We start from the raw sequence: 230,686 nt of genomic DNA on the forward strand, positions 1-230,686 counted from the left end.
GTGGATTATGGTGCGAGGGGGGGGACTTGAACCCCCACGTCCGTAAGGACACTAACACCTGAAGCTAGCGCGTCTACCAATTCCGCCACCTTCGCATACCATCGACACTATGAAAGTATCGTTACCACGGAGGCGCATTCTAGTGGTTTTCGGCGGCACGTCAATAGTTAATTATGCAGGTTGTATCGATTGCTGCAAAAATGGGCGGGTTTGCCGCGAAGAAGGGCCAGCGGCACCACAAATGGGCCGCTGGCGCCAGAAGACGATTATTTTTTCGCCTGGCGGGTCATGATGGTGCGATAGACCTTAAACCGTCCTGTTTGGGCGATCACTTCATGGAAGCCAAATGTCTCATCCAGTACCTGGGGATACGGCAGGAAGGCGTTGGCGACAATGCGCAGTTCGCCGCCGCTGTTCAGATGGCGAACCGCGCCGCGGATCAGCGCCTGGGCCGCTTCGAGGCTGGTCTGCAGCCCATCATGGAATGGTGGGTTGGAGATGATCATGTCGAAGCGACCATTGACCTCCGAAAAGACGTTGCTGGCAAACACATCGCCTGCAAAACCATTAGCGGCAAGCGTCGCGCGGCTGGCTTCGACCGCCGGGGCGCTGACGTCGCACAGGGTCAGACGCACCTTCGGCGAATGGCTGGCCAGCACTGCGGCCAGCACGCCCGCGCCGCAGCCGACATCCAGCACTTTCCCTTTGGTATGCGGCTCGAGAGTGGACAGCAGCAGCTGACTGCCGACGTCCAGACCGTCGCGACTAAACACGCCAGGCAGCGTTTTAATCGTCAGATTATCCAGCGCATACTCGCCCCAGAATGCTTCGGCGTCGAAGGCCGGCTGCTTTTCCAGACGACCATGGTAGAGGCCACAGCGACGGGCGCTGTCGATTTTATTCAGCGGGGCATATTCGGCCAGCATTTGCTCTGCGCTGCGAACGCCGCTACGGTTTTCCCCGACGACGAAAATATCGATTCCCACCGGCAGCAGAGAGAGCAGGTTCATCAGCTGGAACTGCGCCTCGGGTTTGTTCTTCGGCCAGTAGTAGATCAGGGTGTCGCAATCGGCGACGTCGGCGGCCTCGGCCACTAAGCTAAAACGGACGTTGTCACCCATCTGACGGTTCAGCACCTGCCAGTGGTGGAACTGTTGGGTATGAGCGCGGCTGGCCGCGGTATCCAGACGCGCAGGCAGGTCATCCTGCAGGTCACCGGCAAACAGAACGCGGGCGGACTCGAAATCATCACTGTGGCGCAGCAAGACTTCACTTGCCGGGGTAAAAGCGGACATGAAACACTCCTTCATTAAGACTGGCGCCGATTATAGTAGTTTGTTGGCGCAGATACGACGGATTTGCTATATTGCGCGCTTGTTTACCAGGAGTGTTTCGCTATGACATCCCGACGAGACTGGCAATTACAGCAGCTGGGCATTACCCAGTGGTCGCTGCGCCGACCGGGGGCGTTGCAGGGCGAAATCGCTATCTCGCTTCCTGAACATATTCGTCTGGTGATGGTGGCAGAAACCCCGCCGTCGCTGACAGAGCCGCTGATTGGCGACATATTACGCGCGCTGTCCGTGACGCCAGATCAGGTCCTGCAGCTTACCCCCGAGCGGGTGGCGATGCTGCCGCAGGACAGCCGTTGCAACAGCTGGCGGTTGGGCACAGAGGCGTCGCTGCCGCTGGCGGGCGCCCAGGTGTCCACCCCCGCTTTTGATGAACTTCAGACCAGCGTGCCCGCTCGCAGGGCGCTCTGGCAACAAATCTGCGCACATGAACACGATTTCTACCCTCAGCACGGCTGATTTATCCAACGCCTGGAAAATCGAAAAACGCGCCCACGCTTTTCCGTGGAGCGAACAGACCTTCGCCAGCAATCAGGGTGAACGTTATCTGAATTACCAACTGGCAGTGGATGGGGAAATGGCGGCATTTGCCATTACTCAGATTGTCCTTGATGAAGCGACGCTGTTTAACATCGCCGTCGACCCCGCATACCAGCGCCGTGGCCTGGGACGGGAACTGCTGGAACATGTTATTGATGAAGTTGAAAAACGCGGCGTCGTCACGCTGTGGCTGGAGGTGCGCGCTTCCAACGCTGCCGCCATTGCGCTCTATGAAAGCGTGGGTTTTAACGAAGCGACCATCCGCCGCAACTACTATCCGACGGTCGACGGGCGCGAAGACGCCATTATTATGGCTCTGCCAATCAGTATGTAAGACAAGGTGATACGATGAAATGGGACTGGATTTTCTTTGATGCCGATGAAACGTTGTTTTCGTTTGATTCTTTCAGCGGCTTACAGCGGATGTTTCTCGACTACAGCGTGACATTTACCGCCGAAGATTTTCAGGACTATCAGGCCGTGAATAAGCCGCTGTGGGTGGATTATCAAAACGGCGTCATCACCTCGCTGCAGCTGCAGCACCAGCGCTTTGACAGCTGGGCGGAACGTTTGAATGTTAAGCCGGGTGAGCTCAACGACGCGTTTATGAATGCGATGGCGGAAATCTGTGCCCCGCTGCCGGGGGCGGTCTCGCTGCTTAACGCGCTGCAGGGCAAGGTCAGGATGGGCATCATCACCAACGGTTTTACCTCGCTGCAGCAGACTCGTCTGGAACGCACAGGTTTACGCGATCACTTTGATTTACTGATTATTTCTGAAGAAGTCGGCGTCGCCAAGCCGGATGCGCGCATCTTCGATTACGCGCTGGAGCAGGCGGGTAATCCACCGCGCTCGCGAGTACTGATGGTCGGTGATACCGCCGAGTCGGATATCCGCGGCGGCGTGAATGCCGGCCTGGCGACCTGCTGGCTGAATGCGCACCAGCAAACGCTGCCGTTAGACCTGCAGCCCGACTGGACGGTGACCTCGTTAAGCGAACTGGAGCAGCTCCTGTGTAAACACTGATTGCCTCCCCCCCATTGATGGGTAAAATAGCCGCAATTTTTCGTATTCCACATGCGCAGCCCGTTGCTGCGTTTACTTAGAAGATTAATTATGACGTTGTCTCCTTATCTGCAAGAGGTGGCCAAACGCCGCACTTTTGCCATTATTTCTCACCCGGATGCCGGTAAGACCACCATCACCGAAAAGGTGCTGCTGTTCGGACAGGCGATTCAGACCGCCGGTACCGTAAAAGGCCGTGGCTCCAGCCAGCATGCAAAGTCCGACTGGATGGAGATGGAAAAGCAGCGTGGGATCTCAATCACCACCTCGGTGATGCAGTTCCCGTATCACGACTGCCTGGTGAACCTGCTGGATACGCCGGGGCACGAAGACTTCTCCGAAGATACCTACCGTACTCTGACGGCGGTTGACTGCTGTCTGATGGTGATCGACGCGGCGAAAGGCGTTGAAGACCGGACCCGTAAGCTGATGGAAGTTACCCGTCTGCGCGACACGCCGATCCTCACCTTTATGAACAAACTCGACCGTGATATCCGCGATCCGATGGAGTTGCTGGATGAAGTTGAGAATGAGCTGAAAATCGGCTGCGCGCCGATTACCTGGCCTATCGGCTGCGGCAAGCTGTTCAAAGGCGTTTATCATCTCTACAAAGATGAAACCTACCTGTATCAGACCGGTAAAGGCCACACCATTCAGGAAGTGCGCATCGTGAAGGGGCTCAACAACCCGGAACTCGACGCAGCGGTGGGGGAAGACCTGGCGCAGCAGTTGCGCGACGAGCTGGAGCTGGTGCAGGGCGCGTCAAACGAGTTCGATAAAGATCTGTTCCTGGCGGGCGAAATCACCCCGGTGTTCTTCGGGACTGCGTTAGGTAACTTCGGCGTTGACCATATGCTGGATGGCCTGGTGGAGTGGGCGCCGGCGCCGATGCCGCGTAACACCGACACGCGTGAAGTCACCGCCACGGAAGAGAAATTCACCGGCTTCGTGTTTAAAATTCAGGCCAACATGGACCCGAAACACCGCGACCGTGTGGCTTTCATGCGCGTGGTGTCCGGCAAATATGAAAAAGGCATGAAGCTGCGTCAGGTGCGTATCGGTAAAGACGTCGTGATTTCCGACGCGCTGACCTTTATGGCCGGCGACCGTTCTCACGTTGAAGAAGCGTATCCGGGCGATATTATCGGCCTGCATAACCACGGCACCATTCAGATTGGCGATACCTTCACCCAGGGCGAGATGATGAAGTTCACCGGTATTCCGAACTTCGCACCGGAACTGTTCCGTCGTATTCGCCTGAAGGATCCGCTGAAGCAGAAACAGCTGCTGAAAGGGCTGGTTCAGCTCTCTGAAGAGGGCGCGGTACAGGTCTTCCGTCCGATCGCCAATAACGACCTGATCGTCGGCGCCGTTGGTGTGCTGCAGTTTGACGTGGTGGTAGCGCGTCTGAAAAGCGAATACAACGTGGAAGCGATTTACGAATCGGTTAACGTGGCCACCGCGCGCTGGGTTGAATCCACGGATGTGAAGAAATTCGAAGAGTTCAAACGTAAAAACGAAGTTCAGCTGGCGCTGGATGGCGGCGATAATCTGACCTATATCGCCCCGACAATGGTCAACCTGAACCTGACGCAGGAGCGTTATCCTGACGTGGTGTTCCGCAAAACGCGCGAGCACTAATCCCTGATGAAGCGCGGCATAGCCCGCGCTTTTTTCTTTCCACGCTCGCGTTTCCCTCCTTCTGGAAAGTTCTTAAAACACCGCTAATTCGTCTGTTTTTTGTCCATATCATCCGCAACCCCTTCGTCTGTCTACTATATTTAATTCGTGATTTTAAAAATGCTGGCGTAATTCACTGCTTTCAGACGCCAGCGCTGGTGAAAAAACGAGGACATCACGATGACCAGACTAAAGAATGCCAATATGTTGCTGGCGCTCTTCTTAGGCTTAGCCGCGTTGAACGCCTCGGCAGAGACGGAAAAAACAACGGTAGACAGTGCGAAGTCGGCTGCCAGCAATGCGGGAGAGGCGGTAGACAATTCGATTAATAAAGTCGGCGATTTTATGGATGACAGCACCATTACCGCGCGGGTAAAAGCGGCGTTGATCGACCATAAAGATATTAACTCCGGCGATATTTCGGTGAAAACGGAGAATAAAGTGGTCACCCTCAGCGGCGACGTCACCAGTACTGAACAGAAAAGTCAGGCACTGAGCGTAGCGAAAGGGGTCGAAGGCGTCTCGCACGTTAACGACAAGCTGACGGTCCATCATAAATCATCGAGCGAGACGGCGACGCTGAAAGGCTATGCCGGGGATACCGCCATTACCAGCGAAGTGAAAGCCAAGCTGCTGGCGGATGACATTGTCCCTTCGCGCAATGTGAAAGTCGAAACCAACGCCGGCGCGGTGCATCTGACCGGTACGGTGGCTTCCGCGGCGCAGGCGGAGCGTGCGGCAGAGATTGCGAAAGCGGTCTCCGGCGTGAAAAGCGTCCGCAACGATCTTAGCGTTAAGTAAATCGAGTTATTAACAAAAGTGTTGTCTGGCCAAGGTTGCCGAACGAATAGCAGCATCCTCTGAGCGATGAGCTATACAGAAAGGGTGCGCAAACCGCTGTTCACCGTCCATTATGGTAAGGAGAAAAGTATGTTTCGATGGGGAATTATTTTTCTGGTCATTGCATTAATTGCTGCGGCCCTGGGCTTTGGTGGTCTGGCGGGTACTGCCGCTGGCGCCGCGAAAATCGTCTTTGTCGTCGGGATTATCCTGTTCCTGGTGAGCCTGTTTACAGGACGCAGACGTCCTTAGGTGGCCCGCGATGCGGGCGATGCTGAAGCCTGAGCATTTTTACTGACACGTCATCTTACACAAAGCCAGTCCTGCGGACTGGCTTTCGCGGTTTAAGCGGTGGGCAAATTGCGTTACCTTGTCAGGAGAAGACCAATCGAACAGGAAAGCAGGGTGGGGCAACGCATTCCCGTCACGCTGGGCAATATCGCCCCGCTGGCGGTTAAACCCTTCCGACCAGGTAAGCTGGCGCTGGTATGCGAAGGCGGGGGACAGCGAGGGATTTTTACTGCCGGGGTGCTGGACGAATTTATGCGCGCCGGATTTAACCCCTTTGATCTGATGTTGGGGACCTCCGCCGGCGCGCAAAACCTCTCCGCCTACATGTGTAATCAGCAAGGCTATGCCCGCAAAGTTATCACCCGCTACACCACCTCACGCCAGTTTTTCGATCCGATGCGCTTTGTGCGCGGCGGCAACCTTATCGATCTCGACTGGCTGGTGGAGGCCACTTCGCAGCAGATGCCGCTGGCCATGAATTATGCTGAAGCGCAGTTCGCGTTGGGGAAAGAGCTGTGGCTGTGCGCCTGCCGCGGTGACGATTACTCTGCCAGCTATTTTTCGCCGACGCCGCAAACCTGGCTGGACCTGATCCGCGCCTCCAGCGCCATCCCCGGCTTTTATCGCAGCGGCGTGTTGCTCGACGGCGTCAGCTACCTTGACGGCGGCGTCAGCGATGCGATCCCGGTGCAGGAGGCGGCCCGCCGCGGCGCGCAGACCATCGTGGTGATCCGTACCGTCCCCTCGCAGATGTTTTATACCCCGCAGTGGTTTAAGCGGATGGAGCGCTGGCTGGGGGAGAGCAGCCTGCAGCCGCTGGTCAATCTGGTGCACCACCACGAAAACACTTACCGCGCTATCCAGCAGTTCATCGAGAAGCCACCCGGCAAGCTGCGGATCTTCGAAATCTACCCGCAGCGGCCATTGCGCAGTATGGCGCTTGGCAGTCGACTGCCGGCGCTGCTGGAGGACTACAAAACCGGACGTCAGTGTGGCCGCTATTTCCTGGCGACGGTGGGTAAACTGCTGGCCGACCAGCCGCCGCTGCTGCGCCATGCGCCGCGTATTGCCCGGGCTGCGCCGGTGGTGGTGCCGCCCGTACCGGTGGCCAATGAAGCGCCTCAGGCGACTGTCATTCCTGCACCGCAGGCGAATGACGCCAGCTTTGATCATGAGGATCTGGCATGAGCCACCGTTTTATCGATACCCACTGCCACTTCGATTTTCCTCCCTTCGCCGAGGATGAAACCGCCAGCCTGGCGCGCGCGGCCCAGGCCGGTGTCGGGCAGATCATTGTCCCGGCCATCTCCGCTGCGCGTTTTAACCGGGTGCTGGCGCTGGCGGCGCAGCATGAGGCGCTGTACGCCGCGCTGGGCATGCATCCGATCGTCATTGAGCAGCATGCCGATGAGGGGTTGGCGCAGCTGGAGAGGTGTCTGTCCCTGCGTCCGCCAAAACTGGTGGCGGTGGGGGAGATTGGCCTCGATCTCTATCGCGACGATCCGCAGTTTGACCGCCAGCAAGCGCTGCTGGAGGAGCAACTGAGGCTGGCGAAGCGTTACGATCTGCCGGTGATCCTCCACTCCCGACGTACCCACGATAAGCTGGCGATGCTGCTGAAAAAACATGCCCTGCCGCGCACCGGCGTGGTACATGGCTTCGCCGGCAGCCTACAGCAGGCCGAGCGCTTCGTTCAGCTCGGCTATAAGATTGGCGTTGGCGGCACTATTACCTATCCGCGCGCCAGCAAAACCCGCGAAGTGATGGCGCGTCTGCCGCTTTCCGCGCTGCTGCTGGAGACCGATGCGCCGGATATGCCGCTGAATGGTTTTCAGGGTCAGCCGAACCGCCCTGAACAGGTGGCGCGCGTATTTGACGCGCTATGTGAACTGCGCGCGGAACCGGCACCGACGATTGAAGCCGCGGTGTTGGCGAATACAAAAAGCCTCTTTTCCGCGCTCGCGGGCTAAGCCTCTCCTTTTCTGCCCGAGACGAAGCAGGCCTCGATTTTGGCCTGCTGTGATAATTCCATCATTTTTTGTCCATCTAAAATTCTTTATATCTCAATAATAAACTGTTGTTTATGGCGACAATGTGCACAAATTGTGCGCCATGGCGTCGAGAAACTTCAGTAGTATATGTTAGAATAATAACATCATCACTCACTGCGCTTTGCCGGTTATGCTTAAACAGGACGTACAGGTCAGCGTCGCGATAGTGGATGATTAATTGTGACTTGCATCACATCACAGTAATGCAAATTAGTAAGTAGTTTTCATTAACTGTGATGAATGTCGAAGTGTAACAGCGAGTGGATGTTACAATAGTAACAGACTCGCAAGGTGAACAAACTATTGATCCGGCATGACGCCGGCGGAGTATGAAATGACTGATTTAAAAGCAAGCAGCCTGCGCGCGTTAAAACTGATGGACCTGACCACCCTGAATGACGACGACACCAATGAGAAAGTCATTGCCCTGTGTCATCAGGCGAAAACCCCGGTGGGTAACACTGCGGCGGTGTGTATCTACCCGCGCTTCATCCCGATTGCCCGTAAAACGCTGAACGAGCAAGGAACGCCGGATATTCGCATCGCCACGGTCACCAACTTCCCGCACGGTAATGACGATATCGACATTGCGCTGGCGGAAACCCGCGCAGCGATCGCTTACGGTGCCGATGAAGTGGATGTGGTCTTCCCGTACCGCGCGCTGATCGCCGGCAACGAGCAGGTCGGTTTCGAGCTGGTGAAAGCCTGTAAAGAGGCCTGCGCGGCGGCCAACGTGCTGCTGAAAGTGATCATCGAAACCGGTGAGCTGAAAGAAGAAGCGCTGATCCGCAAAGCGTCTGAAATCTCTATCAAGGCAGGCGCTGACTTTATCAAAACTTCGACCGGTAAAGTGCCGGTGAATGCCACGCCGGAAAGCGCGCGCATCATGATGGAAGTGATCCGCGATATGGGCGTTGAGAAAACCGTTGGCTTCAAGCCTGCCGGCGGCGTACGCAGCGCGGAAGATGCGCAGCAGTTCCTGGCGATCGCTGATGAACTGTTCGGCGCCGACTGGGCCGATTCTCGTCACTATCGTTTTGGCGCATCCAGCCTGCTGGCTAGCCTGTTGAAAGCGCTGGGTCACGGCGACGGCAAGAGCGCCAGCAGCTACTAATCCCTTGATTTGCCGGATGGCGCTGCGCTTATCCGGCCTACGAATGGATGCCTGTAGGCCGGATAAGGCGCTCGCGCCGTCATCCGGCAATTTATTCTCTTTGGGAGGTTACCGTGTTTCTCGCACAAGAAATTATTCGTAAAAAACGTGATGGTCATGCATTAAGCGATGAAGAGATCCGCTTTTTCATCAACGGCATCCGCGACAATACTATCTCAGAAGGGCAGATCGCCGCGCTGGCGATGACCATTTTCTTCCACGATATGTCCATGCCGGAGCGTGTTTCGCTGACCATGGCGATGCGGGATTCCGGCACCGTTCTCAACTGGAAAAGTCTTAACCTCAACGGCCCGATCGTCGATAAACACTCCACCGGCGGCGTGGGTGACGTGACCTCGCTGATGTTGGGGCCAATGGTGGCCGCCTGCGGCGGTTATGTACCGATGATCTCCGGGCGTGGCCTCGGCCATACCGGCGGTACGCTGGATAAACTGGAAGCGATCCCGGGCTTCGATATCTTCCCGGACGACAACCGCTTCCGCGAGATTATTAAAGATGTCGGCGTGGCGATTATCGGGCAGACCAGCTCGCTTGCTCCGGCCGACAAACGTTTCTATGCCACCCGCGATATTACCGCGACGGTGGACTCCATCCCGCTGATTACCGCCTCGATTCTGGCCAAGAAACTGGCGGAAGGGCTGGACGCGCTGGTGATGGACGTCAAAGTCGGCAGCGGCGCCTTTATGCCGACTTATGAACTCTCTGCCGCGCTGGCCGAAGCGATCGTGGGTGTTGCCAACGGCGCCGGCGTGCGTACCACCGCGCTGCTGACCGATATGAATCAGGTGCTGGCATCCAGCGCCGGCAACGCCGTTGAAGTTCGCGAAGCGGTGCAGTTCCTGACCGGCGAATATCGCAACCCACGCCTGTTCGACGTGACGATGGCGCTGTGTGTGGAAATGCTGATCTCCGGCAAGCTGGCGGCGGATGACGCCGAGGCGCGCGCGAAGCTGCAGGCGGTGCTGGATAACGGTAAAGCGGCGGAAGTCTTTGGCCGCATGGTCGCGGCGCAGAAAGGGCCGACCGACTTTGTCGAGAATTATGATCATTATCTGCCGACGGCGATGCTGAGCAAAGCGGTCTATGCTGATACCGAAGGTTTTATCAGCGCGATGGATACTCGCGCGCTGGGAATGGCAGTGGTTTCTATGGGCGGCGGCCGCCGCCAGGCATCAGATACCATTGACTATAGCGTTGGCTTTACCGATATGGCGCGTCTGGGTGACCACGTTGACGGACAGCGTCCGCTGGCGGTGATCCATGCCAAAGACGAGAACAGCTGGCAGGAGGCCGCGAAAGCGGTCAAAGCGGCCATTAAACTGGACGATAAAGCCCAGGAAATTACACCGACAGTCTATCGCCGCATCACTGAATAGCGATATACTGATCTGATCGCTTTTTTGCAGCGCAAGATGTATGGAGAACAAGATGAAACGTGCATTTATCATGGTGCTGGACTCCTTTGGGATTGGTGCAACGGAAGACGCAGACCGCTTTGGCGACGTCGGCGCCGATACGCTGGGCCACATTGCGGAAGCCTGCGCCAAAGGCGAGGCTGACAATGGCCGCAAAGGCCCGCTGAATTTACCGAACCTGACCCGTCTGGGTCTGGTGAAAGCGCATGAAGGTTCTACCGGTAAAATTGCCGCCGGAATGGATGGCAATGCCGAAGTGATTGGTGCCTATGCCTGGGCGCATGAACTCTCTTCTGGTAAAGATACGCCGTCCGGTCACTGGGAAATCGCCGGTGTGCCGGTGCTGTTTGACTGGGGCTACTTTAGCGACCATGAAAACAGCTTCCCGCAGGAGCTGCTGGATAAGCTGGTGAAACGCGCCAACCTGCCGGGCTACCTCGGCAACTGCCACTCCTCCGGGACGGTGATCCTCGATCAGCTCGGCGAAGAACATATGAAAACCGGGAAACCGATCTTCTATACCTCCGCTGACTCGGTGTTCCAGATCGCTTGTCACGAAGAGACCTTTGGCCTCGACAAGCTGTATGAGCTGTGCGAAATTGCGCGTGAAGAGCTGACCGAAGGCGGCTATAACATTGGCCGCGTCATCGCCCGTCCGTTTATCGGCGACAAAGCCGGTAACTTCCAGCGTACCGGCAACCGTCACGATCTGGCGGTCGAACCGCCGGCGCCGACCGTGCTGCAGAAGCTGGTTGACGAGAAGAACGGCCACGTGGTGTCCGTGGGTAAAATCGCCGACATCTACGCCAACTGCGGCATCACTAAGAAAGTGAAAGCCACCGGGCTGGACGCGCTGTTCGACGCGACCATCAAAGAGATGAAGGAAGCGGGCGACGAGACCATCGTCTTCACTAACTTCGTCGACTTTGACTCCTCCTGGGGCCACCGTCGCGATGTCGCCGGCTACGCGGCGGGTCTGGAGCTGTTTGACCGCCGTCTGCCGGAGCTGATGGAGCTGGTTGGCGAAGACGACATTCTGATCCTCACCGCCGACCACGGCTGTGACCCGACCTGGACCGGTACCGACCATACCCGCGAGCATATTCCGGTGCTGGTGTACGGCCCGAAAGTGAAACCGGGTTCGCTCGGTCACCGTGAAACCTTCGCGGACATCGGCCAGACTATTGCGAAATACTTTGGTACGTCTGACATGGAATATGGCAAAGCCATGTTCTGAGGTCATTGCCCGGTGGCGCACAGCGATCCGGGCCTACGATTTGTAGGCCGGGTAAGGCGTAGCCGCCACCCGGCAAAAACAACAATGTAAAAGGAACTGAAGATGGCAACTCCTCACATTAACGCAGAAATGGGCGATTTCGCTGACGTCGTTTTGATGCCGGGCGACCCGCTGCGCGCGAAGCACATTGCAGAAACCTTCCTTGAAGACGTTCGTGAAGTGAACAACGTGCGCGGCATGCTGGGCTTCACCGGTACTTATAAAGGCCGCAAAATCTCCGTGATGGGCCACGGGATGGGTATCCCGTCCTGCTCAATCTACACCAAAGAGCTGATCACCGATTTCGGCGTGAAGAAAATCATCCGCGTGGGCTCCTGCGGCGCGGTGCGTGAAGATGTCAAACTGCGTGACGTGGTGATCGGCATGGGCGCGTGCACCGACTCTAAAGTGAACCGTCTGCGTTTCAAAGACCATGATTTCGCGGCGATTGCCGATTTCGGTATGGTGCGTAACGCGGTAGACGCGGCGAAAGCGCTGGGCGTTGACGCGCGCGTGGGCAACATCTTCTCCGCTGACCTGTTCTACACGCCAGACCCGTCCATGTTCGACGTGATGGAAAAATACGGCATCCTGGGCGTGGAAATGGAAGCGGCCGGGATCTACGGCGTGGCGGCAGAATTCGGCGCGAAAGCGCTGACCATCTGCACCGTCTCCGACCACATCCGTACTCACGAGCAGACCACTGCCGCTGAGCGTCAGACGACCTTCAACGATATGATCAAAATCGCGCTGGAATCGGTACTGCTGGGCGATAAAGAATAAGACCTGTTGTGCCGGGTGGCGGCTTCGCCTGACCCGGCCTACGGTTTTCCAGGCCCGCTAAGCGCAGCGGGCTTTTTTTATTAGCGCACCGCGCCGGCTATCCACGCCGACAGTTCTTTGAGTTCCGCTTCCTGCTCCGGGAAATCGCCGACCAGCGCCTTACACTGCTGCTGCAAGACTTCCGCCCGATACTGACAGCCAACTAAGCGTGCCGCCAGGGCCTCCAGCGGCGCCGGGTTCAGGCTATCGGTAAAGGCTTGTGCGCGGGTGATATGGCCTTTCTCGACATCAAAATGCAGCTCAACGCCGCCCCAGGGGAAGCGCTCGTCCAGCAGATGAGAGAAGGCCGGCGCCTGGCCGAAGTTCCACTCCCAACTACTCTGACGGGCAAAGGTCTCAGCAAAATTCGGCAGGTCCGGCGTGTTGTCCGGGGAGATCACCTCGGCGTCCACCCGTTCGCCGTAATGGCTGAAGAACGCCTCCTGAATCGCCTCGCAAATGTGCTGATGGGTAATGCCCGGTAGCAGCTCAACCAGGTTCGCCACGCGACCGCGCACCGAGGTAATGCCTTTGGCCTGTAGCTTTTTCTGGTCCGGGTTAAGGTAGTTAGCGAGGCGACTTAAATCGGCATTCAGCAGCAGGGTACCGTGATGAAAACCGCGGTCGATGGTCTCGCGATAGGCGGATCCAGACACTTTGCGGTCGCCGCTGTCGGTTTTGACCACCAGATCGTTGCGCCCGGAGGCTTCGGCGATTACGCCGAGTGAATTGAGCGCCGCCAGCACGATAGCGGTGGAGACGGTTTTGTCGTACTCCGGTTTGCCTGCCATAAAGGTAAAGCAGGTATTGCCGAGGTCGTGGAACACCGCGCCGCCGCCGCTGCTGCGACGGGCCAGCCGCACGTGATCTTCCTCCATGCGGCGGGTATTACACTCCTTCCACGGATTTTGCGCGCGGCCGATGACCACGGTATCGGCATTGCGCCACAGGAACAGCACCCGCTGGGTGGCGGGCATCTGGCGGAAAATACACTCCTCGACCGCCAGGTTGAACCACGGGTCGTAAGAGTCAGAGAGCAGGAGGCGCAATGTGGACATTATAGATTTCCTTTCTTTTCATCGTCTTCATCCTCAACCGGCTTGTTGGCGGTGAGCAGGAAGGGCGATTGCTGCCAGCGGGTGCGTTTGCCCTGCAGCAGCGTGCGGGTCAGCACCACGCCGATAGCCAGGGACAGTAACAGCATCAGGCGTAATATATTGGTGGTATTATCCACCTGCTTCGCCTCGGTCGCCAGGGTATGAGTATCGAGGGTCAGACGCAGGTAGCCCAGCGGACCGTTTTTCCCTGGCACCGGCTCGACAATCTGTTGGTTGAAGTAGCCGCCGGCTTTTTTGCCGTCCAGCGCCAGCCGGTCGCGAACCTCGACGCTTTCGCCAGAGCGTGCCACCAGGTCGCCCTGTTCGTCATACACGCCGGCGTCCAGTACGCGGCTGTTATGGGTCAGCTGCGTCAACAGTTGATTAATGCGCTTCTCGTCCGGTGTTTCGCTGCGCATCAGCGGCACGAGATTCAGTACCACCTGCTGCGCCAGCGTGCGGGCCAGCTCTTCCAGCTGCGGATTGCGTTGTTTCTGACTGTTCTGACTGAACCACGAGGCGCCCTGCATCAGTGCGACGAGCAGCGCCAGACAGATAAGGACAATGACCGCACGATGCAGCCGGAATTTCAGTTTTGCGCGAACCATATTCCACCTTTGAAAATTTGCAGCTTAATGTTGCCAGAAGCGCTGGTTACAAGGTAGCCTCATGCGTTATTTTCCTCGCCTGAATGAAGAGATGTGGAGCCGTAATGCCTAACAGTTTGACCTGGTGCGACCTGCCTGAAGACGTTTCCCTGTGGCCTGGGTTGCCGCTTTCCCTGAGCGGCGATGAGGTCATGCCGCTGGATTATCACGCCGGGCGCAGCGGCTGGCTGCTGTATGGTCGCGGTCTGAATAAGCGCCGTCTGACGGACTGGCAGCGCGAGCTGGGCGCCGCGTTAGTGATCGTTGCCTCCTGGGTGGTCGAGGATTACCAGGTGATCCGCCTGGCCGGTTCGCTGACTCCCCGTGCGACGCGACTGGCGCATGAGGCGGGGCTGGACGTCGCGCCATTGGGTAAAATCCCCCATCTGCGCACCCCGGGCCTGCTGGTGATGGACATGGACTCCACGGCGATCCAGATCGAATGCATCGATGAGATTGCGAAACTGGCTGGCACCGGCGAGCTGGTCTCGGAAGTGACCGAGCGGGCGATGCGTGGGGAGCTGGACTTCACCGCCAGCCTGCGCCAGCGCGTGGCGACGCTGAAAGATGCGGATGCCAGTATTTTGCTGCAGGTGCGCGACGCGCTGCCGCTGATGCCGGGCCTGGCACAGCTGGTGCTCAAGCTGGAAACGTTAGGCTGGAAAGTGGCGATCGCCTCCGGCGGCTTCACCTTCTTTGCCGAGTACCTGCGCGACAAGCTACATCTCGACGCGGTGTTCGCCAATGAACTGGAGATCCGCGACGGCAAGCTCACCGGCAACGTGCTCGGCGATATCGTCGATGCGAAATATAAAGCCAATACGTTGCGCAAGCTGGCGGAAAAGTATGAGATCCCAACGGCGCAAACTGTGGCTATCGGTGATGGCGCCAACGACCTGCCGATGATTAAGGCGGCAGGCCTCGGCATCGCCTATCACGCGAAGCCTAAAGTGAATGAACAGGCGGAAGTGACTATCCGCCACGCTGACCTGATGGGGGTATTCTGTATTCTCTCGGGCAGCATGAACCAAAAGTAAGAGGTAAACGTGGCGAAAGCTCCAAAACGCGCATTTGTCTGTAATGAATGTGGTGCGGATTATCCGCGCTGGCAGGGGCAGTGCAGCGCCTGCCATGCCTGGAACACCATCACCGAGATGCGCATCGCCGCGTCGCCGCAGGTGGCGAGAAACGAGCGTCTTTCAGGCTATGCCGGTAACGCCGGCGTGTCGAAGGTGCAGAAGCTGTCAGATATCAGCCTGGAGGCGCTGCCGCGTTTCTCCACCGGCTTTAAAGAGTTTGACCGCGTGCTGGGCGGCGGCGTAGTGCCGGGCAGCGCGATCCTGATTGGCGGCAACCCCGGCGCCGGGAAATCGACGCTGCTGCTGCAAACCCTCTGCAAACTGGCGGAGGGGATGAAAACCCTGTACGTCACCGGGGAGGAGTCCCTGCAACAGGTGGCGATGCGCGCCCATCGTCTCGGGTTGCCGACGGCCAACCTGAACATGCTCTCGGAAACCAGCATTGAGCAGATCTGTCAGATCGCCGATGAAGAAAAGCCGCAGCTGATGGTGATCGACTCCATCCAGGTGATGCATATGGCCGACGTGCAGTCGTCGCCGGGCAGTGTCGCCCAGGTACGTGAAACCGCGGCTTATTTGACGCGCTTTGCTAAAACTCGCGGCGTGGCGATTGTGATGGTCGGCCACGTCACCAAAGATGGCTCGCTGGCCGGTCCGAAGGTGCTGGAGCACTGTATCGACTGCTCGGTGCTGCTGGACGGGGATGCCGATTCCCGTTTCCGCACGTTACGTAGCCACAAAAACCGCTTTGGCGCGGTCAATGAACTCGGCGTTTTCGCCATGACCGAGCAGGGCCTGCGCGAAGTCAGCAACCCCTCCGCTATCTTCCTTAGCCGGGGAGATGAAATCACCTCCGGCAGTTCGGTGATGGTGGTCTGGGAAGGGACCCGCCCGCTGCTGGTGGAGATCCAGGCGCTGGTGGATCACTCGATGATGTCCAACCCGCGCCGCGTGGCGGTGGGGCTGGAACAGAACCGTCTGGCGATCCTGCTGGCGGTGCTGCATCGTCACGGCGGCCTGCAGATGGCCGATCAGGACGTCTTCGTCAACGTGGTTGGCGGGGTGAAGGTCACCGAAACCAGCGCTGATCTGGCGCTGCTGCTGGCGATGGTTTCCAGCCTGCGCGATCGCCCGCTGCCACAGGATCTGGTGGTCTTTGGCGAAGTCGGGCTGGCCGGGGAAATTCGCCCGGTGCCGAGCGGTCAGGAGCGTATATCCGAAGCGGCGAAGCATGGTTTCCGCCGCGCCATCGTCCCGGCGGCCAATGTGCCGAAAAAAGTACCGGAAGGCATGCAAATCTTTGGTGTGAAAAAGCTTTCAGACGCGCTAAGCGTTTTTGACGACTTATAATAAGTTAAAAGGAGATTAGCGATGTCGTCATTTGACTATTTAAAAAGCGCCATTAAGCAGAAAGGCTGTACCCTGCAGCAGGTGGCGGAAGCCAGCGGAATGACCAAGGGATATCTCAGCCAGCTGCTGAATGCCAAAATCAAAAGCCCGAGCGCGCAGAAGCTTGAAGCGCTGCATCGTTTCCTCGGGCTGGAGTTTCCCCGCCGGCAGAAAAGCGTCGGCGTGGTATTTGGTAAGTTTTACCCGCTGCATACCGGGCATATCTATCTGATACAGCGCGCCTGTAGCCAGGTCGATGAGCTGCATATCATCATGGGCTATGACGATACCCGCGACCGCGAGCTGTTTGAAGAGAGCGCCATGTCGCAGCAGCCGACGGTGCCTGACCGCCTGCGCTGGCTGCTGCAGACCTTTAAATATCAGAAGAATATTCGCATCCACGCCTTCAATGAAGAGGGGATGGAGCCCTATCCGCATGGCTGGGACGTCTGGAGCCATGGGATCCGCGCTTTTATGAGTGAAAAAGGGATCGAGCCGAACCGGATCTATACCTCGGAAGAGGCCGATGCGCCGCAGTACCTTGAGCATCTGGGGATCGAGACGGTGCTTATCGATCCTAAGCGGACCTTTATGAATATTAGCGGCGGGCAGATCCGCGAGAACCCGTTCCGCTACTGGGAATATATTCCGACGGAAGTGAAACCGTTCTTTGTGCGGACGGTGGCGATCCTCGGCGGCGAGTCGAGCGGTAAATCGACGCTGGTCAATAAGCTCGCCAATATCTTCAATACCACCAGCGCCTGGGAATATGGCCGGGATTATGTCTTTTCACATCTCGGCGGCGATGAGATGGCGCTCCAGTATTCGGATTACGATAAAATTGCCCTCGGACATGCGCAGTATATTGATTTTGCAGTGAAATACGCCAACAAGGTGGCGTTTATCGATACCGACTTCGTCAGCACTCAGGCCTTCTGCCTGAAGTACGAGGGGCGTGAGCACCCGTTCGTGCAGGCGCTGATTGATGAATACCGTTTCGACCTGGTGATCCTGCTGGAGAACAATACCCCGTGGGTGGCCGATGGGTTACGCAGCCTTGGGAGTTCGGTGGATCGTAAAGAGTTTCAGTCGCTGCTGGTGTCGCTGCTGAAAGAGAACGAGATCGAGTTTGTCCATGTTAAGGAGTCGGACTACGATGCCCGGTTCCTGCGCTGCGTTGAGCTGGTGAAACAGCTGATGGGCGAGCAGGGGTAGGTCCTCTGCGGGCTGTTGCCCTCACCCCAACCCTCTCCCGGTGGGAGAGGGAGCAAACCCTAAAAAAGGCAACTTGCGTTGCCTTTTTGCATTTACCTTGCCCTCACCCCAACCCTCTCCCAATGGGAGAGGGAGCAAACAATAAAAAAGGCAACCGAAGTTGCCTTTTTGCGTTTTATTTCGCGATACGCTTGTACTTGATTCGCTTCGGCTCCAGCGCGTCGGCGCCGAGGGTGCGTTTCTTGTACTCTTCGTACTCGGTAAAGTTACCTTCGAAGAACTCAACCTTACCTTCATCCTGGTAATCCAGAATGTGGGTGGCAATACGGTCAAGGAACCAGCGGTCGTGCGAGATTACCATCGCGCAGCCCGGGAACTCCAGCAGGGCGTTTTCCAGCGCGCGCAGGGTTTCGATATCCAGGTCGTTGGTTGGTTCATCGAGCAGCAGGACGTTACCGCCGACCTGCAGCAGTTTCGCCAGGTGCAGACGACCACGCTCACCGCCGGACAGCTCGCCAACGCGTTTACCCTGGTCGACGCCTTTGAAGTTAAAGCGGCCCACGTAGGCGCGGCTCGGCATCTCGGTGTTGCCGATCTTCATGATATCCAGGCCGCCGGATACTTCTTCCCACACGGTCTTGCTGTTGTCCATCGCGTCGCGGAACTGATCGACGGAGGCCAGCTTAACGGTTTCACCCAGGGTGATGGTGCCGGAATCTGGCTGCTCCTGGCCGGACATCATGCGGAACAGGGTGGATTTACCCGCGCCGTTCGGACCGATGATGCCGACGATAGCGCCTTTCGGTACCGAGAAGCTCAGATCGTCAATCAGCACGCGGTCGCCGTAGGATTTACGCAGATGGCTGACTTCCAGAACTTTATCGCCCAGACGCGCGCCTGGCGGAATGAACAGTTCGTTAGTCTCGTTGCGTTTCTGGTATTCGACGTTGTTAAGCTCTTCAAAGCGCGCCAGACGGGCTTTGCCCTTAGACTGACGGCCTTTCGCGCCCTGGCGAACCCACTCGAGCTCTTTCTCGATGGATTTACGACGCGCCGCTTCCTGAGAAGCTTCCTGCGCCAGACGCTGATCTTTCTGCTCCAGCCAGGAGGAGTAGTTGCCTTCCCACGGAATACCTTCGCCGCGGTCAAGTTCGAGGATCCAGCCGGCGACATTGTCGAGGAAGTAACGGTCGTGGGTAATCGCCACCACGGTGCCTTCGAAATCGTGCAGGAAGCGTTCCAGCCAGGCGACGGACTCGGCGTCCAGGTGGTTAGTCGGTTCGTCGAGCAGCAGCATATCTGGTTTTTCCAGCAGCAGGCGGCACAGCGCGACGCGGCGGCGTTCACCACCGGAAAGATTGGCGATTTTCGCATCCCAGTCCGGCAGGCGCAGGGCATCGGCCGCGCGCTCCAGCTGCACGTTCAGGTTGTGGCCGTCGTGCGCCTGGATAATCTCTTCGAACTTGCCTTGCTGGGCGGCAAGCTTATCGAAGTCCGCATCCGGCTCGGCGTATTTGGCATACACTTCGTCCAGACCCTTCAGCGCGTTAACCACTTCGGCGACCGCTTCTTCAACGGACTCGCGCACGGTGTGTTCCGGGTTGAGCTGCGGCTCCTGCGGCAGGTAGCCGATTTTGATGCCTGGCTGCGGACGCGCTTCACCTTCGATCTCGGTATCGATACCGGCCATGATGCGCAGCAGGGTAGACTTACCGGCGCCGTTCAGACCGAGCACACCGATTTTCGCGCCAGGGAAGAAGCTGAGGGAGATATTTTTCAAAATATGACGTTTCGGCGGAACCACTTTGCCGACACGATGCATGGTATAAACGAATTGAGCCACGTTGGACTTCGCCTCTTTCTATTTTGATAGATAGTTCAAAGCCGAAGTGTAGCCTTTTTCGCGCGCTAATCCCAGCGAGGCGACAGGATTCACAGAAGCGTAAAAAAATGTCCAGGACATGGCGCGTTTAGCGTTGTCTGATTAGCATAAGTAAAGCTGCCTGCCGAACCGGCGGGGGCTTTTAAGCGGCACGATGCTGCGAAAATGCACCGGAAAGAGGAAGAGCTTGTGGAAAAAGCCAAAAAAATGGCGTGGCGTCTTTTGGCTGCCAGCGTTGGTCTGTTGACGTTGAGTCAGCTGGCGCATGCGGATTCACTGGATGAACAGCGCAACCGCTACGCACAAATTAAGCAGGCGTGGGATAACCGGCAGATGGATGTGGTCGACCAGCTGATGCCCACGTTAAGCACCTATCCCCTGTACCCCTATTTGCAGTACCGGCAGATCACCGACGATCTGATGAACCAGCCGGCGCTGGTGGTGAAAAACTTTATTGACGCCAATCCGACGCTGCCCCCAGCGCGTTCCTTACGTTCGCGCTTCGTGAATGAACTGGCCCGGCGCAGCGACTGGCGCGGCCTACTGGCGTTTAGTCCCGATAAGCCGACCAGCACCGAGGCACAGTGCAACTATTACTACGCCAAGTTGAGCGTGGGGCAGTCGCAGGAAGCCTGGAGCGGGGCGAAAGACCTGTGGCTGACGGGCAAGAACCAGCCTGGCGCCTGTGAGCCGCTGTTCAGCGCCTGGCGTGACTCCGGACAGCAGGATCCGCTGGCCTATCTCGAACGGATCCGCCTGGCGATGAAGGCCGGCAATATCGGGCTGGTCAAATCGCTGGCTCAGCAAATGCCCGGCAACTATCAGAGCATCGCTTCCGCCGTCGTCGCCCTGGCTAACGATCCAAACAGCGTTCTGACCTTCGCCCGCACCACCGGGGCGACAGACTTTACCCGTCAGATGGCCGCCGTCGCCTTCGCCAGCGTCGCCCGTCAGGATGTGGAAAATGCCCGCCTGATGATCCCTTCGCTGGTGCAGGCTCAGCAGCTCAATGAGGATCAGACTCAGGAGCTACGTGATATTGTCGCCTGGCGCCTGATGGGTACCGATGTAACCGAAGAGCAGGCTATCTGGCGCGATGACGCGATCATGCGCTCACAGTCCACGCCGCTGGTGGAGCGGCGCGTGCGGATGGCGCTGGGGACGGGCGATCGCCATGGTCTGAACACCTGGCTGGCGCGCCTGCCGATGGAGGCGAAAGAGAAAGACGAATGGCGCTACTGGCAAGCGGATCTGCTGCTGGAGCGCGGTAGGGACGAGGAGGCGCAGGCGATCCTTCGCTCGTTGATGCAACAGCGAGGCTTCTATCCGATGGTCGCTGCGCAGCGACTTGGCGAGGAGTATACCTTCCGCATCGATAAAGCCTCGGGAACGATCGATCCGGCGCTGGCTTCCGGTCCGGAGATGGCGCGGGTACGCGAGCTGATGTACTGGAATATGGATAACACCGCGCGCACCGAATGGGCGAACCTCGTCACCAGCCGAACCAAATCCCAGCAGGCGCAGCTGACGCGTTACGCTTTTGATCAGCACTGGTGGGATCTGAGCGTGCAGGCGACGATCGCCGGCAAACTGTGGGATCAGCTGGAGGAGCGCTTCCCGCTGGCGTATAACGATCTGTTCGCGCGTTACATCAGTGGCAAAGATATCCCGCAGAGCTATGCGATGGCGATTGCCCGCCAGGAGAGTGCCTGGAACCCGAAAGTGCGCTCGCCGGTTGGCGCCAGCGGACTGATGCAGATTATGCCGGGCACCGCGACGCATACCGTCAGCATGTTCAGCATTCCCGGCTACAGCGGCCCGTCGCAGCTGTTGGATCCGGAAACCAACATCAACATCGGCACCAGCTATCTGCAGTATGTCTACCAGCAGTTCGGCAATAACCGTATCTATGCCTCGGCGGCCTATAACGCCGGGCCGGGCCGGGTTCGTACCTGGCAGGGGAACAGCGCCGGACGGATCGATGCGGTGGCGTTTGTCGAGAGTATTCCGTTCTCTGAAACCCGCGGCTACGTGAAGAATGTCCTCTCCTATGATGCCTACTATCGTTACTTTATGGGGCAGCAGGATAAGCTGTTCAGCGATGCGGAGTGGCGGCAGCGTTACTGATCGCCGGGAAGTATGTTATGCTTTGTACTCGTTGAAGAGTACATTCGACGGGCAGCGTAAGCTGCCCGTCTCAATATGGTGGCGCGATATGACCCAACAATCTCCTTATTCCGCGGCCGTTGCCGAACAACGTCATCAGGAGTGGCTGCGCTTTGTGGCGCTGTTACAGCAGGCCTATGCTGAGGATCTGCATCTGCCATTGCTGCAGCTGATGCTGACCCCCGACGAGCGCGAAGCGCTGGGCACCCGGGTGCGCATTATTGAAGAGCTGCTGCGCGGCGAGATGAGCCAGCGCGAGCTGAAAAATGAGCTCGGCGCCGGGATTGCGACCATTACCCGCGGGTCGAACAGCCTGAAATCAGCGCCGGCCGAACTGCGTCAGTGGCTGGAACAGACGCTGCTGACTAGCGATAAATAGCGTTATGAAACGGGCTTAACGCCAGCACGACCGCCTGATGGTAAACGCTGCTGCGGGTTAATTTTCCACCGGTGAAAACCCCAATCGCTCCCTCTTTACGACCGATCTGGTCGATGCCGGTATACTGCGACATGACCGGTCCCAGGGCTTCACCAGCGCGAACCTGCTCAAGAATTACCTCAGGTAACGGCAGTGTGGCTGAGCGCGCTTCTCCGCGCCGATCAGCGCTTTCAATGACCACCCAGCTAAAGGTGCTGCCATCGTCGATACCGGCCTCAATGGCCACCCAGAAATCGGCACTGGGTTGGACAAGACGCGCATTGGCGACGCGATTTCGTGCGCCAGCGCGCGTTTCCTCGCTGCCGAAGGGCTGTTCCGGCACGCCGCTCTCGACGGAGACGGACTCGATATGGCAGGATCCTTCGCCGAAAATCTCGTTAAAAGCCTGCAGAATTGCCTGAATTTTGGCGGGATTAGTGGTCGCTGAGACAACATGGTGCATAATCAAAACAACTCAGAATAAACTAACGTCATCGCAGTATACTCTAAATCACCCTCAGGGCAGGCGGTAATGCCCAAACCCGGTTGATAACGAGTCCAGAACGGAAAAAAAGCATGTTACAGGTATACCTTGTTCGCCACGGTGAAACGCAGTGGAACGCCGAGCGACGTATTCAGGGTCAGTCCGATAGCCCGCTGACCGCACACGGTGAGCGCCAGGCCTGGCAGGTTGGCGAGCGCGCCAGAACGCTGGGGATCACCCATATTATTACCAGCGATCTGGGACGAACCCGCCGCACAGCAGAGATTATCGCCGAAGCCTGCGGCTGCAGCGTGATCGCCGATGCGCGTCTGCGCGAGCTGGATATGGGGGTGCTGGAGAAGCGCCATATCGACTCGCTCAGCGACGAAGAAGAGGGCTGGCGTCGCCAGCTGGTCAACGGCACGCCGGATGGCCGTATTCCGCAGGGCGAATCGATGCAGGAGCTCAGCGAGCGGATGCATGCGGCGCTGGCATCCTGTCTGGAATTACCGGCCGGTAGCCGACCGCTGCTGGTGAGTCATGGGATTGCGCTGGGCTGCCTGGTAAGCACGATTTTAGGGCTGCCGGCATACGCTGAGCGTCGTTTGCGACTGCGCAACTGCTCTATCTCGCGCGTTGACTATCAGCAAAGCCCGTGGCTGGCTTCCGGCTGGGTGGTGGAAACGGCGGGCGACGTCTCGCATCTTGACGCCCCCGCGATGGACGAGCTGCAGCGTTAACGACGAATCGGGATCAGATACTCGCAGCGTAACTGAATCGGCGTAGCCTGATCCCGGTTTTCATCTTCAGGGTAGAAGCGTTCAATATCCAGCCCCTTGCGACGGGTCAGGTTTAGCATCGGCATGCAGGTACCGTAGACCGTCAGGATGAATTCCTGCAGGCCGGTGCCCAGTCCTTCATACGTGAACATGACATACTCGCCGCCCTCCAGGGTGACCGGGTGGGCGTTCTGCAGATGACCATTAGCCATCTCCGGCGTCAACGCAGTGGTATAGAACACTTCCTGCTCATCGTCTTTCTCCAGGCTCGGACGCGGCTCATGCAGCCCGTAGAGCACCGGAGGGATCGACGGCGAATTGCCGAGGAAGTCCCGCCAGAACTGGACGCGCATCTGGTTGCGGAAATCGGAGATTTCCTCGAGCTTACAGGTATAGCTCTGGGTGACGCCGAGCAACTGAGTGGTGGGCAGGGCGACAAATTCATGTTTTGGCAGCGTGAATTCGCCAAGACGCAGCGGCGGACGCATACCGAACGAGCTCCAGTCCGGGGAGCGGCGGTAGAGCGCCGGCGTCAGCGAGAACTGCTTTTTAAATGCCCGGGTGAAGGTCTGCTGGGAGTCGAAACGGTACTGAAGCGCAATATCAAGGATTGGACGGGCGGTTAGACGTAATGCGACAGCAGATTTCGATAACCGGCGCGCGCGAATATAGGCACCGATGGCATGGCCGGTGACATCCTTAAACATTCGCTGTAAATGCCACTTGGAATAACCTGCCTTCGCCGCCACATTGTCCAGAGAAAGCGGCTGATCCAGGTGACCTTCCAGCCAGCTAAGGAGATCGCGAATAATCCCTGCTTGATCCATAAAATGTCCCCATCCTTAAACACAGGTGCCTGATATTAAAGTAGCGGATAATAGCATTTTTTGATGTTTTAGCATTCAGTGTTTTTTTTGCTTTTAAATGCGGAAGGTCAGTGGAGCTGAACGATAATTTTGTAAAGCTGTGATCTATAAACCTTTTCTGCTAAGTGCGTGATAATCACTCAGCTATATTTTTTAATAATGGTAACAATATGAAATACAAGAAGTTTGCGATGGGCCTGCTGCTGCTGGCCGGCTGCCAGATGGCTCAGGCGGAGCAGATTGGTTCCGTGGATACGGTCTTCAAATGGTTAGGGCCGGATCACAAAATTGTCGTCGAAGCCTTTGACGATCCGGATGTGCAGAACGTGACCTGCTATATCAGCCGGGCGAAAACCGGCGGGATCAAAGGCGGGTTGGGGCTGGCGGAAGATACCTCCGACGCGGCCATCTCCTGCCAGCAGGTCGGGCCGATTGAGCTGACGGACAAAATCAAAAACGGCAAAAGCCAGGGCGACGTGGTGTTCCAGAAGCGCACCTCGCTGGTGTTTAAAAAACTGCAGGTCGTGCGTTTCTATGATGCGAAGCGCAATGCGCTGGTCTATCTGACCTACTCGGATAAAGTGGTTGATGGCTCGCCGAAGAACGCCATCAGCGCCGTGCCGATCATGCCATGGAATAAATAAACGGGAGCGCGCATGCAGCAGCCACGGATTTGGTTAGTTGAGGATGAACAGAGTATCGCTGATACCCTGGTTTACCCGCTGCAGCAGGAGGGCTTCCAGGTCACCGTCTTTGGCCGCGGGTTGCCCGCGCTGGAGGCGGCGGCGCATCAGGCGCCCGATGTCGCCATCCTTGACGTCGGCTTGCCGGATATCAGCGGCTTTGAGCTCTGTCGGCGCCTGCAGACGCGTTATCCGGCGCTGCCGGTGCTGTTTCTGACGGCGCGGAGCGACGAGGTCGATAAGCTGCTGGGGCTGGAAATCGGCGCTGACGATTATATCGCCAAGCCGTTTTCGCCGCGCGAAGTCTGCGCGCGGGTGCGAACCGTGCTGCGGCGACTGCAGAAGTTTGCCGCGCCTTCGCCGGTGGTGCGCGTCGGCGAGTTTGTGCTCGATGAGCAGGCGGCGTCGATAAGCTGGTTCGGCCAGCCGCTGAACCTGACGCGCTACGAATTCCTGCTGTTGAAAACCCTGCTTCACGCGCCTGGTCGCGTCTTCTCCCGTCAGCAATTGATGGAGCTGGTGTGGAGCGATGCCTGGGAAAGCCTCGACCGTACCGTCGATACCCATATCAAAACCCTGCGCGCCAAGCTGCGGGCCGTGAATCCCGAGGTTACGCCGATCAATACCCATCGCGGCATGGGCTACAGCCTGGGGCGTGGCTGATGCGTATCGGCATGCGCCTGCTGCTGGGCTATTTTCTTATCGTCGCTATCGCCGCGTGGTTTGTGCTGTCGATCTTTGTCCAGGAAGTGAAGCCGGGCGTGCGCCGGGCGACGGAGGGGACCCTCAACGATACCGCCACGCTGCTGGCGGCGCTGGCGCGTGAGGACCTGCTGGCGGCAAATCCGCAGCAGGGCAGGCTGGCTCAGGCCTTTCAACAGCTCAACCAGCAGCCGATCAACGCCCACATTGGCGGAATTAAAAAGGTGCGTAATGAGTACCGTGTCTATCTGACCGATGCCAGGGGCAAGGTAGTGTTTGACTCCAGCGGACAGGCGACAGGGCAGGACTATTCGCGCTGGAATGACGTCTGGCTCACCCTGCGCGGCCAGTACGGCGCGCGCAGTACGCGCAGCGATCCGCATGATGAAACCAGCTCAGTCATGTATATCGCCGCGCCAGTGATGGATAAGGGGCGGATTATCGGGGTGCTGAGCGTCGGTAAACCCAACCTGGCGATGACGCCGGTCATCAAGCGCAGCGAACGGCGGATCCTCTGGGCCGGCGGCGCCCTGCTGGGCATTGCGTTGTTGATTGGCGTCGGCGTCGTCTGGTGGATCAATTTCTCTATCGGCAAGCTGGTGCGCTATGCGGACTCGGTGACCGCTGAGCGCCCGCTGCCGCTGCCGGAGGTTGGCAGCAGCGAATTGCGCAAGCTGGCCCAGGCCCTGGAGAGCATGCGGGTAAAGCTCGAAGGTAAGAATGCCATCGAAAACTATGTCTATGACCTGACCCATGAACTGAAAAGCCCGCTGGCGGCCATCCGCGGCGCGGCGGAGATCCTGCGCGAAGGGCCGCCGCCTGCTGTGGCGGCGCGGTTTACTGATAATATCCTCGCGCAAAACACCCGGATGCAACTGCTGGTGGAGCGGCTGCTCCAGCAGGCGCGACTGGAAAGCCGGCTGGAGATAAAGCCGCAGCCGGTGTCGATAGATGCGCTATACCAACGGCTGACGGAGGAGCGTGACATCGCTCTGGCGGCGAAAGCTATCACCCTGCGCTGGCGGGAGAGTGGGATGCTGGTCAATGGCGATGGCGAGCTGCTGGCCCAGGCGCTGGGTAATCTGCTCGACAACGCGATTGACTTTACCCCCAAGGGCGGCGAGATCGCCCTGGCTGCGGAGAAGCGAAATGAAGAGGTGCAATTGAGCGTTATCGACAACGGGTGCGGTATTCCGGACTATGCCCTGGAACGAATCTTTGAGCGATTCTATTCGCTGCCGCGTGAAGACGGCCATAAGAGCAGCGGCCTTGGGCTGGCGTTCGTTCGTGAAGTCGCGCGCCTGCATCACGGCGATATCAATCTGCACAATCGGCCCGAAGGCGGCGTGGTCGCCACGCTGCGACTTCACCGTCCCTTCACATAGCTTCAAATTCCCCCCACATAGCCGTCCTACAGTGACGTCATCACGATAGGGAGAAAGGCTATGTTGAAATCACCGTTATTCTGGAAAATCACCACGTTAATCGGTTGTGTTGTGCTGTTATCTTTGCCGTTAATGATGGTCAGGGAGCTTATTAATGAGCGAGCGGATTATCGCAGCGAGGTGGTGGACGCCATTGAGCTGAGCACCAGTGGCTCGCAAAAACTCGCCGGGCCGCTGATCGCCATTCCGGTGACCGAGACCTTGTCCCGCATGGAGAACCAAAAAGAGGTCAACTATCAGCGGAGCTGGGAGTACTACTGGCTGCCGGAGTCGCTGGCGGTCACCGGCAAACAGACCGTGGAGTCGAGGAGGGTGGGCATCTACAGCGGCCAGGTCTGGCATAACGCCTTGCAGATTAAGGCCTCGTTTGATCCGCTGCGTCTGGCGGCGCTGAGAAAAACGAATATCGTCTTAGGCCCGCCGCGGCTGGTGGTGAGCGTCGGCGATGCCCGCGGCATTGGCGCCATCCATGCCCCGGAGGTCAACGGTAACGTATTAAGCGTGGAGCCGGGGCTGGGGATAAGCGGCGATGGCGCAGGTATTCATATGCCAATGCCTGCGCTGGCGGAGGACAACAAGCCGCTTGAGATTGCCTTTTCACTCGATCTGAACGGGACGGGAGAGTTTTCACTGGTGCCGATCGGGCGTAACAGCGAGCTGCAGTTAACCAGTAACTGGCCGCATCCCGGCTTTCTCGGCAGCTTCCTGCCAACGCAACGGGAAGTGAGTGCTGCCGGCTATCGCGCCCACTGGCAAAGCAGCTGGTTCGCCAACGATATGGGGAGCTATTTTAAGGATGATATGGAGATCCCGTGGTCGCGACTGCCGGCGTTCAGTGCCGATGTGATGTCGCTTGCCGACCAGTACCAGCTAACCGATCGGGCGACAAAATATGCCATCCTGTTAATCGGGCTCACCTTTATGGCCTTTTTCGTGTTCGAGAGCCTGACCCGTCGTCCCCTGCATCCGATGCAATATCTGCTGGTGGGCCTGTCGCTGGTGCTGTTTTACCTGGTGCTGCTGGCGCTCTCGGAGCATGTTGGATTTACCGCCGCCTGGCTGGCGGCCAGCCTGTCCGGCGCGGTGATGAACGGGGTCTATTTACAGGCAGTGCTCAGGGGATGGCGTAACAGCCTGCTGTTTGTCGCCGCGCTGCTGCTGCTGGATGGTGTGATGTGGTTTCTGCTGCATTCCGAGGACAGCGCGCTACTGCTGGGTACCGGGGTACTGGTACTGGCGCTGAGCGTCCTGATGTTTTTGACCCGCCGGGTGGACTGGTATGCGTTATCGTTACCGAAAGGCAGTGCGCCCCCGCCGCCGGCTGCCGATGACGACAAGCTGCGCCTCTGGAAAGAGTGACGACATAAAAAAACGGCGCCCTGAGGCGCCGTTTTCACATCATGACTGCGGAATAAAACGCATTATTCCTGCAGATCGCCACAGAAACGGTAGCCTTCACCGTGAATGGTGGCGATGATTTCCGGGGTATCCGGAGTGGATTCGAAGTGTTTACGAATCCGACGAATGGTCACGTCAACGGTACGGTCATGCGGCTTCAGCTCGCGACCGGTCATTTTCTTCAGCAGCTCGGCGCGAGACTGAATTTTGCCCGGATTTTCGCAGAAGTGCAGCATCGCGCGGAATTCACTGCGCGGCAGCTTGTACTGCTCGCCGTTCGGGCTCACCAGTGAGCGGCTGTTGATATCGAGTTCCCAACCATTGAACTTGTAGCTCTCCACGCTGCGGCGCTCTTCGCTCACGGTACCGAGATTCATGGTACGGGAGAGCAGGTTGCGCGCGCGGATGGTCAGCTCACGCGGGTTAAACGGTTTAGTGATATAGTCGTCAGCGCCGATTTCGAGGCCAAGGATCTTATCCACTTCGTTGTCGCGGCCGGTTAAGAACATCAGCGCGACGTCAGCCTGCTCACGCAACTCGCGCGCCAGCAGAAGACCATTTTTACCCGGCAGGTTGATATCCATGATTACCAGGTTGATATCATTTTCAGACAGGATCTGATGCATTTCCGCGCCATCGGTCGCTTCGAATACATCGTAACCTTCTGCTTCGAAAATACTTTTTAACGTGTTGCGTGTTACCAACTCGTCTTCAACGATAAGAATGTGCGGGGTCTGCATGTTTGCTACCTAAATTGCCAACTAAATCGAAACAGGAAGTACCAAAGTCCCTGACCTGCCTGCTGCATGTCGCAAATTAACATGCGCGGCGTAACATGACTAAAGTACGTAATTGCGTTCTTGATGCACTTTCCATCAACGTCAACAACATCATTAGCTTGGTCGTGGGTACTTTCCCTCTGGACCCGACGGTGTCAAAAACGGCTGTCATCCTAACCATTTTAACAGCAACATAACAGGCTAAGAGAGGCCGAACACCCAATAAAACTACGCTTCGTTGACATATATCAAGTTCAATTGTAGCACGTTAACAGTCTTGTGAAATCATTGCATCGTCATGCTCTTTATAGTCACAATCCTTACACAGCTCAACTAGTTGCGTGGATAAATTAATAAATACAGTGAATCCAATGCATGGAACGATGGCTCAGATGAAATTTCATTGCCCATCATATGGATAAATGGGTTCTGTTAACATACTCCTCGTCATGGCCTCCTGAGAACAGTTTAGATTTTTTTATGGGTAAGCAAACGCAATTTTAGTGATTTTTGTTGCAAATTTGTAAATTTTCACCGCGTAAAATGGTGGGGCCAGCGCTTCACCAACGCCTGAGAGAGAGAAAGAAACCGCAATGCGTTTAACGATTATTTTAGTCGCCCCAGCCCGGGCAGAAAACGTCGGTGCCGCTGCCAGAGCAATGAAAACGATGGGATTTCGCGATCTCAGGATCGTGGACAGTGAAGCCCACCTGGCGCCAGCGGCACGCTGGGTGGCGCATGGTTCAGGTGATATCCTCGATGGCGTCACTACCTATCCAACCCTTGCTGCGGCGCTGCACGACGTCGATTTTACCGTCGCCACCACCGCCCGCAGTCGCGCGCGGTTTCATTACTACGCCACGCCGCAGCAACTGTTGCCGCTGCTGGAGGAGAAGGCGCAGTGGATGACGCACGCGGCGCTGGTTTTTGGCCGTGAAGACTCCGGGTTGAGCAATGAGGAGCTGGCCCTGGCCGATGTGCTCACCGGCGTGCCGATGGTAGCGGATTATCCATCGCTCAATCTCGGCCAGTCGGTGATGGTCTACTGTTATCAATTAGCATCGCTTATGCAACAAACGGCTCCCGCCGCCGCCGCGGCAGATCATCATCAGCTGCAGGCGTTACGCATCCGCACCGAGGCATTGCTTTCGCGTTTAGGCGTGGAAGAGGATGCCAAACTGGCCGACTGGCTGGCGCAACGAATGGGGCTGCTGCAGCAGCGCGACACGGCAATGTTGCATCGATTGCTGCATGATATTGAAAAAAACCTACCAGAATAAAGCTCTATCATATTTTTTAGTTATAGTTATCTGTGCTGTTTTTGTGGGATAAATTCCGCCGAACTGGATGTTTTTTCTTGCCATGACGGCGCAATACGTAAGCTGGCTGAAATGGGGTTAATTGAGAAATTCATTGACTTAAGAAGGCAGATACTTTAACCAATATAGGCAGGACACACAGACAGATAAAAATACAGAGTACACAACATCCATGAATCGCATCGGCATGATTACCACCATTATCACCACCACCATTACCACAGGTAACGGTGCGGGCTGACGCGTACAGGAAACACAGAAAAAAGCCCGCACCTGAACAGTGCGGGCTTTTTTTTTGACAAGAGATCAAGGGGTAAGAACCATGCGAGTGTTGAAGTTCGGCGGTACATCAGTGGCAAATGCGGAACGTTTTCTGCGGGTTGCCGATATTCTGGAGAGTAATGCCAGGCAGGGGCAGGTAGCGACCGTACTGTCTGCCCCGGCGAAGATCACCAACCACCTGGTGGCGATGATTGAAAAAACGATCGGTGGCCAGGATGCCCTCCCGAATATTGCCGACGCTGAACGCATTTTTGCCGAACTTCTCCAGGGCCTTGCCGATGCCCAGCCCGCTTTCCCGCTTGCCCAACTGAAAGCCTTCGTTGAGCAGGAATTTGCTCAGATTAAGCATGTCCTGCACGGCATCAGCCTGCTGGGCCAATGCCCGGATGGGGTTAATGCCGCGCTGATCTGCCGTGGCGAAAAGCTCTCCATCGCCATCATGGCGGGTCTGCTGGAAGCCCGTGGACATAAAGTCAGTGTGATTAACCCGGTCGAAAAACTGCTCGCCGTGGGCCACTATCTGGAATCCACCGTCGATATCACCGAATCCACCCGCCGCATTGCCGCCAGCCAGATCCCGGCAGACCATATGATCCTGATGGCCGGATTTACCGCCGGCAATGAGAAGGGCGAACTGGTGGTGCTGGGGCGTAACGGCTCCGACTATTCGGCGGCGGTACTGGCCGCCTGCCTGCGCGCGGACTGTTGCGAAATCTGGACCGATGTCGACGGGGTGTATACCTGCGATCCGCGCCAGGTGCCAGATGCGCGTCTGCTGAAATCAATGTCTTATCAGGAGGCGATGGAGCTTTCCTACTTTGGCGCGAAAGTGCTGCATCCGCGCACCATTGCCCCTATCGCTCAGTTTCAGATCCCATGCCTGATCAAAAATACCGGCAACCCGCAGGCGCCGGGAACGCTCATCGGCGCCAGTCGCGATGAAGACGACCTGCCGGTGAAAGGCATCTCTAACCTCAACAATATGGCGATGTTCAACGTCTCCGGTCCGGGGATGAAAGGTATGGTCGGCATGGCGGCACGCGTCTTCGCCACCATGTCCCGCGCTGGCATCTCGGTGGTATTGATCACCCAATCCTCTTCGGAGTACAGCATCAGTTTCTGCGTGCCGCAGAGCGATTGCGCGCGTGCCAAACGGGCGATGGAAGATGAGTTTTATCTCGAGCTGAAAGAGGGGCTGCTGGAGCCGCTGGCCATTATGGAGCGTCTGGCCATCATCTCCGTGGTGGGCGACGGGATGCGTACCCTGCGCGGTATCTCGGCGAAATTTTTTGCGGCGCTGGCCCGCGCCAATATCAATATCGTGGCGATTGCCCAGGGCTCTTCCGAGCGCTCTATTTCGGTGGTGGTCAGCAATGACGACGCCACCACCGGCGTGCGCGTGACCCATCAGATGCTGTTCAACACCGACCAGGTGATTGAAGTGTTTGTCATCGGCGTCGGCGGCGTCGGCGGCGCGCTGCTGGAGCAGATCAAGCGCCAGCAGGGATGGCTGAAGAACAAACATATCGATCTGCGCGTCTGCGGTGTAGCCAATTCTCAGGCGCTGCTGACCAGCGTTCATGGCCTGAATCTGGAGAACTGGAGTGAAGCGCTGGCTGAGGCGAAAGAGCCGTTTAATCTTGGCCGTCTGATCCGCCTGGTGAAAGAGTACCACCTGCTCAATCCGGTGATCGTCGACTGTACCTCCAGCCAGGCGGTCGCCGATCAGTACGCCGACTTCCTGCGCGAAGGTTTCCATGTGGTGACGCCGAACAAAAAGGCCAATACCTCTTCGCTGGATTACTATCACCAGCTGCGCCATGCGGCCAGCAGCTCGCGCCGTAAGTTCCTCTATGACACTAACGTTGGCGCTGGCCTGCCGGTGATTGAGAACCTGCAGAACCTGCTCAACGCGGGCGATGAGCTGCGCCACTTCTCCGGGATCCTTTCCGGCTCTCTGTCCTTTATCTTCGGCAAGCTGGACGAGGGGGTGAGTTTCTCAGCCGCGACGGCGCTGGCCCGTGAGATGGGGTATACCGAGCCGGATCCGCGCGACGATTTATCCGGGGTGGATGTCGCGCGTAAGCTGTTGATTCTGGCCCGTGAGACCGGGCGTGAACTGGAGCTGTCAGACATTATCGTGGAGTCGGCGCTGCCGGCGGACTTCGACGCCAGCGGCGACGTCGAAACCTTTATGACCCGTCTGCCCTCGCTGGACGATGGGTTTGCCTCGCGGGTTGCTAAGGCACGTGATGAAGGTAAAGTCTTGCGCTACGTCGGTAACATCGAAGAGGATGGTACCTGCCGCGTGAAAATTGCCGCCGTTGACGGCAACGATCCATTATTCAAAGTCAAAAATGGTGAGAACGCGCTGGCCTTTTACAGCCACTATTATCAGCCACTGCCGCTGGTGCTGCGCGGCTATGGCGCCGGGAACGACGTCACGGCGGCCGGCGTATTTGCCGACCTGCTGCGCACCTTGTCCTGGAAGTTAGGAGTTTAAGATGGTCAAAGTATATGCCCCGGCTTCCAGTGCCAATATGAGCGTCGGGTTTGATGTGTTGGGCGCGGCGGTCACGCCGGTGGATGGCACGCTGCTGGGCGATAACGTCACTGTTGAAGCGGCAGAGCAATTCAGTCTGCACAATCTGGGACGCTTCGCCAGCAAACTGCCGACGGCGCCGCAGGAAAACATTGTTTATCAGTGCTGGGAAAGCTTTTGCCGGGAGATCGGTAAGACGGTACCGGTGACGATGACCCTGGAAAAAAACATGCCGATCGGCTCCGGGCTTGGCTCCAGCGCCTGCTCGGTGGTCGCCGCGCTGGTGGCCATGAACGAGTTCTGCGGTAAGCCGCTCAACGAGACGCGGATGCTGGCGCTGATGGGGGAGATGGAAGGGCGTATCTCCGGCAGCATTCACTACGATAACGTGGCGCCGTGCTATCTTGGCGGCATGCAGTTGATGATCGAAGAGAACGGGATTATCAGCCAGCAGGTGCCGGGGTTTGATGAGTGGCTGTGGGTGTTGGCCTATCCGGGGATTAAAGTATCCACCGCCGAAGCGCGGGCGATTCTGCCGGCACAATACCGCCGCCAGGATTGTATCGCCCATGGTCGCCACCTCGCGGGCTTTATTCATGCCTGCTACACCCGCCAGCCGCAGCTGGCGGCAAAATTGATGAAAGATGTCATTGCCGAACCGTACCGTACCAAACTGTTGCCGGGCTTTAGCGAAGCGCGCCAGGCGACAATGGAGATCGGTGCGCAGGCTTGCGGCATCTCCGGCTCTGGCCCGACGCTGTTTGCGTTGTGTGATAAACCGGACACCGCACAGCGCGTCGCCGACTGGCTTGGCGCGCACTATCTGCAGAATCAGGAAGGCTTTGTTCATATTTGCCGGCTGGACACGGCGGGCGCACGCGTAGTGGGATAACCAATGAAACTGTATAACTTAAAAGATCATAACGAGCAGGTCAGCTTTGCGCAGGCCGTCACCCAGGGACTTGGCAAGCATCAGGGTCTGTTCTTTCCGCACGATCTGCCGGAATTCAGCCTGACTGAAATCGACGACATGCTGGCGCAGGATTTTGTCACCCGCAGCGCCAAAATTTTATCGGCCTTTATCGGCGATGAGATCCCGCAGGATGTCCTGCAGCAGCGGGTGCGCGCAGCGTTTGCGTTCCCGGCGCCAGTAAGCAAGGTTCAGGACGATGTCGGCTGCCTGGAGCTGTTCCACGGCCCGACGCTGGCGTTTAAAGATTTTGGCGGCCGCTTTATGGCGCAGATGCTGACCCATATCGCCGGCGATAAGCCGGTCACCATTCTCACCGCAACCTCCGGCGACACCGGGGCGGCGGTGGCGCATGCCTTCTACGGTCTGCCGAACGTTAAGGTCGTGATCCTCTATCCGCGCGGTAAGATCAGCCCGCTGCAGGAGAAGCTGTTCTGTACCCTCGGCGGCAACATTGAAACCGTGGCGATTGATGGCGACTTTGATGCCTGCCAGGCGCTGGTGAAGCAGGCGTTTGACGATGAAGAGCTGAAGGCCACGCTGGGGCTCAACTCGGCTAACTCCATCAACATCAGCCGCCTGCTGGCGCAGATCTGCTACTACTTCGAAGCGGCGGCGCAGCTGCCGCAGGAAGCTCGCAATCAGCTGGTGATTTCCGTGCCAAGCGGCAACTTCGGCGATCTGACCGCTGGTCTGCTGGCCAAGTCGCTGGGTCTGCCGATTAAGCGCTTTATTGCCGCCACCAACGCGAACGACACCGTTCCCCGTTATCTGCAGGGTGGCGAGTGGGCGCCAAAAGCCACCCAGGCGACGCTGTCTAACGCCATGGACGTCAGCCAGCCGAACAACTGGCCGCGCGTCGAGGAGCTGTTCCGCCGTAAAATCTGGCGCCTGAGCGAGCTGGGTTACGCCGCGGTTGATGATGAGACCACCAAAGCGGCGATGCGCGAGCTGAAGGCCATCGGCTACATCTCTGAGCCGCACGCGGCGATTGCCTGGCGCGCGCTGCGCGATCAGCTGCAGCCGGGAGAGTACGGCCTGTTCCTCGGTACCGCGCATCCGGCGAAATTCAAAGAGAGCGTGGAAGAGATCCTGCAGGAAACCCTGCCGCTGCCGAAGGAGCTGGCTGACCGCGCCGACCTGCCGCTGCTGTCCCACAATCTGCCAGCGGATTTCGCCGCGCTGCGTAAGCTGATGATGGGCTAGTATTGTCGTTCATCCACCAGCTAAACCGGGCCTGGTGCCCGGTTTTTTTACGCTCGAAGATGGAGATATTGTGTACGAACGAGCAATAAATGCGGCGCACTCTAGATTCAGATTGCAGAGAATAATCAGAATAGTTTTGTGGCGTTAATATTTTGCTATCGGCCCATAACGGGGACGGATAGAAGAGGTCACTTATGACAACGCTGAAATCTGCTTTGCTGGCACTTTCTATATTGCTGGTCGCTCCTGCGTTGGTTCATGCCGACGAAATCACCCTGCTCCCGGCGGTGAAGCTGCAAATCGGCGATCGCGATGATTATGGGCACTACTGGGATGGCGATCATTGGCGCGATCGTGACTGGTGGGCTCACCATTATGACTGGCGTGACGATCGCTGGCGCCCGCATGATGATTATCGCCACCATGATCGCGACGATGATGACGATCAAGGCCATCATGGCCATGGGCACGAGCGGCATCACCACGACGACTGATCATCTTTGCCCCCGCTGAGAGGCCGGGGGCATCGAGGCCTACTGCTCGTGGCGTTTAAACACCAGCTCACCTTTCTCCGAAGCCTCCGCATCAAAGAAATAGCCTTCGCTATTAAAGGCTTTGAGCTGCTCCGGCTGGGTTAAGCGGTTTTCGATAATGTAGCGACTCATCAGACCGCGCGCCTTTTTCGCATAGAAGCTGATCACTTTGAATTTACCGTTTTTCTCATCGAGGAAGACCGGCTTGATCAGCTGACCCTGCAATTTTTGCGTTTTCACCGATTTAAAATACTCATCGGAAGCCAGATTGATGACGATATCGTCGCCCTGAGCCTGCAGCGCCTGATTCAGCTTCTCGGTAATGGTCTCGCCCCAGAACTGGTACAGATCTTTGCCGCGCGGGTTTTCCAGACGGATCCCCATCTCCAGGCGGTAGGGCTGCATCAGGTCCAGCGGGCGCAGCACGCCATACAGGCCGGAGAGCATGCGCAGGTGTCGCTGGGCGAAGTCAAAGTCGTCCTCGGTGAGCGTCTCTGCCTGCAGGCCGGTGTAGACATCGCCCTTAAAGGCAAGGATCGCCTGGCGGGCATTTTGCGGCGTAAAGTCAGGATGCCAGTCGTGGAAACGGGTGGCGTTCAGATCCGCCAGCTTGTCGCTAATGCTCATTAGCTTGCCGATTTGCGGCGCGGTCAGCTTACGAGCGATGCCGATAAGCTGTTGAGAATACTCGAGGAGTTCGGGCTGGGTATAGCGAGTCGTTGCCAGCGGGCTTTGATAATCGAGCGTTTTAGCAGGTGAAATCAGAATCAGCATATCCAGTCCTTGCAGGTAATTTCGACGAATTTTAACAAAAAAAGTGCATGGTGGGATCGATAGCTGCGATTGCCGCGCTATTCGCGCGGCAGTTCATTCCAGGCGCCCGGGGCCAGTTGCTGGTGAATATCCGGGTAGCGGGCGGCATCGAAAGTGGGCTGGATACCCAGCCGCCGCTGGCGCAGATAATCGCTGGCGATAATCCGCACCGTCGGGGAAAGCAGCAGGATGGCCGTCAGGTTGGTCATCGCCATCAGCGCCATGATGATATCCGCGCTCTGCCAGACGACAGGCAGGCTTACCAGGGTCCCCAGCAGCACCATCAGGACGGTGAGTATTCGCAGCCCCCAGATGTAGCGAGGCTTATCCAGACGCAGAAAGACCAGATTATTTTCCGCATACACGTAGTTGGCCACAATAGAGCTAAAGGCGAACAGCAGCACGATGAGGGCGATAAAATCGGCTCCCCAGCCGCCGACCAGCACGCTCATCGCATGTTGCAAGTCCTGAATGCCATTGAGCGTATATTCATTGTCGGGGCGCGGCGCCAGCATGACGATAATCGCGCTGGCAGTACAGATCACGATGGTATCGATAAACACGCCAATCATCTGCACGATCCCCTGCGCTGCCGGGTGCGGCGGCCAGGAGGCGGCGGCCGCGGCGGCGTTAGGCGAAGAACCCATCCCTGCTTCATTGGAGAACATGCCGCGCTGGAAGCCACTGGTCAGTGCCTGGCTGATGGAGTAGCCCACCGCGCCGGCGGCGGCTTCCTGCCAGCCGAAGGCGCAGCGAAAGATGGTGGCAAAAATGGTCGGCAGGGCGGTGACGTGCCACAGGCCGATGAGCAGACTGGTGGCGATCCACAGCAGCGCCATGATGGGCACCAGCCATTGCATCAGGCGCGCCACGCCGCGCAGGCCACGGAGAATGGCCAGGAAAACGAAAATGGCCAGCACTCCGCCGCTGACTGCCGCTGGCAGATCGAACGCATAGTGCAGGGCATGGGCCACCGAGTTGGCCTGCACGGTATTAAAGATAAATCCATAGGCCAGCAGCAGAAGGATCGAAAACAGGACACCCATCCAGCGCATGCCGAGACCGCGCGCCATATACCACGCCGGGCCGCCGCGAAACTGTCCCTGGCTGTCGCGCTCTTTGTATAGTTGCGCAAGAGAACACTCAGCGAAGCTGCTGGCCATGCCGAGCAGGGCGGAAACCCACATCCAGAATACGGCCCCAGGCCCGCCGGCGGCGATCGCCAGCGTCACCCCGGCAAGGTTGCCGCTGCCGACCCGGGCGGCAAGACTGGTACAGAGCGCCTGGAAGGACGTTAAACCGCCTGGCTGCGGGTGCAGGCTTTTTTTCAGACTGCGGCCGAATTTGCGCACGTAACGGAACTGAATACCCCGGGTTTGCCAGCTAAACCAGATCCCCGCCCCCAGTAACAGATAAATCATCACTGAGCCCCAGAGTATTTCATTGATAAATGAGAGAAAATCAGGCATTAAACATCCTCTTGTCCATGCCGGTACGCTTGTGTAAGCGTTACCAATTAAGTGACAATCCTTTCGCTTTCAGCAAATTAAGCGGCACAGTTTATCACACTCTGCGCTCTTCTCTCGTCGGCGGTTGCGCTGACCCGGCAGCGTGTTATCATCTGGGCAGACCGGTTACATCCCCTTAACTGCTGTTTAAGAGAAATATATCATGACGGATAAATTAACTTCTCTGCGTCAGTACACCACTGTCGTCGCTGACACCGGAGATATTGCGGCAATGAAGCTGTATCAGCCTCAGGATGCCACCACCAACCCTTCCCTGATTCTCGGCGCGGCTCAGATCCCTGAGTACCGTAAGCTGATTGATGACGCTGTGGCCTGGGCACGTAGCCAGAGCAGCGATCGCGCGCAGCAGATCCTCGATGCTTCCGACAAGCTGGCGGTGAACATCGGTCTCGAAATCCTGAAACTGATCCCGGGCCGTATTTCCACTGAAGTGGATGCACGCCTCTCCTATGATACTGAAGCGTCTATCGCGAAAGCCAAGCGCATCATCAAGCTGTATAACGACGCGGGCATCAGCAACGATCGTATTCTTATCAAGCTGGCTTCCACCTGGCAGGGCATTCGCGCCGCTGAACAGCTGGAAAAAGAAGGCATCAACTGTAACCTGACGCTGCTGTTCTCCTTCGCTCAGGCTCGCGCTTGCGCCGAAGCGGGCGTCTTCCTGATTTCGCCGTTTGTTGGCCGTATCCTCGACTGGTACAAAGCCAACACCGACAAGAAAGAGTACGCGCCGGCAGAAGATCCGGGCGTGGTTTCCGTCAGCGAAATCTACGAATACTACAAGCAGCACGGCTATGAAACCGTAGTGATGGGCGCCAGCTTCCGTAATGTTGGCGAAATCCTGGAACTGGCCGGCTGTGACCGCCTGACCATCGCCCCGGCGCTGCTGAAAGAGCTGTCTGAAAGCGAAGGCGCCGTTGAGCGTAAACTGGTTTATACCGGCGAAGTGAAAGCGCGTCCGGAACGTATTACCGAATCTGAGTTCCTGTGGCAGCATAACCAGGATCCGATGGCGGTAGACAAACTGGCGGAAGGTATCCGTAAGTTTGCGATCGACCAGGAAAAACTGGAAAAAATGATCGGCGAACTGCTGTAATCCCGCAGGTGGCCGACGCCCGTCGGCCACATTACACTGTCTGTCCCGCCTCCGGCAGTGTATCATTTCGTTTAACGCCACAGTTTGAACGGAATAACCATGAATACCTTACGAATCGGCTTAGTTTCCATCTCCGATCGCGCCTCCAGCGGCGTCTATCAGGATAAAGGCATCCCGGCACTGGAAGAGTGGCTGGCGCGTGCCCTCACCACCCCTTTCGAACTGCAAACCCGCCTGATTCCGGATGAGCAGGTGATCATTGAGCAAACGCTGTGCGAACTGGTTGACGAGATGGGGTGCCATCTGGTGCTGACCACCGGCGGAACCGGCCCTGCGCGTCGCGATGTGACGCCTGACGCAACGCTGGCGATTGCCGATCGCGAGATGCCGGGCTTCGGCGAGCAAATGCGCCAGGTTAGCCTACACTTTGTGCCGACGGCTATCCTTTCCCGGCAGGTCGGGGTGATCCGCAAGCAGGCGTTGATCCTCAACCTTCCCGGACAACCGAAAGCGATTCAGGAGACCCTGGAAGGGGTAAAAGATGCTGACGGCAAGGTACTGGTGCACGGTATTTTTGCAAGTGTACCTTATTGTGTACAGTTGCTGGAGGGGCCTTATGTGGAAACCGATGGCCGTGTGGTAGAAGCATTTCGTCCTAAGAGCGCCAGGCGCGAAACTTTATCCTGAATTTAATGCATTTGTGACATAACCTGCATCGCTGATGGTGTGCCGTTTTATTTACGATATAGTGCTGTTTACTTTACACGCTATAAATCACGCTGCACACCTCAGGATGAAATCGCGTTATGTCATATGCAAACCGACCGCTAAACCGCCAGGATTATAAAACGCTGACGCTGGCCGCCCTGGGCGGCGCGCTGGAGTTTTATGACTTTATCATTTTCGTTTTCTTTGCCGCCGTCGTCGGTGAGCTCTTCTTTCCCGCAGATATTCCCGAATGGCTCCGTCAGGTACAAACCTTTGGCATTTTCGCCGCCGGTTATCTGGCGCGCCCGCTGGGGGGGATCATCATGGCCCACTTTGGCGATCTGGTGGGACGCAAGAAAATGTTCACCCTCAGCATCCTGCTGATGGCGCTGCCGACCCTGGCGATTGGCCTGCTGCCAACCTATAGCTCGGTGGGCATCGTCGCGCCGTTGCTGTTACTGCTGATGCGTATTCTGCAGGGGGCGGCGATCGGCGGGGAAGTTCCTGGCGCCTGGGTGTTTGTCGCCGAGCATGTCCCGGAAAAACGCATTGGTATCGCCTGCGGTACGCTGACGGCCGGCCTGACGGTTGGCATTCTGTTGGGGTCGGTGGTGGCGACGCTTATCAACACCAGCCTGACGCCGCAGGGGATCCACGACGGCGGCTGGCGGATCCCCTTCCTGTTGGGCGGTGTATTTGGTCTGATTGCGATGTATCTGCGTCGCTGGCTGCAGGAGACGCCGATTTTTCTTGAGATGCAGCAGCGTAAAGCGCTGGCGCAGGAGCTGCCGGTAAAAGCGGTAGCGCTGAAGCACCAGAAGGCGGTGGTGATCTCTATGCTGCTGACCTGGCTGCTGTCGGCAGGCGTGGTGGTGGTGATCCTGATGTCGCCGGTCTGGCTGCAGAAACACTATGGCTTCGCGCCGGCGATTACCCTGCAGGCCAATAGCATCGCCACGATTATGTTGTGCATCGGCTGTCTGCTCGCCGGGCTGGCGGCGGATCGCTTTGGCGCCAGCCGGACTTTCATCGTCGGCAGCCTGCTGCTGGCGGTTGCCAGCTGGGCATTTTACCACCTGTCCGGCGCCAGCCCGCAGCGGCTGTTTCTGCTCTACGGCACGGTGGGGCTCTGCGTCGGGGTGGTAGGGGCGGTGCCTTATGTCATGGTGCGGGCCTTCCCGGCTGAAGTGCGCTTCACCGGCATCTCATTTTCCTACAACCTGTCGTACGCGATCTTTGGCGGCCTGACGCCGATTGCGGTCACCATGCTGATGGGCGTGTCGCCGATGGCGCCAGCCTGGTATGTGCTGGCCCTCTCGCTGATGGGGCTAGGATTAGGTATCTGGCTGCGTCAGGGGATGACGGCGTCGGCGGGATTGCCGGAAGGGGAACTGCAGCGTTGAGTCTGGTTTACCGATGATGACCTGCCGCCGCCCTGTGACAGGACGGCGGCGGACGATTAACGTGGTTCGCCGATCGGCAGCACGGTGCGGCCGAACTGCTCGTTCAGCACTTCACCCATCGCCAGGTAAATAGCGCTGGCGCCACAAACCAGGCCGACCCAGCCAGCGACTTTCACAATGCCTTCGTTATCCACCAGATGACCAATCGCCAGCAGCGCGAACAACACGGTCAGGCTCAGGAAGACAAACTGCAGCATGCGGGCTGCTTTCAGGGTGCCAAAGAACATAAACAGGGTAAAGACGCCCCACAGGCCGAGGTACATGCCGAGGAAGTGCGCGTTAGGCGCTTCCGCCAGACCCATTTTCGGCATCAGGAGGATAGCCACCAGCGTCAGCCAGAAGCTGCCGTAGGAGGTAAAAGCGGTTAAGCCAAAGGTGTTGCCTTTCTTGTATTCAAGCAGGCCGGCAAAAATTTGCGCAATGCCGCCGTAAAAAATGCCCATCGCCAGGATAGCTACATCGAATGCGAACAGGCCGCTATTCGCCAGGTTAAGCAGAATAGTGGTCATGCCGAAGCCCATAAGGCCCAGCGGTGCCGGATTAGCCAACTTAGTGTTGCCCATAATTCCTCAAAATTATCATTAAAAGGGAAGCATTACCCCGCGACTTGGCGGCGGGGCGCGGCATAATAATGAGGCGCTGAAGGGCTGTCTATGATCTGGCGGGGTATTTTTCACCAATTTCTGTTGCGCCCGACGGCGGCTGGATCATTTGCCGTAAACAGGCAATATGCAGGACCGCAGGGATGGTGACCCGGTAAGCGCTGCCGCTCACCGCTTTGACGCTGTTCAGCGCGGCGCCGAGCGGCCCGCCCAGCCCGGCGCCGCGCACCAGACCATGACCAATAACGCTTACGGCGGCATGGGTGCGCAGAATGGCGGTTAAGCGCTCGTCCAGCAACAGGGCGACCCCTTCGCTTAGCTTGCGGTGCCTCAGCAGATGGGGCAACAGATCTTCCAGCTCATGGCTCCGGCAATCCACCGCGGCAAGAAATTGTGCCTTTTGCTCCGCATCCAGCTTATTCCAGCTGTGCTGCAGGAAATGTTCCAGTAACTGCTGTTCGATCTGCGGCGTCGTCATCTGTTTGTCGACCTTCGCCTTCAGCCGTTTACACACATCCAGCAGGATCGCGCGATAAAATTTGCCGTGGCGGCGTAGGGTGTTGGCGATGCTGTCGCCGCCAAAATGCTGTAGCTCTCCGGCAATCAGCTGCCAGTTGCGGCGATAGCGTTCAGGGTGGCCCTCCATTGCTAAAAAGGTCTCGTTGCGCAGCAGCGTGCTGGAGAGGCGGGGTTTGCCGTTTTCGCCGTGGGTCAGAATACGGGTAAAAGCTTCCAGATGCGCCTCGCTGCACTCAGGAAGAAAGGCCAGATCGTCATCTGCCAGATAGTTAATATGCATAAATCATCCCTCCTCAGGATAACGAGGTTAGTCGTCGCCGATAATTTTTAATGAGGCCATATCTGAGGAGTGGACCGTGTGGCCGGAGAAGGCGATTTTCTTCACACAGCGTTTGCTGTCGTTATCGCTATTGATGTTGATCCAGCCGGAGGTGCTGCCCTCTTTTATCCCGGCGGGGACGTTCAGCGTATGGCTGGCGCCGCGGCTGGCCTTAAAGTAGACCGTCGCCCCGGAGAGCTGTACATCGCCGCGCTCGGCGCTGAGCTGAATGCGTTTGACGACCCGACAGACCGGGAGTTTCAGCGTCAGGTCGTTGGTTTCATTGCGCGGCATGGCTACCACACCGAGGATTTTATGGTCGTTGGCGGCCGCCGAGGTGATAAACGATAAGCCGAGGATAAGCCCCGCGGAAATCCGGAATAGTGGTTTCATCAATATGTCCCCTGAATAAGTAAAGTGCGACGGCGAGGGATATTATCACCAGGGGCGTGGGGCCATTAGCGCGCAAGTATTGCGGGTTATGTCAATGATATTATGAATATATTTTGTTTTCACATTCATCATTTATATATGTATTTCGCTGCCTCTTTTGGCGCCTGACAATGTCGCTCGGGACGCTTTTCACGACTCAGGTCGGGGCACGGTGCAAAAAATTTTTAGGCTTGCCCCTTGATGCCGGGGTGGGCGACCCCATCTTGTAGTCAACCGCAGTGAAGAACCTGAAAAAAAATGATGTCTGGGCAGTTGAAACCGCACGTTTCGCCCTTATTACAGGTTCACAACCACATGTTGATCGAATTTTTAGTGGAGACGTTTAGATGGGTAAAATTATTGGTATCGACCTGGGTACTACCAACTCTTGTGTAGCGATTATGGATGGCACTACTGCGCGCGTGCTGGAGAACGCCGAAGGCGATCGCACCACGCCTTCTATCATTGCCTATACCCAGGATGGTGAAACTCTGGTTGGTCAGCCGGCTAAACGTCAGGCAGTGACAAACCCGCAAAACACCCTGTTTGCGATTAAACGCCTGATTGGCCGCCGCTTCCAGGACGAAGAAGTTCAGCGTGACGTTTCTATCATGCCATACAAAATTGTTGCCGCAGACAATGGCGACGCATGGCTGGATGTGAAAGGCACCAAAACTGCACCGCCGCAGATCTCTGCTGAAGTGCTGAAAAAAATGAAGAAAACGGCTGAAGATTACCTGGGTGAACCGGTAACTGAAGCGGTTATCACCGTACCGGCTTACTTCAACGATGCGCAGCGTCAGGCAACCAAAGATGCCGGCCGTATCGCCGGTCTGGAAGTCAAACGTATCATCAACGAACCAACCGCGGCCGCGCTGGCTTACGGTCTGGATAAAGAAGTCGGTAACCGCACTATCGCGGTATACGACCTCGGTGGTGGTACTTTCGATATCTCTATTATCGAAATCGACGAAGTTGACGGCGAGAAAACCTTTGAAGTACTGGCGACCAACGGTGACACCCACCTGGGCGGTGAAGACTTCGATACGCGTCTGATCAACTACCTCGTTGATGAGTTCAAGAAAGATCAGGGCATTGACCTGCGTAACGACCCGCTGGCCATGCAGCGCCTGAAAGAAGCCGCTGAGAAAGCGAAGATTGAACTGTCTTCTGCTCAGCAGACCGACGTTAACCTGCCGTATATCACTGCAGATGCGACCGGTCCGAAACATATGAATATCAAAGTGACTCGCGCGAAACTGGAAAGCCTGGTAGAAGACCTGGTTAACCGTTCCATCGAGCCGCTGAAAGTGGCCCTGCAGGATGCCGGTCTGTCCGTTTCCGATATCAACGACGTGATCCTCGTTGGTGGTCAGACTCGTATGCCGATGGTGCAGAAAAAAGTCGCTGAGTTCTTCGGTAAAGAGCCGCGTAAAGACGTTAACCCGGATGAAGCTGTGGCGATCGGCGCAGCGGTTCAGGGTGGTGTACTGACGGGTGATGTGAAAGACGTTCTGCTGCTGGACGTAACCCCGCTGTCGCTGGGTATCGAAACCATGGGCGGCGTGATGACAGCGCTTATCAACAAAAACACCACTATCCCGACCAAGCACAGCCAGGTGTTCTCTACTGCAGAAGACAACCAGTCTGCGGTAACCATCCATGTGCTGCAGGGTGAGCGTAAACGCGCGTCTGATAACAAATCACTGGGTCAGTTCAACCTGGATGGTATTAACCCGGCGCCGCGCGGTATGCCGCAGATCGAAGTCACCTTCGACATCGATGCTGACGGTATCCTGCACGTTTCCGCGAAAGACAAAAACAGCGGTAAAGAGCAGAAGATCACCATCAAGGCGTCTTCCGGTCTGAATGAAGAAGAAATTCAGAAAATGGTTCGCGAAGCAGAAGCTAACGCCGAATCTGACCGTAAGTTCGAAGAGCTGGTACAGACCCGTAACCAGGGTGACCATCTGCTGCACAGCACTCGTAAGCAGGTTGAAGAAGCAGGCGATAAACTGCCGGCTGATGACAAAACCGCTATTGAGTCTGCGCTGACCGCGCTGGAAACTTCCCTGAAAGGCGAAGACAAAGCGGATATCGAAGCGAAAATGCAGGCGCTGGCGCAGGCTTCTCAGAAGCTGATGGAAATTGCTCAGCAGCAGCACGCTCAGCAGCAGGCGGGTTCCGCTGACGCTCAGGCGAGCAACGCGAAAGACGACGATGTTGTCGACGCTGAGTTCGAAGAAGTGAAAGATAAAAAATAATCGCCCTTTGAACGGGTAAAACACTGGCACGGGCGAAGAGGTTTCCTCTCCGCCCGTGCACGCATGTTAAGGGGCTGAAAAACACCGATGGCAAAGCAAGATTACTACGAGATTTTAGGCGTCTCCAAAACAGCGGAAGAGCGTGAAATCAAAAAGGCTTACAAGCGCCTGGCCATGAAGTATCACCCGGACCGCAACCAGGGTGATAAAGAGGCCGAAGCCAAATTTAAAGAAATCAAAGAAGCGTATGAAATCCTGACTGATGCCCAGAAGCGTGCGGCCTACGATCAGTACGGCCACGCGGCCTTCGAACAGGGCGGCATGGGCGGCGGCGGCGGTTTTGGCGGCGGTGCGGATTTCAGCGATATCTTTGGCGATGTTTTCGGCGATATCTTTGGCGGCGGACGTGGTCGTCAGCGCGCGGCGCGCGGCGCCGATCTCCGTTACAACATGGAGCTGACGCTGGAAGAAGCGGTGCGCGGCGTCACCAAAGAGATCCGTATTCCGACGCTGGAAGAGTGCGACGTCTGTCACGGCAGCGGCGCCAAGGCCGGCAGCAAGCCGCAGACCTGTCCGACCTGTCATGGTGCAGGCCAGGTGCAGATGCGTCAGGGCTTCTTTGCGGTACAGCAGACCTGTCCGCACTGTCAGGGACGCGGTACGCTGATTAAAGATCCATGCAACAAATGTCATGGTCATGGGCGTGTAGAGAAAACGAAAACCTTGTCGGTTAAAATTCCGGCAGGTGTGGACACCGGCGATCGGATCCGTCTGGCGGGCGAAGGCGAAGCTGGCGAGCATGGCGCACCGGCAGGCGATCTGTACGTACAGGTCCAGGTGAAGCAGCACGCTATCTTTGAGCGTGAAGGTAATAACCTGTACTGCGAAGTCCCGATCAACTTCACGATGGCGGCGCTGGGTGGTGAGATTGAAGTGCCGACGCTCGACGGTCGCGTCAGTCTGAAAGTGCCGGGTGAAACCCAGACCGGCAAGCTGTTCCGCATGCGCGGCAAAGGTGTGAAATCCGTTCGCGGCGGCGCCCAGGGCGATCTGCTGTGCCGCGTGGTGGTGGAGACGCCGGTAGGGCTGAACGAGAAGCAGAAGCAGCTGCTGAAAGAGCTGCAGGAGAGCTTCGGCGGCCCGACCGGGGAAAACAACAGCCCGCGTTCGAAAAGCTTCTTCGACGGTGTGAAGAAGTTCTTCGACGACCTGACCCGCTAATTCCGCTTTTCCTGATATCCGGCCCGGGCCTTGCTGCCCGGGCTTTTTTTGCCTTACGCCTCCTCTTTTATTCGTAAAAAACGAACTTTAAAGCAATTTAAATCTGATTTTTTCGAGTTATCAGTGTGTGTATTATGCTTTTATCGAGTTATTCACCAACAGGATGAAAGTAAAAGTGAAACATCTGCAACGATTCTTTAGTAGCGATGCTTCCGGCGGCATTGTCTTAATCATTGCCGCCGCGCTGGCGATGGTGATGGCCAATACCAGCGTGACCAGCGGTCTGTATCACTCCTTCCTGGAGACGCCAGTTCAGCTGCGAGTCGGGGCGCTGGAGATCAATAAAAACATGCTGTTATGGATCAATGATGCCCTGATGGCGGTGTTTTTTTTACTGATTGGCCTGGAGGTCAAACGTGAGCTGATTCAGGGGTCGCTGGCGAGCCGTCGTCAGGCGGTGTTTCCAGTGATTGCCGCGCTCGGCGGGATGATTGTGCCGGCCCTGGTCTATCTGGCTTTTAACGCCCAGGATCCTGTCGCCAGAGAGGGGTGGGCGATCCCCGCGGCGACGGATATTGCCTTTGCGCTCGGTGTGCTGGCGCTGTTAGGTAGCCGGGTACCGACGGCGCTGAAGATTTTCCTGATGGCGCTGGCGATTATTGATGACCTCGGGGCTATCGTGATTATCGCGCTGTTTTATACCCACGACCTGTCCATGCTTTCGCTGGGCGTGGCGGCGGCGGCAATTGCGGTGCTGGTGGCCCTGAACCTCAGCGGCGTGCGGCGTACCGGGATCTATATTCTGGTTGGCGCGGTGCTGTGGACGGCGGTGCTGAAGTCTGGCGTTCATGCGACCCTTGCCGGGGTGATCGTCGGCTTTATGATCCCGCTCGAGGAAAAGCATGGCAAGTCACCGGCCAAAGCGCTTGAGCATGTCCTGCACCCGTGGGTCGCGTTTATGATCCTGCCGCTGTTCGCCTTCGCCAACGCTGGCGTTTCGCTGCAGGGAGTCACCCTGGCCGGACTGACGTCGCTTCTGCCGCTGGGCATTATGGCCGGGCTGTTTATCGGCAAGCCGCTGGGGATCAGCCTGTTCTGCTGGCTGGCGCTGAAGCTGAAGTGGGCCTCGCTGCCGGAGGGGACCACCTGCAAGCAGATCATGGCGGTGGGTATTCTGTGTGGGATTGGCTTTACGATGTCGATTTTCATCGCCACTCTGGCCTTCGGCAGCGTCGACCCCGCGTTGATCAACTGGGCCAAGCTTGGCATCCTGATTGGCTCAGTGCTATCAGCAGTCATCGGATATCTCATACTGCGTCAGCGCGTGACGGAGACTCGCCTCGCGGTATAACCTTTCTGCAGGAGAGCCTGCGTGGCTCTCCTGGACATTATCAGGGAGAGAAGCATGTCACATATCAACTACAACCATCTGTACTACTTCTGGCACGTGTATAAAGAAGGGTCCGTCGTTGGCGCGGCGGAGGCGCTGTTTCTGACGCCGCAGACGATTACCGGGCAGATCAAAGCCCTGGAAGAGCGCCTGCAGGGTAAGTTGTTTAAGCGAAAAGGAAGGGGACTGGAGCCGAGTGAGCTGGGCGAGCTGGTCTTCCGCTATGCCGACCGCATGTTTACCCTCAGCCAGGAGATGCTCGACATCGTCAACTACCGCAAAGAGTCGAATCTGCTGTTTGATGTCGGCGTCGCTGATGCGTTATCCAAGCGGCTGGTCAGCGGCGTGCTGGATGCCGCCGTCGTTGAGAGTGAGCAGATCCATCTGCGCTGTTTTGAATCCACCCATGAGCTGCTGCTGGAGCAACTGAGCCAGCATAAGCTCGATATGATTATCTCTGACTGTCCGATCGACTCGACACAGCAGGAAGGGCTATTTTCGGTGAAGATTGGCGAGTGCAGCGTCAGCTTCTGGTGCATGAATCCGGCGCCGACGAAGCCGTTTCCGGCCTGTCTGGAAGAGCGGCGGCTGCTGATCCCCGGTCGGCGTTCGATGCTGGGGCGTAAACTGCTGAACTGGATTAACGTGCAGGGCCTGAAGGTGGAGATCCTCGGCGAATTTGACGATGCGGCGCTCATGAAAGCCTTCGGCGCCGCGCATAATGCGATATTTGTCGCGCCGACGCTCTATGCGCATGATTTCTACTATGACGAATCGATTATCGAAATTGGCCGCATGGATAGCGTGATGGAGGAGTATCACGCTATTTTTGCCGAGCGAATGATTCAGCATCCCGCGGTTCAGCGCATCTGTAATCGCGATTACTCGTCACTGTTTACCGAACCCCGATAGCCTGCCGGCGTGGGCTGGCGTGGCGCTGGCCGCGCCAGCGCGCGTTAGCGGGGGAAGATGGCGGGCATAAAAAAACCCGCTTTCGCGGGTTTCTTTAACAAAGTTCAGCAAGCAGGCGATTAAGCCAGTTTGTTGATCTGTGCAGTCAGGTTTGCTTTATGACGCGCAGCTTTGTTTTTGTGGATCAGACCTTTAGCAGCCTGACGGTCCACGATTGGTTGCATTTCGTTAAATGCTTTCTGTGCAGCAGCTTTGTCGCCAGCTTCGATAGCTGCGTATACTTTCTTGATGAAAGTACGCATCATAGAGCGACGGCTTGCGTTGTGCTTGCGAGCCTTTTCAGACTGAACGGCGCGCTTCTTAGCTGATTTGATATTAGCCAAGGTCCAACTCCCAAATGTGTTCTATATGGACAATTCAAAGGCCGAGGAATATGCCCGTTTAGCCTTCTTTTGTCAATGGATTTGTGCAAATAAGCGCCGTTTAACACCACAGCGCTTCATTACGTAGTGATGGCGCAAGATTCTACCAGCTTGTTGCAGGCGAATACAGCTTTTCCACCATAAAAATCGCCGGGCGCGGCCAGTTTTCCCGCTTTCTCGCGCTGAGTGAATGAATTCCTGAGAACTTTCGTTGCCGAGGTGCAATCGCTGGTTAACGTTGACAGTTGTACAAGGTATACTCGGACGATTTTCACTGTTTTGAGCCAGACATGAAGCTGATACGCGGCATACATAATCTCAGTCAGGCCCCGCACGGGTGCGTGCTGACCATTGGTAATTTTGACGGCGTGCATCGTGGGCATCAGGCACTGCTGCAGCGCTTGCGCGAAGAGGGCCGCCAGCGCGGTTTACCGGTGGTGGTGATGATTTTCGAACCCCAGCCGCTGGAGCTCTTTGCCGCCGATAAAGCCCCGGCGCGGTTGACCCGCCTGCGTGAAAAGCTGGGCTATCTGGCTGAAAGCGGGGTCGACTATGTGCTGTGCGTTCGCTTTGACCGCCGTTTCGCCGCGCTGACGGCGCAGGATTTTATCAGCGAACTGCTGGTGCGCCGCCTGGGTGTGCAGTTCCTTGCCGTCGGTGATGATTTCCGCTTTGGCGCTGGTCGCCAGGGGGATTTCTTGTTATTACAAAAGGCCGGAGCGGAATACGGCTTCGACGTGACCAGCACCCAGACTTTCTGCGAAGGTGGGGTGCGTATCAGCAGTACGGCGGTGCGTCAGGCGCTGGCGGATGACGATCTCCTGCTGGCGGAGACGCTGCTGGGCCATCCGTTTAGCATCTCCGGACGCGTCGTTCATGGTGATGAACTGGGCCGTACCATAGGTTTTCCGACGGCGAACTTACCGCTGCGTCGTCAGGTTTCCCCGGTTAAAGGGGTCTATGCGGTAGAAGTGACAGGGCTGGGCGACAAACCCATAGCGGGCGTCGCCAATATTGGCACCCGTCCAACGGTCGCGGGCGTGCGTCAGCAGCTTGAAGTACATCTGTTGGACGTTGTAATGGACCTCTACGGTCGCCATATCAATGTAGTACTGCGTAAAAAGATACGTAACGAGCAGCGGTTTGCGTCGCTGGACGAGCTGAAGGCGCAAATCGCACGTGATGAGTTAACGGCCCGCGAATTATTTGGGCTGACCAGCCAGGCCTGAGCCGCTGGTGTTTATCAAACCGAAATACGGAACCGAGAATCTGATGAGTGACTATAAATCGACCCTGAATTTGCCGGAAACAGGGTTCCCTATGCGTGGCGACCTCGCCAAACGCGAACCGGGAATGCTGGCGCGTTGGACCGATGATGACCTGTACGGCATCATTCGTGCAGCCAAAAAAGGCAAAAAAACCTTCATTCTGCATGATGGCCCTCCTTATGCGAATGGCAGCATTCATATTGGTCACTCGGTTAACAAGATTCTGAAAGACATTATCGTTAAGTCCAAAGGACTGACGGGCTATGACTCGCCGTACGTTCCGGGCTGGGACTGCCACGGTCTGCCGATCGAACTGAAAGTCGAGCAACAATACGGCAAGCCGGGTGAGAAATTCACCGCCGCAGAATTCCGCGCCAAGTGCCGCGAATATGCCGCGGAGCAGATCGACGGTCAGCGTAAAGACTTTATCCGCCTGGGCGTGCTGGGCGACTGGTCGCGTCCGTACCTGACCATGGACTTCAAAACCGAAGCCAACATTATCCGTGCGCTGGGTAAAATCATCGGCAACGGTCATCTGCATAAAGGCGCTAAGCCGGTGCACTGGTGCGTTGACTGCCGTTCCGCGCTGGCGGAAGCGGAAGTGGAGTATTACGACAAAACCTCTCCGTCTATCGATGTGGCGTTCCACGCGGTAGACAAAGCCGCGGTACTGGCGAAATTCGGCGTAGCCGACGTCAACGGCCCGGTTTCCCTGGTTATCTGGACCACCACGCCATGGACCCTGCCGGCTAACCGTGCCATCTCTCTGTCGCCGGAATTCGACTACGCGCTGGTGCAGGTTGACGGTCAGGCGCTGATCCTGGCGAAAGACCTGGTTGAGAGCGTAATGAAGCGCGTTGGCGTTACGGATTACCGTATCCTGGCGGCGGTACAAGGTTCAGAACTTGAACTGATGCGCTTCCAGCATCCGTTCCTCGATTTCGACGTGCCGGCGATCCTTGGCGACCACGTGACGCTGGACGCGGGTACCGGCGCGGTGCATACCGCCGGCGGCCACGGTCCGGACGACTACACCATCAGCCAGAAATACGGTCTGGAAATCGCCAACCCGGTTGGCCCGGACGGTGCTTACCTGCCTGGTACCTATCCGTCTCTGGATGGCATCAACGTCTTCAAAGCCAACGACATCATCGTTGAGATGCTGCGTGACAGCGGCGCGCTGCTGCACGTGGAAAAAATGCAGCACAGCTATCCGTGCTGCTGGCGACACAAATCGCCGATCATCTTCCGCGCCACCCCGCAGTGGTTCGTCAGCATGGATCAGAAAGGCCTGCGCGCGCAATCGCTGAAAGAGATCAAAGGCGTGCAGTGGATCCCGGACTGGGGCCAGGCGCGTATCGAATCGATGGTCGCTAACCGCCCTGACTGGTGTATCTCCCGTCAGCGTACCTGGGGCGTGCCGATGTCGCTGTTCGTGCACAAAGAAACCCACGAACTGCACCCGCGTACCCTCGAACTGATGGAAGAAGTGGCGAAACGCGTTGAAGTTGACGGCATCCAGGCGTGGTGGGATCTCGATTCCCGCGACATCCTTGGCGATGACGCCGACAGCTACGAGAAAGTGCCGGATACCCTCGACGTGTGGTTTGACTCCGGGTCGACCCACTCTTCCGTGGTTGATGTGCGTCCGGAATTCGCCGGTCACGCCGCGGACATGTATCTGGAAGGCTCTGACCAGCATCGCGGCTGGTTCATGTCTTCACTGATGATCTCCACGGCGATGAAAGGCAAAGCGCCATATCGCCAGGTACTGACCCACGGCTTCACCGTCGATGGCCAGGGCCGCAAAATGTCCAAGTCTATCGGTAACACCGTTAGCCCGCAGGACGTGATGAACAAGCTGGGCGCCGATATCCTGCGTCTGTGGGTGGCTTCCACCGACTACACCGGCGAAATGGCGGTCTCCGATGAGATCCTCAAACGCGCCGCGGACAGCTATCGTCGTATCCGTAACACCGCGCGCTTCCTGCTGGCGAACCTGAACGGTTTCGATCCAGCGAAAGACATGGTTAAACCGGAAGAGATGGTGGTGCTGGACCGCTGGGCAGTCGGCTGCGCGCAGGCGGCACAGGAAGATATCCTGAAAGCCTACGAATCCTACGATTTCCATGAAGTGGTACAGCGCCTGATGCGCTTCTGCTCCATCGAAATGGGCTCGTTCTACCTCGACATCATCAAAGACCGCCAGTACACCGCGAAAGCGGACAGCGTGGCGCGTCGCAGCTGCCAGACCGCGCTGTTCCATATCGTGGAAGCGCTGGTGCGCTGGATGGCGCCGATCATGTCCTTCACCGCGGACGAAATCTGGGGCTACCTGCCGGGCGATCGTGAGAAATATGTCTTCACCGGCGAGTGGTATGAAGGTCTGTTCGGCCTGGCCGACGATGAAGCGATGAACGACGGTTTCTGGGATGAATTGCTCAAGGTGCGCGGCGAAGTCAACAAGGTGATCGAGCAAGCGCGTGCGGATAAGAAAGTCGGTGGCTCTCTGGAAGCAGCGGTCACGCTGTATGCCGATGCCGACCTGGCGGCCAAGCTCAACGCGCTGGGCGATGAATTACGATTTGTCCTGTTGACCTCCGGCGCCAACGTTGCCGATTATGCGCAGGCGCCGGCTGATGCCTGGCAGAGCGATCTGCTGAAAGGGCTGAAAGTGGTCCTGAGTAAAGCCGAGGGCGAGAAGTGCCCACGCTGCTGGCATTACACCAGTGACGTCGGCAAGGTAGCGGAACACGCAGAAATCTGCGGTCGCTGTGTGAGCAACGTCGCCGGTAACGGCGAGCAACGTAAATTCGCCTGATGAGTAAATCGATCTGTTCAACGGGGCTACGCTGGCTGTGGGTCGTCGTAGCCGTGCTGATTATCGATCTGGGTAGCAAATTCCTGATCCTCCAGAACTTCGCTCTGGGGGAGACGGTTCCGCTGTTCCCGTCGCTTAATCTGCATTATGCCCGCAACTATGGCGCGGCGTTTAGTTTCCTCGCCGACAGCGGCGGCTGGCAGCGCTGGTTCTTTTCCGGGATCGCGATCGGCATTTGTGTGGTGCTGACGGTACTGATGTACCGTTCGAAGGCGACGCAAAAGCTGAACAATATTGCCTACGCCCTGATTATCGGCGGTGCGCTGGGTAACTTGTTCGATCGCCTGTGGCACGGCTTCGTGGTCGATATGATCGACTTCTACGTCGGCGACTGGCATTTCGCCACCTTCAACCTCGCCGATAGTGCGATCTGCATCGGCGCAGCGCTGATTGTGCTGGAAGGTTTCTTGCCGAAACCGACCGCGAAAGAGCAGGCGTAAATGTCAATGCCGGGTGGCGCTACGCTTACCCGGCCTACAGAATTTGTGGCCGCCCGTCGGTCCGGTTAGCATAGCGCCACCGGGCAACCGGTGACCTAAAACAAGCGAGCAATTTGCATGTCTAAATCCGTACAGAGCAACAGCGCGGTACTGGTGCACTTCACACTGAAACTGGACGACGGCTCCACCGCCGAGTCCACCCGCAGCAACGGCAAACCGGCGCTGTTTCGCCTCGGCGACACCTCTCTGTCTGAAGGGCTGGAGCAACAGCTTCTCGGTCTGAAAGAGGGGGAGAAAAAGGCCTTTTCGCTGGAGCCTGACGCCGCCTTTGGCGTACCCAGCCCGGACCTGATTCAGTATTTCTCTCGCCGTGAGTTTATCGACGCTGGCGAACCGGAAATCGGCGCGATTATGCTCTTTACCGCAATGGATGGCAGCGAAATGCCTGGCGTGATCCGCGAAGTGAACGGCGATTCCATCACCGTCGACTTCAACCATCCGCTGGCCGGGCGCACCGTTCATTTTGATATTGAAGTGCTGGAGATCGATCCGGCGCTGGAGGAGTAACATGCAGATCCTGTTGGCTAACCCGCGCGGTTTTTGCGCTGGCGTTGACCGCGCTATCAGCATTGTAGAAAACGCGCTGACGCTGTATGGCGCACCGATTTATGTTCGCCATGAAGTGGTGCACAACCGCTATGTGGTGGATAGCCTGCGCAAGCGCGGCGCCATTTTTATCGAACAGATCAGCGAAGTGCCTGACGGCGCGATCCTGATTTTCTCCGCTCACGGCGTATCGCAGGCGGTACGGAATGAAGCGAAGAGCCGCGACCTGACGGTGTTCGACGCCACCTGTCCGCTGGTGACCAAAGTCCATATGGAAGTCGCCCGCGCCAGCCGCCGCGGCGAAGAGTCGATTCTGATTGGCCATGCCGGCCACCCGGAAGTCGAAGGCACTATGGGGCAGTACAATAACCCGCAAGGGGGCATGTACCTGGTCGAATCGCCGGAAGACGTTCTCAAGCTGGAAGTCAAAAACGACGCCCGGCTGTCGTTTATGACCCAGACCACGCTCTCCGTCGACGATACGTCTGACGTTATTGACGCCCTGCGCGCGCGTTTCCCGAAAATCGTCGGCCCGCGCAAAGACGACATTTGCTATGCCACCACTAACCGTCAGGAAGCCGTGCGCGCGCTGGCGGAGCAGGCTGACGTGGTGCTGGTGGTCGGGTCGAAAAACTCCTCCAACTCTAACCGCCTCGCCGAGCTGGCGCAGCGGATGGGCAAAGCGGCTTACCTGATTGACGACGCCTCCGATATCCAGGAAGCGTGGGTCAAGGATGCGGCCTGTGTCGGCGTGACGGCGGGCGCATCGGCGCCGGATATTCTGGTGCAGAACGTCATTACCCGCCTGCAGGAGCTGGGCGGCGGCGAAGCCGTGCCACTGGAAGGCCGGGAAGAGAATATCGTCTTTGAAGTGCCGAAAGAGCTGCGTGTGGATGTCCGTGAAGTAGAGTAAGTTCTTTCCTCCAGCAGTATGAGAAGATGCCAGACTTAACGTCTGGCATTTTTTTTAGGGAGAAACCATGCGCTTACCGATCATTCTTGATACTGACCCGGGCATCGACGATGCTGCCGCCATTGCCGCGGCGCTGTTCGCGCCCGAGCTGGAGCTGCAACTGATGACCACCGTGGCGGGCAACGTTTCGGTGGAGAAGACGACCCGTAACGCGCTGCAGCTGCTGCACTTCTGGAATGCCGATGTGCCGCTGGCGCAAGGGGCGTCGATGCCGCTGGTGCGTCCGTTGCGCGACGCCGCCTCGGTGCATGGCGAATCCGGCATGGAGGGGTATGACTTTGTTGAGCATCAACGTCAGCCGCTGGCGAAGCCGGCCTTCCAGGCGATCCGCGATGCATTGATGCACGCTGCCGAGCCGATTACTCTGGTGGCGATTGGCCCGCTGACCAATATAGCGCTGCTGCTGACCCAGTACCCGGAATGCGTGTTCAACATTCGCCGGCTGGTGATCATGGGCGGCTCGGCGGGCCGCGGCAACTTCACGCCGAATGCGGAATTCAATATTGCTATCGACCCGGAAGCCGCCGCGAAAGTCTTCCACAGCGGGCTGGAGATTGTGATGTGCGGGCTGGACGTCACCAACCGGGCGCTGCTGGCGGCAGATTACCTGGCGACCCTACCGACGCTGAACCAGACCGGTAAAATGCTTCATGCTCTGTTTAGCCACTATCGCAGCGGCAGCATGAGCAGTGGTTTGCGAATGCACGATCTCTGCGCTATTGCGTGGCTGGCGCGCCCGGAACTGTTCACTCTCCAGCCGTGTTTTGTGGCGGTGGAGACGCAGGGGACCTGGACCGCCGGCACCACGGTGGTGGATATCGAAGGACGACTGGGTCAGCCGGCGAACGCCCTGGTGGCGCTCGATATCGACGTGGAAGGGTTTCAGCGCTGGGCAGCGGAGGTGATTGCCCTGGCGCCGTGATAAATCACTCGATTTTCAAGGAAAGAAGCAATGACCTATGGACAGGCGTATTTGAGCGGCTGGAAAGAGACCTTTAATTTTAGTGGCCGCGCCAGCCGGCAGCAGTTCTGGACGTTTTTTCTCATCAATGTATTGATCGCCACCATGCCGCTGGCGGCCTGGTGTCTGGCAACCAGCGTTAACCCTCAATACGGTATCCTCAGTTTTGTTGTCATTCCCTTTGCCGCGCTCTGGCTGCTGCTGATGGCGCTCCCCTTGCTGGCTGTTGGCTGCCGGCGAATGCATGATATCGGCCGCTCCGGGATCTGGTTTGTGTTGGGGGTTATCATTCCGTGGTTTGCAATTATTTCGCTGGCTCTGTGCTGCCTGCGTTCAACGCCGGCACCGTCTCGCTGAGATAATCAATCATCACCCGCATCCTGGCGGGCATATGCTTATCTCCCGCCCACAGTAGCCACAGGTCGCCGGAGTAGCTGCTGATGAATTCCCACTCGGGCAGCACCTGCACGATATCGCCCTTCGCCAGCGCCTCGCGAGCGGTAAACAGCGGCAGGCTGCCAATGCCCAGATGCTGCTTAACCGCGTCGAGGCGGACGGCGGTATGGTTGGCGGCGTACCGCCCGTAGGTTTGCACTGTTTCGCTTTTCCCTTCCCGGCGGAACTTCCAGCGCGCGTCGGCGGGCGTTTCGCCAAGACTAATGCAGCAATGCGCGCGCAGATCCTGCGGCGTATACGGCGTACCGTGTTGCTGTAAATAGGGCTCAGTGGCGCAGATAACGTGCCTGATTGGCATCAGCGGTTTGCCATGCAGACCAGGGGAAGGGGTATCGGTGATGCGCAGCGCCAAATCAATACCGTCATCGATAAAATCCAGAGGGCGATCTTCCAGCCGCAGGCAGACGTCCACCTGCGGGTAGCGATGGAAAAACGCCATCATCAGCGGGTGGATCACAAAGCGGCCGACGGCTTTCGGTACGCTGAGCGTCAGCTTTCCCTGAGCGACCGTTTGGCGACTGCTGGCGGAATCTATCGCCTGCCGCGCCGCTTCCAGCATCTGCTGGGCATGCTGATACACTGTTTCCCCGGCATCGCTCAGTCGCAGCTTGCGGGTGGTACGATGCAGCAGCTTGCTGCCCATCTCCCGCTCCAGCCGCGACACGCTGCGGCTCACGGCGGAGGGCGTCAGTCCGCTCTGGCGGGCGACGGCGGAAAAGCTGCCCTGGTCGACAATCTGGACGAAGAGGGCGAGGTCCGGCAGGAGGTTTAGATTCATTTGTGCTCCCGGGGCAAAAGTGCATTGGCGGGTGGTGGGATTATCGCTGTCGATATTATCAATATACTGGTCGGACAGAGAGGAGAATCACCATGACTGAACGAGTTTATTACACCAGCGATGCTACCGACGGGCGCGCCCAGATCATCGCCTGCACCGCAGAAGTGGATGGCCGTTACGCCATCGAACTGGATCGGACGTTGTTTCACCCGCAAGGAGGCGGTCAACCGGCAGACCGCGGCTGGATAGCTGGGCAGGTGGTTGAGACGGTTATTGTGCGCGGCGACAGCGTGCTGCATATCCTGTCGCAAGCGCTTCCCCTCGGTGACGTGGAGATGAAAATTGATGCCTCCGCGAGACAGCTGCATGCCCGTCTGCATTCTGCCGGCCACCTGCTTGGCCTGGCGGGCGAACAGCTTGGCTGGCAACCGGTGAAAGCGCACCACTGGCCCGGCGAAGGGCGGATAACCTTTACCAGCAGGAACAATGCCGCGCTGCCGGACGCCAGTGCGCTACTGGCGCCGGTGAAGGCCTGGCAGGCGCAGGACTTACCGCGTCAGGTGACGTTCGCTGATGGCTTGCGCCAGGTGGGCTTCGGCGAACTGCCCGCTTATCCCTGCGGTGGCACCCACGTCGCCCGTCTGGCGGAGCTGGGCGACATTGTTATCAGTCAGATAAAGATGAAGAAGGGGCAGCTGGTGGTCAGCTATATCCTGGCATAAGGCTTTCTGCTCTACCGAAAGTATAATGTTTCCACAGCATTTCAATGCTGGTCGGTCGAGTTTGCCAGATTTAGTGCATCTTATTTCTTGAAACCGACAGATGACGAAAACGTCGATTATTGTCTCCGAGAGAGCACCCGCAAAGCACGCATTTCAGCACAATCGTATAGTTTTTACTGATATCGTCCGCCGTTTGTCATAAATTTCTAATTATCGGCGTTTTTGAGTAGCGGCCCGCTGACGGGCTGGTTACTCTGAAAACAATTTACGTAATGTTAACAAAAGAGAATAGCTATGCATGATGCACAAATCCGCGTGGCCATCGCCGGCGCGGGCGGCCGGATGGGACGCCAGTTAATTCAGGCTGCATTGCAGATGGAAGGCGTGGCGCTGGGCGCGGCGCTGGAGCGCGAAGGGTCAAGCCTGGTGGGCAGCGACGCCGGGGAGCTGGCGGGCGCCGGCAAAGCGGGCGTCGCGGTGCAGAGCAGCCTGACGGCGGTAAAAGATGATTTCGACGTGTTGATCGATTTTACCCGCCCGGAAGGCACGCTGAACCATCTGGCGTTTTGCCGTGAGCACGGCAAAGGGATGGTCATCGGCACCACCGGTTTTGACGACGCTGGCAAGCAGGCGATTCGCGACGCCGCGCAGGAGATTGCCATTGTCTTCGCCGCTAACTTTAGCGTCGGCGTCAACGTCCTGTTAAAGCTGCTGGAGAAGGCGGCAAAGGTGATGGGCGACTACACCGACATCGAAATTATCGAAGCGCACCACCGGCATAAAGTGGATGCGCCGTCAGGCACCGCGCTGGCGATGGGCGAAGCGATCGCCGGAGCATTGAACAAAGATCTGAAGGAATGCGCCGTCTACAGTCGTGAAGGTCATACCGGCGAACGCGTTCCGGGCACCATTGGCTTCGCCACCGTCCGTGCGGGCGATATCGTCGGGGAGCATACGGCGATGTTTGCTGATATCGGTGAGCGTATTGAAATCACCCATAAAGCCTCCAGCCGGATGACCTTTGCTAATGGCGCGGTTCGCTCTGCATTGTGGCTGAAAGACAAGAAAAATGGTCTGTTTGACATGCGTGATGTGCTGGATTTGAACAGTTTATAACGATTATTACCCATCGTGATGTGGTTATTGCAATCAATAAGTTATTGATGCAAGGGGCAATATATTGTTGCCCTTTTTTATTTTTATGAGTTTGGTGTGTGTTTTACGTTTTGATAGCTATAAATAATAATCTTCATGCTGTTTTTGGTGAATGAAATGTAAATTTTGACCATTTGGTCCACTTTTTAGCGCTTCGTCGCCAGGTTTTACACTCTTTCCCGTCCGCAAGCGTTTTCTCAGCCAGGTTTGTTGATCTTTTTGGCGTAAAAATCACATGTTATGCGCCAGTGGCGTAAAATGACATTAAAAATCTCCGCTTTAAGTTGACTTTTATCCGACATCTCTCCAGAATGCCGCCGTTTGCCAAAAATCTGCGGGCAACAGATTTGCATTGATTCAGATCGTGTTTATGAATTAATATGCAAATAAAGTGAGTGGATATTCTCTGGAGGGTGTTTTGATTAAGTCAGCGCTATTGGTTCTGGAAGACGGAACCCAGTTTCACGGTCGGGCCATCGGGGCAACCGGCACGGCGGTTGGGGAAGTCGTTTTCAATACTTCAATGACCGGTTATCAAGAAATCCTCACTGATCCTTCCTATTCCCGCCAAATCGTCACTCTTACTTATCCTCATATTGGTAATGTCGGCACCAACGCCGCCGATGAAGAATCTTCTCAGGTACACGCGCAGGGTCTGGTGATCCGCGATCTGCCGCTGATTGCCAGCAACTTCCGCAATACTGAAGATCTTTCTTCTTATCTGAAGCGCCATAACATCGTGGCGATTGCCGATATCGATACCCGCAAGCTGACGCGTCTGCTGCGTGAGAAAGGGGCGCAGAACGGCTGCATCATCGCGGGCGACAGCCCGGATGCTCAGCTGGCGCTGGAGAAAGCGAAAGCGTTCCCGGGTCTGAACGGCATGGATCTGGCGAAGGAAGTGACCACCGCAGAAACCTACAGCTGGACGCAGGGCAGCTGGACTCTGGCGGGCGACCTGCCGGAAGCGAAAGCGGAAAGCGAGCTGCCGTTCCACGTTGTGGCGTATGACTTCGGCGCGAAACGCAACATCCTGCGCATGCTGGTGGACCGCGGCTGCCGCCTGACGGTGGTGCCGGCGCAGACCTCTGCCGAAGACGTGCTGAAAATGAATCCGGACGGTATTTTCCTCTCTAACGGCCCAGGCGACCCGGCGCCGTGCGATTACGCTATCGACGCGATTGAAAAATTCCTTGAGACCGATATTCCGGTATTCGGTATCTGCCTTGGCCATCAGCTGCTGGCGCTGGCGAGCGGTGCGAAGACCATTAAGATGAAGTTCGGCCACCACGGCGGCAACCATCCGGTGAAAGATATTGATAACAATGTGGTGATGATCACCGCGCAGAACCACGGTTTTGCGGTTGACGAAGCCACCTTGCCGGCCAACCTGCGCGTGACCCACAAGTCGCTGTTCGACGGCACCCTGCAGGGCATTCATCGTACCGACAAACCGGCGTTTAGCTTCCAGGGGCACCCTGAAGCGAGCCCGGGGCCGCATGATGCCGCGCCGCTGTTCGACCACTTTATCGAGTTAATTGAGCTCTACCGTCAGTCCGCGAAATAATCAGGAGTAAAAGAGCAATGCCAAAACGTACAGACATAAAAAGTATCCTGATTCTGGGCGCGGGCCCGATTGTTATCGGTCAGGCGTGTGAGTTTGACTACTCCGGCGCGCAGGCCTGTAAAGCCCTGCGTGAAGAGGGCTACCGCGTTATTCTGGTGAACTCCAACCCGGCGACCATCATGACCGACCCGGAAATGGCTGATGCGACCTACATCGAGCCGATTCACTGGGAAGTGGTACGTAAAATTATCGAAAAAGAGCGCCCGGATGCCGTGCTGCCGACCATGGGCGGCCAGACCGCGCTGAACTGTGCGCTGGAGCTGGAACGTCAGGGCGTGCTGGCAGAGTTCGGCGTGACCATGATCGGCGCCACTGCGGACGCGATTGATAAAGCGGAAGACCGTCGTCGCTTCGACGTGGCGATGAAGAAAATCGGCCTCGACACCGCGCGCTCCGGCATCGCCCACACCATGGAAGAAGCGCTGGCGGTTGCCGCCGACGTTGGCTTCCCGTGCATTATCCGTCCGTCCTTCACCATGGGCGGCACCGGCGGCGGTATCGCCTATAACCGCGAAGAGTTCGAAGAAATCTGCGAACGCGGCCTGGATCTCTCTCCGACCAACGAACTGCTGATCGATGAATCGCTGATCGGCTGGAAAGAGTACGAGATGGAAGTGGTGCGCGATAAGAACGACAACTGCATCATCGTCTGCTCGATTGAAAACTTCGATGCCATGGGGATCCATACCGGCGACTCCATCACCGTTGCCCCGGCGCAGACCCTGACCGACAAAGAATACCAAATCATGCGTAACGCCTCGATGGCGGTCCTGCGTGAAATCGGTGTGGAAACCGGCGGCTCAAACGTGCAGTTCTCGGTGAACCCGAAAGACGGTCGCCTGATCGTTATCGAAATGAACCCGCGCGTCTCCCGCTCTTCGGCGCTGGCCTCGAAAGCCACCGGCTTCCCGATTGCTAAAGTGGCGGCCAAGTTGGCAGTGGGCTACACCCTTGACGAGCTGATGAACGACATCACCGGCGGCCGCACTCCGGCTTCCTTCGAGCCGTCCATCGACTACGTGGTCACCAAAATTCCACGCTTCAACTTCGAAAAATTCGCTGGCGCGAACGACCGTCTGACCACCCAGATGAAATCCGTCGGCGAAGTGATGGCCATTGGCCGCACCCAGCAGGAATCGCTGCAGAAAGCGCTGCGCGGCCTGGAAGTGGGCGCCACCGGCTTCGACCCGAAAGTGAGCCTCGACGACCCGGAAGCGCTGACTAAAATTCGCCGCGAGCTGAAAGACGCTGGCGCCGAGCGTATCTGGTACATCGCGGATGCCTTCCGCGCCGGCCTCTCGGTAGACGGCGTCTTCAACCTGACCAATATCGACCGCTGGTTCCTGGTGCAGATTGAAGAGCTGGTGCGTCTGGAAGAGAAAGTGGTGGAAGTGGGCATCAACGGCCTCGACGCCGACTTCCTGCGTACCCTGAAGCGTAAAGGCTTTGCCGATGCGCGTCTGGCGAAACTGGCGGGCGTGCGGGAAGCGGAAATTCGCAAGCTGCGCGACCAGTATGACCTGCATCCGGTCTACAAGCGCGTGGACACCTGCGCCGCCGAATTCGCCACCGATACCGCCTACATGTACTCCACTTATGAAGAAGAGTGTGAGTCCAACCCGTCCGTTGACCGCGATAAAATCATGGTCCTCGGCGGCGGCCCGAACCGTATCGGCCAGGGTATCGAATTTGACTACTGCTGCGTACACGCCTCTCTGGCGCTGCGCGAAGACGGTTACGAGACCATCATGGTCAACTGTAACCCGGAAACCGTGTCTACCGACTATGACACCTCCGACCGTCTGTACTTCGAGCCGGTGACCCTGGAAGACGTGCTGGAAATCGTGCGCATCGAGAAGCCGAAGGGCGTTATCGTCCAGTACGGCGGCCAGACGCCGCTGAAGCTGGCGCGCGCCCTGGAAGCCGCAGGCGTACCGGTTATCGGCACCAGCCCGGACGCTATCGACCGCGCGGAAGACCGTGAGCGCTTCCAGCATGCGGTTGACCGTCTGAAGCTGAAGCAGCCGGCGAACGCCACCGTCACTGCCATTGAGCAGGCGGTAGAGAGAGCGAAAGAGATTGGCTACCCGCTGGTGGTTCGTCCGTCTTACGTGCTCGGCGGCCGGGCGATGGAAATTGTTTACGACGAGCAGGATCTGCGCCGCTACTTCCAGACCGCGGTTAGCGTCTCCAACGATGCACCGGTACTGCTGGATCGCTTCCTCGACGACGCGATTGAAGTGGATGTCGACGCCATCTGCGATGGCGAGATGGTGCTGATTGGCGGCATCATGGAGCATATCGAGCAGGCGGGCGTACACTCCGGCGACTCAGCCTGTTCCCTGCCAGCGTATACGCTGAGCCAGGAAATTCAGGATGTGATGCGCGAGCAGGTGCAGAAGCTGGCTTTCGAGCTGCAGGTTCGCGGCCTGATGAACGTCCAGTTCGCGGTGAAAGATAACGAAGTTTATCTGATTGAAGTGAACCCGCGTGCGGCGCGTACCGTACCATTCGTCTCCAAAGCCACCGGCGTCCCGCTGGCGAAAGTCGCGGCGCGCGTAATGGCCGGTAAGACGCTGGCGCAGCAGGGCGTGACCAAAGAGATCATCCCGCCGTACTACTCGGTGAAAGAGGTGGTTCTGCCGTTCAACAAATTCCCGGGCGTTGACCCGCTGTTAGGGCCTGAAATGCGCTCTACCGGGGAAGTGATGGGTGTGGGTCGTACCTTCGCGGAAGCGTTCGCCAAAGCGCAGCTGGGCAGCAACTCAACCATGAAGAAACAGGGCCGCGCGCTGCTCTCCGTCCGCGAAGGCGATAAAGAGCGCGTGGTTGACCTGGCGGCGAAGCTGCTGAAGTTTGGCTTTGAGCTGGATGCGACCCACGGTACGGCGATTGTGCTGGGCGAAGCCGGTATCAACCCGCGTCTGGTGAACAAGGTGCATGAAGGTCGTCCGCACATTCAGGACCGTATCAAGAATGGCGAATACACCTACATCATCAACACCACCGCAGGTCGCCAGGCGATTGAAGACTCCAAGCTGATTCGCCGCAGCGCGCTGCAGTACAAGGTGCATTACGACACCACCCTGAACGGCGGCTTTGCCACCGCGATGGCGCTGAACGCTGACGCCACCGAGAAGGTGATTTCGGTTCAGGAAATGCACGCGCAAATCACCAAATAAGCGCGCCGGCCTGGCCGGAGAGCAACAAACCAGGGCTGACGACATCGTCAGCCCTTTTTTTTGGCTGCAGTCATCTTCGGAGAGTTCTGCTTTTAACCACCTGTCGGGTCAGGCTAACTATAGTGAGCACCATAACGATACCTATTGATGAAAAGACAGGAGGATACAATGCGGAACAATATTCTGGTGGCATCCGCACTGGCAGCGACGGCAATCATGTTCGTGGCCGGCTGCTCATCGAATCAGTCGATCAAAACCACCGATGGCAAGACCATTGTCACCAGCGGCAAACCGCAGGTGGATGATGACACCGGCCTCGTCTCATACAAAAATGCCGAAACCGGCCGCGTGGAGCAGATTAACCGCGACCAGGTGAAGTCCATGGATGAGCTGGATAACTAATGGTTATCCCAGGCCCCGCGGGGAGTGTGCGGGGCCGAACGATCGCGTTACAGTAGCGCGCGATCGATTTTAACCACGATTTTACGCAACGCTGCGCCTTGTTCGAGGCAGGCCATCGGGCGGTGTAATTCGCCAGGGAAGAGGATCGCCAGCTCTTCCGGGTAGAGATGAATCAGCGTTTCGCTGTCGATAGCCTGACAGAAACCGATATCCTGCGTCGTGTTGAAGTGACCATCTTCAACGACCGGCAGCCCTTTATTCCCGGCACCGATGATCTCTTCACCTTTCAGCACAATGTGAATGTCGAGATATTGACGATGATATTCCGGGCGTTGCTCGCTCAGCGGCCGGGTATGGCCTTCGACGACGGTAAAAAACACATTATCACTCTCGACGGTATATTTCCCCGGCGGCAGCGCGTGCGGTTGTTGCTGTAACACGGCCTGCAGCGCCTGGCGGATCACCGGCGGATAGAGCTCATTTTCGGCGGCGGCGGTTAAGGTATCGATAATCATGCCGGGATCCTCTGCGGTTGTTGCGAATGAAGTAACGTTAATGAGTGAGCGACAATACTGGCGATGTCGGGGGTAATATCGACGGCCAGAACATCGCTTTCACTGGCGTCTGGCGTCTCCAGGGCGGCAAACTGGCTACGCAGTAACGCTTCTGGCATAAAGTGGCCTTTACGCTGGCGCATTCGCTGCAAAATGCAGTCATAATCCCCGGTCAACCATAGGAAGCGTAGCTTCGCGTTCCCCTCACGCAGGCGGTCGCGATAGCGCTTTTTTAATGCGGAACAGACCAATACACCTGACTCGTTTTTCTGCTCAAGACTGAAAATGACGTCGGCGATACGCGTCAGCCACGGCTGACGATCCTCATCATTCAGCGGCTGGCTGGTGGCCATTTTGACGATATTGTTGCGTGGATGAAGGTCGTCGCCGTCGATAAATTTCGCTCCCAGCGCGTGGGCCAATGCCTGACCGACGGTGGATTTGCCGGTTCCGGAGACGCCCATCAAAATAATGCATTGTCCTGCCATCATGCGCTCCTTCTCTCAGACCGCGACCAGCATGCCGCCGTCAACGAACAGCAGATGGCCGTTGACGAAATTCGACGCGTTTGACGATAAAAAGACGGCAGCGCCGACCAGCTCCTGCGGATCGCCCCAGCGGGCGGCAGGGGTGCGTTTGCATAACCAGTCGGTAAACGCCTTATCCTCAACCAGCGTCCGGGTCATCGCCGTATTAAAGTAGCCCGGGGCAATGCCGTTGACCTGAATGTTGTGCCGCGCCAGCTCAACGCACATTCCGCGGGTTAGCATCTTCACCGCGCCTTTGGCGGCGGCGTAGGGGGTGATGGTGTCGCGCCCCAGCTCGCTCTGCATGGAGCAGATATTGATGATTTTTCCCTGCTGGCGGTCAACCATGCGCTTCGCGACGGCCTGAGAGACGAGAAATACCGCCGTCTGGTTAACTGAAATCACGTCATTCCATTCCTGCACCGGGAATTCGGTAAACGGGTGGCGGCGCTGGATCCCGGCGTTATTGAATAACACGTCAATCGGGCCAAGATGCGCTTCGATATTGGCAATGGCTTCTTCAACGGCCTCGGCATCGGTCACGTTAAATACCGCAGCATGGGCGGTGGCGCCTTCGTCGCGGAGCTTCATCACCGCATCGTCCGCTCGCGGGGCAGAAAGGTCATTAATAATGATTTCTGCGCCATATTGCGCCAGACCCTGAGCCATGACAAAACCGATCCCCTGTCCTGCGCCCGTAATTAAAATGCGTTTACCTTGTAAGCTGAAAAGATCGTTCATCTCGATATCCTGATTAGCGGCTGAAGAAAACCTGTGCCCTATCTCACGGATTTTTACCGGGGGAAACTGTGATGAAGATCACTCGGAACCGTGTTACAAAAAGGGGTTACTTTAAACGTGACGCTGCCGGTAAATCTCGCTGACTCAACAGGTTAACGGCTACGGACTGGCATTCTCTTTTGCCCCCCCGACAGGCATAATGGCCTGAAGCAGTCAGGTATTTGGCGGACACACAGATGAAAGCACAACGCATTACTCTCCATGATATTGCCGAGCTGGCTGGCGTAACCAAGATGACCGTTAGCCGCTATTTGCGCACCCCGGAAAAGGTGAAACCGGAGACGGCGGAGCGTATTGCCAGCGTGATAGCGGAGATCGGCTATCAGCCCGACCCGGATAATCCGGCGATGACCAGCGTCGCCGTGCCGCGGATTGGCGTACTCATTCCCTCCTTTCATAATCAAATTTTTGCCGATCTGCTGGCCGGCATCGAATCTGTCGCCGCCGGGCATGGTTACCAGACGCTGGTGGTGAATTACGACTACGATCGCCAGCGTGAAGAGGAGCAGATTGCCGCCGTGCTGGCATTTAATGTGAAAGGACTGCTGCTGACCGAGTCGGTGCACTCCCTGCGGGCGGACAAGTATCTGAATGCCGCGAAGATCCCGATCGCCGAAGTGATGGGGCTGGCGGAGAATCCAGGACGCATCAACGTCGGATTCGATAACTTCCAGGCCGGCTTCGATATGACCACCATGCTGCTGGCCAGCGGTAAACGACGGATCATCTACTTCGGCTCGATGTCCGACGTCCGCGACGAGCAGCGTTATCTGGGCTACTGTCGGGCGATGGAGAGTGCCGGGCTGGCGGTGGGTCGCATTTCGCCGAATAAAGTCTCGTCGGTTTCCATTGGCACCGGCATGATGACCCTGGCGCGGCAAATGTACGCCGATATGGACGGTATCCTGTGCACTAATGACGACCTGGCGGTGGGCGTGTTACAGGAGTGCCTGGCATCCGGTATCAGCGTGCCCCAGGAGCTGGCTATCGCGGGCTTTCATGGCCTGGAGATCGGCCAGATCGTCTCTCCCCGGCTGGCCAGCGTCCTGACGCCGCGCTTCGAGATGGGTAAGGTGGCGACAGAGATTTTAATAAAGAAAATCAAAGGACTGCCCACCATTGAAAAAGTGGACCTCCACTACCGCCTGTCGATGGGCGAAACGATTTAACGGCCACCAGCCAGCGCCTGTCGTGTGTTAGCGAAAGGTTAATGCGCGCGCGGTCCATCGCCTGTCTGGTCGCCGTTTTGTCTTCACGATCACGCGTCCGGTAACACGCATTTTTAACACGATTCGGCGTGATACAGATCGCAAAATCCCCCGATAAAAACCCGTTTGATAGTGGCTACCGTCGTAACCAAACGTCAAACAGGTGATCTGATGAAGAGTGTTATTCCCCGCGCCGTCCTTTTAGTGGCCCCCGTAATTGAAACCCTGCAGCGGCAGCTGGCGGAGCATTTCCCGCTGCTGCGTCTCTACGAGCAGGACGATCCGATCGCCTTTCTGCGTGAGCAAGGAGAGAACATTGCCGTCGTGGTCACTCGCGGCGACGTCGGCGTAGCAAACAGCGTCCTTGAGTTGCTGCCTCAGGCTGGGCTGATTGCCATCTTCGGCGTCGGTACCGATGCGGTGGATCTGGCGTATGCCCGCTCGCGGCAAATTGCCGTCACCATCACCTCCGGGGTGTTGACGAATGATGTCGCTGACCTGGCGATGGGGCTGCTGCTGGCCGGTTCCCGTCAGCTCTGTCAGGGCGATCGCTTTGTCCGCGAGGGACGCTGGCTGAGCGGTGGTATGCCGTTGGCGACTCAGGTCAGCGGGAAGCGTATCGGCCTGCTGGGTATGGGGAATATTGGCCAGGCGATCGCCCGCCGGGCGCGGGGTTTTGATATGCAGGTGCTGTATACCGACCGTAAAAAGATAGCGGGCCTCGATTATCAGTGGTGTGCCGACCTGCATACCCTGGCGCATGAGAGCGATTTTCTGGTGATTGCCGCATCCGGCGGCGAGGCGAACCGCGGCATCATCGACGCCTCGGTGTTTAACGTGATGCCGGCGCATGCCTGGCTTATCAATATTGCCCGCGGTTCGCTGGTGGATGAAAAGGCGTTGATCCACGCGTTACAAAACGGCGTTATCGCCGGGGCCGGGCTCGATGTTTTCGAACAGGAACCCCAGGTCCCGGCGGCGCTGATCGCCCTCAATAACGTGGTGCTGCAGCCGCATGTCGCCAGCGCCACGCAGGAAACACGACAGAAAATGAGCGAAGTGGTTTTTGCTAACGTCGCCGCCTGGTTTGCCGGCGCAGCGCTGCCAAACGCTATCGATTAATTAGCTTTTTATTTCTGTACCCGCGCGATCTCAATCAAAACAATAACCTCTGCATAGAGAGTGCAAATATATGAACGAGAAAATTCCCAGCACCCGTTGGCTGCGTATCATTGTGCCGGTGTTAATTGCCTGCATTATGTCATTTATGGACCGGGTTAATATTAGCTTTGCCCTGCCAGGCGGCATGGAGGCCGATTTAGGCATTACCAGCCAAATGGCCGGCGTGGCCAGTGGTATCTTTTTTATTGGTTATTTATTTTTGCAAATTCCCGGTGGGCGAATTGCGGTTAACGGCAGCGGTAAAAAATTTATTGCCTGGTCGCTGGTAGCCTGGGCTATCGTTTCCGTGGCGACAGGGTTTGTGACTCATCAATATCAACTGCTGGTGCTGCGATTTATTCTCGGGGTTTCGGAAGGGGGAATGCTGCCGGTAGTGCTGACCATGGTCAGCAATTGGTTTCCGGAAAAAGAGCTGGGTCGCGCGAACGCGTTTGTGATGATGTTTGCCCCGCTCGGCGGCATGCTCACCGCGCCGGTCTCCGGCGCCATTATTGCGGCGCTTGACTGGCGCTGGCTGTTTATCATCGAAGGGCTGTTGTCGCTGGTGGTGCTGGTCGTGTGGTGGTTTATGATCAGCGACCGTCCGCAAGAGGCCCACTGGTTGCCCGCCCGCGAGCGTGACTATCTGGTGACCACCCTGGCCGCCGAGCGTGCGGCGAAGCAGGCCGAAGCCCCAGTCAGCAAGGCCCCGGTGAAGGATGTGTTTGGTAATGCCGGACTGATGAAGCTGGTGATCCTCAATTTTTTCTACCAGACCGGGGATTATGGCTACACGTTGTGGCTGCCGACCATTCTGAAGGGGTTAACCGGCGGCAACATGGCCAGCGTTGGCTTCCTGGCGGTGCTGCCGTTTGTCGCCACGCTGGCCGGGATCTATGTGATTTCGTTGTTCAGCGACCACAGCGGTAAGCGTCGTCTGTGGGTTCGCTTCTCGCTCTACAGTTTTGCGGCAGCGCTGGTGGCGTCGGTAGTGCTCCGCGACCAGATGGTGGCGGCCTATATCGCACTGGTGATCTGCGGTTTCTTTCTCAAATCGGCTACCAGTCCGTTCTGGTCGATGCCGGGGCGTATCGCTTCGCCGGAGGTGGCGGGCAGCGCACGCGGGGTGATCAATGGTCTGGGCAATCTCGGCGGATTCTGTGGCCCCTATCTGGTGGGCGTGATGATGTATCTCTACGGCCAGAATGTGGCGGTCTGCGCCCTGGCCGGTTCGTTGATTATCGCCGGCACAATGACCTTTCTGCTACCGAAGCAATGCGATCTGGTCGACAGCGATTCTGATGTGGCGATCAAGAATCAACCCCGAAATGCGTAACCCACTGCGACATAAATCACAGTTATCATTGTAAGCGGTTGGCTTAACTGTCTACACTCTTGCTGATTACGACAAGAGCAAACGCAGGCCAATCAATGATTCTGATAATTTATGCGCATCCTTATCCGCAGCATTCTCATGCGAATAAGCGAATGCTTGAACAGGCAGGGACGCTTGAAGGCGTAGAGATACGCTCCCTCTATCAACTCTATCCCGACTTTAATATCGATGTCGCCGCCGAGCAGGCGGCGCTGGCCCGTGCCGATCTGGTTATCTGGCAGCACCCTATGCAATGGTATAGCGTACCGCCGCTGCTCAAGCTGTGGATGGACAAAGTGTTGGCGCACGGCTGGGCCTATGGTCACAACGGTATTGCCCTGCGCGGTAAATCGCTGATGTGGGCGGTGACCACCGGCGGCGGTGAAAGCCACTTCGACATCGGCTCATTCCCCGGTTTTCCGGTGCTGGCGCAGCCGTTGCAGGCAACCGCGCTTTACTGCGGAATGAAATGGCTGCCGCCGTTCGCCATGCACTGCACTTTTATCTGCGATGACGAAACGCTGCAGGCGCAGGCCCGCCATTATCGTCAACGCTTAATCGACTGGCAGGAGGCACACCAGAATGGATAGCCATACGCTGATACAAGCGCTGATTTACCTGGGCGCCGCGGCGCTGATTGTGCCCATCGCCGTCCGCCTGGGGCTGGGGTCGGTGCTGGGCTATCTGATCGCTGGCTGTATTATCGGCCCGTGGGGGCTGCGGCTGGTGACTGACGCCGAGGCGATTCTGCACTTTGCCGAGATCGGCGTGGTGCTGATGCTGTTCGTGATTGGTCTGGAGCTGGATCCGCAGCGGCTGTGGAAGCTACGCGCCTCGGTGTTCGGCGGCGGCGCGCTGCAGATGGTAGCCTGCGGGGTATTGATCGGTCTGTTCTGCATGCTGCTGGGCCTGCGCTGGCAGGTGGCCGAGCTGATAGGCATGACCCTGGCGCTCTCTTCCACAGCCATTGCGATGCAGGCGATGAATGAGCGCAATCTGACGGTGTCGCAGATGGGGCGGAGCGCCTTCGCGGTGCTGCTGTTCCAGGATATCGCGGCGATCCCATTGGTGGCGATGATCCCCCTGCTGGCGGCCAGCGGCGGCGCCACCTCGCTGGTGGCGTTTGCCCTCTCCGCGCTGAAGGTGGCCGCGGCGCTGGCGCTGGTGGTGGCCCTGGGGCGCTATCTGACCCGTCCGCTGCTGCGCTTTGTCGCCCGTTCCGGCCTGCGCGAAGTGTTCAGCGCCGTGGCGCTGTTCCTGGTCTTCGGCTTTGGATTGCTGCTGGAGGAAGTCGGGCTGTCGATGGCGATGGGGGCGTTTCTCGCCGGGGTGCTGCTGGCCAGCTCCGAGTATCGTCATGCGCTGGAGAGCGATATCGAGCCGTTTAAAGGGCTGCTGCTGGGGCTGTTCTTTATCGGCGTCGGCATGTCGATTGACTTCGGCACTCTCGTGACCCATCCGTTGCGTATCGTTATTTTGCTGGTCGGTTTCCTGGCGATAAAAATGCTGATGCTGTGGCTTATCGCCAGGCCGCTGGGCGTGCCGCGCGCCCAGCGCCGCTGGTTTGCGGTGCTGCTGGGGCAGGGAAGCGAGTTCGCGTTTGTGGTCTTTGGCGCCGCGCGGATGGCGGATGTGCTGGACGGCGAATGGGCTAAGGCGCTGACCCTGGCGGTGGCGCTGTCGATGGCGGCAACGCCGGTCTTGCTGGTCCTGCTGACCCGTCTGGAGAAATCGGCCAGCGGCCAGGCGCGGGATGCTGACGAGATTGATGAAGAGCAGCCGCGGGTGATTGTTGCCGGCTTTGGCCGCTTCGGGCAGATTGCCGGGCGACTGTTGCTCTCCAGCGGGGTGAAGATGGTTATCCTCGATCACGACCCGGATCATGTTGATACCTTGCGCAAATTTGATATGAAGGTTTTCTACGGCGATGCCACCCGGGTCGACCTGCTGGAATCGGCCGGCGCCGAAAAGGCGGAAGTACTGATCAATGCCATAGACGATCCGCACGTCAGCCTTGAGCTGGTGGAAAGGGTAAAAGAGCATTTTCCGCATCTGCAGATCATCTCCCGCGCCCGCGATGTCGATCATTACATCAAGCTGCGCCAGGCTGGCGTCGAGGCGCCGGAGCGTGAAACCTTCGAGGCGGCGCTGAAGTCCGGCCGAATGACGCTGGAGGCGCTGGGACTCGGCGCCTATGAAGCCCGCGAGCGGGCCGATCTGTTCCGTCGCTTCAACCTGCAGATGGTCGAAGAGATGGTGGCGATGGCGGAAAACGACGCGGCGTCGCGGGTGGCGGTCTTCAAGCGGACCAGCGATATGCTCACCGGCATCATCAACGAAGATCGTCATCATCTGTCGCTGGTGCAGCGTCACGGCTGGCAGGGGACGGAAGAGGGCAGGCACACCGGGGATATTGCCGATGAGCCGGAAAATAAGCCCTCAGCCTGACGCTCGTCAGTAACATTTTGTTTTCCGTTTAGAACCGGTTCTGGCGGCCCACGGTGTGAACGTGGGCTTGCCAGCAAATCAGAAAATTTTCTTATTCTTTACCTTCCGGCCAGTCGACGAAGTAGTACGCTTTCCGTATAGTGGCGACAATTTTTTGCACTCGGGAATGAATGAATGATCAGTCTGATTGCGGCGTTAGCGGTAGATCGCGTCATTGGTATGGAAAACGCCATGCCATGGAACCTGCCTGCCGATCTCGCCTGGTTCAAACGCAACACGTTAAATAAGCCGGTGGTGATGGGGCGTCTGACCTGGGAATCCATTGGGCGCCCGTTGCCGGGGCGTAAAAATATCGTGATCAGCAGCAAACCCGGCAGCGACGATCGCGTGCAGTGGGTCTCCTCAGTGGAGGAAGCGATTGCTGCCTGCGGCGATGTGGAAGAGATTATGGTGATTGGCGGCGGCCGCGTTTATGAGCAGTTCCTGCCGAAAGCGCATAAGCTCTATCTGACGCACATTGATGCGGAAGTGGAAGGCGATACCCATTTCCCGGATTACGACCCGGACGAGTGGGAGTCGGTGTTCAGCGAGTTTCATGACGCTGACGCGCAGAACTCCCACAGCTACTGCTTTGAGATCCTCGAACGCCGTTAAGCGGGAAGGATAGCAATGAAAAAACCCCGGTCGCGCCTGGCGTGACCGGGGTTTTCTTTTGCGTGAATTCCGCGACGAAGGCGCACTCAGTATCTCGTCATGTTCCCCGCCGCGGGCCTCGTCTTTCGGGAGCGCTGTCCTGGCGACAAATCGCAAGGAAATGTAGGTCGGGTAAGGCGTTAGCCGCCACCCGACACAAAAGTGGCTCCGCGCCCGCCGTTCTTGCCCGGGGCGACAAATCGCAAGGCAATGTAGCCCGGATAAGGCGCAACGCGCCGCCATCCGGGAAGACTCAGGACGCGACGGCTTCGCCTTCGTCGAGGCTTTTCTGGCGGTTCGACGGCTGGGTGAAGTACTGCTTATCTTCCCAGCGCAGGCAGGTGAGTTCCCCGCCCCAGCAGCAGCCCGTATCCAGGGCGTAAATCCCCTCCGGCGTACCGCGTCCCTCCAGTGAAGCCCAGTGGCCAAAGGCAATGCTGTAAGCATTGCTGACCGGGCCAGGAATGGCAAACCATGGCTTAAGCGGCGCCGGGGCGTCCTCGGGCGCCTCTTTCGAATACATATCCAGCTGGCCGTTGGGGAAGCAGTAGCGCATGCGGGTAAAAGCATTAGAGATAAAGCGCAGGCGCGCCAGACCGCTCAGCTCGTTGCTCCAGTGATTCGGCATATCGCCATACATGGCATCGAGGAAGAAAGGGTAGGAGTCGCTGGAGAGCACCGCTTCTACATCGCGCGCGCACTGCTGGGCGGTCTCCAGATCCCACTGCGGCGTGATGCCCGCGTGGGCCATCACCAGCTTTTTCTCTTCATCCACCTGCAGCAGCGGCTGGCGACGCAACCAGTTGAGCAGCTCGTCGGCATCCGGGGCTTCCAGCAGGGATTTCAGACGATCCTTCGGCTTGTTACGGCTGATACCGGCGAAGACGGCCAGCAGGTGGAGATCATGGTTGCCCAGCACCAGTCGCACACTGTCGCCCAGAGATTTGACATAGCGCAGGACCTCCAGCGACCCCGGGCCACGGGCCACCAGATCGCCGGTCAGCCATAGCGTATCGGTGCTCGGGTCGAATTCAACCTGCGCTAATAATGCGATCAGTTCATCGTAGCAACCGTGAACGTCGCCAATAAGGTATGTTGACATTGTTTTAATGAATGAGCGTTGGAACTGCGAGACGGAACACAGGGATCTCGATACGGAACGGCGAGCCGTCGATATCGATCATCTCATAATGACCCTGCATGGTTCCCAGCGGCGTTTCGATGACCGCGCCGCTGGTATATTGATATTCACCGCCAGCGGGAATATGTGGTTGCTCGCCGACCACCCCTTCACCCTGAACTTCAGTCTCACGACCGTGGCCGTTAGTGATGAGCCAGTAGCGGCCAAGCAGCTGAACCTGACTCCGCCCCAGATTGCGAATGGTGACGGTATAAGCGAAGACGTAACGCTCTTCTTCCGGAGAAGACTGCGATTCGATATAGACGCTTTGCACCTGAACGCAAACACGAGGCGAATTAATCATGGTTAGCTCTCCTTCGAAGGCAGATTGTTGGATAACCAGTTGGCCATCTTACAGTACTGCTCTACAGAAATATTTTCCGCACGCACTGCCGGGTCGACGCCCAGCTCGGTCAACACTTCAACGCTAAACAGATTGCCGAGACTATTGCGGATGGTCTTACGGCGCTGGTTGAAGGCTTCGGTGGTGATGCGGCTCAGTACCCGGACCTCTTTTACCGGATACGGCATGGTGCGGTGCGGCACCAGGCGAACCACCGCGGAGTCAACCTTAGGCGGCGGGGTAAACGCGCTCGGCGGCACTTCGAGTACCGGGATCACCTGGCAATAATATTGCGCCATCACGCTTAACCGACCATACGCCTTACTGTTCGGCCCGGCAACCAGACGATTGACCACTTCTTTCTGCAGCATAAAGTGCATATCGGCAATGGCATCAGTATAGCTGAACAGATGGAACATTAGCGGCGTCGAGATATTGTACGGCAGGTTGCCGAAGACGCGCAGCGGCTGGCCCATTTTCTCCGCCAGTTCGCCGAAGTTCATGGTCATCGCATCCTGCTGATAGATGGTCAGCTTCGGTCCGAGGAACGGGTGCGTCTGCAGGCGAGCCGCCAGATCGCGGTCCAGTTCGATAACGGTCAGCTGGTCAAGACGTTCGCCGACCGGTTCGGTCAGCGCGGCGAGACCCGGGCCGATTTCAACCATCGCCTGGCCTTTCTGCGGATTAATCGCCGAGACGATGCTGTCGATCACAAACTGATCGTTGAGGAAGTTCTGCCCGAAGCGTTTACGGGCTAAATGGCCCTGATGGACTCGATTATTCATTGGGTATTAACAATCATTTTGATGGCGAGATTAAGCGCCGTGATAAAACTGCCGACGTCCGCTTTTCCCTGACCCGCTAATTCCAGTGCGGTGCCGTGGTCGACGGAGGTACGAATAAAAGGTAAACCGAGCGTAATGTTCACGCCACGGCCAAAGCCCTGGTATTTTAGCACGGGCAGGCCCTGATCGTGGTACATCGCGAGTACCGCATCGGCATGGTCAAGGTATTTGGGCTGAAAGAGGGTGTCTGCCGGCAGCGGACCGCTGAGGTTCATCCCCTTCGCGCGCATCTCTTCCAGCACCGGAATAATGGTGTCTATCTCTTCCGTTCCCATATGGCCGCCTTCGCCAGCGTGCGGGTTAAGCCCGCAAACCAGCACATGCGGCTGGGCAATGCCAAATTTCGTGCGCAGATCGTGATCGAGAATGGTGATGATCTCGCGCAGCAGCTCGGGCGTTATTGCTTCGCTGATGGCTTTCAACGGCAGATGGGTCGTCACCAGCGCCACCCGCAGCTCCTCGGTCGCCAGCATCATCACCACTTTGCTGGCCTTCGCGCGCTCTTCGAAGAACTCGGTATGACCGGTGAAGGCGATGCCGGCGTCGTTGATGTTGCCTTTGTGCACCGGGCCGGTCACTAACGCTGCAAATTCGCCGCTAAGGCAGCCGTCGCAAGCGCGCGCCAGCGTTTCCACGACATAGGCGCCGTTTTGCACGTTCAGCACGCCGGGTTCCGCCGGGACGTTCAGCGGTACATTAAGCAGCGTCAGCGTACCGGCGCGCTGCGGAACGGGCGGTTGCGCAGGATCGTATGGGAGGAGAGATAAAGGAAGACCGAGCCGCTGGGCTCGGTCAGTTAACAAGGCGCCGTCGGCGCAGATCACCAGCTCAACTGGCCAGTCGCGCTGGGCAAGCTGCACGACCAGGTCAGGGCCAATCCCGGCGGGTTCGCCGGGAGTGATGACAACTTTACGGGTTTCAGGCATCGATATTAGTTGCTCAGAATTTTAACATACGCACTGGCGCGCTGTTCCTGCATCCAGGTTGCCGCTTCTTCAGAGAATTTGCGGTTCATCAGCATGCGGTATGCACGATCTTTCTGCGCGGCGTCGGTTCTGTCGACCTGACGGCTATCCAGCAGTTCGATCAGATGCCAGCCGAAGGAGGAGTGCACCGGTCCGCTGGTCTGCCCTTTGTTCAAACGCATCAGCGCATCGCGGAATGCCGGATCGAAGATGTCCGGCGTCGCCCAACCTAAATCACCGCCCTGGTTTGCTGAACCCGGATCTTCAGAGAACGCTTTCGCCGCTTTGGCGAAGGTGGTTTTCCCGCTCTTAATGTCAGCCGCGATCTGTTCCAGTTTGGCCTGGGCCTGGGCATCATTCATGATCGGCGACGGCTTAAGCAGAATATGACGGGCATGCACTTCGGTGACGGAGATGTTCTGAGTCCCGCCGCGCAGGTCGTTGACTTTCAGAATGTGGAAGCCGACGCCAGAGCGGATCGGGCCGACGATATCCCCTTTTTTGGCGGTGCTTAACGCCTGGGCGAAAATACCTGGCAGCTCCTGGATACGACCCCAGCCCATCTGGCCTCCCTTCAACGCCTGTTGGTCAGCGGAGTAGGTGATGGCCAGTTTACCGAAGTTAGCGCCGTTGCGCGCTTGTTCAACGATGGCATTCGCTTGCTCCTGAGCTGCGGCAACTTCATCCGCGGTCGGGTTTTCCGCCAGCGGGATCAGGATGTGGCTCAGGTTAAGCTCGGTGCTGGCATCGTTCTGGTCGCCAATCTGTTTTGCCAGCGCTTCGACTTCCTGCGGCAGCACGGTGATACGGCGACGCACTTCATTGTTACGCACTTCCGAAATCAGCATCTCTTTGCGGATCTGGCTACGGTAGGTGTTGTAGTTGATGCCTTCATAGGCCAGACGGCTGCGCATCTGATCCATGGTCATGTTGTTTTGTTTGGCGATGTTGGCGATGGCCTGATCGAGCTGGTCATCAGAGACCTTCACGCCCATCTTCTGCCCCAACTGCAATACGATCTGGTCCATGATCAGTCTTTCGAGGATTTGATGGCGCAGTGTCGCGTCATCCGGCAGCTGTTGGCCAGCCTGACCCGCATTGAGCTTAACTGATTGCATCAAACCATCGACGTCGCTTTCCAGCACGACGCCATTATTGACGACGGCCGCTACTTTATCGACCACCTGAGGGGCAGCGAAACTGGTATTCGCGATCATGGCGATACCGAGAAGCAGCGTTTTCCAGTTCTTCATACTTTTTCCATTTCAATTAACCGCAAATGCGGACGATGTTGTAAACCAGCCGCATCACAGGGAGCTCTGGTACGGTAAAATGTTCGAACGCAGCATCTGCTGGGTGCCGAGGCCGTAGTTAGAGCTCAGACCGCGCAATTCAATATTGATTCCGAAGGTGTTGTCGTATTTGCTCTCGCCGCCGTTGTTGTTGCTATCCCAGCCGTTGACTTTACGTTCGTAGCCAAGACGGATGGCGTAGCAGCAGGAGTTATACTGAACACCCAACATCTGGTTTGCTGCTTTCCGGGTATTGGTATCGAAGTAGTATGCCCCGACCACGGACCAGCGATCGACGATCGGCCAACTGGCGGTCATCCCCACCTGCGAAATACCCTGTTTATATTGTGCCGCCGTGGAATATGAAGGCAGTGTAGCCTGAATATATTCCGGGCTGGCGTAACGATAGTTAAGCTGGACTAAGCGGTTTTCATCGCGACGGTATTCAATGGTGCCGTTACCGGTGGCGACGTTATCCAGACGGGTGTCGTACTGGATCCCTCCGCGTAAACCCCAGTCATCGGCGATGCGCCAGTAGGTATCGCCGGCCCATACCAGTGAACCCGTGGTGTCGTTGTTCTCCCAGTTGATGTTGTCATCACCGGTGCGTGACTCGGTGAAATAGTAGATTTGACCAACGGAAATATTAAAACGTTCCACGGCGGCGGCATCATACACGCGAGAGGTGATGCCGGTAGTGACCTGGTTGGCTGACGCGATGCGGTCCAGACCGCTATAGGTACGGTCGCGGAACAGGCCGGTGTAGTCCGACTGCAATAGCGTGGAGTCGTAGCTACCGATTTCACTCTGATCGCGGTACGGCACGTACAGATACTGCATGCGCGGTTCCAGCGTTTGGGTGAATCCCTCCTGCAGGTCGCGTTCAAAGACCATTTTACCGTCGATTTTAAACTGCGGCATTACGCGGCTGACAGACTCTTTGTAGTCAGTGCCGTTGGCGGCGTTGTACTTATCGAGGTTGCTCTGCTGGTAGTGGGTCGCCAGCAGCTTGGCTTCAGTATTCAGACTGCCCCAGGCGTTGGACAGCGGCAGGTTGATCGTCGGTTCGAGGTGAACGCGGGTCGCTTCCGGCATGTTGTTATTCGAGTTAACAAAATGGGCGACCTGACCGTACAGATGGGTATCGAACGGACCGACATCGTTCTGGTAGTAGTTGATGTCGAGCTGCGGCTCAGCCGAGTAGGAGTTGCTCGATTCCCGGTCAAAGACCTGGAACTGCTTGGTCGATACCGTCGCGTCAAAGTTCTGATTGACGTAACCGGCGCTGAATTTCTGCGTCGCATAGCCGTCGGTACTGGAACCATATTTCGAGCTGAAATCGTTGAAGTAGTCAGGATCGCTGACCTTGGTGTAGTCAGCGTTCAGACGCCATACCTGATCGATAACCCCGGAGTGGTTCCAGTAGAACAGCCAGCGGCGGCTGTTGCTGTCGCTCGAGTGATCGTCTTCGTAGACTTTATCCGATGGCAGGTAGTCGAATTCAGTTAAGCCGCTGCCGAGCTGGGTCAGGTAGCGGAATTCGTTTTCCCACATCACGCCGCCGCGTTTGTTCATATAGTGCGGGGTGATGGTGGCATCGAAATTCGGCGCAATGTTCCAGTAGTACGGCAGGGAGAATTCCACACCGTTTTTGGTACTGTATTTGGCGTTCGGGATCAGGAAACCGGAACGACGTTTGTCGCCCACCGGCAACTGCAGGTAAGGGCTGTAGAAAATCGGTACTGAGCCCAGCTTAAAGCGGGCGTTCCATATCTCGGCAACCTGCTCTTCACGGTCGTGGATGACTTCGCTGCCCACGACGCTCCAGGTGTCGGAGCCCGGCAGACAGGAGGTAAAGCTGCCGTTTTCCAGAATGGTATAGCGGTTTTCGCCGCGCTGTTTCATCAGGTCCGCCGTGCCGCGTCCCTGGCGTCCGACCATTTGATAATCGCCCTGCCAGACGTTGGTATCTTTGGTGTTCAGGTTTGACCAGGCTTTAGGCCCTTTAAGGATCACCTGGTTATCGTCGTAATGGACGTTGCCCAGCGCATCCACCGTTCGCACCGGTTGCGCCTGGCCCGCGGCCTGCTGCTGATGCAGCTGCACTTCGTCGGCACGCAGGCGGCTGTTCCCCTGGTTAATATCGACGTTGCCGGTGAAGACGGCATTATCCGGGTAGTTGCCCTTCGCATGATCGGCGTTAATCGTCACCGGCAGATCGCCAGGCCGCCCTTCCACGAGCGGACGATCAAAGCTTGGCACGCCAAGCATACATTGCGTTGCGAGATCGGCAGCGAGGCCTTGTTGGCTATACAAGGCGCTGGCAATCATCGTAGCCAGGAGGCTGGGAATACGTTTTTTCATACGTTGTATTTATTGTTCCATCATCTTGTGGCAGCGGCTTGCAAACGGTCAGAGCCTAACTTACTCAACATTATCACGCTAGTGTTAATCCTGCCCGTTTCGAGCCCGAGCGTTAGGCACCCTGTTGAATGACGAGTATGATAAAGCAAATTATAGGCTATGTCCCACAATTGACCGAGGCGCGAGTGCCGGGTAACGTGCGGTCATATTCGAGCTTAACGGCGATAAACAGTTGGGGAGTCTATGCAGTATTTGGGTAAAGTGATTGGCGTGGCAGTGGCTTTGCTGATGGGCGGTGGGTTTTGGGGTGTCGTGCTCGGCTTCCTGGTGGGCCATATGTTTGACCGGGCGCGCAGTCGCCGGTTGAATCTCTTCGCCAATCAACAGGAACGCCAGTCGCTCTTCTTTTCCACCACCTTTGAAGTGATGGGGCATCTTACCAAATCCAAGGGTCGCGTCACCGAAGCTGATATTCATGTCGCCAATGTGCTGATGGATCGCATGAACCTGCACGGCGCATCGCGTACGGCGGCGCAGCAGGCGTTTCGCGACGGCAAGGCCGACAACTATCCGCTGCGCGAGAAGATGCGTCAGCTGCGCAGCGTCTGCTTTGGGCGCTTCGATCTGATTCGGATGTTTCTGGAAATTCAGCTGCAGGCGGCGTTCGCTGACGGCGAATTGCACCCCAACGAACGTGAAGTGCTGTTCGTCATCGCTGACGAGCTTGGCATCTCCCGCGCCCAGTTCGATCAATTCCTGCGGATGATGCAGGGCGGCGCCCAGTTTGGCGGCGGTTCGCAGCAGCAATCGTATGGTCAGCACGGCGGCAATGCCGGCTGGCAGCAGGCGCAGCGCGGGCCAACCCTCGAAGATGCCTGCAATGTGCTGGGGGTGAAACCGACCGATGACGCGGCGACGGTGAAGCGCGCCTATCGTAAGCTGATGAACGAACATCATCCGGACAAGCTAGTGGCGAAAGGGCTGCCGCCGGAGATGATGGAGATGGCCAAACAGAAAGCTCAGGAGATCCAGAAGGCCTGGGAGCTGATCAAAGAGCAGCGCGGCTTCTGAGTTTTCCCGCCCCTCCCGTCCGGCGAGGGGTTTTAGTTTTTAGGCTGTGCGCGTCGGTACAGCCGCCGCGGATGGCCGATTTTTCCATACAGCATCTCCACTTCCAGAAAGCCGGTCTCGACACCGTGTTCCAGATAGCGCCGGGCGGTGGTTTTGCTGAGCCCGGCGGCGCTGACCACCTCATCGACGGAAAAACAGTGTGCTTCCCGGCCGCTAAACAATCCCTGCACCAGCGCCAGCGTCTTCTCTTCAATGCCCTTACTGCCGCTATCCACGCGGAAGTTCTTCGCCTGCAGTTGGTAGAGAGAATCGACGTTCTGCTGATCGACGATTTTCCATTCCCGCTGCTGATCGTAAAACTGGATAAAGCGCTCAAGCGACTGGCTCAGCCGCTTCCATGAGACGGGCTTAAGGATATAGTCGAAGGCGCCGTTGCGGATGGCCAGGCTGCAGGTTTCCATATCGCTGGCGGCGGTGATAAAGATCACCGAGCAATGGGTGGTTGCCAGCACCGGGTCGGTCATCAGCGTGACGCCTTTGCCGTCCGGTAAATAATTATCCAGCAGCACCAGCTGCGGCGGACTGGCGTGGAGCAACTGCCGCGCCTGAACGAGGGAGGCCGCCATGCCTGCCAGCCGCAGTCGCGGGTGTTTTTGCACAAGCTCGGCGTGCAGGCGCGCCAGCTCGCTCTCATCTTCAATGATCAGCACATCGACCAGGTCATGATGCATCGTGGGCCTCCGTTTGCGGACAGGCGGGGGCGTCGGCCGGGATAAACAGGGTGAAGATGGTTCCCCGCGGCGCGTTGTCGGCGACTTCGATGGTGCCGCCCGCCTGAGTGACATAATGTTCAATAAGATACAGACCAATGCCGTGATCGCCACGGGTTTTGGTGGTCACGCCGCGTTCAAAAATACGGTCGCGAATATCGGGACGAATGCCGACGCCGCGGTCAGCCACTTCGATGATCAGTTCCCGGGCGTTGAGCTGAATCAGCACTTCCACCGGCTCGTGCGGCAGCTCGGCGCGCTGCGTGGCTTCGATGGCGTTATCCAGCAGGTTGCCGATGATGGAGATCAGTTCGGATTCCTTTAACGACGGCAGCGGACGATCGATACGACAGGCCGGGTCGAAGCTCAGGGCCACGCCTTTTTCGCGGGCGCGGGTCGCTTTGCCCAACAGCAGGCCGCACAGCGTCGGCGAGTGGAAGTGCGAGGAGATGAAGTCCAGCAGCTCCTGGGCATGCTCCGACTGGGCCTGAATATAGCGGATCGCTTCGTCATAGTGACCCATATGCAGCAGACCGGAGAGGGTGGTCATCCGGTTGAGCTGTTCGTGGTGCATGATGCGCAGGTTGTCGACATAGCGCTTCACCTGGCTGAGCTGGGCGGTGAGGGCATTGATTTCGTTGCGGTCGCGGAAGGTGATCACCCAGCCCTGCAGCGTATTCTCCAGCATAATGCGCACCCGGCTGGCGAGCACGGTCAGCTGGTTGAAGCGGCACAGCTCGTCATGAGTGTCACGCTCGAGCATGTCGCCGCTGGCGAAAAACGGCTGCGGCGAAATGACGCTGTCGATTGACTGGCCGCGCAGCTGACGGGCAGGCTGGCTGAGCCCCAGCAGGCTGCGGGCGGCATGGTTAATCACCTCAATGCGCCGCTGGTGATCGATGACGATCACCCCTTCAAAGATCGACTCCATCATTGCCTTTTGCTGACGTACCAGCAGGCCTATCTCCCGCGGCTCGAGCGAAAAAATCTGCTTCTTGATGCTGCGGGTAAAGTACCAGGAGAAGATAAACAGGGCGATGAGCAGCAGGATGGCGGCGATAAAAATATTGATCACTTTGGTCAGCGTGATGCTGTCGAGATAGCTGGTGAGGTAGCCAACGGAGACAATGCCGATCACCTGCCCCTCGTCATCGACGATGGGCGTTTTGCTGCGCAGTGAGACGCCGAGGCCGCCTTTGCGAATGGTGGTGATGGAGTGCCCCTCCAGCACCGCCTGATTGTCGCCGCCGACCAGCCGCGTGCCAACCCACTCCGGATGGACGGAGTGAAACAGATGCACGCCCTGCCGATCGCCGATGACGATAAAACTGGCGTCGCTATGGGCGGCGATTTGCTGCATAAACGCCCGGATCGCCTGCGGATCGTGCTGGCTGACCTGCTGACGCAAATTTGGCATCAGGGCTATCTCTTCAGCCTGAATTTTGGCCCGGCCACTCATCTCCTGATACAGCTGGCGGCTGGCGTCAAAATAATAATAAATGCCCAGCGCTATAAAGAGGACCGAGAAAAAGGCGACCAGCGAAATAAACAGCTTATATTGAAAAGAGAGCTTCATAGGTCCCGTACTGCGTATTCACCATACCGGCACTCTATCATTTTTCTGTCACGTGACGTAAATGTTAAGAAGAAGTTGTGATCGCCTGCGCAGGCGCTGGCTGTCGGCGGGGGACTCAGCGGAAATAACGCGTCAGGGAGAATAAAAACCATAAAAACCACAATAATAAATCAGAGATATATCACCCCTTAGCGGTTCCGTGAATAGAAACCATAAAAACCATAGTGACCATTAAAACTTCTTTTTTAATCTGGGGAGCTTCACATTAACGACGCCGCTGTCCCTTTACGCTGAAAATGAATAATAACGACAGGGCTGAATTTATGAGCACCACAGACAATGCATTCTCTGCAACCCTTGAACCGATCAATACGCCGAAAACCACGCTGAAGCAGCGCTGGTGGCACATCATGGATAACTGGAAGGTAGGGATCGTCCCGCTGCCGCTGTTTTTACTGGCCGGGGGGCTGATTGCCCTCGACTGCCTTGGCGGTAAACTGCCGAGCGATATCGTGGTGATGGTGGCCACCCTGGCTTTCTTTGGCTTCGCCTGCGGCGAGTTTGGTAAGCGCCTGCCGGTGCTGGGAAAACTCGGCGCGGCGGCGATCTGCGCCACTTTTATTCCTTCCGCGCTGGTCCACTACGGTCTGCTGCCGGATGTGGTCGTGGAATCCACCACCAAATTCTATAAATCCACCAATATCCTCTATCTCTACATCTGCTGCATCATCGTCGGCAGCATCATGAGTATGAACCGCACCACGCTGATTCAGGGCTTTCTGAAGATCTTCTTCCCGATGCTGTGTGGCGAAGTGGTCGGCATGCTGGTGGGCATCGGCGTCGGCACGCTGCTGGGCATGGAGCCGTTCCAGGTGTTCTTCTTTATCGTGCTGCCGATCATGGCCGGTGGCGTGGGGGAAGGGGCGATCCCGCTGTCAATGGGTTACGCCGCGCTGATGCATATGGAGCAGGGCGTGGCGCTGGGCCGGATATTGCCGATGGTGATGCTCGGCAGTCTGACGGCGATCGTTATCTCCGGCTGCCTCAACCAGCTCGGCAAGCGTTCTCCGCATCTCACCGGTGAAGGGCAACTGATGCCGAACCGCAGCAATGAAACCCGTAGCCTCGGCGAGAGCGAAGGTGTGAGCGGCAAAACCGACGTCGGGACCCTGGCCTCCGGCGCGCTGCTGGCGGTGCTGCTGTATATGATGGGGATGCTTGGCCACAAACTGATTGGCCTGCCGGCGCCGGTGGGCATGCTGTTCCTCGCGGTGCTGTTAAAGCTGGCTAACGTGGTTTCTCCACGCCTGCAGGAGGGATCGCAGATGGTGTATAAATTCTTCCGCACCGCGGTGACTTACCCGATCCTCTTTGCCGTCGGCGTGGCGATCACCCCGTGGCAGGAACTGGTAAACGCCTTCACGCTGACCAACCTGCTGGTGATCGTCAGTACCGTCTCGGCGCTGGTGGCGACCGGGTTCTTTGTGGGTAAAAAAATAGGGATGCACCCGATCGATGTGGCGATTGTCTCCTGTTGCCAGAGCGGGCAGGGCGGCACCGGCGATGTGGCGATCCTGACCGCCGGTAACCGCATGAGCCTGATGCCGTTCGCGCAGATCGCTACCCGCATCGGCGGGGCGATAAATGTCTCGCTGGGACTGCTGTTCCTCAGTCACTATCTGGCGTGATTAAACGCTGCGCTAAGCGATAAATCTGCCATTTTCCGCTACAGAACGCAGAAAATATCTGCGTTCTGTATCCTAAATGCTCCGCATTTAGCGTTACAATCAGCGCGCGATCGGCTATCGCATCCATCATCATGACAGCCCAGGCGCTGTCGCATTTATCATATGTAGGAGAGGAATTAATGTCAGTGGATACTCCCGCCCAGGCGGGCGTCAGCATCGATGCATTGCTGGCGGCGAAAGAGCAGCGTGCAGCCCGCCAGGCTGACTGGCTGGCCCATTATCAGCAGCCTGTTATTTCCCTGACCCTGGTGACCCCGGGGGCGGTGAAAGACAGCATTCGCTATCGCAACATGATGGGCGTTGCCCTCCAGGCCTGCGACCAGCTGCTGTGGAAGCACCGCTGGCAAGCGCTGGATCGTCAGGTGCTGTGGTTGCCGACCGGGCCCGAAGCGCTGTGGTGCGTGGCGCACCCGGCCAGCGAAATCAAAGCGATGTGCAGCACGCTGGAGCAGAGCCATCCGCTGGGACGCCTGTGGGATATCGATGTGATCTGTCCACAGAACGGGCAGGTGGGACGTCAGTCGCTGGGTGAGTCGCAGCGCCGCTGTCTGCTGTGTGATGAGCCGGCGCACGCCTGCGCGCGCAGCCGTCGCCACGACACCGATCTCGTCGTGGCGCGCGTTGAGCAGATGATTGATGCGTGGTTTGCCCGCGACTAACGGGTCAGTATTCCCCGGCGGCAAGGCGCTACCGGGGACATCCTAAAAATCGACCGGCGCGCGAAAGGTCATCGCGTTGCCGTAGGCAGGGTGGGTGATGGTGAGCGTCTCGGCGTGCAGCAGCAGACGCGGGGCCATCGCCAGCGCCTCCGGCGTGGCATAAAAGCGGTCGCCAAGGATCGGATGCCCCAGCGCCAGCATATGCACGCGCAGCTGATGCGAGCGCCCGGTAATCGGCTTCAGGCGCACGCGGGCGGTGTTGTCCTCCGCGTACTCCAGCACCTCATACTCGGTTTGCGCCGCTTTGCCGGTTTCGTAGCACACCTTCTGCTTTGGCCGGTTCGGCCAGTCGCAAATCAGCGGTAAATCCACCAGACCTTCCGCCGGCTGCGGATGGCCCCAGACGCGGGCGACGTACTGTTTTTTCGGCTCGCGCTCGCGGAACTGACGTTTCAGCTCACGCTCTGCGGCCTTATTCAGCGCCACCACAATCACGCCGCTGGTGGCCATATCAAGGCGATGCACCGATTCGGCCTGCGGGAAGTCGCGCTGAATGCGCGTCATCACGCTGTCTTTATGCTCCTCAAGACGACCGGGTACGGACAACAAGCCGCTCGGCTTGTTGACCACCATGATGTGCTCATCCTGATACAGGATCACCAGCCAGGGATCCTGCGGCGGATTGTAGTTTTCCATCGCCATTTTCGCGTTCCGTTACTGGTGAGTAACGACGATCAGACGCAGCGCGTCCAGACGCCATCCGGCCTGTCCTAACGCCTCCAGCACCTGCTGGCGATTGCTTTCGATGGCCGCCAGTTCGTCGTCACGGATGTTCGGGTTCACCGCCTTCAGCGCTTCGAGACGCGACAGTTCCGCCGTCAGCTTTTCATCGGCTTCGTTACGCGCTGCGTCGATCAGCCCCTGCGCCGCTTTGGCGATCTGCGCTTCGCCCTGTTGCAGAATGGCGTGAACGTCCTGCTGCACCGCGTTGACCAGTTTGCTGCCGGTGTGGCGGTTGACCGCGCTCAGCTGGCGGTTGAAGCTTTCAAATTCCACCTGGCCGGCGAGGTTGTTGCCGTTTTTATCCAGCAGCAGGCGAACCGGGGTCGCCGGCAGGAAGCGGTTAAGCTGCAGCTGCTTCGGCGCCTGCGCTTCGACGACGTAGATCAGCTCCAGCAGCAGGGTGCCGACCGGCAGCGCCTTATTCTTCAGCAGGGAAATGGTGCTGCTGCCGGTATCGCCGGAGAGGATCAGATCCAGACCGTTGCGGATCAGCGGATGTTCCCAGGTGATGAACTGCGCATCTTCACGCGACAGCGCCACGTCACGCTCGAAGGTGATGGTGCAGCCGTCTTCCGGCAGGCCCGGGAAATCCGGGACCAGCATATGGTCGGACGGGGTGAGGACGATCAGGTTTTCACCGCGGTCGTCCTGGTTGATGCCGACGATATCGAACAGGTTCATCGAGAAGGCGATCAGACTGGTGTCGTCATCCTGCTCTTCGATGCTCTCCGCCAGCGCCTGCGCTTTCTCGCCGCCGTTGGAGTGGATCTCCAGCAGACGGTCGCGGCCCTGCTCCAGCTGCGCCTTCAGGGCGTCATGCTGTTGGCGGCAGGATTTGATCAGATCGTCAAAGCCGTCGGTGGATTCTGGCGCCGCAAGATAGTTGATCAGTTCATCATGGACGCTGTCGTAGACGGTGCGGCCGGTCGGGCAGGTATGTTCGAAGGCATCGAGCCCTTCGTGATACCAGCGCACCAGCACCGACTGCGCGGTCTTTTCCAGGTATGGAACGTGGATCTGGATATCGTGCGCCTGACCGATACGGTCGAGACGGCCGATACGCTGCTCCAGCAGATCCGGGTTAAACGGCAGGTCGAACATCACCAGGTTGCTGGCGAACTGGAAGTTACGTCCTTCGGAGCCGATTTCGGAGCACAGCAACACCTGCGCGCCGGTGTCTTCTTCGGCAAACCACGCCGCGGCGCGGTCGCGTTCGATAATCGACATCCCTTCATGGAACACCGCGGCGCGGATGCCTTCGCGCTCGCGCAGCACCTGCTCCAGCTGTAGCGCGGTGGCGGCTTTGGCGCAAATCACCAGGACCTTCTGCGAGCGATGGCTGGTCAGGTAGCCCATCAGCCACTCGACGCGCGGGTCGAAGTTCCACCAGGTGCCGGTATCGCCTTCAAATTCCTGATAGATCTGCTCCGGATAGAGCATGTCGCGCGCGCGCTCTTCCGCGGTTTTGCGGGCGCCCATGATGCCAGAGACCTTGATGGCCGTCTGGTACTGGGTCGGCAGCGGCAGACGAATGGTGTGCAGCTCGCGTTTCGGGAAGCCTTTCACGCCGTTACGGGTGTTCCGGAACAGCACGCGGCTGGTGCCATGGCGGTCCATCAGCATCGAGACCAACTCCTGGCGCGCGGCCTGAGCATCTTCACGATCGCTGTTGGCAGCCTGCAGCAGCGGCTCGATATCCTGCTCGCCGATCAGATCGCCAAGGGTATTGAGTTCGCTATCGCTCAGCGTGTTGCCCGCCAGCAGCAGGGCGACGGCATCGGCGACCGGGCGGTAGTTTTGTTGTTCTTCAACAAACTGGGCAAAATCGTGGAAGCGGTTTGGATCCAGCAGACGCAGGCGCGCAAAGTGGCTCTCCATCCCCAACTGTTCCGGCGTCGCGGTCAGCAGCAGGATGCCCGGCACGCGCTCGGCCAGCTGTTCAATGGCCTGATATTCACGGCTCGGCGCCTCTTCGCTCCACACCAGGTGGTGCGCTTCGTCGACCACCATCAGGTCCCATTCGGCGTCGCACAGATGCTCCAGGCGCTGTTTGCTGCGGCGCACGAAGTCTAAAGAGCAGATCACCAGCTGTTCGGTTTCGAACGGGTTGTAGGCATCGTGCTGCGCTTCGGCGTAACGTTCGTCGTCGAACAGCGAGAAACGCAGGTTGAAACGGCGTAGCATTTCCACCAGCCACTGGTGCTGGAGGGTTTCCGGGACCACAATCAGCACGCGCTCGGCGGCGCCGGAGAGCAGCTGCTGGTGCAGGATCATCCCGGCTTCAATGGTTTTACCTAAGCCCACTTCATCGGCCAGCAGGACGCGCGGCGCGTGACGACGGCCCACGTCATGGGCGATGTTCAGCTGATGCGGGATCAGGCTGGTGCGCTGGCCGCGCAGGCCGCTCCACGGCATGCGGTACTGCTCGCTCTGGAACTTACGCGCACGGTAGCGCAGGGCAAAGCGGTCCATACGGTCAATTTGACCGGCAAACAGGCGGTCCTGCGGCTTGCTGAACACCAGTTTGCTGTCGAGCAGCACTTCACGCAGAGTCACGTTCGCTTCCTGGGTGTCCAGGCGAGTACCGGTGTAGGACAGCAGCCCGTTCTCTTCATTCACTTTGTCAACGTGGAGCTGCCAGCCTTCATGGCTGGTAATGGTGTCGCCCGGGTTAAACATCACGCGGGTGATCGGGGAATCGTTGCGAGAGTACAGACGGTTTTCGCCGATGGCGGGGAAAAGGAGAGTGACCATGCGCGCATCCAGCGCTACCACCGTCCCTAATCCTAGTTCGCTCTCTGTGTCGCTAATCCAGCGTTGACCAAGTGTAAAAGGCATATGTGTTCGGCTCTTTGTTCTTTAATTGCAGGCAATAGTTGATCATCTCCATGAATAATCGGAGATGCGTCAAAATTGGGGCCAGGAATGGAAAGGGCGCTATATTACTGGATGGAGGAACGTTCGTCACCTCCTCCGCACCCTTCATTTTTCGGCTTTTGTGCCTGCGGAATGAGTGAGAAAAAATTAAAATAGCCCCAGCTGTCCTGTCACTATTGTAGCAAAGTCATCGTTGACGAAGGGCAGGATCCCTTCCGCCACCGGCTGCAACTGCTTTGTTAAATAGTGATCGTAATCGAGCGGCGACTGCTGGTAATCCACCGGCTCCGGGCCGCTGGTGGTCCAGACGTATTTGATGGTGCCGCGCTGCTGATACTGCTGCGCCCGCCCAAGCTTCACGTTGTGTTCATCCGCCAGCCTCGCGGCGCGCACGTGCGGCGGCACGTTACGTTGATACTCGGCCAGCGGTCGGCGCAGGCGCTTGCGATAAACCAGCTGCTCGTCGAGTTCGCCATTCATCAGCCTGGCGATAGTCTCCCGCACATAATCCTGATACGGCTGGTTGCGGAAGATGCGCAGGTATAACTCCTGTTGAAACTGCTGGGCTAGCGGCGTCCAGTCGGTGCGTACCGTCTCCAGCCCCTTGAACACCATGCGCTGGGCATCGCCCTCCTGAATCATCCCGGCATAGCGCTTCTTGCTGCCGGTATCGGCGCCGCGGATCGTCGGCATTAAAAAGCGGCAGAAGTGGGTTTCATACTCCAGCTCCAGGGCGCTGGTCAGCTGGCTTTTACCAAGCTCCTGCGCCCACCAGGCATTGACGTCGCTGACCAGCTCGCGGCCGATCTCCGCTGCCTGTGCTTCGCTATGCGGGCGTTTCAGCCAGACGAAGGTGGAATCGGTATCGCCGTAGATAACGTCGTAGCCTTTGGCTTCAATTAGCGCTTTGGTCTGGCGCATGATCGCGTGACCGCGCATGGTAATCGACGAGGCGAGACGCGGGTCGAAGAAGCGGCAGGCGCTGGTGCCCAGCACGCCGTAGAAGGCGTTCATGATAATCTTCAGCGCCTGGGAGAGCGGCTTATTATGCTGGCGTTTGGCTTCATCGCGGCCGTGCCAGATCTGGCTGACAATGCCGGGCAGGCAGTGTTTGTCGCGCGAAAAGCGGGCGCCGAGGAAGCCCTCGATGCTGTGCTGATCATCGGGCTGCGCCAGGCCTTCCACCAGGCCGACCGGATCGATTAGAAAGGTACGAATAATCGACGGATACAGGCTTTTGTAGTCCAGCACCAGCACCGAGTCATACAGACCGGGGCGGGAGTCCATCACGTAGCCGCCGGGGCTGGCCTGCGGGGGGACGTCGCCGAGGTTCGGCGCCACGTAGCCCAGGCGGTGCATGCGTGGGAAATAGAGATGGCTGAAGGCGGCCACCGATCCGCCGTGGCGATCGGCGGGCAGACCGTTAACCGTCGCCCGTTCGAGCAGAAACGGCATGATCTCCGTTTTGTGGAAGATCCGCGTGACCAGCTCGCAATCCTGCAGGTTATAGATCGCCAGCGCCGGTTTGTCTTCATGGAAGCGGCGATCGATCTCGTCCATCCGATCCCACGGGTTGTCAATGGCTTTACCTTCACCCAGCAGTTCGCGGGCCACGGCCTCCAGTGAAAAGGAGGAGAAGTTCCAGAACGCGGATTTTAGCGCGTCGATGCCGTCGATAATTAGCCGCCCGTTGGCTTGGGCGAAAAAGACGCCGTTCTTAAAACCGTGCTCACGCCACTCCAGCTCGCTGTTGCCGCGGCCGAGACGCAGCGGGATACGATAGCGCTCGGCGTGCTTTTGCAGGACCCGCAGATCGAACTGCACCACGTTCCAGCCGATCAGCACGTCAGGGTCGTGTTCGGCAAACCAGGCGTTGAGCTTTTCCAGCAGCAGGGGACGGCTGGCGATGAAGACCAGCTCGAAGTCGACGTCTGGCGGCGTTTCCGGTTCGGGGCCCAGCATGTAGACCACCCGCTGGCCGCAGCCTTCCAGACCGATGCAGTACAGCTCGCCGTGGCGGCTGGTTTCGATATCCAGCGACACCCATTTCAGCGGCGGGCGATAGTCAGGGTTCGGTTTCATGCGCGCGTTGACCAGCTGTGAGCCGCGCGTTTCGCCTTCTACCCACACCGGGGCGGTGATAAAGCGCTCCATCAGGTAGCGCTCCGGCGGACGGATATCACCCTCGTAGACGGTGACGCCACTGTCGCGGAGCATCTTCTCCAGACGCATCAATTGACGATGGGCGCGACAGTAAATGCCGACAACCGGCTGCCGGTGGAAATCTCTCAGGGTCAGTGGAGCGAAGCGGAAGCCTTTCTCCCCCTGCAGCAGCTGTTCAGCCTGCGCCTGCTGCGCTTCGGGGATAAAGGCAACGGACTCCTGCGGCGGCAGCGTGACCTGCAGCGGGCCGTCGTCGGTGGCCAGCCAGAAGGAGAGCTCGCTGCCCTGCGGGGTGTCCCGCCAGTGACGGGTGAGTAAAAAACCTGCTCGTGGCTGGGTCACGGGTATTCTCGCCGATAAAAAACCAGGCCTGATTATAGCCTGGTTTCATGATGGATGCTGGGGTTTTATACAGGTATTCGGCGCTAAGGTGGCCCCGGATTGCGGCTTGCGCCTTATCCGGGCTACCAGACGGTGGCGAGCAGGGTGATTATTGGCCGTAGTAGGCTTTGGCCCCGTGCTTACGCAGATAATGCTTATCTAGCAGCGTCTGCTGCATATCCGGCAGCTGCGGCGCCAGCTGGCGACAGAAGATGCCCATATAGGCGATCTCTTCCAGCACGATGGCGTTATGCACCGCGTCTTCGGCATTCTTACCCCAGGCAAACGGGCCGTGGGAATGCACCAGCACGCCGGGCATCTGCGCCGGGTCGATTCCCTGCTGACGGAAAGTTTCGACAATCACGTTGCCGGTTTCCCACTCATATTCGCCGTTGATCTCCGCATCGGTCATCAACCGGGTGCAGGGAACCGGGCCATAGAAATAGTCAGCGTGGGTGGTGCCGGTCGCTGGAATGGATTGCCCGGCCTGCGCCCAGATGGTGGCGTGGCGCGAATGGGTATGCACAATACCGCCCAGCGTCGGGAAGGCCTGATACAGCAGGCGATGAGTAGGGGTATCCGACGAGGGCTTCTTGTTGCCTTCCACCACCTCGCCAGTCTCCAGACTGACCACCACCATATCGTCGGCGGTCATCACGCGGTAATCCACGCCGGAGGGTTTGATAACCAGAACGCCCTGGTCGCGGTCGACGGCGCTGACGTTGCCCCAGGTTAAGGTCACCAGATTATGCTGCGGCAGCGCTAAGTTGGCTTCCAGAACCTGGCGTTTAAGATCTTCTAACATAGTGTGCTCCGAATAGCAGGCGAGTCGGGTATCCCTCACCCCGACCCTCTCCCGGCGGGAGAGGGAAAAAGGCGGCATGGCGCCCTGACGGTATCCTCTCCCCAACGGGGAGAGGGAAAGGGTGAGGGGACGGCCTCTTAGCGTTTTGAACCGTAATACACTTCATTCCAGCGCAGCGCGTCCTTGAAGGACGGCAGACGGGTATCGTTGTCGATGACCGTCAGCTCGATATTGTGCAGCTCGGCGAACTGGCGCATATCGTCGAGGTTCAGCGCATGGCTGAAGACGGTATGGTGCGCGCCACCGGCGATGATCCAGGCTTCCGAAGCGGTACGCAGATCCGGCTGCGCTTTCCACAGAGCGTTGGCCACCGGCAGCTTCGGCAGATCGTGCGGCGTCGGGACGGTTTCAATGGTATTGACCAGCAGACGGAAGCGATCTCCCAGATCGATCAGGCTGGCGACAATCGCCGGGCCGGTCTGGGTATTGAAGATCAAACGCGCCGGATCCGCTTTGCCGCCGATACCCAGCGGCTGGACGTCGAGGATCGGTTTCTCAGCGGTAGCGATCGTCGGGCACACTTCCAGCATATGCGAACCGAGCACCAGATCGTTGCCGTTGTCGAAGTGGTAGGTGTAATCCTCCATAAAGGAGGTGCCGCCCTGCAGACCGGTTGACATCACCTTCATGATGCGAAGCAGAGCGGCGGTTTTCCAGTCGCCTTCACCGGCAAAGCCGTAGCCCTGCTGCATCAGGCGCTGCACGGCGAGACCCGGAAGCTGTTTCAGGCCGTGGAGATCTTCAAAGGTGGTGGTAAAGGCGTGGAACCCGCCCTGCTCGAGAAAGCGTTTCATCCCCAGCTCAATGCGCGCGGCGTCCAGCACGTTCTGGCGCTTCTCGCCGTGAACCTGCGCCGCCGGGGTCAGACGGTAGCTGCTTTCATATTCATCGACCAGCGCGCTGATATCGCCGTCGCTGATGCTGTTGACCACCTGCACCAGATCGCCGACCGCCCAGGTGTTCACTGAGAAGCCAAACTTGATCTGCGCCGCGACTTTATCGCCGTCGGTCACCGCCACTTCGCGCATGTTATCGCCGAAACGGCACACTTTCAGATGGCGAGTATCCTGTTTGGAGACCGCCTGGCGCATCCAGCCGCCGATGCGCTGGTGGGCTTCTTTATCCTGCCAGTGGCCGGTGACCACGCTGTGTTGCTGGCGCATACGGGCGCCGATGAAACCGAACTCGCGGCCGCCGTGCGCGGTCTGGTTCAGGTTCATAAAGTCCATATCGATGCTGTCCCACGGCAGCGCGGCATTGTATTGCGTATGGAACTGCAGCAGCGGCTTGTTGAGGATGGTCAGGCCGTTGATCCACATTTTTGCCGGCGAGAAGGTATGCAACCAGACCACTAACCCGGCGCATTTGTCATCGTAGTTGGCGTCGCGGCAGATATGAGTGATCTCGTCCGGGGTGGTGCCCAGCGGCTTAAGGACCAGTTTGCAAGGCAGTTTGGCTTCCGCATTCAGGCTGTTCACCACATGTTCGGCATGCTTCGTCACCTGGCGCAGGGCTTCCGGGCCGTACAGATGTTGGCTGCCAATAACGAACCATACTTCATAGTTATCAAAAATCGTCATTTTCGTATCCTTAATGGGTGAGCGCTGCCTGAGATTGCGGGGCTTTTTCCGCCTTTGCAGCCGAAGGGAGATAGTGTTGTTCAGCGCTGACCGACCACTGCTGGTAGCGCTGATAGAGTTGTTCGAAACGTTGTGCCTGCGCCGGGCGTGGCTGCAGGGTGGTTTCCACCTGGCTTGCCATCCGCTGCTGGGCGGCGGGAATATCGTCATAGACGCCGGCGGCGACGGCGGCGAAGATAGCCGCCCCCAGCGCACAGCACTGATCGGAGGCGACAATCTGCAGCGGGCGGTTCAGCACATCGCAGCAGGCCTGCATGATGACCTGGTTTTTCCGTGCGATACCGCCGAGGGCCATCACGTTGTTAACCGGGATCCCCTGCTCGGTGAAGCACTCCATAATGGCGCGGGCGCCAAAGGCGGTGGCGGCGATGAGGCCACCGAACAGCGCCGGCGCGTCGGTCGCCAGGTTAAGATCGGTGATCACCCCTTTCAGACGCTGGTTGGCATTCGGCGTGCGGCGGCCGTTGAACCAGTCGAGCACCACCGGCAGGTGATCGAGGGACGGATTATTGGCCCAGGCTTCGGTGAGCGCCGGCAGTAACTGTTTTTGGCTGGCTTTGATTTGCTCGCGCAACGCCGGCTGCTGCTGAGCCAGTTGTTCCAGCGGCCAGCCGAGAATGCGGCCAAACCAGGCGTAAATATCGCCGAAGGCGGACTGGCCTGCCTCCATGCCGATAAAGTGCGGAACCACGCTGCCGTCAACCTGCCCGCAGATGCCTTTTACCGTGCGCTCGCCGACGCTCTCTTTATCGGCAATCAGGATGTCGCAGGTGGAGGTGCCGATGACTTTCACCAGCGCGTTAGGTTGCGCCCCGGCGCCAACGGCGCCCATATGGCAGTCGAAGGCGCCGCCGGAGATGGCCACGGTCTGCGACAGACCCAGACGCTGGGCCCACTCTGCGTTCAGCGTGCCGACCGGCACATCGGCCGTCCAGGTATCGGTGAACAGCGGCCAGGCCAGATGCTGGTTAATGATGGGATCAAGCTCATCGAAGAAGCTGGCCGGCGGCAGACCGCCCCAGCTTTCGTGCCACAGCGATTTATGTCCGGCGCTGCAGCGGCCGCGGCGCAGATCCTGCGGACGGGTGGTGCCGGAGAGCAGGGCGGGTACCCAGTCGCAAAGCTCTACCCACGAGGCGGCAGCCTGGGCGACGGCGCTATCTTCGCGGGTGACGTGAAGGATTTTGGCCCAGAACCATTCGCTGGAGTAGATACCACCGATATAGCGCGAGTAATCCTCTTTGCCCGGCTGGTGACACAGGCGGGTGATCGCCTCGGCTTCCTCGACCGCGGTGTGATCCTTCCACAGGACAAACATGGCGTTAGGGTTGTCAGCGAATTCTTCGCGCAGCGCCAGCACGTTGCCCTCGGCATCAACGGGAGCCGGGGTTGAGCCGGTGCTGTCGACGCCAATGCCCACGACGTCGGCGCGCTGTTCGGCGCTCAGCGAAGCGAGCACGCTTTTCAGCGCCGCTTCCATGGACTCGATGTAATCTCGCGGGTGGTGGCGGAACCGGTTGTTAGCCCCATCGCAATACTGTCCTTCCCGCCAGCGCGGATACCACTCTACGCTTGCCGCCAGCTCTGCGCCGGACGCGCATTCCACCGCCAGGGCGCGGACTGAGTCACTACCAAAGTCGAGGCCAATCGCAATTGCCATCTTGTTACTCCATGCAGAAATCATTCATGCAGCAACAGTAGATATCCCCGGCAAAATCCGTCAGGCCGGATTCGCTAATCTTATGGATTATTTTGCTGTCACCTCGCAAAGTGTGACGCCGTGCAAATATTCGATGTGGACTTTCCTGCCGTATTTATAGACACTTTTGTTACCCGGTATATCACGGTGGAATGCACGCTGCTGGCGCTTTTTCGCTTACCGTGCGGCTTTTTAGCGAAATTCCCACCGCCGTCGCAGTCGCGACAGGGCCGAGAGCGATAAAATGATGAATATGGACAATTGGTGTCATTAATACCTTCGGGGAGAACCACGCGTATGGCCGAAACGCAAAACGATCCGCTGCTGCCGGGCTACTCTTTTAACGCTCATCTGGTCACCGGCCTCACGCCGATTGAGGCGCAGGGATACCTGGATTTCTTTATCGACCGCCCGCTGGGCATGAAAGGCTATATTCTCAACCTGACGATCCGCGGCGAGGGTGTTATCAACAACCACGGCGAGCAGTTCGTCTGCCGGCCGGGTGATATGTTGCTGTTCCCACCAGGGGAAATCCATCACTACGGCCGCCATCCCGACGCCAGCGAGTGGTATCACCAGTGGGTCTACTTCCGGCCACGCGCCTACTGGCACGAGTGGCTCAACTGGCCGACGATCTTCGCCCAGACCGGCTTTTTCCGTCCGGATGAACAGTGGCAGGCGCGCTTTGGCGAACTGTTCGGCCAGATCGTCGATGCCGGGCAGGGGGCGGGGCGCTATTCCGAACTGCTGGCGATAAATCTGCTGGAACAGCTGCTGCTGCGGCGCATGGAGGCGATCAACGAATCGCTGCATCCGCCGCTGGATAACCGGGTGCGCGACGCCTGCCAGTACATCAGCGACCATCTGGCGGACAGCCATTTTGATATTGCCAGCGTCGCCCAGCACGTCTGCCTGTCGCCCTCGCGTCTGTCGCACCTGTTCCGCCAGCAGTTGGGGATCAGCGTGCTCGGCTGGCGGGAAGATCAGCGCATCAGCCAGGCCAAACTGCTGCTGAGCACGACACGGATGCCGATCGCCACCGTCGGGCGCAACGTTGGCTTTGAAGATCAGCTCTATTTTTCGCGCGTATTTAAAAAATGCACCGGCGCCAGCCCGAGCGAATTCCGTGCAGGATGTGAATAAAAAGTAAAGAAAGTGAAATGATGACCCGCTTAAATATCACAGCCAGTAAACTATTAAGACAATTGGTGGCTTGACGAGGGCGCGATGGCTCCGGAGAATCCGGGCTTCGTTTTTTAACCGGGTACATTATGCAAGCATTGCTGGAACACTTTATCACCCAATCCACGGTCTACTCGTTGTTAGCCGTGATGCTGGTGGCCTTTCTCGAGTCGCTGGCGCTGGTGGGGCTTATCTTACCCGGAACGGTGATGATGGCCGGCCTTGGGGCGCTTATCGGCAGCGGTGAGGTTAACTTCTGGCAGGCGTGGCTGGCGGGGATTGTCGGCTGTCTGCTGGGCGACTGGATCTCATTCTGGCTCGGCTGGCGCTTTAAAAAGCCGCTGCACCGCTGGTCGTTTATGAAGAAAAACCGTGCCCTGTTGGAGAAGACCGAGCATGCGTTGCATCAGCACAGCATGATCACCATTCTGATCGGCCGCTTTGTTGGGCCGACGCGACCGCTGGTGCCGATGGTCGCCGGGATGCTCGATCTGCCGGTGGCGAAGTTTGTGCTACCGAATATTATCGGCTGCCTGCTCTGGCCGCCGCTCTATTTCCTGCCCGGCATTCTCGCCGGGGCGGCGATTGATATTCCGGCCGATGAAAACAGCGCCAGCTTTAAATGGCTGCTGTTGGGGGCGGCGCTGCTGGCCTGGCTGGCAGGGTGGCTGTGCTGGCGGCTGTGGCGGAGCGCGAAAACCTCAGGCGATCGCCTGACCCGCTGGCTGCCGCGCGGCCGACTACTGTGGCTGTCACCGCTGATGGTGGTGGTCGCCGCGACGGCGCTGACTCTGGTCTGCCGCCATCCGCTGATGCCGGTCTATCTGGCGATCCTGCACAAGGTTATTGCGCGCTGATGCCCATCAGATGCGAGGCGCTGCTGTTGCCGCTTAACAGCTCGGCGGTGGCGCCATCCCAGACAATCCGCCCTTCGGCGACCACTATCGAGCGCGGCGCGATGCGCGCCGCATCTTCCACGCTGTGGGAGACCATCAGCAGAGTGAGCTGCTGCTGCTCGCAGACATCGGCGACCAGGGACAGCATTTCCTGACGCAGCGCCGGGTCAAGCGCTGAGAAGGGTTCATCCAGTAACAGCACCGGCTGCTGGCGCACCAGACAGCGGGCCAGCGCCGCGCGCTGCCGCTGACCGCCGGAAAGCTCGCCCGGCAGGCGTTCCAGCAGCGCATCAATTCCCATCTGTCCGGCCATCGCCGCCACCTGCGCCTGCTCCTCGCGGCTCAGTTTCAGGCCCGGGTGGATCCCGAGGCTGATATTCTGCCGAACCGTGAGATGGTTAAACAGGTTATTCTCCTGGAACAGCATCGAGACCGGACGCTGCGCCGGCGGCGTCGCGTTATGCACCTCGCCATTGATCCGCAGGCTGCCGCTGGCGGGCGGTAGAAAACCGGCGATCAGATTCAGCAGGGTGCTCTTTCCGGCGCCGCTGGGGCCGAGCACCGCGATGCGCTCGCCGCGCGCGACGTCGAGGGTAAAGCGCATCGGCAGATGCTGGTACAGCCAGGTCACATCATTGAGTTTTAGCATCACGCCCCGGAAGTTTTTCTATCAGCGTAAATAATAAGAAACAGAGCAGCAGCAGGAGCAGGGCGGTGACGGCCCCGTCCTGGCTGCGGTAGGCGCCTATCTGCTGGTAGAGATAGAAAGGCAGGGTGCGGAACGCCTCGTTGCCGAACAGGGCCACCACGCCGAAGTCACCAATCGACAGCACGCAGGCGAAGGCTAACGCCTGGGCCAGCGGGCGCCGGAGGGCGCGAAGCTCAACCACCCGCAGCCGCGTGAAGCCTTCAATCCCCAACGACTGGCACAGCATACTGTAGCGAGCGGTCACGTCGCGCATCGGGTTTTCCAGCACTTTGAGCGCGTAGGGGATCGCCATCAGGGCATTGGTGAAGATGACGATGCCGTCGGCGGACTCCGGCAGTCCGACGCTGTTACTGAGCAGCAGAAAAAAGCCAGTGGCCAGCACAATCCCCGGCATGGCCAGGATTAACATGCCGCTCAGCTCCATCGCCTGCCCGGCCAGCGGCCGCTGGCGGGCGCGCAGCTCCCGGCTGCTCCACAGCAGCATCATCGTCAGGGTTACGCTCAACAGCCCGGCGGCGATGGCGATGCGCAGAGAGGTACTCAATGCCTGCCAGAGCGCCGGCTGCGCCAGCACGTTCAGCATGTTGCGGTTGATCCCGTCGACGATGACCGCCAGCAGAGGCGGGAGCAGCAGCAGCAGGGCGGCGCCGATCAAGAGTCCATCGCTCAGGCGGCTGTGCAGACGATCGTCAGGGTCGCGCCAGCCGCGGACATGGCTGACGCCGATAGCCACCGCTTTACTGAGGCGCTGGCTGAGCAGCACCAGCGCGAGGCAGCAAAGCATCTGGATCAGCGCCAGCATTGCCGCTCGCGCCGGATCGTAGTCAAAGCTCAGCGCCTGGTAGATAGCCAGCTCAATCGTGGTGGCCTTCGGGCCGCCGCCCAGCGACAGCACGGTGGCGAAGCTGGCGAAGCAGAGCATAAAAATCAGCGCAGCGACGGCGGGAATGTGCCGGCGCATCCACGGCCATTCGACGAGACGGAAGAAGGCATAGCCGCGCATGCCAAGCTGGGCGGCAATTTGCCGCTGTTCACCAGGGATACTCTCCAGCGCCTGCAGCAGCAGGCGGGTGGCCATCGGCATATTGAAAAAGACGTGCGCCAGCAGGATGCCCTGCAGACCGTAGGGCGAGAAATCCCACTGCCAGCCGAGCGCGTGAAACAGCGAGGCCAGCCAGCCCTGGCGGCCATAGACGCTGAGGATGCCGAACACCGCCACCAGCACCGGCAGGATCAGGGTCATCGCGCACAGGCGCAGCAGCAGTGTGCGGCCCGGGAAGCGACGCCGGTAAAGGGCGCGGGCGAGAAAGATGGCCGGCACCACCGAGAACAGCGCTGACAGCGACGCCTGCCAGAAGGAGAAGCGCACCACGTGCCACAGGTAGCTATCGCTGAAGACCGATTGCCAGCCCGCGCCGGGGGCGCTAAACCACAGCGCCAGAAACGCCGCCAGCGCGACGGCGCAGAGCAGGGTGGCGGCAAAAAGGCCCGGCAATAGCCCGCGAAGGTTTAGCGGCTGACGGCGCGTTGCCATGCGCTAATCCAGGTCTGACGCTCGCTGGCGACCTGCTGCGGGGTAAACGCCAGGGTGGTCTGCGGCTTCACCAGGGTATCAAACCCGGCCGGCAGCGCGACCTGAGTCACCGGATACATCCAGTTCCCGGTGGGGATGGCGTTCTGGAAGCCAGGCGAGACCATAAATTTGAGGAACTTCTCCGCCAGTTCCGGCTGCTTGCTGGCGGCGGTACGCGCGGCAACTTCGACCTGCAGATAATGGCCTTCGGCGAAGCTCGCCGCCGCATAGTTGTCTTTCTTCTCTTCAATAATGTGGTAAGCCGGCGAGGTGGTGTAGCTTAAGACCAGGTCGCTTTCCCCTTTCAGGAACAGACCGTAGGCTTCACTCCAGCCCTTGGTGACGGTGACCGTTTTCGCCGCCAGTTTCTGCCAGGCCTCGGGCGCTTTATCGCCATAGACCTTTTGCATCCACAGCAGCAGGCCCAGCCCCGGGGTGCTGGTGCGGGGATCTTCGTAGATGACGCGCCATTTCTGCGGGCTCTCAACCAGCTCTTTCAGGCTTTTCGGCGGGTTAGCCAGTTTATTTTTGTCATAGACGAAGGCGAAATAGCCGTAATCGTAGGGGACAAAGGTGTCATTATCCCATCCGCCTGGCACGCTGACCGCGCTGGCAGGTACGTGGCTTTTGGCGAACAGTTTACTCTGCGCCGCGGCTTCCAGCAGGTTGTTATCCAGGCCAAGCACGATGTCGGCCTTGCTGTTCTTGCCTTCCATGCGCAGGCGATTCAGTAGCGAAACGCCATCTTCCAGGGCTACGAACTTCAGTTCGCAGCCGCAGTCCGCTTCAAAGGCTTTTTTGACCGCCGGGCCGGGGCCCCAGTCGGCAGAGAAGGAGTCATAGGTATAGACGGTGAGGACAGGCTTAGCCAGAGCGGGCATGGCGACCAGCGCCAGCAGCGGGAGTAATTTTTTCAACACTTTGCACCTCAGAAAAAAGGGGTGGCAAAGGATTTTGAGTGAGCCTCAAATCCCTTCGCCGGCGTTATCCGGATCAGGTTCGACGGGTATTTTCTCAGCCCATACGCTTCATCCTTCAAGCCGCATCTGCGTTAGCTTCGCGCGTTCACCCCAGTCACATAGTTATCTATGCTCCAGGGGATTCACCCGCTTGCTGCCTTGATGCAACTTGAATGATATTGCGTATGTTTATTAGCACCCCGTTGAGAACGGCCTTAGTGTAATGATTTTGTCAGATGACGGAAAGCGCTTACGGCTCCGGCGGCGCAAACCACGCGGATTTAAAGTCGAACCAGCCGAGGGTGTTCATCCGTACGCCGCGCATACTGCGCTGCCCCTGAATCATCAGCCAGTGGTGGATCAGCGGCACGATATGTTGCCCGGCCAGCAGCCGCTGGCTCCAGGTGGCCGGATTAAACTCTCCCGCGCGCCAGCGGCAGGCGTCTGCCTGCCAGTCAATGGGGATGCAGCGCTGAATGAGCGGGACTTCGTACAGATAGGCGAAGAGTGAGAATTCGATCGGTAAGGTGAAGTTAACGCTGTTGAGCCAGATATCGCTGACCACCTCGCCGCGATGCCAGGCATCATACTCCAGCTCCTGGATCTCCAGTTTTACCTGATGCGCTGCCAGCAGGTCGCGCATAATCCCGCCGATCACCCGATGTTCGACGTGATCGCGGTAATAGGTGAGGGTGACGGTCTCCAGCCCCGCCGGCTTCTCGCAGGCGTGGTTGCTGGCGTGATGCCAGCGCGGCAGCAGGCCGTAGGCGGGAAACCAGTTGCCCTGGTAGTGTTCGCCCGCATGGTAGAGCAGGTTGGCGGGCTGAAACAGATAGCTTAACCAGCGACGCACCGCGTCGTTGGCCCCCAGCGGGCTTCGCGAGTCGAACAGCAGGTAATAGCAGCCCTCTTCCAGGCGACTCTCCACCGCTTTTTCGCTTTCGGTATTGCCCTGCAGCGTCAGGCCGCCATTGGGCTCTTCACTAATTTCCGGCAGCACCCAGACGTTCACCTCATCGATCAGCGCCCGGTAGCCAAAATAGTCTTCAAAGGCATGGATCTTGAGCTGGTTCTGATTGTTACGCACCACGGCATAAGGGCCGGTTCCGACCGGCATGGAGGAAAAGTGGTTCATGGTCTGCCACTCCTGCGGCAGCACCATCGCCGGCACCTGACCCAGCAGCCAGGGCAGCCAGCGGTCGGGCTGGCGCAGATGAATATCCAGGGTCCAGGCGGTGGGCGATTCGATGCGTTCGATATGTGAATAGAGCGGCAGGGCATTGCTGCGCTGCAGAGAGGCGATCACATCCGCCATCTCCAGCTCACGGCCGTGGTGAAAATGGATGCCCGGGCGGAGGAAAAAGCGCCAGTGGGTGGGGGTCAGCTGCTGCCAGTGGTGGGCAATATCGGCTTCCAGTTCCCCATTTTCCTCATTTACCCGCGTCAGGGCGCTGAATATTTGCCGGGCAATATGCGTTTCCGAACGCCGCAGCGCACTGCCGGGCAGTAAATTCTTCATCGGACGGTAGTAGAGCACGCGCAGGATATGGCGTCCCTGGCGGAAGCTGCGGCCAAGATGAGAGATCAGCATCTGGCGGACAGCGGCCTTATCGCCGACCAGCTGCACCAGCTGATCGATGCGATCCTGCTCGAGGAGATCTTCGGCACGCTGCTGCTGCAGGGCGAGACCGGTATAGAGAAAGGTCAGCCGCGAACGCTTGCCGCGACCTGCCTCCGCCTCCCAGGCCAGCCAACCGCGGGACTCCATCATATTGAGCAGGGTGCGCATATGGCGACGCGAGCAGCTCAGCATTTCCGCCAGCTCGTTGAGGGTGGTCTCCTGCGACTTGCCGTCGCAGCACTGCCATAAGCGGATGAACTGTTGTTGCAGACGGCTGGAAGACATAAAAGGGGAACTCCTGCGCAAAACTCAGCAATTTATTACTCCCCATATTAAGCCAATAATGAATCCCGATGAAGCGAGGAGGTGAATATGATGAGGTCTACCGCAAAATCGTTCTACCAGCGCTATTTTTCTGCGACGCAGGATGCGTCCTGGCTGGCCCGCCTGATGGCAGGACGACAACAGGAAATCCTGGGAGAACTGATGCAGTGGGGAGTGACGTCAAAGGCCTCTGATCATTGACTTGCAGACATCATGTGTGACTGAGTATTGGTGTTATACTCGTCGTTTTTCACGCTGCAGGGGCGTTGGCCGCGACCGCTCGTTTCGCTGTCGATGCGCTCAGGGCCTGACGTTCTGGCCACGCTCACCCTTTCAGGGCCAGCACAAGCGCTGTGCAAAACGGTTAACCGTTTTGTCCTGCAACATGAAACCCATAGAGTATAGAATCACCCGCCAGCAGAAATCCTCTGCTGGCTTTTTTCGTTTACTTCGCGTGTGTTAAGGACATTCCATGCTGTGGTTGATGACGATGGGACGACGGCTAAACGGCGTGTATGCCGCCTTTATGCTGGTTGCTTTTATGATGGGCGTGGCGGGCGCGTTGCAGGCGCCGACCTTGAGTTTGTTTCTCAGCCGCGAAGTAGGGGCGCAGCCGTTCTGGGTGGGCCTGTTCTACACGGTAAATGCCATTGCCGGGATCCTGGTGAGTCTGGCGTTGGCTAAGCGCTCTGATAGCCGCGGCGATCGGCGGCGGTTAATTATGCTCTGCTGCCTGATGGCGGTGGGCAATGCGCTGCTGTTTGCCTTCAACCGTCACTACCTGACGTTAATTACCTGCGGGGTGATGCTGGCGTCCATCGCCAATGCCGCCATGCCGCAGCTCTTCGCCCTGGCCCGGGAGTATGCCGACAGCTCGGCGCGGGAAGTGGTGATGTTCAGCTCGATCATGCGCGCCCAGCTGTCGCTGGCGTGGGTGATTGGCCCGCCGCTGGCCTTTATGCTGGCCCTCAATTATGGCTTTACCACCATGTTTTCCATTGCGGCGGGCATCTTTGTGATTAGTCTGGCGCTGATTGCCATTAAACTGCCCTCGGTCCCGCGGGTGGAACAGCCTTCGGAAGAGGCGGCGGCGCTGGTGCAGGCCGGCGGCTGGCAGGATAAGAACGTGCGCATGCTGTTTATCGCCTCCACGCTGATGTGGACCTGCAACACGATGTATATCATTGATATGCCGCTGTGGATCAGTAACGATCTCGGTCTTCCCGACAGCCTTGCCGGGATCCTGATGGGCACCGCCGCCGGACTGGAAATACCGGCGATGATCCTCGCCGGTTACTACGTGAAGCGCTTTGGTAAACGTAAAATGATGGTGGCGGCGGTCGCGGCCGGTGTGCTGTTTTATGCCGGGTTGATTCTGTTTCATGGCCGTACGGCGCTGCTGGCCCTGCAGCTATTTAACGCGGTCTTTATCGGTATTATCGCCGGGATCGGTATGCTGTGGTTCCAGGACTTAATGCCGGGTCGGGCGGGGGCGGCGACCACCCTGTTCACCAACAGTATTTCCACCGGCGTGATCCTCGCCGGCGTGATGCAGGGGGCGCTGTCGCAAAGTTATGGCCACGCCAGCGTCTACTGGACAATCGCCGCGATTTCGCTGGTGACACTGTTTTTGACCAGCAGGGTGAAGGATATCTGACAATCTGCCTTGCCCCGGCGAGCCGCGTCGCCGGGGCAAGCTGACTACTCCAGGACGATACGCTTGATATCGCCGATGATAAAAATGTAGGCAATCACGCCGATCAGCGCCGTCAGGCCGACATAGATCAGCGCGTAAAAGAAATTACCCGTTGCGGAGATAATCACGCCAATTATCAGTGGCGCAATAATAGATGCCATATTGGCGCAAAAGTTAAATATGCCGCCGGTGAGGCCTGCCATATTTTCCGGGGCAATATCAGAAATTAAGGTCCAGCCCAGACCGACCATCCCCTGGCCAAAAAATGCCACCGACATAATAATGATAACGGTGCTGTTAGCGCTTACCCAGTTCGCCGCAATAATACAGCTGGACAGTAGTAAACCGGAAATTATTGGTAACTTTCGACTGATGTTGACGGAGCCGGTTCGCTTCAGCAACCGGTCCGAGATCCAGCCGCCGAAGAGGATGCCGATCGCGGCGGCGAGGAAGGGCCAGGTGGCGAAAAATCCGACGTGAAGCCAGGGAAGATGGCGCTCGTTGGCAAGATAGCTGGGAAACCACGTCAGGAAAAACACCAGCGTGGTGTTCCCGGCGAACTGGCCCAGACTGGCGCCTACGATCTGACGACAGCCCAGCAGACGCCTGGCGTCACGCCAGTTAAATGGAACGTTCTGGATTTTATTGTTAATGTTGTTTGCGCCGATGTAATCCAATTCTGCTTTATTAGCCGTGCGTGATTCATGCGGTTCGTGATAAAAACGCCACCACACCAACGTAAATAAAATACCTAATCCGCCGGTGAGAAAAAACAGCGTTCTCCAGCCATGGTGTTCGAGGATTAAAAATAACAGCGGCGAGAAAGCGGCCAGCCCTATATATTCGCCAACTGTATATGTTGCCGTCGCCCGCGCGCGCTCATGCTGGGGAAACCAGGTGCTGACGATGCGGCTGTTGGCCGGAAAGCAGGGCGCTTCGCTGACGCCAAGCCCCAGGCGCAGGAGGAGCAGGGTTTTCAGCCCGAGGGTAAAACTTTGCAGCAGAGTAAACAGCGACCAGAAGAAAATAGACAGGGCATAGGTGAGCTTGTTACCAAAACGGTCTAAAAATACCCCGCCAGGGATCTGCGCCAGCGCATAGGTCCAGGCAAAGGCGGAGAAAATGATGCCCATCATCGCTGGATCGATATGAATTTCCTGGGTTAATTGTGGGGCGACAATACCCAGGATGGTGCGATCGAGATAATTGATCATCGTTCCGACGGACAACAGCAGTAAAATAACTATCCGAACGCGGCTTCTTTTTTTCGTCCCCGATGAGGAAGTGAGGACTTCCTGAGAGTTTGACATACTCATAGCGAGTTCCTTTAAAGTTTAAAATATTTTTGCATATATTCGCACATGCAAAAACATCTCCAGGAACTATAGATAGTATCTATGAATGGCAACGCTTTGTTGCACATTCATACGCTTCACAAAAGAATATTTGATGTAACGCCGATATTTACCCGCTCCCGCACATTATTGGTGGCTTGCATGGTATATTAGCGTCAGTGCATTTATTCTTATATTATACGGGCAAAAATAATGAACCTAAAGCAACTTTATTATTTTAAACGTCTGTCTGAAACCGAACATTACACCGAAGCCGCCTCCAGTCTGTGCATCACCCAGCCCTCGCTAAGCCATGCGATATCGGAGCTGGAGAAGGAGTTAGGGGTCGCGCTGTTCGCCAGACAGGGACGGAACGTTAAAATTACGCAAAACGGCAAGCGTTTTTTGCCGTATGTCGAAGATGCGCTGGCCTCGCTGGAGAATGGCCGGATGACATTACAAAAAAATGGCGCCGAGAATAAAGAGAATATTCGCATCGCCTTTATTTACACGATGGGCGAATATGTTGTTCCGCAGTTAATTAATCAATATTCTCTTTCACCTGAATGTCACAACGTTACTTTTTCTTTTACTCAGGGGACATCGCTGACCCTATTGCAGGAGCTGAAAGCTGGCAAAGTCGATCTGGCGATTTGCTCTTATATTGCGGATGAGCCGGATATCGATTTTATTCCTGTTATTCAGCAGGAGCTGGTGGTGGTCACGGCGAAGGATCATCCGTTGGCCCGCCTGTATGAACATGAGGTCGATCTGGTAGAGACGATTCATTATCCCTATATCTATTTTTCAGAGAATAGCGGTTTACGTCCGTTTATCGATAATGTGTTTATGCAGCAAAAGCTGGTGCCGGAGATCGCCTGCTACGTGGATGAGGATACCGCGATGGCCGGGCTGGTCAGTATTGACTATGGGATCGCGATTATGCCGCGGATCTCCGCGCTCTCCTATTACAACGTTCACATCCTGAAGATTAAAAACACCATCCCCCCACGCTATATCTATCTGGCGACAATGAAAGATCGGTTACTTTCCCCGGCGCTACAGTCATTTAAAAATGTGGTTATCCACGACAGCCAGAATCTCTGTTAGTGGATGGCCCGGAGATCGCCTCCGGGCCATTCGGGCATCAGGAGAGAATATCCATCACTTCACGTAGTTTGGCGATGGCGATCTGTCCTGGCGCAGAAGCCTGTCCTACGGTACCGAAGGTCATCGCCGAGCCGAATAAGCGCCCGGTAACCCGGCTAACGCCACCGGATTTGCCCATCGACATGGTAATCAGCGGGCGAGTGGCATATTTTTCTTTCATGGTCAGCGTAGCGGCAAGCAAGGTCAGAACGTCCTGCGGCGACTGCGGCATCACCGCGATCTTCGGCAGGTCGGCGCCCAGATCCTGCATGCGGCGCAGGCGATAGATAATATCTTCCTGAGCGGGAGTCTTGTGGAAATCATGGTTACTCATGATCACCTTGACGCCCGCGGCATGCGCATCGTCAACCAGCGCGCGGATCTGCGCTTCATCATTGAATAGCTCGATATCGATAACATCAACCAGTCCGCTGCGCGCGGCTTCGCGATTGAGCGCGAAGTACGCTTCGTCGCTGATCTCGGTTTCGCCACCTTCTTTCTTGCTGCGGAAGGTGAACAGCAGCGGGAGCGCTTTCAGCGCGCCACGGATTTCCGCCAGCGCGGCCATCACCTGGGTCATGTCTCTGACCTGGGTAAAGTGGTCAACGCGCCATTCGATAATATCGGCGCCGGCATCGACCAGACCATGGGCGTTACCCAGTATCTCATCGAGGGTTTTGCCGATCAGCGGTACACAAATGAGGGTTTCCCCTTCCTGAAAGGTGATGTTCTTTACGGTTACTGCATTTGTCATGTAGGTATCCATTATTGTTCGCGTTGAACCTCAGGCGGTGACTGCGGTGCGGGACACTTTTTGCGCCGCCCGAGCCTGCAGTTGACGATAGCCGATGTACAGGGCGATCACAAAGCCGATCACGGCGATTGCAAAATCAAACCACATAATGCTGGCAATACTGATCTGCGAAAGCTTTGCGGTGATCAGCGGGATCGTGAAGCTGGCGATACTGCCGGCGGTGTAGAAGATCCCGGTTGCTTTACCTTTTCCGTTCGGGAAACTCATCGCCATGATTGTTGCTCCCAACTGCAGTACCCCGCCGGCGGCGGCAAAGCCGATGATAAAGGCGAAGCCGGTGACCATCATCGGCGTCGGGAACAGGCACACCAGCAGCAGCGAAATCATCGACAGGCCAGTATAGATGATCATGGCGATGGCCGAGCTGAACACCTCTTTGACGAAGGCGGCGGTCACGAAGACGCAGACCAGCGAACCGACGGTATAGATGCTAAGCAGTTTAATCGCCGAGGCGTAGGGCAGACCGACCACGAATTGACCGTACTGCGCCAGCCACTGGCTGACCAGATAGAAGGTTGCCATGCCAATGTAGCCGTACAGGGTGAAGATCACCATATCCAGCTTATTAGCCTGCGGCCGGGCAGTTGCTTCCGCCTGCGCCGTAGGGGCCTCCTCTTTTTTCGCCGACTGGCTATCCGGGAATGGCATTTTGAGCAGGTAGATGCCGCTCAGGACAAACAGTCCCGCCGCAATGACGAACGACCAGCCGAACCACAGATTCGCCCAGATCAGGAAGCTGATAATGAACGGCAGCAGGAACTGCCCGGCGGAAACGAAGGCTTTGATCAGCACGTTGGCCCGGCTGGCGGAGTGCGGGAAAGACTCCATTAGCGCCGGATAGGTTCCGGAGTCGAGGAAGCTATTCGCCAGGCCCGCCATAATGCCGAAGACGTAGGCCAGATAGATATTTTTAGTCAGCAGGATGCCGACGAAGAAGATCAGATAGCTGAGGATCCCCAGATAAATAAAAGGCTTACGGCCAAAGCGATCCGACAAAAAGCCGGTCACAATGGTCGCCAGCTTGCCGATACCTAACGAGGAGATAACGATGGATACGCCAGCAGCGTCTGTTCCCCACTGTTCCTGAAGATGGGCCATGTTGAGGGTGATTAAGAGCACCCCCATGCCGTGAATCAGGTAGTTGAGATACAGCCCTGCCGCAGTAGGGATGTATTTATTTTTCATCATTCGCCTCTTAGAACAGAATGCTCTTGATGTAATCAACCGGCATCTGTTTACCCGTCCAGATTTCGAACGCGCGCGCGCCTTGCCACAGCATCATCCCCAGACCGTTCAGGGTGCGGCAGCCTTTTTTCTCCGCCACTTCCAGCAGGTGGGTTTTACGTGGGTTGTAGACGACGTCAGAGACGATCAGATCCGGGCGCAGGAAGCTGTCGTTCGGCAGCAACATTTGGCCTTCGAACGGCTTCATGCCAACGCCGGTGGCATTGGTCAGGATCACGCTGCTGTCGATTTCGGCGCGCAGCTTGTCATGATCGTCGAGATCGAACAGATGGATCTCGCAGTTGGTGTTGTTGCGGATCTTAGCTACCGTTTCTTCGGCGTTGGCGAAGAATTTATCGCGGCGGTTAAAGATGGAGATTGCCTTCACGCCATCCAGCGCCGCCTGGACGCAGAGGGCGGTCGCCGCGCCGCCGGCGCCGAGGACGGTCATCTTCTTGCCGATGATATCGATACCCGCTTCGCTAAGGGCGCGCATATAGCCGGTGCCGTCGGTGATATGCCCGGTCAGTACGCCATCGTCGTTGACCACGGTGTTGACCGCCCCGACCAGCTGCGCCGCCGGCGACAGCTTATCGAGATACTGGCAAATTTCGGTTTTGTTCGGCATAGAGACATTAAAGCCTCGCAGCTTCATTGCCCGAAAGCCCTGCACAACGTCCTTCAGCTCCTGATTACCGACTTCAAAAGCCAGATAAACATAGTCCAGCCCGAGATGGGCGAAAGCCTCGTTATGCATGGTGGGTGACATGCTGTGGCGAATCGGGGTGGCGATCAGGCCAATCAGCTCAGTGTGTCCAGTAATACGTTCTGCCATGACAAAAATCCTCAATAAGTTAGAAAGGGAATTCGTTGTGCTTCGCGACTGCCCAGCGCACCCATGTCTTCCAGGGTATCCAGCACGTTGCGGCCTTCGCGGATGCCGTCGATAATGCGCCGCGCCATCAGGCTGTCGCCGATATTCATGATTTTGACGTTATTGGCATTGGCCCAGCGCTCGATCTCGTCGAGACCCGTCCGGTTGGCGCGCATCCCCAGGCAGACAAAGCCGTAGTCAAAGGGGATATCGAAGGTTTGCTGTGTATTTTTCACCCGGAAATGGTCGGCAGCGACTGCCATCAGTTGGGTATTCATGTGCTGTTCGACCTGGTGCTCGTCGAGCATGGTCAACATGGCATTTTTGGTAATGATGTCGAGGTCGCGACCGGCGGCGTCCTGCATTTCGATTAATACCGCCTGCGCGCCGCGCGCCGTAAAGTATTCGATAACGTCGAGGCCAACGGCGCCTGCGCCGACGACGGCGATACGTTTACCCTCGATATCGGTAAATTTCGCCAGGTTGTCGATCATGCCGGTAATGGAAAAGACTTTGCCGTCCGCGGTATCAATGTTTTCCCGCAAGCCCTCAATGGGCGGCAGCAGCGGCGTTGAGCCGGTGGCGTTGACAATCAGATGCGGATGCAAGGCGGAAACTGAGGCCACGTCGGCACATTTGCCGACCTGCAGCATCAGGTTGTCCAGCGAGGCGATGCGATTTTTCATAAACTGCGGGAAATCAGCGATGCGTTTTTTCTCCGGCAGGCGGGAGATTTCGCTGGCGAGGCCGCCGACGTGGTTTTTCGCCTCCAGCAGCCAGGTATGGCAACCGACTTCCGCCGCCGTGCAGGCGGCTTCCATCCCGGCGGTGCCAGCGCCGATGACCACCACGTTCGTTTCGCGACTGACGCGGCGCATTTTGTAGGCATCGCCGTGGATGATGTCCGGGTTAATCGAACAGCGCAGCGGGCGCGAGCGGGCGATACGATGGTCAGCGCAACCGATATTGCAGGAGATGCATTTGCGCATCAGGCGCTCTTTACCGCCTTGCACCTTCTGTACCCACTCCGGCTCGGCAATCAGGCCGCGGCCAATGGCAATAAGGTCGGCATCGCCGCTGGCGAGAATATCCTCGGCCACCTGTGGTGAGCGAATATTGCCGGCGATGACCGTGGGCTTATGGAATTTATCGCGCACCGCGCGGGAGAGGTAGCGCTTCCAGCCATCCTCCAGCGACATCTGGTCGATTTGCAGATTCAGGTTGTCATTCTGCGCCGCAGAGACGTTGATGATATCGACCTTATCCTGGCAGAGTTCAAGGATGCGCAGGGAATCTTCGAGGGTATTGCCCCCCTTGAGGAAGTCGTCGGCGCTGATGCGCAGGCTGACCGGAAAACGTGGCCCCACGCAGGCGCGCACTTTATCGATAATCAGACTTAATATCCGGGTACGGTTTTCGACGCTGCCGCCAAATTCATCGGTGCGCTTATTAAATAATGGCGATAAAAACTGGCTAATTAAATAGGAATGACCGGCATGAATTTCGACGCTGTCAAAACCCGCACGACGAACGCGCTCCGCGGCATCACCAAACTTTTCAACGGCATGATAAATTTCCTCATGCGTCATCGGGCGTGGAATATTTCCGTGCTTTTTCGAGGGCGTCGTGGAGGAAGAGAGTGGCGTCTGACCGTCAAGGCGGTAGGCGTACGCCGAAGCGCCGGCATGATTTAACTGAATGGATACGCAGGCGCCATGTTTATGCAGGGTCTCGGTTAATTTAAACAGCCGCGGAATATATTGATCGTTATCGATGCGTAACTGCGTGGTGCCGTTGGAAGCAAAGGGAAAATCAATACAGATGTTTTCGATGGTGATAAGTCCGGTACCGCCTTTGGCCCGCAGTTCATAGTATTCCAGCTGTTCCTGCGACACCTCGCCGTTGAGCGTGGCCATATTGGTGCCCATAGGGGGCATGATAATGCGGTTTTTTAGCGTCATGCCGTTGATGGTCAACGGACTGAAAAGGTGCGGATAGTGGCTCATCTCTTCTCTCCACAGGAGGCCGGGAGGCCGATATGCGGGGGCCCGGGCGTGTCCTTAGTTAATATTTCTCTGTGGGCAAAGATAGCGAGGGGAAAAATCGAAAAATAATGTTTTTTTTTGTTCTGAGCTATAGGGGTTCTCTATGGGATTAACGCTTCTTTCACATTCTTATATTTTTATATTAAACACTCGTGCCTTATTTTTACTTGCAGTGAAGGGATAATACATAAACAACGAAGAGGAAGAGAAGGAAAGCGGAGTGATTCTTCTTTATGGTGTGGGGCAGGGCGGGGTCAAGGCCTGACAATCAGCGAATCAATATTGTTTTTTGTGCGTGAGATCGCAATTTCCGCCGCGATAAAATTAAAAAGCCCGGTCAAATGACCGGGCCCGAAGGTTAATTCATAAACGCCGGCAGCTTGCGTTCATAGTCGGAAATCGCCTCTCCGTGCTGCAGCGTCAGGCCGATGCTATCCAGGCCGTTGAGCATGCAGTGGCGGCGGAAGTCGTCGATCTTAAAGCTGTAGGTTTTATCCCCGGCTTTAACCACCTGCGCTTCCAGATCCACTTCAAACGTCATGCCCGGGTTGGCCTGCACCAGCTTGAACAGCTCGTCGACCTGCTCGTCGCTCAGGGTCACCGGCAGCAGCTGGTTATTGAAGCTGTTGCCGTAAAAGATATCGGCAAAGCTTGGCGCAATCACGACCTTAAAGCCGTAATCGGTCAACGCCCACGGCGCGTGCTCGCGCGAGGAGCCGCAGCCGAAGTTTTCACGTGCCAGCAGGATTGACGCCCCTTTGTATTGCGGGAAATTCAGCACAAAATCCGGGTTCGGCTGCTGGCCTTTATCGTCGAGAAAGCGCCAGTCGTTAAACAGGTGGGCGCCGAAGCCGGTGCGAGTCACTTTCTGCAAAAACTGCTTGGGAATAATCGCGTCGGTATCGACGTTTGCAGCATCCAGTGGAACCACCAGGCCGGTATGTTGGGTAAATTTCTCTGCCATGATGGTCTCCTTACTTCAGATTACGGATATCGGCGAAATGACCGGTAACAGCTGCCGCTGCGGCCATTGCCGGGCTCACCAGGTGCGTGCGTCCGCCGCGGCCCTGACGGCCTTCAAAATTACGGTTGCTGGTGGAGGCACAGCGCTCGCCCGGATTCAGGCGGTCATTGTTCATTGCCAGACACATCGAGCAACCCGGTAAGCGCCACTCAAAGCCGGCTTCGATGAAGATCTTATCCAGGCCTTCCGCTTCCGCCTGCGCTTTCACCGGACCGGAACCCGGCACCACCAGCGCCTGGACACCCGGCGCCACTTTACGCCCTTTAGCGATCTCCGCCGCGGCGCGTAAATCTTCGATTCGCGAGTTGGTGCAGGAGCCGATAAACACTTTATCGATAGCCACATCCGTCAGCGGGATCCCGGATTTCAGGCCCATGTAGGCCAGCGCTTTTTCGGCGCTGGCGCGTTCCACGGGATCACTGAATGACGCCGGATCGGGGATATTATCCGTCACTGAGATCACCTGGCCCGGGTTGGTGCCCCAGGTCACCTGCGGGGCAATCTCCGCCGCCTGCAGCGTCACCACGGTATCAAACGTCGCGCCATCGTCGGTTTTCAGGGTTTTCCAGTACGCGACGGCATCGTCAAAATCTTTGCCTTTCGGCGCATGCAGACGGCCGCGTACGTAATTGAAGGTGGTTTCGTCCGGCGCGACCAGGCCCGCTTTGGCGCCCATCTCGATCGCCATGTTGCACAGGGTCATACGCCCTTCCATGCTCAGATCGCGGATCGCTTCGCCGCAGAACTCAACTACATGGCCGGTGCCGCCGGCGCTACCGGTTTTACCAATGATGGCCAGCACGATATCTTTGGCGGTAATGCCCGGCGCCGCTTTGCCTTGCACGTCGATTTTCATGGTCTTCGCGCGGCCCTGTTTCAGGGTCTGGGTCGCCAGCACATGCTCCACTTCGGAGGTGCCGATACCGAACGCCAGCGCCCCGAACGCGCCGTGGGTGGCGGTATGGGAGTCACCGCAAACAATGGTCATCCCCGGCAGGGTGACGCCCTGCTCCGGGCCCATGACGTGGACGATACCCTGGTATGGGTGATTTAAGTCATACAGCTCAACGCCAAACTCTTTACAGTTCTTAATCAGCTCCTGCATCTGGATACGGGCCATCTCGCCGGACGCGTTGATATCTTTGGTCTGCGTCGAGACGTTGTGATCCATGGTCGCGAAGGTTTTACCCGGCTGGCGCACCTGGCGGCCATGCGCGCGCAGGCCGTCAAACGCCTGCGGGGAGGTCACTTCGTGCACCAGATGGCGGTCGATGTACAGCAGCGGGGTTTCGTTCTGCGCCTCATACACTACGTGCGCATCAAATAATTTTTCGTATAACGTCTTCGCCATGATTACACCCCTTCTGCGACATAGCGGGCAATGATATCGCCCATTTCATCAGTACTGACCGCCGCCGTTCCGCGCGCCAGGTCGCCGGTACGAACCCCTTCCTCTAAGGCACGGTTGATGGCGCTCTCAATGGCGGTCGCCGCTTCGTCAGCGTCGAGGCTGTAGCGCAGCAGCAGGGCCAGAGAGAGGATCTGCGCGATCGGGTTAGCGATATTTTTGCCCGCGATGTCCGGCGCCGAGCCGCCCGCTGGTTCATACAGGCCAAAACCTTGCTCGTTGAGGCTGGCGGACGGCAACATGCCCATAGAGCCGGTGATCATCGCGCACTCGTCGGAGAGGATGTCGCCAAACAGGTTGGAGCACAGCAGCACGTCGAACTGGGACGGATCTTTAATCAGTTGCATGGTGGCGTTATCGATATACATATGCGCCAGCTCAACGTCCGGATACTCCTTGCCGATCTCGGTGACGATTTCGCGCCACAGAATGGACGACTGCAGGACGTTGGCCTTATCGATGGAGGTCACTTTGTGACGACGCTTACGAGCGGATTCAAAAGCGATGCGCGCGATACGTTCGATTTCAAAGCGGTGATACACCTCGGTATCAAAGGCTTTCTCATGCTGACCGCTGCCTTCGCGGCCTTTTGGCTGGCCGAAGTAGATGCCGCCGGTCAGTTCGCGAACGCAGAGAATGTCGAAGCCGTTGGCAGCGATGTCGGCGCGCAGCGGGCAGAACTCCTCCAGCCCCTGGTACAGTTTGGCCGGACGCAGGTTGCTGAACAGTTTGAAGTGCTTACGCAGCGGCAGCAGCGCACCGCGCTCTGGCTGCTCGGCGGGCGGCAGGTGTTCCCATTTCGGACCACCGACGGAGCCGAACAGGATCGCATCCGCCTGTTCGCATCCGGCGACGGTCGCCTGCGGCAGGGGAGTCCCCTGACGGTCAATAGCCGCCCCACCGACGTCATACTGGCTGGTGGTAATGTGCATGGCAAAACGTTGGCGCACGGCTTCCAGTACTTTCATCGCCTGGTTCATCACTTCCGGGCCAATGCCATCACCCGGCAAAACGGCAATATGGTAATTCTTCGACATTACACGGTTTCCTTATTGTTCTCTTTATTCTGAGCTTTGCGTTGCAATTCTTTTTCGACTTCGGCGGCGCGCCAGATGTTGTTCAGCACGTGAACCATGGCTTTTGCTGACGACTCAACGATATCTGTGGCCAGGCCAACCCCGTGGAAACGGCGGCCGTTGTAGTCAACGACGATATCCACCTGGCCCAGGGCGTCTTTGCCGTGGCCTTTCGCACTTAAGCCATACTTCACTAAATCAATGTTGTAGTTTGTCACGCGGTTAATAGCCTGGTAGATGGCGTCGACCGGACCGTTGCCATTAGCGGCTTCGGTTTTGATTTCATCCCCGCAGACCAGCTTGATTGAAGCGGTGGCGATATCGCTGGAGCCAGACTGGACGCTGAAGTAGTCCAGGCGGAAATGCTCCGGCTCTTCCTGCTGCTTGTTGATAAACGCCAGCGCTTCCAGATCGTAATCGAAGACCTGGCCTTTTTTGTCCGCCAGCTTCAGGAACGCGTCGTACAGATGATCCAGGTTGTAATCGCTCTCCTGGTAACCCATCTCTTCCATCCGGTGTTTCACCGCCGCGCGACCGGAGCGGGAAGTCAGGTTCAGCTGTACCTGGTTCAGGCCGATGGATTCCGGAGTCATGATTTCGTAGTTTTCGCGGTTCTTCAGTACGCCGTCCTGGTGGATGCCGGAGGAGTGGGCGAAGGCGCCGGTGCCGACGATGGCTTTGTTGGCCGGGATCGGCATATTGCAGATCTGGCTGACGGTCTGGCTGGTGCGCCAGATTTCATGATGATTAATGTTGGTGTGCACGTTCATGATGTCTTTGCGTACTTTGATCGCCATGATCACTTCTTCCAGCGCACAGTTGCCAGCGCGTTCGCCGATACCGTTCATCGCGCCTTCTACCTGGCGCGCACCGGCGTGGACCGCGGCGAGGGCGTTACCGACGGCGATGCCCAGGTCATCATGGGTGTGGACGGAAATAATCGCTTTGTCGATATTCGGCACGCGATCATACAGGCCGCTGATAATGTTGGCGTATTCGAACGGCATGGTGTAGCCGACGGTGTCCGGGATATTAATGGTGGTGGCGCCAGCGTTGATCGCCGCTTCGACGACGCGAGCCAGATCGGCAATCGGCGTGCGGCCGGCGTCTTCACAAGAGAATTCGACATCGTCAGTGTAGTTGCGCGCCCGCTTCACCATATAGATCGCGCGCTCAATCACTTCATCCAGCGTGCTGCGCAGTTTGGTGGCGATATGCATCGGCGAGGTTGCAATAAAGGTATGGATGCGGAAAGCTTCAGCCACCTTTAAGGATTCTGCTGCCACATCGATATCTTTCTCAACGCAGCGCGCCAGAGCGCAAACACGACTGTTTTTGATGGTGCGCGCGATACTTTGCACCGATTCAAAATCGCCCGGGGAAGAGACCGGGAAACCGACTTCCATTACGTCGACCTCCATACGCTCAAGGGCCAGAGCGATCTGCAGCTTCTCTTTGACACTCAGGCTTGCCTGTAACGCTTGTTCGCCATCACGTAAGGTCGTATCGAAAATAATGACTTGCTGGCTCATGGTTTGGATCCTTAGTCTGTGTCCTGGCGCCTTGTTGACGAGCATAAAAAAACCCGCGCCAAGGCGCGGGTTTTATAGTCTTGCTGGAAGATGACTTAACGCTGAACGTCGCCCAACAGCCTACCGCGCAAATGGCATGCGTTTAGTAGTAGTAGGCTGGTGATACGAGCGGTGCGAATCATTGCGTCAAACTCCAGATGAAATCGTTATGCTTTTAGAGTTACTGGATAGCCGTTTTAAAGTCAACCCCTGGCACGGAAAAAGCGTTATTGGCTCTCGATGTGAATTAGCAAATTGTGCTGATGCAAGCCCTGTTTTGCCGAAGATCCTATTTTGGACAAAGGGAGGCGCGTCCTCAATTGTTTCATTTGAAAAAGTGCTTTGCATTCAACGCATCGGCCACGATGAACCGTGAACGAGGCGGCAAAAAAAGCTATCTGAATGAAAATATTATATTTATTTTCCTTATGAATGTATTTGCTCATTAGCGGATTATTTTTCAATGATAAGCAGTTGTTAATTTTATGAGGTTAAAAATAAAATACTTTATTATTGCTTAAGTTACAGTTAACTAGTGGTGTTGTTTTTATTTTTACGGATTATGGGTACACTCATCATCATTAAGTAACCGGTATGGTTTGAGCGGTTCATTTTCCTGGTAGTCCCGCTTTTTCACTGCCACTCATAGCCTTGATATATTCCTAAAAATCTCCTTTGCTATTTTGCAAATGTCATTTGCATGATAAATGATATTTTCGACGCTAATTATAGCGGTTTAGTAAAGGGAATTCATCGTGACGGCGGAATTAGATATGTTAATTGACACTCCAGAATATAAATCAGCCCCCGGACAGGAAGTCGTTAAACCTCAACTACGGATGGTTGATCTCAATCTGCTCACCGTTTTTGATGCGGTTATGCAAGAGCAGAATATCACCCGTGCCGCCCATACGCTCGGCATGTCTCAACCCGCGGTGAGTAACGCGGTTTCACGTCTGAAAGTGATGTTTAATGATGAGCTGTTTGTGCGCTATGGCCGCGGTATTCAGCCGACGGCGCGGGCCTATCAGCTTTTTGGTTCTGTGCGCCAGGCGCTGCAGCTGGTCCAAAACGAATTGCCGGGCTCCGGTTTTGAACCGCTAAGCAGTGAGCGCGTTTTCCATCTGTGCGTCTGCAGCCCGCTGGATAACATCCTGACGTCGGTTATTTTTAATAAAGTTGCGGAGATCGCACCCAATATTCATTTGGTCTTTAAATCCGCGCTGAATCAAAATACGGAACATCAGTTACGTTATCAGGAAACGGAATTTGTGATCGGTTATGAAGAGTTCCGTCGCCCTGAGTTTGCCTGCGTCCCGTTATTCAAAGACGAAATGGTTTTGGTGGCCAGTCGCAACCATCCCCGTATTTCCGGGCCGGTGATGGAGGCGGATATTTATCGTGAGGAGCATGCTACGGTGGCTCTCGATCGGTATGCCTCATTCAGTTTACCGTGGTATGACACGGCCGATAAACAGGCGCGTATCGCCTATCAGGGTAATGCGATGGTCAGCGTATTAAACGTGGTATCGCAAACTCAGATGGTGGCGATTGCCCCGCGCTGGCTGGCCAATGAGTTTGCCGATAAATTAGCCCTGCAAATATTACCTTTGCCGTTGAAGGTTAACAGCCGGACCTGCTATCTCTCGTGGCATGAAGCGGCTGGCCGCGATAAAGGCCATCAGTGGATGGAAGAGCTGCTGGTGGATATTTGCAAGCGCTGAGCCGATGGCAACGAGGGTAAAAGGAGCTTCGGCTCCTTTTTTTATATGATGTAAATTCGATAATGCAGAATTTTGTTCTGTTTGACCTGTTCGAGGCATTCGTTGGGTTCGTGAAAAATGGATCAATTCCTGCTATCACGCCTTTTCTCCGAGTATTTACCATTCCCTTTTCTTATCTCTGAAGCAATCCACCATATTTTCACTTCTCCGCTTTCTTTTCTTCTTATTACGGGGATAACACATCCCCTGCGGCGAATTGCCTGCCTGCTGGCGAGCAGTTATGGTAGTGGCATGCAGTCCATTCACCTCAGTGCGGAGGGTCTCTCCTCCGCATCGTGCGAGCGCGCGGAAATTGAGTTCCGCTGTCGTAAAACAATAAGCCTGGAGGCAAACCATGGAGATGTTGTCAGGAGCCGAGATGGTCGTCCAATCGCTTGTCGATCAGGGCGTCAAGCAAGTATTCGGCTATCCCGGAGGCGCAGTCCTCGATATCTATGATGCGTTACATACCCTTGGCGGTATCGATCATGTGCTGGTTCGCCACGAGCAGGCGGCAGTGCATATGGCGGATGGCCTGGCGCGGGCGACCGGCGAGGTTGGCGTCGTGCTGGTCACCTCTGGACCAGGGGCGACGAACGCCATCACCGGCATCGCGACGGCCTATATGGATTCCATTCCGCTGGTGATCCTCTCCGGGCAGGTGGCGACATCGCTGATCGGCTACGATGCCTTCCAGGAGTGCGACATGGTGGGGATTTCCCGTCCGGTGGTGAAGCACAGTTTCCTGGTGAAGCAGACCGAAGATATTCCCGGTGTCCTGAAGAAAGCCTTCTGGCTGGCGGCCAGCGGTCGCCCCGGACCGGTGGTGGTCGATCTACCGAAAGATATTCTCAATCCGGCGAAAAAGCTGCCGTACGCCTGGCCGGAGGCGGTGAGTATGCGTTCGTATAACCCGACCACCAGCGGTCATAAGGGACAGATTAAACGCGCCCTGCAGACCCTGGTGGCGGCGAGTAAGCCGGTCGTTTACGTCGGCGGCGGGGCGATCAATGCGCATTGCGAACCCCAGCTGCGTGAACTGGTGGAAAAGCTGAAGCTGCCGGTTGCTTCCTCTCTGATGGGGCTTGGCGCTTTCCCGGCGACGCACCCGCAGGCGCTGGGGATGCTAGGTATGCACGGCACCTATGAAGCCAACATGACCATGCACCATTCGGACGTCATTTTCGCCGTCGGCGTCCGCTTTGACGATCGGACCACCAACAATCTGGCCAAGTACTGTCCGAACGCGACGGTGCTGCATATTGATATCGATCCGACCTCGATCTCGAAAACCGTGCCGGCAGATGTGCCGATCGTCGGCGATGCCCGGCTGGTACTGGAGCAGATGCTGGAGCTACTGGACCAGGAAGAGACGCAGCAGCCGCTGGACGACATTCGCGACTGGTGGCAACAGATCGAGCAGTGGCGTGCCCGCCATTGTCTGCGCTACGACGACCAGAGCGATAAAATCAAACCGCAGGCGGTGATTGAAACTATCTGGCGGTTGACCCAGGGCGATGCCTACGTCACTTCCGATGTGGGCCAGCACCAGATGTTCGCCGCCCTTTATTACCCCTTCGACAAACCACGGCGCTGGATTAACTCCGGTGGTCTCGGCACCATGGGCTTTGGCCTACCGGCTGCGCTGGGGGTCAAAATGGCTCTGCCGGACGAAATGGTGGTCTGCGTGACCGGTGACGGCAGTATCCAGATGAACATTCAGGAACTCTCTACTGCGCTGCAGTATGAGTTACCGGTCCTGGTGCTTAACCTCAACAACCGCTATCTCGGGATGGTGAAGCAGTGGCAGGATATGCTCTATTCCGGGCGCCACTCCCAGTCCTATATGGAATCGCTGCCGGACTTTGTGCGTCTGGCGGAAGCCTATGGTCACGTCGGGATCCGCATCAGCGAGCCGCAGGAGCTGGAGTCAAAGCTTGCTGAAGCGCTGGAGCAGGTGCGTCAGCGCCGGCTGGTGTTTGTCGATGTCACCGTCGACGGCAGTGAGCATGTGTACCCCATGCAGATCCGCGGCGGCGGCATGGATGAGATGTGGTTGAGCAAAACGGAGAGGACCTGATTATGCGCCGGATATTATCGGTATTACTGGAAAACGAATCGGGCGCATTGTCCCGCGTTATCGGCCTCTTTTCCCAGCGCGGCTATAATATAGAAAGCCTGACTGTGGCGCCGACGGACGACCCTACGCTCTCCAGAATGACCATCCAGACCGTGGGCGATGAAAAAGCGATCGAGCAGATTGAAAAGCAGCTGCACAAGCTGGTGGATGTGCTGCGAGTCAGCGAATTGGGGCAGGGGGCCCATGTCGAACGCGAAATCATGCTGGTGAAGGTTCAGGCCAGCGGCTATGGCCGTGAAGAAGTGAAACGCAACACCGAAATCTTTCGCGGACAGATTATCGATGTGACGCCTTCTATCTATACCGTTCAGCTCGCCGGAACCAGTGATAAGCTTGATGCTTTCCTGGCTTCGCTGCGCGATGTCGCTCGGATCGTAGAAGTGGCTCGCTCCGGTGTGGTCGGCCTGTCTCGCGGTGATAAAATCATGCGCTGAGGATCGGGAACTGATGCAAAAATAGCCCGGCAGCGACTGTCGGGCTTTTTTTTTGCGAAATCAGTAGGAACTGTAAGCGAAAGCGGTTGCTGCGCTAACTATTCTGCGCTTAGATGTTATAAAAAGGGTTCCATACCTGAATAATGGTTATGTTTGGCACTTCTTACCCAAGGGGCAATTGTGAAACTGGATGAAATCGCCCGGCTGGCCGGTGTTTCAAGAACCACCGCGAGCTATGTGATTAATGGCAAAGCGAAGCAGTACCGCGTAAGCGATAAAACGGTCGAAAAGGTGATGGCTGTGGTGCGGGAGCATAACTATCATCCGAATGCGGTCGCCGCTGGCCTGCGTGCAGGACGCACACGATCTATCGGTCTGGTGATCCCGGATCTCGAAAATACCAGCTATACCCGCATTGCAAATTATCTCGAACGTCAGGCGCGTCAGCGTGGCTATCAGCTGCTGATTGCCTGTTCTGAGGATCAACCCGATAACGAGATGCGCTGCATTGAGCATCTGCTGCAGCGCCAGGTGGACGCTATCATTGTCTCTACCTCGCTGCCGCCGGAGCACCCTTTCTATCAACGCTGGGCTAACGATCCGTTTCCGATTGTCGCGCTTGACCGCGCCCTTGACCGCGAGCATTTCACCAGTGTGGTCGGCGCTGATCAGGATGACGCTGAAATGCTCGCTGCCGAGCTGCGGACCTTCCCTGGCGAAACGGTACTTTATCTCGGCGCGCTGCCGGAACTGTCGGTGAGCTTCCTGCGCGAGCAGGGCTTCCGCAAAGCCTGGCAGGACGATCCGCGCGAGGTGCATTATCTCTATGCCAACAGCTATGAGCGCGAAGCGGCGGCTCAGCTGTTTGAGAAATGGCTTGAAACCCATCCGATGCCTCAGGCGCTGTTTACTACCTCTTTCCCGTTGCTGCAGGGCGTGATGGATGTGACGCTGCGCCGTGAGGGCAAACTGCCCTCCGAGCTGGCGATCGCCACCTTCGGCGATAATGAGCTGCTCGATTTTCTGCAGTGCCCGGTGCTGGCGGTGGCTCAGCGCCATCGCGATGTCGCTGAGCGGGTGCTGGAGATCGTCCTCGCCAGCCTCGATGAACCGCGCAAGCCAAAGCCGGGCCTGAGCCGTATTCGCCGTAATCTCTATCGTCGCGGTAGCCTGAATCGCCGCTAAGCGCGCAATATCGCCAGAGCCCAGGAATATTCCTGGCGGGCCTGCCGGAAAGCAGGCCTTTGGCGATTAATCAGGCAATTGACGTCCAAAATGCAAAACTGAATATATTTCAGACAAATCCCTAAACTTCTTTACGTGTTATTTTGTTTAATTCGCTGGCAATCGTTTTGTTACTCAAAACGGGACACAAAAAATGATTGTGTAGGCTTTAATTGTATTATTTTGTTACATTCACCAGGTTAATTGCTGAATTAACACTCATTTTGTACGCCCCAGCCTTTCTCTTCTGCCCTATCCCGCGTCTGGTCCGCCCCTCAGCCAGCAACAGGTACTGTTAACGACCGGCATAATGGCCTAAAATGCCGCTCGCGTCGCAAACTGACACTTTATATTTTCCCGCCGAAGATATTTTGTTGTTTATAACTGTTACGAGTTTGTTGGTTATTTTCTTACACGTATTCATAACGTTAATTTGCCTCGCCTGTTGATGGTTTTTTCATCAGGGCTAATGTCGGCTGTAAATAATGGGTTTTTGGGCTCTGTTGGCATCCGTGCTGGCTTGACAAGCTTTTCCTCCGCTCCGTAAACTCCTTCTGGTGGGAATTTGTGGGATAAAGTGGCGAAAAGGGGTGAGGCTGGCATGTTCCGTGGAGCAACGTTGGTCAATCTCGACAGCAAAGGCCGCCTGGCCGTGCCAACGCGCTATCGCGATGGGCTGATCGAGGACGCTGCCGGTCAATTGGTATGCACCATTGACATTCATCACCCGTGCCTGCTGCTTTATCCATTGCCTGAATGGGAAATCATCGAGCAGAAATTGTCGCGTTTATCGAGCATGAATCCCGTTGAGCGGCGCGTACAGCGTTTGCTTCTGGGTCATGCCAGCGAATGTCAGATGGATAATGCCGGACGATTGCTCATCGCGCCGGTGTTACGGCAGCATGCCGGGCTGACAAAAGAAGTGATGCTGGTCGGGCAGTTTAATAAGTTTGAACTGTGGGATGAAACGACCTGGTATCAACGGGTCAAGGAAGATATCGACGCTGAGCAGTCCGCGACCGGTGAACTGTCGGAGCGCCTGCAGGATTTGTCCTTATAAAAATGATGGAAAATTATAAACATACTACGGTACTTCTGGATGAAGCCGTCAACGGCCTCAATATTCGTCCAGACGGTATCTATATTGATGGTACTTTTGGCCGCGGTGGTCACTCGCGCCTGATCCTCTCCCGGCTGGGAGCGGAAGGACGCTTGCTGGCAATCGATCGCGATCCACAGGCGATTGCCGTCGCGAAAACCATCGATGATCCCCGCTTTTCCATCGTACATGGTCCTTTTTCACAGCTCGCTGACTACGTCGACGAGCGTAATCTTACCGGTAAGATCGACGGCATTCTGCTCGATCTCGGCGTCTCTTCCCCGCAGCTTGACGATGCGGAACGCGGCTTTTCCTTTATGCGCGACGGGCCGCTGGACATGCGCATGGATCCGACGCGCGGTCAGTCCGCGGCCGAGTGGCTGCAGACGGCAGAAGAAGCCGATATCGCCTGGGTGATTAAAACCTTCGGCGAAGAGCGTTTCGGTAAACGTATCGCCCGCGCGATCGTCGAACGTAACCGTATTGAACCGATGACCCGCACCAAAGAGCTGGCGGAGGTCATTGCTGCGGCGATGCCGGTAAAAGATAAGCATAAACATCCCGCGACCCGTACCTTCCAGGCGGTGCGCATATGGGTAAACAGTGAACTGGAGGAGATAGAGCAGGCGCTAAAAAGCTCGCTCAGCGTGCTGGCCCCGGGTGGGCGGCTATCGATCATTAGTTTTCATTCGCTGGAAGATCGCATTGTGAAGCGCTTTATGCGTGAACAAAGCCGCGGTCCGCAGGTTCCGGCGGGAATACCGATGACCGAAGCGCAGCTCAAAAAACTGGGCGGCCGTGAGTTACGAGCACTAGGCAAGTTGATGCCGGGCGAAGAAGAGGTGGCAGAGAATCCACGTGCCCGTAGTTCAGTGCTGCGTATTGCAGAGAGGACGAACGCATGATCGGCAGAGTGACAGAGGCCTTAAGCAAGGTTAAAGGGTCGATTGGAAGCAACGAGCGCCATGCTTTGCCTGGCGTGATCGGGGACGACCTTCTGCGGTTTGGGAAACTGCCACTCTGCCTGTTCATTTGCATCATTATTACGGCGATTACCGTGGTCACCACCGCGCACCATACGCGCCTGCTGACCGCGCAGCGTGAACAACTGGTTCTGGAACGCGACGCCCTGGATATCGAGTGGCGCAACCTGATCCTCGAAGAGAACGCGCTCGGCGATCACAGTCGGGTTGAGCGGATCGCGACCGAGAAGTTGCAGATGCAACACGTCGATCCATCACAAGAAAATATCGTTGTACAGAAATAAGGATTATTGCGACGGATGAAAGCAGCGCCAAAAACGCCAAAAGCAAAGCGTCAGGAAGAACAGGCCAACTTTATCAGTTGGCGTTTTGCGTTGCTGTGCGGCTGTATTCTGCTGGCGCTGACTTTCCTGCTGGGTCGTGTCGCCTGGCTCCAGGTGGTCAGCCCCGACATGCTGGTGCGTCAGGGCGATATGCGCTCGCTGCGCGTCCAGGAAGTGTCTACCGCGCGCGGGATGATTACCGACCGCTCCGGGCGGCCGCTGGCGGTCAGCGTACCGGTGAAAGCTATTTGGGCCGATCCGAAGGAGCTGCATGATGCTGGCGGGGTCACCCTGGATACGCGCTGGAAGGCGCTGGCGGACGCCCTCAATATGCCGCTGGATCAGCTGGCAACGCGCATCAATACCAATCCGCGGATGCGTTTTATCTATCTGGCGCGTCAGGTAAACCCTGACATGGCCGACTACATCAAAAAGCTGAAGCTGCCGGGCATTCATCTGCGTGAAGAGTCCCGTCGTTATTACCCTTCCGGAGAAGTGACTGCTCACCTCATTGGCTTTACCAACGTCGACAGCCAGGGGATTGAAGGGGTCGAAAAAAGCTTTGATAAATGGCTTACCGGCCAGCCGGGCGAGCGTATCGTGCGTAAAGACCGCTATGGCCGGGTCATTGAAGATATCTCTTCTACCGACAGCCAGGCGGCGCACAACCTGGCGCTGAGCATCGACGAACGTCTGCAGGCGCTGGTCTATCGCGAGCTGAACAACGCCGTGGCCTTTAACAAAGCCGAGTCGGGCAGCGCCGTGTTAGTGGACGTTAACACCGGGGAAGTGCTGGCGATGGCCAACAGCCCCTCCTATAACCCGAACAACTTCGCCGGTACGGCGAAAGACACCATGCGTAACCGCGCCATCACCGACGTATTCGAACCGGGTTCGACGGTGAAACCGATGGTGGTGATGACGGCGCTGCAGCGCGGCATCGTCAACGAAAATACCGTGCTGAATACCATTCCCTATCGAATTAACGGCCACGAAATCAAAGACGTGGCGCGTTATAGCGAATTGACCCTGACCGGGGTGCTACAGAAGTCGAGTAACGTCGGTGTTTCTAAGCTGGCGTTAGCGATGCCGTCCTCAGCGTTAGTAGATACTTACTCACGTTTTGGGCTTGGAAAGGCGACCAATTTGGGGTTGGTCGGAGAACGCAGTGGCTTATATCCTCAAAAACAACGGTGGTCTGACATAGAGAGGGCCACCTTTTCTTTCGGCTACGGGCTAATGGTAACCCCGTTACAGTTAGCGCGAGTCTACGCAACGATTGGCAGCTATGGCATCTATCGCCCGCTGTCAATTACCAAGGTTGATCCACCGGTTCCGGGCGAGCGCGTCTTCCCGGAATCACTCGTTCGTACCGTCGTTCATATGATGGAAAGCGTGGCGCTGCCCGGCGGCGGCGGCGTGAAAGCGGCGATCAAAGGCTATCGCATCGCGATTAAAACCGGTACGGCGAAAAAAGTGGGGCCGGATGGCCGCTATATCAACAAATATATTGCTTACACCGCAGGCGTTGCGCCCGCCAGCCATCCGCGCTTCGCGCTGGTGGTGGTGATCAACGACCCGCAGGCAGGTAAATACTACGGTGGCGCCGTTTCCGCGCCGGTCTTCGGTGCCATCATGGGCGGCGTATTGCGCACCATGAACATCGAGCCGGATGCGCTGGCAACAGGCGAAAAAAGTGAATTTGTAATTAATCAAGGCGAGGGAACAGGTGGCAGATCGTAATTTGCGCGACCTACTCGCTCCGTGGGTGCCAAACGCACCGGAGCGCATTCTGCGAGAGATGACGCTGGACAGCCGGGTGGCTGCTTCCGGCGATCTCTTTATCGCGGTACAGGGTCATCAGGCGGACGGGCGTCGTTATATCCCGCAGGCGATAGCGCAAGGTGTGGCTGCCATTATTGCTGAAGCGCAGGGCGAGGCTGAAGACGGTGAGATCCGTGAAATGCACGGCGTGCCGGTTATTTACCTGAGCCAGCTTAACGAACGCTTATCGGCGCTGGCCGGGCGTTTTTATCATCAGCCGTCGCAGCAGCTGCGTCTGGTGGGCGTCACCGGTACTAACGGTAAAACGACCACCACTCAACTGCTGGCGCAGTGGGCGAAGCTGCTCGGCGAAACCAGCGCAGTGATGGGGACCGTTGGCAACGGCCTGCTGGATAAAGTCGTGCCGACCGAAAATACCACCGGTTCTGCGGTAGACGTTCAGCATGTGCTCTCCAGTCTGGTCGGGCAGGGGGCAACCTTCGGCGCGATGGAAGTCTCTTCCCACGGTCTGGTGCAACACCGCGTGGCGGCGCTGCAGTTTGCCGCCTCGGTGTTTACCAATCTGAGCCGCGACCACCTCGACTACCATGGCGACATGGAGCACTACGAAGCGGCGAAATGGCTGCTGTACTCGACCCACCATTGCGGCCAGGCCATCGTCAACGCTGACGATGAAGTGGGGCGTCGCTGGCTGGCGAAGCTGCCGGATGCGGTGGCGGTGTCGATGGAAGATCATATCAATCCGAACTGCCACGGCCGCTGGCTGAAGGCCACCGCGGTCAACTATCACGACAGCGGCGCGACCATTCAGTTTGACTCCAGCTGGGGCAGCGGTGAAATCGAAAGCCGCCTGATGGGCGCCTTTAACGTCAGCAACCTGCTGCTGGCGCTGGCGACGCTGCTGGCGCTGGGCTATCCGCTGGCCGATCTGCTGAAAACCGCAGCGCGTTTACAGCCGGTATGCGGCCGTATGGAAGTGTTCAGCGCGCCCGGTAAACCGGCCGTGGTGGTGGATTACGCCCATACGCCTGACGCGCTGGAAAAAGCGCTGCAGGCCGCGCGCCTGCACTGCAGCGGCAAGCTGTGGTGCGTTTTCGGCTGCGGCGGCGACCGTGACAAAGGCAAGCGTCCGCTGATGGGCGCTATCGCTGAAGAATTTGCCGACATCGTGGTGGTCACTGATGACAACCCGCGCACCGAAGAGCCGCGGGCGATTATCAACGATATTCTGGCCGGCATGCTCGATGCGGGTCATGCGAAGGTGATGGAAGGCCGCGCGGAAGCGGTCACCAACGCCGTGATGCAGGCGAAAGAGAACGACGTGGTGCTGGTGGCGGGTAAAGGCCATGAAGATTACCAGATCGTCGGCAATCGCCGTCTGGATTATTCCGACCGCGTCACCGTCGCGCGTCTGCTGGGAGCGGTAGCATGATTCGCTTTACGTTAAGCCAGCTCGCCGCGATCGCCCATGGCGAACGGCAGGGTAGCGACATCGCTATCGACGAGGTGACCTCCGATACCCGTAAAGTGACGGCGGGCTGCCTGTTTGTGGCGCTGAAAGGCGAGCGTTTCGACGCTCATGATTTTGCCGAACAGGCGAAAGCAGCTGGCGCCGGCGCGCTGCTGGTGAGCCGTCCGCTGGCCTGCGATCTCCCGCAGGTGATCGTGAAAGATACCCGCCAGGCTTTCGGCGAGTTAGCCGCCTGGGTGCGTCAGCAGGTACCGACCCGCGTCGTCGCCCTGACCGGCTCGTCCGGTAAAACCTCGGTCAAAGAGATGACCGCGGCGATCCTTAGCCAGTGCGGCAACACACTGTATACCGCTGGCAACCTGAACAACGATATCGGTGTACCGATGACGCTGCTGCGCCTGACTAAAGAGCATCAGTACGCGGTGATCGAACTCGGCGCCAACCACCAGGGCGAAATCGCCTGGACCGTCAGCCTGACGCGTCCGGAAGCCGCGCTGGTCAACAACCTTGCTGCAGCGCACCTCGAAGGTTTCGGCTCGCTGGCGGGCGTGGCGAAGGCGAAGGGCGAAATCTATACCGGTCTGCCGGAAAACGGCATCGCCATTCTCAATGCTGATAACAACGACTGGCTGAACTGGCAGGCGGTGATTGGCGATCGCAAAGTGTGGCGCTTCTCACCGAATGCGGCCAACAGCGACTTCACGGCGACCAACGTGCAGATCACCAGCCACGGTACCGAATTTACGCTGCAGACCCCAACCGGCAACGTTGACGTCCTGCTGCCGCTGCCGGGACGCCATAACATCGCTAACGCGCTGGCGGCGACCTCGCTGGCGATGGCGGTAGGCGCCGATCTGGCGGCGGTAAAAGCCGGTCTGGCGCAGCTGAAGGCCGTTCCGGGGCGTCTGTTCCCGATCCGGCTGACGGAGAGCCAGCTGCTGCTGGATGACTCCTACAACGCCAACGTTGGTTCGATGACCGCGGCAGTGCAGGTACTGTCAGAGATGCCCGGCTTCCGGGCGATGGTGGTCGGCGATATGGCGGAGCTTGGCGCGGAAAGCGCGGCCTGCCATCGCGAAGTCGGCGAGGCAGCGAAAGCGGCGGGGCTGGATTGCGTCCTCAGCGTCGGCACCTTGAGCGCGGATATCAGCCGCGCCAGCGGCGTGGGCGAACATTTTAATGATAAAGCCGCAGTAGTGGCTCGCCTGCGCGAGCTGCTGGCGGAGCACAAGATAATGACCATTTTAGTGAAGGGTTCACGTAGTGCCGCCATGGAAGAGGTAGTACGCGCATTACAGGAGACTGGGACATGTTAGTATGGCTGGCCGAACATTTGGTCAAATATTATTCCGGCTTTAACGTCTTTTCTTATCTGACGTTTCGCGCCATCGTCAGCCTGCTGACCGCGCTGTTCATCTCGTTGTGGATGGGCCCGCGCATGATCGCCCGTCTGCAAAAACTCTCCTTCGGCCAGGTTGTACGTAACGACGGTCCGGAGTCCCATTTCAGCAAACGCGGCACGCCGACCATGGGGGGGATCATGATCCTCACTGCGATCACCGTCTCCGTTCTGCTGTGGGCTTACCCCTCCAACCCGTACGTCTGGTGCGTACTGACGGTATTAATCGGCTACGGGATCATCGGCTTTGTTGATGATTACCGTAAAGTCGTGCGCAAAGATACCAAAGGCCTGATCGCCCGCTGGAAGTATTTCTGGATGTCGGTGATCGCGCTGGGCGTGGCGTTCGCGCTCTATCTGGCCGGGAAAGACACCCCGGCGACCGAGCTGGTGGTGCCATTCTTTAAAGACGTGATGCCGCAGCTGGGCCTGCTCTATATCCTGCTGGCTTACTTCGTTATCGTCGGTACCGGCAACGCCGTCAACCTGACCGATGGCCTCGACGGCCTGGCGATTATGCCGACCGTCTTCGTCGCTGCCGGCTTTGCGCTGGTGGCATGGGCTACCGGCAACATGAACTTCGCCAACTACCTGCACATTCCTTATCTGCGCCATGCTGGCGAGCTGGTGATCGTCTGTACGGCGATTGTCGGCGCGGGTCTGGGCTTCCTGTGGTTTAACACCTATCCGGCGCAGGTCTTTATGGGCGACGTCGGTTCGCTGGCGCTCGGCGGCGCGCTGGGCATTATCGCCGTGCTGCTGCGTCAGGAATTCCTGCTGGTGATTATGGGCGGCGTTTTCGTCGTGGAGACTCTGTCGGTGATCCTGCAGGTTGGCTCCTTTAAGCTGCGCGGTCAGCGCATCTTCCGTATGGCGCCGATTCACCATCACTATGAACTGAAGGGCTGGCCGGAGCCGCGCGTTATCGTGCGCTTCTGGATTATTTCGCTGATGCTGGTGCTGATTGGCCTGGCGACGCTGAAGGTACGTTAATCATGGCAGATTATCAGGGTAAAAAAGTCGTCATTATTGGGCAGGGTATGACCGGCCTGTCATGCGTGGACTTTTTCATGGCGCGCGGCGTGACGCCGCGTGTAATGGACACCCGCGTCGCGCCTCCGGGGCTGGATAAATTACCCGAATCGGTCGAATGCCATGTCGGCGGACTCAATGATACCTGGCTGCTGGCGGCGGATCTGATTGTCGCCAGTCCCGGCATCGCGCTGGCCCATCCTTCGCTGAGCGCGGCGGCCGATGCTGGCGTAGAAATCGTTGGTGATATCGAACTGTTCTGCCGCGAGGCGCAGGCCCCGATCATCGCCATTACCGGCTCGAACGGCAAAAGCACCGTCACCACCCTGGTGGGCGAGATGGCGAAAGCGGCCGGGGTTAACGTCGGCGTGGGCGGTAATATCGGCCTGCCGGCGCTGATGCTGCTGGACACCGATCGTGAGCTATATGTGCTGGAGCTCTCCAGCTTCCAGCTGGAAACGACCTCCAGCCTGCAGGCGGTGGCGGCAACCATCCTCAACGTGACTGAGGACCATATGGACCGCTACCCGCTTGGGCTGCAGCAGTATCGCGCGGCGAAGCTGCGGATTTACGAGAATGCAAAAACCTGCGTGGTGAACGCGGACGATGCGCTCACGATGCCGGTACGCGGGGCGGACGATCGCTGCATCAGCTTTGGTGTCGATGTCGGTGACTACCACCTTAACCGTCAGCAGGGCGAAACCTGGCTGCGCGTTAAAGGTGAGAAAGTCCTCAATGTGAAAGAGATGCCTCTCACCGGTCAGCATAACTACAGCAACGCCCTGGCGGCACTGGCGCTGGCCGATGCCGCGGGCCTGCCGCGGGCCAGTAGCCTCAAGGCATTAACCACCTTTACTGGCCTGGCCCATCGCTTTCAGCTGGTGCTGGATCACAACGGCGTACGCTGGATTAACGACTCGAAGGCAACCAACGTCGGCAGCACCGAGGCGGCGCTGAACGGCCTGCAGCTGGATGGCACGCTGTATCTTCTGCTGGGCGGCGACGGCAAGTCCGCTGATTTCACCCCGCTGAAGCGCTACCTCGGCGGCGATCGTATCCGTCTGTACTGCTTTGGTCGCGACGGCGCCGAGCTCGCCGAGCTGCGTCCTGACGTGGCGGTACAAACTGAAACCATGGAACAGGCGATGCGTCAGATAGCGCCCCTGGTGAAAGCGGGCGACATGGTTCTCCTGTCGCCGGCGTGCGCCAGCCTGGATCAGTTTAAGAATTTTGAACAACGGGGCGATATGTTTGCCCGTCTGGCGAAGGAGTTAGGTTGATGCGTTTCTCTCTCCCACGCCTGAGAATGCCGCAGCTGAGCTTGCCTCGGTTGAGACTGCCGCGACTGCCGGGGATGTTTATCTTCGCCTGGCTGTTCGCCGCGCTGAAAGGCTGGGTGATGGGCTCGCGCCCGAAAGATAACGACAGTCTGGTGATGTATGACCGGATGCTGCTATGGCTGACCTTCGGCCTGGCGGCGATCGGCTTTATCATGGTGACCTCGGCGTCGATGCCGGTGGGGCAGCGCCTGGCGAACGATCCTTTCCTCTTTGCCAAGCGTGACGGCCTGTACATTGTGCTGGCCTTTGTCCTCGCGCTAGTGACGCTGCGCCTGCCGATGGATTTCTGGCAGCGCCACAGTACCGCGATGCTGATCGCTTCGATCGTTATGCTGCTGATCGTGCTGGTGGTGGGTAGCTCGGTAAACGGCGCATCGCGCTGGATCGCCCTCGGCCCGCTGCGCATCCAGCCGGCGGAGTTCACCAAGCTGTCGCTGTTCTGCTATATCGCCAACTATCTGGTGCGTAAAGCGGATGAAGTGCGTAACAACCTGCGCGGGTTCTTAAAACCGATGGGCGTGATTTTCGTGCTGGCGATCCTGCTGCTGGCGCAGCCTGACCTCGGTACCGTGGTGGTGCTGTTCGTCACCACGCTGGCGATGCTCTTCCTTGCCGGCGCGAAGCTGTGGCAGTTCATCGCCATTATCGGCATGGGTATCTCGGCGGTGGTCCTGCTGATCCTCGCTGAACCGTACCGTATTCGCCGCGTGACCTCCTTCTGGAACCCATGGGAAGACCCGTTCGGCAGTGGTTACCAACTGACTCAGTCGCTGATGGCCTTTGGCCGCGGCGAGATGTGGGGGCAGGGCCTCGGCAACTCAGTGCAAAAACTGGAGTATTTGCCGGAAGCGCACACTGACTTTATCTTCGCCATTATCGGCGAAGAACTCGGTTATATCGGTGTGGTACTGGCGCTTTTAATGGTATTCTTCGTCGCTTTCCGCGCCATGTCGATTGGCCGTAAAGCGCTGGAGATCGATCATCGCTTCTCCGGCTTCCTCGCCTGTGCGATTGGTATCTGGTTTAGCTTCCAGGCGTTAGTTAACGTCGGGGCGGCGGCGGGGATGCTGCCGACGAAAGGTTTGACGCTGCCGCTGATCAGTTATGGTGGTTCCAGTCTGCTGATTATGTCGACGGCCATCATGTTGTTGTTGCGAATAGATTATGAAACGCGTCTGGAAAAAGCCCAGGCGTTTACACGGGGTGTTCGATGAGCGGTCAGGAAAAGCGGTTGATGGTGATGGCGGGCGGTACCGGCGGGCATGTGTTCCCGGGGCTGGCGGTCGCGCACCATTTAATGGACCAGGGCTGGCAGGTTCGCTGGCTGGGTACCGCCGATCGTATGGAAGCGGATTTAGTGCCGAAAAACGGCATCGAGATTGATTTTATCCGTATCTCCGGCCTGCGTGGTAAAGGGATAAAAGCGCAACTGTTGGCGCCGGTGCGTATCTTCAACGCCTGGCGTCAGGCGCGAGCGATCATGAAGCGTTTCCAGCCGGATGTGGTGCTGGGCATGGGCGGCTATGTCTCCGGGCCTGGCGGTCTGGCGGCGTGGTCGTTGGGGATCCCGGTGGTCCTCCACGAACAAAACGGTATTGCCGGTCTGACTAACAAATGGCTGGCGAAGATTGCGAAGAAAGTGATGCAGGCGTTTCCCGGCGCGTTCCCGCATGCGGACGTGGTCGGGAACCCGGTGCGTACCGATGTACTGGCGCTGCCGCTGCCGGGTCAGCGTCTGGTGGGGCGTCATGGACCGATTCGCGTGCTGGTGGTCGGTGGCTCCCAGGGCGCGCGCGTCCTGAACCAGACTATGCCGCAGGTGGCGGCGAAGCTCGGCGATGCGGTGACCATCTGGCATCAGAGCGGCAAAGGCGGTCAGCAAACCGTGCAGCAGGCCTATGCCGCCGCGGGGCAGCCGCAGCATAAAGTGACGGAATTTATTGATGACATGGCCGCGGCCTATGCCTGGGCTGATGTCGTGGTTTGCCGTTCCGGCGCGCTGACGGTCAGCGAAATTGCCGCCGCAGGTTTACCGGCATTGTTCGTCCCGTTCCAGCACAAAGATCGTCAGCAGTACTGGAATGCGCTGCCGCTGGAGAAAGCCGGCGCGGCGAAAATTCTTGAACAGCCTGAGTTCACGGTAGAGGCGGTTGCCTCTACCCTGGCGAGCTGGGATCGGGAAACGTTGCTGGATATGGCGGAACGAGCGCGTGGCGCTTCGATTCCGGACGCTACCGAGCGAGTAGCAGAAGAGGTCAGCGCCGTAGCTTTGGCGCGCTAATTGCGGTGATTTTAACCGCCCGAATGACAGAAGTTGATGGCGTAAAGAATGAATACACAAGATTTGGCAAAACTGCGTTCCATAGTGCCCGAGATGCGTCGCGTCCGGCACATTCACTTTGTCGGCATCGGCGGTGCCGGTATGGGCGGTATTGCCGAAGTGTTGGCTAATGAAGGTTACCAGATCAGCGGCTCCGACCTGGCGCCGAATCCGGTGACCCAGCAGCTGTCGCAGCTTGGCGCCACTATTTATTTCAACCATCGCCCGGAAAACGTGCGCGATGCCAGCGTTGTGGTCGTTTCCAGCGCGATTTCCGCAGATAACCCGGAAATCGTTGCCGCACACGAAGCGCGCATTCCGGTGATCCGCCGTGCGGAAATGCTGGCGGAGCTGATGCGCTTCCGCCACGGGATTGCGATTGCCGGAACTCACGGCAAAACCACTACCACCGCGATGGTGTCCAGTATTTACGCCGAAGCCGGGCTCGACCCGACCTTCGTCAACGGCGGGCTGGTGAAAGCGGCGGGCGTGCATGCCCGTCTCGGCCATAGCCGTTATCTGATTGCGGAAGCGGATGAGAGCGATGCGTCGTTCCTGCATCTGCAGCCGATGGTCGCGATTGTGACCAACATTGAAGCCGACCATATGGATACCTACCATGGCGACTTCGAAAATCTGAAGCAGACCTTTATTAACTTCCTGCACAACCTGCCGTTCTACGGACGTGCGGTGATGTGCGTGGACGATCCGGTTATTCGTGAACTGCTGCCGCGCGTCGGCCGGCAGATCACCACCTACGGTTTTAGCGACGACGCCGACGTTCGCGTCGAGGACTACCGTCAGCTTGGGGCTCAAGGCCATTTTCGCCTGGTGCGTCAGGATAAAGAGATCCTGCAGGTCACGCTCAATGCCCCGGGACGCCATAACGCATTGAACGCGGCGGCGGCGGTGGCCGTGGCGACGGAAGAGGGGATTGACGACCAGGCGATCCTGCGCGCGCTGGAAAGTTTCCAGGGAACCGGACGCCGCTTTGATTTTCTTGGCGAGTTTCCGCTGGCGGAAGTCAACGGCAAGCCGGGCAGCGCGATGCTGATCGATGACTACGGCCACCACCCGACGGAAGTGGACGCCACCATCAAAGCCGCGCGCGCTGGCTGGCCGGATAAAAATCTGGTGATGCTGTTCCAGCCGCACCGTTATACCCGTACCCGCGATCTGTATGACGATTTCGCCAACGTGCTGACCCAGGTCGATGCGCTGCTGATGCTGGATGTCTATCCGGCGGGCGAAGCGCCGATCCCGGGCGCTGATAGCCGCTCACTGTGCCGTACGATCCGCGGTCGCGGTAAAGTTGACCCAATCCTGGTCTCTGACCCGGCCCAGGCCGCGGAGATGCTGGCGTCGGTGCTGACCGGTAACGATTTAGTGCTGGTGCAGGGCGCGGGCAATATCGGAAAAATTGCCCGTCACCTGGCTGAAATCAAACTGGCTCCGCAAAAAACGGAGGAAGAGCGCCATGGCTGATAAAATCGCGGTGCTTTTCGGTGGAACCTCCGCTGAACGTGAAGTGTCGCTGAATTCAGGCGCCGCGGTGCTGGCCGGGCTGCGTGAAGGCGGGGTGGATGCCCATCCGGTCGACCCGCGCGACATCGATATTACCCAGTTAAAAAATCTGGGCTTTAAGAAAGCGTTTATTGCCCTCCATGGCCGCGGCGGGGAAGATGGCACATTGCAGGGGCTGCTGGATCTGATCCAGTTGCCTTATACCGGCAGCGGGGTGATGGCCTCTGCGCTGTCGATGGATAAACTGCGCAGCAAATGGCTGTGGCAGGGGGCGGGATTGCCAGTCGCGCCGTGGGTCGCGCTGACCCGCGCCCAGTTTACTGCAGGACTTTCTGCTGCCGTTGAACAACAGATTGCGGCGCTGGGCCTGCCGGTCATCATCAAGCCGAGCCGTGAAGGCTCCAGCGTCGGGATGTCGAAAGTCAGCGAAAGCTGTGATTTACCGAGTGCATTGGCGCTGGCTTTTCAGCATGATGATGAAGTTTTGGTCGAAAAATGGCTTAGTGGGCCGGAATTTACCGTCGCCATCGTCGGTGAAGAAATTTTACCGTCAATACGTATCCAGGCCGCGGGAACCTTCTATGATTATGAGGCGAAGTATCTGTCTGATGAGACGCAATATTTCTGCCCTGGATTTGAAGATCCCGCGCGTGAGTCAGACATCCAGAGCCTGGTGCTTAAAGCCTGGAATGTTCTGGGTTGTAAAGGCTGGGGCCGTATTGACGTGATGCTGGACAGCGATGGCCAGTTTTATCTGCTGGAAGCAAATACTTCCCCGGGCATGACCAGCCATAGCCTTGTACCGATGGCGGCGCGTCAGGCAGGAATGAGCTTCTCCCAGCTTGTTGTACGAATTCTGGACCTGGCGGGGTGATATGTCGCAGGCTGCGCTGAATACGCGGAACCATGAAGAGGACGTTTCTTCTTCGCGTCGGAGTAATGGAACGCGGCTGGCAGGGATCGTTTTCCTGCTGGCGGTGCTGTTTACCGTGCTGGTCAGCGGGTGGATGGTTCTTGGCTGGATGGAAGATGCGCAGCGCTTGCCGCTGTCGAAGATGGTGGTGACCGGCGAGCGTCACTATACGCGCAATGATGACATCCGCCAGGCGATTCTGGCGTTGGGTTCACCGGGTACTTTCATGACTCAGGATGTGAACATTATTCAGAGTCAAATTGAACGCTTGCCGTGGATTAAGCAGGCGAGCGTCCGTAAGCAGTGGCCCGATGAATTGAAGATTCATCTGGTTGAATATGTGCCGATTGCGCGCTGGAATGATCAACATATGGTGGATGCAGAAGGAAATGCCTTCAGCGTACCGGCGGATCGCACCAGCAAACAGAATTTACCGATGTTATACGGCCCGGAAGGCAGTGAGAACGAAGTGCTGCAAGGGTATCGTGACATGGGGCAGGTGCTGGCAAAGGATAAATTCACGTTGAAAGTGGCGGCGATGACCGCCCGTCGCTCCTGGCAGTTGACGCTTAATAATGACATTAAGCTCAACCTTGGCCGTGGCGATACCATGAAACGGCTTCAGCGCTTTATGGAACTCTACCCGGTTCTCCAGCAGCAGGCGCAGAGCGACGGCAAACGGATTAGCTACGTTGATTTGCGTTATGACTCGGGTGCGGCAGTGGGCTGGGTACCTGCTCCCGTAGAGGAAACTAATCAACAACAGAATCAGGCACAGGCAGAACAACAATGATCAAGGCGACGGACAGAAAACTGGTAGTTGGACTGGAGATTGGCACCGCTAAGGTGGCCGCTTTAGTAGGGGAAGTTCTGCCCGACGGCATGATTAATATCATCGGCGTGGGCAGTTGCCCATCACGTGGTATGGATAAAGGCGGTGTGAACGACCTCGAGTCGGTGGTGAAATGCGTACAGCGCGCCATCGACCAGGCCGAACTGATGGCGGATTGCCAGATTTCATCAGTTTATTTGGCACTTTCGGGTAAACATATAAGCTGTCAGAATGAAATCGGGATGGTACCGATTTCGGAAGAAGAAGTGACGCTGGATGACGTTGAGAACGTGGTCCACACCGCGAAGTCGGTTCGCGTCCGCGATGAACATCGCGTCCTGCACGTGATTCCGCAGGAATATGCCATCGACTACCAGGAAGGGATTAAAAACCCGGTAGGGCTGTCCGGCGTGCGTATGCAGGCGAAGGTGCATCTGATTACCTGCCATAACGATATGGCGAAAAACATTGTTAAAGCGGTGGAACGTTGCGGTCTGAAAGTTGACCAACTTATTTTCGCCGGGTTAGCGGCCAGTTATTCGGTATTAACAGAAGATGAACGTGAGCTGGGCGTCTGCGTCGTGGACATCGGCGGTGGTACAATGGATATCGCCGTCTACACCGGCGGCGCATTGCGTCACACCAAAGTGATCCCGTACGCCGGGAACGTGGTGACCAGCGATATCGCCTATGCCTTTGGTACGCCGCCGAGCGATGCCGAAGCGATTAAGGTTCGTCACGGTTGCGCATTAGGTTCCATCGTCGGTAAAGACGAAAACGTCGAAGTCCCGAGCGTAGGCGGACGTCCGCCGCGCAGCCTGCAGCGTCAGACGCTGGCAGAGGTGATTGAACCGCGTTATACCGAGCTGCTTAATCTGGTCAACGAAGAGATCCTGCAGCTGCAGGAACAGCTTCGCCAGCAGGGTGTCAAACATCATCTGGCGGCAGGGATTGTGTTAACCGGCGGCGCGGCGCAAATTGAAGGCCTGGCGGCCTGCGCGCAGCGGGTATTCCATACCCAGGTGCGTATTGGCGCGCCGCTGAACATTACTGGTTTAACGGATTACGCCCAGGAGCCGTATTATTCGACGGCGGTTGGGCTGCTGCACTACGGCAAAGAGTCACATTTGAGTGGTGAAGCGGAAGTCGAAAAACGCGTGACGGCGTCAGTGGGCTCGTGGATTAAACGACTCAACAGCTGGCTGCGAAAAGAGTTTTAATTTTTTAAGAGAACGCAGACAATTAGCGTTCTCAGGCGACAGGCACAAGACGGAGAGAAACTATGTTTGAACCTATGGAACTGACCAACGACGCGGTGATTAAAGTCATCGGCGTCGGTGGCGGCGGCGGTAACGCCGTTGAACACATGGTGCGCGAGCGCATTGAGGGTGTTGAATTCTTCGCGGTGAACACCGATGCGCAGGCGCTGCGTAAAACGGCTGTTGGCCAGACTATCCAGATCGGTAGCGGTATTACCAAAGGTCTGGGCGCTGGCGCGAACCCGGAAGTCGGCCGCAATGCGGCGGACGAAGACCGCGAAGCGCTGCGTGCGGCCCTTGATGGCGCAGACATGGTGTTCATCGCGGCAGGCATGGGCGGCGGTACCGGTACCGGTGCGGCGCCAGTGGTTGCGGAAGTGGCGAAGGATCTGGGTATCCTCACCGTTGCGGTGGTCACGAAGCCGTTTAATTTCGAAGGCAAGAAGCGCATGGCGTTTGCTGAGCAGGGGATCACCGAGCTGTCCAAGCACGTTGACTCACTGATCACCATCCCGAACGACAAGCTGCTGAAAGTACTCGGCCGTGGTATTTCTCTGCTCGACGCGTTCGGCGCGGCAAACGATGTACTGAAAGGCGCGGTGCAGGGTATCGCCGAACTGATTACGCGTCCGGGCCTGATGAACGTCGACTTCGCGGACGTCCGTACCGTGATGTCAGAAATGGGCTACGCGATGATGGGCTCCGGCGTGGCGAGTGGTGAAGACCGTGCGGAAGAAGCGGCTGAAATGGCTATCTCTTCTCCGCTGCTGGAAGATATCGACCTGTCCGGCGCGCGCGGCGTACTGGTTAACATTACTGCGGGCTTCGACCTGCGTCTGGATGAGTTCGAAACCGTGGGTAACACCATCCGTGCCTTTGCGTCGGATAACGCGACCGTGGTTATCGGGACCTCTCTGGACCCGGATATGAACGACGAGCTGCGCGTGACCGTGGTGGCGACTGGTATCGGCATGGACAAGCGTCCGGAAATTACCCTGGTGACCAACAAACAGGTTCAGCAGCCGGTGATGGATCGCTACCAGCAGCACGGTATGTCGCCGCTGACGCAAGAGCAGAAGCCGGCAGCAAAAGTGGTGAACGACAATACGCCGCAAACCGCGAAAGAGCCGGATTATCTGGATATCCCAGCCTTCCTGCGTAAGCAAGCCGATTAAGAATCGACTGGAAGTTGGGCATCTGCGCTCTTTGTGCTAAACTGGCCTCCCGATAGTGGTGTACACTTCGGTTGGATAGGTAAATTGGCGAGATTATACGATGATCAAACAAAGGACTCTTAAACGTATCGTTCAGGCGACTGGTGTCGGTTTGCATACCGGCAAGAAAGTCACACTGACGTTACGCCCTGCGCCGGCAAATACCGGGGTCATCTATCGTCGCACCGACTTGAATCCACCGGTAGATTTTCCGGCTGATGCCAAATCTGTGCGTGATACCATGCTCTGTACTTGCCTGGTTAATGAGCATGACGTGCGGATTTCTACGGTTGAACACCTGAACGCCGCATTGGCTGGCCTGGGTATCGACAACATTATTGTTGAAGTCGATGCGCCGGAAATCCCGATTATGGACGGCAGTGCGGCTCCGTTCGTTTATCTGTTGCTGGACGCCGGCATCGATGAACTGAACTGCGCCAAGAAATTTGTTCGTATCAAAGAGACGGTTCGCGTCGAAGATGGCGACAAATGGGCTGAATTCAAACCGTACAATGGTTTTTCGCTGGATTTCACCATCGATTTTAACCATCCGGCGATTGATGCCAGCACCCAGCGCTATACGCTGAACTTCTCGGCCGATGCGTTCATGCGTCAGATTAGCCGTGCGCGTACCTTCGGTTTTATGCGCGATATCGAATATCTGCAGTCCCGCGGCCTGTGCCTGGGCGGCAGCTTCGATTGTGCCATCGTTGTTGACGATTATCGCGTACTGAACGAAGACGGTCTGCGCTTTGAAGACGAATTTGTTCGCCACAAAATGCTGGATGCGATCGGTGACCTGTTTATGTGTGGTCACAACATTATCGGCGCATTCACGGCGTACAAATCGGGTCACGCGTTGAATAACAAACTGCTGCAGGCGGTCCTGGCAAAACAGGAAGCCTGGGAGTATGTGACCTTCGAAGACGACGCAAAACTGCCTATGGCGTTCCGCGCACCGTCGATGGTTCTGGCGTAAGCCTGACCATTCAGTAAATTCGACTGGTAACCTGGTACTCTCTCCGACCAGGGAACCAGTCGTTTTTCTTTTATAACCCCTTCCAGTTATTTTTCGCAGTGATTGTCGGGCAATAATTAGCGCGCGTTCGCTGTTTTATTAAGCGTTTTCCCCGGGCAATCGCCTTCATTCATGCTGCCTCAGCGCGGTAATAATGTTAGTATTTGAGCGCAAAATTATTTCTCCGGGTTGCTTTACCCCGTGGATGTCAGGGTGTCCTGCAAAAAACGCTAATTAAGAGGCAGCCTGAACGACGACGGGTATACCAACGAAAGGTAATGAAAGTGAGTGGATTGCTGACGCGCTGGCGACAGTTTGGCAGACGGTATTTTTGGCCGCATCTCCTGTTGGGGATGGTCGCGGCCAGCTTCGGCCTGCCCGCGCTTAGCAACAGCCACGAAACCGCGACGCCGGCGAAGGCAACGTCCAGCAACCATAATCCGAGCAAAGTTAACTTCTCTCAGCTGGCGCTGCTGGAGAGTAATCGTCGGCCGAACTTTACCGTCGACTACTGGCATCAGCACGCCATTCGCACCGTTATTCGTCATCTCTCCTTCGCGATGGCGCCACAGGCATTGCCAGTGGCGGAAGAAACTTCTCCGCTGCAGGCCCAACATCTGGCGCTGCTTGATACGCTCAGCGCGCTGCTGACCCAGGACAGCACGCCGCCGGTGGTGATCCGCCAGGTGGCTTACATCTCTTCCTCATATTCTGCCTTCCGCGTGAGCGCCTGGATTAGCCAGGTGGCGGGGATCCGCGCAGGACCTCAACGTCTCAGCTGAAAATAACCACGGACCATCCTATTTTTTGTGACTCCGCACCGCGGGGCGTTTGAGATTTTATTATGCTTATTAAAATGTTAACTAAGGTTTTCGGCAGCCGTAATGACCGTACGCTGCGTCGTATGCGCAAAGTTGTCAATATCATCAACGGTATGGAACCGGCGATGGAAAAACTCTCTGATGACGAGCTGAAAGCGAAAACTGCTGAATTCCGCGCGCGCCTGGAAAAAGGCGAAGTGCTGGAAAACCTGATCCCGGAAGCCTTTGCCGTCGTTCGCGAAGCCAGTAAGCGTGTGTTTGGCATGCGCCACTTCGACGTCCAACTGCTGGGCGGTATGGTGCTTAACGATCGCTGCATCGCCGAGATGCGTACTGGTGAAGGTAAAACGCTGACCGCGACCCTGCCGGCGTACCTCAACGCGCTGACCGGTAAAGGCGTCCACGTGGTGACCGTCAACGACTATCTGGCGCAGCGTGACGCCGAAAACAACCGTCCGCTGTTCGAATTCCTTGGTATGAGCGTGGGCATCAATATGTCCGGTCTGCCGGCGCCGGCGAAGCGTGAAGCCTACGCGGCCGACATCACTTACGGTACCAACAACGAATACGGCTTCGACTATCTGCGCGACAACATGGCCTTCAGCCCGGAAGAGCGCGTTCAACGTAAACTGCACTATGCGCTGGTGGATGAGGTGGACTCCATCCTGATCGACGAAGCGCGTACCCCGCTGATCATTTCCGGTCCGGCGGAAGACAGCTCTGAAATGTACCGTAAGGTAAACAAAATCATCCCGCATCTGATCCGTCAGGAAAAAGAGGATTCGGATACCTTTACCGGTGAAGGCCACTTCTCTGTTGATGAGAAAGCCCGCCAGGTTAACCTGACCGAACGCGGTCTGGTGCTCATCGAAGAGCTGCTGGTGCAGGAAGGCATTATGGAAGAAGGTGAGTCGCTGTACTCCCCGACCAACATCATGCTGATGCACCACGTGACCGCCGCGCTGCGCGCCCATGCGTTGTTCACCCGCGACGTTGACTACATCGTTAAAGATGGCGAAGTTATCATCGTCGATGAGCACACTGGCCGTACGATGCAAGGCCGCCGTTGGTCCGATGGTCTGCACCAGGCGGTAGAAGCCAAAGAAGGCGTGGAGATCCAGAACGAGAACCAGACTCTGGCCTCTATCACCTTCCAGAACTACTTCCGCCTGTACGAGAAACTGGCGGGGATGACCGGTACAGCGGATACCGAAGCCTTCGAATTCAGCTCTATCTATAAGCTGGATACCGTTGTCGTGCCGACCAACCGTCCGATGATCCGTAAGGACATGGCGGATCTGGTCTATATGACCGAAGCGGAAAAAATTCAGGCGATTATCGAAGATATTAAAACCCGCACCGCTGCCGGCCAGCCGGTGCTGGTGGGGACTATCTCGATCGAAAAATCCGAAGTAGTTTCGCGCGAGCTGACCAAAGCCGGCATCAAGCACAACGTACTGAACGCCAAGTTCCACGCCAGCGAAGCGGATATCGTCGCCCAGGCGGGTTATCCGGCAGCGGTGACCATTGCCACCAACATGGCGGGTCGTGGTACCGATATTATGCTCGGCGGTAGCTGGCAGGCGGAAGTCGCCGCGCTGGAAAATCCGACGCCGGAACAGATTGAAAAAATCAAAGCGGACTGGCAGGTGCGCCATGATGCGGTTCTGGCCGCAGGCGGTCTACACATTATCGGTACTGAGCGTCATGAATCACGCCGTATCGATAACCAGCTGCGTGGCCGTGCGGGTCGTCAGGGTGATGCCGGTTCGTCTCGCTTCTACCTGTCGATGGAAGATGCTCTGATGCGTATCTTCGCCTCCGATCGTGTGTCCGGCATGATGCGCAAACTGGGGATGAAGCCGGGTGAAGCCATCGAGCACCCGTGGGTAACTAAGGCTATCGCCAACGCTCAGCGTAAAGTGGAAAGCCGTAACTTCGATATTCGTAAGCAGCTGCTGGAATATGATGATGTGGCCAACGACCAGCGCCGCGCGATCTACACTCAGCGTAACGAACTGCTGGACGTGTCTGATGTCAGCGAAACCATCAACAGCATCCGCGAAGACGTCTTTAAAGCGACTATCGATGCGCATATTCCGCCGCAGTCGCTGGAAGAGATGTGGGATATTGAAGGCCTGCAGGAGCGTCTGAAAAACGACTTCGACCTCGAGCTGCCGATCAAAGAGTGGCTGGATAAAGAGCCGGAGCTGCATGAAGAGACCCTGCGTGAACGTATTCTGCAGAGCGCGGTAGAAACTTACCAGCGTAAAGAAGAAGTGGTCGGTGCCGAGATGATGCGTCACTTTGAGAAAGGCGTGATGCTGCAGACCCTGGACTCCCTGTGGAAAGAGCACCTGGCAGCGATGGACTATCTGCGTCAGGGTATCCATCTGCGTGGCTATGCGCAGAAAGATCCGAAGCAGGAGTACAAGCGCGAATCGTTCTCTATGTTTGCTGCGATGCTGGAGTCACTGAAGTATGAAGTGATTAGCACCCTGAGCAAAGTCCAGGTGCGTATGCCGGAAGAAGTCGAAGCGATGGAGCAACAGCGTCGTGAAGAAGCCGAGCGCCTGGCGCAGATGCAGCAGCTCAGCCATCAGAGCGATGATGAGGCCGCTGCCGAGGATCTGGCGGCACAAACCGGCGAGCGTAAAGTGGGGCGTAACGATCCCTGTCCGTGCGGTTCCGGTAAAAAATATAAACAGTGCCACGGCCGTCTGAGCTAAGGCCTGATAAAAAAACAAAGGCGCAGAGTTCTGCGCCTTTTTTATGGAGCTGATCCAATGAAAAAACTGCAAATCGCCGTCGGGATAATTCGCAATCCACAAGGCGAAATCTTTATTACCCAGCGCGCCGCTGATGCCCATATGGCGAATAAGCTGGAGTTCCCGGGCGGGAAGATTGAATCTGATGAGACGCCGGAGCAGGCGCTAATTCGCGAGCTGCAGGAAGAGGTTGGAATTACGGTAAGGTCTGCAACGCTATTCGATAAGCTGGAGTATCAGTTCCCTGACCGCCATATAACGCTGTGGTTTTTCCTTGTGGAAAGTTGGCAAGGCGAGCCATGGGGTAAAGAAGGGCAACCGGGACGGTGGATGGCGGGTCAGACACTGGATCCAGAGGCGTTCCCCCCGGCGAATGAACCGGTTATCAACAAACTTATCGGCCTGGGCTGAGCGTCAAGCTACAACGCTAACCCGATAATTATCGGGTTAGCGTGCCGGTAAATCAGGGCTGCTGCTCGCTCCAGTCATCGCTGTCGGAGAGATCGCCCGCACTGGGGATGCGTTTCTCTTCTGCGGCCCATTCTCCCAGATCGATCAGCTGACAGCGCTTGCTGCAGAATGGACGAAAGGGACTCTGCTCGCCCCACACCACGTTTTTGCCGCAGGTCGGGCAGTTGACGATGGTCTCTTCAGACATGTTATCTCCTTAGCAGCAGGCCAGTTCAAAATCAAAGCGCTCCGGCACGATCCCATACTCACTGTCCAGCGGCAGGAAACGAATAGCGAAACGGCTCTTATGGCCGGAGATCTGCGGATACAGCTGGTGAGCCAGATCGAGACGCAGACGTAGCAGATCGGCATCTTCGCCATTATCCTGGTAAAAGCCGTTGAGGCTAGTCTGTTTGCGAAACAGCGCAGAGTTACGGATCAGGTCGAGGATCAGGTTCAGGGACTGGATCAGCGGATCGAGGCTGGCGAGCCAGCTGGCCACCTGCTCATCCCGATGCGCCTGTGGCATATGGAGCCAGATATGCAGGGTCGGTAAATCGAAGCTGCAGCAGCCGCCTGGAATACTCAGGCGCTGACGCACCAGCGCAATCAGGCGATCTTCACGCAGAAACTGGCCAATACGCGGCGCGGCCATCAGGGTGCTGGAGGATTGCTTCAGCTGCTGGCGTAGTTCGTTAATGCGCTCCTGATCGACGCCCGGTACTTCAGCCCAGGACTGGAGCTTGCGCTGCTGGCGCTCCAGTTCTTTAACCAGGTCGGTACGCACCTCGCCACGCTCCAGCACATCCAACAGATCGCCGGCGTTACGGAAAAAATGGAGCGCATCGGCATGAGTGGCAATCATCGGATGGAAAGCCATTTGCTGGATCAGAAATTCGATGCGCAGCCAGGTACGCATTTTCTCATTAAGAGGATGTTCAAACAGAACGGGGGTATGCATTACGAGTTTTCCTGTGAGGCGGCCTGCGATGCCAGCATTAAATACTTTTCGTGCAGGCGGGCAACATCGGATGCCACTGCATCCGGCGTGCCAGTGTTTTCAATAACATCGTCCGCGGCGGCCAGGCGCTGCTCGCGCGTGGCCTGAGCGGCAAGAATATGTTCAGCATGTTCGCGGCTGACCTTGTCACGCAGCATGGTGCGTTCGATCTGCGTTTCTTTTGGCACATCGACGACCAGTACGCGATCGGCCTGACCGGACAGGCGGTTTTCGACCAGCAAAGGTACGACCCAGAGGAGATAAGGGGAGGTAGCAGCCTGCATCTGGCGGCGCGTTTCCTGCTGGATCAGCGGATGCAACAGCGCGTTAAGCCAGGCTTTATCCTCCACGTGAGCAAAAATTTTTTCCCGCAGCAGGCGGCGGTTCAGCGTGCCGTCGGGGGCAATCATCTGCGACCCAAAGTGGCCGGCGATGGCCTGGAGCGCTGGGGTGCCAGGTTCGACCACCTGGCGGGCGATAACATCGGCATCAACAACGTTAACCCCGAGCTGCGCGAAGGCGTCGGCGACCGTGCTTTTACCGCTGCCGATCCCACCTGTTAACGCGACTGTGTACCCCATATCTTCTGACCCTGAAACGGATTGCTCGTATTTTTTGCATTCAGACAGCGATGACTGGCCGCACGTCGGAGAGGTGATAGTGATCATGTCGTGATAGTCACGTGCCAACCGGGATCGCCGCCCGCTATTCTGTTTCTTTTAATCAAGCAAATCAAATGGTTAAAAATAATACGCTGGCGAGGAAAGGCATAAGCGCTTTTTTCTCCATTCACCAGGTAAATTTATACGATTGTAGCGTAAAAAAAGTGAAAATCGCAGTCTTGCGCAGGCCTGATTCGTGCGTATGATAACGTCACTGGAGTTGTGCTCTCACAATAATGCAATTAACCCCAGGAATTCGCACATGCGTATTGAAGAAGATCTGAAGCTTGGTTTCAAAGACGTTCTTATCCGCCCGAAACGCTCTACTCTCAAAAGCCGTTCTGATGTTGAGCTGGAACGTGAATTCACTTTCAAACATTCAGGCCAGACCTGGTCCGGTGTGCCAATTATTGCGGCCAACATGGATACCGTCGGCACCTTCAGTATGGCGAAAGCGCTGGCCACTTTTGGTATTCTGACCGCGGTACACAAGCACTACACCGTTGAGGAATGGCAGGCGTTTGTACAGGGCGCATCCGCAGATGTCCTCAAGCATGTGATGGTTTCCACCGGCACTTCCGATGCGGATTTCGAAAAGACGCAACAGATCCTCTCTCAGAATCCGCAACTGAAATTTGTGTGCATCGACGTGGCTAACGGCTACTCTGAGCACTTCGTGCAGTTTGTGGCGAAAGCCCGTGAAGCCTGGCCGCAGAAAACCATTATCGCCGGAAACGTGGTCACTGGTGAAATGTGCGAAGAGCTGATCCTCTCCGGCGCCGATATTGTGAAAGTCGGGATTGGCCCGGGTTCCGTCTGCACTACCCGCGTCAAAACTGGCGTCGGCTATCCGCAGCTCTCCGCCGTGATCGAGTGCGCTGATGCGGCGCACGGCCTGGGCGGCCAGATCATCAGCGACGGCGGATGCACCATGCCGGGTGATGTGGCGAAAGCTTTCGGCGGCGGCGCCGATTTCGTGATGCTCGGCGGCATGCTGGCGGGCCATGAAGAGAGCGGCGGAACCATCGTTGAAGAGAACGGGGAAAAATTCATGCTGTTCTATGGCATGAGCTCCGAGTCGGCGATGACGCGCCATGTTGGCGGTGTCGCGAAATACCGCGCGGCGGAAGGTAAAACCGTTAAGCTACCGCTGCGTGGCCCGGTGGATAATACTGCTCGCGATATCCTTGGCGGCCTGCGTTCAGCCTGCACCTATGTTGGCGCGTCGCGTCTGAAAGAGCTGACCAAACGGACGACCTTTATCCGCGTTCAGGAACAAGAGAACCGGATATTCAATAGCCTGTAAGTGGCTTCGCTGGCGCCTGTGCTGCGCCAGCGTTTCTCACCCTCCCGCCCCGCCAATGGCATCGCCCAGATGAAAAACGGGCAAATACATCGCCACCACCAGAATGCCGACCAGTGAACCGGTTATCACCAGCATGATGGGTTCGAGATGCGCAGCCAGACTGTCGGCTCGCTGATGCGTTTGCTCTCGATGATGGTGCGCCAGATTTTCCAGCATTTGATCCAGCGCCCCCGCGCTTTCACCCGTACGGATGAGCTGCAGGCACAGCGGAGTAAAACCGCCGCACCGGCTTAACGCCTGCCAAATCGGTTCCCCCTGGGCTATCAGCGTACGGGCTTGCGCCAGGCGCTGGCGCCAGAGTGGGCACGACAGAGTTGCTTCAACACTTTGCAAACCCTGCAGAAAGCTAATACCGGCGCTTTGGGTTAACGCCAGGATGGTAAAGATCAGACTCAGCTGTTGGCCGCCGATCAGGGGGCCGATGAGAGGGAGCGCGTTCAGCAATCGCTGGCGACGCAGCAACCAGTCGCTACGCCGCCGGACCAGCTGGTTGAGCAGCAGCGGGCTCAGGAAAAGGGCCAGCAGTAGAGGCCAGCCGCGACTTAGCATGTCGCCTGCCGCAACGACCATCCGCGTCAACAGCGGCAGCGGCGTACTGAACGTCTGGTAGATGGCGGTGAACTCGGGCAGGACAAAATAGAGCATCCCCAGCACCACCAGCAGCGCCAGGGCGAGTACGATCAGCGGGTAACGCAGCGCTTTTTTGACCTTGCCGGCGAGCCGCTGCTGCTCCTGCTGTTGGTTGGCCAGCTGCAGGCAGCAGATATCAAGCTTGCCTGTCAGTTCGCCGGTGCTAATCATCGCCAGATAAAGTGGCGGAAAGGCTTGCGGCCACTGCGCCAGCGCGGTAGAGAAAGCTACGCCCTGAGCCAGCTCGCGGCCCAGGGACTCAAGCAGCGCTTGCCATTGCGGGTGTGGTTGCTGCTGCGCCAGTAGAGATAAACCGTCCGCCAGCGGCAGGCCGGCCTGCAGCAGGGTGGCGAGCTGACGGATCGTTTCGCTACTGTAGCGTGGGTGCCAGAGATTCAGCTTCACTGCACAGCGGCGCACGGCCAGCGGCATGACGCGCTGCTGCTGAAGGTCGTGCAGCACCTCCAGACGACTGGCTTGCCATAGCATCCCCTGGCAAGGGGCGCCGTGCGCATCGATACCGCGCCAGCGCCAGAGACGCTTAGTCGCCATGGGGGATCCCCAGCACCCGCACCACCTCTTCAAGGCTGGTCAGCCCCTGTTCGATAGCCTGACAACCGCTTTCAAAAAGCGTCATCATCCCCGCGGCTCGCGCCAGAGATTCAATCTCAATGGCATTCAGCCCCTGGACTATTCCCTGGCGTAACCCGGGGGTGACAGGCATGACCTCAAACAGCGCCAGCCTGCCGTGATAACCGTGATAACAGTGTTCGCAGCCAGCCGCCTGCCAGCGCGGCAGCGGGCGTGGCCACAGGCTGTGCGGCAGGTCGGCGGCGCTACCGACATTGCGCCGACAGTGGGGGCACAGCTTGCGGACCAGGCGCTGGGCGATAACCAGCGAGAGCGCTGAAGATATCATCCAGCGGGCGATGCCCATCTGCTGCAGACGGGTGAGGGTTTCGCTGGTGGAGTTGGTGTGCAGGGTGGAAAGCACCAGATGGCCGGTTTGGGCGGCTTTCAGGGCTATTTCAGCGGTCTCGGCGTCACGAATCTCGCCTACCATGACAATATCCGGATCCTGGCGTAACAGGGCGCGGAGTACGCTGTGAAAGGTGAGCCCGGAACGCGGATTAATTTGCGTCTGATTCATCCCGGCGATGGGGATCTCCAGCGGATCCTCGACGCTACAGATGTTCACTTGCTCCCGGTTTCTGGCCTGCAGGGCGCTGTAGAGGGTCACCGTTTTACCGCTTCCGGTCGGGCCGGTGACCAGCAGTAGACCCTGCGGCTGATTAAGCGCCTGGCGAAAAGCCGCCAGCTGGGAAGAGGAGAGTCCGAGGGCCTCCAGATCCAGGGCCTGGTCAACCTGATGCAGAAGACGCAGGACAATTTTTTCGCCATAGCGGCAGGGTAGAGTGGCGATGCGAAAGGAGAGCGGTCGTCCGCCGAGGTTCAGCGCGAACTGACCATCCTGTGGTAAACGATGCTCGGCGATATCGAGACTGGCCATGACCTTGAGTCGCGCAATAATCGGTGCCGCCAGCTCGGGGGCCAGCAACGGCAGGGCATGGAGGACGCCATCGACCCGCAGGCGGATGCGTAAATGCGTTTCCGTGGGTTCGATATGAATATCGGACGCCCGCTGACGCAGAGCCTGTTCGAGGATCTGGTTGACCCGTTCGGCGATATTTTCCGGCCCCGCGTTTTGCGCCAGTTGCGCCTGCTTTTCCTGGGCCTGCAGACGCTTGTCCATCTGTTCCTGGCTCCAGCATTCAATATCGATTCGCTTTTGTGTCGCGAAGCGCAGCGCCTCCATCAGCTCCGCCGGTGGGGTATCGACCACCGCAATGGATATCGTCTGCTCGTCGCTATGCAGCAACATGGCGTGATAGCGGCGACAGAGAGGGATCAGCTGTTCTGTTTTCATGTGTTTGCCCTTACTTCACCCGGAAGACGTCTTCGCAGGCCTGCTGAAGGGCGCTGTTGCCGGTGATAGTGCAGACGCGCTGCCAGCCAGTGACGCCCTCGGCGTTATCCCAGGTCGGCGTCAGGGTGACGCCCAGTCCGTTCAGGCTTTCCTGGCCGGTGAGGGTGACGACCCCTTTGGCCACGCTCATAGCGGAGAGGTAGCGTGTGGTTGTCGGCGAGGGAATGCCGTTGCTGCCGCCGTCGCATGGCGTCAGGCCGCCATGATCGAGCGCGCAAAGTTCGATGGCCGTCCGATAGGGGACAAAGGTCTGCAGCAGGTCGGTGAGGGCGGCTTTACGCAGGTAGTTCTGGTAGGCCGGGATGCCAATGGCGCTGAGAATAGCGATGATCCCAATGACCACCATCAGTTCAATCAGGGTGAAACCACGTTGTTTATCCATAAGTCGCTCCTTGTTGTGACAGGAGCACTGTGACGGGATTCGGGATGTCAGGCGAGAAGGCGAAAACGATCCGGGAAACCAGATTCCAGGGTTTTTACTTTGCTTACATGGTGGGCATGAACGGCTGCGAGTCGGCTCGCAAATTCAGGCCCTCACGCCCGGAAGCGTGAAGGCCAATTTCTTAGCGAAAACGCATCGACAGGTCGAGCGCCTGCACATGTTTGGTCAGGGCGCCGACGGAGATATAGTCGACGCCGGTGTCGGCAAATTCGCGGATGGTGTCGAAGGTGACGTTACCGGAGACCTCCAGAGCCGCCTGGCCTGCGGTGATTTTCACCGCCTCGCGCATCAGGTCGGTGGTGAAGTTATCGAGCATAATGATGTCCGCCCCGGCTTTTAACGCCTGCTCCAGCTCATCCAGGGTTTCCACTTCCACTTCCACCGGCACATCAGGATGTAGCCAGAACGCCTTTTCCACCGCCTGACGGATCGAGCCGGAGGCGATGATATGGTTTTCTTTAATCAGGAAAGCGTCGAACAGGCCCAGGCGGTGGTTGGCGCCGCCGCCGCAGAGTACCGCGTATTTCAGCGCGGTACGCAGCCCTGGTAGCGTTTTACGGGTATCCAGGAGTTGGGTTTTGGTGCCGGCCAGCAGGTCGACGTAGCGACGGACGACGCTGGCGACGCCGGAGAGAGTTTGCACAAAGTTCAGCGCCGTGCGTTCGCCGGTGAGCAGAATACGCGACGGGCCTTCCAGCTCGAACAGCGGCTGGTCGGCTTTGACCGCATCGCCGTCGGCCACGTGCCAGGTGATATTCACGTCGTCACCGGCGAGCTGAATAAAGACCTCTTCCACCCAGCGTTTGCCACAGAAGACGCCATCTTCGCGGGTAATGACCACCGCATGGGAGCGTGCATCCTGCGGCAATAATTGCGCGCTAATATCGTTGTTGGCGTCGACTTCGCCGCCCAAATCTTCCCGCAGGGAGTGTGCGACAGCATCGGTAATATCGAGGTTAATACGTTCCAGCAGCACGTCACGGCGGCGGTCGGGGTTGTAACGACGAGGCGACATGATAAAGCTCCAGATAGATAAGATTCAGAAGTGGGAAACATGCTAACCTGAACGACGTTTCAGTACCATACACACTTCATCCTTTGGGCCGGCGTGTGGCCCGGAAGCATGAGTTCGCGAAAGGAGATCCCGCATGCAGTTGAACGAGGGATGGCTGGTCGGCGCGCGTCGGGTTCCCTCGCCGCACCATGACTGCCGTCCGGATGAAGAAGCCCCTTCCTTACTGGTGGTGCATAACATTAGCCTGCCACCGGGTGAATTTGGTGGTCCGTGGATTGATGCGCTGTTCACTGGCACCCTGGATCCCCATGCGCATCCTTTCTTTGCCGAGATTGCTCATCTGCGCGTTTCGGCACATTGTCTGATTCGCCGTGATGGCGAAATCGTGCAGTATGTGCCTTTCGATAAGCGTGCGTGGCATGCGGGGGTCTCCTGCTATCAGGGGCGAGAACGCTGCAATGACTTTTCCATTGGCATTGAGCTGGAAGGCACGGATACCCTGACGTATACCGATGCGCAGTACCAGCAGCTGGCGGCGGTGACGGAACTACTGATCACGATTTACCCGGCTATCGCCGAAAACATCGCGGGCCACAGCGATATCGCGCCCGTGCGGAAAACCGATCCAGGACCGGCCTTTGACTGGATAAAATTCCGGGCGCTACTCAGTGCGCCGTCAGATAAGGAGACATCATGACGCTGTTTACGACGCTGCTGGTGCTTATCGCCGAACGGCTGTTTAAGCTGGGCGAACACTGGCAGCTTGATCATCGGCTGGAGGTGGTGTTCCGCCGGATAAAACATTTTTCGCTGCTGGGCACGCTGCTGATGACGGTGGTGGCTGTCGCGGTGGTGTATCTCATTCAGCGCCTGCTGCAGGGGCAGCTATTTAACGTACCTCTGCTGGTGTTCTGGATCTTGCTGGGCCTGTTGTGCATCGGGGCAGGCAAGGTTCGGCTGCATTATCATGCCTATCTGAAAGCGGCGTCGCGCAATGACAGTCGCGCCTGCGATGCCATGGCCAGCGAGCTGACGCTGATCCACGGCGTACCGCCGGGCTGCGATGAGCGTGAATATCTGAGTGAGCTGCAAAATGCGCTGCTGTGGATTAACTATCGATATTACCTGGCGCCGCTTTTCTGGTTTGTGGTGGGGGGCGCGTGGGGGCCGCTGACGCTTATCGCTTATAGCGTCCTGCGTGCCTGGCAGACGTGGCTGGCGCGCTACCAGACGCCGCATCATCGTTTGCAGTCTGGAATCGATGGTCTCTTGCATATCGTGGACTGGCTGCCGGTGCGTCTGGTGGGGGTTGTCTATGCTCTGGTGGGGCATGGAGAGAAAGCGCTCCCGGCGTGGTTTGCATCGTTAGGCGACCGCCATTCATCGCAGTATCAGGTATTGACCCGCCTGGCGCAGTATTCCCTGGCTCGTGAACCGCACGTGGATAAAGTGGCGACCCCGAAGGCCGCGGTGTCGATGGCCAAGAAAACCTCGCTGGTGGTGGTGGTGATCATGGCGCTGCTGACGATTTACGGCACCCTGGTTTAACGGCCTGAGCCCGCGCTCAGCCTGCCACGATACATGCACCTGCGGGACTCTTGTTGCCGGGTGGCGGCTTCGCCTGACCCGGCCTGCAGAACCCGCGTCAGCGGGCTTCATTCCGAACCGCTACAGCGTATCCGCCGGCGGGATGCCGAAGTCGGGCATCCCGTCCTCCCTCCAGCTGACGAGTTTTAACCGCGTATGGCGATTGGGGTCATACAGTGGATCGCCTTCTATCTCGGTGTAATTCCGCGCGTGATACACCAGCACATCTTCCCCTGCCGGCGTTTGGGTAAAACTATTATGGCCCGGGCCATACTGGCGGTTTTCATAGCTGGTACGAAAGACCGGCTGCGGGGCTTTATGCCAGTTCGTCGGCTGCAGCGGATCGGCCTGCCGGTCGATCCATAACAACCCCATGCAGTAGTTTTCATCGGTGGCGCTGGCGGAATAGCTGATGAACAGCTTATCGCCATGCACCAGCACCGCAGGACCTTCGTTGACCTTAAATCCCCGGCACTCCCAGTCGAACTCCGGCTTGCTCAGCATGACCGGCTCGCCTTTTAGCGTCCACGGGTTGGCCATTTCAGCAAGATATAAGTTTGAGTTGCCTTCGATATGCGGGGATTTTTGCGCCCACAGATACCAGCGTTTGCCCTGATGGATAAAAGTAGTGGCATCGAGGGCGAAGGTATCGAAAGGCGTGACCACCTGGCCTTTTTCCTGCCAGCGACCGGTCAGCGGATCGTTGTCGGCGCACTCGAGAACGAACATGCGATGCTGGAACATCCCCAGCGCATCCAGATCGTGAGTATGGGTGGCGGCAAAATAGATATACCACTTACCGTCTATTTCATGCAGCTCCGGCGCCCAAATCAGCTGGCTCATCGGCCCGCTTTGCGGCGCGCGCCAGACCACTACCGGCTCAGCATCGCGCAATCCTTCAAGGGTGGCCGCGCGCCGGATCTCCAGCCGGTCATATTCCGGTACCGAGGCAATAAAGTAGTAGTGATTAAGGTGGCGCAGAATAAAGGGGTCTGCGCGCTGTTCAATAAAGGGGTTTGGCCAGTTGTTCATCAGGCTTTCCTTACGTGTTCACTGGTTTTCAATTCCTGGTATTCGTTCAGCTCGCTGTAGTTGCTGCGGCGCTTCTCTAAATCGCTTTGAATCTGGCGCATCAGGGTGCGGTCAACCTTCAGCAGGCGCACCACGCCGGCGGTGATCAGATAGCCGACGCCGGGGATGACCGAGAATAGGAGCACGATGCCGTTGAGGGCGGAGGCGCTTTGCGCTTTCGCGCCGGCGTCGTAGCCGTACCATGACAGCAGGAAACCGACCATTGCTCCGGCGACCGCCAGGCCGACCTTGAGGAAGAACAGATTGCCGGAGAAGCTAATGCCGGTGATGCGCTTACCGGTTTTCCACTCGCCATAGTCGTCAACGTCGGACATCAGCGACCAGTGCAGCGGAGAGGGGATCTGATGCAGGATGTTGAGCAGGAAGTAGAGCACCATAATCAGCGTGGTGGCGTGCGGATTAAAGAAGTAGAAGGCGCAGGAGAAAATCGCCAGCACGATGTTGGTCCAGAAGAAAACCTGCAGTTTGCACCAGCGGTCGGTGAGGACTTTCGCCAGCATGCTGCCAATCATCATCCCGACCACGCCGAGGCTGATAAACAGGGTGGCAAAATGGGTGCTTTGTCCCATCACCCAGGTGACGTAATACATGGTGGCGGCCATGCGAATAAAGCCCGGGCAGACGTTGCACAGCGTGAGCAGCAGGATGCGCACCCACTGGTCATTTTTCCACACGTCTTTGAGGTCTTTTTTCAGTTCATCATTCGTCTGCACCGCCGGGTGTATGCGTTCACGCACGGTAGCGAAGCAGAACAGGAACATACACATGCCGATAAAGGCCAGCACGGTCATCGCCATCTGGTAGCCCTTCGCTTTATCGGCGCCGCCGAACCAGTCGGCCATTGGCAGCAGCGTCAATGACAGCAGCAGCGTGGCGATACCCACCATCACAAAACGATAGGACTGGCAGGCAACGCGTTCTTTCGGATCAGCGGTCATCACCGTTCCCAGCGAGCAGTAGGGGATGTTAATCGCGGTATAGGTCACCGACAGCAGAAAGTAGGTCACGAACGCATAGATAACTTTGCTGTTATAGGTCCACTCAGGAGTAGTGAACATCAGCACGCTGAACAGGGCGTAGGGGAAGGCAATCCACAGTAGCCATGGACGAAAGCGGCCATATTTACTGCGGGTACGGTCGGCAAGGGCGCCCATAATCGGATCGGTCACCGCATCGATGACGCGCACCGACAACAGCAGTACGCCGACCAGCGCCGGCGCCAGGCCGAAGATATCGGTATAAAAATAGTTAACAAACAGCATGATGGCGCCAAATATGATATTGCATCCGGCATCACCCATCCCGTAACCAATCTTTTCCTTTATTGATAGTCTATTGTCTGCCATGTGCGGTCTCTCCGTTGCAGTATGGAGAGAATTATTGGCTGCTATCGAGGGAAATACGTTGCAGGAACTCGTTAACGATATGGATATATCAGCTATGGAGGGGAAAGTGTGAAGCAGATAACAATGCTCTGCGCCCGTTATTCAGGGAGGGGCGCAGAGCAAAGAGAAATATTTATGAGATGTATTATTGTGCTTTTATGGTGGCGGCGGCTTTCTGTTTAAACAGATAGCCCACGCCCAGCACCGCAATCCATACCGGGATCAGCCAAACGGAAATCGCCATCCCCGGGGTCATCAGCATAATCACCAGCACTGCCGCCATAAACAGCAGGCACACCCAGTTACCCAGCGGGTAGAAGAGGGCAGGGAAGCGAGTGGTGACCCCCTGCTGCTGTTTGGCGCGACGGAATTTCATATGCGCCAGGCTGATCATCGCCCAGTTGATAACCAGGGCCGAGACCACCAGCGCCATCAACAGGCCGAAGGCGGATTCCGGCGCCAGGTAGTTTATCAGTACGCACAGCGCGGTCACCAGGGCCGAGACGAGGATGGTATTCACCGGCACGCCGCGTTTGTCGACGCTGAGCAGCGCTTTCGGCGCGTTACCCTGCTGGGCAAGGCCGAACAGCATACGGCTGTTGCAGTAGACGCAGCTGTTATAAACCGACAGAGCCGCCGTCAGCACCACGACGTTAAGGGCATTTGCCACCAGCGTATCGCCAAGCTCATGGAAAATCAGGACGAATGGGCTGGTGTCCGCGGTCACGCGGGTCCACGGCAGCAGGGAGAGCAGCACCGCCAGCGAGCCAACATAGAAGATCAGGATACGGTAGATAACCTGGTTGGTGGCTTTCGGAATGCTTTGCTCCGGATTATCCGCTTCCGCCGCGGTGATCCCCACCAGCTCCAGACCGCCGAAGGAGAACATGATGATCGCCATCATCATTACCAGTCCGGTAAAGCCGTGCGGCAGGAAGCCACCCTGATCCCACAGGTTACGTACCGTCGCCTGCGGGCCGCCGTTGCCGCTGAACAGCAGCCAGCCGCCGAACAGAATCATCGCCACCACGGCGACCACTTTGATAATCGCGAACCAGAACTCCATTTCCCCGAACACTTTCACGTTGGTCAGGTTAATGGCGTTGATAGCGATGAAGAAGACCGCCGCAGAGGCCCAGGTCGGGATTTCCGGCCACCAGAACTGGATATATTTGCCGACGGCGGTGAGTTCCGCCATGGCCACCAGGACATACAGCACCCAGTAGTTCCAGCCGGAAGCGAAGCCGGCAAAGCCGCCCCAGTATTTATATGCGAAGTGGCTAAACGAACCTGCTACCGGCTCTTCCACCACCATCTCACCCAACTGACGCATGATCAGAAAGGCGATAAAGCCGGCGATAGCGTAACCAAGAATGATACCCGGGCCGGCGGACTGAATGACGGACGCGCTTCCCAGAAACAGGCCGGTGCCGATAGCCCCGCCCAGCGCGATAAGCTGAATGTGGCGGTTTTTCAGGCCGCGCTTCAGCCGATCGCCGTGCTGTTGACCTTCCATATGAAACCTCGTGTGTGGTTATTTTTTGTGTACGTCATCCGTCAGGTTGCTGCTGCTCTGCTGTCCCTGCCAGAAAGCATAGCCAGCGAAAATTTGGGCGAAGTGGCTCACTTTTTACCTGAGTGATGGCGCGCACATATTGTTGTGTTTGTGTATTTAGCGACTTCCGTTTCTGTATTGTTTTGTTTACGGAAGGCGGTGTGGTAATTCAAAAAAAGGCCTTTCGTCTGAGGGAGAATAGTGTTAAGCGCGACCGAATGCACCTGCTTTATGAAGGGATGATGACGATGTGTCTAAAAAGACATCAATAGACACATTCAGTATTATTCCATCGCATTACCCATGAGTGGTTATTTATTCTGTTAATTTGATTTTTTATTCATCTATGGCGCAGTTGAATCGGTTCAGATAGCGTAATTTTTCGTTTCCATAAAGTTAACGCTACCCCTTTGTGAGTAAACGTAACATTTGTGCAAGGTTACATTTCTGAAATGTTATTTCTGTAAGGTTGTTAAAATGTCCGCGGTTTACTGATTTCAATCAAAACCTGTATGGACAGAAGGTGAATACTTTGTTACTTTAGCGCTACGAACTTTAAATTGGTAAGACCAATTGACTCCGGGCTAATGGCAGAGACAGGGAATATGGCCTACAGCAAAATCCGCCAACCAAAATTATCCGATGTGATAGAGCAGCAGCTGGAGTTTCTGATCCTTGAGGGGACCTTGCGCCCCGGTGAAAAACTTCCGCCCGAACGCGAACTGGCTAAGCAGTTCGACGTTTCCCGCCCCTCGCTGCGTGAGGCGATTCAACGCCTCGAAGCCAAGGGCTTGTTGCTTCGTCGTCAGGGAGGTGGAACGTTTGTTCAGAGCCGCCTGTGGCAGAGCTTCAGCGATCCGCTGGTCGAGCTGCTGTCCGATCACCCTGAATCCCAATTCGATCTGCTTGAGACCCGTCACGCGCTGGAAGGCATCGCGGCTTATTACGCGGCGCTGCGCAGCAATGATGAAGATCGCGATCGTATCCGCGAGCTGCATCAGGCCATTGAACGGGCGCAGCAGTCGGGCGATCTGGACGCTGAGTCCGGCGCCGTCGTCCAGTATCAAATCGCCGTCACCGAGGCGGCACACAATGTGGTTTTGCTCCATCTGCTAAGGTGTATGGAGCCGATGCTGGCACAAAACGTTCGTCAGAACTTTGAATTGCTGTATGCCCGCCGGGAAATGCTCCCGTTGGTCAGCAACCATCGTACTCGCATTTTCGAGGCGATAATGGCCGGGGAGCCGGAGCAGGCGCGTGAGGCGTCGCACCGTCACCTGGCGTTCATTGAGGAAATTTTGCTGGACCGTAGCCGTGAGCAGAGTCGTAGAGAGCGCTCACTGCGTCGTTTACAGCAACGAAAGGACGAGAACTCCGGTTCTTAAGCGCCATTTTTAGAGCGCGGCAACTAAACGCAGAACCTGTCTTATTGAATTTTTGGTTGTTCAAAGGTGAAGAACGAAGAGTTCAATGGGACAGGTTCCAGATTAATCAACGATTAGATAGATAAGGAATACCCCCCATGTCAGAACGTTTACCAAATGACGTGGATCCGATCGAAACTCGCGACTGGCTACAGGCGATCGAATCGGTCATCCGTGAAGAAGGTGTTGAGCGTGCTCAGTATCTTATTGACCAACTCCTTTCTGAAGCCCGCAAAGGCGGGGTGAAAGTGGCTGCTGGCGCATCGACCGGCGGTTACGTCAACACTATTGCCGTTGAAGATGAACCGGAATACCCGGGTAATCTGGATCTGGAACGTCGTATCCGTTCTGCGATCCGCTGGAACGCGATCATGACCGTTCTGCGCGCATCGAAAAAAGATCTCGAACTGGGCGGCCACATGGCTTCCTTCCAGTCTTCCGCAACCTTCTACGAAGTGTGCTTCAACCACTTCTTCCGCGCACGCAACGAGCAGGATGGCGGCGATCTGGTGTACTTCCAGGGCCACATCTCTCCGGGCGTGTATGCGCGTGCTTTCCTGGAAGGTCGTCTGACTGAAGAGCAGATGAACAATTTCCGTCAGGAAGTTCACGGTAAAGGTCTGTCCTCTTATCCGCACCCGAAACTGATGCCGGAATTCTGGCAGTTCCCGACCGTTTCTATGGGTCTGGGCCCAATCGGGGCAATTTATCAGGCTAAATTCCTGAAATATCTGGAACACCGTGGTCTGAAAGACACCTCCAAACAAACCGTTTATGCTTTCCTGGGCGACGGTGAGATGGACGAGCCGGAATCTAAAGGTGCGATCACCATCGCCACCCGCGAAAAGCTGGACAACCTGGTCTTCGTTATCAACTGTAACCTGCAGCGTCTTGATGGCCCGGTAACGGGTAACGGCAAAATCATCAACGAACTGGAAGGCATCTTCGCGGGCGCTGGCTGGAACGTTATCAAGGTTATCTGGGGCGGTCGTTGGGATGAGCTGCTGCGTAAAGACACCAGCGGTAAGCTGATCCAGCTGATGGAAGAAACCGTTGACGGCGATTACCAGACCTTCAAATCCAAAGACGGTGCATATGTGCGCGAGCACTTCTTCGGTAAATATCCGGAGACCGCGGCGCTGGTTGCCGACTGGACTGACGAGCAGATTTGGGCCCTGAACCGCGGCGGCCACGATCCGAAGAAAGTTTACGCTGCACTGAAAAAAGCGCAGGAAACCAAAGGCAAAGCGACCGTAATCCTCGCCCATACCATTAAAGGTTACGGCATGGGTGACACCGCTGAAGGTAAGAACATCGCCCACCAGGTTAAGAAAATGAACATGGACGGCGTTCGTTACGTCCGCGATCGTTTCAACGTGCCGGTTGCCGATGCCGATCTCGAAAAACTGCCGTACGTCACCTTCCCGGAAGGTTCCGAAGAGCACACCTATCTGCACGCTCAGCGCCAGAAACTGCACGGCTATCTGCCGAGCCGTCAGCCGAACTTCTCTGAGAAGCTGGAGCTGCCGACGCTGGAAGATTTTGCTCCGCTGCTGGAAGAGCAGAATAAAGAGATCTCTACCACTATCGCATTCGTTCGTGCCCTGAACGTGATGCTGAAGAACAAATCCATCAAAGACCGCCTCGTGCCGATTATCGCCGACGAAGCGCGTACTTTCGGTATGGAAGGTCTGTTTCGTCAGATCGGTATTTACAGCCCGAACGGCCAGCAGTACACCCCGCAGGACCGTGAGCAGGTTGCTTACTACAAAGAAGACGAGAAAGGCCAGATCCTGCAGGAAGGGATCAACGAGCTGGGCGCAGGCGCATCCTGGCTGGCTGCGGCGACTTCTTACAGCACCAACAACCTGCCGATGATCCCGTTCTACATCTACTACTCGATGTTCGGGTTCCAGCGTATCGGCGACCTGTGCTGGCAGGCAGGCGACCAGCAGGCTCGTGGCTTCCTGATCGGTGGTACTTCCGGTCGTACAACGCTGAACGGCGAAGGTCTGCAGCACGAAGATGGCCACAGCCATATTCAGTCGCTGACTATCCCGAACTGTATCTCTTACGATCCGTCCTATGCATACGAAGTGGCGGTCATCATGCATGATGGCCTGGAGCGTATGTACGGTGAGAAACAAGAGAACGTTTACTACTACATCACTACGCTGAACGAAAACTACCACATGCCGGCCATGCCGGAAGGCGCCGAGGAAGGTATCCGTAAAGGTATCTACAAACTCGAAACCATTGAAGGTAGCAAAGGTAAAGTTCAGCTACTGGGCTCCGGTTCTATCCTGCGTCACGTTCGTGAAGCAGCGCAGATCCTGGCGAAAGACTACGGCGTGGGCTCTGACGTGTATAGCGTCACCTCCTTCACCGAACTGGCGCGTGATGGCCAGGATTGCGAACGCTGGAACATGCTGCACCCGCTGGAAACCCCGCGCGTGCCGTATATCGCTCAGGTAATGAACGACGCTCCGGCCGTGGCATCCACTGACTATATGAAACTGTTCGCTGAGCAGGTTCGTACTTATGTACCGGCTGATGATTACCGCGTACTGGGTACCGATGGCTTCGGTCGTTCCGACAGCCGTGAAAACCTGCGTCACCACTTCGAAGTCGATGCTTCCTATGTGGTCGTTGCAGCGCTGGGCGAACTGGCTAAACGTGGTGAAATCGATAAGAAAGTGGTGGCTGACGCTATCGCGAAATTCGACATCGATGCAGAAAAAGTTAACCCGCGTCTGGCGTAAGAGGTAAAAGAATAATGGCTATCGAAATCAAAGTACCGGACATCGGGGCTGATGAAGTTGAAATCACCGAGATCCTGGTCAAAGTGGGCGACAAAGTAGAAGCTGAACAGTCGCTGATCACCGTAGAAGGCGATAAAGCCTCTATGGAAGTCCCGTCTCCGCAGGCTGGCGTCGTGAAAGAGATTAAAGTCTCCGTCGGCGACAAAACCGAGACTGGCAAACTGATTATGATTTTCGATTCCGCCGAGGGTGCAGCAGCCGCTGCACCTGCGCAGGAAGAGAAGAAAGAAGCCGCTCCGGCTGCGCCAGCAGCTGCCGCGGCAGCGAAAGAAGTTCACGTCCCGGATATCGGCGGCGATGAAGTTGAAGTTACCGAGATCATGGTTAAAGTGGGCGACACCATCGCCGCTGAGCAATCCCTGATCACCGTAGAAGGCGATAAAGCCTCTATGGAAGTGCCGGCGCCGTTCGCGGGTACCGTGAAAGAGATCAAAATCAACACCGGTGACAAAGTGTCCACCGGCTCCCTGATCATGATCTTCGAAGTGGCGGGCGCTGCGCCTGCCGCCGCACCTGCTCAGGCTGCTGCTCCGGCGGCGGCTGCTCCAGCTGCGGCTGGCGGTGCGAAAGACGTTAACGTACCGGACATCGGCGGCGACGAAGTTGAAGTCACCGAAGTGATGGTCAAAGTCGGCGATAAAGTGGCTGCTGAGCAGTCCCTGATCACCGTCGAAGGCGACAAAGCGTCTATGGAAGTGCCGGCGCCATTCGCAGGTACCGTCAAAGAGATCAAAATCAGCACCGGCGATAAAGTCAAAACCGGTTCCCTGATCATGGTCTTCGAAGTGGAAGGCGCTGCGCCTGCCGCCGCGCCGGCTCAGGCTGCTGCTCCGGCACCGGCTGCTGCACCGGCTCAGGCCGCTAAGCCTGCCGCTGCACCGGCTGCGAAAGCAGAAGGCAAAACTGAATTCGCTGAAAACGATGCTTACGTTCACGCGACGCCGCTGATTCGCCGCCTGGCGCGCGAGTTCGGCGTTAACCTGGCAAAAGTGAAAGGCACCGGCCGTAAAGGTCGTATCCTGCGCGAAGACGTTCAGGCTTATGTGAAAGACGCGGTTAAACGCGCTGAATCCGCACCGGCGGCTGCCGCTGGCGGCGGTATCCCGGGCATGCTGCCATGGCCGAAGGTTGACTTCAGCAAGTTTGGTGAAATCGAAGAAGTGGAACTGGGTCGTATCCAGAAAATCTCTGGGGCTAACCTGAGCCGTAACTGGGTGATGATCCCGCACGTTACCCACTTCGACAAAACCGATATCACCGATCTGGAAGCGTTCCGTAAGCAGCAGAACGCCGAAGCTGAGAAGCGTAAACTGGACGTGAAATTCACCCCAGTGGTCTTCATCATGAAAGCCGTTGCCGCTGCGCTTGAGCAGATGCCGCGCTTCAACAGCTCGCTGTCCGAAGATGGTCAGCGCCTGACGCTGAAGAAATACATCAACATCGGTGTGGCGGTTGATACCCCGAACGGTCTGGTGGTTCCGGTCTTCAAAGACGTGAATAAGAAGAGCATCACCGAGCTGTCTCGTGAACTGACCACCATCTCGAAGAAAGCGCGTGATGGCAAACTGACGGCTGGCGAAATGCAGGGCGGTTGCTTCACCATCTCCAGCATCGGCGGCCTGGGCACTACCCACTTCGCGCCGATTGTTAACGCGCCGGAAGTGGCCATCCTGGGCGTGTCTAAGTCCGCGATGGAGCCGGTATGGAATGGTAAAGAGTTCGTTCCGCGTCTGATGATGCCGATCTCTCTGTCCTTCGACCACCGCGTCATCGACGGTGCTGATGGTGCCCGCTTCATTACCATCATTAACAACACCTTGAGCGACATTCGCCGCCTGGTGATGTAATCGAAAAAGCCGGCCTGACGGCCGGCTTTTTTCTGATAACCTCAGGCTGTTGGGGATTATCAGCAACAAAGGACAAAATCGTTTGCCGTTTGTTGTTTAAAAATTGTTAACAATTTTGTAAAATACACGCGGATAGAACGTCCCGGTGGACTTGGGCGTAAGAATAATAGCGTCAGACCCGCCGGATATAAATTACAGAGGTCATGATGAGTACTGAAATCAAAACTCAGGTCGTGGTACTTGGGGCAGGCCCCGCAGGTTACTCTGCAGCCTTCCGTTGCGCTGATTTAGGTCTGGAAACCGTCATCGTAGAACGTTACAGCACCCTCGGTGGCGTTTGCCTGAACGTGGGTTGTATCCCGTCTAAAGCGCTGCTGCACGTGGCAAAAGTTATCGAAGAAGCGAAAGCGCTGGCCGAACACGGCATCGTTTTCGGCGAACCGAAAACCGACATTGACAAGATCCGCACCTGGAAAGAAAAAGTTATCACTCAGCTGACCGGCGGCCTGGCTGGCATGGCTAAAGGCCGTAAAGTGAAAGTGGTTAACGGTCTGGGTAAATTTACCGGCGCCAACACCCTGGAAGTGGAAGGCGAAAACGGTAAAACCGTGATCAACTTCGACAACGCCATCATCGCGGCGGGCTCCCGTCCGATTCAGCTGCCGTTTATCCCGCATGAAGATCCGCGCGTATGGGACTCCACCGACGCCCTGGAGCTGAAATCTGTACCGAAACGCATGCTGGTCATGGGTGGCGGTATCATCGGTCTGGAAATGGGTACCGTATACCATGCGCTGGGTTCAGAGATTGACGTGGTTGAAATGTTCGACCAGGTTATCCCGGCGGCCGATAAAGACGTGGTGAAAGTCTTCACTAAACGCATCAGCAAGAAATTCAACCTGATGCTGGAAACCAAAGTGACTGCCGTTGAAGCGAAAGAAGACGGTATTTACGTTTCCATGGAAGGCAAAAAAGCGCCGGCTGAAGCGCAGCGTTACGACGCCGTGCTGGTCGCTATCGGTCGCGTACCGAACGGCAAAAACCTCGACGCAGGTAAAGCGGGCGTGGAAGTGGACGATCGTGGCTTCATCCGCGTTGACAAACAAATGCGCACCAACGTGCCGCACATCTTTGCTATCGGCGATATCGTCGGTCAGCCGATGCTGGCGCACAAAGGCGTACACGAAGGTCACGTTGCCGCAGAAGTTATCTCCGGCCTGAAACACTACTTCGATCCGAAAGTGATCCCGTCCATCGCCTACACTGAGCCAGAAGTGGCATGGGTTGGTCTGACTGAGAAAGAAGCGAAAGAGAAAGGCATCAGCTACGAAACCGCCACCTTCCCGTGGGCTGCTTCCGGCCGTGCTATCGCTTCCGACTGCGCAGACGGTATGACCAAACTGATCTTCGACAAAGAGACCCACCGTGTTATCGGCGGCGCGATTGTCGGCACCAACGGCGGCGAGCTGCTGGGTGAGATCGGCCTGGCTATCGAAATGGGCTGCGACGCTGAAGACATCGCGCTGACCATCCATGCTCACCCGACTCTGCACGAGTCTGTTGGCCTGGCGGCAGAAGTCTTCGAAGGCAGCATCACCGATCTGCCAAACGCCAAAGCGAAGAAAAAGTAACTTTTTCTTTCAGGCTAAAAGCATAAGCGGCTCCCGGAGCCGCTTTTTTTATGCCTGATGTTTAGAACTATGTCTCCGTTCATAAACCGCTACACCTCATACATACTTTGAAAATAATCACGCCATAAACTTATAGGCAGTTAACGATATAGTTGAGGTGTGAGATGAAACGCTTTTTAACCGCAGCGCTGGTCGCTGCAACGTGCCTATCCGGTGTGGCCTGCGCGGCTGACGCCACCATCCCCTGGGCGGACAACAGCGGTGGCACGGAAACGACCCATATCGCGGCGATGGGGCAGGATCTGAATGCCCAGCATCAGCAGGTGACGAAGACGAATGAAGGGGTATGGGCAGCGAACTCCGGAAGCATCAGCGCTGATGAAGCGGCATTATCCAGCACAAAGCCGACTTTTGCTGGCGATCCGTCTCTGATGCCCCATCAGGGCTAAGCGAATAGAAACGCCAGGTTGCTTGAGGGCAACCTGGCGTTTTTTTATGGTTTGACAACCTGCCAGCCGGCGTCAGCATCGGGGGCAAAGCGCGTGATGGCCTGCGCTTTTGCGGCGCTCTCTTCGCCGAGATTAGCCTGATAAACGGTATCGTGCAGATCGATCATAAAGCTCATCACTCCGGTTTCACCCCATTCCACAGGCCAGGCGAGCAAGGCCGCATCCTGGTCATCGCGGCCTGCGATAATGCGGAAACGATAGCCATGATAACCGGCGCCGGGCTCCGTCGGGCTGAATGCCGGCCCCAGCGGGCTGGGCGTCTCACCCGGCGACGTCGGCCAGTACAACCCATCTTTTTTGCCTTCACTGCTGATGATTTTCTGCGCCCAGCGGTGATTAAGCTGGTAGTAATCCTGCTGGGCGTCAACGTAAGCGTGCATGGCGGCTATCGCTGACAGTTCATTGCGACCGATGGCGCGGGTGAGGATCTCCTCTTCGCCTGCGGCCATATCAAAGCGCCAGCCCTGAGACGTTTTTACGATAGGCACCGGCAACCGCCATGCCTCGCTGCCGACGTCGAGCCAGGCGTTATCACCCTGCTGCACGATGACATGTTTTACCTGCCAGTCGCGCTGAAAACGGTCGACGGCGCTGGGGTCGATCCCATCGGTAGGTAAAAATTGCTGCCAGTTATCGCCGAGCACCTTGCTCAGCGCCGCTTCATTTTGCTGGCTGAGCGCCTCAGCCAGCGCGCTCGCGGCCTGTTCCGGGGTAGAAAACGGCTGCTGGGCGAAGGCGGCTAACGGTGACAGTATCAATGTGAACAGGGCAATAGGTAATAGGTTTCTCATTCTGCTCATCCTCAGCGGCGGCGCAGTTCATGGTGTTCGGAAAGACGTTCTCTGGCGCCGCCACGCTCCTCGCGGTTTACAGCGGAAAACTGCCGACTTTGCAGTCCCCGTTCCTGCTGCGCTTGCCAGGAGGGGGCGCGGCTTTCGTTGCCGCTAAGAGCGCTGGCGCGTAAATGACTAACCTGCTGCTGACGCTGCGCGGGCGTGGCGGACTGGATCTGCTGCCGATGCTGTTGCTGCTGAGGTGTCAGGTTCTGCTCGCGGCTCTTAACGGTTTCCCGACGCTGCTGTTGTTGCGGCGTGGGATTTTTCAACTGCGTTTTCGCCGCCTCGCGACGCTGCTGCTGGGTCGAGGTTGGTGTGCTGTCGTAACCGCGATAGTTGCTGCGCTGGGTGGCTTGTTTCAATTGCGCCGAAGCTGCCTGACGCTGGGCATCGCGTGAGGCGTTGTTTGCCGCCAGGTTGCCCGCTGTCGCCGCCGGTACGTTATGCTGCAGCTGGGTCATCGCTGCCTGGCGCTGCGCTTCGCGATCGACTGGCGCATGTTGGGTAGCGCTCAGCCCGCCAGCAACGTTGGTCTGATGGAAGCGTTGAGCAACCGTATTATCGGGATACGGTGTGTGACCGCGATAGGCAGGATTATGCTGCCAGTTAACGTGGTTGCCCGGCAGGTTTTCTCCCGTTATATGATTGAAATTATTTACATTAATATTGATGTTATCGCCATTATGCGAGTAATCGCCGTGGTGATAGTCGTCATCGTGATGGTGGTGGTCATCATCATCCCAGTCGATGCTGCTAAACAGCGCCCAGGTAGTGGCCACGCCCAGGCTGTAACCGAAGCCTTTGACGAAGCTATCGGTAAACTGCTCCCCGGGAGGCGGCGGCAGGTAGACCGGCGGATAGGCGCTGTTTGGCCAGGTGCCATAGACGGTGGAGGGGTTATAGCTGGGAACATAGACCACCTGCGGATTGGTCGGTTCTATTTTAATGACCTGCGTGGGTGCAGGCGCCGCCGAGTGGGTGGTGGACGTTGCTGCCGTGCTGCTGGCGGAAACCGGTGCGGCAGGGGTGACAATCACTTTCTGCTGTGGCGTGGATTTCAGGGTCCCGGTCTGCTGGGCAATAGTGCGCAGGCGCTGCACTGAATCCATCACATCATGCGGCTGGGCCAAAAACGCATTGCCGAGGTTCTCCACCCAGGGCGGATTTTCGCCCATCATCGCCAGCAGGGCAGGGAAAGCGACAAGGGATTTGACGCTGGGATCCCACGGCTGACTGGCAACCGCCTGAACCGCCGCATCCCCTTTCATCGCGGGGTTATCCTGGGACCACTGTACCGCCTGCATGACGTTGTCGGGATAAGTGGAGGCCATCAACACCTGCGACAGCAGACTGTCCGGGTAGAGCGCGATGGGCGCGACCCACTGATCAATTTGCGCCTGGGTGTAGGTGGTGGTCACCGGCTGTGTCGTAGACGCTGCGGGCGCTGGCTGGGCTGGCGGTTCAGCGATCGTCGTCGGGGTTCGGCTTTGCACATAGAGTGTTCCCGCCGCCGCGAGTAAGCCAGCGCTACAGAGCAGGGCGATGATATGGGGTTTGAACGGCAGTGACATGGAAGCTCCTGACCCAAAAAGTAACCCATCTCGCTAAAGTATTGGCGAAAACGGCGCGTTTGCTGAGTATAAGTAAGCGGTATGGCTTTTTATTGATTATTGTTGGGATCGGCCCGGGGAGTTGTACGCGGAAAGGAATTTTTGTCGCGGGATTTGAACAGAAAGCCTGCAATATCCTGCCCTTAACGATTCAGCTAAATTTTAATGTTGCTTTTTTGTAAACAGATTAACACCTTTCAAAAATCCTGCTATGCTGCCGACGCGGTATCGGGCATTTACCCTACAAACTGCTGTCTCACAGGAGCGTGAAGAAAATCGCCCAGCCACTAAATCCTTCAAGATGCGTCAAGGCGGCAAACTGCCAATACCGAAGCAGATTGATTGAAGACGTGTAGGCCGCATTATGACAATGAGAAGCGAGGAGAACCGTCGTGCTAGAAGAATACCGTAAGCACGTAGCTGAGCGTGCCGCCATGGGGATTGTTGCCAAACCCTTAGATGCAACCCAAATGGCCGCGCTGGTAGAACTGCTGAAAAACCCGCCTGCGGGCGAAGAAGAATTCCTGTTAGACCTGCTGATTAACCGTGTACCGCCGGGCGTCGACGAAGCCGCCTATGTTAAAGCTGGATTCCTTGCCGCGATCGCCAAAGGCGAAGCGACCTCCCCTCTGGTAACCCCTGAAAAAGCCGTTGAACTGCTGGGCACCATGCAGGGCGGTTACAACATTCACCCGCTGATTGATGCGCTGGACGACGCGAAACTGGCGCCGATTGCCGCGAAAGCGCTGTCTCATACTCTGCTGATGTTCGATAACTTCTACGACGTAGAAGAGAAAGCGAAAGCGGGTAACGAGCACGCAAAACAGGTCATGCAATCCTGGGCTGATGCTGAGTGGTTCCTGAACCGCCCGCAGCTGGCAGAGAAAATCACCGTTACCGTCTTCAAGGTCACCGGCGAAACCAATACCGATGACCTGTCTCCGGCGCCGGATGCCTGGTCTCGCCCGGATATCCCACTGCATGCGCTGGCGATGCTGAAAAACGCCCGCGAAGGTATTGATCCGGACCAGCCGGGCGTCGTCGGCCCGATTAAACAAATCGAAGCGCTGCAGCAGAAAGGCTATCCGCTGGCCTACGTCGGCGACGTGGTCGGGACGGGTTCCTCGCGTAAATCCGCGACCAACTCGGTGCTGTGGTTTATGGGCGACGATATCCCGAACGTGCCGAACAAGCGCGGCGGCGGCCTGTGCCTGGGCGGCAAAATCGCGCCAATCTTCTTCAACACCATGGAAGATGCGGGTGCGCTGCCTATCGAAGTTGATGTGTCAAACCTGAACATGGGCGACGTGATTGACGTTTACCCGTTCAAAGGCGAAGTGCGTAATCACGAAACCAACGAACTGCTGGCCAGCTTCGAGCTGAAGACCGATGTGCTGATCGACGAAGTGCGCGCCGGTGGCCGTATTCCGCTGATCATCGGCCGCGGCTTGACCACCAAAGCGCGCGAAGCGCTGGGGCTGCCGCACAGCGACGTCTTCCGTCAGGCGAAAGACGTGGCGGAAAGCACCCGCGGCTTCTCTCTGGCGCAGAAAATGGTTGGCCGCGCCTGCGGCGTTGCCGGTATCCGTCCGGGCGCCTACTGCGAGCCGAAAATGACCTCTGTCGGTTCTCAGGACACCACCGGTCCAATGACCCGTGATGAACTGAAAGACCTGGCGTGCCTGGGCTTCTCCGCTGACCTGGTGATGCAGTCCTTCTGCCACACCGCAGCCTATCCGAAGCCGGTTGACGTGACCACGCACCATACCCTGCCGGACTTCATCATGAACCGCGGCGGTGTTTCTCTACGTCCGGGCGATGGCGTTATCCACTCCTGGCTGAACCGCATGCTGCTGCCGGATACCGTGGGTACCGGCGGCGACTCCCATACCCGTTTCCCAATCGGTATCTCCTTCCCGGCGGGCTCTGGTCTGGTGGCCTTCGCCGCTGCGACCGGCGTGATGCCGTTGGATATGCCGGAATCGGTGCTGGTGCGCTTCAAAGGGAAAATGCAGCCGGGTATCACCCTGCGCGACCTGGTTCATGCCATCCCACTGTATGCCATCAAGCAGGGCCTGCTGACCGTTGAGAAGAAAGGTAAGAAAAACATCTTCTCTGGTCGCATCCTCGAGATCGAAGGTCTGCCGGATCTGAAAGTCGAGCAGGCATTTGAACTGACCGATGCGTCCGCTGAGCGTTCTGCTGCCGGTTGCACCATCAAGCTGAACAAAGAGCCGATCGTTGAGTACCTGAACTCCAACATCGTCCTGCTGAAGTGGATGATCGCCGAAGGCTACGGCGACCGCCGTACGCTGGAACGCCGTATCCAGGGCATGGAAAAATGGCTGGCGGATCCGCAGCTGCTGGAAGCCGACGCTGACGCGGAATACGCGGCAGTGATCGACATCGATCTGGCGGATATCAAAGAGCCAATCCTGTGCGCGCCGAACGATCCAGACGATGCCCGTCTGCTGTCTGACGTGCAGGGCGAGAAGATCGACGAAGTGTTCATCGGTTCCTGCATGACCAACATCGGCCACTTCCGTGCCGCCGGTAAGCTGCTGGACAGCCACAAAGGCCAGCTGCCGACTCGCCTGTGGGTGGCGCCGCCAACCCGTATGGACGCCGCGCAGCTGACCGAAGAAGGCTACTACAGCGTGTTTGGTAAGAGCGGGGCGCGTATCGAAATCCCTGGCTGTTCCCTGTGTATGGGTAACCAGGCTCGCGTGGCCGACGGTGCGACGGTGGTCTCCACCTCCACCCGTAACTTCCCGAACCGTTTAGGTACCGGCGCTAACGTCTATCTGGCCTCTGCCGAGCTGGCAGCGGTGGCTTCTCTGCTCGGCAAATTGCCGACGCCGGAAGAGTACCAGACCTTCGTGGCGCAGGTGGATAAGACAGCGGAAGATACCTACCGTTATCTGAACTTTAACCAGCTGGATCAGTACACTGAAAAAGCTGACGGCGTGATCTTCCAGACCGCGGTGTAAAACCATTCGGTCAGCCCGGCTGACCGTTTGGCGATAAACTCCCCAATGCCCGGTGAACATTGCATCACCGGGCATTTTTATTTCCAAACCTCCTGCCCGTTACGCTTTTTTTCTTTCTGTCTGCTGCGATAATTACTGCATGGGTACAGTGCAGCGGTGACGCATTGCCCTTGCAGAGGAAAAGACTATGGACTACGAATTTCTGCGCGATATTACCGGAGTGGTAAAGGTGCGAATGTCGATGGATCACGAGGCGATTGGCCACTGGTTCAACGAAGAGGTGAAAGACAATCTTGCCCTGCTTGATGAAGTGGAGCAGGCTGCACGCACCGTGAAGGGCAGTGAACGTTCCTGGCAGCGGGCTGGCCATGAATATACGTTGTGGCTGGATGGCGAAGAGGTGATGATCCGCGCCAATCAGCTGGAATTTTCTGGCGACGAAATCGAGGAGGGGATGAGCTACTACGACGAAGAAAGTCTCTCTCTCTGCGGCGTGGAGGATTTCCTGCAGGTCGTTGCCGCTTATCGTGAATTTATGCAGCAGCGTTAATGATGCCGGGTGGCGCAAGACCGTAGCCCTGCTAAGCGTAGCGTGAGCAGGGTAATCCCCCGGTAGCGGCTGGTGCCTTACCCGGGCGACCAGGCGGCGCAGTACCCCAGGCCCGGCAAGCGCAAGCGCCGCCGGGCATTTCAAATATTACACGGCAGGAATATTGCGGCCGTAGTAAATCTCGCGCATCTCTTTCCACAGCAGGTCGGTAATGACCTTGCGCTCTTCGGCGGTCAACTCTTCCGGTCGGGTATGGAACATGTAGTGCTTAAGGTCGAACTCCTTGAGCAACATTTTGGTATGGAAGATATTTTCCTGATAGACGTTCACATCGACCATGTCATACAACGACTTAATGTCATCGGACATAAAGTTCTGAATCGAATTGATTTCATGATCGATAAAATGCTTCATCCCATTGATATCGCGGGTAAAGCCGCGCACGCGGTAGTCAATGGTCACAATGTCCGATTCCAGCTGGTGGATCAGATAGTTCAGCGCTTTAAGCGGAGAAATGACCCCGCAGGTAGAGACTTCGATATCGGCGCGGAAGGTGCACAGTCCACCTTCCGGATGGCTCTCCGGGTAGGTATGCACGCAGATATGGCTCTTATCGAGATGGGCGACCACGGTTTCCGGTAACGGACCTGGATGTTCGGTCTGGTCGATAAGCTTGGGATCGACAGGCTCTTCGCTGACCAGAATGGTCACGCTGGCGCCCTGGGGTTCATAATCCTGGCGGGCGATATTCAGGATATTGGCGCCAATAATAGAACAGGTTTCTGTCAGGATCTCCGTCAGGCGATTGGCATTATAGAGTTCGTCGATATAGGCGATGTAGCCGTCACGCTCCTCTGCCGTTTTGGCGTAACAGATATCGTAGATACAAAAACTCAGGCTTTTGGTCAGGTTGTTAAAGCCATGCAGCTTCAATTTTTTCAATTTAGTTCACCCCCTTACTTCGCGTCACGGTGCGGACAGAGCATCATGCAGATATTGTGGTAAGGCGAAGGCCGCCGTATGGATTGCCGGATTGTAGTAACGGCAGGTCAGGTTGGCTTTGTGAAAGCGCGCCTGAATGATTTCGCTGGAGAGATGGCGCAACGCCTCGTTGTCGCTCGCCCAGGCAAAAGTCATGATCCCGCCGTAATAGGTTGGGATGGCCGCCTGATAGAAGCTGACGTCGCGAAAATAGTGGCTCAGTTTGCGATGGCTACCGACCGCTTCGTCCTGCTGCAGGAAACAAACGCCGTTTTGGGCAACGAACACGCCCCCCGGGTTCAGGCAGCGTTTGCAGCCTTCATAAAAAGCCGAGGTGAACAGGCTTTCGCCCGGACCGATAGGGTCGGTACAGTCCGAAATGATCACGTCAAACGTTTGCGTCGTCTGGTTAACAAAATTGACGCCATCATCAATCACCAGCGTGAAGCGCGGATCGTCGTAGGCCCCGGCGCTATGGTTGGGCAGGTACTGACGGCAGAATGAGACCACCCCGGCATCGATTTCCACCATGGTGATGGTTTCGATGCTACGGTGACGAGAGACTTCGCGCAGCATCGCGCCGTCGCCGCCGCCGATGATCAGGACATGCTTCGCGTTGCCGTGGGCCAGCAGCGGCACGTGGGTCATCATTTCGTGATAGATAAACTCATCGCGTTCGGTGGTTTGCACGACGCCATCCAGCGCCATCACCCGGCCAAAGGCGCGGTTGTCGAAGATGATCAAATCCTGATGATCGGTTTTTTCGTGGTACAGCACGTTATCAACGCTAAAGTACTGACCAAAATGGTCATGCAGCGTTTCATGCCACAGTGGATTATCGGCCACGGTGAGGCTCCTCCTTCGTTAACATCTGTTACACCCGTAAAACGAGTGCAACATCATAGACAACTATAGATGAGGATGCACGGCGGTTATTGCAGCAATGCGGCAGGAATAACCGCCACCGCCCGGGGAGAGCGGTGGGGGGAGGGTTATTTCGCCGGTGCGGGTTGGCTATCTACTATCCGCACGGAATAAACCATGGTGGCGCCTGGCGGGATTTTCGGCGGTAATCCTTTACTGCCATAGGCTTTTTCGGGCGGGACGACCAGCGTCAAGGAGCCATGGTTCTGCAGGCGTTGCAGCGGGCCGCGAAACACCGGGGGATAGGCATCTAGCTTCTGGGTGAGCGCCTGATCTTTCGCTTCCATATCGTTGATCACTGTCCCGTCCGTCAGCATCTCTTTGATTACTACGGTGACCAGATCGTTACCGCTTATTGTTCCTTTGCCCGGATAATCGACGCGACTGTAGACGCCATCTTTGAAGACCACATCTTTTTTGCGCGCAAACGCCTGCTGATATTTCTTACCGGCACTGATGTTTTTCTGCTCGATTTTATTCAGGTTCTGGAAAACCTGCTGCGAGACGTCAAACAGCGCCTTGTTACGCTCCTGTTCTCCGAGACGAAGCTGGCCGCTAAAAGCATCTTCGATACCCCGCAGCACCAGCCCGGCGTCGACGGTAATTCCCTGAGTGCGACGGGTGGTGAGAACGTTAAGGGCTTCTGCTCCCATCGAGGCGCCGATCGCATAAGCCTGCTGTTCTCCCGATGCGCTGAGTTTGGCGGCGGCGCTCTCGCCGCTGCGCGTTTTGGACTGTACAGAAAGCTGTGTTCTCAGCAGTTGGATTTCATCTTCTTTCATCCGTAGCTGGGCGTTGTCTTTATCCGCCTGCAGGCGGTAGGCTGCAACAACCGCCGCCATTTCCGGCGGCTCATTTTTTGGCGCTGCAGCGGTGTCAGGGCGGGTTGTTGGCGCTTTTTCCGCGGCGGCCAACCGGGCGGTTAACGACTGCTTGTCGGCGTTTAGCGCCTTGACCTGGTCGAGAGCGGCCTGCTGTGTTTTCTCCGCGGCGTCGAGCCGGATAGTCAGCGACTGCTTATCGGTGGTCAGCGCTTTGACCTGGTCGAGGGCGGACAGCTTCTCTTTTTCCGCCGCGGCCAGTCGGCTGGCCAGCGGCTGTTTATCAGCGTTCAGTGTTTTGGCCTGGTCGAGGGCGGCCTGCTGTGCCTTCTCCGCAGCGGCGAGCCGGATAGTCAGCGACTGCTTATCGGTGGTCAGCGCTTTAACCTGCTCGAGGGCAGCCAGCTTCTCTTTTTCCACCACGGCCAGTCGGGTGGCCAGCGGCTGTTTGTCGGCGTTATGGGCTTTGGCCTGGTCGAGGGCGGCCTGTTTCTCTTTTTCCGCAGCCATCAGCCGGGCGGTGAGTGTCTGCTTGTCTGTGTCGAGGGCGGTGAGCTGGCCGAGTGCGGTCTGCTGTGCTTTTTCCGCGGCGGCCAGCCGGGAGGTCAGCGTTTGTTTATCTGTATTCAGCGTGGTGAGGCTGGTGCTGAGCCGTTTATTTTCCGCTTCGACGCTCTGAAGCTGCGACGTTAATTGTTGGATCTGCTTAAGTGCGGCAGCCTGGCTCTGTTGCAGAGTATTATTCCGGGCAACGACTTCCTTTTTAATTAACGTCTCATTTTCCGCCGTGGCGGCGGTTAAGGCGAGCTGTAATTGCTTTATTTTATTATTTAACGCCGCTTGCTCATTCGCAATGGATGTATCCGTGGCTGGTGTGGCGGTAAGCTGTTTTTTTAATTGTTGGATAATTTTATCTTTTTGCGCAATCGTTGCCTGTTGGCTGGCGATTCTTTTTTGCAACTGTGCGTTATTGGCCGTCGTTTTTTTATTGTCCGCGTTCTGGCGAGCGTCTGACGCTTGCTTTGCTGTGGCCGCAGAGCTTTTCTCTTCTTGCGCTTGAGCTTGCTGAGTTTGCTGCTGGGCGTAATCGAGAAAAGCCGGCGTAGCACCGGCGTAGAATGAGGTTGAAAGCGCCAGCGCCGCGACGAGCATCAGCAGTGGTGCTTTAGGGGTCAGCGTGGCGGGTTTGTTCATGGCAGTTTGTTTTCACCACGCTGTACCAGGGTATCGATCAGCGTTTTCTGGATATCGGAACACAGTTTGATGGATTTAAACTGATACATGGAGTCAATGCCCAGTCGGGTGGGATCGGCCACTTTATCGCGCACATTGTTGTATTGCGATGCCGAACGCACCAGGGCATTGAACTCATTGCTGAGTTTAGTTGCCTGCTGTGGGTTCACCTCTTTAAGTGAATCCAGCGCCTTTCGGCAGGACTCAATACGCTCCTGTTCGCTGGCCGCTCGCTCCTGCTCAGCCTGCTGCTGTGATGTGAGCGGCGTGGTGATCGGTTTTACCTGCTGGCGAGAAGAGGTATTGCTACAGCCCACTAATAAAAGTGCGGCAAGCGGGATAATACGGAGAGTCGGCGAGATATTCACAATTTCAGTCCATGAAGTAGGGATATTTTCACCGGATTCTAGAAGGGTGCTTTTTATTTTGCAATATATGACTAATGATATTTTATTAGTTTTTTAGTCATTCATCATTATTAGGGGTTTAATTTATTTGGCAAATTGATAGGTTTGCAATTAAATAATGTTTGTTTATATACAATAATAAATATAGATATAAATATTTAAATGTGACAAATGAAACGGCAAAGGCGCGGAGCGTGACCGTCCGCGCCGGTCATTATTTGACGTAAGCCAACAGGCTGAGCGAATCGCGGGCCAGCGCTTTGCATTTTTTCGCCGTCGGGATGTTAATACCGCTGAGATCGCGGTAGCTATCCTCGCCAAGCGCTTTCATGTTGTAGCTGTCGTAGTTGCTCAGGTCCCACTGGTTCTGTTGGGCAAAGAACACCAGCGCGCGTCGGATCTGTGTATTGGGCAGGTTCTGGTAGCCACAGTCGTTTTTCAGAAACACAAAAACCGCGGTTAAATCAGCCATATCTTCTGCTTCTGATTCGCTGAGCGCGTAGCTGTTGGCGGAGAGAGCAAGCAGGCTGCCGAGTACCATTGTTCTGAAAAGCGTCTTCATTTTTTCTACCATTAGATCACCGACGCTTCAAATTAGCATACTTCTTTACACAGCGCCGATCTTTATTCTTACTCTTCTGCTTGACCTTCCCGTTACGGTAGGGTTTAAGCTCAAATATTCGCCCGCAGAATAAAAAGGATGTGAATATGCAACGTCGAGACTTCCTCAAACTGACCGCCGCGGTTAGCGTGGCCAGCGCATTACCGCTATGGAGCCGTGCGGTTTTTGCGGCCAGTCGCCCGGCTCTGCCGATACCGACGCTGTTGACGGCCGATGCGCGCAACCGTATCGCCCTGACGATCCAGGCGGGCAAAACACGGTTTGGCGCTCTGCACGCCACCACCTGGGGCTATAACGGTTCACTGCTGGGTCCTGCGCTACAGTTGACGCAGGGGAAGACCATTACGGTTGACATTACCAACCAGCTGGCGGAAGAGACCACGCTGCACTGGCATGGCCTGGAGGTCCCGGGCGAGGTCGACGGCGGACCGCAGGGGGTTATCGCCCCGGGCGCCACCCGTACGGTGAGCTTCACGCCGACGCAGCGGGCGGCCACCTGCTGGTTTCATCCGCATCAACATGGGACCACCGGCCGGCAGGTGGCCATGGGGCTGGCCGGCCTGGTGCTGATCGAGGATGAAGAGAGCGGACGCCTGCTGCTGCCTAAGCAATGGGGAATCGATGATGTGCCGGTGATTGTCCAGGACAAGAAGTTCACCGCCGCCGGCGAGATCGACTACCAGCTGGATGTGATGAGCGCCGCTGTCGGCTGGTTTGGCGATACGCTGCTGACCAATGGCGCTCTCTATCCCGAACATGCCGCCCCGCGGGGCTGGCTACGTCTGCGCTTGCTAAACGGCTGTAATGCCCGTTCCCTCAATTTTGCCACCAGCGATAAGCGTCCGCTGTACGTGGTGGCCAGTGACGGCGGTCTGTTGGCCGAGCCGGTGAAGGTCGATGAATTGCCGGTGTTGATGGGGGAACGCTTTGAGGTGCTGGTGGACACCAGCGACGGTAAACCTTTCGATCTGGTGACCCTGCCGGTGAGCCAGATGGGCATGGCCATTGCGCCTTTTGATAAACCGCAGCCGGTGCTGCGCGTTCAGCCGCTGGTCATTCCCGCCTCCGGCAAACTGCTGGATACGCTGGCCACGCTGCCGGCGTTACCGTCCCTGACGGGGCTGACGCAGCGTCAGCTCCAGCTGTCGATGGATCCGATGCTCGACAGGATGGGCATGCAGGCGCTGATGGAGAAGTATGGCGACCAGGCGATGGCGGGAATGGACCACGGCATGATGGGGCATGGCGGCATGGGCGACATGAGCAATATGAGCAATATGAGCAATATGAGCAATATGAACCACGAGGCTGGTCGGGATCATGGCATGTCGTCAGGCAAGGGGTTTGATTTCCATAACGCCAACCGCATCAACGGCAAAGCCTTCGACATGAATGTGCCGATGTTTGCCGCGGCCAGAGGCCAGTATGAGCGCTGGGTGATATCGGGTAAGGGCGACATGATGCTGCATCCGTTCCATATCCACGGCACCCAGTTCCGTATCCTCAGCGAGAACGGCAAGCCGCCAGCCGCGCACCGCAGCGGCTGGAAAGATACCGTCCGCGTGGAAGGTGACGTCAGTGAAGTGTTGGTGAAGTTTGATCATCCGGCGCCGAAGGAGTTTGCCTATATGGCCCACTGCCACCTGCTGGAGCATGAAGACACCGGGATGATGTTGGGATTCACGGTTTAGGGCTCTGCGGCCTACTGCCATCTTCCATGGGGAGAAGGGATAAACACAAAAAAAACGGCAACTTTCGTTGCCGTTTTGCGTTTTATTTGGCGTCATCCGGGAGCGCATAGGCGACGATGTAATCGCCCATTTTGGTACCGAACGAGCCGTGACCGCCGGCAGAGATGACAACATACTGTTTGCCATTCACTTCGTAGGTCATTGGGGTGGCCTGACCGCCGGCTGGCAGACGGGCTTCCCACAGCTTCTCGCCGTTGCTCATATTGTACGCGCGCAGGTAGTTATCTGCGGTCGCGCCGATGAACAGGACGTTACCGGCCGTGGAGATCGGACCGCCAAGCATCGGCATCCCCATGGTGAACGGCAGCTTAACCGGCATCGGGAACGGCAGGCTGTCCTGCGGAGTACCGATACGTTTTTTCCATACCACTTCGTTGGTTTTCAGATCCAGCGCGGAGATATAGCCCCAGGCCGGTTGTTTGCACGGCAGACCGAACGGCGACAGGAACGGATTCAGGGTGACGCCGTACGGGACACCGTACTGTGGCTGCACGCCGGACTCGGTGCCAGAGCCTTTCGCATCTTTCGGCGGCTCCATCGGGTTGCCCGGGCCGCGTGGGATCAGTTTAGAGACGAACGGCAGCGCCATCGGGTTGGCAATAGCCACCTGACGGTTCGGATCGACGGAGATACCGCCCCATTCAAACATCCCCAGGTTACCCGGGAAGACGAGAGTGCCCTGCTCAGATGGCGGGGTGAAGATACCTTCATAGCGCATCTGGTGGAAGATCACGCGACACACCAGTTGGTCGAACATGGTGGCGCCCCACATGTCCGCCCCGGTCAGATCTTTCTTCGGACGGAAGCTCAGATCGGAGAACGGCTGGGTTTTGGCGACGTAATCCCCTTTGGCAGCGCCCTGCGGAACCGGTTTTTCCGGGGCCGGGACCACCAGCTCGCCATTACGGCGATCCAGTACGAAGATGTTGCCGGTTTTCGCCGGGGCATAGACGACCGGTACGGTTTTACCATTAACCTCAATGTCCGCCAGCGTCGGCTGGGAGGGCATATCCATATCCCACAGATCGTGGTGGACGGTCTGGTAGCTCCAGGCCAGCTTACCGGTGGTGGCGTTCAGCGCCACAATCGAGCTGGCGTAACGCTCTTGCTCCGGCGTGCGGTTGCCGCCCCAGATATCCGGGGTGGTCACGCCCATCGGCAGATAGACCAGATCCAGCTTAGCGTCGTAGGCGGCAGGCGCCCAGGAGTTCGGTGAGTTGAGCGTGAAGTGATGTTCATCGCTCGGGATGGCGTTCGGATCTTTCGCACCCGGATCGAAGGCCCACAAGAGTTTACCGGTATTCACATCAAAGCCGCGGATGACGCCAGACGGCTCGCGGGTTGAGAAGTTATCGGTGACCGCGCCGGCAATCACGATGGTCTTATCGGTGATAATCGGCGGAGAAGTGGGTTCATACATACCCGGCGTGGTGACCGGCATGTTGGTCTGCAGGTTGAGAATACCTTTATTGGCAAAGGTTTCGCACAGCTTACCGTTGTCGGCGTTCACCGCGAACAGGCGGCCATCGTTCACCGGCAGGATAATACGGCGCGGACAGTCGGCGACGACGTCGGCAGGCGCGTTATCCGCTTTGGCTTCGTGATAAGAGACGCCGCGGCAGGTGACGTGCTGGAACGACGGATCGGCGTTCAGCTGCGGGTCAAAATGCCACTTCTCTTTACCGGTGGCCGCGTCCAGCGCGAACAGACGCTGGTGGGCGGTACACAGGAAGAGCGTGTCGCCGACTTTAATCGGCGTCACTTCGTTGGTGATTTCACCCGGGTCGTTCGGTTGCTTCAGGTCGCCGGTGCGGAATACCCAGGCTTCCTTCAGGTTCTTCACGTTGTCGGCGTTAATCTGCTTCAGCGGAGAGAAGCGCTGGCCTTCCTGGTTGCGGCCATAGGCCGGCCAGTCGCCGTCGGCAACGTTGGAGATCGGCGCGGCCGGGGTGGCGTCGGCGCTCAGGGTGCCGTTGATTTCCTGCGGGTCGTTAAAACCAGCCCAGGTCAGCATGCCGCCGCTGATCAGCAGGGCGACGACCAGCGCGCCAACGGCGCCAGCGGAAGGCACCGGCAGACGACGCCAGACAAAGGGCAGGATCAGCCAGATGCCAAAGAAGACGAGGATATCGCTACGCGGCGTCAGCGCCCAGAAGTCGAAGCCGACTTCCCAGACGCCCCAGATCATGGTCGCCAGCAGCAGCGCAGCGTACAGCCACAGCGCAGCGCGTTTGCCGCGCAGCAGCATCACGGTCACGCCCAGCATCACCAGACCGGCGATAGGGTAGTACCAGGAGCCGCCAAGCACGACCAGCCATGCTCCGCCGATTAAAAGATAGAGGCCGCAGAACGCTGCAAATAGCGCAGTCAGCGTCACCAGGAGCCTTGATTGTTGAGACTTTGTTTCAGCCATAGAAAGTTACTCATGTGTTTGTTAATTTTTTAACTGCAATTAATTATAGGTTTTAACAAGTGTGATCGGAATCACAAATATGGCTTTATTAATCCCTGCACCGAAGATTTCTTTTTGCTGGTATACTGGATGGCTTGCCGGTCATCGTCGGGGCGAAAGCAGCGGCTTTGATGATTTATATTTAGAATCAAATGGTTAGTCTTATGAAACATACTGTAGAAGTGATGATCCCGGAATCCGAGATCAAAGCGCGCATCGCGGAACTGGGTCGTCAAATCAACGAACATTATCAGGACAGCGGCAGCGAAATGGTGCTGGTGGGGCTGCTTCGCGGCTCATTTATGTTCATGGCCGACCTGTGCCGTGAAGTGCAGGTGCCGCATGAAGTCGATTTTATGACCGCCTCCAGCTACGGCAGCGGCATGTCCACCACCCGTGATGTGAAAATCCTCAAAGATCTGGATGAAGACATCCGTGGTAAAGATGTACTGATCGTGGAAGACATCATCGATTCCGGCAATACCCTGTCTAAAGTGCGTGAGATCCTCAGCCTGCGCGAGCCGAAATCGCTGGCCATTTGTACGCTGCTGGATAAACCAAGCCGTCGTGAAGTGAATGTCCCGGTTGAGTTCGTCGGTTTCGCCATTCCGGACGAGTTCGTGGTGGGCTACGGTATCGACTACGCCCAGCGCTACCGTCATCTGCCGTATATTGGCAAAGTTACCCTGCTGGACGAGTAAGAGATATCCCCCCAGGACAGCGCGCGCCGCGCTCTCCAGGGGGGCTAAGCCTGAAGGCTATTTGTGGTTGATGTGCTTGATCTTGAGGTTGGAGATGCCGTGGCGATAGCGCTGTTCGAGGGTTTCCCGGCTCACGGCGGTGACATCCAGATCGCGCAGCAGCCCGTCGTGAATGCCATATGCCCAGCCGTGGATGGTGACCTTCTGTCCGCGCTTCCACGCCGATTGCATAATCGTCGAATGTCCCAGGTTGTACACCTGCTCCATCACGTTGAGTTCGCAAAGGGTATCCAGACGGCGCTCCTCCGGCATTTCACCTAGCAGTGAGCTGTGCTTGAACCAAATATCGCGGATATGCAGGAGCCAGTTGTCGATAAGCCCCAGCTCCGGGTTTTCCACCGCCGCCTGCACGCCGCCGCAGCCGTAGTGGCCGCAAATAATAATGTGCTCGACTTCGAGGACATCGACGGCATACTGCACCACCGACAGGCAGTTCAGGTCGGTGTGGATCACCAGGTTAGCGACGTTACGATGGACAAACAGTTCGCCAGGTTCCAGGCCGGTAAGTCGCTCAGCGGGAACGCGGCTGTCAGAGCAGCCAATCCAAAGGAAGCGCGGTTTCTGCGTCTGCGACAGTTTCTCAAAAAAGCCGGGGTCCTCTTCCACCAGCATTTTTGACCATAGTGCATTATTGCTGATGAGTGTATCTATATCATTCATGGACGTTATCGGCCTGTAACCAAGTAAGTGCGTTGCGCTAATATAGGGTAAGCTCACCTTTTTTAAAACCATCTTAACCCGTGATACGTCAGGCTACCGATGCGTTGGCGGCGCCAGCGCCAGTAGAACGCAAACGTGAGTCAGGCGGGTTAATGACGTGTCACGACACGAGAAGAGATATTTAATGACCATTGCTCTGGAATTAAAACAGCTCAAAAAAACCTACCCCGGCGGGGTTCAGGCGCTGCGGGGAATCGACCTGCAGGTTGAAGCAGGCGATTTCTATGCCCTGCTGGGGCCGAACGGGGCCGGAAAATCCACGACTATCGGCATCATCAGTTCGCTGGTGAATAAAACCTCCGGTCAGGTCAATGTCTTTGGCTACGATCTGGAAAAAGACGTCGTCAACGCCAAGCGCCAGCTTGGCCTGGTGCCGCAGGAGTTTAACTTCAATCCGTTCGAGACCGTGCAGCAGATTGTCGTTAACCAGGCGGGCTACTACGGCGTGGAACGCAAAGAAGCTGTCGCCCGCAGCGAAAAATACCTAAAACAGCTCGATCTGTGGGAAAAACGCAACGAACGCGCGCGGATGCTCTCCGGCGGGATGAAGCGTCGCCTGATGATCGCCCGCGCGCTAATGCATGAGCCGAAGCTGCTGATCCTCGACGAACCGACCGCTGGCGTCGATATTGAACTGCGTCGCTCAATGTGGGGCTTTCTTAAGGATCTGAACGATCGCGGAACCACCATTATCCTGACCACCCACTATCTCGAAGAGGCCGAAATGCTATGCCGCAACATCGGCATCATCCAGCACGGCGCGCTGGTGGAAAACACCTCGATGAAAGCGCTGCTGTCGAAGCTGAAGTCAGAGACCTTTATTCTCGACCTCGCGCCAAAAAGCCCGGTACCGAAGCTCGAAGGCTACCAGTATCAACTGGTCGATACCTCGACGCTGGAAGTCGAGGTTCTGCGCGAGCAGGGGATTAACAGCGTCTTTGCCCAACTGAGCGCCCAGGGGGTGCAGGTACTGAGTATGCGTAACAAAGCTAACCGTCTGGAAGAGCTGTTTGTCACGCTGGTGCATGAGCGAAAAGGAGAGTCAGCATGATGCAGCTTTATTGGGTCGCGCTGAAAAGCATCTGGACCAAAGAGATCCACCGTTTTATGCGCATCTGGATCCAGACGCTGGTGCCGCCGGTGATCACCATGACCCTGTACTTCGTGATTTTCGGCAACCTGATCGGGTCGCGCATCGGCGAGATGCACGGCTTTACCTATATGCAGTTTATCGTGCCGGGCCTGATCATGATGGCGGTGATCACCAACGCTTATGCCAATGTCGCCTCGTCGTTCTTCAGCGCCAAGTTTCAGCGCAATATTGAAGAGCTGCTGGTGGCGCCGGTGCCGACGCATGTGATCATCGCTGGCTACGTTGGCGGCGGCGTGGCGCGCGGACTGTGCGTGGGGATCCTGGTGACGGCGGTATCACTGTTCTTTGTGCCGTTCCAGGTTCACTCCTGGCTGTTTGTCGCCCTGACGCTGATCCTCACCGCGGTGCTGTTCTCGCTGGCGGGCCTGTTGAACGCGGTGTTTGCCAAGACCTTTGACGACATTAGCCTGATCCCGACCTTTGTGCTGACGCCGCTGACCTACCTCGGCGGGGTGTTCTACTCGCTGACCCTGCTGCCGCCGTTCTGGCAGGGGCTGTCGCATCTGAATCCCATCGTCTACATGATCAGCGGTTTCCGCTTCGGCTTCCTGGGTATCAACGATGTGCCGCTGGTGACCACCTTTGCGGTGCTGGTGGTCTTCATCGTCGCCTTCTATCTGCTTTGCTGGTCGTTAATCCAGCGCGGCCGCGGCCTGCGCAGCTGATGTTCATCACGGTTAGCGCTTCCTGATGCCAATACGCGAAGCGCTAACCGCTTATCTTTGACCGCCATCACCGATACGTCATCCTCCCCTTGCTACATTGTTGGCTGGCTAAGGAGGGAAGCATGCTTGGTTGGGTCATTACCTGCCACGATGAGCTGGCGCAGGAGATGCTGGATCGTCTTGAACGAAAATTTGGTCCGCTGGCCCAGTGCCGGGCGGTCAATTACTGGCGCAATCTCAGCAGTAATATGTTGAGCCGGATGATGTGCGATGCGCTGCATGCCACCGACTCCGGGGACGGGGTCATTTTCCTGACCGACAGAACCGGCGCGGCGCCTTATCGGGCCGCGGCGCTGATGAGCCACAAACATACCCACTGCGAAGTGATCTCCGGCGTCAGCTATTCATTACTTGAGCGAATGTATCTGCTGCGGAACACGTTAAGCAGCGAGGCGTTTCGCCAGGCCATCGTCAGCGCAGGCGGGCCGATGGTGAGCAGCCTGTGGCATCAGCAGCAGAAGAATCCCCCGTTCCGCTTGCGCCATGATACCTTCGGAAATTAAACAGCGTGACAGATGCTGCTTTTGTTACAATAACTGCCGTTGATGGTTTACCGGTTCGATGCGCATGCTTGCCCGATTTTTTACGCTGCTTCTTTTACTGACCTCGCTCAGCGCTTCCGCCAGTCTGCTTAGCCAGCAGGGCAAGCCTGTACACTATATGCAGACCACCGAAGATGCGGTCATCTGGGCGCAGGTGGGGAATCATGTGGTCAGCGTCGGCAATGTGCGTGCCGGGCAGATCCTCGCGGTCGTCCCGACGGCGGCTGACTATTATGAATTTCGCTTCGGCTTCGGCACCGGGTTTATTGATAAAGGCCACCTCGAGCCGGTACAGGGTAAGCAGCGAGTGGAGGACCGACTGGGGGATCTCAATAAACCGTTGAGTAACCAGAATTTGCTCACCTGGAAAGATACGCCGCTCTACAACATACCCGCCGTGAGCAGCGTGCCGTTTGGTACGCTGGCCACTAACCTGCGCTATCCGATCCTCAGCAAGCTAAAAGACCGGCTCAATCAGACCTGGTTTCAGATCCGCATTGGCGACCGGCTGGCGTGGGTCAGCAGTCTGGATGCACAGGAAGATAATGGTATTCCCGTACTGACCTATCATCACATTCTGCGCGACGAAGAGAACACCCGTTTCCGCCATACCTCGACCACGACCTCGGTACGCGCCTTCAACAACCAGATGACCTGGCTGCGCGATCAGGGCTATACCACGCTGACCCTGTATCAGCTGGAAGGCTATGTGCGTAATAAAATCAACCTTCCGGCGCGGGCAGTGGTCATCACCTTCGATGACGGCCTGAAATCGGTAAACCGTTACGCCTATCCGGTACTAAAGCAGTACGGTTTTCATGCCACCGCGTTTATTATCTCCTCGCGTATTAAGCGCCATCCGCAGAAATGGGATCCGAAATCGCTGCAGTTCATGAGTATTTCTGAGCTCCGGCAGATCCAGGATGTTTTTGATATTCAGTCGCATACCCACTTCCTGCATCGGGTTGACGCCGGCCGCCGGCCGATTTTATTCAGCCGCAATTACCATAATATTCTGTTTGATTTCGCCCGCTCGCGCCGGGCGCTCAGCCAGTTTAATCCACATGTTCTCTACCTTTCCTATCCCTTCGGCGGCTATAACGCCACGGCGGTGCAGGCGGCGAATGACGCCGGGTTTCATATGGCGGTGACAACGGTGCGTGGGAAGGTGAAGCCGGGTGACAATCCGTTTCTGTTAAAGCGGTTATATATCTTACGCACGGATTCGCTGGAGACGATGTCGCGGCTGATCAGTAACCAGCCGCAGGGGTAATACCGGCGCTGCGCCTGAGCGCAGCGCCGCGGTCATCAGGCGACCTGCACCGGAATGGCTTTCGCCTGGCGCTTCATTTCATTGTCGCCTTCGAAGTAGGCGATGTTAGGCTGCCAGGTGCGCGCCTCTTCGTCCGACATGGTGACGAAGCTGGCGATGATCAGGATATCGCCGACGCTGGCGCAGTGCGCGGCGGCGCCGTTGACGGAGATGATTCTGGAACCCCGTTCGGCGGCAATCGCATAGGTGGAGAAACGATTGCCGTTGGTGACGTTCCAGAGGTGAATGGTTTCATTCTCCAGAATACCGGCCGCATCCAGGAAATCCTGGTCAATGGCGCATGAACCTTCATAGTGCAGGTCAGCCTGCGTGACTTTTACGCGGTGGAGCTTGCCCTGCAGCATATTACGCATCATAACTTCTACCCTTCAACCTTAATGTAGCAGAGCGGACAGGTCGTCCGCCCTGAGAAAAGCCCGGGCAAGTATTGCCCGATTTTTACCCGCTGTCTACTGACCGAGCGTGACGATCTGGTTGTCGATCAGGCGGGCCTGACCCAGCCAGGCGGCCATCAGGATCACCGCGCGCTGGCTGGCATCCGTCAGCTCAAGCAGGGTGTCGGCATCGCGGATCTGAATGTCGTCGGCGCGGAAGCCTTTTTCATTCAGCTCCTGTTCAGCGATAGCGATGATCTCATCGAGCTGGCGATCGCCGGCGGCCAGTTTTTCCGCCACCGCGCTCAGCACTTTGTAGAGGCCGGGAGCGATTTTGCGCTGGTCGGCGGTCAGGTAGCCGTTACGCGAGCTCAGCGCCAGGCCATCTTTCGCGCGGACGATCGGCACGCCGATAATCTCGATATCGTAGCCCATGTCGGCGACCATCTTGCGGATCAGCGCCAGCTGCTGGAAATCTTTCTCGCCGAAGCAGGCGACGTCCGGCTGAACCAGATTGAACAGCTTACTGACGATGGTCGACACGCCGCGGAAGTGGCCCGGGCGGCTGGCGCCTTCCAGCATAGTGGACAGGCCGGGGACGTCGACGTAGGTCTGGCCTTCGGTGCCCTGGGGATAAACTTCCGCCGGCGTCGGCGCGAAGACAAAGTCGACATGGCGCTTGTTCAGCTTTTCGCAATCATCCTGCAGGGTGCGCGGATAGCGCGCCAGGTCGTCGGCGCGGTCAAACTGCATCGGATTGACGAAAATACTGACCACCACCACGTCCGCGCTGGCTTTAGCCTCATCAACCAGCTTCATATGACCATCATGCAGGTTGCCCATCGTCGGAACCAGCGCGATACGCTTACCTTCCTGACGCAGACGGCGGATATGCTGACGCAGCAGCAGCACGGATTCAATAATCAGCACAACAAGACTCCTTAATGGAAACTGTGTTCTTCGCCCGGATAGACCCCGGATTCAACTTCGGCAATATACTGCCGTACCGCGGCGCGGATGTCGCCCGCTTCGGCAAGGAAATTCTTGGCGAATTTAGGGATGTGGCCGCCGGTGATCCCGAATGCGTCATGCATCACCAGGATCTGCCCGTCGGTGACGTTGCCCGCGCCGATGCCGATCACTGGAATGGTCAGGGCGTCGGTAATGCGTTTCGCCAGTTCTACCGGGACGCACTCCAGCACCAGCAGCTGCGCGCCAGCCGCTTCCAGCGCTAATGCGTCGTCAAACAGGGTCTGCGCTGCATCGCCGCGCCCCTGCACTTTATACCCGCCGAATACGTTTACCGACTGCGGCGTGAGGCCGAGGTGGCCGCAAACCGGCACCGCGCGTTCCGCAAGCATCTTCACGGTATCGGCCAGCCAGGCGCCGCCTTCGAGTTTGACCATATTGGCGCCAGCGCGCATCACGATGGCCGCATTTTCGAAGGTCTGTTCGGGGGTGGCATAGGCCATGAACGGCAGGTCGGCAAGCAGCAGGCTGTTCGGCGCACCGCGGCGGACGGCGCGGGTGTGATAGGCGATATCTTCCACGGTGACCGGCAGGGTGGAGTCGTGACCCTGTACCGTCATTCCCAGGGAATCGCCCACCAGCAGCACATTAATGCCTTCATCGGCGAACAGCTTCGCGAAGCTATGGTCGTAGGCGGTAATGGTGGCAAAGCGCTTCTTTTCCTGTTTGCATTTCTGCAGCAGGGCAATGGTGGTCGGTTTCATAACATTTCCTGATGATGAAAGTCATATTAACCGGCATTCTAACAGCAGCATTCAGAGGGGCAATGATTTTGGGCAACCGATTACGACGATCGCCGCAAATGCTAAAAAAGGAGAGGGGATTACCAGCTCGCGGGTTTTTCCGCGCCCAGATCATCCAGCACGGCGCGCAGCGCAGGGCCGTCAGGAAAATGGAGATCCGGAGCGATCTCGAACAGCGGCCAGAGCATAAAGCCGCGGTTTTTCATATCATAGTGCGGAACGGTCAGGCGCGGGCTATTGATGACCTCATCGCCAAACAGCATGATGTCGAGGTCGAGCGTGCGCGGTCCCCAGCGTTCAGCTTTGCGCACCCGACCCTGCTGCAGCTCGATGCGCTGAGTGTGATCGAGCAGCGCATCGGGCGCCAGGGTGGTTTCCAGCGCGACGGCGGCGTTGAGATAGTCCGGCTGATCCTGCGGGCCCAGCGGCGGCGTGCGGTAGAACGAAGAGACGTTCACCACGCGGCTGTGCGGAATATCGCCCAGCGCGCGGATGGCTGCCTGCACCTGCTCCAGCGGAGAAGCAAGGTTACTGCCAAGCGCGATATAGACCAGAGTCATGCGTTACCCTGACGCGGCGCGCGTTTGCGCGGACGGCGGTGGCGACGGCGTGGCGCCGGATCGTCCCCGAGGTCGTTGAGCATGTCTTTTTGTTCCGGCGGCGCGGCGACCTGGAATTCGCCCCACCATTTGGTCAGACGCTGCAGTTCGCTGTTGTTTTCCGCCCCGGCGCGCAGCTCCAGCAGATCGTAGGCGGCACGGAATTTCGGATGCTCCATCAGTTTCCAGGCGCGTTTGCCCTGGCGACGGGACATGCGCAGCTGCAGCTGCCAGATATCACGAATAAGGGTAGTGATGCGTTTAGGGATCGCCAGCGTACGGCAGGCTTCGTCCAGGACATCGTTCATCGCCAGAGCGAAGGCGTCGTAGTACGCCAGGCCGCTCTCCTGGGCGATTTTTTGCGCCGTCTCCAGCAGCGGATACCAGAACATCACCGCGAAGAGGAAGGCCGGATTGACGCGCATGTCGTTATGAATGCGGTTATCGGTGTTCTTCAGCACCTGGCTGATGATCCGCTCCATCGGGCTGTCGCCGCGCTCGGTAAAGTAGCGGGTGATGGTCGGGAACAGCGGCTGGAACAGGTTGTATTCGCGCAGCAGCATGTAGGTCTGGTAGCCATACCCGGCCTGCAGCAGCTTAAGCACCTCTTCGAACAGGCGTGCCGGCGGCACGTCGTGGAGCAGGGTGGCCAGGCGCGGCAGTGGTTCAGCCGTTTCCGGGCTGATACGCATATCCAGCTTGGCGGCAAAGCGCACCGCGCGCAGCATGCGTACCGGATCTTCGCGATAGCGGGTTTCCGGATTGCCGATCAGGCGGATCACGCCGTCCTGCAGATCCTTCATGCCGCCGACGTAGTCGCGAACGGTAAAGTCAGCCACGCTGTAATAAAGGCTATTGATGGTGAAGTCGCGACGCTGGGCATCCTCTTCGATCGAGCCGAAGATGTTATCCCGCAGCAGCATGCCATTCTGGCCCTGCTGGGAGGTCACGCGATCGGTGGTGTGCCCTTCGTGGTGGCCGCGGAAGGTGGCCACTTCAATGATTTCCGGCCCGAACATGACGTGCGCCAGGCGGAAACGTCGCCCGACCAGACGGCAGTTGCGGAACAGCTTGCGCACCTGATCCGGTGTGGCGTTGGTGGTGACGTCAAAATCTTTCGGCTTTTTGCCAAGCAGCAGGTCGCGGACACCGCCGCCGACCAGCCAGGATTCGTAGCCTGCCTTGTTGAGGCGGTACATGACCTTGAGGGCGTTTTCACTGATATCTTTGCGGGAAATAGCATGCTGCTCACGCGGGATCACCGTCATAGGCATGGGTTCGACGGCGGCTTCTGCCTCGCGCTCCTCACGGCTTAGCACCTTACGGCAAAAATTAGCGACTCGGGTAAAAATGGTGCACCTCGTAGTGTCAGACGGACTTCAGATCAACTGTACAGTATAAAAATAGCGGCTAATCATAGCTCAGCGGGAGCCATTTGAGAATGCTCGATTTTTGCGGGCTGCCAGTTGGCGACGGCCTGACTGAGTAAATCGTCCATGCTCAGGGCTTGCCAGTCCTGGGCGATGTCCTGATTAAGAAACCGGAGCGCCCGGACAATTTCGGGGCGCGGATCGCCTTCCGGCAGCGCCGGTGCGTGGTTTTGTTTAGAGAGTTTATTCCCGTCAGCATTGAGGGCCAGCGGCAGATGGAGGTAGTCCGGCGCCTGCCAGCCAAAATGCTGATACAGTGAAATCTGCCGGACCGTCGGCTCAATCAGGTCAGCGCCGCGGACGATCTCGGTGATCCCCTGAAAGTGGTCATCAACCACCACCGCCAGATTGTAGGCAAACAGGCCGTCGCGACGGTGGATAATAAAATCCTCGCGCGCCAGCGGCTCGTTGGCGACCAGCGTGCCGCGCAGGCGATCGGTGAACTGCAGCACCGGACGGGTCTGGCGCAGGCGCAGCGCGGCGTTTTCCGCCCCCAGCCCGAGGTCGCGGCAGTGACCATCGTAGATCCCGCCTACGGCATGGATCCGCGCGCGGGTGCAGGTGCAGTAATAGCTCAGCCCTTGTTCACCCAGCCAGGCCAGCGCCTCGCGGTAAGCTTCATGTCGTTGCGACTGCCAGAGCACGTCGCCGTCCCAGTGCAGACCGTAGTGGTCAAGCTGGCGCAGAATGGTGTAGGCGGCCCCGGGGACTTCGCGCGGCGGGTCGATATCTTCAATACGAACGCGCCAGATACCCTGGTTCGCGCGGGCTTGCAGGTAGCTGCCGAGCGCGGCAATCAAAGAGCCGAAGTGGAGTTCACCGGAGGGGGAGGGAGCAAAGCGCCCAATATAGCGTGAGTCAGTCATGTTACGGACAACAGAACCAGGCGGGAGAGACTCCCGCCAGAGAGTGAGGCAGCAGGGGATTAGCCCGCCATCTGTTTTTCGCGAATTTCCGCCAGGGTTTTGCAGTCAATGCACAGATCCGCAGTCGGACGCGCTTCCAGACGGCGAATGCCGATCTCCACGCCGCAGGATTCGCAGTAGCCGAAGTCTTCATCTTCAACTTTTTTCAGCGTTTTCTCGATCTTTTTGATCAGTTTACGTTCGCGGTCGCGGTTACGCAGTTCCAGGCTGAACTCTTCTTCCTGGGCGGCACGGTCTACCGGATCCGGGAAGTTGGCAGCTTCATCCTGCATGTGCGTTACGGTGCGATCCACTTCATCCCTGAGTTGATTACGCCATGCTTCAAGAATACGCTTGAAGTGCGCCAGCTGGGCTTCGTTCATATACTCTTCGCCCGGCTTCTCTTGGTACGGCTCCACCCCAGCGATGGCGAGAATACTCAGGGACGATGTTTTACGGTTTTGCCCTTCTTGCATGTTGCTTCTCCTTAACACGCACTATCGATCCCCATGTGGGGGAAAATCAGGCCGCTATAAATAGCAGATGCTTTTCCGGATAGCAATTATCTAAACGTTACACTTGACAACCCTGTGAAGAAAAGCGTATTCGCGCTTGCGACCCGAACACTATTTAGCCACTTATTTCCCGGGGTTTAACACCACGGCAATCGGCTTATTCAGAGTCATCTTCGTCGTAGAAAGTTCCGCCTTCCAGGCGAGAATTTCCACCCCCTTGTCGCGGGCTTCTGTTAACAGCTGTGCGTATCTGGCATCAATATGATGCGCGGGAGAGAAACGGTCAATTGCCGAATGCAAAACGGCAAATAAAATCACCGCACGGTCGCCATTTGCCGCGACGGCCATCAGCTCCCGCAGGTGCTTCTGGCCGCGCGTGGTCACCGCATCGGGAAAATAACCGTATTCTTTCTCCGCCAACGTAACCGATTTCACTTCAATATAGCAGTTTTGTCGGTCATCTGCCTGTAACATAATATCGATACGGCTATTCTCTTCGCCATATTTCACTTCGCTTTTCAGCTGGTTATAGCCGGAAAGCTCAGGGATTATTCCGGCGGAAATCGCCTCTTTTGCCAGCGAATTCGCGCGCAGCGTATTGACGCAAATAACCGCGCCCTGCTGCGTTTCAGTTAATTCCCAGGTGTGGGCATATTTGCGCTTCGCATTGTCAGAAGTGGAATACCAGATGGTGTCGCCCGGGGCGGCGCAACCGGTCATTGCGCCGGTATTGGGGCAGTGAAGCGTCAGCTCACGGCCATTGGGGGTAATCACGTCAGCAAGAAATCGTTTGTAACGTTTAAGCAAAATAGCGGGCTGTAACGGCGGATCAAACTGCATCAACTTTCCTTATGAAACGGATAACGTTCCAGCGCCGTGTAGCGCGTGCGCCCCCGGCCGAAGCTGGACTCATAAAGCACGAACTCGTTCACCGGAAACGACCAGTGAAAGCCGGGAGCCGGGATCGGCACCGCCTGGCGGGCATCGCGCCACAGGGTAATATGCGGATGAAACGGCTGCGGGCTCTGATAGCAGCCGCTGCGCGCCGCCTGAGCGCGCAGCATACTGGCGAGCTGCAGCAGGCCGCGCGGCGGCTGACGGGTCCCGAGCCAGACCACTCGCGAGCGCAGCCACTGTCCGGCATCGTCCAGCGTCAGGGTAAAGCCCGGCTGGCGGAGGCGGCCGGCGAGGGCGGCCAGCGCCCGCTGTTTTTCCGCGCTCACCTCGCCGAGAAACGCCAGCGTCAGATGGAGGTTATCCGCCGCGACGGGCCTGCCGGCATCCTCGGGGAAGTGGCTTGCCCGCCACTGGACGATCTGTTTCTGGACGGCAGACGGCAGTTCAAGCGCAAAAAACAGCCTTTTCGGCTCAGACATGATAGAGACTCGGTAATGAATTAGGGGGATGCTACAATGCGAGCCCCTGAATGTTAACCCCCGGAGCCTTTTGTGTCCTCATTGCCGGTTGCCGCCGTCCTCCCAGAACTGTTATCCGCCCTGCAGCACGCGCCGCAGGTTTTGCTCAACGCGCCGACCGGCGCCGGGAAATCGACCTGGCTGCCGCTGCAGATCCTCGCCGAGGGCAACATCGCGGGACGCATTATCCTGCTGGAGCCGAGGCGCCTGGCGGCGCGTAATGTCGCGCAGCGGCTGGCTGAACTGCTTGGCGAAAAGCCGGGGGAGACCGTGGGTTACCGCATGCGCGCCGAAACCTGCGTCGGGCCGCAGACCCGCCTGGAGGTGGTTACGGAGGGGATCCTGACGCGCATGATCCAGCGCGATCCGGAGCTGGCGGGTGTGGGGCTGGTGATCCTCGATGAGTTTCACGAGCGTAGCCTGCAGGCGGATCTGGCGCTGGCCTTGCTGCTCGACGTCCAGCAGGGATTGCGTGACGATCTCAAGCTGCTGATCATGTCGGCGACCCTCGATAACGATCGCCTGCAGCGTCTGCTGCCTGAGGCGCCAGTGGTGGTCTCGGAGGGGCGCGCTTATCCGGTGGAGCGCCGTTTCAACCCGCTTCCCACGCACCAGCGCTTTGATGAGGCGGTGGCGGTGGCGGCAGCGGAGCTGTTGCGACATGAGCAGGGATCGATGCTGCTGTTTCTGCCCGGCGTCGGTGAGATCCAGCGCGTTCAGGAACAACTGACGGAGCGCGTGGCGGAGGATGTCATCCTCTGCCCGCTGTACGGCGCGCTGCCCCTAAGCGAGCAGCGCAAAGCGATCCTCCCGGCGCCGGCCGGGAAGCGCAAAGTGGTGCTGGCCACCAATATCGCCGAGACCAGTCTGACCATCGAGGGGATCCGCCTGGTGGTCGACAGTGCCCAGGAGCGGGTCGCCCGCTTTGACCCGCGCACCGGCCTGACCCGGCTGGTAACGCAGCGCATCAGCCAGGCATCGATGACGCAGCGTGCCGGACGCGCCGGTCGTCTCTCTCCGGGGATCTGCCTGCATTTGCTCGGCAAAGAACAGGCGGAACGGGCGGCGGCGCAGAGCGAGCCGGAGATCCTGCACAGCGATCTGTCGGCGCTACTGCTGGAGCTGCTGCAGTGGGGCTGCCACGATCCGGCCGCGCTGGCCTGGCTGGATCAGCCGCCCGCGGTGAACCTGGCCGCCGCGCGCCGCCTGCTGGAGGCGCTCTCGGCGCTGGACGGCGAGCGGCTGTCGGCGTTTGGCCGCAAAATGGCGACCCTCGGCAACGAGCCCCGGCTGGCGGCGATGCTGGCCGCCGCGCAGACCGATGACGAGGCGGCGACGGCGGCCAGGCTGGCGGCGATCCTTGAGGAGCCTCCGCGCGGCGGGCTGGTGGATTTGGGCGCCGTCTTTTCCCGTCAGCAGACCAACTGGCAGCAGCGGGCGCAGCAGCTGATGAAGCGTCTGGCCCGCCGCGGCGGCCAGCCCGATGCCGAAGGAATGGCGGAGTTGCTGGCGTCGGCCTTCGCCGATCGCATCGCCCGCCGCCGCGGTCAGGAGGGGCGCTACCAGCTGGCGAACGGCATGGGCGCGATGTTGGACGCCGACGACGCGCTGGGCCGCCATGAGTGGCTGATCGCTCCGCTGCTGCTGCAGGGCAGCGCCTCGCCGGATGCCCGCATGCTGTTGGCTCTGCCAGTGGATATCGGCGAGCTGATCGCCGCCCGTCCCGAGCTGGCGCAGCGTTCCGACACGGTGGAGTGGGATGAAGCGCAGGGGACGCTGAAAGCCTGGCGGCGGACGGTGATAGGCCAGTTGGTGATCAAGACCCAGCCGCTGGCGAAGCCCTCTGAGGCGGAGCTGCATCAGGCGATGCTCAACGGTATTCGTGAGAAAGGCCTCGGTGTGCTCAACTGGACGCCAGAGGCTGAGCAGCTGCGACTGCGGCTGCAGTGTGCGGCGCAGTGGTTGCCGGAAGAGGCGTGGCCCGCGGTGGATGACGCTTCGCTGTTGGCCTCGCTGGAGGCATGGCTGCTGCCGCAGATGAACGGCGTTCACTCGCTGCGGGCGCTGAAGGCACTGGATCTGCGTCAGGCGCTACAGGACTGGCTGCCGTGGCCGCTGCGCCAGAAGCTGGATCGCGAGCTGCCGACGCACTATACCGTGCCGACCGGCAGCCGTCTGGCGATCCGTTACCATGCGGAGAACCCGCCAGCGCTGGCGGTACGTATGCAGGAGATGTTCGGCGAGGCGACGACGCCGGTTATCGCCGAGGGGCGGGTGCCGCTGGTGCTGGAGCTGCTGTCGCCCGCCCAGCGTCCGCTGCAGATCACCCGCGATCTGAGCGCCTTCTGGCAGGGAAGCTACCGCGAGGTGCAAAAAGAGATGAAGGGACGCTACCCGAAACACGTCTGGCCGGACGATCCGGCCAACACCGCCCCGACCCGGCGCAGCAAAAAATATTCGTAGCCGTCTGGCCGGGCGGTATCCTGCCCGGCCAGGCGGGCAGTAACCGCTAGACCATCTGCTGCCAGAGAAAAATGCCCCCTCCGGCCAGCGCCAGCCAGGGGCCGAAGGCCAGCGGCTGCTGCAGCGACTGCCGGGTCCACAGGCGCTGCAGCAGGGTCCACACCAGCCCGCAGGCCGAGGCGAGCAACAGCACCTGCGGCAGAACCTGCCAGCCGCACCAGGCGCCCAGCGCCGCCAGCAGCTTAAAATCGCCATAGCCCAGCGCCTCTTTCCCGGTCAGCAGGCGGAACAGCCAGTAGACCGACCACAGCGCCAGATAACCGGCCATCGCCCCGGCGACCGCGTCCGGCAGGGCAATGTACACCTCGTTAAGATTGAACAGCAGCCCGGCCCACAGCAGGGGCAGCGTCAGACGGTCGGGCAACAGCTGGGTCCGGGCGTCAATCCGCGCCAGCATCAGCAGGAACGAGAGCAGCAGCAGGCCGCCCGCCAGCGGCAGGCCCGGCGCGAGCAGCGCCCCGGCGAGGATAAACAGCAGGCCGGTGGCCAGCTCGGTCAGCGGATAGCTCCACGCGATGGGCGCCTGACAGCAGCGGGCGCGACGGCCCAGCCAGAGGAAACTGAGCAGCGGGATATTGTCCCGCCAGGCGATCGGCTGGCGGCACTGCGGGCAGGAGGAGCCCGGGGTGCTGAGGGTTATCCGCTCGTCGTCCGCGGTCTGGGTCAACATGCGCGGCAGACGATAGATCACCACGTTGTAAAAGCTGCCCAGCGCCAGGCCGAACAGCAGCAGGAAGCCATACCAGACAAGGGGAAAGTGCAGCGATAATGCCGTTAATGTCGTCATTTTTGCTCCTGGGGTAACCATTTTCCCTGAATCTGCCACGGTGTGCGACCCGGCTCGTTTTTAGCGGCGGGGCGCGTCACCAGCAGCGCCAACAGCGGCGGCATTCCCTGCCGGGGCTGTAGCGTACCGCGAAACAGATAGCGGCCATCGGGCGACAGGGTCCCCTGGCCGCTGAGGCTCAGCTGATGAGAATCCTGGCGGAGGGTCAGCGCCACGGCGCCGTCCGCCGTACAGCGGAAGGTGCCATTAACCTGGGCCAGCTCCAGGCTGCCGACCGGGGAGTGCAGTCGGGCCTGACGCCACTGCGCGCCTCCGGCGGTGATTTGTCGGCAGCGCCCCTCGCTGAAGTGCGCTTCGGCCAGGCTGAAAGTGACCTCTCCCTCGGCGCTGACGGGCATGGTCGACATCAGCCAGCGGCTGAGCAGGCTGGCGGGGGCGGTGAGCCACCCCTCCTGCAGGCGCAGATCGCGCAGGCCCCACAGCCGGGCCTGACCCTCCACACCGCGGGGATCGCTGAGAGAGACCTGCCAGCCAGCCAGGGTCAGCGACCACGCCAGTCGTTCAAGCCGTTCGCCATGCCAGTAGACCGGTTGCGCCGCGCCGCGCCAGACGCTGCCGCTGAGGCTGCCCACCTGTACGCCGGGCGGCAGCATCGGGACCAGCAGGCGCGCCGGGGCGGTAGCGGTGAGCCACAACAGATAGAGGACCAGCAGCAGTCCGCCCGCGATCCCTTTAGCTTTCATCGTCGCGCTCCAGCAGCAGATGGTTGACCATAACCCAGCCGGGCCGCGACGGCTGCCCGGTCACGGACAGGGAGACCGCGTTGACGCCACGCATCGCCGGGGCGTCGAGCCACGCCATCAGCGCCTGGAAGGTGCAGGGCTGGAGGGTGACCTGCAGACGTTTTCCCTGCGGCTGCAGGCGGGCGACGGCCAGCCCGTGGCTCGCCGCCTCGCGCATCACCAGGGCGGTGAGCGCCTCTTTTGCCGTCGGCGTGGGCTGCTGGCTGAGCTGCTGCAGGCGCGGGCTCTGCTGCGTCATCCAGCGCAGGCTGGCCTGCTCTTTCATCAGGGTTTGTCGCCACTGCGCCTCACGGGCTCGCCAGGGCTGCCACAATCCGTACCAGAGGGCGCATACCACCAGCAGCCCCGCGAGTCCGAGCAGCAGGCGCTGTTCGGACGGCGTGCGCTGCCGCCACCAGATAAGCAGATTAGCCATTGTTTTCCTCCAGCGTCAGTTGTCCCTCAATGCCATCCGGTTTCGTGGTCATGTCGCCTGGCCGGACGCGAAACCGCGGCTGCGCCCGCTGGGTGAACTGCTCCAGCGCCCGGGAAGAGACCGCGGCGATATCCAGCTGCAGACGGTTGCCCGCGGCATCCCAGCTCAGCGTCCGCAGGCGGATCCCCGGCGTGTCGCTGAGGATGTTTTGCAGCGCGCTGAGGCGATCGACGAGGGGGGCATGCTGCGCCTGACGGGCGAGGGTTTGCAGGTGTTGCTGCATCTGCAGTCGCGGATTAATCACCTTTTTCTCCGTCGGAAACCAGCGGTGATAGAAAGCCCGGCTGGCCTGCTGCGCCGCCTCGGCCTGACGCACCAGATCGAGATGGTCCAGCACGCTGTTTGTCCCCACCAGTAACGCCAGAGCCAGTGCGGCATATTGCGCCGAACGCCTGGTCGCCTGTACAGTCCGCCGCCGACGGACGGCAAACTCCCCCTGCAGCAGACTGAGCTTCTGCGCTGCCGGATAGCGTGCGGCAAGGGTCAGCAATGTCTGCGTAGGTTGCGCCCGCCAGACGCCCGGCGCCGCGGGCGGCGGTGAATAGCTGTCGATGACTGGTTCTTCCGCCTCGCTCTGCAGCAGCTCCGTCAGCCAGACGTTTTCCGCCGCCATGCCGCCCCACGGCTGGTGGCGGATCAGCCACTGCTCGTCCACCTGCACCGCGCTCCACGCTGGCGGATGCCAGGGCAGGGCCAGCACGTCGGGCGTCAACGCCAGGGGCCGAAGGGAGAGCGACTCGCAGCGGGCCAGCCAGTCGCGCATTTTTTGCCGCTGTACGGCGACGATCTCGCACTGCGCCTGCTGGCGGTGGAGCAAGGCAAAATGGGTGGCTTCGACATCGTCGGCCAGCTGCTCTTCCAGCAGGAATGGGGCGACCTGCAGCGGCGGTTTACGCAAGCCCGCCGGCAGGGTGAGCGAGTGAAACGCGCAGTCGCTGGCCGGGATCAGCACCCAGGCGGGGTAGTGCGCCGCCAGCGCCGGGAAAGGGCTGGCGTCCTCAGCCGGCCACCGGCCGCTGGCCTCGTGGTGTGGCTCGCCGGGGGCGAAGAGTTGCCAGTGCAGCGGCGCCAGCCCGGGGGCGAAGCGCACGATCAGCATGGCCTGGGGAGAAGCGTTAAACTTATTCATCGACCACCATAGAAAGTCCATATCGCCGCTGGACGACGGTAAACGTGCGCCCCTCCTGTTGCAGGACGCTGTGCAGCTGAAAGCGAAGATTGCCGGTCACCACGGTAAAGGCGGCGATAAAGCGCGTGCTGTGCACCTTCAGCCAGGGGCGGGCAAGCGTGGTATCGGTTTTCTGCAGCGTCGGCTGCGCGAGAAACGCAGCGACGCTGCTCCACCCGGTTCGCGGGCGGTTGTGCAGCAGTTGTTGCGCCTCCTGCAGCGTCAGCTCGCCGGGAAAGAGGGCCACCAGCAGGGGGGCCTGGGAGGGCCGCAGGGTGTTGACATTGACCTGCAGCGCGTCATCCGGCTGGACGCAGACGAAGGGGAGCAGGCGCTGATAGAGGGCGGCGTCCATACCCGCCAGCAGGCGCAGCTCGCTGACATCCTGCATCGGCTGGTTGGCGGCGAGATAGCCTGGGGTTTGCGCCATATAGACCTCATCCTCTGCTCCGTTCAGCCGCGGCTGGCCGTCGCTGTCCGTCCAGTCGCCAAGGGCAGCGGCGATCTGGCTGGCGCGCAGCGGCGATTCGCCGAGCAGCGCCAACAGCCGGACGAAGACGTCGGTCGGGTAGGGCGTTTCGCCGCTGGTCTCATCCGCGCGGTGGTTGATGGCATTGAGGTTAAAGCAGGCGCGCCCGTCGCGGATCGTGGCGCGGATTTCGCCATTGTCGAGGGTAAAGCGGCGCCCCTCCTGCGCCCAGGTTTGCGCCAGGTTCGTTTGACTGGGCGAGTCCAGCGCGTCGCGTTGCAGGAGCGCGGCGGCCATGTTTTCCGCCGCCAGGGCGTACCATCTGGCCTGCAGATTATCGAGGGTCACGGCGGTATGCTGATACATGACCGCGGTGCGTTCGGTCATGGCGCTGGCGAGGATCATCATCAGGGCAAGGATGAACAGCACCATCAGGAGCGCGATGCCGCGTTGCCGATTTTTCACTGGCTGCCTCCCGGGGTGAGTAAAAACAGGCGGGTTATCTCCCCGCTGTTCGCCAGCGTCAGGGTGATCTCCAGCCCTTGCGGCAGCGTCTGCGAGCGATCCCAGGTCTCCTGCCAGCGTCCGTCGGCGTAGAAGCGCAGACGAAACGCCGTCACCTCGCGCAATACCACCCGAACCGTCGGCTGGCTGCCGGTCAGCGGATCCTGCTGATCGAAGCTCAGTCGCTCAAGCTGTTGCTGGCGCAGACGGTAGCTGACGTTCTGGATCTCCGAACGTGGGAGGATCCCCAGTGGGTTCGGCCAGCCGCTGCGGCTGAAGGCCAGCCCCCAGTCGTCGCTCTGCAACTGGAAACGTCCGGCGAAGAAAAGCGTGTCGCTGTTTCTGGCGCGACGGGGAATGATGTGCGTGACATCGTCGGCGATCTGGCGAAAGGCGCGCTGGAGGGCGGCGATCTGCTGGCTCTTCTCGCGGGTCAGGCCATCGGCGCGGATGACGTTCTGCAGCACCATCACGGCGGCGGCGCTAAGGACGGCGAGGATAGCCAGCGCCAGCAACGTTTCAATCAGGGTGAAACCGCGCATTTTCGTTATCATGGCGGCGTCACCCAGGTGCGCAGGGTCGCCAGCGGCGCGGGATCGCTTTTTTGCCGCCGGACCTCCACGTCCAGCGCCCGCAGCTGCGGCAGCGCGGTTTCCACTCCCTGCCAGCGGACAAACCAGCGCGTTCCGGCGGCTTCCACGGTGGTTTCGGACCAGCTGAGGGCGGGCCAGCGTTTCTCCAGCCGCAGCTGCACCAGCTGATTATCCGCCAGCCAGCTGGCGAGGATTTTCTCTTCCATACGCCCAAGCTGGCGCGTCTGCTGCAGGGTGGACTGCATCACCGCCAGACCGGCGAGGGCGAAAATCACCAGCGCGACCATCACTTCGATAAGCGTCATCCCGGCCTGGCGTTTCATGGCTGCTCCCGCGCCGCCAGCGGCTGGCTGTCACCCTGGGCGTCGATGGTGATGCCCGTCGCGGCGTCAATCCGCAGCTGAAACGGTGTGACTTCGCCGCCTGGGAAGATCAGCACGTCGGGCTGCTCGCCTGGCGTCCACGCCTGGCCGTCGGGAAAGCGCAGCGTCAGCCTGGTCCGGGGGAGGGTTTCCGCCGTGGTGACGCGTCCGGCCTGCAGCGGCAGCCACTGCGCGTTGCCCCAGCGGTCATCAGCCGCCGCCGGAGCGTCTTCGTCGGCAGGCTGCAGGCGCATAAACTGCCAGCGGTCAGGGTGGATGACGATCCCGAAGAGCTGACCGGTTTGCTGCCCGCGCTCGCGGACAAAATCCAGCTGCGCCTGAAAGCGCGCCAGGATCTGCGTAGCCTCCTGGGTGCGGGCGGAGGGAAACGCCAGCAGCACCATGCTGGCGCTGACGCCAATCAGCAGCAGGACCAGCATCATCTCAAGGAGCGTGAAACCGCGCTGAGACACTATTTCTTCCCGAGGGTCCAGTTGCCGATGTCGTCATTGGTGTCAGGCATCCCGTCCGGGCCGACGCTGAAGACGTCGATGGCGCCATGCTGACCCGGGCTTAACAGCTGATACTCATTTCCCCACGGGTCCTGCGGCAGGCGGCGGATATAGCCGCCTTCCGGGTAGTTGCGGGCGTGCGGCTCGGCGGCCGGGGCGGTCACCAGCGCCTGCAGTCCCTGCTCGGTGTTGGGGTAGCGGCTGTTGTCCAGTTTATACATATCCAGCGCCCCCTCGAGCGCCACCAGATCGCTGACGACTTTCTGGCGGTCCGCTTTCTCCTTGTTGCCCATCAGGTTGGGCACCACCAGGCTGGCGAGAATGCCGAGAATGACGATCACCACCATAATTTCCAGTAACGTGAAACCGCGTTGCCGTTGCATAGTTTTCTCCATTAATACAGTTACATACTCATAAGGGTGTTCAGTTGCAGGATCGGCTGCAGGATAGCCAGCACGATAAACAGCACCATGCCGGCCATGGTGACCACCAGCAGGGGTTCAAACAGACTGAGGGCCATCTGGATCTGCGCGCTCAACTCCCGGTCCTGGTTCTCCGCCGCGCGCTCCAGCATCGCGGTCAACTCGCCGCTCTGCTCGCCGCTGGCGATCATGTAGCGCATCATCGGCGGGAACAGGGCGGTGGATTCCAGCGCCCGATGCAGACTGACGCCTTCGCGTACCGATTCGCTGGCCGCCGCCAGCTGGCTGCGCGCCCAGGCGTTGCTGAGGACGCCGGCGCTGATGCGCATCGACAGCAGCAGCGGCACCGCGCTGGCATTGAGAATGCTTAAGGTGCGGGCGTAGCGTGCGCTGTTCACGCTGCGCGCCACGCGGCCGATGACCGGCAGGCGCAGCAGCATCCGGTCCCAGGCGAGCCGCCGGCCGGGCTGGCGCAGCAGATAACGCAGCGTCAGCAGCGCCAGTAGCGACAGCAGCACCAGCCAGGGCCCCGCGCTGCGCACGATATCGCTCAGGCTCATCAGCAGCCGGGTGGAGAACGGCAGGGCCTGTTTCAGATGAACAAACTGCTCAACGACTTTTGGGACCACAGTGGAGAGCAGAATGGCGATCACGCTGATGGCGACCAGCGTTAGCACGATGGGATAGATCATTGCCTGCTGCAGGCGGGCGCGAAGCTGCTGGCGCTGCTCGGTATAGTCCGCCAGCCGGTTCAGCACGCCGTCGAGATGGCCGGAGGTTTCGCCAGCCGCCACCATGGCGCAGAACAGTCCATCGAAGCAGGCGGGATAGCCGCGCATCGCCTCCGCCAGCGAATGGCCTTCGAGTACTTTGCTGCGCACCCCGGCCATTAACGTTCTTAGCGGCGCCTTTTCGCACTGCTGGGCGACGGCATCGAGCGCTTTTTCCAGCGGGATCCCGGCGGCAACCAGGGTGGCCAGCTGGCGGGTGAGCAGGGCTAAATCACCGGCGCTGGTGCGCCGGGTGAGGGATCCGCCGCGCCACAGCCGGCGCGCCGGGTCGGCGGCGGTCACTTCCAGCGCCAGCCAGCCGTTGTCCCGCAGCAGCTGGCGGGCGTGGCGGGCGGAGTCGGCCTGCTGAACGCCGCGGCGGGTTTTGCCCTGCGGGTCCAGTGCCTGATAGCGAAACAGGGCCATCTCAGACGCTTTCCGTCGTTTGCTGTTCGGTGACCCGCATCACCTCTTCCCAGCTGGTGATCCCCGCCAGCGCTTTGTCGCGTCCGGCATGGCGCAGGGTTTGCCAGGCTGGCCCCAGCTGCTGGATCAGGGTGATCTCATTCTCGCCGCGGTGGATGGCGGCGCGGATGCGGTCGTCAACCAGCAGCAGTTCATGAATACCGGTGCGTCCGCGATAGCCGATGAAATTACACTCCGGACAGCCTTTGGGCTGCCACAGCCGCGCGCCGACCGGGACCGCCATCTGCCGGGCGGTGTCGGCATCCGCCTGCGTGGGCTGACGGCAGTGCGGGCAAAGTTGGCGCACCAGCCGCTGCGACATCACCGCCAGCAGCGACGTGGAGAGTAAAAAAGGCTCCACGCCCATATCCTGCAGACGGGAAATGGCGCCCAGCGCGCTGTTGGTGTGCAGGGTCGACAGCACCAGGTGTCCGGTCAGCGAGGCCTGGACGGCGATCTGGGCGGTTTCGCCATCGCGGATTTCCCCCACCAGTACCACATCCGGATCCTGGCGCAGTATGGCGCGCAGGCCGCGGGCGAAAGTCATATCGACTTTGGCGTTGACCTGAGTCTGGCCGATGCCCTCCAGCTCATACTCCACCGGATCTTCAATGGTCATGATATTGCGTTCGTGGGCGTCGAGGCGGCTGAGGGCGGCATACAGGGTAGTGCTTTTCCCCGACCCGGTCGGCCCGGTGACCAGAATAATGCCGTGTGGCCGGGCGATCAGCGCGTCGACCCGATCGAGCAGAGCGGGGGGCATGCCCAGCGTCAGCAGATCCAGGTTGACGCTGTTTTTGTCCAGCAGGCGCAGGACGACGCGTTCGCCGTGGCTGGAGGGCAGGGTGGAGACGCGCACGTCGATCGCCCGCCCGCCGATGCGCAGCGCCATCCGCCCATCCTGAGGGATCCGTTTTTCAGCAATATCCAGGCTGGCCATCACCTTGATACGCGAAATTAACAGCGCGGCCAGCCGCCGCTGCGGGCGCAGAATTTCGCGCAGCACGCCGTCGACGCGAAAGCGGATCTGCAGATGGCGCTCATAGGTTTCGATATGAATATCCGAGGCTTTCTCTTTGATGGCCTCGGTGAGCATGGCGTTGATCAGGCGGATGATCGGCGCGTCGTCCTCGCTGTCGAGCAGATCGTCGCTGTCCGGTAGCTCTTCGGCGAGGGTATAGAGGTCGAGCTCATTGCCGATATCGGCCATCATGCGGTGCGCTTCCGCCGAGTCGCGCTGATAGCTGAGCACCAGAACTTTCTCGAACGCGTCCGGCGCCAGACGGCTGACGCTCATCGGTCCGTCCGCCAGGCGACGCGCTTCCAGCAGCGCCCGGGCGGCGGTATCGGAGCGGCACAGCGCTTCGCAGCGTTCGCCGTCGCTGAGCAGCACAAGATGATGCGCGCGGGCCCAGGCAAAGGGCAGCAGCGGACGGCGTTCGGCGGCTGGCGTCATGGGCGGCCTCCGAGGTTAAAGGCGTCAATGGCGGCGCTGACCTGGCGGAAGGCCTGGGTCTCCTGCTTTGGATAGATGTGCAGCAGGTCATTACTGAGTGTCGCTTCGCTGCTGTCTTTGCCCCGCTGTTTGGTTTGCGCATTGTCGAATGCGGTGTACTGGCCGGAAGAGGCCTGACGGTACTCATCACGATCGCGAATGATGGTCGGACGGATAAACAGCATCAGGTTGCGTTTCGACACTTTCTTGCTCTCGGAGCGGAACAGGGCGCCGATCACCGGGATGTCGCCGAGCAGCGGCACTTTGTCGGCGGTATCGGTGACGCTTTTATCCAGCAGCCCGCCAACCACCACCGTTTCACCGCTGCCGACCAGCACGGCGTTATTCACCGTCCGGGTATTGAAGGTCGCGCCGAGATCGCTACTGGTGCTGGAGGCCGAGTCGGCGACGCTCGATACCTCCTGCTCAATCTCCAGCAGCACGGCATCGCCTTCGTTAATCTGCGGTTTCACCTTCAGCTTAATGCCGACGGTTTTGCGCTCGACGGTATTAAAGATGTTGTCGCCGGAGGTGGTTTGCGAGCCGGTTAATACCGGAACTTCCTGGCCGACGTTAAAGGTGGCTTGCATGTTGTCGAGGGTCACTATGCTGGGGGTGGCCAGAATATCGTTCTTGGTACTGCTGGAGAGGGCGGTGAGCAGCATCGCCCAGTTCCCCTGATAGAAGCCGGCGGCGATACCGTTAAACGAGCCCAGAGCGCTGGCCAGCGAGCTGCTGACGGTACCGTCTTTGTTGTATTGGTTGGCGCCAGCGATAACCGTGGAGATCGGCAGCCCGCTGTTGGTGAACTGGGTCATGCCGGCATTTTTATTGGCCCACTGGATACCGAGGTTGAGGCCGTCGGCATCCTGCACTTCGGCGATAATCGCCTCCACCAGCACCTGCGGGCGGCGGATATCGAGCTGGGCGATCACTCGCTCAAGATCGTTCATCACGTCCGGCGCCGCGGTGACGATCAGGGCGTTGGTCTGGCCGTGGGCTTTGATAATGATATTTTTGTCGATCGCGGCCACCGGTTTGGCGCTTTGCTTATCGTTCTGCAGTGAGCTGCTGATCCCGGTGAGGACCTCCACCAGATCGGCGGCTTTGGCGTACTTCAGGTAGATCACTTTGGTGTTGCCCTGCACCGCCTGCTGGCGGTCGAGCTGTTTGATCATGGCGATAATGCGCTGGCGCGAGTTCGGCTCGCCGCTGACCAGTACCGCGTTGGTGCGCTCATCGGCCACCACGTTCGCCACCATCGAGCCCGGCAGCGCCGACTTACTGCTGTCTTTATTGAGCTCGGTAACCAGTTTGACCACCTCCGCGGCGGAGGCCCAGGAGAGGGGAACGGTCACCACGCTGCGATCCCCGGCGTTGTCGACGCGCTCGACAATGGTCAGCAGGCGTTTGATGACCGCTGCGCGGCCGGTCATCAGCAATACGTTGGAGGGCTCATAATGGACCACGCTGCCGGCGCCGGCGTTATCGTTCAGCTGGCGAAGCAGCGGGGCGAGATCGCGTGCGGCGACGTTGGTCAGGGGCACCACCCGGGTGACCACTTCATCGCCTTCGCCCGGTGCTGCCTCGCTGGCGACCGGGACGGCCGAGGTTTTCGCATCTTTAGCCCGCACCACCTTCAGTACGCCGTTATTCATATTGATCACGGCGAAGCCATACACATCCAGCACGCTAAGGAAGAATTGATAATATTGCTCTTCATTGAGCATATCGTAACTGCGTACGGTAATGGTGCCGCGCACGCTGGGATCGATAATCACCGTTTTATTCAGGTTTTTGCTGACGGTATTGATAAATTCCTGGATATCGGTGCCTTTAAAGCTGGCGGAAAATTCTTCTGCGATGGCCGGACGAAATAGCAGCGGCGTTAATATCAGCAGCACAGTCAGCATTTTCCGCAGTCGTTTTATGGTTGGCAATTATTCATCCCCCAGCGCGAAAGCGATATCGTGTCGTTGACCTTCTCGCTCAACGGTCAGCGTTATTTCGGTCTGTTCATTCAGGTGTTGCAGCGCCTGCTGTGCTTGCGCCTGATCGCGTAAATCAATGCCATTTAGGGCAATGGCTAAATCATTTTCCTGCAGGCCGGACTGACGAAATAGCGAGGCGTCTTTGCCTGGATTAAGGCGATAGCCCTGCAGTTTGTCGCCACTGAGCACCGGCGAAATAGATAAATAAGTGAGGATATTTTGCGGCTGTTCGCGGAGTTGCTTCACAAGAGGCGGAGTGGCCGCTGTAGCGGGCGATGACGACGGCGCGCGGGTATCGTTAAATAACAAAATAGCCTCTTTGCGTCCCTGATAGTTAACGATGATCCGGTCGGGAAGAATGGCGACGATCCGCGCATCATACCCCGGGATAGTATCGCCGGCGCTAAGGCTAACCTGCTGATTTCCTTTTTCTATAATGGCGATGGATCGTGCCGGGTTACTGCTGGCGAGCAGACCCGTAAGGCGTAGTTTCAGGCTGGAAACCGGCACCTGATTGAGGTGGGTTGCATCCGTTGGCGCGGGGTTGTTTTTTGCCGCCAGACCAAACAGGGTAAATACGGGCCGTTCGGTTTTTAATTCCGACTCCGCCATTGGAGAAGCGGTTAATGGCAGGGCGGAAATATCCTCAGGACTCACAGGGAATACCACGCGCCAGGTTAATTTCGCCAGCTGGGGGATAGCGGTTATTAATATGATGAGCGTCACAATTTGTGGTAATAATTTAATTATCCCTTTATTTATATTTGTTAACCCCATCACAGAAACTGGCATTTTAATTCCTTTGCTAATTTATTTTTCTGCACGTTGGCGTAATACCCTACCGAAACAGGTAGGTGATTATTGGCTTTTGAATTATTTATTGCCGGAGAGTGGCGATAAGCGTGGCGAATCATAATCAGTTTGCGGTTTCGGGTCGTCATTCCCTTTATTGATTTACTCCCCCGGCTTCCTACGCCCCCCTCTCATTTGTGGGGGATGATTGCGCCCCAGAAAGCAAAAATATCTAATTAGCGCGCTGTAAAGATATTCATCCTTTCTTACCTTTTATAATTTAATAAGCATATTAGGGACTATCGAATGCTCAGATATACCTGTCATGCCCTATTTCTTGGATCGTTAGTATTATTGAGTGGCTGTGATAACAGCTCTTCCTCTTCACCCTCTGGCTCACCGGGTTCACCAGGCAATCCTGGCAACCCAGGCACGCCCGGTACGCCCGACCCGCAGGATGTGGTCGTCCGCTTACCGGACGTTGCCGTCCCTGGCGAAGCGGCGCAGGCTTCCGCCAACCAGGCTGTCATTCACCTTGTCGATATCGCCGGCATCACCAGCAGCACGCCGGCCGACTATGCGACTAAAAACCTCTATCTATGGAATAACGAAACCTGTGATGCGCTGAGCGCGCCGGTGGCGGACTGGAATGATGTCAGCACTACGCCGACCGGCAGCGACAAATATGGCCCTTACTGGGTGATCCCGCTGACTAAAGAGAGCGGATGTATCAACGTTATCGTCCGCGATGGCACCAATAAGCTTATCGACAGCGACCTGCGCGTCTCTTTTGGCGATTTCACCGATCGCACGGTATCGGTCATCGCTGGCAACAGCGCGGTCTATGACTCCCGCGCCGACGCCTTCCGCGCCGCCTTTGGCGTGGCGCTGGCCGATGCGCACTGGGTCGATAAAACCACCCTGCTGTGGCCGGGCGGCGAAAATAAACCCATTGTGCGCCTCTATTACAGCCACAGCAGTAAGGTGGCCGCCGACAGTAACGGCGAATTTACCGATAAATATGTCAAGCTGACCCCCACCACCGTCAGTCAGCAGGTGAGCATGCGCTTCCCGCATCTCGCCAGCTATCCTGCCTTTAAGCTGCCGGATGATGTCAACGTCGATGAATTGCTGCAGGGCGAGACGGTGGCGATATCCGCCGAAAGCGACGGGATCCTGAGCTCCGCCACCCAGGTGCAGACCGCCGGCGTGCTGGACGATACCTATGCCGCTGCCGCCGAGGCGCTGAGCTATGGCGCCCAGCTAACTGATAGCGGCGTGACCTTCCGCGTCTGGGCGCCCACGGCGCAGCAGGTTGAGCTGGTGGTCTACAGCGCCGACAAGAAGGTGGTGGCCAGCCATCCGATGACCCGCGACAGCGCCTCCGGCGCCTGGTCCTGGCAGGGCGGGAGCGACCTGAAGGGCGCGTTCTACCGCTACGCGATGACCGTCTACCACCCGCAGTCGCGTAAAGTCGAGCAGTACGAAGTGACCGATCCCTACGCCCATAGTTTGTCGACCAACTCGGAGTACAGCCAGGTGGTCGATCTCAACGACAGCGCGCTGAAGCCGGAAGGCTGGGACGGGCTGACGATGCCGCACGCGCAGAAAACCAAAGCCGACCTGGCGAAAATGACGATCCACGAGTCGCATATTCGCGATCTCTCTGCCTGGGATCAAACCGTTCCCGCCGAACTGCGCGGTAAGTATCTGGCGCTCACCGCCCAGGAGAGCAATATGGTCCAGCATCTGAAACAGCTGTCGGCCTCGGGGGTGACCCATATTGAGCTGCTGCCGGTCTTCGATCTGGCGACGGTCAATGAGTTCAGCGACAAAGTCGCCGATATTCAGCAGCCGTTCAGTCGCCTGTGCGAGATCAACAGCGCGGTGAAGAGCAGCGAGTTCGCGGGCTATTGCGACAGCGGTTCGACGGTCGAAGAGGTGCTGACCCAGCTGAAGCAGAACGACAGCAAGGATAACCCGCAGGTGCAGGCGTTGAATACGCTGGTGGCGCAGACCGACTCCTATAACTGGGGCTACGATCCGTTCCACTACACGGTGCCGGAAGGATCCTACGCCACCGATCCGGAAGGCACGGCGCGCATTAAAGAGTTCCGCACCATGATTCAGGCGATCAAGCAGGATCTGGGAATGAACGTCATTATGGACGTGGTGTACAACCACACCAACGCCGCCGGCCCGACCGACCGCACCTCGGTGCTGGATAAGATCGTCCCCTGGTACTATCAGCGCCTGAATGAAACCACCGGCAGCGTGGAATCGGCCACCTGTTGCTCCGACTCGGCGCCAGAGCACCGGATGTTCGCCAAGCTTATCGCCGATTCACTGGCGGTATGGACCACCGATTATAAGATCGATGGCTTCCGCTTCGACCTGATGGGCTATCATCCGAAAGCGCAGATCCTCTCGGCCTGGGAGCGCATTAAAGCGCTGAACCCGGACATTTATTTCTTTGGTGAAGGTTGGGATTCCAACCAGAGCGATCGCTTTGAAATTGCCTCGCAAATCAATCTGAAAGGCACCGGGATCGGCACGTTCTCCGATCGTCTGCGCGACGCCGTGCGCGGTGGCGGGCCGTTCGATTCCGGCGATGCATTGCGCCAGAATCAGGGGGTGGGCAGCGGCGCCGGCGTTCAGCCAAATGAGCTGACCAGCATGACCGACGATCAGGCGCGCCACCTCGCCGATCTGACCCGTCTGGGCATGGCCGGTAACCTCGCGGACTTCGTGCTGATCGACAAAGACGGCGCGGTGAAGAAAGGCAGCGAGATTGACTATAACGGCGCGCCTGGCGGCTATGCGGCTGACCCGACGGAAGTCGTGAATTATGTGTCAAAACACGACAACCAAACGCTGTGGGACATGATCAGCTATAAAGCTGCTCAGGAGGCGGATCTCGATACCCGCGTCCGGATGCAGGCGGTGTCGCTGGCGACGGTGATGCTCGGCCAGGGGATCGCCTTTGACCAGCAGGGCTCAGAGCTGCTGCGCTCTAAATCTTTTACCCGCGATTCGTATGATTCCGGTGACTGGTTTAACCGCGTGGATTACTCCCTGCAGGACAACAACTACAACGTGGGTATGCCGCGCAGCAGCGATGATGGCAGCAACTATGACATTATCGCCCGGGTGAAAGACGCGGTGGCTACTCCGGGTGAAACGGAGCTCAAGCAGATGACCGCGTTTTATCAGGAGCTGACCGCGCTGCGTAAATCGTCTCCGCTGTTTACCCTCGGTGACGGCGCGACGGTGATGAAGCGCGTGGACTTCCGCAACACCGGCGCCGATCAGCAGACGGGTCTGCTGGTGATGACCATCGATGATGGGATGCAGGCTGGCGCCAGTCTGGACAGCCGTGTCGACGGCATCGTGGTGGCGATCAACGCCGCACCGGAAAGCCGGACGCTGCAGGACTTCGCCGGCACATCGCTGCAGCTGAGCGCCATCCAGCAGGCGGCAGGCGACCGTTCGCTGGCGAGCGGCGTGCAAGTTGCCGCTGACGGCTCGGTCACGCTGCCGGCCTGGTCGGTAGCGGTTCTCGAGCTGCCACAGGGGGAATCGCAGGGCGCTGGCCTGCCGGTGAGCAGTAAATAACATAACGTGGGGCGCCCGTAAGGGCGCCTCTGGCTGATGACAAACCTGTTTCGTTATTGTGCTCGCCTTTCTGCCGGGTGGCGGCTTACGCCTTACCCGGCCTACGAAAGACTGCAATATCAAACAGTTATGCGGTTATCTGTCGGCCCGCACTAGCGTAGCGCCGCCGGGCAATCTCTGAAGAATGCACTTTGTCAGCAGTCTGGGGCGCCCGTAAGGGCGCCTTCTCTGCACCGTGAGGGAACAGGAGACGGTTGTGATTGTTCGTGATGATAGTGAAAGAGGCATCCCGCCTCTGGTGGCGCATCAGCCGCCGTCCGCGCAGGCAGACGCGCCGGTGAGCCGTGGCCGGATGGTGCAGGTCCCCGGCTGGATTATCCCGCTGTACGCCGGATTATTTATCGCGCTCGGCTGGTTTGGCGGCGAGCAGTGGCGCCATCCGTCACCGCCGCAAACGCTGCCTCTGCCGGTGGCTCATGCGGCGCTTTTGCCGTTAACCGCTGCCGGGGAGACCGCGCCAAAAAACCCGCCGTCGGCGGTAAAACCCAGCGCGCCTGCGGCGCCGGTAGTGGACAGCGATACGCTGCCGCCCCTGCGCTACAGCGCCCATGTCTATGCCTCGCTACCGGAAAAGCGCAGCATTGTGTTAAACGGCAAAGCGTGGTCGGAGGGTGATTCCCCGCTGCCCAATCTGGTGGTGGAGCAGATCCAGCAGGATGTGACGATCTTTAGCTTCAACGGCACAACATTTACCCTGGCGGCGCTGGATGACTGGCCAGGCGGGAAAATTGACGAGGAGCCGAAAGGGGAATAAGGGCTACGCGCAATAAAATGCGCGTTGAGAATATTTTGTTTAGTCGCTGCGCAAGCTGGCAATAAAGGGAGCGAGCTGGCGATTAAATTGACTACACTGTGTGGCTTCCGGAGTGCTGTCCTGCAAAAGTTGTTGATAAAGCCGGTCGCTATTTTGGCTTAACGTCGCCACGTCAATATATCCCCACCCGCGCGCTTTGCCGACATTCACCGCTGCCCGATATATCGTTTCATCGGCGGGCAGATCGCTACGATTACATTTATTCTTGAGATAGCGCGTCCCGGCTGCTACCGACGAGAGCTGCTCCAGCTGCGCCTGGCTGCTGATGGCCGGGCTGAGCGTTGAGGCGGGTTTCTGTTGGCAGCCAGAGAGCACGGCGACCACGCAAAGCGAAAATATAAGCGGAATGCGCATAGTAAAGTAATCAAAATAATGAATCACTGGCCGCTAGTTTAACAAAGATTTTCCTGGTGTCATCATAAAATATTATTCTGCATAAATGTTAACAGGCTCTCATTTTTATTGGCAGAAACTCGATTAATTCCCTTTACTTCTCTCAATAATAAATGTTGTCGTTCGGGAAATATATTTTCGGTGTGAGGCGATGCCGCCGCATTTGGCATCAGGGCGAGCGTCATTTTTTATGTTATTAAAAAACATACTCTTTCCCATCTTGTTACGTGCGCAGGCGGTAAAATGCTGGTTAAGAATGTCGCATTTTAGTGCTATCCTGTATGCCCTGAACATTACGTGCTATGTTCTGACCATTTCTGCTGATGATGCGTTTAACATAATGATTTTATGGTGAATTTTTATTGTTAATATCATGTAAAACGAAGCAAACCAACCTCATGAAAGGCTGGCGGCATGTCCTGCCTGCCAGCAGGTTGTCGTCCGAAGGATAAGCAGCCTGGACGTTAATTTGAGAGATTTCTTCTTCCTCTGTGCAGGGGAAGTATTGAGAATCAGGCCCTTGCGCCTGAACGTTGCGGAGAAAAAGCATGGCGGGAGATGACCGCGAGCCTATCGGACGTAAGGGGAGACCCTCACGTCCGACAAAACAAAAAGTTACCCGTCGCCGGGTCCGGGAAGAGGACTACGACGACGAGTATGATGACGATGATTATGAGGATGAGAAACCGGTGCCGAGAAAAGGAAAAGGCAACGGTGGCAAACCTCGTCGTAAGCGCCGCTGGCTGTGGCTGCTGGTCAAGCTGGGGATTGTCTTCGCGGTGCTGATTGCCGCCTATGGCGTCTACCTCGATCAGAAAATCCGCAGCCGCATTGACGGTAAAGTCTGGGAGCTGCCGGCCGCGGTTTATGGCCGGATGGTGAATCTTGAGCCGGATATGCAGATCAGCAAAAACGAGATGGTGCGTCTGCTGAACGCCACCCAGTATCGTCAGGTCAGCGCGATGACGCGCCCGGGCGAATACACCGTGCAGGCCAACAGCATCGAGATGATCCGTCGTCCGTTCGATTTCCCGGACAGTAAAGAAGGGCAGGTGCGCGCGCGTCTGACCTTCGATGGCGACCATCTGGAGACCATCGAGAATATGGATAATAACCGCCAGTTCGGTTTCTTCCGTCTCGATCCGCGTCTTATTACCATGCTGCAGTCGCCGAACGGTGAGCAGCGCCTGTTCGTGAAGCGCAGTGGCTTCCCGGATCTGCTGGTGGATACGCTGCTGGCGACCGAAGACCGCCACTTCTACGAGCACGATGGTATCAGCCTGTATTCCATCGGCCGCGCGGTGCTGGCGAACCTGACGGCAGGTCGTACGGTGCAGGGGGCGAGTACCCTGACCCAGCAGCTGGTGAAAAACCTGTTCCTCTCCAGCGAGCGCTCCTACTGGCGTAAAGCCAACGAAGCGTATATGGCGCTGATCGTCGATGCCCGCTACAGCAAGGATCGCATCCTTGAGCTGTATATGAACGAGGTGTACCTCGGCCAGAGCGGCGATAATGAAATTCGCGGCTTCCCGCTGGCCAGCCTGTACTACTTTGGCCGTCCGGTGGAAGAGCTGAGCCTCGATCAGCAGGCGCTGCTGGTGGGGATGGTGAAAGGGGCGTCGGTGTATAACCCGTGGCGCAACCCGAAACTGGCCCTTGAGCGACGCAATCTGGTGCTGCGTCTGCTGCAGCAGCAGCAGGTTATCGACCAGGAGCTGTACGATATGCTGAGCGCGCGTCCGCTGGGCGTGCAGCCGCGCGGCGGGGTGATTTCACCTCAGCCGGCCTTTATGCAGATGGTTCGTCAGGAGCTGCAGGCGAAGCTGGGCGATAAAGTGAAAGATCTCTCCGGCGTGAAGATCTTCACCACCTTCGACTCGGTGGCGCAGGATGCGGCGGAAAAAGCGGCTACTGAAGGGATCCCGGTACTGAAGAAACAGCGCAAGCTGGCAGATCTGGAAACCGCCATGGTGGTGGTGGACCGCTTTACCGGTGAAGTGCGGGCGATGGTCGGCGGCGCGGAGCCGCAGTTCGCCGGCTACAACCGCGCGATGCAGGCCCGCCGGTCGATTGGTTCTCTGGCCAAGCCGGCGACCTATCTGACCGCGCTGAGCCAGCCCAATCAGTATCGCCTGAACACCTGGATCGCCGATGCGCCGGTGACCATTCGCCTGTCCAACGGCCAGACGTGGTCCCCGCAGAACGACGATCGTCGCTTCAGCGGCCAGGTGATGCTGGTGGATGCCTTGACCCGCTCGATGAACGTCCCGACGGTTAACCTCGGGATGGCGCTGGGCTTGCCGGCGGTCGTCGATACCTGGACTAAACTGGGGGCGCCGAAGAATCAGCTCAACGCGGTGCCGGCGATGCTGCTGGGTGCGCTGAACCTGACGCCGATTGAAGTGGCGCAGGCCTTCCAGACGATTGCCAGCGGCGGCAACCGTGCGCCGCTGTCCGCCCTGCGGTCAGTGATTGCGGAAGATGGCACGGTGCTCTACCAGAGCTACCCGCAGGCGGAACGCGCCGTGCCTGCCCAGGCGGCCTACATGACGCTGTGGACCATGCAGCAGGTGGTGCAGCGCGGCACGGGGCGTCAGCTGGGCGCGAAGTATCCGGGCCTGCATCTGGCGGGAAAAACCGGGACCACCAACAATAACGTCGATACCTGGTTCGCCGGCATCGACGGTAGCCAGGTGACCATCACCTGGGTGGGCCGCGACAACAACCAGCCGACCAAACTGTACGGCGCCAGCGGCGCGATGTCGATTTACCAGCGCTATCTGGCGAACCAGACGCCGACGCCGCTGGCGTTGACGGCGCCGGAAGACGTGGTCGACATGGGCGTGGACAGCAACGGCAACCTCGTCTGCAGCGGTGGCGTCCGTTCGCTGCCGGTCTGGACGACGCAGCCGGATGCGCTGTGCCGCCAGGGCGAGATGATGCAGCAGCAGCAGTTGCAGCAGCAGGAAGCGAACAACCCGTTTAATCAGTCCGGGCAACAGCAGCCGCAGCAGCAACAGCAGCAGCAACAGCAGCAACAGCCGAAGCAGCAGGAGAAGAGCGACGGCGTCGCGGGCTGGATCAAGGATATGTTCGGCAGTAACTGATTTTGGCCGCACAACCCGACCCCTTAATACGAAAGTATTAAGGGGTTTTTTTATACCTGTAAAAAAGTTAACGCCTCTTTAACTCCATAATAACTATCTGGTTATTAATTCGGCCTTCGGTCTCGCCAGGCTGGCATATCGCTTGCCTTGCCTTCGGCGTTTCGCCTATTATATCGCCCGTCATAATAATAATTATCGTTTACGTTATCATTCACTTTCATCAGAGATATACCCATGGCGCGTCCAAAAACTGCTCAGCCAAATCACTCGCTGCGTAAAATCGCAGTCGTAGTAGCCACGGCGGTTAGCGGCATGTCTGTCTATGCACAGGCTGCGGAACAACCGAAACAAGAAGAGACTATCACCGTCGTTGCGGCACCGGCCGCCCAGGAAAGCGCCTGGGGACCGGCGCCGACCATCGCGGCAAAACGCTCTGCCACGGCGACGAAAACCGATACCCCGATCGAAAAAACGCCGCAGTCTGTCTCGGTGGTCACGCGCCAGGAGATGGAGATGCGCCAGCCGACCACGGTAAAAGAGGCGCTCTCCTATACGCCGAGCGTCTTCTCCACCCGCGGTAGCTCGACCACCTATGATGTGGTCACCATCCGCGGTTTCACTACCTCGACGACCGTCAATACCAACCAGTATCTGGACGGCATGAAGCTGCAGGGAAATAACTACTCTGAAGTCTCCATGGACCCGTATTTCCTCGAGCGCGTGGAAGTGATGCGCGGGCCAACCTCGGTGCTGTACGGCAACAGCAACCCTGGCGGTATCGTCAGCATGGTCAGCAAACGCCCGACCACTGAGCCGCTGAAAGAAGTGCAGTTCAAGATGGGCACCGACAACCTGTGGCAGACCGGGTTTGACTTCAGCGACGCCATTGATGATGCCGGCGTCTGGTCCTATCGCCTGACCGGCCTGGGCCGCAGCCAGGATACCCAGCAGCAGATGGCGAAGTCTACCCGCTATGCGGTGGCGCCGTCCTTTAGCTGGCGCCCGGACGATAAAACCGACTTCACCTTCCTGAGCAACTTCCAGAATGACCCGGATGCGGGTTACTACGGCTGGCTGCCGCGCGAAGGCACCGTGGTGCCGTATTACGACGCCAACGGGAAGGCGCACAAGCTGCCGACTGATTTCAACGAAGGCGAGGCGGATAATAAGATCTCGCGCCGCCAGAAGATGGTGGGTTATAGCTTCTCCCATCAGTTTGATGACACCTTTACTGTGCGGCAGAACCTGCGCTATGCCGAGGTTGATACCTTGTATCGCTCGGTGTACGGGAATGGCTATGTCGCCCCGGGCTACATGAATCGCGCCTATGTGCGTTCTGATGAGCACCTGAACACCTTTACCGTCGATACCCAGCTGCAGTCTGCTTTCGCCACCGGCGCGGTCAGCCATACGCTGCTGACCGGCGTGGATTACTCGCGGATGCGCAACGATGTGGATGCCGACTACGGGACGGCGGATCCTATCAGCATGAGCAACCCGCAATACGGCAACCCGAATATTCAGGTCACTTTCCCGTACGCGGTCCTCAACCGAATGGAGCAGACGGGTCTGTACGCGCAGGATCAGATGGAGTGGGATAAGTGGGTCATGACCCTGGGCGGCCGTTACGATTACGCCACCACCTCAACGTTAACTCGCTCCAGCAACAGCCTGGCGGAGAATCACGACCAGCAGTTCACCTGGCGCGGCGGTATCAATTACCTGTTTGATAACGGCATCTCTCCGTACTTCAGCTACAGCGAATCCTTCGAGCCGGTATCGGGTTCCGGGCTTAACGGCCAGCCGTTCGATCCGTCGCGTGGCAAGCAGTATGAAGCTGGCGTGAAATATGTGCCGAAAGACATGCCGGTGGTGGTCACCGCCGCGGTCTATCAGCTGACCAAAGATAAGAACCTGACGGCGGATCCGGCTAACCAGGCGTTCAGCATCCAGACCGGCGAGATCCGCTCCCGCGGCCTTGAACTGGAGGCGAAAGCGGCGGTGAACGCCAATATCAACGTCACCGCGGCCTACAGCTATACCGATGCGGAATACACTCACGATACCGTGTTCAACGGCAAGCGTCCGGCGGAAGTGCCGCGTAACATGGCCTCCCTGTGGGCGGATTATACCTTCCACGAAACCGCGCTCAGCGGTCTGACGATTGGGGCAGGGGCGCGCTATATCGGTTCAACGGTCAGCTACTACAAAACTGACACCAGCACCGGTAAGAAAAATGATTCCTTTAGTGTGGCCGGTTATGCGCTGATGGATGCGACGGTGAAATACGATCTGGCGCGCTTTGGCCTGCCGGGCTCTTCGGTCGGCGTCAACGTCAACAACCTGTTTGACCGCGAATATGTCTCCAGCTGCTATAGCGAATACGCCTGCTACTGGGGTGCGGGACGTCAGGTTGTCGCGACCGCAACCTTCCGCTTCTAACTACTCACGGGCGCGGTTCGCCGCGCCCAACATCAGGTTGTTGCTATGCAGGAACAGACTCCGCACTCTGAGACCACCTTTGCGTTAAATGGCGTGACCTTTCGCGTACCAGGTCGCACGCTGCTTCACCCCCTTTCGTTAACCTTCCCGGCAGGAAAAGTGACTGGCCTGATAGGCCATAACGGTTCCGGCAAATCCACATTACTGAAAATGCTCGGCCGCCATCAGCCGCCTTCCGCAGGCGATGTGCTGCTGGACGGCCAGCCGCTGGAGAGCTGGAGTAGCAAGGCGTTTGCCCGCAAAGTGGCCTATCTGCCGCAGCAACTGCCGGCGGCGGAAGGGATGACAGTTCGCGAGCTGGTGGCGATAGGTCGCTACCCGTGGCACGGCGCGCTGGGGCGCTTCGGCGCGGCGGATCGCGAAAAGGTGGAAGAGGCGATCGCGCTGGTGGGGCTGAAGCCTTTGGCGCAGCGGCTGGTGGACAGTCTCTCCGGCGGCGAGCGTCAGCGGGCGTGGATCGCCATGCTGGTGGCGCAGGATAGCCGCTGTCTGCTGCTTGATGAACCGACCTCGGCGCTGGATATCGCCCATCAGGTCGATGTGCTCGCGCTGGTGCATCGTCTCAGCCAGCAGCGTGGCCTGACGGTGATCGCAGTCCTGCATGATATCAATATGGCTGCCCGCTACTGCGATTATCTGGTCGCGCTGCGCGGTGGGGAAATGATCGCCCAGGGGACGCCAGCAGAACTGATGCGCAGCGACACGCTGGAACAAATCTACGGCATCCCGATGGGGATCCTGCCGCACCCGGCGGGCGCGGCGCCGGTAAGTTTTGTCTATTGATGATGAACCCAACTCTGATAACCCGACGCCGCCTGCTGACCGCGATGGCGCTCTCGCCGCTGCTGTGGCAGATGCGCGGCGCGCAGGCGGCGAACATTGACCCGCAGCGCGTCGTCGCGCTGGAGTGGCTGCCGGCCGAACTGCTGTTGGCGCTCGGCGTCACGCCCTACGGCGTGGCCGATATTCCCAACTATCGCCTGTGGGTGAACGAACCCGCGCTGCCCGCGTCGGTGATCGATGTCGGCCTGCGCACCGAACCCAATCTTGAGCTGCTGACGCAGATGAAACCGTCGTTTATCGTCTGGTCGGCAGGCTATGGCCCGTCACCAGAAAAGCTGGCGCGTATCGCGCCTGGCCGTGGTTTCACCTTTAGCGACGGCAAACGGCCGCTGGCGATGGCCCAGCGTTCGCTACTGGAAATGGCCGACCTGCTGGGTAAACAACAGCAGGCGAAGCGCCATCTGGCGGAGTTCGACGCGCTGATGGAGAACCTGCGTCCGCGATTTGCTCGGCGTGGCGATCGCCCACTGCTGATGATTTCGCTGCTCGATGCCCGCCACGTGCTGGTATTTGGTGAGAACTGCCTGTTCCAGGAGGTGCTTGACCGCTTTGGCATTCAAAACGCCTGGCGCGGCGAAGCGGCATTCTGGGGCAGCGTCACCGTCGGTATTGACCGGCTGGCGGCATTTAACGAGGCCGATGTGATCTGTTTCGATCATGGCAACGATCGGGAGATGGCCCAGCTGTTGGCGACCCCGCTGTGGCAGGCGATGCCGTTCGTGCGCGCGGGGCGTTTCCAGCGGGTTCCGGCGGTGTGGTTCTATGGCGCGACGCTGTCGGCGATGCATTTCGCCCGCGTGCTGGCCGATGCGCAGGGGAGGGCGGCGGTATGAACGCGCGTCTCTCGCCGTTAGCCATTTTCCTGCTGACCGGGCTGCTGGTTGCCGCTTTCGCGCTGAGCATCGTCAACCTCAATGTCGCTTTACCTTACGCGCAATGGCGTCAGGCGCTGTGGCAGCCGGATATCGATAATATCGCCCAGATGCTGTTCCATTACAGCCTGCTGCCGAGGCTGGCGATATCGCTGCTGGTCGGCGCCGGGCTGGGGCTGGTCGGCGTGCTGTTCCAGCAGGTGCTGCGTAACCCGCTGGCGGAGCCAACCACGCTCGGCGTCGCCACCGGCGCACAGCTGGGAATGACGGTGACGACGCTATGGGCCATCCCTGGCGTGCTGGCCTCGCAGTTTGCGGCGCTGGCTGGGGCTTGTCTGGTGGGGGCGCTGGTGTTTGGCGTCTCGTGGGGCAAACGTCTGTCGCCGGTGACGCTGATCCTGGCCGGCCTGGTAGTGAGTCTCTATTGCGGCGCGGTCAATCAGCTGATGGTGATTTTCCATCACGATCAGCTGCAAAGCATGTTCCTGTGGAGTACTGGCACCCTGACGCAGACCGACTGGAGCGTGGTGCAACGCCTGTGGCCGCAGCTGCTCGGCGGCGCGATGTTGACGCTGTTATTGCTACGCCCGTTAACCCTGATGGGACTCGATGATGGCGTGGCGCGCAACCTTGGGCTGGCGCTGTCTCTGGCGCGGCTTGGCGTGCTGACGCTGGCGATTGTCATCAGCGCGCTGCTGGTTAACGCGGTCGGCATTATCGGCTTTATCGGTCTGTTCGCGCCGCTGCTGGCGAAAATGCTCGGCGCCCGCCGCCTGCTGCCGCGATTGCTGCTGGCGGCGCTAATTGGCGCGTTGATCCTGTGGCTTTCCGATCAAATTATTCTCTGGCTCAGCCGGGTCTGGCGGGAAGTCTCGACCGGGTCAGTCACCGCGCTGATTGGCGCGCCTTTATTGCTGTGGCTGCTGCCGCGGCTGCGCAGCATCAGCGCCCCGGTGATGAATGGCGGCGATAAAGCGTTGATCGAGCGCCGCCACGTGCCGTGGTTCGCGCTGGGCGGCTTAGCGCTGCTGCTGTTGGCGATAACCGCCGCGCTGACCTTTGGTCGCGATGCCCATGGCTGGCAGTGGGCCAGCGGCGATCTGCTGGCGCAACTGATGCCCTGGCGCTGGCCACGTGTGCTCTCGGCGCTGTTCGCCGGGGTGATGCTGGCGGTCGCGGGCTGCATCATTCAACGCCTGACCGGCAACCCGATGGCCAGCCCGGAAGTACTGGGCATCAGCTCTGGCGCGGCGTTCGGTGTGGTATTGATGCTGTTCTTCGTGCCGGGCAACGCCTTTGTCTGGCTGCTGCCTGCCGGCAGCCTTGGCGCGGCGGCAACGCTGCTGGTTATTCTGATCGCCGCCGGGCGCGGCGGTTTCTCGCCGCACCGGATGCTGCTGGCGGGGATGGCGCTGAGTACCGCCTTCACCATGCTGTTGATGATGCTGCAGGCCAGCGGCGATCCGCGAATGGCGCAGATCCTGACGTGGATGTCCGGTTCGACCTATAGCGCGACGCCGGAGATGGCGCTGCGTAGTGGCGTGGTGATGCTGGCGCTGCTGGCGCTGGCGCCGCTCTGCCGCCGCTGGCTGACCATTTTGCCGCTGGGCGGCGAGGCGGCGCGGGCGGTGGGGATGGCGCTGACGCCATCGCGTATCGGGTTGCTGCTGCTGGCGGCGAGCCTGACGGCGACGGCGACGCTCACCATTGGGCCGTTAAGTTTCGTTGGCCTGATGGCGCCGCATATTGCGAGGATGCTGGGCTTTCGTCGGACGATGCCGCATATGGTGATTTCCGGGCTGACGGGCGGGATGCTGCTGGTGTTCGCCGACTGGTGCGGGCGAATGATGATGTTCCCCTACCAGATCCCGGCGGGGCTGTTGTCGACCTTTATCGGCGCGCCGTACTTTATCTATTTGCTGAGAAAGCAGAGCCGCTAACGATCCTGGATGGCCTCAATATCCCCGGTGGCGCTAGCGCTTACCGGGGCTACAGCGCTGTGCAATTTGGTAGCCCGGACAAGGCGCAGCGCGCCGCCTCCGGGAAACTCCCCGGTGGCGCTAGCGCTTACCGGGGCTACAGCGCTGTGCGATTTGGTAGCCCGGACAAGGCGCAGCGCGCCGCCTCCGGGAAAATCCCTGCGCCACCAGGCCTTCAAGTACCTTACAGTTTGGCAAACACCCGACGGGCGGCGTCGATGGTGTTGTTAATGTCCTCTTCGCTGTGAGCGATGGACATAAAGCCGGCTTCAAATGCCGACGGCGCCAGGTACACACCTTCCTCCAGCATCAGGTGGAAGAAGCGCTTGAAGCGTTCGACATCGCACTTCACCACGTCCTGATAGCAGGTGACGGTTTCGGCATCGGTAAAGAAGATGCCGAACATGCCGCCGACGTTATTGACCACCAGCGGGATCCCGGTTTCGCGCGCCGCGTTCAGCAGGCCATCCGCCAGCTGGTTGGTCAGATCGGTCAGGGTTTCATGCACACCCGGCTGCGCCACTTCACTTAAGCAGGCGAAGCCAGCGGCCATGGCGATCGGGTTACCGGAGAGCGTACCAGCCTGGTACACCGGGCCGGTCGGCGCCAGCGCGTCCATCACTTCGCGGCGGCCGCCGAAGGCGCCCACCGGCATCCCGCCGCCGATGATTTTCCCGAGACAGGTCAGATCCGGCTCCACGCCGTAATAAGCCTGGGCGCCCGCCAGCGCGACGCGGAAACCGGTCATCACTTCGTCGATAATCAGCAGCGCGCCGAACTCATCGCACAGCGCGCGCAGGCCCGGCAGAAACTCCGGCTGCGGCGGAATGCAGTTCATGTTGCCGGCCACCGGTTCGACGATGATACAGGCGATATCCTGCGGATACTGCTCGAACGCCGCGCGTACCGAGGCGAGGTCGTTATAGGTGCAGGTCAGGGTATGTTTAGCGAAATCGGCTGGCACGCCCGGCGAGTTTGGCTGGCCGAGGGTCAGCGCGCCGGAACCGGCTTTCACCAGCAGACAGTCGGCATGGCCGTGATAGCAGCCTTCGAACTTAATGATCTTATCGCGGCCGGTGAAGCCGCGGGCCAGTCGAATGGCGCTCATGGTCGCTTCGGTGCCGGAGTTCACCATCCGCACCATATCCATGGTCGGGACCAGCTCGGTCACCAGCGCCGCCATTTTCACTTCCATTTCGGTCGGCGCGCCAAAGCTCAGGCCGCGGGACGCCGCTTCGATCACCGCATTGCGGATAGCCGGGTGGTTGTGGCCCAGCACCATCGGACCCCAGGAGCCGACATAATCGATATAGGCCTTCCCGTCCACGTCATAAAGATAGGCGCCATCCGCGCGTTCGATAAACAGCGGCGTGCCGCCGACGCCGGTGAAGGCGCGCACCGGCGAGTTAACGCCGCCGGGGATCAGTTCGCGCGCAGCATGGTATAGATTTTCAGATTTGCTCATGGCCAGGGTCCTGGTTCGTGAAAAATGTTTTATCGGCTATTCTAAGTTATTCCAGGATGGTTATGAAAGTTTTGCCCAATTGAAACAATGTGCCGCAAGGGCATTTTTTTGACGACGCAGCGCGCCGGGGCGGCTAAAATGCCTCTCTCTTCATTTGTATTACCAATAATTGATAATGGCATGAAAGCAGAAACTCCCTCTTTTGAAGCACATCAGTTCGTGCGGGTGCGTCGCGGCGATGCGGTGCGCCGTTTGATTCAGCGCGATAAAACGCCGCTGGCGGTCCTGTTGATGGCGGCGGTGGTTGGCACGCTGGCCGGTCTGGTGGGCGTGGCGTTTGAAAAGAGCGTGAACTGGGTGCAGAACCAGCGGATCGGCGCGCTGGCGCAGGTGGCCGATCATTGGTATCTGGTCTGGCCGCTGGCGTTTATCTTGTCGGCGCTGCTGGCAATGGTCGGTTATTTCCTCGTGCGCCGCTTTGCGCCGGAGGCGGGCGGCTCCGGGATCCCGGAAATCGAAGGGGCGCTGGAGGAGCTGCGGCCGGTGCGCTGGTGGCGCGTGCTGCCGGTGAAATTCATCGGCGGCATGGGGACCCTGGGCGCCGGAATGGTGCTGGGACGCGAAGGGCCGATGGTGCAGCTTGGCGGCAACATTGGACGCATGGTGCTGGATATCTTCCGCATGCGCAGTCCGGAGGCGCGGCACACGCTGCTGGCGACCGGTGCGGCGTCGGGGCTCTCGGCGGCCTTTAATGCGCCGCTGGCCGGTATTCTGTTTATCATCGAAGAGATGCGCCCGCAGTTTCGCTACAACCTGATCTCCATTAAAGCGGTATTTACCGGCGTGATCATGTCGAGCATTGTGTTTCGTATTTTCAATGGCGAAGCGGCGATCATTGAGGTAGGCAAGCTGAGCAACGCCCCGGTGAATACCCTGTGGCTGTATCTGGTGCTGGGCATGCTCTTTGGTTGCTTTGGTCCGCTGTTTAACTTCCTGGTGCTGCGCACCCAGGATATCTTCCAGCGCATCCACGGTGGCAATATCAAAAAATGGGTATTGATGGGCGGGGTCATCGGCGGGATCTGCGGCCTGCTGGGGCTGATGCAGCCCTCCGCGGTGGGCGGTGGCTTTAACCTGATCCCCATCGCCGCCGCCGGTAATTTCTCCGTCGGTTTGCTGCTGTTTATCTTTATTGCCCGCGTGGTGACCACGCTGATCTGCTTCTCTTCCGGCGCGCCGGGGGGGATCTTCGCGCCGATGCTGGCGCTGGGCACCTTGCTGGGCACGGCGTTCGGCATGGCGGCTATTCCGCTGTTTCCGGCCTACCATCTCGATGCCGGCACCTTCGCCATCGCCGGGATGGGGGCGCTGCTGGCCGCCTCGGTGCGCGCGCCGCTCACCGGGATTGTGCTGGTGCTGGAGATGACGGATAACTATCAGCTCATTTTGCCAATGATTATTACCTGCCTTGGCGCAACACTACTGGCGCAATTCCTCGGCGGTAAGCCTTTGTATTCGACCATTCTGCAACGTACTCTGGCGAAGCAGGAGGCCGAGCAGGCGGCAAAAGCGCAGCAGGCACCGCGGGAGAATACTTGAACGATTTACCAGGGTATTAGATAATGGCTCAAAAGGTCCGGTTATTCTTTAACCGGCCGGAAGTATCAATGGGAGCAAAAAATGAGTGATGACGTAGCGTTGCCGCTGGAGTTTACCGAAGCCGCAGCCAACAAAGTAAAACACCTGATTGCGGATGAAGATAATCCGAACCTGAAACTGCGCGTGTATATCACCGGCGGCGGTTGCAGCGGTTTCCAGTATGGCTTCACCTTTGACGATCAGGTGAACGAAGGCGATATGACCATCGAGAAACAGGGCGTCGGCCTGGTGGTTGACCCAATGAGCCTGCAGTATCTGGTCGGCGGCGCCGTCGACTATACCGAGGGTCTGGAAGGTTCGCGTTTCATCGTGACCAACCCGAACGCGAAAAGCACCTGCGGCTGCGGTTCCTCATTCAGCGTTTAAAGCGAGTGCGACCGGGCGCCTTCTCCTCCAGCGAGAGGGAGCCAACGCGAAAAACGGTAACCTTAAGGTTACCGTTTTGCTTTTACTACCGCCCGTTATCGTCCAGGGCAAACGTCGGCAGCTTCAGGTGCCAGCGGATCGCCGCCAGACGGATCACCAGTGTCACCACCATGCCCATCATCGCCGAATTCTCCAGCGGGAGATGAAAGGTGTCGTGTGCTGTAGCGTGGACAATGCCGCCGACAATACAGGCGGTGGCGTAGATCTCGGTGCGCAGAATCATGGGAATTTCGCGCGCCAGCACGTCACGGATAATCCCGCCGCCGACGCCGGTGACCACCCCCATGCAGACCGCCACCAGCGGACCACTGCCGGCGAGGAAGGCTTTATTGACGCCGATGCCGACAAACACCGCCAGACCGACGGCATCAAGAACGGGCAGTATCCATTTCGGCAGCCGACGCGGCTGGCGGACCAGCAGGATGGTCAGCATGCTGGTGACCATCGCCACCACCAGATCGGTGGGATCTTTGACCCAGAATACCGGGCCATTCGCCAGCGCCATGTCGCGGATGGTTCCGCCGCCCACCGCCGTCACCACGCCTAACACCAGCACGCCGAATGGGTCCATGCGTAATTTTCCCGCCAGCAGAACGCCGGAGATCGCGAAGACAGCCGTGCCAATAATATCCAGCCAATAGACAAGCATCGTTGATTCCCACTGAACATCCGGTGTGCCGGATGATTATTTTACCTGGTCAAGCGCCGCACAAAGTTGTTTGGCGGCGAGGATAATACGTGGGCTTGCGCGTTCAAACCAGTCGCTGTGTAACGCAATCAACGAAATGGTGAGCTGATGTTGCCAAAAGCGCTGCGCTTCGGCAATGCGGCTGGCGTCGCCGGTCACCACGATCGCCTGCGGCTGGCGGGCCAGCACCTGTTCGCGGCTCACCTGCGGCCAGGGAACACGGCTGGTGGCAAAGATATTCTCGCCGCCGCACAGCCCCAGCACCTGATCCTGAATCGAACCGGGACCACTGGTGAATAGCGGCGCGGATCCGAACTGCAGGAAGACGCGTTTCTTCGGCGCATTGGCATAGCGCGCTTTCAGCGTATCGTATTCCTGCTGCATCGCCTGCGCCGCCTGCTGCGCTTTTTCCGGCTGCGGGCTCCACTGCGCCAGCTGACGCAGGGTGGCGATGATCTCTTCTATCGTCGAGGTCTGCACCCAGAGGACATGAATACCCAGCGACTGCAGCTGGTTAACCTGGCGTTCGGCATTGCCCCCGCGCCAGGCCAGCACCACGTCTGGCTTTAGCGCCACGATGCGCTCCAGGTTCATCCCCTGCCAGCTGGCAACCTGTTCTATGGTTTTGGCCTGCGGCGGATAATCGGAATAGCTGCTGACGCCGACCGGCGTGATCCCGGCGGCAAAGGCCAGTTCGGTATTGGCGGGGGAGAGGGTGACCACCCGCGGCGCGGCCAGTAGCCACGCCGGGGCGAGTAACAGCAGCGCGGCAAGCGCGAAGGATAGCGACTTAGCCACGTGCCAGGTTCTGTACCAGATTCTCCACCATCAGGGTGGACTGTCTGGCGGCGACCGCAAGGAACTCCTCAAAACTGAGGTGGGACTGCTGATCGGCCACGTCGGAGATGGCGCGAACCACCACGAAGGGAACCTTGAAGTTATGGCAGACGTGAGCGATGGCGGTCGCTTCCATTTCCACGGCGATTGCCTGCGGGAAATTATGGCGGATCTTCGCCAGCGCGACGGAGCCGTTAATGAAGGCATCGCCGCTGACGATCAGGCCGCGAACGGCATTGAGATCTAACGCTTTAATGCAGTCTTCGGCGGCGGCCACCAGCTTATCGTCCGCTTTAAAGCCCGCCGGGCAGCCAGGCAACTGGCCATACTCATAACCGAAGGCGGTGACGTCGGCATCGTGGTAGCGCGCTTCATCGGAGACGACGATATCGCCGACCTTCAGCGTCGGCGCGAGGCCGCCGGCAGAACCGGTATTAATGATCACGTCAGGCTGGCAGCGCTCCAGCAGCAGGGTCGCGCCCGTCGCCGCCGCCACTTTCCCGATACCAGACTTCAGCAGAGCGACGTCAACGCCGTGAAGTCGGCCGGTATAGATTTCGCTCCCGCCAATAGTGATAGTCTGGCGGTTTTCGATTTTGTCGCGCAGGAGGGTAACTTCCTCTTCCATAGCGCCAATAATGCCAATTTTCATAGATTTACTCGCGATGTGTCAGGTTTAGTTGCATAGTCTATCATGCGCTTAAGGGGAAGCGTATTGCTCGCGCGGGAGAGGCTATGGCAAAGATTGATTTTCGCAACAAGATAAACTGGCGTCGACGCTTCCGTTCGCCGCCGCGGGTGGAGACGGAGCGCGACATCCTGCGGATCTTCGAAAGCGATCGGGGGCGGATCGTCAACTCGCCGGCCATCCGCCGCCTACAGCAAAAAACCCAGGTCTTCCCGCTGGAGCGCAACGCGGCGGTCCGTACTCGCCTGACCCACTCGCTGGAGGTGCAGCAGGTGGGGCGCTATATCGCCAAAGAAGTGCTTAGCAGGCTGAAAGAGCAGAAGCTACTGGAAGAGTATGGCCTGGAAGAGCTGACCGGGCCATTCGAGAGCGTGGTTGAAATGGCCTGCCTGATGCACGACATTGGCAACCCGCCGTTTGGCCACTTTGGCGAGGCGGCGATTAACGACTGGTTTCGCCAGCGCCTGGCCCCCGGCGATGCGCTCGGCCAGCCGTTGACCGACGATCGCTGCGAGGTGCAGGCGTTACGCCTGCACGAAGGGGAAACGGCGCTGAATGCGCTGCGGCGTAAAGTGCGCCAGGATCTCTGCAGCTTTGAGGGCAACGCGCAGGGGATTCGTCTGGTCCACACGCTGATGCGGATGAATCTGACCTGGGCGCAGGTGGGCTGCATCCTGAAATATACCCGACCGGCGTGGTGGTTCGAGGCGACGCCAGCCAGTCACAGTTATTTAATGAAGAAGCCTGGCTATTATTTAGCCGAAGAAGAGTATGTCGCGCGCCTGCGTAAAGAACTGGATCTGGCACCTTACAATCGATTCCCATTAACCTGGATTATGGAGGCCGCGGATGACATCTCATATTGCGTCGCGGATCTCGAGGACGCGGTTGAAAAACGTATTTTCAGCGCCGAGCAGCTTTATCAGCATCTTTACGACGCCTGGGGCAACCATGAAAAAGGATCGTTATTCTCTCAGGTAGTGGAAAATGCCTGGGAAAAATCGCGAGCTAATTACCTGCGACAGAGCGCGGAAGATCAGTTTTTTATGTATTTGCGGGTAAACACGCTGAATAAGCTGGTGCCCTACGCGGCGCGCCGATTTATTGATAACCTGCCGGCCATCT

Annotated in this window: 205 protein-coding genes, 1 tRNA gene, 1 pseudogene, 1 riboswitch and 1 other annotated feature (1 of these 209 cut by a window edge); of the genes and pseudogenes, 114 read left to right on the plus strand and 93 right to left on the minus strand. The window is 58.0% G+C overall.

Going from position 1 to position 230,686, the window contains the following annotated elements; all coding sequences use genetic code 11:
• Positions 1-8: 8 nt before the first annotated feature.
• Positions 9-95, minus strand: a tRNA-Leu gene (locus A1WC_RS22145).
• A 171-nt stretch (positions 96-266) separates the two neighbouring features.
• Positions 267-1,295 (minus strand): 16S rRNA (guanine(1207)-N(2))-methyltransferase RsmC, encoded by a 1,029-nt coding sequence (gene rsmC, locus A1WC_RS22140; RefSeq protein WP_016160258.1) that lies wholly within the window; start codon positions 1,293-1,295, stop codon positions 267-269.
• A gap of 102 nt (positions 1,296-1,397) precedes the next feature.
• Here rsmC and A1WC_RS22135 point away from each other — a divergent pair, with 102 nt between their 5' ends.
• From A1WC_RS22135 to deoD, 12 genes are all read left to right on the plus strand, one after another.
• Positions 1,398-1,811, plus strand: coding sequence for a DNA polymerase III subunit psi (locus A1WC_RS22135; RefSeq protein WP_016160259.1), 414 nt, complete (start codon positions 1,398-1,400; stop codon positions 1,809-1,811).
• Positions 1,780-2,226, plus strand: a complete 447-nt coding sequence (rimI, locus tag A1WC_RS22130; protein WP_016160260.1) for a ribosomal protein S18-alanine N-acetyltransferase — start codon at positions 1,780-1,782, stop codon at positions 2,224-2,226. The genes A1WC_RS22135 and rimI overlap by 32 nt, the downstream gene beginning before the upstream one ends.
• Before the next feature lie 14 nt (positions 2,227-2,240).
• On the plus strand, positions 2,241-2,918 hold the full coding sequence (gene yjjG / locus A1WC_RS22125) for a pyrimidine 5'-nucleotidase (RefSeq protein WP_016160261.1): 678 nt from the start codon (positions 2,241-2,243) through the stop codon (positions 2,916-2,918).
• Positions 2,919-3,008: 90 nt separating this feature from the next.
• Positions 3,009-4,598, plus strand: coding sequence for a peptide chain release factor 3 (prfC, locus tag A1WC_RS22120; RefSeq protein WP_008807529.1), 1,590 nt, complete (start codon positions 3,009-3,011; stop codon positions 4,596-4,598).
• A 219-nt stretch (positions 4,599-4,817) separates the two neighbouring features.
• The gene (osmY, locus tag A1WC_RS22115) at positions 4,818-5,438 is read left to right on the plus strand and encodes a molecular chaperone OsmY (protein WP_008807528.1); all 621 of its coding nucleotides are present in this window, start codon (positions 4,818-4,820) and stop codon (positions 5,436-5,438) included.
• A 129-nt stretch (positions 5,439-5,567) separates the two neighbouring features.
• Positions 5,568-5,729, plus strand: coding sequence for a DUF1328 domain-containing protein (locus A1WC_RS25660; protein WP_002887716.1), 162 nt, complete (start codon positions 5,568-5,570; stop codon positions 5,727-5,729).
• Positions 5,730-5,882: 153 nt separating this feature from the next.
• The gene (locus A1WC_RS22110) at positions 5,883-6,956 is read left to right on the plus strand and encodes a patatin-like phospholipase family protein (protein ID WP_016160262.1); all 1,074 of its coding nucleotides are present in this window, start codon (positions 5,883-5,885) and stop codon (positions 6,954-6,956) included.
• Positions 6,953-7,738: a metal-dependent hydrolase gene (locus A1WC_RS22105; protein ID WP_012542923.1), complete on the plus strand. Its 786-nt coding sequence runs from the start codon at positions 6,953-6,955 to the stop codon at positions 7,736-7,738. Before A1WC_RS22110 ends, A1WC_RS22105 begins: the two co-directional genes overlap by 4 nt.
• A gap of 415 nt (positions 7,739-8,153) precedes the next feature.
• Complete coding sequence (gene deoC, locus A1WC_RS22100) at positions 8,154-8,933, plus strand: deoxyribose-phosphate aldolase (protein ID WP_002887784.1); 780 nt, start codon at positions 8,154-8,156, stop codon at positions 8,931-8,933.
• A 113-nt stretch (positions 8,934-9,046) separates the two neighbouring features.
• Positions 9,047-10,369 (plus strand): thymidine phosphorylase, encoded by a 1,323-nt coding sequence (gene deoA, locus A1WC_RS22095; RefSeq protein WP_016160263.1) that lies wholly within the window; start codon positions 9,047-9,049, stop codon positions 10,367-10,369.
• Positions 10,370-10,421: 52 nt separating this feature from the next.
• Complete coding sequence (deoB, locus tag A1WC_RS22090; protein WP_016160264.1) at positions 10,422-11,645, plus strand: phosphopentomutase; 1,224 nt, start codon at positions 10,422-10,424, stop codon at positions 11,643-11,645.
• A 102-nt stretch (positions 11,646-11,747) separates the two neighbouring features.
• Entirely contained in the window at positions 11,748-12,467 is a 720-nt protein-coding gene (gene deoD / locus A1WC_RS22085) for a purine-nucleoside phosphorylase (RefSeq protein ID WP_002887789.1), read from the plus strand.
• An 80-nt stretch (positions 12,468-12,547) separates the two neighbouring features.
• Here the strand turns inward: deoD and lplA are convergent, their stop codons facing one another.
• Positions 12,548-13,564: a lipoate--protein ligase LplA gene (gene lplA / locus A1WC_RS22080; protein WP_016160265.1), complete on the minus strand. Its 1,017-nt coding sequence runs from the start codon at positions 13,562-13,564 to the stop codon at positions 12,548-12,550.
• Positions 13,564-14,211 (minus strand): YtjB family periplasmic protein, encoded by a 648-nt coding sequence (locus A1WC_RS22075; protein ID WP_012542920.1) that lies wholly within the window; start codon positions 14,209-14,211, stop codon positions 13,564-13,566. Before A1WC_RS22075 ends, lplA begins: the two co-directional genes overlap by 1 nt.
• Before the next feature lie 104 nt (positions 14,212-14,315).
• Here A1WC_RS22075 and serB point away from each other — a divergent pair, with 104 nt between their 5' ends.
• From serB to nadR, 3 genes are read left to right on the plus strand one after another with little or no spacing between them, the layout of a single operon-like run.
• Positions 14,316-15,287, plus strand: a complete 972-nt coding sequence (gene serB / locus A1WC_RS22070; RefSeq protein WP_016160266.1) for a phosphoserine phosphatase — start codon at positions 14,316-14,318, stop codon at positions 15,285-15,287.
• Positions 15,288-15,296: 9 nt separating this feature from the next.
• Complete coding sequence (radA, locus tag A1WC_RS22065; RefSeq protein WP_002887800.1) at positions 15,297-16,679, plus strand: DNA repair protein RadA; 1,383 nt, start codon at positions 15,297-15,299, stop codon at positions 16,677-16,679.
• Between the two features lie 21 nt (positions 16,680-16,700).
• Positions 16,701-17,933 (plus strand): multifunctional transcriptional regulator/nicotinamide-nucleotide adenylyltransferase/ribosylnicotinamide kinase NadR, encoded by a 1,233-nt coding sequence (gene nadR, locus A1WC_RS22060; RefSeq protein ID WP_002887802.1) that lies wholly within the window; start codon positions 16,701-16,703, stop codon positions 17,931-17,933.
• A 175-nt stretch (positions 17,934-18,108) separates the two neighbouring features.
• On the opposite strand, the gene ettA is transcribed toward nadR, so the two are convergent.
• Positions 18,109-19,776 (minus strand): energy-dependent translational throttle protein EttA, encoded by a 1,668-nt coding sequence (gene ettA, locus A1WC_RS22055; RefSeq protein WP_012968984.1) that lies wholly within the window; start codon positions 19,774-19,776, stop codon positions 18,109-18,111.
• A 228-nt stretch (positions 19,777-20,004) separates the two neighbouring features.
• Here ettA and sltY point away from each other — a divergent pair, with 228 nt between their 5' ends.
• A complete protein-coding gene (gene sltY / locus A1WC_RS22050) occupies positions 20,005-21,942 on the plus strand; it encodes a murein transglycosylase (protein WP_016160267.1) in 1,938 nt (645 codons plus the stop codon).
• Positions 21,943-22,030: 88 nt separating this feature from the next.
• Positions 22,031-22,360 carry a trp operon repressor gene (gene trpR / locus A1WC_RS22045; RefSeq protein WP_012542918.1) on the plus strand — a complete coding sequence of 110 codons (330 nt, stop codon included), beginning with the start codon at positions 22,031-22,033 and terminating at the stop codon, positions 22,358-22,360.
• Here trpR and yjjX read toward each other — a convergent pair.
• Positions 22,347-22,862 (minus strand): inosine/xanthosine triphosphatase, encoded by a 516-nt coding sequence (yjjX, locus tag A1WC_RS22040; protein WP_008807517.1) that lies wholly within the window; start codon positions 22,860-22,862, stop codon positions 22,347-22,349. The two genes, trpR and yjjX, sit on opposite strands and share 14 nt — an antisense overlap.
• 113 nt (positions 22,863-22,975) lie before the next feature.
• Here yjjX and gpmB point away from each other — a divergent pair, with 113 nt between their 5' ends.
• Positions 22,976-23,623 carry a 2,3-diphosphoglycerate-dependent phosphoglycerate mutase GpmB gene (gene gpmB / locus A1WC_RS22035; RefSeq protein WP_008807516.1) on the plus strand — a complete coding sequence of 216 codons (648 nt, stop codon included), beginning with the start codon at positions 22,976-22,978 and terminating at the stop codon, positions 23,621-23,623.
• Here gpmB and robA read toward each other — a convergent pair.
• Positions 23,620-24,489: an MDR efflux pump AcrAB transcriptional activator RobA gene (robA, locus tag A1WC_RS22030; protein WP_008807515.1), complete on the minus strand. Its 870-nt coding sequence runs from the start codon at positions 24,487-24,489 to the stop codon at positions 23,620-23,622. The genes gpmB and robA overlap by 4 nt on opposite strands.
• Positions 24,490-24,698: 209 nt before the next feature.
• Here robA and creA point away from each other — a divergent pair, with 209 nt between their 5' ends.
• From creA to creD, 4 genes are read left to right on the plus strand one after another with little or no spacing between them, the layout of a single operon-like run.
• Complete coding sequence (creA, locus tag A1WC_RS22025; RefSeq protein WP_012542917.1) at positions 24,699-25,172, plus strand: protein CreA; 474 nt, start codon at positions 24,699-24,701, stop codon at positions 25,170-25,172.
• A gap of 12 nt (positions 25,173-25,184) precedes the next feature.
• Positions 25,185-25,874: a two-component system response regulator CreB gene (creB, locus tag A1WC_RS22020; protein ID WP_016160268.1), complete on the plus strand. Its 690-nt coding sequence runs from the start codon at positions 25,185-25,187 to the stop codon at positions 25,872-25,874.
• Positions 25,874-27,298, plus strand: a complete 1,425-nt coding sequence (gene creC / locus A1WC_RS22015; protein WP_016160269.1) for a two-component system sensor histidine kinase CreC — start codon at positions 25,874-25,876, stop codon at positions 27,296-27,298. The genes creB and creC overlap by 1 nt, the downstream gene beginning before the upstream one ends.
• A gap of 60 nt (positions 27,299-27,358) precedes the next feature.
• Positions 27,359-28,717, plus strand: a complete 1,359-nt coding sequence (creD, locus tag A1WC_RS22010; RefSeq protein ID WP_016160270.1) for a cell envelope integrity protein CreD — start codon at positions 27,359-27,361, stop codon at positions 28,715-28,717.
• A gap of 62 nt (positions 28,718-28,779) precedes the next feature.
• Here the strand turns inward: creD and arcA are convergent, their stop codons facing one another.
• A complete protein-coding gene (gene arcA / locus A1WC_RS22005; protein ID WP_002887843.1) occupies positions 28,780-29,496 on the minus strand; it encodes a two-component system response regulator ArcA in 717 nt (238 codons plus the stop codon).
• 95 nt (positions 29,497-29,591) lie between these two features.
• Between arcA and yjjY the strand changes: the two genes are divergently transcribed.
• The 7 genes from yjjY (at position 29,592) to A1WC_RS21980 (ending at position 36,348) form a co-directional block, all read left to right on the plus strand.
• On the plus strand, positions 29,592-29,732 hold the full coding sequence (yjjY, locus tag A1WC_RS27385) for a protein YjjY (protein ID WP_001541509.1): 141 nt from the start codon (positions 29,592-29,594) through the stop codon (positions 29,730-29,732).
• A gap of 396 nt (positions 29,733-30,128) precedes the next feature.
• The gene (locus A1WC_RS22000) at positions 30,129-30,815 is read left to right on the plus strand and encodes a tRNA/rRNA methyltransferase (protein WP_008807510.1); all 687 of its coding nucleotides are present in this window, start codon (positions 30,129-30,131) and stop codon (positions 30,813-30,815) included.
• 211 nt (positions 30,816-31,026) lie between these two features.
• Complete coding sequence (gene thrL, locus A1WC_RS25680; RefSeq protein ID WP_004222578.1) at positions 31,027-31,095, plus strand: thr operon leader peptide; 69 nt, start codon at positions 31,027-31,029, stop codon at positions 31,093-31,095.
• Positions 31,034-31,151: a sequence feature (Thr leader region), on the plus strand. It overlaps the preceding gene by 62 nt.
• A gap of 25 nt (positions 31,152-31,176) precedes the next feature.
• Entirely contained in the window at positions 31,177-33,639 is a 2,463-nt protein-coding gene (thrA, locus tag A1WC_RS21995; protein WP_016160271.1) for a bifunctional aspartate kinase/homoserine dehydrogenase I, read from the plus strand.
• A gap of 1 nt (position 33,640) precedes the next feature.
• Positions 33,641-34,570, plus strand: a complete 930-nt coding sequence (gene thrB, locus A1WC_RS21990) for a homoserine kinase (protein ID WP_008807508.1) — start codon at positions 33,641-33,643, stop codon at positions 34,568-34,570.
• A 3-nt stretch (positions 34,571-34,573) separates the two neighbouring features.
• On the plus strand, positions 34,574-35,854 hold the full coding sequence (gene thrC / locus A1WC_RS21985; protein WP_008807507.1) for a threonine synthase: 1,281 nt from the start codon (positions 34,574-34,576) through the stop codon (positions 35,852-35,854).
• 194 nt (positions 35,855-36,048) lie between these two features.
• The gene (locus tag A1WC_RS21980; RefSeq protein ID WP_012968980.1) at positions 36,049-36,348 is read left to right on the plus strand and encodes a DUF2502 domain-containing protein; all 300 of its coding nucleotides are present in this window, start codon (positions 36,049-36,051) and stop codon (positions 36,346-36,348) included.
• A gap of 39 nt (positions 36,349-36,387) precedes the next feature.
• On the opposite strand, the gene yaaA is transcribed toward A1WC_RS21980, so the two are convergent.
• Together yaaA and A1WC_RS21970 are read right to left on the minus strand one after the other, a co-directional pair.
• Entirely contained in the window at positions 36,388-37,161 is a 774-nt protein-coding gene (gene yaaA, locus A1WC_RS21975) for a peroxide stress protein YaaA (RefSeq protein WP_008807505.1), read from the minus strand.
• A gap of 77 nt (positions 37,162-37,238) precedes the next feature.
• Positions 37,239-38,669: an alanine/glycine:cation symporter family protein gene (locus A1WC_RS21970; protein WP_016160272.1), complete on the minus strand. Its 1,431-nt coding sequence runs from the start codon at positions 38,667-38,669 to the stop codon at positions 37,239-37,241.
• A 202-nt stretch (positions 38,670-38,871) separates the two neighbouring features.
• On the opposite strand from A1WC_RS21970, the gene tal reads away from it, so the two are divergent.
• From tal to A1WC_RS21955, 3 genes are all read left to right on the plus strand, one after another.
• The gene (tal, locus tag A1WC_RS21965) at positions 38,872-39,825 is read left to right on the plus strand and encodes a transaldolase (protein ID WP_004204228.1); all 954 of its coding nucleotides are present in this window, start codon (positions 38,872-38,874) and stop codon (positions 39,823-39,825) included.
• Positions 39,826-39,924: 99 nt separating this feature from the next.
• Positions 39,925-40,512, plus strand: coding sequence for a molybdopterin adenylyltransferase (gene mog, locus A1WC_RS21960; protein ID WP_008807503.1), 588 nt, complete (start codon positions 39,925-39,927; stop codon positions 40,510-40,512).
• 119 nt (positions 40,513-40,631) lie between these two features.
• Positions 40,632-41,936 carry an MFS transporter gene (locus A1WC_RS21955; RefSeq protein ID WP_016160273.1) on the plus strand — a complete coding sequence of 435 codons (1,305 nt, stop codon included), beginning with the start codon at positions 40,632-40,634 and terminating at the stop codon, positions 41,934-41,936.
• Positions 41,937-41,992: 56 nt separating this feature from the next.
• Here the strand turns inward: A1WC_RS21955 and satP are convergent, their stop codons facing one another.
• From satP to A1WC_RS21940, 3 genes are all read right to left on the minus strand, one after another.
• Positions 41,993-42,559, minus strand: coding sequence for an acetate uptake transporter (satP, locus tag A1WC_RS21950; protein ID WP_012542907.1), 567 nt, complete (start codon positions 42,557-42,559; stop codon positions 41,993-41,995).
• 88 nt (positions 42,560-42,647) lie between these two features.
• Complete coding sequence (gene msyB, locus A1WC_RS21945; RefSeq protein WP_016160274.1) at positions 42,648-43,397, minus strand: acidic protein MsyB; 750 nt, start codon at positions 43,395-43,397, stop codon at positions 42,648-42,650.
• Between the two features lie 27 nt (positions 43,398-43,424).
• Positions 43,425-43,829 (minus strand): DUF2541 family protein, encoded by a 405-nt coding sequence (locus A1WC_RS21940; RefSeq protein WP_008807499.1) that lies wholly within the window; start codon positions 43,827-43,829, stop codon positions 43,425-43,427.
• A gap of 386 nt (positions 43,830-44,215) precedes the next feature.
• Here A1WC_RS21940 and dnaK point away from each other — a divergent pair, with 386 nt between their 5' ends.
• From dnaK to nhaR, 4 genes are all read left to right on the plus strand, one after another.
• Entirely contained in the window at positions 44,216-46,132 is a 1,917-nt protein-coding gene (dnaK, locus tag A1WC_RS21935) for a molecular chaperone DnaK (protein WP_008807498.1), read from the plus strand.
• A gap of 87 nt (positions 46,133-46,219) precedes the next feature.
• Positions 46,220-47,353: a molecular chaperone DnaJ gene (gene dnaJ / locus A1WC_RS21930; RefSeq protein WP_008807497.1), complete on the plus strand. Its 1,134-nt coding sequence runs from the start codon at positions 46,220-46,222 to the stop codon at positions 47,351-47,353.
• A 175-nt stretch (positions 47,354-47,528) separates the two neighbouring features.
• Positions 47,529-48,704, plus strand: coding sequence for a Na+/H+ antiporter NhaA (nhaA, locus tag A1WC_RS21925; protein WP_008807496.1), 1,176 nt, complete (start codon positions 47,529-47,531; stop codon positions 48,702-48,704).
• A 54-nt stretch (positions 48,705-48,758) separates the two neighbouring features.
• Positions 48,759-49,655, plus strand: coding sequence for a transcriptional activator NhaR (gene nhaR / locus A1WC_RS21920; RefSeq protein ID WP_008807495.1), 897 nt, complete (start codon positions 48,759-48,761; stop codon positions 49,653-49,655).
• Positions 49,656-49,774: 119 nt separating this feature from the next.
• Here the strand turns inward: nhaR and rpsT are convergent, their stop codons facing one another.
• Positions 49,775-50,038, minus strand: a complete 264-nt coding sequence (rpsT, locus tag A1WC_RS0124885; protein WP_002887965.1) for a 30S ribosomal protein S20 — start codon at positions 50,036-50,038, stop codon at positions 49,775-49,777.
• 116 nt (positions 50,039-50,154) lie between these two features.
• Here rpsT and A1WC_RS28500 point away from each other — a divergent pair.
• From A1WC_RS28500 to A1WC_RS21885, 8 genes and pseudogenes are all read left to right on the plus strand, one after another.
• Positions 50,155-50,360, plus strand: a pseudogene (locus A1WC_RS28500) (DUF2575 domain-containing protein); the annotation flags it as partial.
• A 7-nt stretch (positions 50,361-50,367) separates the two neighbouring features.
• A complete protein-coding gene (gene ribF, locus A1WC_RS21915; RefSeq protein ID WP_008807494.1) occupies positions 50,368-51,306 on the plus strand; it encodes a bifunctional riboflavin kinase/FAD synthetase in 939 nt (312 codons plus the stop codon).
• A gap of 43 nt (positions 51,307-51,349) precedes the next feature.
• Positions 51,350-54,166 (plus strand): isoleucine--tRNA ligase, encoded by a 2,817-nt coding sequence (ileS, locus tag A1WC_RS21910; protein WP_032691334.1) that lies wholly within the window; start codon positions 51,350-51,352, stop codon positions 54,164-54,166.
• Positions 54,166-54,666, plus strand: coding sequence for a signal peptidase II (gene lspA, locus A1WC_RS21905; protein WP_008807492.1), 501 nt, complete (start codon positions 54,166-54,168; stop codon positions 54,664-54,666). The genes ileS and lspA overlap by 1 nt, the downstream gene beginning before the upstream one ends.
• A 117-nt stretch (positions 54,667-54,783) precedes the next feature.
• The gene (gene fkpB, locus A1WC_RS21900) at positions 54,784-55,233 is read left to right on the plus strand and encodes an FKBP-type peptidyl-prolyl cis-trans isomerase (RefSeq protein ID WP_002887976.1); all 450 of its coding nucleotides are present in this window, start codon (positions 54,784-54,786) and stop codon (positions 55,231-55,233) included.
• A 1-nt stretch (position 55,234) separates the two neighbouring features.
• Positions 55,235-56,185 carry a 4-hydroxy-3-methylbut-2-enyl diphosphate reductase gene (gene ispH / locus A1WC_RS21895; RefSeq protein WP_002887979.1) on the plus strand — a complete coding sequence of 317 codons (951 nt, stop codon included), beginning with the start codon at positions 55,235-55,237 and terminating at the stop codon, positions 56,183-56,185.
• Between the two features lie 67 nt (positions 56,186-56,252).
• Positions 56,253-57,167, plus strand: coding sequence for a ribonucleoside hydrolase RihC (gene rihC / locus A1WC_RS21890; RefSeq protein ID WP_008807491.1), 915 nt, complete (start codon positions 56,253-56,255; stop codon positions 57,165-57,167).
• A 30-nt stretch (positions 57,168-57,197) separates the two neighbouring features.
• On the plus strand, positions 57,198-57,563 hold the full coding sequence (locus tag A1WC_RS21885; protein WP_016160277.1) for a DUF805 domain-containing protein: 366 nt from the start codon (positions 57,198-57,200) through the stop codon (positions 57,561-57,563).
• Here A1WC_RS21885 and A1WC_RS21880 read toward each other — a convergent pair.
• Positions 57,511-58,440: a LysR family transcriptional regulator gene (locus A1WC_RS21880; RefSeq protein ID WP_008807489.1), complete on the minus strand. Its 930-nt coding sequence runs from the start codon at positions 58,438-58,440 to the stop codon at positions 57,511-57,513. The two genes, A1WC_RS21885 and A1WC_RS21880, sit on opposite strands and share 53 nt — an antisense overlap.
• Positions 58,441-58,532: 92 nt before the next feature.
• On the opposite strand from A1WC_RS21880, the gene A1WC_RS21875 reads away from it, so the two are divergent.
• The 5 genes from A1WC_RS21875 (at position 58,533) to A1WC_RS21855 (ending at position 65,528) form a co-directional block, all read left to right on the plus strand.
• Positions 58,533-59,162: a hypothetical protein gene (locus A1WC_RS21875; RefSeq protein ID WP_016160278.1), complete on the plus strand. Its 630-nt coding sequence runs from the start codon at positions 58,533-58,535 to the stop codon at positions 59,160-59,162.
• A 294-nt stretch (positions 59,163-59,456) separates the two neighbouring features.
• Positions 59,457-60,278 carry a 4-hydroxy-tetrahydrodipicolinate reductase gene (dapB, locus tag A1WC_RS21870; protein ID WP_008807487.1) on the plus strand — a complete coding sequence of 274 codons (822 nt, stop codon included), beginning with the start codon at positions 59,457-59,459 and terminating at the stop codon, positions 60,276-60,278.
• Between the two features lie 457 nt (positions 60,279-60,735).
• Entirely contained in the window at positions 60,736-61,884 is a 1,149-nt protein-coding gene (gene carA, locus A1WC_RS21865; protein WP_012542883.1) for a glutamine-hydrolyzing carbamoyl-phosphate synthase small subunit, read from the plus strand.
• 17 nt (positions 61,885-61,901) lie between these two features.
• Positions 61,902-65,126, plus strand: a complete 3,225-nt coding sequence (gene carB / locus A1WC_RS21860; RefSeq protein ID WP_008807485.1) for a carbamoyl-phosphate synthase large subunit — start codon at positions 61,902-61,904, stop codon at positions 65,124-65,126.
• A 168-nt stretch (positions 65,127-65,294) separates the two neighbouring features.
• Positions 65,295-65,528 carry a YgdI/YgdR family lipoprotein gene (locus tag A1WC_RS21855; RefSeq protein WP_002888059.1) on the plus strand — a complete coding sequence of 78 codons (234 nt, stop codon included), beginning with the start codon at positions 65,295-65,297 and terminating at the stop codon, positions 65,526-65,528.
• Between the two features lie 47 nt (positions 65,529-65,575).
• On the opposite strand, the gene A1WC_RS21850 is transcribed toward A1WC_RS21855, so the two are convergent.
• Genes A1WC_RS21850 through idnO form a run of 3 tightly spaced genes read right to left on the minus strand, consistent with a single transcriptional unit; the run spans position 65,576 to position 67,350 of the window.
• On the minus strand, positions 65,576-66,043 hold the full coding sequence (locus tag A1WC_RS21850; RefSeq protein WP_008807484.1) for a YhcH/YjgK/YiaL family protein: 468 nt from the start codon (positions 66,041-66,043) through the stop codon (positions 65,576-65,578).
• Entirely contained in the window at positions 66,040-66,570 is a 531-nt protein-coding gene (locus A1WC_RS21845; RefSeq protein WP_016160279.1) for a gluconokinase, read from the minus strand. The genes A1WC_RS21850 and A1WC_RS21845 overlap by 4 nt, the downstream gene beginning before the upstream one ends.
• Before the next feature lie 15 nt (positions 66,571-66,585).
• Positions 66,586-67,350 carry a gluconate 5-dehydrogenase gene (gene idnO / locus A1WC_RS21840; protein ID WP_008807482.1) on the minus strand — a complete coding sequence of 255 codons (765 nt, stop codon included), beginning with the start codon at positions 67,348-67,350 and terminating at the stop codon, positions 66,586-66,588.
• Positions 67,351-67,586: 236 nt separating this feature from the next.
• On the opposite strand from idnO, the gene A1WC_RS21835 reads away from it, so the two are divergent.
• From A1WC_RS21835 to folA, 6 genes are all read left to right on the plus strand, one after another.
• Positions 67,587-68,579, plus strand: coding sequence for a LacI family DNA-binding transcriptional regulator (locus tag A1WC_RS21835; protein WP_016160280.1), 993 nt, complete (start codon positions 67,587-67,589; stop codon positions 68,577-68,579).
• Between the two features lie 210 nt (positions 68,580-68,789).
• Positions 68,790-69,740 (plus strand): 2-hydroxyacid dehydrogenase, encoded by a 951-nt coding sequence (locus A1WC_RS21830; protein WP_016160281.1) that lies wholly within the window; start codon positions 68,790-68,792, stop codon positions 69,738-69,740.
• 70 nt (positions 69,741-69,810) lie between these two features.
• Positions 69,811-71,115: an MFS transporter gene (locus tag A1WC_RS21825; RefSeq protein WP_012968954.1), complete on the plus strand. Its 1,305-nt coding sequence runs from the start codon at positions 69,811-69,813 to the stop codon at positions 71,113-71,115.
• Positions 71,116-71,210: 95 nt separating this feature from the next.
• Positions 71,211-71,744, plus strand: a complete 534-nt coding sequence (gene kefF / locus A1WC_RS21820) for a glutathione-regulated potassium-efflux system oxidoreductase KefF (protein ID WP_008807478.1) — start codon at positions 71,211-71,213, stop codon at positions 71,742-71,744.
• On the plus strand, positions 71,737-73,602 hold the full coding sequence (gene kefC / locus A1WC_RS21815; RefSeq protein ID WP_012542877.1) for a glutathione-regulated potassium-efflux system protein KefC: 1,866 nt from the start codon (positions 71,737-71,739) through the stop codon (positions 73,600-73,602). The genes kefF and kefC overlap by 8 nt, the downstream gene beginning before the upstream one ends.
• Before the next feature lie 174 nt (positions 73,603-73,776).
• Positions 73,777-74,256: a type 3 dihydrofolate reductase gene (gene folA, locus A1WC_RS21810; protein WP_008807476.1), complete on the plus strand. Its 480-nt coding sequence runs from the start codon at positions 73,777-73,779 to the stop codon at positions 74,254-74,256.
• A gap of 292 nt (positions 74,257-74,548) precedes the next feature.
• On the opposite strand, the gene apaH is transcribed toward folA, so the two are convergent.
• From apaH to lptD, 6 genes are read right to left on the minus strand one after another with little or no spacing between them, the layout of a single operon-like run.
• Positions 74,549-75,397 (minus strand): bis(5'-nucleosyl)-tetraphosphatase (symmetrical) ApaH, encoded by an 849-nt coding sequence (apaH, locus tag A1WC_RS21805; RefSeq protein WP_008807475.1) that lies wholly within the window; start codon positions 75,395-75,397, stop codon positions 74,549-74,551.
• A gap of 4 nt (positions 75,398-75,401) precedes the next feature.
• Positions 75,402-75,779, minus strand: a complete 378-nt coding sequence (gene apaG, locus A1WC_RS21800; RefSeq protein WP_016160282.1) for a Co2+/Mg2+ efflux protein ApaG — start codon at positions 75,777-75,779, stop codon at positions 75,402-75,404.
• Between the two features lie 2 nt (positions 75,780-75,781).
• A complete protein-coding gene (rsmA, locus tag A1WC_RS21795; RefSeq protein WP_008807474.1) occupies positions 75,782-76,603 on the minus strand; it encodes a 16S rRNA (adenine(1518)-N(6)/adenine(1519)-N(6))-dimethyltransferase RsmA in 822 nt (273 codons plus the stop codon).
• Positions 76,600-77,589, minus strand: coding sequence for a 4-hydroxythreonine-4-phosphate dehydrogenase PdxA (pdxA, locus tag A1WC_RS21790; protein WP_008807473.1), 990 nt, complete (start codon positions 77,587-77,589; stop codon positions 76,600-76,602). Before pdxA ends, rsmA begins: the two co-directional genes overlap by 4 nt.
• 5 nt (positions 77,590-77,594) lie before the next feature.
• Positions 77,595-78,881 (minus strand): peptidylprolyl isomerase SurA, encoded by a 1,287-nt coding sequence (gene surA / locus A1WC_RS21785; protein ID WP_008807472.1) that lies wholly within the window; start codon positions 78,879-78,881, stop codon positions 77,595-77,597.
• Positions 78,882-78,935: 54 nt separating this feature from the next.
• Complete coding sequence (gene lptD, locus A1WC_RS21780; protein WP_008807471.1) at positions 78,936-81,284, minus strand: LPS assembly protein LptD; 2,349 nt, start codon at positions 81,282-81,284, stop codon at positions 78,936-78,938.
• Positions 81,285-81,527: 243 nt separating this feature from the next.
• On the opposite strand from lptD, the gene djlA reads away from it, so the two are divergent.
• Positions 81,528-82,355, plus strand: a complete 828-nt coding sequence (gene djlA, locus A1WC_RS21775) for a co-chaperone DjlA (RefSeq protein ID WP_008807470.1) — start codon at positions 81,528-81,530, stop codon at positions 82,353-82,355.
• 32 nt (positions 82,356-82,387) lie between these two features.
• On the opposite strand, the gene A1WC_RS21770 is transcribed toward djlA, so the two are convergent.
• Together A1WC_RS21770 and A1WC_RS21765 are read right to left on the minus strand one after the other, a co-directional pair.
• On the minus strand, positions 82,388-83,086 hold the full coding sequence (locus A1WC_RS21770) for a response regulator (protein WP_016160284.1): 699 nt from the start codon (positions 83,084-83,086) through the stop codon (positions 82,388-82,390).
• Positions 83,076-84,701, minus strand: coding sequence for an ATP-binding protein (locus A1WC_RS21765; protein WP_016160285.1), 1,626 nt, complete (start codon positions 84,699-84,701; stop codon positions 83,076-83,078). The genes A1WC_RS21770 and A1WC_RS21765 overlap by 11 nt, the downstream gene beginning before the upstream one ends.
• A 323-nt stretch (positions 84,702-85,024) precedes the next feature.
• Here A1WC_RS21765 and A1WC_RS21760 point away from each other — a divergent pair, with 323 nt between their 5' ends.
• Positions 85,025-86,389, plus strand: coding sequence for a 2-hydroxycarboxylate transporter family protein (locus A1WC_RS21760; RefSeq protein WP_008807467.1), 1,365 nt, complete (start codon positions 85,025-85,027; stop codon positions 86,387-86,389).
• 179 nt (positions 86,390-86,568) lie between these two features.
• On the plus strand, positions 86,569-87,108 hold the full coding sequence (citX, locus tag A1WC_RS21755) for a citrate lyase holo-[acyl-carrier protein] synthase (RefSeq protein WP_008807466.1): 540 nt from the start codon (positions 86,569-86,571) through the stop codon (positions 87,106-87,108).
• A gap of 42 nt (positions 87,109-87,150) precedes the next feature.
• On the opposite strand, the gene rluA is transcribed toward citX, so the two are convergent.
• From rluA to araB, 6 genes are all read right to left on the minus strand, one after another.
• Positions 87,151-87,810, minus strand: coding sequence for a bifunctional tRNA pseudouridine(32) synthase/23S rRNA pseudouridine(746) synthase RluA (gene rluA, locus A1WC_RS21750; RefSeq protein WP_008807465.1), 660 nt, complete (start codon positions 87,808-87,810; stop codon positions 87,151-87,153).
• A 12-nt stretch (positions 87,811-87,822) separates the two neighbouring features.
• Positions 87,823-90,729 (minus strand): RNA polymerase-associated protein RapA, encoded by a 2,907-nt coding sequence (gene rapA / locus A1WC_RS21745; RefSeq protein WP_016160286.1) that lies wholly within the window; start codon positions 90,727-90,729, stop codon positions 87,823-87,825.
• A 186-nt stretch (positions 90,730-90,915) separates the two neighbouring features.
• A complete protein-coding gene (polB, locus tag A1WC_RS21740; RefSeq protein WP_016160287.1) occupies positions 90,916-93,273 on the minus strand; it encodes a DNA polymerase II in 2,358 nt (785 codons plus the stop codon).
• Positions 93,274-93,421: 148 nt separating this feature from the next.
• The gene (gene araD / locus A1WC_RS21735; protein ID WP_012968949.1) at positions 93,422-94,117 is read right to left on the minus strand and encodes an L-ribulose-5-phosphate 4-epimerase; all 696 of its coding nucleotides are present in this window, start codon (positions 94,115-94,117) and stop codon (positions 93,422-93,424) included.
• A 137-nt stretch (positions 94,118-94,254) separates the two neighbouring features.
• Positions 94,255-95,757 (minus strand): L-arabinose isomerase, encoded by a 1,503-nt coding sequence (araA, locus tag A1WC_RS21730; protein ID WP_008807461.1) that lies wholly within the window; start codon positions 95,755-95,757, stop codon positions 94,255-94,257.
• A gap of 10 nt (positions 95,758-95,767) precedes the next feature.
• The gene (araB, locus tag A1WC_RS21725; protein WP_016160288.1) at positions 95,768-97,477 is read right to left on the minus strand and encodes a ribulokinase; all 1,710 of its coding nucleotides are present in this window, start codon (positions 97,475-97,477) and stop codon (positions 95,768-95,770) included.
• Between the two features lie 336 nt (positions 97,478-97,813).
• On the opposite strand from araB, the gene araC reads away from it, so the two are divergent.
• Together araC and A1WC_RS21715 are read left to right on the plus strand one after the other, a co-directional pair.
• Entirely contained in the window at positions 97,814-98,659 is an 846-nt protein-coding gene (gene araC, locus A1WC_RS21720; protein WP_004204301.1) for an arabinose operon transcriptional regulator AraC, read from the plus strand.
• Positions 98,660-98,787: 128 nt separating this feature from the next.
• Positions 98,788-99,555: a DedA family protein gene (locus A1WC_RS21715; RefSeq protein ID WP_008807458.1), complete on the plus strand. Its 768-nt coding sequence runs from the start codon at positions 98,788-98,790 to the stop codon at positions 99,553-99,555.
• On the opposite strand, the gene thiQ is transcribed toward A1WC_RS21715, so the two are convergent.
• The 4 genes from thiQ to sgrR form a co-directional block, all read right to left on the minus strand.
• Complete coding sequence (gene thiQ / locus A1WC_RS21710) at positions 99,542-100,243, minus strand: thiamine ABC transporter ATP-binding protein ThiQ (protein ID WP_008807457.1); 702 nt, start codon at positions 100,241-100,243, stop codon at positions 99,542-99,544. The genes A1WC_RS21715 and thiQ overlap by 14 nt on opposite strands.
• The gene (thiP, locus tag A1WC_RS21705) at positions 100,227-101,837 is read right to left on the minus strand and encodes a thiamine/thiamine pyrophosphate ABC transporter permease ThiP (protein ID WP_012968945.1); all 1,611 of its coding nucleotides are present in this window, start codon (positions 101,835-101,837) and stop codon (positions 100,227-100,229) included. The genes thiQ and thiP overlap by 17 nt, the downstream gene beginning before the upstream one ends.
• Positions 101,813-102,796, minus strand: a complete 984-nt coding sequence (gene thiB, locus A1WC_RS21700) for a thiamine ABC transporter substrate binding subunit (RefSeq protein ID WP_016160289.1) — start codon at positions 102,794-102,796, stop codon at positions 101,813-101,815. The genes thiP and thiB overlap by 25 nt, the downstream gene beginning before the upstream one ends.
• Positions 102,797-102,828: 32 nt before the next feature.
• Positions 102,829-103,048, minus strand: a riboswitch (TPP riboswitch).
• A 37-nt stretch (positions 103,049-103,085) separates the two neighbouring features.
• The gene (gene sgrR, locus A1WC_RS21695; RefSeq protein ID WP_008807454.1) at positions 103,086-104,741 is read right to left on the minus strand and encodes an HTH-type transcriptional regulator SgrR; all 1,656 of its coding nucleotides are present in this window, start codon (positions 104,739-104,741) and stop codon (positions 103,086-103,088) included.
• A gap of 87 nt (positions 104,742-104,828) precedes the next feature.
• Between sgrR and sgrT the strand changes: the two genes are divergently transcribed.
• Both sgrT and A1WC_RS21690 read left to right on the plus strand, forming a co-directional pair.
• Positions 104,829-104,981, plus strand: coding sequence for a glucose uptake inhibitor SgrT (gene sgrT / locus A1WC_RS25700; protein WP_012542866.1), 153 nt, complete (start codon positions 104,829-104,831; stop codon positions 104,979-104,981).
• Between the two features lie 271 nt (positions 104,982-105,252).
• A complete protein-coding gene (locus tag A1WC_RS21690) occupies positions 105,253-106,437 on the plus strand; it encodes a sugar efflux transporter (protein ID WP_008807453.1) in 1,185 nt (394 codons plus the stop codon).
• Positions 106,438-106,481: 44 nt separating this feature from the next.
• Here A1WC_RS21690 and A1WC_RS21685 read toward each other — a convergent pair whose 3' ends face one another.
• On the minus strand, positions 106,482-107,792 hold the full coding sequence (locus tag A1WC_RS21685) for an MFS transporter (protein WP_012542864.1): 1,311 nt from the start codon (positions 107,790-107,792) through the stop codon (positions 106,482-106,484).
• Between the two features lie 231 nt (positions 107,793-108,023).
• Here A1WC_RS21685 and A1WC_RS21680 point away from each other — a divergent pair, with 231 nt between their 5' ends.
• On the plus strand, positions 108,024-108,920 hold the full coding sequence (locus A1WC_RS21680; protein ID WP_012542863.1) for a LysR family transcriptional regulator: 897 nt from the start codon (positions 108,024-108,026) through the stop codon (positions 108,918-108,920).
• Positions 108,921-108,957: 37 nt separating this feature from the next.
• Here the strand turns inward: A1WC_RS21680 and aroD are convergent, their stop codons facing one another.
• From aroD to leuL, 9 genes are all read right to left on the minus strand, one after another.
• A complete protein-coding gene (aroD, locus tag A1WC_RS21675) occupies positions 108,958-109,713 on the minus strand; it encodes a type I 3-dehydroquinate dehydratase (RefSeq protein WP_012968942.1) in 756 nt (251 codons plus the stop codon).
• Positions 109,714-109,743: 30 nt separating this feature from the next.
• Positions 109,744-110,958 (minus strand): MFS transporter, encoded by a 1,215-nt coding sequence (locus tag A1WC_RS21670; RefSeq protein WP_012542861.1) that lies wholly within the window; start codon positions 110,956-110,958, stop codon positions 109,744-109,746.
• 10 nt (positions 110,959-110,968) lie between these two features.
• Positions 110,969-111,832, minus strand: coding sequence for a shikimate dehydrogenase (locus A1WC_RS21665; RefSeq protein ID WP_008807448.1), 864 nt, complete (start codon positions 111,830-111,832; stop codon positions 110,969-110,971).
• A gap of 11 nt (positions 111,833-111,843) precedes the next feature.
• Complete coding sequence (locus A1WC_RS21660) at positions 111,844-113,877, minus strand: FAD-dependent oxidoreductase (RefSeq protein ID WP_016160290.1); 2,034 nt, start codon at positions 113,875-113,877, stop codon at positions 111,844-111,846.
• A 397-nt stretch (positions 113,878-114,274) separates the two neighbouring features.
• Positions 114,275-114,880, minus strand: a complete 606-nt coding sequence (leuD, locus tag A1WC_RS21655; RefSeq protein WP_008807446.1) for a 3-isopropylmalate dehydratase small subunit — start codon at positions 114,878-114,880, stop codon at positions 114,275-114,277.
• Between the two features lie 10 nt (positions 114,881-114,890).
• Entirely contained in the window at positions 114,891-116,291 is a 1,401-nt protein-coding gene (leuC, locus tag A1WC_RS21650; protein ID WP_008807445.1) for a 3-isopropylmalate dehydratase large subunit, read from the minus strand.
• A 2-nt stretch (positions 116,292-116,293) separates the two neighbouring features.
• Positions 116,294-117,385, minus strand: coding sequence for a 3-isopropylmalate dehydrogenase (gene leuB / locus A1WC_RS21645; protein ID WP_008807444.1), 1,092 nt, complete (start codon positions 117,383-117,385; stop codon positions 116,294-116,296).
• The gene (gene leuA / locus A1WC_RS21640; protein ID WP_016160291.1) at positions 117,385-118,956 is read right to left on the minus strand and encodes a 2-isopropylmalate synthase; all 1,572 of its coding nucleotides are present in this window, start codon (positions 118,954-118,956) and stop codon (positions 117,385-117,387) included. Before leuA ends, leuB begins: the two co-directional genes overlap by 1 nt.
• 95 nt (positions 118,957-119,051) lie before the next feature.
• Positions 119,052-119,138 carry a leu operon leader peptide gene (gene leuL, locus A1WC_RS25710; RefSeq protein ID WP_004222662.1) on the minus strand — a complete coding sequence of 29 codons (87 nt, stop codon included), beginning with the start codon at positions 119,136-119,138 and terminating at the stop codon, positions 119,052-119,054.
• Between the two features lie 612 nt (positions 119,139-119,750).
• Between leuL and leuO the strand changes: the two genes are divergently transcribed.
• The 23 genes from leuO to mutT all read left to right on the plus strand — a co-directional run bounded on the left by leuO (position 119,751) and on the right by mutT (position 147,068).
• On the plus strand, positions 119,751-120,719 hold the full coding sequence (gene leuO, locus A1WC_RS21635; protein WP_072121929.1) for a transcriptional regulator LeuO: 969 nt from the start codon (positions 119,751-119,753) through the stop codon (positions 120,717-120,719).
• Positions 120,720-121,113: 394 nt separating this feature from the next.
• Positions 121,114-122,838 carry an acetolactate synthase 3 large subunit gene (gene ilvI / locus A1WC_RS21630; protein WP_008807441.1) on the plus strand — a complete coding sequence of 575 codons (1,725 nt, stop codon included), beginning with the start codon at positions 121,114-121,116 and terminating at the stop codon, positions 122,836-122,838.
• Between the two features lie 2 nt (positions 122,839-122,840).
• Entirely contained in the window at positions 122,841-123,332 is a 492-nt protein-coding gene (gene ilvN / locus A1WC_RS21625) for an acetolactate synthase small subunit (protein WP_002888536.1), read from the plus strand.
• Between the two features lie 180 nt (positions 123,333-123,512).
• Positions 123,513-124,517 carry a catabolite repressor/activator gene (gene cra / locus A1WC_RS21620; RefSeq protein WP_004145952.1) on the plus strand — a complete coding sequence of 335 codons (1,005 nt, stop codon included), beginning with the start codon at positions 123,513-123,515 and terminating at the stop codon, positions 124,515-124,517.
• Between the two features lie 640 nt (positions 124,518-125,157).
• A complete protein-coding gene (gene mraZ / locus A1WC_RS21615; RefSeq protein WP_012542858.1) occupies positions 125,158-125,616 on the plus strand; it encodes a division/cell wall cluster transcriptional repressor MraZ in 459 nt (152 codons plus the stop codon).
• A gap of 2 nt (positions 125,617-125,618) precedes the next feature.
• The gene (gene rsmH / locus A1WC_RS21610; protein WP_008807438.1) at positions 125,619-126,560 is read left to right on the plus strand and encodes a 16S rRNA (cytosine(1402)-N(4))-methyltransferase RsmH; all 942 of its coding nucleotides are present in this window, start codon (positions 125,619-125,621) and stop codon (positions 126,558-126,560) included.
• The gene (gene ftsL, locus A1WC_RS21605; RefSeq protein WP_002888550.1) at positions 126,557-126,922 is read left to right on the plus strand and encodes a cell division protein FtsL; all 366 of its coding nucleotides are present in this window, start codon (positions 126,557-126,559) and stop codon (positions 126,920-126,922) included. The genes rsmH and ftsL overlap by 4 nt, the downstream gene beginning before the upstream one ends.
• A 15-nt stretch (positions 126,923-126,937) precedes the next feature.
• Positions 126,938-128,704 (plus strand): peptidoglycan glycosyltransferase FtsI, encoded by a 1,767-nt coding sequence (locus A1WC_RS21600; RefSeq protein ID WP_008807437.1) that lies wholly within the window; start codon positions 126,938-126,940, stop codon positions 128,702-128,704.
• Positions 128,691-130,178, plus strand: a complete 1,488-nt coding sequence (gene murE, locus A1WC_RS21595) for a UDP-N-acetylmuramoyl-L-alanyl-D-glutamate--2,6-diaminopimelate ligase (RefSeq protein ID WP_016160292.1) — start codon at positions 128,691-128,693, stop codon at positions 130,176-130,178. The genes A1WC_RS21600 and murE overlap by 14 nt, the downstream gene beginning before the upstream one ends.
• Positions 130,175-131,533, plus strand: coding sequence for a UDP-N-acetylmuramoyl-tripeptide--D-alanyl-D-alanine ligase (gene murF / locus A1WC_RS21590; RefSeq protein ID WP_012968939.1), 1,359 nt, complete (start codon positions 130,175-130,177; stop codon positions 131,531-131,533). Before murE ends, murF begins: the two co-directional genes overlap by 4 nt.
• Positions 131,527-132,609 carry a phospho-N-acetylmuramoyl-pentapeptide-transferase gene (gene mraY, locus A1WC_RS21585; protein WP_008807434.1) on the plus strand — a complete coding sequence of 361 codons (1,083 nt, stop codon included), beginning with the start codon at positions 131,527-131,529 and terminating at the stop codon, positions 132,607-132,609. The genes murF and mraY overlap by 7 nt, the downstream gene beginning before the upstream one ends.
• Before the next feature lie 2 nt (positions 132,610-132,611).
• Positions 132,612-133,928: a UDP-N-acetylmuramoyl-L-alanine--D-glutamate ligase gene (murD, locus tag A1WC_RS21580; RefSeq protein WP_016160293.1), complete on the plus strand. Its 1,317-nt coding sequence runs from the start codon at positions 132,612-132,614 to the stop codon at positions 133,926-133,928.
• Entirely contained in the window at positions 133,928-135,202 is a 1,275-nt protein-coding gene (gene ftsW / locus A1WC_RS21575) for a cell division protein FtsW (RefSeq protein WP_004204337.1), read from the plus strand. The genes murD and ftsW overlap by 1 nt, the downstream gene beginning before the upstream one ends.
• Positions 135,199-136,269, plus strand: coding sequence for an undecaprenyldiphospho-muramoylpentapeptide beta-N-acetylglucosaminyltransferase (murG, locus tag A1WC_RS21570; RefSeq protein ID WP_008807432.1), 1,071 nt, complete (start codon positions 135,199-135,201; stop codon positions 136,267-136,269). Before ftsW ends, murG begins: the two co-directional genes overlap by 4 nt.
• Before the next feature lie 48 nt (positions 136,270-136,317).
• Positions 136,318-137,793 carry a UDP-N-acetylmuramate--L-alanine ligase gene (gene murC, locus A1WC_RS21565; protein ID WP_008807431.1) on the plus strand — a complete coding sequence of 492 codons (1,476 nt, stop codon included), beginning with the start codon at positions 136,318-136,320 and terminating at the stop codon, positions 137,791-137,793.
• Positions 137,786-138,706 carry a D-alanine--D-alanine ligase gene (locus tag A1WC_RS21560; RefSeq protein WP_008807430.1) on the plus strand — a complete coding sequence of 307 codons (921 nt, stop codon included), beginning with the start codon at positions 137,786-137,788 and terminating at the stop codon, positions 138,704-138,706. Before murC ends, A1WC_RS21560 begins: the two co-directional genes overlap by 8 nt.
• Position 138,707: 1 nt before the next feature.
• Entirely contained in the window at positions 138,708-139,538 is an 831-nt protein-coding gene (gene ftsQ / locus A1WC_RS21555; RefSeq protein ID WP_016160295.1) for a cell division protein FtsQ, read from the plus strand.
• Entirely contained in the window at positions 139,535-140,797 is a 1,263-nt protein-coding gene (gene ftsA / locus A1WC_RS21550; protein ID WP_004204343.1) for a cell division protein FtsA, read from the plus strand. The genes ftsQ and ftsA overlap by 4 nt, the downstream gene beginning before the upstream one ends.
• 62 nt (positions 140,798-140,859) lie before the next feature.
• Entirely contained in the window at positions 140,860-142,011 is a 1,152-nt protein-coding gene (gene ftsZ / locus A1WC_RS21545; RefSeq protein ID WP_002888628.1) for a cell division protein FtsZ, read from the plus strand.
• 100 nt (positions 142,012-142,111) lie between these two features.
• A complete protein-coding gene (gene lpxC, locus A1WC_RS21540; RefSeq protein ID WP_002888632.1) occupies positions 142,112-143,029 on the plus strand; it encodes a UDP-3-O-acyl-N-acetylglucosamine deacetylase in 918 nt (305 codons plus the stop codon).
• Positions 143,030-143,352: 323 nt separating this feature from the next.
• The gene (gene secM / locus A1WC_RS21535) at positions 143,353-143,850 is read left to right on the plus strand and encodes a secA translation cis-regulator SecM (protein ID WP_049245540.1); all 498 of its coding nucleotides are present in this window, start codon (positions 143,353-143,355) and stop codon (positions 143,848-143,850) included.
• A gap of 62 nt (positions 143,851-143,912) precedes the next feature.
• Positions 143,913-146,618 carry a preprotein translocase subunit SecA gene (gene secA / locus A1WC_RS21530; protein WP_008807427.1) on the plus strand — a complete coding sequence of 902 codons (2,706 nt, stop codon included), beginning with the start codon at positions 143,913-143,915 and terminating at the stop codon, positions 146,616-146,618.
• A 57-nt stretch (positions 146,619-146,675) separates the two neighbouring features.
• Positions 146,676-147,068, plus strand: coding sequence for an 8-oxo-dGTP diphosphatase MutT (gene mutT / locus A1WC_RS21525; protein WP_012968936.1), 393 nt, complete (start codon positions 146,676-146,678; stop codon positions 147,066-147,068).
• Between the two features lie 52 nt (positions 147,069-147,120).
• On the opposite strand, the gene yacG is transcribed toward mutT, so the two are convergent.
• The 3 genes from yacG to coaE are packed head-to-tail and all read right to left on the minus strand — an operon-like array spanning position 147,121 to position 148,688.
• The gene (yacG, locus tag A1WC_RS21520; protein WP_008807425.1) at positions 147,121-147,315 is read right to left on the minus strand and encodes a DNA gyrase inhibitor YacG; all 195 of its coding nucleotides are present in this window, start codon (positions 147,313-147,315) and stop codon (positions 147,121-147,123) included.
• Positions 147,316-147,324: 9 nt separating this feature from the next.
• Positions 147,325-148,068 (minus strand): cell division protein ZapD, encoded by a 744-nt coding sequence (gene zapD, locus A1WC_RS21515; RefSeq protein ID WP_008807424.1) that lies wholly within the window; start codon positions 148,066-148,068, stop codon positions 147,325-147,327.
• The gene (coaE, locus tag A1WC_RS21510) at positions 148,068-148,688 is read right to left on the minus strand and encodes a dephospho-CoA kinase (RefSeq protein ID WP_016160296.1); all 621 of its coding nucleotides are present in this window, start codon (positions 148,686-148,688) and stop codon (positions 148,068-148,070) included. The genes zapD and coaE overlap by 1 nt, the downstream gene beginning before the upstream one ends.
• Before the next feature lie 343 nt (positions 148,689-149,031).
• Between coaE and A1WC_RS21505 the strand changes: the two genes are divergently transcribed.
• Positions 149,032-150,075, plus strand: a complete 1,044-nt coding sequence (locus tag A1WC_RS21505) for a GMP reductase (RefSeq protein WP_012542849.1) — start codon at positions 149,032-149,034, stop codon at positions 150,073-150,075.
• 36 nt (positions 150,076-150,111) lie between these two features.
• Here A1WC_RS21505 and hofC read toward each other — a convergent pair whose 3' ends face one another.
• The 4 genes from hofC to nadC form a co-directional block, all read right to left on the minus strand.
• Positions 150,112-151,317, minus strand: a complete 1,206-nt coding sequence (gene hofC, locus A1WC_RS21500; RefSeq protein WP_016160297.1) for a protein transport protein HofC — start codon at positions 151,315-151,317, stop codon at positions 150,112-150,114.
• Complete coding sequence (gene gspE, locus A1WC_RS21495; RefSeq protein WP_016160298.1) at positions 151,307-152,692, minus strand: type II secretion system protein GspE; 1,386 nt, start codon at positions 152,690-152,692, stop codon at positions 151,307-151,309. Before gspE (A1WC_RS21495) ends, hofC begins: the two co-directional genes overlap by 11 nt.
• A 10-nt stretch (positions 152,693-152,702) precedes the next feature.
• Positions 152,703-153,134 (minus strand): prepilin peptidase-dependent pilin, encoded by a 432-nt coding sequence (gene ppdD / locus A1WC_RS21490; RefSeq protein WP_002888683.1) that lies wholly within the window; start codon positions 153,132-153,134, stop codon positions 152,703-152,705.
• A 181-nt stretch (positions 153,135-153,315) separates the two neighbouring features.
• Positions 153,316-154,209, minus strand: a complete 894-nt coding sequence (gene nadC / locus A1WC_RS21485) for a carboxylating nicotinate-nucleotide diphosphorylase (RefSeq protein ID WP_002888684.1) — start codon at positions 154,207-154,209, stop codon at positions 153,316-153,318.
• Between the two features lie 133 nt (positions 154,210-154,342).
• On the opposite strand from nadC, the gene ampD reads away from it, so the two are divergent.
• Both ampD and ampE read left to right on the plus strand, forming a co-directional pair.
• Positions 154,343-154,906 (plus strand): 1,6-anhydro-N-acetylmuramyl-L-alanine amidase AmpD, encoded by a 564-nt coding sequence (ampD, locus tag A1WC_RS21480; protein WP_016160299.1) that lies wholly within the window; start codon positions 154,343-154,345, stop codon positions 154,904-154,906.
• Positions 154,903-155,757: a beta-lactamase regulator AmpE gene (gene ampE, locus A1WC_RS21475; RefSeq protein ID WP_012542846.1), complete on the plus strand. Its 855-nt coding sequence runs from the start codon at positions 154,903-154,905 to the stop codon at positions 155,755-155,757. The genes ampD and ampE overlap by 4 nt, the downstream gene beginning before the upstream one ends.
• A gap of 120 nt (positions 155,758-155,877) precedes the next feature.
• On the opposite strand, the gene A1WC_RS21470 is transcribed toward ampE, so the two are convergent.
• From A1WC_RS21470 to aroP, 3 genes are all read right to left on the minus strand, one after another.
• A complete protein-coding gene (locus A1WC_RS21470; RefSeq protein WP_012968931.1) occupies positions 155,878-156,828 on the minus strand; it encodes a family 43 glycosylhydrolase in 951 nt (316 codons plus the stop codon).
• Positions 156,828-158,234, minus strand: coding sequence for a glycoside-pentoside-hexuronide (GPH):cation symporter (locus A1WC_RS21465; RefSeq protein ID WP_008807414.1), 1,407 nt, complete (start codon positions 158,232-158,234; stop codon positions 156,828-156,830). The genes A1WC_RS21470 and A1WC_RS21465 overlap by 1 nt, the downstream gene beginning before the upstream one ends.
• Before the next feature lie 184 nt (positions 158,235-158,418).
• Positions 158,419-159,789 (minus strand): aromatic amino acid transporter AroP, encoded by a 1,371-nt coding sequence (gene aroP, locus A1WC_RS21460; RefSeq protein WP_008807413.1) that lies wholly within the window; start codon positions 159,787-159,789, stop codon positions 158,419-158,421.
• 644 nt (positions 159,790-160,433) lie between these two features.
• On the opposite strand from aroP, the gene pdhR reads away from it, so the two are divergent.
• The 5 genes from pdhR to A1WC_RS21435 all read left to right on the plus strand — a co-directional run bounded on the left by pdhR (position 160,434) and on the right by A1WC_RS21435 (position 168,001).
• Positions 160,434-161,213 carry a pyruvate dehydrogenase complex transcriptional repressor PdhR gene (pdhR, locus tag A1WC_RS21455; protein ID WP_002888699.1) on the plus strand — a complete coding sequence of 260 codons (780 nt, stop codon included), beginning with the start codon at positions 160,434-160,436 and terminating at the stop codon, positions 161,211-161,213.
• 137 nt (positions 161,214-161,350) lie between these two features.
• Positions 161,351-164,014, plus strand: a complete 2,664-nt coding sequence (gene aceE / locus A1WC_RS21450) for a pyruvate dehydrogenase (acetyl-transferring), homodimeric type (protein WP_008807412.1) — start codon at positions 161,351-161,353, stop codon at positions 164,012-164,014.
• Between the two features lie 14 nt (positions 164,015-164,028).
• Positions 164,029-165,921 (plus strand): pyruvate dehydrogenase complex dihydrolipoyllysine-residue acetyltransferase, encoded by a 1,893-nt coding sequence (gene aceF / locus A1WC_RS21445; RefSeq protein ID WP_012542843.1) that lies wholly within the window; start codon positions 164,029-164,031, stop codon positions 165,919-165,921.
• A gap of 206 nt (positions 165,922-166,127) precedes the next feature.
• Positions 166,128-167,552, plus strand: a complete 1,425-nt coding sequence (lpdA, locus tag A1WC_RS21440; protein WP_002888731.1) for a dihydrolipoyl dehydrogenase — start codon at positions 166,128-166,130, stop codon at positions 167,550-167,552.
• 164 nt (positions 167,553-167,716) lie between these two features.
• A complete protein-coding gene (locus A1WC_RS21435; RefSeq protein WP_008807410.1) occupies positions 167,717-168,001 on the plus strand; it encodes a hypothetical protein in 285 nt (94 codons plus the stop codon).
• Positions 168,002-168,045: 44 nt separating this feature from the next.
• Here A1WC_RS21435 and A1WC_RS21430 read toward each other — a convergent pair whose 3' ends face one another.
• Together A1WC_RS21430 and A1WC_RS21425 are read right to left on the minus strand one after the other, a co-directional pair.
• On the minus strand, positions 168,046-168,852 hold the full coding sequence (locus A1WC_RS21430) for a DUF2950 family protein (protein ID WP_016160300.1): 807 nt from the start codon (positions 168,850-168,852) through the stop codon (positions 168,046-168,048).
• Positions 168,853-168,863: 11 nt separating this feature from the next.
• Complete coding sequence (locus tag A1WC_RS21425) at positions 168,864-170,468, minus strand: DUF3300 domain-containing protein (RefSeq protein ID WP_016160301.1); 1,605 nt, start codon at positions 170,466-170,468, stop codon at positions 168,864-168,866.
• Positions 170,469-170,899: 431 nt separating this feature from the next.
• On the opposite strand from A1WC_RS21425, the gene acnB reads away from it, so the two are divergent.
• Positions 170,900-173,497: a bifunctional aconitate hydratase 2/2-methylisocitrate dehydratase gene (acnB, locus tag A1WC_RS21420; protein ID WP_016160302.1), complete on the plus strand. Its 2,598-nt coding sequence runs from the start codon at positions 170,900-170,902 to the stop codon at positions 173,495-173,497.
• Between the two features lie 187 nt (positions 173,498-173,684).
• Complete coding sequence (gene yacL / locus A1WC_RS21415) at positions 173,685-174,047, plus strand: protein YacL (RefSeq protein ID WP_004204373.1); 363 nt, start codon at positions 173,685-173,687, stop codon at positions 174,045-174,047.
• A gap of 147 nt (positions 174,048-174,194) precedes the next feature.
• On the opposite strand, the gene speD is transcribed toward yacL, so the two are convergent.
• From speD to A1WC_RS21390, 5 genes are all read right to left on the minus strand, one after another.
• On the minus strand, positions 174,195-174,989 hold the full coding sequence (gene speD / locus A1WC_RS21410; protein ID WP_008807406.1) for an adenosylmethionine decarboxylase: 795 nt from the start codon (positions 174,987-174,989) through the stop codon (positions 174,195-174,197).
• Positions 174,990-175,013: 24 nt separating this feature from the next.
• Positions 175,014-175,874, minus strand: a complete 861-nt coding sequence (gene speE, locus A1WC_RS21405; protein ID WP_008807405.1) for a polyamine aminopropyltransferase — start codon at positions 175,872-175,874, stop codon at positions 175,014-175,016.
• A gap of 146 nt (positions 175,875-176,020) precedes the next feature.
• Positions 176,021-177,283, minus strand: a complete 1,263-nt coding sequence (locus A1WC_RS27775) for an FKBP-type peptidyl-prolyl cis-trans isomerase (RefSeq protein WP_181402632.1) — start codon at positions 177,281-177,283, stop codon at positions 176,021-176,023.
• 680 nt (positions 177,284-177,963) lie between these two features.
• Positions 177,964-178,374: a hypothetical protein gene (locus A1WC_RS21395; protein ID WP_008807403.1), complete on the minus strand. Its 411-nt coding sequence runs from the start codon at positions 178,372-178,374 to the stop codon at positions 177,964-177,966.
• A gap of 253 nt (positions 178,375-178,627) precedes the next feature.
• Positions 178,628-178,975 carry a YacC family pilotin-like protein gene (locus A1WC_RS21390; protein WP_002888808.1) on the minus strand — a complete coding sequence of 116 codons (348 nt, stop codon included), beginning with the start codon at positions 178,973-178,975 and terminating at the stop codon, positions 178,628-178,630.
• Between the two features lie 146 nt (positions 178,976-179,121).
• On the opposite strand from A1WC_RS21390, the gene cueO reads away from it, so the two are divergent.
• Positions 179,122-180,726: a multicopper oxidase CueO gene (cueO, locus tag A1WC_RS21385; RefSeq protein ID WP_016160304.1), complete on the plus strand. Its 1,605-nt coding sequence runs from the start codon at positions 179,122-179,124 to the stop codon at positions 180,724-180,726.
• Positions 180,727-180,808: 82 nt separating this feature from the next.
• Here cueO and A1WC_RS21380 read toward each other — a convergent pair whose 3' ends face one another.
• Entirely contained in the window at positions 180,809-183,199 is a 2,391-nt protein-coding gene (locus A1WC_RS21380) for a glucose/quinate/shikimate family membrane-bound PQQ-dependent dehydrogenase (RefSeq protein WP_016160305.1), read from the minus strand.
• 79 nt (positions 183,200-183,278) lie between these two features.
• Between A1WC_RS21380 and A1WC_RS27780 the strand changes: the two genes are divergently transcribed.
• Positions 183,279-183,398, plus strand: a complete 120-nt coding sequence (locus A1WC_RS27780) for a hypothetical protein (protein ID WP_012542835.1) — start codon at positions 183,279-183,281, stop codon at positions 183,396-183,398.
• Between the two features lie 4 nt (positions 183,399-183,402).
• Entirely contained in the window at positions 183,403-183,939 is a 537-nt protein-coding gene (gene hpt, locus A1WC_RS21375) for a hypoxanthine phosphoribosyltransferase (RefSeq protein WP_004204384.1), read from the plus strand.
• Between the two features lie 57 nt (positions 183,940-183,996).
• Here the strand turns inward: hpt and can are convergent, their stop codons facing one another.
• Entirely contained in the window at positions 183,997-184,659 is a 663-nt protein-coding gene (gene can / locus A1WC_RS21370; RefSeq protein ID WP_004204385.1) for a carbonate dehydratase, read from the minus strand.
• Between the two features lie 184 nt (positions 184,660-184,843).
• Here can and A1WC_RS21365 point away from each other — a divergent pair, with 184 nt between their 5' ends.
• The 4 genes from A1WC_RS21365 (at position 184,844) to A1WC_RS21350 (ending at position 188,412) form a co-directional block, all read left to right on the plus strand.
• Entirely contained in the window at positions 184,844-185,770 is a 927-nt protein-coding gene (locus A1WC_RS21365) for an ABC transporter ATP-binding protein (RefSeq protein WP_008807399.1), read from the plus strand.
• Positions 185,767-186,537: an ABC transporter permease gene (locus A1WC_RS21360; protein WP_008807398.1), complete on the plus strand. Its 771-nt coding sequence runs from the start codon at positions 185,767-185,769 to the stop codon at positions 186,535-186,537. The genes A1WC_RS21365 and A1WC_RS21360 overlap by 4 nt, the downstream gene beginning before the upstream one ends.
• 122 nt (positions 186,538-186,659) lie before the next feature.
• Positions 186,660-187,100, plus strand: coding sequence for a PTS sugar transporter subunit IIA (locus A1WC_RS21355; RefSeq protein WP_008807397.1), 441 nt, complete (start codon positions 186,660-186,662; stop codon positions 187,098-187,100).
• Positions 187,101-187,158: 58 nt separating this feature from the next.
• The gene (locus A1WC_RS21350; protein ID WP_016160306.1) at positions 187,159-188,412 is read left to right on the plus strand and encodes a polysaccharide deacetylase family protein; all 1,254 of its coding nucleotides are present in this window, start codon (positions 187,159-187,161) and stop codon (positions 188,410-188,412) included.
• Between the two features lie 35 nt (positions 188,413-188,447).
• Here A1WC_RS21350 and panD read toward each other — a convergent pair whose 3' ends face one another.
• From panD to thpR, 9 genes are all read right to left on the minus strand, one after another.
• Positions 188,448-188,828 carry an aspartate 1-decarboxylase gene (panD, locus tag A1WC_RS21345; RefSeq protein WP_008807395.1) on the minus strand — a complete coding sequence of 127 codons (381 nt, stop codon included), beginning with the start codon at positions 188,826-188,828 and terminating at the stop codon, positions 188,448-188,450.
• 93 nt (positions 188,829-188,921) lie between these two features.
• Positions 188,922-189,776, minus strand: coding sequence for a pantoate--beta-alanine ligase (gene panC, locus A1WC_RS21340; RefSeq protein WP_008807394.1), 855 nt, complete (start codon positions 189,774-189,776; stop codon positions 188,922-188,924).
• 11 nt (positions 189,777-189,787) lie between these two features.
• Complete coding sequence (gene panB, locus A1WC_RS21335) at positions 189,788-190,579, minus strand: 3-methyl-2-oxobutanoate hydroxymethyltransferase (protein ID WP_012542832.1); 792 nt, start codon at positions 190,577-190,579, stop codon at positions 189,788-189,790.
• A gap of 119 nt (positions 190,580-190,698) precedes the next feature.
• Positions 190,699-191,178 carry a 2-amino-4-hydroxy-6-hydroxymethyldihydropteridine diphosphokinase gene (folK, locus tag A1WC_RS21330; protein ID WP_012542831.1) on the minus strand — a complete coding sequence of 160 codons (480 nt, stop codon included), beginning with the start codon at positions 191,176-191,178 and terminating at the stop codon, positions 190,699-190,701.
• The gene (gene pcnB, locus A1WC_RS21325) at positions 191,175-192,569 is read right to left on the minus strand and encodes a polynucleotide adenylyltransferase PcnB (RefSeq protein ID WP_071582539.1); all 1,395 of its coding nucleotides are present in this window, start codon (positions 192,567-192,569) and stop codon (positions 191,175-191,177) included. The genes folK and pcnB overlap by 4 nt, the downstream gene beginning before the upstream one ends.
• A 62-nt stretch (positions 192,570-192,631) precedes the next feature.
• Positions 192,632-193,513 (minus strand): tRNA glutamyl-Q(34) synthetase GluQRS, encoded by an 882-nt coding sequence (gene gluQRS, locus A1WC_RS21320; RefSeq protein ID WP_016160307.1) that lies wholly within the window; start codon positions 193,511-193,513, stop codon positions 192,632-192,634.
• A 59-nt stretch (positions 193,514-193,572) separates the two neighbouring features.
• The gene (dksA, locus tag A1WC_RS21315) at positions 193,573-194,028 is read right to left on the minus strand and encodes an RNA polymerase-binding protein DksA (protein ID WP_007749299.1); all 456 of its coding nucleotides are present in this window, start codon (positions 194,026-194,028) and stop codon (positions 193,573-193,575) included.
• Between the two features lie 162 nt (positions 194,029-194,190).
• Positions 194,191-194,907, minus strand: a complete 717-nt coding sequence (sfsA, locus tag A1WC_RS21310; protein WP_016160308.1) for a DNA/RNA nuclease SfsA — start codon at positions 194,905-194,907, stop codon at positions 194,191-194,193.
• The gene (thpR, locus tag A1WC_RS21305) at positions 194,907-195,443 is read right to left on the minus strand and encodes an RNA 2',3'-cyclic phosphodiesterase (protein WP_008807387.1); all 537 of its coding nucleotides are present in this window, start codon (positions 195,441-195,443) and stop codon (positions 194,907-194,909) included. Before thpR ends, sfsA begins: the two co-directional genes overlap by 1 nt.
• Before the next feature lie 72 nt (positions 195,444-195,515).
• Between thpR and hrpB the strand changes: the two genes are divergently transcribed.
• Positions 195,516-197,945: an ATP-dependent helicase HrpB gene (gene hrpB / locus A1WC_RS21300; protein ID WP_016160309.1), complete on the plus strand. Its 2,430-nt coding sequence runs from the start codon at positions 195,516-195,518 to the stop codon at positions 197,943-197,945.
• Between the two features lie 46 nt (positions 197,946-197,991).
• Here the strand turns inward: hrpB and A1WC_RS21295 are convergent, their stop codons facing one another.
• The 14 genes from A1WC_RS21295 to A1WC_RS27785 are packed head-to-tail and all read right to left on the minus strand — an operon-like array spanning position 197,992 to position 209,735.
• Positions 197,992-198,792 (minus strand): prepilin peptidase, encoded by an 801-nt coding sequence (locus A1WC_RS21295; protein ID WP_008807384.1) that lies wholly within the window; start codon positions 198,790-198,792, stop codon positions 197,992-197,994.
• On the minus strand, positions 198,789-199,535 hold the full coding sequence (locus A1WC_RS21290; RefSeq protein WP_016160310.1) for a type II secretion system protein N: 747 nt from the start codon (positions 199,533-199,535) through the stop codon (positions 198,789-198,791). Before A1WC_RS21290 ends, A1WC_RS21295 begins: the two co-directional genes overlap by 4 nt.
• Positions 199,525-200,010 carry a type II secretion system protein M gene (locus A1WC_RS21285; protein WP_012968921.1) on the minus strand — a complete coding sequence of 162 codons (486 nt, stop codon included), beginning with the start codon at positions 200,008-200,010 and terminating at the stop codon, positions 199,525-199,527. Before A1WC_RS21285 ends, A1WC_RS21290 begins: the two co-directional genes overlap by 11 nt.
• Complete coding sequence (gene gspL / locus A1WC_RS21280) at positions 200,003-201,199, minus strand: type II secretion system protein GspL (protein WP_032691130.1); 1,197 nt, start codon at positions 201,197-201,199, stop codon at positions 200,003-200,005. The genes A1WC_RS21285 and gspL overlap by 8 nt, the downstream gene beginning before the upstream one ends.
• Entirely contained in the window at positions 201,192-202,172 is a 981-nt protein-coding gene (gspK, locus tag A1WC_RS21275; protein ID WP_016160312.1) for a type II secretion system minor pseudopilin GspK, read from the minus strand. Before gspK ends, gspL begins: the two co-directional genes overlap by 8 nt.
• Positions 202,169-202,765 (minus strand): type II secretion system minor pseudopilin GspJ, encoded by a 597-nt coding sequence (gene gspJ / locus A1WC_RS21270; RefSeq protein WP_008807379.1) that lies wholly within the window; start codon positions 202,763-202,765, stop codon positions 202,169-202,171. The genes gspK and gspJ overlap by 4 nt, the downstream gene beginning before the upstream one ends.
• Positions 202,762-203,127: a type II secretion system minor pseudopilin GspI gene (gene gspI / locus A1WC_RS21265; protein ID WP_004894160.1), complete on the minus strand. Its 366-nt coding sequence runs from the start codon at positions 203,125-203,127 to the stop codon at positions 202,762-202,764. Before gspI ends, gspJ begins: the two co-directional genes overlap by 4 nt.
• Positions 203,124-203,639: a type II secretion system minor pseudopilin GspH gene (gene gspH / locus A1WC_RS21260; protein ID WP_008807378.1), complete on the minus strand. Its 516-nt coding sequence runs from the start codon at positions 203,637-203,639 to the stop codon at positions 203,124-203,126. Before gspH ends, gspI begins: the two co-directional genes overlap by 4 nt.
• Positions 203,639-204,061, minus strand: coding sequence for a type II secretion system major pseudopilin GspG (gene gspG, locus A1WC_RS21255; RefSeq protein ID WP_002889054.1), 423 nt, complete (start codon positions 204,059-204,061; stop codon positions 203,639-203,641). The genes gspH and gspG overlap by 1 nt, the downstream gene beginning before the upstream one ends.
• A gap of 20 nt (positions 204,062-204,081) precedes the next feature.
• Positions 204,082-205,296 carry a type II secretion system inner membrane protein GspF gene (gene gspF, locus A1WC_RS21250; RefSeq protein ID WP_012542823.1) on the minus strand — a complete coding sequence of 405 codons (1,215 nt, stop codon included), beginning with the start codon at positions 205,294-205,296 and terminating at the stop codon, positions 204,082-204,084.
• A 1-nt stretch (position 205,297) separates the two neighbouring features.
• Positions 205,298-206,791 carry a type II secretion system ATPase GspE gene (gene gspE / locus A1WC_RS21245; RefSeq protein ID WP_016160313.1) on the minus strand — a complete coding sequence of 498 codons (1,494 nt, stop codon included), beginning with the start codon at positions 206,789-206,791 and terminating at the stop codon, positions 205,298-205,300.
• Complete coding sequence (gene pulD, locus A1WC_RS21240; RefSeq protein ID WP_162493344.1) at positions 206,788-208,761, minus strand: GspD family T2SS secretin variant PulD; 1,974 nt, start codon at positions 208,759-208,761, stop codon at positions 206,788-206,790. The genes gspE (A1WC_RS21245) and pulD overlap by 4 nt, the downstream gene beginning before the upstream one ends.
• 9 nt (positions 208,762-208,770) lie before the next feature.
• Entirely contained in the window at positions 208,771-209,613 is an 843-nt protein-coding gene (gspC, locus tag A1WC_RS21235; protein WP_016160314.1) for a type II secretion system protein GspC, read from the minus strand.
• Positions 209,598-209,735, minus strand: a complete 138-nt coding sequence (locus A1WC_RS27785) for a hypothetical protein (protein ID WP_004219434.1) — start codon at positions 209,733-209,735, stop codon at positions 209,598-209,600. The genes gspC and A1WC_RS27785 overlap by 16 nt, the downstream gene beginning before the upstream one ends.
• Before the next feature lie 184 nt (positions 209,736-209,919).
• Here A1WC_RS27785 and pulA point away from each other — a divergent pair, with 184 nt between their 5' ends.
• Positions 209,920-213,228, plus strand: coding sequence for a pullulanase-type alpha-1,6-glucosidase (gene pulA / locus A1WC_RS21230; protein WP_016160315.1), 3,309 nt, complete (start codon positions 209,920-209,922; stop codon positions 213,226-213,228).
• A 256-nt stretch (positions 213,229-213,484) separates the two neighbouring features.
• Entirely contained in the window at positions 213,485-214,042 is a 558-nt protein-coding gene (gspB, locus tag A1WC_RS21225; protein ID WP_016160316.1) for a type II secretion system assembly factor GspB, read from the plus strand.
• 39 nt (positions 214,043-214,081) lie between these two features.
• On the opposite strand, the gene gspS is transcribed toward gspB, so the two are convergent.
• Entirely contained in the window at positions 214,082-214,456 is a 375-nt protein-coding gene (gene gspS / locus A1WC_RS21220) for a type II secretion system pilot lipoprotein GspS (RefSeq protein ID WP_016160317.1), read from the minus strand.
• A 587-nt stretch (positions 214,457-215,043) separates the two neighbouring features.
• On the opposite strand from gspS, the gene mrcB reads away from it, so the two are divergent.
• The 5 genes from mrcB (at position 215,044) to fhuB (ending at position 223,759) form a co-directional block, all read left to right on the plus strand.
• Positions 215,044-217,602: a bifunctional glycosyl transferase/transpeptidase gene (gene mrcB, locus A1WC_RS21215; protein WP_016160318.1), complete on the plus strand. Its 2,559-nt coding sequence runs from the start codon at positions 215,044-215,046 to the stop codon at positions 217,600-217,602.
• A 234-nt stretch (positions 217,603-217,836) separates the two neighbouring features.
• Positions 217,837-220,044: a ferrichrome porin FhuA gene (gene fhuA, locus A1WC_RS21210; protein WP_012968913.1), complete on the plus strand. Its 2,208-nt coding sequence runs from the start codon at positions 217,837-217,839 to the stop codon at positions 220,042-220,044.
• A 45-nt stretch (positions 220,045-220,089) separates the two neighbouring features.
• The gene (fhuC, locus tag A1WC_RS21205) at positions 220,090-220,887 is read left to right on the plus strand and encodes a Fe3+-hydroxamate ABC transporter ATP-binding protein FhuC (RefSeq protein ID WP_012968912.1); all 798 of its coding nucleotides are present in this window, start codon (positions 220,090-220,092) and stop codon (positions 220,885-220,887) included.
• Positions 220,887-221,780, plus strand: coding sequence for a Fe(3+)-hydroxamate ABC transporter substrate-binding protein FhuD (fhuD, locus tag A1WC_RS21200; protein WP_012968911.1), 894 nt, complete (start codon positions 220,887-220,889; stop codon positions 221,778-221,780). Before fhuC ends, fhuD begins: the two co-directional genes overlap by 1 nt.
• On the plus strand, positions 221,777-223,759 hold the full coding sequence (gene fhuB, locus A1WC_RS21195; RefSeq protein WP_012968910.1) for a Fe(3+)-hydroxamate ABC transporter permease FhuB: 1,983 nt from the start codon (positions 221,777-221,779) through the stop codon (positions 223,757-223,759). The genes fhuD and fhuB overlap by 4 nt, the downstream gene beginning before the upstream one ends.
• A 223-nt stretch (positions 223,760-223,982) precedes the next feature.
• Here fhuB and hemL read toward each other — a convergent pair whose 3' ends face one another.
• Positions 223,983-225,263, minus strand: coding sequence for a glutamate-1-semialdehyde 2,1-aminomutase (gene hemL / locus A1WC_RS21190; RefSeq protein WP_016160319.1), 1,281 nt, complete (start codon positions 225,261-225,263; stop codon positions 223,983-223,985).
• A gap of 180 nt (positions 225,264-225,443) precedes the next feature.
• Between hemL and clcA the strand changes: the two genes are divergently transcribed.
• A complete protein-coding gene (gene clcA, locus A1WC_RS21185) occupies positions 225,444-226,862 on the plus strand; it encodes a H(+)/Cl(-) exchange transporter ClcA (protein WP_008807364.1) in 1,419 nt (472 codons plus the stop codon).
• An 81-nt stretch (positions 226,863-226,943) separates the two neighbouring features.
• Positions 226,944-227,288 (plus strand): iron-sulfur cluster insertion protein ErpA, encoded by a 345-nt coding sequence (erpA, locus tag A1WC_RS21180; RefSeq protein ID WP_008807363.1) that lies wholly within the window; start codon positions 226,944-226,946, stop codon positions 227,286-227,288.
• A gap of 85 nt (positions 227,289-227,373) precedes the next feature.
• Here erpA and A1WC_RS21175 read toward each other — a convergent pair whose 3' ends face one another.
• Genes A1WC_RS21175 through mtnN form a run of 3 tightly spaced genes read right to left on the minus strand, consistent with a single transcriptional unit; the run spans position 227,374 to position 229,525 of the window.
• Positions 227,374-227,997 (minus strand): TRIC cation channel family protein, encoded by a 624-nt coding sequence (locus A1WC_RS21175; RefSeq protein ID WP_002889277.1) that lies wholly within the window; start codon positions 227,995-227,997, stop codon positions 227,374-227,376.
• Positions 227,998-228,033: 36 nt separating this feature from the next.
• Entirely contained in the window at positions 228,034-228,834 is an 801-nt protein-coding gene (gene btuF, locus A1WC_RS21170) for a vitamin B12 ABC transporter substrate-binding protein BtuF (RefSeq protein WP_012542811.1), read from the minus strand.
• Positions 228,827-229,525, minus strand: coding sequence for a 5'-methylthioadenosine/S-adenosylhomocysteine nucleosidase (gene mtnN, locus A1WC_RS21165; protein WP_016160321.1), 699 nt, complete (start codon positions 229,523-229,525; stop codon positions 228,827-228,829). Before mtnN ends, btuF begins: the two co-directional genes overlap by 8 nt.
• Positions 229,526-229,608: 83 nt before the next feature.
• On the opposite strand from mtnN, the gene dgt reads away from it, so the two are divergent.
• Positions 229,609-230,686, plus strand: the 5' portion of a protein-coding gene (gene dgt, locus A1WC_RS21160) for a dGTPase (protein ID WP_008807360.1). It continues 437 nt past the right edge of the window; only the first 1,078 of its 1,515 coding nucleotides appear in the window; the start codon lies at positions 229,609-229,611; its stop codon lies beyond the right edge, outside the window.

The organism is Klebsiella sp. KTE92 (assembly GCF_000398905.1).
Lineage (GTDB): Bacteria > Pseudomonadota > Gammaproteobacteria > Enterobacterales > Enterobacteriaceae > Klebsiella > Klebsiella variicola.

Coding starts and splice junctions, on each gene's coding strand:
- rsmC (WP_016160258.1), bottom strand. CDS start 1,295: ATGTCCGCTTTTACCCCGGCAAGTGAAGTCTTGCTGCGCCACAGTGAT.
- A1WC_RS22135 (WP_016160259.1), top strand. CDS start 1,398: ATGACATCCCGACGAGACTGGCAATTACAGCAGCTGGGCATTACCCAG.
- rimI (WP_016160260.1), top strand. CDS start 1,780: ATGAACACGATTTCTACCCTCAGCACGGCTGATTTATCCAACGCCTGG.
- yjjG (WP_016160261.1), top strand. CDS start 2,241: ATGAAATGGGACTGGATTTTCTTTGATGCCGATGAAACGTTGTTTTCG.
- prfC (WP_008807529.1), top strand. CDS start 3,009: ATGACGTTGTCTCCTTATCTGCAAGAGGTGGCCAAACGCCGCACTTTT.
- osmY (WP_008807528.1), top strand. CDS start 4,818: ATGACCAGACTAAAGAATGCCAATATGTTGCTGGCGCTCTTCTTAGGC.
- A1WC_RS25660 (WP_002887716.1), top strand. CDS start 5,568: ATGTTTCGATGGGGAATTATTTTTCTGGTCATTGCATTAATTGCTGCG.
- A1WC_RS22105 (WP_012542923.1), top strand. CDS start 6,953: ATGAGCCACCGTTTTATCGATACCCACTGCCACTTCGATTTTCCTCCC.
- deoC (WP_002887784.1), top strand. CDS start 8,154: ATGACTGATTTAAAAGCAAGCAGCCTGCGCGCGTTAAAACTGATGGAC.
- deoB (WP_016160264.1), top strand. CDS start 10,422: ATGAAACGTGCATTTATCATGGTGCTGGACTCCTTTGGGATTGGTGCA.
- deoD (WP_002887789.1), top strand. CDS start 11,748: ATGGCAACTCCTCACATTAACGCAGAAATGGGCGATTTCGCTGACGTC.
- lplA (WP_016160265.1), bottom strand. CDS start 13,564: ATGTCCACATTGCGCCTCCTGCTCTCTGACTCTTACGACCCGTGGTTC.
- A1WC_RS22075 (WP_012542920.1), bottom strand. CDS start 14,211: ATGGTTCGCGCAAAACTGAAATTCCGGCTGCATCGTGCGGTCATTGTC.
- serB (WP_016160266.1), top strand. CDS start 14,316: ATGCCTAACAGTTTGACCTGGTGCGACCTGCCTGAAGACGTTTCCCTG.
- nadR (WP_002887802.1), top strand. CDS start 16,701: ATGTCGTCATTTGACTATTTAAAAAGCGCCATTAAGCAGAAAGGCTGT.
- trpR (WP_012542918.1), top strand. CDS start 22,031: ATGACCCAACAATCTCCTTATTCCGCGGCCGTTGCCGAACAACGTCAT.
- yjjX (WP_008807517.1), bottom strand. CDS start 22,862: ATGCACCATGTTGTCTCAGCGACCACTAATCCCGCCAAAATTCAGGCA.
- gpmB (WP_008807516.1), top strand. CDS start 22,976: ATGTTACAGGTATACCTTGTTCGCCACGGTGAAACGCAGTGGAACGCC.
- robA (WP_008807515.1), bottom strand. CDS start 24,489: ATGGATCAAGCAGGGATTATTCGCGATCTCCTTAGCTGGCTGGAAGGT.
- creA (WP_012542917.1), top strand. CDS start 24,699: ATGAAATACAAGAAGTTTGCGATGGGCCTGCTGCTGCTGGCCGGCTGC.
- creB (WP_016160268.1), top strand. CDS start 25,185: ATGCAGCAGCCACGGATTTGGTTAGTTGAGGATGAACAGAGTATCGCT.
- creC (WP_016160269.1), top strand. CDS start 25,874: ATGCGTATCGGCATGCGCCTGCTGCTGGGCTATTTTCTTATCGTCGCT.
- creD (WP_016160270.1), top strand. CDS start 27,359: ATGTTGAAATCACCGTTATTCTGGAAAATCACCACGTTAATCGGTTGT.
- arcA (WP_002887843.1), bottom strand. CDS start 29,496: ATGCAGACCCCGCACATTCTTATCGTTGAAGACGAGTTGGTAACACGC.
- yjjY (WP_001541509.1), top strand. CDS start 29,592: ATGACTAAAGTACGTAATTGCGTTCTTGATGCACTTTCCATCAACGTC.
- A1WC_RS22000 (WP_008807510.1), top strand. CDS start 30,129: ATGCGTTTAACGATTATTTTAGTCGCCCCAGCCCGGGCAGAAAACGTC.
- thrA (WP_016160271.1), top strand. CDS start 31,177: ATGCGAGTGTTGAAGTTCGGCGGTACATCAGTGGCAAATGCGGAACGT.
- thrB (WP_008807508.1), top strand. CDS start 33,641: ATGGTCAAAGTATATGCCCCGGCTTCCAGTGCCAATATGAGCGTCGGG.
- thrC (WP_008807507.1), top strand. CDS start 34,574: ATGAAACTGTATAACTTAAAAGATCATAACGAGCAGGTCAGCTTTGCG.
- A1WC_RS21980 (WP_012968980.1), top strand. CDS start 36,049: ATGACAACGCTGAAATCTGCTTTGCTGGCACTTTCTATATTGCTGGTC.
- yaaA (WP_008807505.1), bottom strand. CDS start 37,161: ATGCTGATTCTGATTTCACCTGCTAAAACGCTCGATTATCAAAGCCCG.
- A1WC_RS21970 (WP_016160272.1), bottom strand. CDS start 38,669: ATGCCTGATTTTCTCTCATTTATCAATGAAATACTCTGGGGCTCAGTG.
- tal (WP_004204228.1), top strand. CDS start 38,872: ATGACGGATAAATTAACTTCTCTGCGTCAGTACACCACTGTCGTCGCT.
- mog (WP_008807503.1), top strand. CDS start 39,925: ATGAATACCTTACGAATCGGCTTAGTTTCCATCTCCGATCGCGCCTCC.
- A1WC_RS21955 (WP_016160273.1), top strand. CDS start 40,632: ATGTCATATGCAAACCGACCGCTAAACCGCCAGGATTATAAAACGCTG.
- satP (WP_012542907.1), bottom strand. CDS start 42,559: ATGGGCAACACTAAGTTGGCTAATCCGGCACCGCTGGGCCTTATGGGC.
- msyB (WP_016160274.1), bottom strand. CDS start 43,397: ATGCATATTAACTATCTGGCAGATGACGATCTGGCCTTTCTTCCTGAG.
- A1WC_RS21940 (WP_008807499.1), bottom strand. CDS start 43,829: ATGAAACCACTATTCCGGATTTCCGCGGGGCTTATCCTCGGCTTATCG.
- dnaK (WP_008807498.1), top strand. CDS start 44,216: ATGGGTAAAATTATTGGTATCGACCTGGGTACTACCAACTCTTGTGTA.
- dnaJ (WP_008807497.1), top strand. CDS start 46,220: ATGGCAAAGCAAGATTACTACGAGATTTTAGGCGTCTCCAAAACAGCG.
- nhaR (WP_008807495.1), top strand. CDS start 48,759: ATGTCACATATCAACTACAACCATCTGTACTACTTCTGGCACGTGTAT.
- ribF (WP_008807494.1), top strand. CDS start 50,368: ATGAAGCTGATACGCGGCATACATAATCTCAGTCAGGCCCCGCACGGG.
- ileS (WP_032691334.1), top strand. CDS start 51,350: ATGAGTGACTATAAATCGACCCTGAATTTGCCGGAAACAGGGTTCCCT.
- lspA (WP_008807492.1), top strand. CDS start 54,166: ATGAGTAAATCGATCTGTTCAACGGGGCTACGCTGGCTGTGGGTCGTC.
- fkpB (WP_002887976.1), top strand. CDS start 54,784: ATGTCTAAATCCGTACAGAGCAACAGCGCGGTACTGGTGCACTTCACA.
- ispH (WP_002887979.1), top strand. CDS start 55,235: ATGCAGATCCTGTTGGCTAACCCGCGCGGTTTTTGCGCTGGCGTTGAC.
- rihC (WP_008807491.1), top strand. CDS start 56,253: ATGCGCTTACCGATCATTCTTGATACTGACCCGGGCATCGACGATGCT.
- A1WC_RS21885 (WP_016160277.1), top strand. CDS start 57,198: ATGACCTATGGACAGGCGTATTTGAGCGGCTGGAAAGAGACCTTTAAT.
- A1WC_RS21880 (WP_008807489.1), bottom strand. CDS start 58,440: ATGAATCTAAACCTCCTGCCGGACCTCGCCCTCTTCGTCCAGATTGTC.
- A1WC_RS21875 (WP_016160278.1), top strand. CDS start 58,533: ATGACTGAACGAGTTTATTACACCAGCGATGCTACCGACGGGCGCGCC.
- dapB (WP_008807487.1), top strand. CDS start 59,457: ATGCATGATGCACAAATCCGCGTGGCCATCGCCGGCGCGGGCGGCCGG.
- carB (WP_008807485.1), top strand. CDS start 61,902: ATGCCAAAACGTACAGACATAAAAAGTATCCTGATTCTGGGCGCGGGC.
- A1WC_RS21855 (WP_002888059.1), top strand. CDS start 65,295: ATGCGGAACAATATTCTGGTGGCATCCGCACTGGCAGCGACGGCAATC.
- A1WC_RS21850 (WP_008807484.1), bottom strand. CDS start 66,043: ATGATTATCGATACCTTAACCGCCGCCGCCGAAAATGAGCTCTATCCG.
- A1WC_RS21845 (WP_016160279.1), bottom strand. CDS start 66,570: ATGGCAGGACAATGCATTATTTTGATGGGCGTCTCCGGAACCGGCAAA.
- idnO (WP_008807482.1), bottom strand. CDS start 67,350: ATGAACGATCTTTTCAGCTTACAAGGTAAACGCATTTTAATTACGGGC.
- A1WC_RS21835 (WP_016160280.1), top strand. CDS start 67,587: ATGAAAGCACAACGCATTACTCTCCATGATATTGCCGAGCTGGCTGGC.
- A1WC_RS21830 (WP_016160281.1), top strand. CDS start 68,790: ATGAAGAGTGTTATTCCCCGCGCCGTCCTTTTAGTGGCCCCCGTAATT.
- A1WC_RS21825 (WP_012968954.1), top strand. CDS start 69,811: ATGAACGAGAAAATTCCCAGCACCCGTTGGCTGCGTATCATTGTGCCG.
- kefF (WP_008807478.1), top strand. CDS start 71,211: ATGATTCTGATAATTTATGCGCATCCTTATCCGCAGCATTCTCATGCG.
- kefC (WP_012542877.1), top strand. CDS start 71,737: ATGGATAGCCATACGCTGATACAAGCGCTGATTTACCTGGGCGCCGCG.
- folA (WP_008807476.1), top strand. CDS start 73,777: ATGATCAGTCTGATTGCGGCGTTAGCGGTAGATCGCGTCATTGGTATG.
- apaH (WP_008807475.1), bottom strand. CDS start 75,397: ATGTCAACATACCTTATTGGCGACGTTCACGGTTGCTACGATGAACTG.
- apaG (WP_016160282.1), bottom strand. CDS start 75,779: ATGATTAATTCGCCTCGTGTTTGCGTTCAGGTGCAAAGCGTCTATATC.
- rsmA (WP_008807474.1), bottom strand. CDS start 76,603: ATGAATAATCGAGTCCATCAGGGCCATTTAGCCCGTAAACGCTTCGGG.
- pdxA (WP_008807473.1), bottom strand. CDS start 77,589: ATGCCTGAAACCCGTAAAGTTGTCATCACTCCCGGCGAACCCGCCGGG.
- surA (WP_008807472.1), bottom strand. CDS start 78,881: ATGAAGAACTGGAAAACGCTGCTTCTCGGTATCGCCATGATCGCGAAT.
- lptD (WP_008807471.1), bottom strand. CDS start 81,284: ATGAAAAAACGTATTCCCAGCCTCCTGGCTACGATGATTGCCAGCGCC.
- djlA (WP_008807470.1), top strand. CDS start 81,528: ATGCAGTATTTGGGTAAAGTGATTGGCGTGGCAGTGGCTTTGCTGATG.
- A1WC_RS21770 (WP_016160284.1), bottom strand. CDS start 83,086: ATGCATCATGACCTGGTCGATGTGCTGATCATTGAAGATGAGAGCGAG.
- A1WC_RS21765 (WP_016160285.1), bottom strand. CDS start 84,701: ATGAAGCTCTCTTTTCAATATAAGCTGTTTATTTCGCTGGTCGCCTTT.
- A1WC_RS21760 (WP_008807467.1), top strand. CDS start 85,025: ATGAGCACCACAGACAATGCATTCTCTGCAACCCTTGAACCGATCAAT.
- citX (WP_008807466.1), top strand. CDS start 86,569: ATGTCAGTGGATACTCCCGCCCAGGCGGGCGTCAGCATCGATGCATTG.
- rluA (WP_008807465.1), bottom strand. CDS start 87,810: ATGGCGATGGAAAACTACAATCCGCCGCAGGATCCCTGGCTGGTGATC.
- rapA (WP_016160286.1), bottom strand. CDS start 90,729: ATGCCTTTTACACTTGGTCAACGCTGGATTAGCGACACAGAGAGCGAA.
- araD (WP_012968949.1), bottom strand. CDS start 94,117: ATGTTAGAAGATCTTAAACGCCAGGTTCTGGAAGCCAACTTAGCGCTG.
- araA (WP_008807461.1), bottom strand. CDS start 95,757: ATGACGATTTTTGATAACTATGAAGTATGGTTCGTTATTGGCAGCCAA.
- araB (WP_016160288.1), bottom strand. CDS start 97,477: ATGGCAATTGCGATTGGCCTCGACTTTGGTAGTGACTCAGTCCGCGCC.
- araC (WP_004204301.1), top strand. CDS start 97,814: ATGGCCGAAACGCAAAACGATCCGCTGCTGCCGGGCTACTCTTTTAAC.
- A1WC_RS21715 (WP_008807458.1), top strand. CDS start 98,788: ATGCAAGCATTGCTGGAACACTTTATCACCCAATCCACGGTCTACTCG.
- thiQ (WP_008807457.1), bottom strand. CDS start 100,243: ATGCTAAAACTCAATGATGTGACCTGGCTGTACCAGCATCTGCCGATG.
- thiP (WP_012968945.1), bottom strand. CDS start 101,837: ATGGCAACGCGCCGTCAGCCGCTAAACCTTCGCGGGCTATTGCCGGGC.
- sgrR (WP_008807454.1), bottom strand. CDS start 104,741: ATGTCTTCCAGCCGTCTGCAACAACAGTTCATCCGCTTATGGCAGTGC.
- sgrT (WP_012542866.1), top strand. CDS start 104,829: ATGATGAGGTCTACCGCAAAATCGTTCTACCAGCGCTATTTTTCTGCG.
- A1WC_RS21690 (WP_008807453.1), top strand. CDS start 105,253: ATGCTGTGGTTGATGACGATGGGACGACGGCTAAACGGCGTGTATGCC.
- A1WC_RS21685 (WP_012542864.1), bottom strand. CDS start 107,792: ATGAGTATGTCAAACTCTCAGGAAGTCCTCACTTCCTCATCGGGGACG.
- A1WC_RS21680 (WP_012542863.1), top strand. CDS start 108,024: ATGAACCTAAAGCAACTTTATTATTTTAAACGTCTGTCTGAAACCGAA.
- aroD (WP_012968942.1), bottom strand. CDS start 109,713: ATGACAAATGCAGTAACCGTAAAGAACATCACCTTTCAGGAAGGGGAA.
- A1WC_RS21670 (WP_012542861.1), bottom strand. CDS start 110,958: ATGAAAAATAAATACATCCCTACTGCGGCAGGGCTGTATCTCAACTAC.
- A1WC_RS21665 (WP_008807448.1), bottom strand. CDS start 111,832: ATGGCAGAACGTATTACTGGACACACTGAGCTGATTGGCCTGATCGCC.
- A1WC_RS21660 (WP_016160290.1), bottom strand. CDS start 113,877: ATGAGCCACTATCCGCACCTTTTCAGTCCGTTGACCATCAACGGCATG.
- leuD (WP_008807446.1), bottom strand. CDS start 114,880: ATGGCAGAGAAATTTACCCAACATACCGGCCTGGTGGTTCCACTGGAT.
- leuC (WP_008807445.1), bottom strand. CDS start 116,291: ATGGCGAAGACGTTATACGAAAAATTATTTGATGCGCACGTAGTGTAT.
- leuB (WP_008807444.1), bottom strand. CDS start 117,385: ATGTCGAAGAATTACCATATTGCCGTTTTGCCGGGTGATGGCATTGGC.
- leuA (WP_016160291.1), bottom strand. CDS start 118,956: ATGAGCCAGCAAGTCATTATTTTCGATACGACCTTACGTGATGGCGAA.
- leuL (WP_004222662.1), bottom strand. CDS start 119,138: ATGATTCGCACCGCTCGTATCACCAGCCTACTACTACTAAACGCATGC.
- ilvI (WP_008807441.1), top strand. CDS start 121,114: ATGGAGATGTTGTCAGGAGCCGAGATGGTCGTCCAATCGCTTGTCGAT.
- ilvN (WP_002888536.1), top strand. CDS start 122,841: ATGCGCCGGATATTATCGGTATTACTGGAAAACGAATCGGGCGCATTG.
- mraZ (WP_012542858.1), top strand. CDS start 125,158: ATGTTCCGTGGAGCAACGTTGGTCAATCTCGACAGCAAAGGCCGCCTG.
- rsmH (WP_008807438.1), top strand. CDS start 125,619: ATGATGGAAAATTATAAACATACTACGGTACTTCTGGATGAAGCCGTC.
- ftsL (WP_002888550.1), top strand. CDS start 126,557: ATGATCGGCAGAGTGACAGAGGCCTTAAGCAAGGTTAAAGGGTCGATT.
- A1WC_RS21600 (WP_008807437.1), top strand. CDS start 126,938: ATGAAAGCAGCGCCAAAAACGCCAAAAGCAAAGCGTCAGGAAGAACAG.
- murF (WP_012968939.1), top strand. CDS start 130,175: ATGATTCGCTTTACGTTAAGCCAGCTCGCCGCGATCGCCCATGGCGAA.
- mraY (WP_008807434.1), top strand. CDS start 131,527: ATGTTAGTATGGCTGGCCGAACATTTGGTCAAATATTATTCCGGCTTT.
- murD (WP_016160293.1), top strand. CDS start 132,612: ATGGCAGATTATCAGGGTAAAAAAGTCGTCATTATTGGGCAGGGTATG.
- ftsW (WP_004204337.1), top strand. CDS start 133,928: ATGCGTTTCTCTCTCCCACGCCTGAGAATGCCGCAGCTGAGCTTGCCT.
- murG (WP_008807432.1), top strand. CDS start 135,199: ATGAGCGGTCAGGAAAAGCGGTTGATGGTGATGGCGGGCGGTACCGGC.
- murC (WP_008807431.1), top strand. CDS start 136,318: ATGAATACACAAGATTTGGCAAAACTGCGTTCCATAGTGCCCGAGATG.
- A1WC_RS21560 (WP_008807430.1), top strand. CDS start 137,786: ATGGCTGATAAAATCGCGGTGCTTTTCGGTGGAACCTCCGCTGAACGT.
- ftsQ (WP_016160295.1), top strand. CDS start 138,708: ATGTCGCAGGCTGCGCTGAATACGCGGAACCATGAAGAGGACGTTTCT.
- ftsA (WP_004204343.1), top strand. CDS start 139,535: ATGATCAAGGCGACGGACAGAAAACTGGTAGTTGGACTGGAGATTGGC.
- ftsZ (WP_002888628.1), top strand. CDS start 140,860: ATGTTTGAACCTATGGAACTGACCAACGACGCGGTGATTAAAGTCATC.
- lpxC (WP_002888632.1), top strand. CDS start 142,112: ATGATCAAACAAAGGACTCTTAAACGTATCGTTCAGGCGACTGGTGTC.
- secA (WP_008807427.1), top strand. CDS start 143,913: ATGCTTATTAAAATGTTAACTAAGGTTTTCGGCAGCCGTAATGACCGT.
- mutT (WP_012968936.1), top strand. CDS start 146,676: ATGAAAAAACTGCAAATCGCCGTCGGGATAATTCGCAATCCACAAGGC.
- yacG (WP_008807425.1), bottom strand. CDS start 147,315: ATGTCTGAAGAGACCATCGTCAACTGCCCGACCTGCGGCAAAAACGTG.
- zapD (WP_008807424.1), bottom strand. CDS start 148,068: ATGCATACCCCCGTTCTGTTTGAACATCCTCTTAATGAGAAAATGCGT.
- coaE (WP_016160296.1), bottom strand. CDS start 148,688: ATGGGGTACACAGTCGCGTTAACAGGTGGGATCGGCAGCGGTAAAAGC.
- A1WC_RS21505 (WP_012542849.1), top strand. CDS start 149,032: ATGCGTATTGAAGAAGATCTGAAGCTTGGTTTCAAAGACGTTCTTATC.
- hofC (WP_016160297.1), bottom strand. CDS start 151,317: ATGGCGACTAAGCGTCTCTGGCGCTGGCGCGGTATCGATGCGCACGGC.
- gspE (WP_016160298.1), bottom strand. CDS start 152,692: ATGAAAACAGAACAGCTGATCCCTCTCTGTCGCCGCTATCACGCCATG.
- ppdD (WP_002888683.1), bottom strand. CDS start 153,134: ATGGATAAACAACGTGGTTTCACCCTGATTGAACTGATGGTGGTCATT.
- nadC (WP_002888684.1), bottom strand. CDS start 154,209: ATGTCGCCTCGTCGTTACAACCCCGACCGCCGCCGTGACGTGCTGCTG.
- ampD (WP_016160299.1), top strand. CDS start 154,343: ATGCAGTTGAACGAGGGATGGCTGGTCGGCGCGCGTCGGGTTCCCTCG.
- ampE (WP_012542846.1), top strand. CDS start 154,903: ATGACGCTGTTTACGACGCTGCTGGTGCTTATCGCCGAACGGCTGTTT.
- A1WC_RS21470 (WP_012968931.1), bottom strand. CDS start 156,828: ATGAACAACTGGCCAAACCCCTTTATTGAACAGCGCGCAGACCCCTTT.
- A1WC_RS21465 (WP_008807414.1), bottom strand. CDS start 158,234: ATGGCAGACAATAGACTATCAATAAAGGAAAAGATTGGTTACGGGATG.
- aroP (WP_008807413.1), bottom strand. CDS start 159,789: ATGGAAGGTCAACAGCACGGCGATCGGCTGAAGCGCGGCCTGAAAAAC.
- pdhR (WP_002888699.1), top strand. CDS start 160,434: ATGGCCTACAGCAAAATCCGCCAACCAAAATTATCCGATGTGATAGAG.
- aceE (WP_008807412.1), top strand. CDS start 161,351: ATGTCAGAACGTTTACCAAATGACGTGGATCCGATCGAAACTCGCGAC.
- aceF (WP_012542843.1), top strand. CDS start 164,029: ATGGCTATCGAAATCAAAGTACCGGACATCGGGGCTGATGAAGTTGAA.
- lpdA (WP_002888731.1), top strand. CDS start 166,128: ATGAGTACTGAAATCAAAACTCAGGTCGTGGTACTTGGGGCAGGCCCC.
- A1WC_RS21435 (WP_008807410.1), top strand. CDS start 167,717: ATGAAACGCTTTTTAACCGCAGCGCTGGTCGCTGCAACGTGCCTATCC.
- A1WC_RS21430 (WP_016160300.1), bottom strand. CDS start 168,852: ATGAGAAACCTATTACCTATTGCCCTGTTCACATTGATACTGTCACCG.
- A1WC_RS21425 (WP_016160301.1), bottom strand. CDS start 170,468: ATGTCACTGCCGTTCAAACCCCATATCATCGCCCTGCTCTGTAGCGCT.
- yacL (WP_004204373.1), top strand. CDS start 173,685: ATGGACTACGAATTTCTGCGCGATATTACCGGAGTGGTAAAGGTGCGA.
- A1WC_RS27775 (WP_181402632.1), bottom strand. CDS start 177,283: ATGGCTGCGGAAAAAGAGAAACAGGCCGCCCTCGACCAGGCCAAAGCC.
- A1WC_RS21390 (WP_002888808.1), bottom strand. CDS start 178,975: ATGAAGACGCTTTTCAGAACAATGGTACTCGGCAGCCTGCTTGCTCTC.
- cueO (WP_016160304.1), top strand. CDS start 179,122: ATGCAACGTCGAGACTTCCTCAAACTGACCGCCGCGGTTAGCGTGGCC.
- A1WC_RS21380 (WP_016160305.1), bottom strand. CDS start 183,199: ATGGCTGAAACAAAGTCTCAACAATCAAGGCTCCTGGTGACGCTGACT.
- A1WC_RS27780 (WP_012542835.1), top strand. CDS start 183,279: ATGGCTTTATTAATCCCTGCACCGAAGATTTCTTTTTGCTGGTATACT.
- hpt (WP_004204384.1), top strand. CDS start 183,403: ATGAAACATACTGTAGAAGTGATGATCCCGGAATCCGAGATCAAAGCG.
- can (WP_004204385.1), bottom strand. CDS start 184,659: ATGAATGATATAGATACACTCATCAGCAATAATGCACTATGGTCAAAA.
- A1WC_RS21365 (WP_008807399.1), top strand. CDS start 184,844: ATGACCATTGCTCTGGAATTAAAACAGCTCAAAAAAACCTACCCCGGC.
- A1WC_RS21360 (WP_008807398.1), top strand. CDS start 185,767: ATGATGCAGCTTTATTGGGTCGCGCTGAAAAGCATCTGGACCAAAGAG.
- A1WC_RS21355 (WP_008807397.1), top strand. CDS start 186,660: ATGCTTGGTTGGGTCATTACCTGCCACGATGAGCTGGCGCAGGAGATG.
- A1WC_RS21350 (WP_016160306.1), top strand. CDS start 187,159: ATGCGCATGCTTGCCCGATTTTTTACGCTGCTTCTTTTACTGACCTCG.
- panD (WP_008807395.1), bottom strand. CDS start 188,828: ATGATGCGTAATATGCTGCAGGGCAAGCTCCACCGCGTAAAAGTCACG.
- panB (WP_012542832.1), bottom strand. CDS start 190,579: ATGAAACCGACCACCATTGCCCTGCTGCAGAAATGCAAACAGGAAAAG.
- folK (WP_012542831.1), bottom strand. CDS start 191,178: ATGACTCTGGTCTATATCGCGCTTGGCAGTAACCTTGCTTCTCCGCTG.
- gluQRS (WP_016160307.1), bottom strand. CDS start 193,513: ATGACTGACTCACGCTATATTGGGCGCTTTGCTCCCTCCCCCTCCGGT.
- dksA (WP_007749299.1), bottom strand. CDS start 194,028: ATGCAAGAAGGGCAAAACCGTAAAACATCGTCCCTGAGTATTCTCGCC.
- sfsA (WP_016160308.1), bottom strand. CDS start 194,907: ATGCAGTTTGATCCGCCGTTACAGCCCGCTATTTTGCTTAAACGTTAC.
- thpR (WP_008807387.1), bottom strand. CDS start 195,443: ATGTCTGAGCCGAAAAGGCTGTTTTTTGCGCTTGAACTGCCGTCTGCC.
- A1WC_RS21295 (WP_008807384.1), bottom strand. CDS start 198,792: ATGACGACATTAACGGCATTATCGCTGCACTTTCCCCTTGTCTGGTAT.
- A1WC_RS21290 (WP_016160310.1), bottom strand. CDS start 199,535: ATGAAAGCTAAAGGGATCGCGGGCGGACTGCTGCTGGTCCTCTATCTG.
- A1WC_RS21285 (WP_012968921.1), bottom strand. CDS start 200,010: ATGGCTAATCTGCTTATCTGGTGGCGGCAGCGCACGCCGTCCGAACAG.
- gspL (WP_032691130.1), bottom strand. CDS start 201,199: ATGAATAAGTTTAACGCTTCTCCCCAGGCCATGCTGATCGTGCGCTTC.
- gspJ (WP_008807379.1), bottom strand. CDS start 202,765: ATGATAACGAAAATGCGCGGTTTCACCCTGATTGAAACGTTGCTGGCG.
- gspI (WP_004894160.1), bottom strand. CDS start 203,127: ATGAAACGCCAGGCCGGGATGACGCTTATCGAAGTGATGGTCGCGCTG.
- gspG (WP_002889054.1), bottom strand. CDS start 204,061: ATGCAACGGCAACGCGGTTTCACGTTACTGGAAATTATGGTGGTGATC.
- gspF (WP_012542823.1), bottom strand. CDS start 205,296: ATGGCCCTGTTTCGCTATCAGGCACTGGACCCGCAGGGCAAAACCCGC.
- gspE (WP_016160313.1), bottom strand. CDS start 206,791: ATGACGCCAGCCGCCGAACGCCGTCCGCTGCTGCCCTTTGCCTGGGCC.
- gspC (WP_016160314.1), bottom strand. CDS start 209,613: ATGCCAGTTTCTGTGATGGGGTTAACAAATATAAATAAAGGGATAATT.
- A1WC_RS27785 (WP_004219434.1), bottom strand. CDS start 209,735: ATGATTCGCCACGCTTATCGCCACTCTCCGGCAATAAATAATTCAAAA.
- pulA (WP_016160315.1), top strand. CDS start 209,920: ATGCTCAGATATACCTGTCATGCCCTATTTCTTGGATCGTTAGTATTA.
- gspS (WP_016160317.1), bottom strand. CDS start 214,456: ATGCGCATTCCGCTTATATTTTCGCTTTGCGTGGTCGCCGTGCTCTCT.
- mrcB (WP_016160318.1), top strand. CDS start 215,044: ATGGCGGGAGATGACCGCGAGCCTATCGGACGTAAGGGGAGACCCTCA.
- fhuA (WP_012968913.1), top strand. CDS start 217,837: ATGGCGCGTCCAAAAACTGCTCAGCCAAATCACTCGCTGCGTAAAATC.
- fhuC (WP_012968912.1), top strand. CDS start 220,090: ATGCAGGAACAGACTCCGCACTCTGAGACCACCTTTGCGTTAAATGGC.
- fhuD (WP_012968911.1), top strand. CDS start 220,887: ATGATGAACCCAACTCTGATAACCCGACGCCGCCTGCTGACCGCGATG.
- fhuB (WP_012968910.1), top strand. CDS start 221,777: ATGAACGCGCGTCTCTCGCCGTTAGCCATTTTCCTGCTGACCGGGCTG.
- hemL (WP_016160319.1), bottom strand. CDS start 225,263: ATGAGCAAATCTGAAAATCTATACCATGCTGCGCGCGAACTGATCCCC.
- clcA (WP_008807364.1), top strand. CDS start 225,444: ATGAAAGCAGAAACTCCCTCTTTTGAAGCACATCAGTTCGTGCGGGTG.
- erpA (WP_008807363.1), top strand. CDS start 226,944: ATGAGTGATGACGTAGCGTTGCCGCTGGAGTTTACCGAAGCCGCAGCC.
- A1WC_RS21175 (WP_002889277.1), bottom strand. CDS start 227,997: ATGCTTGTCTATTGGCTGGATATTATTGGCACGGCTGTCTTCGCGATC.
- mtnN (WP_016160321.1), bottom strand. CDS start 229,525: ATGAAAATTGGCATTATTGGCGCTATGGAAGAGGAAGTTACCCTCCTG.